Source organism: Chryseobacterium sp. A321, from assembly GCF_054489265.1.
On record NZ_JBTMWZ010000001.1, the window covers coordinates 749,363 to 978,902 of the forward strand.

At 40.9% G+C, this 229,540-nt stretch carries 221 protein-coding genes, 4 tRNA genes and 1 riboswitch (2 of these 226 cut by a window edge); of the genes, 127 read left to right on the plus strand and 98 right to left on the minus strand.

Annotated features, from left to right (window positions below; translation table 11 throughout):
• The 11 genes from ACX3PZ_RS03575 to ACX3PZ_RS03625 all read right to left on the minus strand — a co-directional run.
• Positions 1-851, minus strand: partial view of an aminoglycoside phosphotransferase family protein gene (locus ACX3PZ_RS03575; RefSeq protein ID WP_459083183.1) — the 5' portion only. 181 nt of this gene lie to the left of the window's left edge; the window shows 851 of its 1,032 coding nt (coding positions 1-851); the start codon lies at positions 849-851; its stop codon lies off the left edge, out of view.
• Between the two features lie 99 nt (positions 852-950).
• Positions 951-1,958, minus strand: a complete 1,008-nt coding sequence (locus ACX3PZ_RS03580) for a cation diffusion facilitator family transporter (RefSeq protein WP_459083184.1) — start codon at positions 1,956-1,958, stop codon at positions 951-953.
• A gap of 63 nt (positions 1,959-2,021) precedes the next feature.
• Positions 2,022-3,011: an aspartate-semialdehyde dehydrogenase gene (locus tag ACX3PZ_RS03585; RefSeq protein ID WP_459083185.1), complete on the minus strand. Its 990-nt coding sequence runs from the start codon at positions 3,009-3,011 to the stop codon at positions 2,022-2,024.
• 15 nt (positions 3,012-3,026) lie between these two features.
• Positions 3,027-3,467 (minus strand): hypothetical protein, encoded by a 441-nt coding sequence (locus tag ACX3PZ_RS03590; protein WP_459083186.1) that lies wholly within the window; start codon positions 3,465-3,467, stop codon positions 3,027-3,029.
• A 79-nt stretch (positions 3,468-3,546) separates the two neighbouring features.
• Positions 3,547-6,027: a TonB-dependent receptor gene (locus tag ACX3PZ_RS03595; RefSeq protein ID WP_459083187.1), complete on the minus strand. Its 2,481-nt coding sequence runs from the start codon at positions 6,025-6,027 to the stop codon at positions 3,547-3,549.
• A gap of 213 nt (positions 6,028-6,240) precedes the next feature.
• Positions 6,241-7,110, minus strand: a complete 870-nt coding sequence (gene nadC / locus ACX3PZ_RS03600) for a carboxylating nicotinate-nucleotide diphosphorylase (RefSeq protein WP_459083188.1) — start codon at positions 7,108-7,110, stop codon at positions 6,241-6,243.
• 22 nt (positions 7,111-7,132) lie between these two features.
• A complete protein-coding gene (gene nadB / locus ACX3PZ_RS03605) occupies positions 7,133-8,728 on the minus strand; it encodes an L-aspartate oxidase (protein WP_459083189.1) in 1,596 nt (531 codons plus the stop codon).
• Positions 8,729-8,778: 50 nt separating this feature from the next.
• Positions 8,779-9,405, minus strand: coding sequence for an NAD(P)H-dependent oxidoreductase (locus ACX3PZ_RS03610; protein WP_459083190.1), 627 nt, complete (start codon positions 9,403-9,405; stop codon positions 8,779-8,781).
• 64 nt (positions 9,406-9,469) lie between these two features.
• Positions 9,470-9,952: a ribonuclease HI gene (gene rnhA, locus ACX3PZ_RS03615; protein WP_459083191.1), complete on the minus strand. Its 483-nt coding sequence runs from the start codon at positions 9,950-9,952 to the stop codon at positions 9,470-9,472.
• Positions 9,953-9,961: 9 nt separating this feature from the next.
• Positions 9,962-11,572, minus strand: a complete 1,611-nt coding sequence (gene dnaB, locus ACX3PZ_RS03620) for a replicative DNA helicase (protein ID WP_459111970.1) — start codon at positions 11,570-11,572, stop codon at positions 9,962-9,964.
• A 140-nt stretch (positions 11,573-11,712) separates the two neighbouring features.
• Positions 11,713-12,951, minus strand: coding sequence for an MFS transporter (locus tag ACX3PZ_RS03625; protein ID WP_459111971.1), 1,239 nt, complete (start codon positions 12,949-12,951; stop codon positions 11,713-11,715).
• 98 nt (positions 12,952-13,049) lie between these two features.
• Here ACX3PZ_RS03625 and ACX3PZ_RS03630 point away from each other — a divergent pair, with 98 nt between their 5' ends.
• A complete protein-coding gene (locus ACX3PZ_RS03630) occupies positions 13,050-13,388 on the plus strand; it encodes a DMT family transporter (RefSeq protein ID WP_459083194.1) in 339 nt (112 codons plus the stop codon).
• Here the strand turns inward: ACX3PZ_RS03630 and ACX3PZ_RS03635 are convergent.
• Positions 13,385-14,893 carry a GH3 family acyl-acid amido synthetase gene (locus ACX3PZ_RS03635; protein WP_459111972.1) on the minus strand — a complete coding sequence of 503 codons (1,509 nt, stop codon included), beginning with the start codon at positions 14,891-14,893 and terminating at the stop codon, positions 13,385-13,387. The genes ACX3PZ_RS03630 and ACX3PZ_RS03635 overlap by 4 nt on opposite strands.
• A gap of 118 nt (positions 14,894-15,011) precedes the next feature.
• Between ACX3PZ_RS03635 and mfd the strand changes: the two genes are divergently transcribed.
• Both mfd and pth read left to right on the plus strand, forming a co-directional pair.
• Positions 15,012-18,380: a transcription-repair coupling factor gene (gene mfd / locus ACX3PZ_RS03640; protein WP_459083196.1), complete on the plus strand. Its 3,369-nt coding sequence runs from the start codon at positions 15,012-15,014 to the stop codon at positions 18,378-18,380.
• 34 nt (positions 18,381-18,414) lie between these two features.
• The gene (gene pth, locus ACX3PZ_RS03645; protein WP_459083197.1) at positions 18,415-18,978 is read left to right on the plus strand and encodes an aminoacyl-tRNA hydrolase; all 564 of its coding nucleotides are present in this window, start codon (positions 18,415-18,417) and stop codon (positions 18,976-18,978) included.
• 14 nt (positions 18,979-18,992) lie between these two features.
• Here the strand turns inward: pth and ACX3PZ_RS03650 are convergent, their stop codons facing one another.
• On the minus strand, positions 18,993-19,661 hold the full coding sequence (locus ACX3PZ_RS03650) for a carbonic anhydrase (RefSeq protein WP_459083198.1): 669 nt from the start codon (positions 19,659-19,661) through the stop codon (positions 18,993-18,995).
• A gap of 68 nt (positions 19,662-19,729) precedes the next feature.
• The gene (locus ACX3PZ_RS03655) at positions 19,730-21,049 is read right to left on the minus strand and encodes a UDP-glucose dehydrogenase family protein (RefSeq protein ID WP_459111973.1); all 1,320 of its coding nucleotides are present in this window, start codon (positions 21,047-21,049) and stop codon (positions 19,730-19,732) included.
• 326 nt (positions 21,050-21,375) lie between these two features.
• On the opposite strand from ACX3PZ_RS03655, the gene rimP reads away from it, so the two are divergent.
• The 11 genes from rimP (at position 21,376) to pckA (ending at position 40,053) form a co-directional block, all read left to right on the plus strand.
• Positions 21,376-21,843 carry a ribosome assembly cofactor RimP gene (gene rimP, locus ACX3PZ_RS03660; RefSeq protein ID WP_459083200.1) on the plus strand — a complete coding sequence of 156 codons (468 nt, stop codon included), beginning with the start codon at positions 21,376-21,378 and terminating at the stop codon, positions 21,841-21,843.
• Between the two features lie 68 nt (positions 21,844-21,911).
• Positions 21,912-23,147, plus strand: a complete 1,236-nt coding sequence (gene nusA, locus ACX3PZ_RS03665) for a transcription termination factor NusA (protein ID WP_459083201.1) — start codon at positions 21,912-21,914, stop codon at positions 23,145-23,147.
• Between the two features lie 60 nt (positions 23,148-23,207).
• On the plus strand, positions 23,208-26,081 hold the full coding sequence (infB, locus tag ACX3PZ_RS03670; RefSeq protein ID WP_459111974.1) for a translation initiation factor IF-2: 2,874 nt from the start codon (positions 23,208-23,210) through the stop codon (positions 26,079-26,081).
• A gap of 327 nt (positions 26,082-26,408) precedes the next feature.
• On the plus strand, positions 26,409-29,330 hold the full coding sequence (locus ACX3PZ_RS03675) for a SusC/RagA family TonB-linked outer membrane protein (protein WP_459083203.1): 2,922 nt from the start codon (positions 26,409-26,411) through the stop codon (positions 29,328-29,330).
• Between the two features lie 20 nt (positions 29,331-29,350).
• Positions 29,351-30,775: a RagB/SusD family nutrient uptake outer membrane protein gene (locus ACX3PZ_RS03680; protein ID WP_459083204.1), complete on the plus strand. Its 1,425-nt coding sequence runs from the start codon at positions 29,351-29,353 to the stop codon at positions 30,773-30,775.
• 240 nt (positions 30,776-31,015) lie between these two features.
• A complete protein-coding gene (locus ACX3PZ_RS03685) occupies positions 31,016-32,935 on the plus strand; it encodes a putative porin (RefSeq protein WP_459083205.1) in 1,920 nt (639 codons plus the stop codon).
• A gap of 4 nt (positions 32,936-32,939) precedes the next feature.
• Positions 32,940-34,526, plus strand: a complete 1,587-nt coding sequence (gene bshC / locus ACX3PZ_RS03690) for a bacillithiol biosynthesis cysteine-adding enzyme BshC (RefSeq protein ID WP_459083206.1) — start codon at positions 32,940-32,942, stop codon at positions 34,524-34,526.
• A 37-nt stretch (positions 34,527-34,563) separates the two neighbouring features.
• Complete coding sequence (locus ACX3PZ_RS03695; RefSeq protein ID WP_459083207.1) at positions 34,564-36,486, plus strand: LysM peptidoglycan-binding domain-containing protein; 1,923 nt, start codon at positions 34,564-34,566, stop codon at positions 36,484-36,486.
• Positions 36,487-36,525: 39 nt separating this feature from the next.
• A complete protein-coding gene (gene fabD / locus ACX3PZ_RS03700) occupies positions 36,526-37,404 on the plus strand; it encodes an ACP S-malonyltransferase (protein WP_459083208.1) in 879 nt (292 codons plus the stop codon).
• Positions 37,405-37,413: 9 nt separating this feature from the next.
• Positions 37,414-38,319, plus strand: a complete 906-nt coding sequence (locus ACX3PZ_RS03705; protein ID WP_459083209.1) for a GYDIA family GHMP kinase — start codon at positions 37,414-37,416, stop codon at positions 38,317-38,319.
• A 129-nt stretch (positions 38,320-38,448) separates the two neighbouring features.
• Positions 38,449-40,053: a phosphoenolpyruvate carboxykinase (ATP) gene (pckA, locus tag ACX3PZ_RS03710; protein WP_459111975.1), complete on the plus strand. Its 1,605-nt coding sequence runs from the start codon at positions 38,449-38,451 to the stop codon at positions 40,051-40,053.
• 63 nt (positions 40,054-40,116) lie between these two features.
• On the opposite strand, the gene ACX3PZ_RS03715 is transcribed toward pckA, so the two are convergent.
• From ACX3PZ_RS03715 to ACX3PZ_RS03740, 6 genes are all read right to left on the minus strand, one after another.
• Positions 40,117-40,521, minus strand: a complete 405-nt coding sequence (locus ACX3PZ_RS03715) for a type II 3-dehydroquinate dehydratase (protein WP_459083211.1) — start codon at positions 40,519-40,521, stop codon at positions 40,117-40,119.
• Positions 40,522-40,574: 53 nt separating this feature from the next.
• Positions 40,575-41,849, minus strand: coding sequence for a chloride channel protein (locus ACX3PZ_RS03720; RefSeq protein ID WP_459083212.1), 1,275 nt, complete (start codon positions 41,847-41,849; stop codon positions 40,575-40,577).
• A gap of 1,025 nt (positions 41,850-42,874) precedes the next feature.
• A tRNA-Glu gene (locus ACX3PZ_RS03725) sits at positions 42,875-42,946 on the minus strand.
• An 11-nt stretch (positions 42,947-42,957) separates the two neighbouring features.
• The gene (rpsT, locus tag ACX3PZ_RS03730) at positions 42,958-43,212 is read right to left on the minus strand and encodes a 30S ribosomal protein S20 (RefSeq protein ID WP_459083213.1); all 255 of its coding nucleotides are present in this window, start codon (positions 43,210-43,212) and stop codon (positions 42,958-42,960) included.
• 252 nt (positions 43,213-43,464) lie between these two features.
• Positions 43,465-43,539 (minus strand) — tRNA-Glu (locus ACX3PZ_RS03735).
• A gap of 76 nt (positions 43,540-43,615) precedes the next feature.
• Positions 43,616-44,920, minus strand: a complete 1,305-nt coding sequence (locus ACX3PZ_RS03740; RefSeq protein WP_459111976.1) for an N-acetylmuramoyl-L-alanine amidase family protein — start codon at positions 44,918-44,920, stop codon at positions 43,616-43,618.
• 34 nt (positions 44,921-44,954) lie between these two features.
• Between ACX3PZ_RS03740 and ACX3PZ_RS03745 the strand changes: the two genes are divergently transcribed.
• The 3 genes from ACX3PZ_RS03745 to ACX3PZ_RS03755 are packed head-to-tail and all read left to right on the plus strand — an operon-like array spanning position 44,955 to position 48,464.
• A complete protein-coding gene (locus tag ACX3PZ_RS03745; RefSeq protein ID WP_459111977.1) occupies positions 44,955-47,570 on the plus strand; it encodes a putative LPS assembly protein LptD in 2,616 nt (871 codons plus the stop codon).
• 47 nt (positions 47,571-47,617) lie between these two features.
• Positions 47,618-48,001 carry a RidA family protein gene (locus tag ACX3PZ_RS03750; RefSeq protein WP_459083216.1) on the plus strand — a complete coding sequence of 128 codons (384 nt, stop codon included), beginning with the start codon at positions 47,618-47,620 and terminating at the stop codon, positions 47,999-48,001.
• 4 nt (positions 48,002-48,005) lie between these two features.
• Positions 48,006-48,464, plus strand: a complete 459-nt coding sequence (locus ACX3PZ_RS03755; protein WP_459111978.1) for a hypothetical protein — start codon at positions 48,006-48,008, stop codon at positions 48,462-48,464.
• 85 nt (positions 48,465-48,549) lie between these two features.
• Here ACX3PZ_RS03755 and ACX3PZ_RS03760 read toward each other — a convergent pair whose 3' ends face one another.
• The gene (locus tag ACX3PZ_RS03760; protein ID WP_459112745.1) at positions 48,550-50,067 is read right to left on the minus strand and encodes a trypsin-like peptidase domain-containing protein; all 1,518 of its coding nucleotides are present in this window, start codon (positions 50,065-50,067) and stop codon (positions 48,550-48,552) included.
• A gap of 239 nt (positions 50,068-50,306) precedes the next feature.
• Here ACX3PZ_RS03760 and ACX3PZ_RS03765 point away from each other — a divergent pair, with 239 nt between their 5' ends.
• From ACX3PZ_RS03765 to ACX3PZ_RS03775, 3 genes are read left to right on the plus strand one after another with little or no spacing between them, the layout of a single operon-like run.
• Positions 50,307-51,551: a peptidase U32 family protein gene (locus ACX3PZ_RS03765; RefSeq protein ID WP_459083218.1), complete on the plus strand. Its 1,245-nt coding sequence runs from the start codon at positions 50,307-50,309 to the stop codon at positions 51,549-51,551.
• Positions 51,552-51,566: 15 nt separating this feature from the next.
• Entirely contained in the window at positions 51,567-51,797 is a 231-nt protein-coding gene (locus tag ACX3PZ_RS03770) for a ferredoxin (protein WP_459083219.1), read from the plus strand.
• A gap of 1 nt (position 51,798) precedes the next feature.
• The gene (locus ACX3PZ_RS03775) at positions 51,799-52,368 is read left to right on the plus strand and encodes a 5-formyltetrahydrofolate cyclo-ligase (protein ID WP_459083220.1); all 570 of its coding nucleotides are present in this window, start codon (positions 51,799-51,801) and stop codon (positions 52,366-52,368) included.
• Here the strand turns inward: ACX3PZ_RS03775 and ACX3PZ_RS03780 are convergent.
• Together ACX3PZ_RS03780 and ACX3PZ_RS03785 are read right to left on the minus strand one after the other, a co-directional pair.
• Positions 52,323-52,901 (minus strand): hypothetical protein, encoded by a 579-nt coding sequence (locus ACX3PZ_RS03780; RefSeq protein WP_459083221.1) that lies wholly within the window; start codon positions 52,899-52,901, stop codon positions 52,323-52,325. The two genes, ACX3PZ_RS03775 and ACX3PZ_RS03780, sit on opposite strands and share 46 nt — an antisense overlap.
• Complete coding sequence (locus ACX3PZ_RS03785) at positions 52,888-54,024, minus strand: hypothetical protein (RefSeq protein WP_459083222.1); 1,137 nt, start codon at positions 54,022-54,024, stop codon at positions 52,888-52,890. The genes ACX3PZ_RS03780 and ACX3PZ_RS03785 overlap by 14 nt, the downstream gene beginning before the upstream one ends.
• 200 nt (positions 54,025-54,224) lie before the next feature.
• Between ACX3PZ_RS03785 and ACX3PZ_RS03790 the strand changes: the two genes are divergently transcribed.
• Together ACX3PZ_RS03790 and ACX3PZ_RS03795 are read left to right on the plus strand one after the other, a co-directional pair.
• Complete coding sequence (locus tag ACX3PZ_RS03790) at positions 54,225-54,563, plus strand: hypothetical protein (protein ID WP_459083223.1); 339 nt, start codon at positions 54,225-54,227, stop codon at positions 54,561-54,563.
• 111 nt (positions 54,564-54,674) lie between these two features.
• Positions 54,675-54,902, plus strand: a complete 228-nt coding sequence (locus tag ACX3PZ_RS03795) for a hypothetical protein (RefSeq protein ID WP_459083224.1) — start codon at positions 54,675-54,677, stop codon at positions 54,900-54,902.
• Between the two features lie 78 nt (positions 54,903-54,980).
• Here the strand turns inward: ACX3PZ_RS03795 and ACX3PZ_RS03800 are convergent, their stop codons facing one another.
• From ACX3PZ_RS03800 to ACX3PZ_RS03820, 5 genes are all read right to left on the minus strand, one after another.
• Positions 54,981-55,751: a TrmH family RNA methyltransferase gene (locus ACX3PZ_RS03800; RefSeq protein ID WP_459083225.1), complete on the minus strand. Its 771-nt coding sequence runs from the start codon at positions 55,749-55,751 to the stop codon at positions 54,981-54,983.
• Positions 55,741-57,267, minus strand: coding sequence for a DNA recombination protein RmuC (locus ACX3PZ_RS03805; protein ID WP_459111979.1), 1,527 nt, complete (start codon positions 57,265-57,267; stop codon positions 55,741-55,743). Before ACX3PZ_RS03805 ends, ACX3PZ_RS03800 begins: the two co-directional genes overlap by 11 nt.
• A 55-nt stretch (positions 57,268-57,322) precedes the next feature.
• Entirely contained in the window at positions 57,323-57,820 is a 498-nt protein-coding gene (locus tag ACX3PZ_RS03810) for a YciI family protein (RefSeq protein WP_459083227.1), read from the minus strand.
• Between the two features lie 3 nt (positions 57,821-57,823).
• Entirely contained in the window at positions 57,824-59,002 is a 1,179-nt protein-coding gene (gene pncB / locus ACX3PZ_RS03815) for a nicotinate phosphoribosyltransferase (RefSeq protein WP_459083228.1), read from the minus strand.
• 91 nt (positions 59,003-59,093) lie between these two features.
• Positions 59,094-59,570, minus strand: a complete 477-nt coding sequence (locus ACX3PZ_RS03820; RefSeq protein ID WP_459083229.1) for a Dps family protein — start codon at positions 59,568-59,570, stop codon at positions 59,094-59,096.
• Positions 59,571-59,901: 331 nt separating this feature from the next.
• Between ACX3PZ_RS03820 and rpsL the strand changes: the two genes are divergently transcribed.
• From rpsL to rplQ, 35 genes are all read left to right on the plus strand, one after another.
• Positions 59,902-60,306, plus strand: a complete 405-nt coding sequence (gene rpsL, locus ACX3PZ_RS03825) for a 30S ribosomal protein S12 (RefSeq protein ID WP_459083230.1) — start codon at positions 59,902-59,904, stop codon at positions 60,304-60,306.
• 25 nt (positions 60,307-60,331) lie between these two features.
• Positions 60,332-60,808, plus strand: coding sequence for a 30S ribosomal protein S7 (rpsG, locus tag ACX3PZ_RS03830; protein WP_459083231.1), 477 nt, complete (start codon positions 60,332-60,334; stop codon positions 60,806-60,808).
• Between the two features lie 6 nt (positions 60,809-60,814).
• Positions 60,815-62,932: an elongation factor G gene (gene fusA / locus ACX3PZ_RS03835; protein ID WP_459083232.1), complete on the plus strand. Its 2,118-nt coding sequence runs from the start codon at positions 60,815-60,817 to the stop codon at positions 62,930-62,932.
• A 19-nt stretch (positions 62,933-62,951) separates the two neighbouring features.
• Positions 62,952-63,257 (plus strand): 30S ribosomal protein S10, encoded by a 306-nt coding sequence (gene rpsJ / locus ACX3PZ_RS03840; protein WP_002661363.1) that lies wholly within the window; start codon positions 62,952-62,954, stop codon positions 63,255-63,257.
• 194 nt (positions 63,258-63,451) lie between these two features.
• Complete coding sequence (locus ACX3PZ_RS03845) at positions 63,452-65,623, plus strand: TonB-dependent siderophore receptor (RefSeq protein ID WP_459083233.1); 2,172 nt, start codon at positions 63,452-63,454, stop codon at positions 65,621-65,623.
• An 18-nt stretch (positions 65,624-65,641) separates the two neighbouring features.
• Positions 65,642-66,250 (plus strand): hypothetical protein, encoded by a 609-nt coding sequence (locus ACX3PZ_RS03850; protein ID WP_459083234.1) that lies wholly within the window; start codon positions 65,642-65,644, stop codon positions 66,248-66,250.
• Positions 66,251-66,337: 87 nt separating this feature from the next.
• On the plus strand, positions 66,338-67,540 hold the full coding sequence (locus ACX3PZ_RS03855; protein WP_459083235.1) for a PepSY-associated TM helix domain-containing protein: 1,203 nt from the start codon (positions 66,338-66,340) through the stop codon (positions 67,538-67,540).
• 229 nt (positions 67,541-67,769) lie between these two features.
• Complete coding sequence (gene rplC, locus ACX3PZ_RS03860) at positions 67,770-68,393, plus strand: 50S ribosomal protein L3 (RefSeq protein ID WP_459083236.1); 624 nt, start codon at positions 67,770-67,772, stop codon at positions 68,391-68,393.
• Positions 68,384-69,013, plus strand: coding sequence for a 50S ribosomal protein L4 (rplD, locus tag ACX3PZ_RS03865; RefSeq protein WP_459083237.1), 630 nt, complete (start codon positions 68,384-68,386; stop codon positions 69,011-69,013). The genes rplC and rplD overlap by 10 nt, the downstream gene beginning before the upstream one ends.
• Positions 69,014-69,016: 3 nt before the next feature.
• Positions 69,017-69,304 carry a 50S ribosomal protein L23 gene (rplW, locus tag ACX3PZ_RS03870; protein WP_459083238.1) on the plus strand — a complete coding sequence of 96 codons (288 nt, stop codon included), beginning with the start codon at positions 69,017-69,019 and terminating at the stop codon, positions 69,302-69,304.
• A 28-nt stretch (positions 69,305-69,332) separates the two neighbouring features.
• Complete coding sequence (rplB, locus tag ACX3PZ_RS03875; protein WP_459083239.1) at positions 69,333-70,154, plus strand: 50S ribosomal protein L2; 822 nt, start codon at positions 69,333-69,335, stop codon at positions 70,152-70,154.
• Positions 70,155-70,156: 2 nt separating this feature from the next.
• The gene (rpsS, locus tag ACX3PZ_RS03880) at positions 70,157-70,435 is read left to right on the plus strand and encodes a 30S ribosomal protein S19 (RefSeq protein WP_459083240.1); all 279 of its coding nucleotides are present in this window, start codon (positions 70,157-70,159) and stop codon (positions 70,433-70,435) included.
• Positions 70,436-70,437: 2 nt separating this feature from the next.
• On the plus strand, positions 70,438-70,836 hold the full coding sequence (rplV, locus tag ACX3PZ_RS03885) for a 50S ribosomal protein L22 (RefSeq protein WP_459083241.1): 399 nt from the start codon (positions 70,438-70,440) through the stop codon (positions 70,834-70,836).
• 7 nt (positions 70,837-70,843) lie between these two features.
• Positions 70,844-71,578 carry a 30S ribosomal protein S3 gene (gene rpsC, locus ACX3PZ_RS03890; protein WP_459083242.1) on the plus strand — a complete coding sequence of 245 codons (735 nt, stop codon included), beginning with the start codon at positions 70,844-70,846 and terminating at the stop codon, positions 71,576-71,578.
• A gap of 96 nt (positions 71,579-71,674) precedes the next feature.
• A complete protein-coding gene (rplP, locus tag ACX3PZ_RS03895; protein WP_459083243.1) occupies positions 71,675-72,100 on the plus strand; it encodes a 50S ribosomal protein L16 in 426 nt (141 codons plus the stop codon).
• Positions 72,101-72,111: 11 nt separating this feature from the next.
• Positions 72,112-72,297: a 50S ribosomal protein L29 gene (gene rpmC / locus ACX3PZ_RS03900; protein ID WP_459083244.1), complete on the plus strand. Its 186-nt coding sequence runs from the start codon at positions 72,112-72,114 to the stop codon at positions 72,295-72,297.
• Positions 72,298-72,309: 12 nt separating this feature from the next.
• Entirely contained in the window at positions 72,310-72,564 is a 255-nt protein-coding gene (gene rpsQ / locus ACX3PZ_RS03905; RefSeq protein WP_459083245.1) for a 30S ribosomal protein S17, read from the plus strand.
• On the plus strand, positions 72,564-72,932 hold the full coding sequence (gene rplN / locus ACX3PZ_RS03910) for a 50S ribosomal protein L14 (protein WP_459083246.1): 369 nt from the start codon (positions 72,564-72,566) through the stop codon (positions 72,930-72,932). Before rpsQ ends, rplN begins: the two co-directional genes overlap by 1 nt.
• A 19-nt stretch (positions 72,933-72,951) precedes the next feature.
• Positions 72,952-73,272: a 50S ribosomal protein L24 gene (gene rplX, locus ACX3PZ_RS03915; protein WP_459083247.1), complete on the plus strand. Its 321-nt coding sequence runs from the start codon at positions 72,952-72,954 to the stop codon at positions 73,270-73,272.
• A gap of 11 nt (positions 73,273-73,283) precedes the next feature.
• Positions 73,284-73,835 carry a 50S ribosomal protein L5 gene (gene rplE, locus ACX3PZ_RS03920; protein WP_459083248.1) on the plus strand — a complete coding sequence of 184 codons (552 nt, stop codon included), beginning with the start codon at positions 73,284-73,286 and terminating at the stop codon, positions 73,833-73,835.
• 2 nt (positions 73,836-73,837) lie between these two features.
• Positions 73,838-74,107, plus strand: coding sequence for a 30S ribosomal protein S14 (gene rpsN / locus ACX3PZ_RS03925; protein WP_194738719.1), 270 nt, complete (start codon positions 73,838-73,840; stop codon positions 74,105-74,107).
• 132 nt (positions 74,108-74,239) lie between these two features.
• Positions 74,240-74,638 (plus strand): 30S ribosomal protein S8, encoded by a 399-nt coding sequence (rpsH, locus tag ACX3PZ_RS03930; protein WP_459083249.1) that lies wholly within the window; start codon positions 74,240-74,242, stop codon positions 74,636-74,638.
• Positions 74,639-74,656: 18 nt separating this feature from the next.
• Positions 74,657-75,202, plus strand: coding sequence for a 50S ribosomal protein L6 (rplF, locus tag ACX3PZ_RS03935; protein WP_459083250.1), 546 nt, complete (start codon positions 74,657-74,659; stop codon positions 75,200-75,202).
• 14 nt (positions 75,203-75,216) lie between these two features.
• On the plus strand, positions 75,217-75,564 hold the full coding sequence (gene rplR / locus ACX3PZ_RS03940) for a 50S ribosomal protein L18 (RefSeq protein WP_459083251.1): 348 nt from the start codon (positions 75,217-75,219) through the stop codon (positions 75,562-75,564).
• A gap of 19 nt (positions 75,565-75,583) precedes the next feature.
• Positions 75,584-76,108, plus strand: coding sequence for a 30S ribosomal protein S5 (gene rpsE / locus ACX3PZ_RS03945; RefSeq protein ID WP_459111980.1), 525 nt, complete (start codon positions 75,584-75,586; stop codon positions 76,106-76,108).
• A gap of 12 nt (positions 76,109-76,120) precedes the next feature.
• Positions 76,121-76,300, plus strand: coding sequence for a 50S ribosomal protein L30 (gene rpmD, locus ACX3PZ_RS03950; RefSeq protein WP_459083253.1), 180 nt, complete (start codon positions 76,121-76,123; stop codon positions 76,298-76,300).
• 15 nt (positions 76,301-76,315) lie between these two features.
• Complete coding sequence (gene rplO / locus ACX3PZ_RS03955; protein WP_459083254.1) at positions 76,316-76,765, plus strand: 50S ribosomal protein L15; 450 nt, start codon at positions 76,316-76,318, stop codon at positions 76,763-76,765.
• Between the two features lie 15 nt (positions 76,766-76,780).
• The gene (gene secY, locus ACX3PZ_RS03960) at positions 76,781-78,163 is read left to right on the plus strand and encodes a preprotein translocase subunit SecY (RefSeq protein WP_459083255.1); all 1,383 of its coding nucleotides are present in this window, start codon (positions 76,781-76,783) and stop codon (positions 78,161-78,163) included.
• Positions 78,164-78,167: 4 nt separating this feature from the next.
• Complete coding sequence (infA, locus tag ACX3PZ_RS03965) at positions 78,168-78,383, plus strand: translation initiation factor IF-1 (protein WP_459083256.1); 216 nt, start codon at positions 78,168-78,170, stop codon at positions 78,381-78,383.
• An 11-nt stretch (positions 78,384-78,394) separates the two neighbouring features.
• Complete coding sequence (gene rpmJ / locus ACX3PZ_RS03970; RefSeq protein ID WP_007839480.1) at positions 78,395-78,511, plus strand: 50S ribosomal protein L36; 117 nt, start codon at positions 78,395-78,397, stop codon at positions 78,509-78,511.
• 9 nt (positions 78,512-78,520) lie between these two features.
• Positions 78,521-78,898, plus strand: a complete 378-nt coding sequence (gene rpsM / locus ACX3PZ_RS03975; RefSeq protein WP_459083257.1) for a 30S ribosomal protein S13 — start codon at positions 78,521-78,523, stop codon at positions 78,896-78,898.
• An 11-nt stretch (positions 78,899-78,909) separates the two neighbouring features.
• Positions 78,910-79,299, plus strand: coding sequence for a 30S ribosomal protein S11 (gene rpsK / locus ACX3PZ_RS03980; RefSeq protein ID WP_459083258.1), 390 nt, complete (start codon positions 78,910-78,912; stop codon positions 79,297-79,299).
• Between the two features lie 16 nt (positions 79,300-79,315).
• On the plus strand, positions 79,316-79,924 hold the full coding sequence (gene rpsD, locus ACX3PZ_RS03985) for a 30S ribosomal protein S4 (RefSeq protein ID WP_459083259.1): 609 nt from the start codon (positions 79,316-79,318) through the stop codon (positions 79,922-79,924).
• A 31-nt stretch (positions 79,925-79,955) separates the two neighbouring features.
• Entirely contained in the window at positions 79,956-80,951 is a 996-nt protein-coding gene (locus tag ACX3PZ_RS03990) for a DNA-directed RNA polymerase subunit alpha (protein WP_459083260.1), read from the plus strand.
• Between the two features lie 6 nt (positions 80,952-80,957).
• The gene (gene rplQ, locus ACX3PZ_RS03995) at positions 80,958-81,485 is read left to right on the plus strand and encodes a 50S ribosomal protein L17 (protein WP_459083261.1); all 528 of its coding nucleotides are present in this window, start codon (positions 80,958-80,960) and stop codon (positions 81,483-81,485) included.
• Between the two features lie 61 nt (positions 81,486-81,546).
• Here rplQ and ACX3PZ_RS04000 read toward each other — a convergent pair whose 3' ends face one another.
• A complete protein-coding gene (locus ACX3PZ_RS04000) occupies positions 81,547-81,948 on the minus strand; it encodes a hypothetical protein (RefSeq protein WP_459083262.1) in 402 nt (133 codons plus the stop codon).
• Between the two features lie 151 nt (positions 81,949-82,099).
• Between ACX3PZ_RS04000 and eno the strand changes: the two genes are divergently transcribed.
• From eno to ACX3PZ_RS04015, 3 genes are all read left to right on the plus strand, one after another.
• Entirely contained in the window at positions 82,100-83,392 is a 1,293-nt protein-coding gene (eno, locus tag ACX3PZ_RS04005) for a phosphopyruvate hydratase (RefSeq protein ID WP_459083263.1), read from the plus strand.
• A 213-nt stretch (positions 83,393-83,605) separates the two neighbouring features.
• Positions 83,606-84,892 (plus strand): citrate synthase, encoded by a 1,287-nt coding sequence (locus tag ACX3PZ_RS04010; RefSeq protein WP_459083264.1) that lies wholly within the window; start codon positions 83,606-83,608, stop codon positions 84,890-84,892.
• Between the two features lie 119 nt (positions 84,893-85,011).
• On the plus strand, positions 85,012-85,929 hold the full coding sequence (locus ACX3PZ_RS04015) for a dimethylarginine dimethylaminohydrolase family protein (protein WP_459083265.1): 918 nt from the start codon (positions 85,012-85,014) through the stop codon (positions 85,927-85,929).
• Here the strand turns inward: ACX3PZ_RS04015 and ACX3PZ_RS04020 are convergent.
• Together ACX3PZ_RS04020 and ACX3PZ_RS04025 are read right to left on the minus strand one after the other, a co-directional pair.
• Positions 85,926-86,594 (minus strand): copper homeostasis protein CutC, encoded by a 669-nt coding sequence (locus ACX3PZ_RS04020; protein WP_459083266.1) that lies wholly within the window; start codon positions 86,592-86,594, stop codon positions 85,926-85,928. The two genes, ACX3PZ_RS04015 and ACX3PZ_RS04020, sit on opposite strands and share 4 nt — an antisense overlap.
• A gap of 6 nt (positions 86,595-86,600) precedes the next feature.
• A complete protein-coding gene (locus ACX3PZ_RS04025; RefSeq protein ID WP_459083267.1) occupies positions 86,601-87,587 on the minus strand; it encodes an isoaspartyl peptidase/L-asparaginase family protein in 987 nt (328 codons plus the stop codon).
• 100 nt (positions 87,588-87,687) lie between these two features.
• Here ACX3PZ_RS04025 and ctlX point away from each other — a divergent pair, with 100 nt between their 5' ends.
• Complete coding sequence (gene ctlX / locus ACX3PZ_RS04030) at positions 87,688-88,611, plus strand: citrulline utilization hydrolase CtlX (protein WP_459083268.1); 924 nt, start codon at positions 87,688-87,690, stop codon at positions 88,609-88,611.
• Between the two features lie 217 nt (positions 88,612-88,828).
• On the opposite strand, the gene ACX3PZ_RS04035 is transcribed toward ctlX, so the two are convergent.
• The 5 genes from ACX3PZ_RS04035 to ACX3PZ_RS04055 all read right to left on the minus strand — a co-directional run bounded on the left by ACX3PZ_RS04035 (position 88,829) and on the right by ACX3PZ_RS04055 (position 95,682).
• Positions 88,829-91,015: an outer membrane beta-barrel family protein gene (locus tag ACX3PZ_RS04035; protein ID WP_459083269.1), complete on the minus strand. Its 2,187-nt coding sequence runs from the start codon at positions 91,013-91,015 to the stop codon at positions 88,829-88,831.
• Between the two features lie 248 nt (positions 91,016-91,263).
• Positions 91,264-91,611: a DUF3817 domain-containing protein gene (locus ACX3PZ_RS04040; RefSeq protein ID WP_459083270.1), complete on the minus strand. Its 348-nt coding sequence runs from the start codon at positions 91,609-91,611 to the stop codon at positions 91,264-91,266.
• An 11-nt stretch (positions 91,612-91,622) separates the two neighbouring features.
• Positions 91,623-92,216: a nicotinate (nicotinamide) nucleotide adenylyltransferase gene (gene nadD / locus ACX3PZ_RS04045; protein ID WP_459111981.1), complete on the minus strand. Its 594-nt coding sequence runs from the start codon at positions 92,214-92,216 to the stop codon at positions 91,623-91,625.
• Positions 92,206-93,921 carry a single-stranded-DNA-specific exonuclease RecJ gene (recJ, locus tag ACX3PZ_RS04050; RefSeq protein ID WP_459083272.1) on the minus strand — a complete coding sequence of 572 codons (1,716 nt, stop codon included), beginning with the start codon at positions 93,919-93,921 and terminating at the stop codon, positions 92,206-92,208. Before recJ ends, nadD begins: the two co-directional genes overlap by 11 nt.
• A gap of 135 nt (positions 93,922-94,056) precedes the next feature.
• Positions 94,057-95,682, minus strand: coding sequence for an ABC-F family ATP-binding cassette domain-containing protein (locus ACX3PZ_RS04055; RefSeq protein ID WP_459083273.1), 1,626 nt, complete (start codon positions 95,680-95,682; stop codon positions 94,057-94,059).
• 193 nt (positions 95,683-95,875) lie between these two features.
• On the opposite strand from ACX3PZ_RS04055, the gene smpB reads away from it, so the two are divergent.
• From smpB to ACX3PZ_RS04070, 3 genes are all read left to right on the plus strand, one after another.
• Positions 95,876-96,334 (plus strand): SsrA-binding protein SmpB, encoded by a 459-nt coding sequence (gene smpB / locus ACX3PZ_RS04060; RefSeq protein WP_459083274.1) that lies wholly within the window; start codon positions 95,876-95,878, stop codon positions 96,332-96,334.
• A 78-nt stretch (positions 96,335-96,412) separates the two neighbouring features.
• Positions 96,413-97,789 carry an OmpA family protein gene (locus ACX3PZ_RS04065; RefSeq protein WP_459111982.1) on the plus strand — a complete coding sequence of 459 codons (1,377 nt, stop codon included), beginning with the start codon at positions 96,413-96,415 and terminating at the stop codon, positions 97,787-97,789.
• Positions 97,790-97,884: 95 nt separating this feature from the next.
• Complete coding sequence (locus ACX3PZ_RS04070) at positions 97,885-98,625, plus strand: YebC/PmpR family DNA-binding transcriptional regulator (RefSeq protein WP_459083276.1); 741 nt, start codon at positions 97,885-97,887, stop codon at positions 98,623-98,625.
• A gap of 39 nt (positions 98,626-98,664) precedes the next feature.
• Here the strand turns inward: ACX3PZ_RS04070 and ACX3PZ_RS04075 are convergent, their stop codons facing one another.
• Positions 98,665-98,961, minus strand: coding sequence for a GNAT family N-acetyltransferase (locus ACX3PZ_RS04075; RefSeq protein ID WP_459083277.1), 297 nt, complete (start codon positions 98,959-98,961; stop codon positions 98,665-98,667).
• 155 nt (positions 98,962-99,116) lie between these two features.
• On the opposite strand from ACX3PZ_RS04075, the gene ACX3PZ_RS04080 reads away from it, so the two are divergent.
• The gene (locus ACX3PZ_RS04080) at positions 99,117-99,554 is read left to right on the plus strand and encodes an OsmC family protein (RefSeq protein WP_459083278.1); all 438 of its coding nucleotides are present in this window, start codon (positions 99,117-99,119) and stop codon (positions 99,552-99,554) included.
• Here ACX3PZ_RS04080 and ACX3PZ_RS04085 read toward each other — a convergent pair.
• A complete protein-coding gene (locus ACX3PZ_RS04085; protein ID WP_459111983.1) occupies positions 99,551-102,157 on the minus strand; it encodes an MGH1-like glycoside hydrolase domain-containing protein in 2,607 nt (868 codons plus the stop codon). The genes ACX3PZ_RS04080 and ACX3PZ_RS04085 overlap by 4 nt on opposite strands.
• A gap of 389 nt (positions 102,158-102,546) precedes the next feature.
• Positions 102,547-102,651: riboswitch (SAM riboswitch) on the plus strand.
• A 54-nt stretch (positions 102,652-102,705) separates the two neighbouring features.
• Here ACX3PZ_RS04085 and ACX3PZ_RS04090 point away from each other — a divergent pair.
• From ACX3PZ_RS04090 to ACX3PZ_RS04115, 6 genes are read left to right on the plus strand one after another with little or no spacing between them, the layout of a single operon-like run.
• Positions 102,706-103,650, plus strand: coding sequence for an alpha/beta fold hydrolase (locus ACX3PZ_RS04090; protein WP_459111984.1), 945 nt, complete (start codon positions 102,706-102,708; stop codon positions 103,648-103,650).
• On the plus strand, positions 103,647-105,185 hold the full coding sequence (locus tag ACX3PZ_RS04095) for an ACT domain-containing protein (protein WP_459083281.1): 1,539 nt from the start codon (positions 103,647-103,649) through the stop codon (positions 105,183-105,185). The genes ACX3PZ_RS04090 and ACX3PZ_RS04095 overlap by 4 nt, the downstream gene beginning before the upstream one ends.
• Before the next feature lie 24 nt (positions 105,186-105,209).
• Entirely contained in the window at positions 105,210-106,379 is a 1,170-nt protein-coding gene (locus ACX3PZ_RS04100) for a trans-sulfuration enzyme family protein (protein ID WP_459111985.1), read from the plus strand.
• Complete coding sequence (locus ACX3PZ_RS04105; RefSeq protein WP_459083283.1) at positions 106,369-107,406, plus strand: homocysteine S-methyltransferase family protein; 1,038 nt, start codon at positions 106,369-106,371, stop codon at positions 107,404-107,406. The genes ACX3PZ_RS04100 and ACX3PZ_RS04105 overlap by 11 nt, the downstream gene beginning before the upstream one ends.
• Before the next feature lie 40 nt (positions 107,407-107,446).
• Positions 107,447-110,116 (plus strand): methionine synthase, encoded by a 2,670-nt coding sequence (metH, locus tag ACX3PZ_RS04110; protein WP_459111986.1) that lies wholly within the window; start codon positions 107,447-107,449, stop codon positions 110,114-110,116.
• Between the two features lie 39 nt (positions 110,117-110,155).
• The gene (locus tag ACX3PZ_RS04115; RefSeq protein WP_459083285.1) at positions 110,156-111,112 is read left to right on the plus strand and encodes a methylenetetrahydrofolate reductase; all 957 of its coding nucleotides are present in this window, start codon (positions 110,156-110,158) and stop codon (positions 111,110-111,112) included.
• Between the two features lie 10 nt (positions 111,113-111,122).
• Here the strand turns inward: ACX3PZ_RS04115 and ACX3PZ_RS04120 are convergent, their stop codons facing one another.
• Together ACX3PZ_RS04120 and ACX3PZ_RS04125 are read right to left on the minus strand one after the other, a co-directional pair.
• Positions 111,123-112,274 carry a hypothetical protein gene (locus ACX3PZ_RS04120; protein WP_459111987.1) on the minus strand — a complete coding sequence of 384 codons (1,152 nt, stop codon included), beginning with the start codon at positions 112,272-112,274 and terminating at the stop codon, positions 111,123-111,125.
• Between the two features lie 12 nt (positions 112,275-112,286).
• Positions 112,287-112,766: a hypothetical protein gene (locus ACX3PZ_RS04125; RefSeq protein WP_459083287.1), complete on the minus strand. Its 480-nt coding sequence runs from the start codon at positions 112,764-112,766 to the stop codon at positions 112,287-112,289.
• 75 nt (positions 112,767-112,841) lie between these two features.
• Here ACX3PZ_RS04125 and ACX3PZ_RS04130 point away from each other — a divergent pair, with 75 nt between their 5' ends.
• Genes ACX3PZ_RS04130 through folB form a run of 4 tightly spaced genes read left to right on the plus strand, consistent with a single transcriptional unit; the run spans position 112,842 to position 115,696 of the window.
• Positions 112,842-113,699 carry a YicC family protein gene (locus tag ACX3PZ_RS04130; protein WP_459083288.1) on the plus strand — a complete coding sequence of 286 codons (858 nt, stop codon included), beginning with the start codon at positions 112,842-112,844 and terminating at the stop codon, positions 113,697-113,699.
• Positions 113,699-114,277 carry a guanylate kinase gene (gmk, locus tag ACX3PZ_RS04135; RefSeq protein WP_459083289.1) on the plus strand — a complete coding sequence of 193 codons (579 nt, stop codon included), beginning with the start codon at positions 113,699-113,701 and terminating at the stop codon, positions 114,275-114,277. Before ACX3PZ_RS04130 ends, gmk begins: the two co-directional genes overlap by 1 nt.
• Positions 114,278-114,308: 31 nt before the next feature.
• A complete protein-coding gene (gene nadA, locus ACX3PZ_RS04140; protein ID WP_459083290.1) occupies positions 114,309-115,328 on the plus strand; it encodes a quinolinate synthase NadA in 1,020 nt (339 codons plus the stop codon).
• Positions 115,329-115,339: 11 nt separating this feature from the next.
• Entirely contained in the window at positions 115,340-115,696 is a 357-nt protein-coding gene (gene folB / locus ACX3PZ_RS04145; protein WP_459083291.1) for a dihydroneopterin aldolase, read from the plus strand.
• A gap of 75 nt (positions 115,697-115,771) precedes the next feature.
• Here the strand turns inward: folB and ACX3PZ_RS04150 are convergent, their stop codons facing one another.
• Both ACX3PZ_RS04150 and ACX3PZ_RS04155 read right to left on the minus strand, forming a co-directional pair.
• A complete protein-coding gene (locus ACX3PZ_RS04150; RefSeq protein WP_459083292.1) occupies positions 115,772-116,773 on the minus strand; it encodes an LLM class flavin-dependent oxidoreductase in 1,002 nt (333 codons plus the stop codon).
• 93 nt (positions 116,774-116,866) lie between these two features.
• The gene (locus ACX3PZ_RS04155) at positions 116,867-118,993 is read right to left on the minus strand and encodes a helix-turn-helix domain-containing protein (RefSeq protein ID WP_459083293.1); all 2,127 of its coding nucleotides are present in this window, start codon (positions 118,991-118,993) and stop codon (positions 116,867-116,869) included.
• An 86-nt stretch (positions 118,994-119,079) separates the two neighbouring features.
• On the opposite strand from ACX3PZ_RS04155, the gene ACX3PZ_RS04160 reads away from it, so the two are divergent.
• The gene (locus tag ACX3PZ_RS04160; protein ID WP_459083294.1) at positions 119,080-119,556 is read left to right on the plus strand and encodes a hypothetical protein; all 477 of its coding nucleotides are present in this window, start codon (positions 119,080-119,082) and stop codon (positions 119,554-119,556) included.
• A gap of 55 nt (positions 119,557-119,611) precedes the next feature.
• Here ACX3PZ_RS04160 and ACX3PZ_RS04165 read toward each other — a convergent pair whose 3' ends face one another.
• On the minus strand, positions 119,612-120,127 hold the full coding sequence (locus ACX3PZ_RS04165) for a gamma carbonic anhydrase family protein (RefSeq protein ID WP_459083295.1): 516 nt from the start codon (positions 120,125-120,127) through the stop codon (positions 119,612-119,614).
• Positions 120,128-120,229: 102 nt separating this feature from the next.
• Here ACX3PZ_RS04165 and ACX3PZ_RS04170 point away from each other — a divergent pair, with 102 nt between their 5' ends.
• The 3 genes from ACX3PZ_RS04170 to ACX3PZ_RS04180 all read left to right on the plus strand — a co-directional run bounded on the left by ACX3PZ_RS04170 (position 120,230) and on the right by ACX3PZ_RS04180 (position 122,894).
• Entirely contained in the window at positions 120,230-121,111 is an 882-nt protein-coding gene (locus ACX3PZ_RS04170; RefSeq protein WP_459083296.1) for a NifU family protein, read from the plus strand.
• Between the two features lie 45 nt (positions 121,112-121,156).
• A complete protein-coding gene (gene hemH, locus ACX3PZ_RS04175) occupies positions 121,157-122,176 on the plus strand; it encodes a ferrochelatase (protein WP_459083489.1) in 1,020 nt (339 codons plus the stop codon).
• Between the two features lie 85 nt (positions 122,177-122,261).
• Positions 122,262-122,894 (plus strand): MBL fold metallo-hydrolase, encoded by a 633-nt coding sequence (locus ACX3PZ_RS04180; RefSeq protein WP_459083297.1) that lies wholly within the window; start codon positions 122,262-122,264, stop codon positions 122,892-122,894.
• Positions 122,895-122,938: 44 nt separating this feature from the next.
• Here ACX3PZ_RS04180 and ACX3PZ_RS04185 read toward each other — a convergent pair whose 3' ends face one another.
• The 8 genes from ACX3PZ_RS04185 to ACX3PZ_RS04220 form a co-directional block, all read right to left on the minus strand.
• Complete coding sequence (locus tag ACX3PZ_RS04185; protein ID WP_459083298.1) at positions 122,939-123,496, minus strand: thioredoxin family protein; 558 nt, start codon at positions 123,494-123,496, stop codon at positions 122,939-122,941.
• A gap of 90 nt (positions 123,497-123,586) precedes the next feature.
• Positions 123,587-124,522 carry a tRNA (adenosine(37)-N6)-dimethylallyltransferase MiaA gene (miaA, locus tag ACX3PZ_RS04190; protein WP_459083299.1) on the minus strand — a complete coding sequence of 312 codons (936 nt, stop codon included), beginning with the start codon at positions 124,520-124,522 and terminating at the stop codon, positions 123,587-123,589.
• A gap of 81 nt (positions 124,523-124,603) precedes the next feature.
• Positions 124,604-124,942, minus strand: coding sequence for a YkvA family protein (locus tag ACX3PZ_RS04195; RefSeq protein WP_459083300.1), 339 nt, complete (start codon positions 124,940-124,942; stop codon positions 124,604-124,606).
• Positions 124,943-125,014: 72 nt separating this feature from the next.
• Positions 125,015-125,545, minus strand: a complete 531-nt coding sequence (locus ACX3PZ_RS04200) for a TlpA family protein disulfide reductase (protein WP_459083301.1) — start codon at positions 125,543-125,545, stop codon at positions 125,015-125,017.
• 19 nt (positions 125,546-125,564) lie between these two features.
• The gene (locus ACX3PZ_RS04205; protein ID WP_459083302.1) at positions 125,565-126,137 is read right to left on the minus strand and encodes a thioredoxin family protein; all 573 of its coding nucleotides are present in this window, start codon (positions 126,135-126,137) and stop codon (positions 125,565-125,567) included.
• Positions 126,138-126,141: 4 nt separating this feature from the next.
• Positions 126,142-127,200, minus strand: coding sequence for a chorismate synthase (gene aroC, locus ACX3PZ_RS04210; protein ID WP_459083303.1), 1,059 nt, complete (start codon positions 127,198-127,200; stop codon positions 126,142-126,144).
• Between the two features lie 198 nt (positions 127,201-127,398).
• On the minus strand, positions 127,399-127,935 hold the full coding sequence (locus ACX3PZ_RS04215) for a YMGG-like glycine zipper-containing protein (RefSeq protein ID WP_459083304.1): 537 nt from the start codon (positions 127,933-127,935) through the stop codon (positions 127,399-127,401).
• Between the two features lie 356 nt (positions 127,936-128,291).
• A tRNA-Cys gene (locus ACX3PZ_RS04220) sits at positions 128,292-128,362 on the minus strand.
• Positions 128,363-128,473: 111 nt separating this feature from the next.
• Here ACX3PZ_RS04220 and ribB point away from each other — a divergent pair.
• The gene (gene ribB, locus ACX3PZ_RS04225) at positions 128,474-129,595 is read left to right on the plus strand and encodes a 3,4-dihydroxy-2-butanone-4-phosphate synthase (protein WP_459083305.1); all 1,122 of its coding nucleotides are present in this window, start codon (positions 128,474-128,476) and stop codon (positions 129,593-129,595) included.
• Between the two features lie 22 nt (positions 129,596-129,617).
• On the opposite strand, the gene fmt is transcribed toward ribB, so the two are convergent.
• From fmt to folK, 4 genes are all read right to left on the minus strand, one after another.
• Positions 129,618-130,565 carry a methionyl-tRNA formyltransferase gene (gene fmt, locus ACX3PZ_RS04230; protein WP_459083306.1) on the minus strand — a complete coding sequence of 316 codons (948 nt, stop codon included), beginning with the start codon at positions 130,563-130,565 and terminating at the stop codon, positions 129,618-129,620.
• A 39-nt stretch (positions 130,566-130,604) separates the two neighbouring features.
• Positions 130,605-132,503, minus strand: a complete 1,899-nt coding sequence (locus ACX3PZ_RS04235; RefSeq protein WP_459083307.1) for a RecQ family ATP-dependent DNA helicase — start codon at positions 132,501-132,503, stop codon at positions 130,605-130,607.
• Between the two features lie 79 nt (positions 132,504-132,582).
• Positions 132,583-133,998, minus strand: coding sequence for an OmpA family protein (locus ACX3PZ_RS04240; RefSeq protein WP_459083308.1), 1,416 nt, complete (start codon positions 133,996-133,998; stop codon positions 132,583-132,585).
• Between the two features lie 251 nt (positions 133,999-134,249).
• Positions 134,250-134,675 carry a 2-amino-4-hydroxy-6-hydroxymethyldihydropteridine diphosphokinase gene (gene folK, locus ACX3PZ_RS04245; RefSeq protein ID WP_459083309.1) on the minus strand — a complete coding sequence of 142 codons (426 nt, stop codon included), beginning with the start codon at positions 134,673-134,675 and terminating at the stop codon, positions 134,250-134,252.
• Between the two features lie 29 nt (positions 134,676-134,704).
• Here folK and sppA point away from each other — a divergent pair, with 29 nt between their 5' ends.
• Positions 134,705-136,465 (plus strand): signal peptide peptidase SppA, encoded by a 1,761-nt coding sequence (sppA, locus tag ACX3PZ_RS04250; RefSeq protein WP_459111988.1) that lies wholly within the window; start codon positions 134,705-134,707, stop codon positions 136,463-136,465.
• Between the two features lie 67 nt (positions 136,466-136,532).
• On the opposite strand, the gene ACX3PZ_RS04255 is transcribed toward sppA, so the two are convergent.
• From ACX3PZ_RS04255 to ACX3PZ_RS04290, 8 genes are all read right to left on the minus strand, one after another.
• Complete coding sequence (locus ACX3PZ_RS04255; RefSeq protein WP_459083311.1) at positions 136,533-136,784, minus strand: GlsB/YeaQ/YmgE family stress response membrane protein; 252 nt, start codon at positions 136,782-136,784, stop codon at positions 136,533-136,535.
• A 131-nt stretch (positions 136,785-136,915) separates the two neighbouring features.
• Entirely contained in the window at positions 136,916-137,869 is a 954-nt protein-coding gene (gene ftsY, locus ACX3PZ_RS04260) for a signal recognition particle-docking protein FtsY (protein ID WP_459111989.1), read from the minus strand.
• A gap of 115 nt (positions 137,870-137,984) precedes the next feature.
• Complete coding sequence (locus ACX3PZ_RS04265; protein ID WP_459083313.1) at positions 137,985-138,137, minus strand: DUF4295 domain-containing protein; 153 nt, start codon at positions 138,135-138,137, stop codon at positions 137,985-137,987.
• Between the two features lie 22 nt (positions 138,138-138,159).
• Entirely contained in the window at positions 138,160-138,342 is a 183-nt protein-coding gene (rpmG, locus tag ACX3PZ_RS04270) for a 50S ribosomal protein L33 (RefSeq protein ID WP_194739210.1), read from the minus strand.
• 5 nt (positions 138,343-138,347) lie between these two features.
• Positions 138,348-138,587 (minus strand): 50S ribosomal protein L28, encoded by a 240-nt coding sequence (rpmB, locus tag ACX3PZ_RS04275; protein ID WP_459083314.1) that lies wholly within the window; start codon positions 138,585-138,587, stop codon positions 138,348-138,350.
• A 274-nt stretch (positions 138,588-138,861) separates the two neighbouring features.
• On the minus strand, positions 138,862-140,493 hold the full coding sequence (gene lnt, locus ACX3PZ_RS04280; protein WP_459111990.1) for an apolipoprotein N-acyltransferase: 1,632 nt from the start codon (positions 140,491-140,493) through the stop codon (positions 138,862-138,864).
• Between the two features lie 94 nt (positions 140,494-140,587).
• Complete coding sequence (murB, locus tag ACX3PZ_RS04285; protein ID WP_459111991.1) at positions 140,588-141,631, minus strand: UDP-N-acetylmuramate dehydrogenase; 1,044 nt, start codon at positions 141,629-141,631, stop codon at positions 140,588-140,590.
• Positions 141,632-141,713: 82 nt separating this feature from the next.
• Positions 141,714-142,919, minus strand: a complete 1,206-nt coding sequence (locus ACX3PZ_RS04290) for a pyridoxal phosphate-dependent aminotransferase (protein WP_459083317.1) — start codon at positions 142,917-142,919, stop codon at positions 141,714-141,716.
• Positions 142,920-143,061: 142 nt separating this feature from the next.
• Between ACX3PZ_RS04290 and ACX3PZ_RS04295 the strand changes: the two genes are divergently transcribed.
• On the plus strand, positions 143,062-143,520 hold the full coding sequence (locus ACX3PZ_RS04295; RefSeq protein WP_459083318.1) for a DUF1801 domain-containing protein: 459 nt from the start codon (positions 143,062-143,064) through the stop codon (positions 143,518-143,520).
• 170 nt (positions 143,521-143,690) lie between these two features.
• Here ACX3PZ_RS04295 and murA read toward each other — a convergent pair whose 3' ends face one another.
• The 4 genes from murA to ACX3PZ_RS04315 are packed head-to-tail and all read right to left on the minus strand — an operon-like array spanning position 143,691 to position 146,568.
• Complete coding sequence (gene murA / locus ACX3PZ_RS04300) at positions 143,691-145,001, minus strand: UDP-N-acetylglucosamine 1-carboxyvinyltransferase (RefSeq protein ID WP_459083319.1); 1,311 nt, start codon at positions 144,999-145,001, stop codon at positions 143,691-143,693.
• The gene (locus ACX3PZ_RS04305) at positions 145,001-145,648 is read right to left on the minus strand and encodes a DUF4290 domain-containing protein (protein ID WP_459083320.1); all 648 of its coding nucleotides are present in this window, start codon (positions 145,646-145,648) and stop codon (positions 145,001-145,003) included. The genes murA and ACX3PZ_RS04305 overlap by 1 nt, the downstream gene beginning before the upstream one ends.
• A gap of 35 nt (positions 145,649-145,683) precedes the next feature.
• Positions 145,684-146,097: a thiol-disulfide oxidoreductase DCC family protein gene (locus ACX3PZ_RS04310; protein WP_459083321.1), complete on the minus strand. Its 414-nt coding sequence runs from the start codon at positions 146,095-146,097 to the stop codon at positions 145,684-145,686.
• On the minus strand, positions 146,098-146,568 hold the full coding sequence (locus tag ACX3PZ_RS04315) for a heme-binding domain-containing protein (RefSeq protein ID WP_459083322.1): 471 nt from the start codon (positions 146,566-146,568) through the stop codon (positions 146,098-146,100).
• A gap of 158 nt (positions 146,569-146,726) precedes the next feature.
• Here ACX3PZ_RS04315 and der point away from each other — a divergent pair, with 158 nt between their 5' ends.
• Together der and upp are read left to right on the plus strand one after the other, a co-directional pair.
• A complete protein-coding gene (der, locus tag ACX3PZ_RS04320) occupies positions 146,727-148,037 on the plus strand; it encodes a ribosome biogenesis GTPase Der (protein ID WP_459083323.1) in 1,311 nt (436 codons plus the stop codon).
• A gap of 87 nt (positions 148,038-148,124) precedes the next feature.
• Positions 148,125-148,775: a uracil phosphoribosyltransferase gene (gene upp, locus ACX3PZ_RS04325; RefSeq protein WP_459083324.1), complete on the plus strand. Its 651-nt coding sequence runs from the start codon at positions 148,125-148,127 to the stop codon at positions 148,773-148,775.
• Positions 148,776-148,921: 146 nt separating this feature from the next.
• Here the strand turns inward: upp and ACX3PZ_RS04330 are convergent, their stop codons facing one another.
• Complete coding sequence (locus ACX3PZ_RS04330; RefSeq protein WP_459111992.1) at positions 148,922-151,279, minus strand: alpha/beta hydrolase family protein; 2,358 nt, start codon at positions 151,277-151,279, stop codon at positions 148,922-148,924.
• Between the two features lie 236 nt (positions 151,280-151,515).
• Here ACX3PZ_RS04330 and ACX3PZ_RS04335 point away from each other — a divergent pair, with 236 nt between their 5' ends.
• The 6 genes from ACX3PZ_RS04335 to ACX3PZ_RS04360 all read left to right on the plus strand — a co-directional run bounded on the left by ACX3PZ_RS04335 (position 151,516) and on the right by ACX3PZ_RS04360 (position 158,807).
• The gene (locus ACX3PZ_RS04335; protein WP_459083326.1) at positions 151,516-151,962 is read left to right on the plus strand and encodes a 6-pyruvoyl trahydropterin synthase family protein; all 447 of its coding nucleotides are present in this window, start codon (positions 151,516-151,518) and stop codon (positions 151,960-151,962) included.
• 22 nt (positions 151,963-151,984) lie between these two features.
• Positions 151,985-152,752, plus strand: coding sequence for a UDP-2,3-diacylglucosamine diphosphatase (locus ACX3PZ_RS04340; protein ID WP_459111993.1), 768 nt, complete (start codon positions 151,985-151,987; stop codon positions 152,750-152,752).
• Positions 152,753-153,727 (plus strand): LuxE/PaaK family acyltransferase, encoded by a 975-nt coding sequence (locus tag ACX3PZ_RS04345; RefSeq protein ID WP_459111994.1) that lies wholly within the window; start codon positions 152,753-152,755, stop codon positions 153,725-153,727.
• A gap of 70 nt (positions 153,728-153,797) precedes the next feature.
• On the plus strand, positions 153,798-154,526 hold the full coding sequence (locus ACX3PZ_RS04350) for a DUF4230 domain-containing protein (RefSeq protein WP_459083329.1): 729 nt from the start codon (positions 153,798-153,800) through the stop codon (positions 154,524-154,526).
• 127 nt (positions 154,527-154,653) lie between these two features.
• Positions 154,654-156,585: an ABC-F family ATP-binding cassette domain-containing protein gene (locus ACX3PZ_RS04355; protein ID WP_459111995.1), complete on the plus strand. Its 1,932-nt coding sequence runs from the start codon at positions 154,654-154,656 to the stop codon at positions 156,583-156,585.
• 74 nt (positions 156,586-156,659) lie between these two features.
• Positions 156,660-158,807, plus strand: coding sequence for a S9 family peptidase (locus ACX3PZ_RS04360; protein ID WP_459111996.1), 2,148 nt, complete (start codon positions 156,660-156,662; stop codon positions 158,805-158,807).
• 60 nt (positions 158,808-158,867) lie between these two features.
• Here ACX3PZ_RS04360 and ACX3PZ_RS04365 read toward each other — a convergent pair whose 3' ends face one another.
• Together ACX3PZ_RS04365 and ACX3PZ_RS04370 are read right to left on the minus strand one after the other, a co-directional pair.
• Entirely contained in the window at positions 158,868-159,320 is a 453-nt protein-coding gene (locus tag ACX3PZ_RS04365; RefSeq protein ID WP_459083332.1) for a DUF4442 domain-containing protein, read from the minus strand.
• 145 nt (positions 159,321-159,465) lie between these two features.
• Positions 159,466-161,616: a M3 family metallopeptidase gene (locus ACX3PZ_RS04370; protein WP_459111997.1), complete on the minus strand. Its 2,151-nt coding sequence runs from the start codon at positions 161,614-161,616 to the stop codon at positions 159,466-159,468.
• 71 nt (positions 161,617-161,687) lie between these two features.
• Here ACX3PZ_RS04370 and ACX3PZ_RS04375 point away from each other — a divergent pair, with 71 nt between their 5' ends.
• Positions 161,688-162,491 carry a head GIN domain-containing protein gene (locus ACX3PZ_RS04375; protein WP_459083334.1) on the plus strand — a complete coding sequence of 268 codons (804 nt, stop codon included), beginning with the start codon at positions 161,688-161,690 and terminating at the stop codon, positions 162,489-162,491.
• On the opposite strand, the gene ACX3PZ_RS04380 is transcribed toward ACX3PZ_RS04375, so the two are convergent.
• The 5 genes from ACX3PZ_RS04380 to ACX3PZ_RS04400 form a co-directional block, all read right to left on the minus strand.
• Positions 162,488-164,356, minus strand: a complete 1,869-nt coding sequence (locus ACX3PZ_RS04380; protein ID WP_459083335.1) for a monovalent cation:proton antiporter-2 (CPA2) family protein — start codon at positions 164,354-164,356, stop codon at positions 162,488-162,490. The two genes, ACX3PZ_RS04375 and ACX3PZ_RS04380, sit on opposite strands and share 4 nt — an antisense overlap.
• Positions 164,356-164,877 carry an NAD(P)H-dependent oxidoreductase gene (locus tag ACX3PZ_RS04385; protein WP_459083336.1) on the minus strand — a complete coding sequence of 174 codons (522 nt, stop codon included), beginning with the start codon at positions 164,875-164,877 and terminating at the stop codon, positions 164,356-164,358. The genes ACX3PZ_RS04380 and ACX3PZ_RS04385 overlap by 1 nt, the downstream gene beginning before the upstream one ends.
• A gap of 113 nt (positions 164,878-164,990) precedes the next feature.
• Positions 164,991-165,803, minus strand: a complete 813-nt coding sequence (locus ACX3PZ_RS04390) for a TPM domain-containing protein (RefSeq protein ID WP_459083337.1) — start codon at positions 165,801-165,803, stop codon at positions 164,991-164,993.
• The gene (locus ACX3PZ_RS04395; protein WP_459083338.1) at positions 165,784-166,215 is read right to left on the minus strand and encodes a TPM domain-containing protein; all 432 of its coding nucleotides are present in this window, start codon (positions 166,213-166,215) and stop codon (positions 165,784-165,786) included. Before ACX3PZ_RS04395 ends, ACX3PZ_RS04390 begins: the two co-directional genes overlap by 20 nt.
• Before the next feature lie 6 nt (positions 166,216-166,221).
• On the minus strand, positions 166,222-166,830 hold the full coding sequence (locus ACX3PZ_RS04400; protein WP_459083339.1) for a LemA family protein: 609 nt from the start codon (positions 166,828-166,830) through the stop codon (positions 166,222-166,224).
• A 74-nt stretch (positions 166,831-166,904) separates the two neighbouring features.
• Between ACX3PZ_RS04400 and ACX3PZ_RS04405 the strand changes: the two genes are divergently transcribed.
• Together ACX3PZ_RS04405 and ACX3PZ_RS04410 are read left to right on the plus strand one after the other, a co-directional pair.
• On the plus strand, positions 166,905-167,414 hold the full coding sequence (locus tag ACX3PZ_RS04405) for a dihydrofolate reductase (protein ID WP_459083340.1): 510 nt from the start codon (positions 166,905-166,907) through the stop codon (positions 167,412-167,414).
• A gap of 165 nt (positions 167,415-167,579) precedes the next feature.
• Positions 167,580-168,149: a DUF2892 domain-containing protein gene (locus tag ACX3PZ_RS04410; RefSeq protein ID WP_459083341.1), complete on the plus strand. Its 570-nt coding sequence runs from the start codon at positions 167,580-167,582 to the stop codon at positions 168,147-168,149.
• A gap of 76 nt (positions 168,150-168,225) precedes the next feature.
• On the opposite strand, the gene ACX3PZ_RS04415 is transcribed toward ACX3PZ_RS04410, so the two are convergent.
• The 3 genes from ACX3PZ_RS04415 to ACX3PZ_RS04425 are packed head-to-tail and all read right to left on the minus strand — an operon-like array spanning position 168,226 to position 170,339.
• A complete protein-coding gene (locus ACX3PZ_RS04415; protein ID WP_459083490.1) occupies positions 168,226-168,858 on the minus strand; it encodes a trimeric intracellular cation channel family protein in 633 nt (210 codons plus the stop codon).
• 21 nt (positions 168,859-168,879) lie between these two features.
• Complete coding sequence (gene coaD, locus ACX3PZ_RS04420; protein WP_459083342.1) at positions 168,880-169,341, minus strand: pantetheine-phosphate adenylyltransferase; 462 nt, start codon at positions 169,339-169,341, stop codon at positions 168,880-168,882.
• Between the two features lie 8 nt (positions 169,342-169,349).
• On the minus strand, positions 169,350-170,339 hold the full coding sequence (locus ACX3PZ_RS04425) for a D-alanine--D-alanine ligase (RefSeq protein ID WP_459083343.1): 990 nt from the start codon (positions 170,337-170,339) through the stop codon (positions 169,350-169,352).
• 156 nt (positions 170,340-170,495) lie between these two features.
• Between ACX3PZ_RS04425 and ACX3PZ_RS04430 the strand changes: the two genes are divergently transcribed.
• The 4 genes from ACX3PZ_RS04430 to murI all read left to right on the plus strand — a co-directional run bounded on the left by ACX3PZ_RS04430 (position 170,496) and on the right by murI (position 174,709).
• Positions 170,496-171,524 carry a PASTA domain-containing protein gene (locus ACX3PZ_RS04430; RefSeq protein ID WP_459083344.1) on the plus strand — a complete coding sequence of 343 codons (1,029 nt, stop codon included), beginning with the start codon at positions 170,496-170,498 and terminating at the stop codon, positions 171,522-171,524.
• 68 nt (positions 171,525-171,592) lie between these two features.
• The gene (locus ACX3PZ_RS04435; protein WP_459083345.1) at positions 171,593-172,675 is read left to right on the plus strand and encodes an RluA family pseudouridine synthase; all 1,083 of its coding nucleotides are present in this window, start codon (positions 171,593-171,595) and stop codon (positions 172,673-172,675) included.
• Positions 172,676-172,684: 9 nt separating this feature from the next.
• On the plus strand, positions 172,685-173,809 hold the full coding sequence (gene hemW, locus ACX3PZ_RS04440; protein ID WP_459083346.1) for a radical SAM family heme chaperone HemW: 1,125 nt from the start codon (positions 172,685-172,687) through the stop codon (positions 173,807-173,809).
• A 111-nt stretch (positions 173,810-173,920) separates the two neighbouring features.
• The gene (murI, locus tag ACX3PZ_RS04445) at positions 173,921-174,709 is read left to right on the plus strand and encodes a glutamate racemase (protein WP_459083491.1); all 789 of its coding nucleotides are present in this window, start codon (positions 173,921-173,923) and stop codon (positions 174,707-174,709) included.
• Here the strand turns inward: murI and ACX3PZ_RS04450 are convergent.
• The 4 genes from ACX3PZ_RS04450 to ACX3PZ_RS04465 all read right to left on the minus strand — a co-directional run bounded on the left by ACX3PZ_RS04450 (position 174,696) and on the right by ACX3PZ_RS04465 (position 177,107).
• Positions 174,696-175,298 (minus strand): RsmD family RNA methyltransferase, encoded by a 603-nt coding sequence (locus ACX3PZ_RS04450; protein ID WP_459083347.1) that lies wholly within the window; start codon positions 175,296-175,298, stop codon positions 174,696-174,698. The genes murI and ACX3PZ_RS04450 overlap by 14 nt on opposite strands.
• An 18-nt stretch (positions 175,299-175,316) precedes the next feature.
• Positions 175,317-176,030, minus strand: a complete 714-nt coding sequence (locus ACX3PZ_RS04455; RefSeq protein WP_459083348.1) for a DUF3822 family protein — start codon at positions 176,028-176,030, stop codon at positions 175,317-175,319.
• Positions 176,031-176,107: 77 nt separating this feature from the next.
• Positions 176,108-176,602: a Smr/MutS family protein gene (locus ACX3PZ_RS04460; protein WP_459083349.1), complete on the minus strand. Its 495-nt coding sequence runs from the start codon at positions 176,600-176,602 to the stop codon at positions 176,108-176,110.
• Complete coding sequence (locus ACX3PZ_RS04465; protein WP_459083350.1) at positions 176,592-177,107, minus strand: metallophosphoesterase family protein; 516 nt, start codon at positions 177,105-177,107, stop codon at positions 176,592-176,594. Before ACX3PZ_RS04465 ends, ACX3PZ_RS04460 begins: the two co-directional genes overlap by 11 nt.
• A 32-nt stretch (positions 177,108-177,139) precedes the next feature.
• Between ACX3PZ_RS04465 and truA the strand changes: the two genes are divergently transcribed.
• On the plus strand, positions 177,140-177,913 hold the full coding sequence (truA, locus tag ACX3PZ_RS04470; RefSeq protein ID WP_459083351.1) for a tRNA pseudouridine(38-40) synthase TruA: 774 nt from the start codon (positions 177,140-177,142) through the stop codon (positions 177,911-177,913).
• Positions 177,914-177,988: 75 nt separating this feature from the next.
• Positions 177,989-179,752 (plus strand): ABC transporter ATP-binding protein, encoded by a 1,764-nt coding sequence (locus ACX3PZ_RS04475; protein ID WP_459083352.1) that lies wholly within the window; start codon positions 177,989-177,991, stop codon positions 179,750-179,752.
• Positions 179,753-180,089: 337 nt separating this feature from the next.
• Here ACX3PZ_RS04475 and groL read toward each other — a convergent pair whose 3' ends face one another.
• The 4 genes from groL to ACX3PZ_RS04495 all read right to left on the minus strand — a co-directional run bounded on the left by groL (position 180,090) and on the right by ACX3PZ_RS04495 (position 185,403).
• Positions 180,090-181,715, minus strand: coding sequence for a chaperonin GroEL (groL, locus tag ACX3PZ_RS04480; RefSeq protein WP_459083353.1), 1,626 nt, complete (start codon positions 181,713-181,715; stop codon positions 180,090-180,092).
• A gap of 67 nt (positions 181,716-181,782) precedes the next feature.
• Positions 181,783-182,064 (minus strand): co-chaperone GroES, encoded by a 282-nt coding sequence (locus tag ACX3PZ_RS04485; protein ID WP_459083354.1) that lies wholly within the window; start codon positions 182,062-182,064, stop codon positions 181,783-181,785.
• A gap of 213 nt (positions 182,065-182,277) precedes the next feature.
• A complete protein-coding gene (locus ACX3PZ_RS04490) occupies positions 182,278-184,650 on the minus strand; it encodes a M1 family metallopeptidase (RefSeq protein WP_459111998.1) in 2,373 nt (790 codons plus the stop codon).
• 177 nt (positions 184,651-184,827) lie between these two features.
• On the minus strand, positions 184,828-185,403 hold the full coding sequence (locus ACX3PZ_RS04495) for a HupE/UreJ family protein (RefSeq protein ID WP_459083356.1): 576 nt from the start codon (positions 185,401-185,403) through the stop codon (positions 184,828-184,830).
• A 144-nt stretch (positions 185,404-185,547) separates the two neighbouring features.
• On the opposite strand from ACX3PZ_RS04495, the gene ACX3PZ_RS04500 reads away from it, so the two are divergent.
• Together ACX3PZ_RS04500 and ACX3PZ_RS04505 are read left to right on the plus strand one after the other, a co-directional pair.
• A complete protein-coding gene (locus tag ACX3PZ_RS04500) occupies positions 185,548-186,738 on the plus strand; it encodes an MFS transporter (RefSeq protein WP_459083357.1) in 1,191 nt (396 codons plus the stop codon).
• A 31-nt stretch (positions 186,739-186,769) separates the two neighbouring features.
• Positions 186,770-187,315, plus strand: coding sequence for a DUF6702 family protein (locus ACX3PZ_RS04505; RefSeq protein WP_459083358.1), 546 nt, complete (start codon positions 186,770-186,772; stop codon positions 187,313-187,315).
• Here ACX3PZ_RS04505 and ACX3PZ_RS04510 read toward each other — a convergent pair.
• Positions 187,312-187,896: an acyl carrier protein phosphodiesterase gene (locus ACX3PZ_RS04510; RefSeq protein WP_459083359.1), complete on the minus strand. Its 585-nt coding sequence runs from the start codon at positions 187,894-187,896 to the stop codon at positions 187,312-187,314. The two genes, ACX3PZ_RS04505 and ACX3PZ_RS04510, sit on opposite strands and share 4 nt — an antisense overlap.
• Before the next feature lie 10 nt (positions 187,897-187,906).
• Positions 187,907-189,253, minus strand: a complete 1,347-nt coding sequence (radA, locus tag ACX3PZ_RS04515; protein WP_459083360.1) for a DNA repair protein RadA — start codon at positions 189,251-189,253, stop codon at positions 187,907-187,909.
• 310 nt (positions 189,254-189,563) lie between these two features.
• Between radA and ACX3PZ_RS04520 the strand changes: the two genes are divergently transcribed.
• The gene (locus ACX3PZ_RS04520) at positions 189,564-191,174 is read left to right on the plus strand and encodes a CTP synthase (RefSeq protein ID WP_459111999.1); all 1,611 of its coding nucleotides are present in this window, start codon (positions 189,564-189,566) and stop codon (positions 191,172-191,174) included.
• A 43-nt stretch (positions 191,175-191,217) separates the two neighbouring features.
• On the opposite strand, the gene ACX3PZ_RS04525 is transcribed toward ACX3PZ_RS04520, so the two are convergent.
• Positions 191,218-191,364: a hypothetical protein gene (locus ACX3PZ_RS04525; protein ID WP_459083362.1), complete on the minus strand. Its 147-nt coding sequence runs from the start codon at positions 191,362-191,364 to the stop codon at positions 191,218-191,220.
• A gap of 263 nt (positions 191,365-191,627) precedes the next feature.
• Here ACX3PZ_RS04525 and ACX3PZ_RS04530 point away from each other — a divergent pair, with 263 nt between their 5' ends.
• From ACX3PZ_RS04530 to yidC, 3 genes are all read left to right on the plus strand, one after another.
• Complete coding sequence (locus ACX3PZ_RS04530; protein WP_459083363.1) at positions 191,628-192,389, plus strand: type IV toxin-antitoxin system AbiEi family antitoxin domain-containing protein; 762 nt, start codon at positions 191,628-191,630, stop codon at positions 192,387-192,389.
• A gap of 19 nt (positions 192,390-192,408) precedes the next feature.
• A complete protein-coding gene (locus tag ACX3PZ_RS04535) occupies positions 192,409-192,540 on the plus strand; it encodes a transposase (RefSeq protein WP_459083364.1) in 132 nt (43 codons plus the stop codon).
• Between the two features lie 322 nt (positions 192,541-192,862).
• Positions 192,863-194,686: a membrane protein insertase YidC gene (gene yidC, locus ACX3PZ_RS04540; protein WP_459083365.1), complete on the plus strand. Its 1,824-nt coding sequence runs from the start codon at positions 192,863-192,865 to the stop codon at positions 194,684-194,686.
• Between the two features lie 59 nt (positions 194,687-194,745).
• Here yidC and ACX3PZ_RS04545 read toward each other — a convergent pair whose 3' ends face one another.
• Positions 194,746-195,330, minus strand: coding sequence for a ribonuclease HII (locus ACX3PZ_RS04545; RefSeq protein WP_459083492.1), 585 nt, complete (start codon positions 195,328-195,330; stop codon positions 194,746-194,748).
• 134 nt (positions 195,331-195,464) lie between these two features.
• Here ACX3PZ_RS04545 and ACX3PZ_RS04550 point away from each other — a divergent pair, with 134 nt between their 5' ends.
• From ACX3PZ_RS04550 to argS, 7 genes are all read left to right on the plus strand, one after another.
• Positions 195,465-198,428 carry a SusC/RagA family TonB-linked outer membrane protein gene (locus tag ACX3PZ_RS04550; RefSeq protein WP_459083366.1) on the plus strand — a complete coding sequence of 988 codons (2,964 nt, stop codon included), beginning with the start codon at positions 195,465-195,467 and terminating at the stop codon, positions 198,426-198,428.
• A gap of 13 nt (positions 198,429-198,441) precedes the next feature.
• A complete protein-coding gene (locus ACX3PZ_RS04555) occupies positions 198,442-199,890 on the plus strand; it encodes a SusD/RagB family nutrient-binding outer membrane lipoprotein (RefSeq protein WP_459083367.1) in 1,449 nt (482 codons plus the stop codon).
• An 89-nt stretch (positions 199,891-199,979) separates the two neighbouring features.
• A complete protein-coding gene (locus ACX3PZ_RS04560; RefSeq protein ID WP_459083368.1) occupies positions 199,980-200,480 on the plus strand; it encodes a DUF4251 domain-containing protein in 501 nt (166 codons plus the stop codon).
• Positions 200,481-200,977: 497 nt separating this feature from the next.
• On the plus strand, positions 200,978-203,935 hold the full coding sequence (locus ACX3PZ_RS04565) for a SusC/RagA family TonB-linked outer membrane protein (protein ID WP_459083369.1): 2,958 nt from the start codon (positions 200,978-200,980) through the stop codon (positions 203,933-203,935).
• Between the two features lie 11 nt (positions 203,936-203,946).
• Complete coding sequence (locus ACX3PZ_RS04570) at positions 203,947-205,521, plus strand: SusD/RagB family nutrient-binding outer membrane lipoprotein (RefSeq protein WP_459083370.1); 1,575 nt, start codon at positions 203,947-203,949, stop codon at positions 205,519-205,521.
• Positions 205,522-205,587: 66 nt separating this feature from the next.
• Complete coding sequence (locus ACX3PZ_RS04575) at positions 205,588-206,262, plus strand: hypothetical protein (RefSeq protein WP_459112000.1); 675 nt, start codon at positions 205,588-205,590, stop codon at positions 206,260-206,262.
• Positions 206,263-206,412: 150 nt separating this feature from the next.
• Positions 206,413-208,176, plus strand: a complete 1,764-nt coding sequence (gene argS, locus ACX3PZ_RS04580; RefSeq protein WP_459083372.1) for an arginine--tRNA ligase — start codon at positions 206,413-206,415, stop codon at positions 208,174-208,176.
• A 182-nt stretch (positions 208,177-208,358) separates the two neighbouring features.
• Here the strand turns inward: argS and ACX3PZ_RS04585 are convergent, their stop codons facing one another.
• The 6 genes from ACX3PZ_RS04585 to ACX3PZ_RS04610 form a co-directional block, all read right to left on the minus strand.
• The gene (locus ACX3PZ_RS04585; protein ID WP_459083373.1) at positions 208,359-208,847 is read right to left on the minus strand and encodes a DUF4920 domain-containing protein; all 489 of its coding nucleotides are present in this window, start codon (positions 208,845-208,847) and stop codon (positions 208,359-208,361) included.
• Positions 208,848-208,884: 37 nt separating this feature from the next.
• On the minus strand, positions 208,885-210,015 hold the full coding sequence (locus ACX3PZ_RS04590; RefSeq protein WP_459083374.1) for a cytochrome-c peroxidase: 1,131 nt from the start codon (positions 210,013-210,015) through the stop codon (positions 208,885-208,887).
• 5 nt (positions 210,016-210,020) lie between these two features.
• Positions 210,021-211,565, minus strand: coding sequence for a DUF6850 family outer membrane beta-barrel protein (locus ACX3PZ_RS04595; protein ID WP_459112001.1), 1,545 nt, complete (start codon positions 211,563-211,565; stop codon positions 210,021-210,023).
• A 2-nt stretch (positions 211,566-211,567) separates the two neighbouring features.
• On the minus strand, positions 211,568-212,920 hold the full coding sequence (locus ACX3PZ_RS04600) for a DUF4876 domain-containing protein (protein ID WP_459083376.1): 1,353 nt from the start codon (positions 212,918-212,920) through the stop codon (positions 211,568-211,570).
• Between the two features lie 19 nt (positions 212,921-212,939).
• Complete coding sequence (locus tag ACX3PZ_RS04605; RefSeq protein WP_459112002.1) at positions 212,940-215,678, minus strand: TonB-dependent receptor plug domain-containing protein; 2,739 nt, start codon at positions 215,676-215,678, stop codon at positions 212,940-212,942.
• A gap of 203 nt (positions 215,679-215,881) precedes the next feature.
• Positions 215,882-216,856: an SDR family NAD(P)-dependent oxidoreductase gene (locus tag ACX3PZ_RS04610; RefSeq protein ID WP_459083378.1), complete on the minus strand. Its 975-nt coding sequence runs from the start codon at positions 216,854-216,856 to the stop codon at positions 215,882-215,884.
• 167 nt (positions 216,857-217,023) lie between these two features.
• Between ACX3PZ_RS04610 and ACX3PZ_RS04615 the strand changes: the two genes are divergently transcribed.
• From ACX3PZ_RS04615 to ACX3PZ_RS04675, 13 genes are all read left to right on the plus strand, one after another.
• On the plus strand, positions 217,024-218,250 hold the full coding sequence (locus tag ACX3PZ_RS04615; protein WP_459083379.1) for an NAD(P)/FAD-dependent oxidoreductase: 1,227 nt from the start codon (positions 217,024-217,026) through the stop codon (positions 218,248-218,250).
• A gap of 17 nt (positions 218,251-218,267) precedes the next feature.
• Positions 218,268-219,260, plus strand: a complete 993-nt coding sequence (locus tag ACX3PZ_RS04620) for a catalase family protein (protein WP_459083380.1) — start codon at positions 218,268-218,270, stop codon at positions 219,258-219,260.
• Entirely contained in the window at positions 219,253-219,522 is a 270-nt protein-coding gene (locus tag ACX3PZ_RS04625; RefSeq protein ID WP_459083381.1) for a SemiSWEET transporter, read from the plus strand. The genes ACX3PZ_RS04620 and ACX3PZ_RS04625 overlap by 8 nt, the downstream gene beginning before the upstream one ends.
• Before the next feature lie 94 nt (positions 219,523-219,616).
• Entirely contained in the window at positions 219,617-219,871 is a 255-nt protein-coding gene (locus ACX3PZ_RS04630) for a hypothetical protein (protein WP_459083382.1), read from the plus strand.
• On the plus strand, positions 219,862-220,416 hold the full coding sequence (locus ACX3PZ_RS04635) for a hypothetical protein (protein ID WP_459083383.1): 555 nt from the start codon (positions 219,862-219,864) through the stop codon (positions 220,414-220,416). The genes ACX3PZ_RS04630 and ACX3PZ_RS04635 overlap by 10 nt, the downstream gene beginning before the upstream one ends.
• A gap of 461 nt (positions 220,417-220,877) precedes the next feature.
• Positions 220,878-222,212, plus strand: coding sequence for a phage integrase SAM-like domain-containing protein (locus tag ACX3PZ_RS04640; protein ID WP_459112003.1), 1,335 nt, complete (start codon positions 220,878-220,880; stop codon positions 222,210-222,212).
• 25 nt (positions 222,213-222,237) lie between these two features.
• The gene (locus ACX3PZ_RS04645; protein WP_459112004.1) at positions 222,238-223,074 is read left to right on the plus strand and encodes a hypothetical protein; all 837 of its coding nucleotides are present in this window, start codon (positions 222,238-222,240) and stop codon (positions 223,072-223,074) included.
• Positions 223,075-223,168: 94 nt separating this feature from the next.
• Entirely contained in the window at positions 223,169-223,447 is a 279-nt protein-coding gene (locus ACX3PZ_RS04650; protein WP_459112005.1) for a helix-turn-helix domain-containing protein, read from the plus strand.
• A gap of 504 nt (positions 223,448-223,951) precedes the next feature.
• Positions 223,952-225,079: an AAA family ATPase gene (locus ACX3PZ_RS04655; protein ID WP_459112006.1), complete on the plus strand. Its 1,128-nt coding sequence runs from the start codon at positions 223,952-223,954 to the stop codon at positions 225,077-225,079.
• A 199-nt stretch (positions 225,080-225,278) separates the two neighbouring features.
• Entirely contained in the window at positions 225,279-225,803 is a 525-nt protein-coding gene (locus tag ACX3PZ_RS04660; protein WP_459112007.1) for a hypothetical protein, read from the plus strand.
• Positions 225,800-226,033, plus strand: a complete 234-nt coding sequence (locus ACX3PZ_RS04665) for a hypothetical protein (protein ID WP_459112008.1) — start codon at positions 225,800-225,802, stop codon at positions 226,031-226,033. The genes ACX3PZ_RS04660 and ACX3PZ_RS04665 overlap by 4 nt, the downstream gene beginning before the upstream one ends.
• 55 nt (positions 226,034-226,088) lie before the next feature.
• Positions 226,089-226,820, plus strand: a complete 732-nt coding sequence (locus ACX3PZ_RS04670) for a hypothetical protein (protein ID WP_459112009.1) — start codon at positions 226,089-226,091, stop codon at positions 226,818-226,820.
• Between the two features lie 20 nt (positions 226,821-226,840).
• A complete protein-coding gene (locus tag ACX3PZ_RS04675; RefSeq protein ID WP_459112010.1) occupies positions 226,841-227,440 on the plus strand; it encodes a hypothetical protein in 600 nt (199 codons plus the stop codon).
• Between the two features lie 20 nt (positions 227,441-227,460).
• On the opposite strand, the gene ACX3PZ_RS04680 is transcribed toward ACX3PZ_RS04675, so the two are convergent.
• A complete protein-coding gene (locus ACX3PZ_RS04680; RefSeq protein WP_459112011.1) occupies positions 227,461-227,940 on the minus strand; it encodes a hypothetical protein in 480 nt (159 codons plus the stop codon).
• A 189-nt stretch (positions 227,941-228,129) separates the two neighbouring features.
• Positions 228,130-228,200 (minus strand) — tRNA-Gln (locus tag ACX3PZ_RS04685).
• 96 nt (positions 228,201-228,296) lie between these two features.
• On the opposite strand from ACX3PZ_RS04685, the gene ACX3PZ_RS04690 reads away from it, so the two are divergent.
• Positions 228,297-229,349: an AMP-binding protein gene (locus ACX3PZ_RS04690; RefSeq protein WP_459083384.1), complete on the plus strand. Its 1,053-nt coding sequence runs from the start codon at positions 228,297-228,299 to the stop codon at positions 229,347-229,349.
• Between the two features lies 1 nt (position 229,350).
• Positions 229,351-229,540: the start of an alternative ribosome rescue aminoacyl-tRNA hydrolase ArfB gene (gene arfB / locus ACX3PZ_RS04695; RefSeq protein ID WP_459112012.1), read on the plus strand. The gene runs 200 nt beyond the window's last position; only the first 190 of its 390 coding nucleotides appear in the window; the start codon lies at positions 229,351-229,353; the stop codon falls past the right edge of the window.

A 229,540-nucleotide genomic window follows, 5' to 3' on the forward strand; every position in this document is an offset into this window, starting at 1 on the left:
TTTCGTTGGACGAGGCCTCGTAGCCCGTAGGCTCCTAGTACTTGAAGTGAACGAATGAGCCTAAGTGGTAAAATTCCCTGTTTTAATTCTTTGCGCTGATTTGCATCCTCAAAAAGATTCAGGTAATAGGTAAGCATATCCTTTCTTAATTTCGCAGAAAAGGGAGCTTTAGCCTGATAAAGGAAGGACACTACATCGTAGAGCAAGGGGCCATACATGGCCGATTGGTAGTCAATAAAATAGATTTCTTGGTTAGGCCCAAGCATTATATTTCGGGATTGAAAATCTCGAATCATGAGTCCTTTAGGACCGAGCTGCTCAAGTAGATGAGTAAGTTTTTTAAACTCCGTCAACAGGCGGGTTTTGTGATAGGGAATTTCTAGGATGTCAACTAATAAAAATTTGAAGTAATTCAAATCATGCAGAATTGGGAGCTCATTGTATTTTTCATACTCAAAGGTTTTAGAATAATCGATCCGCCCTTGGGTTTTCATTTGGAGATCGTAGAGTTTCTCTAAAACATTCTGTAAAAGAGCTCGAAGTTCCTCTTCGGAGCTCACCTTTGGGAAGTATTCAAAAAGGGTTTGCTCACCCAGATATTCTTGAAGATAAATTGTTTTGTCCTTTGAGACAGATAAAATCTCTGGAGTGTTTAATTTGAGTTCTGAGAAAACGCGTGAAAAATAGATAAAACTTTCGTTCTCTAAAATGTTTTCATTTTGGGTTAGAATGTATTTCTGACCCTCTCCCTCAGCCAAATAATTAATGCGCGCAGAACCACTTTGGGGTAGTGCGTTTAGCCTTCCTTCGCTGGCTAAATAATCGTTTAGAAATTCGTTTGCCGTTTTCAATAGATCCTTGATGTATGCCTAGCAAAGATAAGTATTTGAAATCAAACCTTTGTCTTTGAACGGATTTGATTCTTAGTTGATCAGCGAGGTAGATAGGCACTACTCCTCGCTATGCACTGTATGTTTGTCTGGCTGTGTTATGGTTTTTGAGGTCCATACAATTTGTTTTTCAAATGCAAATTCTCGCACAGGACAAGTGTCTAAATTGCATATTTTACACGAGAAAGGTTTGCAGTCGTCCATATGGAAATTGAATTCAATTTGGCGATCCGTATTCTTAGCGATGGATTTAATGACGTTTTCCATTTCTGTGTGTGCTTCCCTTAAGGATAAATAATAGGGCAGCGTAAGATGCGCATCAATATGAAGTTTGCTGCCATGCTGCTGGATGCGCACGTTATGCAAATCGACCCACTGTTTTTCGCGAACCGACTGCAAGTAGTTGGCAAGGCTCGAGATCATTTTGAGATCGGCCTCGTCCATAATCCCACTAAGGGATTTACGGATGATTTTATAGCCCACGAACATAATATAGGCACCGAACAGCAAGGCAACAACAGAGTCAATCCAATTAATTCCTGTCAAGTACACGAGGATAAGGCTTAAGACCACTCCTAAGGTCGTAAAGGTATCACTTTGCAGATGTTTCCCAGAGCTCTGTAGGACCAGTGAGTTTTCCTTCTTGCCTCGCTGAATAGAGTAATATCCAATTAAATAATTCACTAGAGCCGTAGCTGCTATGATATAGATTCCTGCATCAAGCTTTTGCAAAGTATTGCCGTGAAGTACAGAGTCTGCAGCCTGGATGATGATCATAATCCCTGCAAAGATAATGAGGGCACCTTCTATCCCCGAAGTGACAAATTCGACTTTGCCATGTCCATAGGGATGGTCATGATCCACAGGTTTGGCTGCAAGATAGAGCGAATAGAGACCCATAAAGGCAGCGATTATGTTGACAATGCTTTCTAGCGCGTCAGAAAACACCGCATCGGAACTCGTGAGTCTCCAAGCTAGAAGTTTTGCCAAGAACAAAACAATTCCTAAAATCGCAACCGTGCGTTGGAAAGTAAAATTTTTGTTTTTTGAAGTGAGTACGGGTTTCACGGGTCTGTACTATATTGTTAAAGGGTTCTAACAAAGCATCCCGCTTTTGGGCGGGATGCTAGTTTATACTAATTTCTGTTGGACCAAATATTCTGCAATTTGAACTGTGTTGGTCGCCGCACCTTTTCGAAGGTTGTCCGCTACAATCCACAAGTTGATTGTTTTGGGTTGAGAAGGGTCTTTTCGAATTCTTCCTACAAACACCTCATCCTTTCCTTCGCTGTAGTAAGGCATAGGGTAGCGGTTGTTTTCTGGATCGTCTTGCAATGTGACCCCCGGTGTCGTGGAAAAGATTTGACGAATTTCTTCTAGTGAAGGTTCCGTTTCAAACTCAATATTGACACTTTCGGAATGCCCTCCTTGAACTGGAACTCGAACCGCCGTAGCGGTAAGAGAGAAGGAGTCGTCTTGCATTATTTTTTTGGGCTCCGTCATGAGTTTAATTTCCTCCTTCGTGTATCCACTGTCCGTAAAGACATCGCAATGCGGCAATGCGTTTTTAAAGATTTGATAAGGATATACTTTTTCCGAAGGGGTTCCTGAAATTTCTGCATTTAATTGATCTACAGCTGCCTTGCCTGTACCTGTAACGGATTGGTAGGTGCTGACCACCACGCGTTTTAGCGAGTAGCGTTTATGCAAAGGGGCAAGGACCATTACAAGCTGAATAGTGGAACAATTCGGATTGGCAATGATCTTGTCGTTTGCTGTAATTTGATCGGCATTGATTTCGGGAACAACCAGTTTTTTATCCTTGTCCATTCGCCATGCGGAGGAATTGTCAATGACAAAAGTTCCTCGTTCTGCAAACTGAGGCGCCCACTCCAAGGAAGTTTCCCCTCCGGCGGAAAATAGAGCAATCTCAGGTTTAAGATCCAAGGCTTCTTTCATCGAAACAATCGGATAGGATTTTCCTTGAAAAGAAATTTCCTTTCCTATCGATTTACTTGAGGCAACAGGTATCAATTGAGTTAAAGGAAAGTTTCGTTCCTCCAATACTTTTAGCATGACTTGTCCCACCATTCCGGTGGCTCCAACAACGGCTACTTTCATGAATTTAAATACGAATTATGCGCCAAATAGACGTCCCCATTGGAAAGCCCAAAGCATGAATACCACTGCCAATAAAGCCATAATGAACGTTCCCATAGAAAGCTTTTCATTTGTCTTAATTCGTTTGTTTGCGATGGTTAATAATACCGCTGCAATAATCATTGCCGCAGGATGTTCAACATAGGTGTTTCTTGAAAGAGAATCGCTCATTAGCGTACCTGCTTCTTTTGCCTGCTTAAATCCTGGCGAAAAGAAGAACAACATCACCAATCCAATTAAGGCTTGCAAGTGAAAGAAAATCATGGTAAACAAAGATGATTTTCTAAGAAACTTTGAAATGGTTCCCGAGTATCCAAACATCACTAAAAAAAGTGAGATGACAAGGAGCGCAGTTAACAGAAGTATAAGGTAAGCAAATCCTCTGTGCGCTTGAAGCATGATAAAAAACGTATCCATTGAATTGGTTTTAAGTTAATGACAAAGATAAAAAAAATCCCGGTGAAAACCGGGATTTGAGTAAGATATGATCTAATTATTAGAACGTGTACGCAACGGATGCGTTCCAAGTTCTACCGAACCCGAAGTAAACTTCGTTGTTCTTGTTAATACCATTCCAGTTGTTTGCTGCATTAGAATCTGCTGCGATGTTGGTTCTAGATTCAGCGATGTAAGTCGTATCAAATACGTTGTTCACGTTCACTCTGAATTTAAGACCTTGTGCGTTTGCAAAGTTCCATTTGAATGTAGCTCCGAAGTCTGCAAGACCATAAGAAGGTAGCTTAACGGCAGTAGCACCGTCATCGCTCGTTCTGTTTTGAGGCTCGAATGCAGAGTATAAGTTGTCTGCGAATCTATATTGAGCATCTACGTTGAACCAATCTGTTACTTTGAAGTCTGCTCCTAGTGCTGCAGTTAATTGAGCTGCATCCCCTACCTTAAGACCATCTAAGTAAAGAGTTTGTGTAGAAACCACTTCGTTTGTACTGTCGTCAATGAAAGAAGCCGTTGGGTTTCCTTTGTAAGTCCAGTCTCCGATGGATAGCATCCCGAATACGTTCATGAAGCTTGTTGGTTTCGCAGTGAAATCAAATTCGATTCCTTTGTGAACTTCTTCAATACCTAACATATTAGCTACATAAGAGACGTTGTTAACTCTTGAAGTTAGTCTTCTGTAGATATCATCCCATGAAGTTGAGTACACGTTTAAGTTTGCATCGAAGAATGCAGATCTGAATCCGTATCCAATTTCAAATGAGGTAATTTTCTCGTTAGTTAAACCTGGGTTTACGTCGTTTCTGTTATTCAAGAATACAGCTCCAAAGAAAGGCTGTCTTTCGTAGTAACCTGCGTTGAAGAATACATTGTGATTTTCGTTGATGTTATAATTAGCACCCCCTTTCACGTTGAATCCCACTAGGTCTACTTTTTTGCTTTCTTGTTCTGCTGGTTCGAATAGCATGTAATCAATTCTCTGGAATCCTTGGTTGGATATAGATCCTTGAACAAATGCAGATAGAGCATCGTTTGTGTATTCAACTTGTCCAAATCCACCAATCCAGTTTACAATACCGTCATTGCTATAAGCAATTTGGTCTTTAATATCGTTGGTTTTTCCACCAAATGGATTCCAGCTTGCTGAAGGACCAAAAGTGTTTGTCACACGGTTTGGTTTGTTGTTTACATTCGAATTGTCTGTGTACCCGTTGTTTCCAAGAAGGTCAGAAACAATTCTGTAGTGCATTCCGTCGTATCTTCTTGCGTCAACACCAATCGTAGCATTAATGTTTTCTGTAAATTTGTGGTTTAAGCTAGAGATGATTCCGAACCAGTTATGTGAGTTAATAGAAGCTCTTCTGATTAGCCCGTTTCTTCTGTTTCCGTCTGCTTCAAATGGGTTTGCGTCTACCGCTCCAAAATCAGCAACTACTCCACCCTGATTCCATTTTACAATGTCGTCAAAACGGATAAGTCCGTCTGCAGTTCTTGGAAGTGCAGTGTATGATTTGTTATCAATACCTCCTAAATCTCCAGATCCTCCACCTCTACCGAAAGAAGCGTAAACAACCGAGTTTAATTTGGTTTGCTCATTGAATTTCCAATCCCAGTTTAAGGACATTACCGGTTTGTGGTAGTAGTTACGAGTCATGGAATATTCTTCCCCGTTCAAATACCCCCAGTTTTGGTTGTATTTTCTGTTTGGCTCGTCTTCTGATCCACCGTATTTAATATGGTCTGAAATTTTAGATTGGAAAGCTCTTTGATTGTGCCATTGTGGCGCACCTGTCATTGTGAATTGGAAGTCATGCTTAGCGCTTGGATTGAATCCTAAAGCGAAGTAGTAGTTGTACCCTTCGAATTCAGTTCCGTCTGCATACATTGAACCTGCCGTTCTACTCATTAAGATAGATGAAGACCATCCAGATTCGTATTTACCTGTGTTGTAAGAGAATAAGGTTTTGTGGTATCCGTCGTTTCCAACACCCACCATAATATTCCCTTGCTTCTTTTTATCTGCTGCTCTAGTAAGAACGTTAATCGTTCCTCCAACGGAAGCAATCGCTAATTTAGAAGAACCTAGTCCTCTTTGCACTTGCATTGCAGAAGTCACGTCAGAAAGACCTGCCCAGTTAGACCAGTAAACAGCTCCGTTTTCCATGTCGTTCACAGGAACTCCATTGATCATTACCGCTGTGTTTCTTTGGTCAAATCCTCTTACGTTGATTCGAGAGTCTCCAAATCCACCTCCACCTTTTGTGGCGTATACGGAAGGAGTTGTGTTAAGGATTTCAGGAAATTCTTGGTTCCCCAGTCTTTCCACAATTACAGTTTCTCTAATAGTAGAAACGGCAACTGGTGTTTTTCTGTCTTTCGCGATGTCAGCGACTCCAGAAAGTACAACCTGCTCAATGTCTCTTTCTCTTTGCAGAGTGTCGGAATTTTGAGCAAAATAAAAACTTGCAGTAGATAAAGTGACTACCGTCGCAAGCATTGATCTTTTGAATGGATTAAAATTCATAATGGTTTAATTAGGTAAAATTAATTTTCACGTGGCAAAAATACTATTAAAATTCAGATTACACATTAACGAATTGTTAATATTTGAAATCTCCGACTTTCCCTCTTTAGAATTGTTGATTACTAGGGGCTTGTGGCGATATTCAAAAATGATTTATATTTTTATCTTTTGATAATTTAACAAAAAAAACGCATTATTTTCCAAATCAAACAATTATATATCGTTTGGTACGGCTTTTAGACTGATGTCTATATTGCTTGCCGAATGCGTGATGGCTCCAGCGGAAATGAAATCCACGCCGCAAGCAGCTACGCTTTGTAATCGATCGCGAGTGATTCCACCTGAGGCTTCGCTCTCGCAGCGTCCTGCAATTAATTCTACGGCTTTACTCATCGTATTATTGTCCATATTGTCAAGCATAATCCGGTCTACTTTTGCGTCGATCGCTTCTTTCACTTCCGCAAGGTTCCTCGTTTCTACCTCGATCTTCAATCGTTTTTTGTTGGTCTTGAGGTATTCTTTGCATCGTTTTACAGCGTCTGTAATGCTTCCGTTGAAATCAATATGATTGTCTTTCAGCATAATCATATCGTACAGACCGTATCGGTGATTGGTGCCCCCGCCAATAGCGACTGCCCATTTTTCACACACCCGGAAATTCGGGGTGGTTTTTCGGGTATCTAATAATTTGGTTTTTGTTCCCAAAAGGCGGGAATCCCAGTCGTGCGTCAGGGTAGCAATTCCACTCATGCGCTGCATACAGTTAAGAACCAATCTTTCCGTTTGTAAAATAGATTGGGCTTTTCCTGAGACGATAAAAGCAATGGCTCCTTTTTTCACAAAGGTGCCGTCTTTGATTAGCACTTCGATTTCCATGGTTTTATCAAACGTGGTAAAAATCTTTTCAGCCAGTTCAACGCCAGCCAGGATGCAATCCTCTTTAATAATGCATTGGGCTTTTTGAATAAGGTCTTTCGGAATCGTGGAAAGCGTAGAGTGATCTCCGTTTCCTAGGTCTTCTTCGAGTGCGGATTTAATGAATTGATTAAGTACTTTGTCTGTGGCGTATGGGGGTCTTGTCATGCGTATAGTTCTTGAATTAGCTTTAGGCTAAAGTTAAGGGTTTGTCAGCGAGGTCTTTGTTGTAAAAGGATCCCTTATTCTCTGTCATTTCTAGGGACTGCTTTATAATAAGATAAGAAATGTTTACTAGGTTTCTTAATTCTGAAAGTTGCGGAGATAGAATCGAGTAGTTATAGAGCTCGGTGACGGCTAAGTAAATTTCGTTTTGTTTTCGTTTTGCAAGTTCTAATCGAGAATGACTTCTTACAATCGCGACGAGGTCACTCATTAGCTCCTGCAATTGTTTACGAAGGTAACTAATAATGATCATTTCATCGATGGTCTTCATACCATCATCATCCCAAGTAGGGACTAAGGAAAGATCCTCATAATTAAAAGAATCTTCATTTAAGAGCTCTACACTTCGCATCGCTGCATTGTGTCCAAAGACAAGACCTTCTAAGAGAGAGTTGGAGGCGAGGCGATTTGCGCCGTGCAGTCCAGAGTTTGTGCATTCTCCACAAGCAAACAGGTTCCGAATGGAACTTTGCCCATCGCGGTCCACTTCAATTCCTCCCATAAGATAATGGCAGGCTGGTACCACCGGAATTAGTTGTTTGAAAGGGTCTATTCCTTCACTCATGCATTTTTGGTAGATATTTGGAAAATGCTCCATGAATTTCTTTTGGTCCATATCACGGCAGTCTAAACCTACGTAATTGTCTCCACTTTTAAGAAGTTCGTTATCGATTGCGCGCGCGACTATATCCCGAGAAGCGAGTTCTTCTCTAGGGTCGTAAAGATGCATGAATGGCTGTCCATTTTTCGTTCTTAATTTTGCGCCATCCCCTCTGAGCGCTTCGGATATCAGAAAGAGCATTCCTTCACGCTGTGAATAGAGTGCCGTCGGGTGAAACTGATAGTACTGCATGTTGGAAACCTTTCCTTTTGCCCGATGTACAAAGGCAATGCCGTCTCCAGTGGCTATAATGGGGTTGGTGGTATTTTTATAAACGTGTCCTGCGCCGCCTGTAGCGACGAGTGTGATTTTTGCCGCAATTTTTGTAACCCGTTTCGTTTTCTGATCTAGAACATAGGCGCCATAGCAAGTAATATTCTCTAAATCAAGGGTCCGTCCTGGGATTTGGTGTTGAGTGATGAGATCGACCACATAGTGGTAATCAAGGATGGTAATGTTGGGGGAGTGATTAGCGGTTTCTAAGAGTGCACGTTCAATTTCAAAGCCTGTGATGTCTTTGTGATGCACAATCCGGTTCTCTGTATGCCCACCTTCCCGTCCAAGCTTGTAGTCTCCGTTTTTCGCTTTGTCAAAATGAGTTCCCCAATCCACAAGTTCTTGAAAACGTGCAGGCCCCTCTTTAATGACCATTTCCACAACTTCACGCTTGTTTTCGCCGTCTCCGGCACGCATGGTATCTTCGATATGTTTTTCAAAGTTGTCTTGATCAAAGTCGGTGACCACTGCAAGCCCTCCCTGCGCGTATTTTGTGTTGCTTTCGTCTTCGTCCGCCTTGGTGACAATGGTGATTTTTGTGTCGGGTCTTTTTTCAGCAATTTTGATAGCATAGGAAAGACCGGAAATTCCAGAACCTATTACAAGCACATCTGTGTCAATCATCTTTTGTGTTTTAGAATTCAGCTTTACAACCAAAGATAAAAAAAGGTTTGTTATAAATAGGTAAGTAGTTTTTCATTTGGTTTTCTTACTTTCTTAAGTGTACTGAAAACATCATCCTGTGCTCGGTATCCAAGTGCGAGGGTGACGGCCGGCCGCTCGAGGGTCGTATCAATTCCTAAAGCCTCAGCAAGAATATCGGAATTAAATCCTTCCATGGGGCTGGAGTCGATTTCTTCTAATGCCGCTGCCATAATGAGATGACCTAAAACGATATAGCCTTGTTTTTCCGACCAATGAATTAGGTTCTCAGTGCCCACTTTTTCGCGATGACCTTGAATGCTGGTTTTAAATCCCTCGAGACTTTCCATCGGTATTTCTCTCACTTCGGAAATATGCCGAAAATACCCCTCAATGTAGGAGTCTTCTATGTTCGTTTTGGCCGTGATGAGAATTAAATGGGAACAAGTAGAGATCTGAGATTTATTGTAAAAAGCGTCAGCCACCTTTTCAAGACTTTCGCTCGATTCTAAAATATAAATTTTATAGGGTTGAAGACCTAAAGAAGAGGCAGAAAGCTGTCCTGCCTTAAGGATACGTTCTAGCGCGTCCTTTGGTACTTTTTGGTCGCTAAATTTCTTGACAGAATATCGTTTCTCTAATGGGGTAATGTAATTCATATCACAAAATTAAGGAATTTACGCTAGCTCTCAGAGGTAAAAAAACATTCCTTTTAATTGAGGCTTAAAATAGAGAATCGGCCTGCTGCGCTTCAAATCCCTTGTCAATCTCAAGAATCCCTTCTTTATAAGCTTTTACCGCGAGTTGGTCACAGATTTCGTTTTCACGATGACCTGCATGGCCTTTCACCCAATGAAAAGTGGGCTTATGCTTTTCGTAAAGAGGAATGAATCGTTTCCAGAGGTCTGGATTTTTGACGTTTTTGAAGGCTCTTTTCTGCCAATTGCTAAGCCAGTTTTTGTTAATCGCGTCCGAAACGTACTTGCTATCGGTATACAAATGAATGGTATGGCCGTCTGTCTTTAATTCCTCTAAGGCTGCAATCACGGCAAGAAGTTCCATGCGGTTGTTGGTGGTTTTGCGAAACCCTTTCGAATAGAATTTCTCATGGCCTTTGCCTTCAATGCGCATCACAATTCCATAGCCTCCTTTTCCAGGATTCTTGCTGCAGGCGCCGTCGGTAAATATACTAATGGTAAACCCCAAAATTATGAGTTAAAAAGGTAAGTCTTCGTCGCTTGAGTCGTCGAAATCGTTCATTGAGGAACCTGAAAGTCCTGAGTAGCTAGCGTTGTCTGGGGCGTCAAACGCACTGGCGGGATCGATTCCTTTTCGAATCTGATCGAGTCCACTTGTGGAATCTTGGTTGGTAAATTGCGCCCCTCCATATCCTTGGCCAAAGCCGTCGCCGTACAAATCTAAATCGGCAAATTTCCCGAGGTTCTTGATAAACGAAAGTCGAACATCTTCAGTCGCTCCATTTCGGTGCTTAGCGATGATCAGTTCTGCCTGGTTTTCTGTCGTGGATTCCATACCCTCTTCGTCGTTATCCCAGACTGCAATTTTATAGTATTCAGGTCGAAAGATAAACGAAACAATGTCCGCATCTTGCTCAATCGCACCCGATTCCCGAAGGTCGGAAAGTTGAGGGCGTTTCCCGGGTCTGCTCTCCACACTTCTAGACAACTGAGAAAGCGCGATTACAGGCACGTTTAGTTCCTTTGCAATGGCTTTGAGGGATCTCGAAATGGTGGCAATTTCCTGTTCTCTGTTTCCTCCATTTTTCCCTCCACTATTTGCTGTCATCAGCTGAAGGTAGTCTACCATGATGATTTTCACGCCGTGCTGCATGACCAGACGTCGGCATTTCGCACGGAAGTCAAAGACAGAAAGCGAGGGAGTTTCGTCAATAAACAACGGTGCATTTTCAAGTTCAGAAACATTCGAATAAAGTCTCTGCCATTCATCGTCAGCCATTTGACCTTTTCGTAGTTTTTCGGAGGAAATTCCAGTCTCCGAAGAAATCATTCTCGTGATTAATTGGACGGAGGCCATTTCTAAGGAAAATAGAGCGAGGGGTATTTTGTGTCCTACAGCAATGTTTCTAGCCATTGACAGCAAAAAGGCGGTCTTACCCATGGCGGGTCTTGCCGCAATAATCACGAGATCCGAGTTTTGCCACCCTCCTGTTGCATTGTCAAGCGCCGTGAATCCTGAGGGAATTCCCGAAAGACCTTCCTTGTCTTTTAAAGATTTAATGGTTTCAACGGCTTGTTTTACGAGCGTATTGGCCGTGTCAAACCCTTTTTTAATGGTGCCGTTTGTGATTTCGAAAAAGCTTTGCTCCGCTTTGTCAAGCAGTTCAAAAACATCGGTGGATTCTTTGTAGGAATTGTCTATTACGTTTGCAGAAACGTTAATAAGACTTCGTAAAATGTATTTTTCTAAGATGATACGCACATGGTATTCTATGTGCGCGGAGGAACTTACCCCAAGGGTTAATTCAATTATATAATGATCTCCTCCCGCCAATGAAAGTTTTTCTTGGCGCTTGAGTTCTTGAATCACCGTCATGAGATCGACCGGATGGTTGTCTTGAAATAATTTTAAGATGGCCTCAAAAATGACTTGGTGTCTTGGGTCGTAAAAGACCTCTGGTTGCAGTAAGTCAATGGTGTAATCGAGTCCCTTTTTGTCAATGAGGAACGTGCCTAAGACTAATTTCTCGAAATCAATTGCATTGGGAGGCATTTTGCCTTGAGAAATAGACAATTCCTGTGCAAAGTTCCCATGAATTAAGGACGATAAAGTTTCGTTTTGTGCCATTTAGCAAAGATAGTTTTTTTGAAGATGGAATAAAAAAAAGTAATTCACAATCCTTTTTAAATTTTCCTAATATATTTGTAAACAGGAGGTAACGATGTGGATAAGTTGTCTTTAGAGATCCGTTAAAAAGAGCTTTCTCTTTAATACTGCATCTTTCTAAGTTTAGGGATTTTCTTCGCTACAAACAAAGCGATAATAAGGGTCATCGTTCCACCAAAAACGACCGATCGTGCTACCCCTAGTAGTTTGGCTGCAAGTCCACTTTCAAATTGACCGAGTTCATTGCTTGACATAATAAAAATGGAGTTGACACTCAGCACGCGACCCCGTATGTGTTCAGGCGTTTTAAGCTGTACAATGGTTCCTCGAATGACGACCGAAATTCCGTCCAAAATTCCACTAAGTACGAGGAAGAAGAACGAAAGCCAATACCATTTTGAGAGACCAAACCCGATGATACAAAGTCCAAATCCTGCCACGGCAAATAAGAGTAGCTTGCCTTGGTTCTTACGTAAGGGCACAAAGGCTAGTGTAATAATAACTACCATAGCGCCTATGTCTGCTGCGGCATTTAAGAAGCCAAAACCTTGGGATCCGACATGCAAAAGGTCTTTTGCAAAGACGGGAATCATGGCCACTGCGCCCCCAAAAAGGACGGCAAACATATCAAGTAGTAAGGCTCCTAGGATTTCTTTTGTGCGGTATATATAGGAGAGTCCTTCTTTCATGCTTTCCATGACTTTCACGCCTTTGTTTACGGCTTCACTGGGATGCAGAGGCAAACGCCAGAAAAACAGGGAAGCCAGAGTCATGAGCCCTACCACGCAAAAAAGCGTACCTGGAATCCCAAACCAATGGATGAAAAAACCGCCGAGTGCATGGCCCGTGACTGAAGCCGTTAAAAAGGTTGCTTGATTGACGGTAATGGCTGCAGGCAAACGAATCGTCCCTACAATTTTAGGGATCATGGACGGAACGATAGGGCCTAAAAAGGCGCGGCAAAAGCCCGTGAGAAATATAGTTCCGTAGATGAAGTAGGTAAGTTCTTTTCCACTAAATCGATGGAGATCACTTTGGAAGTAGGCGACAAGCGCGAGCGTTCCAATTAAAACCACGTATAAATAATTGCATATAAGGAGGAGCCTTTTTTTCTCGGTGTTGTCAATCACGTGTCCTGCGTACAAAGCGGAACTGACCGCAGGGATGACCTCGGAGAGTCCAATGAGTCCGATGGCGAAAGGGTCTTTGGTTAAATCGTAAACCCACCAGCCAAGTAAGGTGGCCAGCATCCGGAAAGCCAAGACTAAAAAAAAGCGCCCCACAATTAAATCACGAAATTGGGGGATTAAAAGGGTCTTGATCGGCTCTCTAGAAATCATGGCTCAAATGTATTAAAAGCAGAGCTACAAATTAGAAAAGTATTCTCTCTTTTTTTTCGTGAATTGCAACCTAGGAGCGATTTGCTTATTTTTGCCCCATGAACTGGATTATTTTAATTGTTGCTGGACTTTTTGAAACGGGATTTGCGACCTGCTTAGGGAAAGCGCAAGAGACCCAAGGAAAAGAAAGTCTTTATTGGTGGATTGGATTTGGACTCTGTCTTTTTATTTCCATGTTTATGATGTATAAATCGATTTCGTGGGGAACAAATCCAATTCCAATTGGAACTGCCTACGCCGTTTGGACAGGGATTGGAGCTGTAGGTGGAGTACTTGCGGGTATTTTCATTTTTCAGGAGCCCGCTACAATGTGGCGCTTGTTTTTTGCAAGTACACTGATTGCCTCTGTCGTGGGTCTTAAACTCGTGAGTAGTTAGAGGTTTTCAATCGCATACTTAGAAAGCTCGTCTCCGATTTTACGATCGTTTGCAAGGCGCGGAATTTTGTTTTGTCCGCCCAGTTTTCCATTTGATTTTGCATACTGATGAAAAGCTCCTTTTTCTAGAGAGCAAATTTTTAAGGCTCGAAGAACTCGACCTTGCACTAGGTCTCTGTAATAAGAGTTTTGATCTTGAAGAGCCGTGTCGAGTTGGCTGGCAAACAAGTCTAAATCCTCAGGATTTCTCTCGAATTCAATAAACCACTCATGGTAAGGAAGTCCCTCTTTAGGGTCTACTTGCGGGGCCAAATGAAATTCAGTGACTTGGGCTTGTACGGATTTCAGTGCAGATTCCATCGCGTTTTCCACTTCAATGGCAATGACATGTTCGCCAAAGGCAGACGTGAAATGTTTCGTTCTTCCGCTGACTAGAATTCGGTAGGGTTCTTTGGAGATGAAGCGAACCACGTCCCCAATGGAGTAACTCCAAAGGCCTGAATTCGTCGTTAAAATAAGGGCGTAATCGGTATGAAGTTCAATGTCTTTAAGAGTCAATCGAGGAGCACCCGGTTTTCCATACTGTTCCAAAGGAATGAATTCATAAAAGATGCCATGATGGGTTAAAAGAAGGAGCCCTTCTTTTTGGTAATCGTCTTGAAAGGCGAAAAAACCTTCACTAGCCGGAAAGGTCTGAATTGTATCCACAGGCCTTCCTAAAAGCTCGTTCATTTTTTCACGGTACGGTTCGTAATTCACCCCACCCGTAATTAAGAGTTGAAGATTGGGAAACATTTCTGTGATTTTCTTTCCGCTTCTCGCCGTTAGTTTCTCAAAGTACATCACTAGCCAAGGCGGAATCCCAGAAATGAGCGTCATGTTTTGTTTTTCAGTTTCTAAAACAATTTGATCTACTTTTTGCTCCCAGTCTTCAATTAAGTTCGTTTCTAAACTAGGAAGACGGTTTTTTTGTAAATAGGCGGGAATATGGTGAGCGACAATTCCAGAGAGTCTCCCCACGTGAATACCGTTCTGTTCTTCAAGCTCAGGTGAGCCTTGTAAAAAAATCATTTTCCCATTCACAAAATCGGCAGAGTCCTTTTTGTCAATGTAATGGAGGATCGCGCTTTGCGCAGCCTGAAGTTGAAATGGCATTCCTTGTTTGGAGATCGGAATGTATTTCGAACCAGAGGTCGTTCCAGAGGTCTTCGCGAAATACAGGGGGATGCCAGGCCATAGAATATTCGCTTCGCCTCTTTTGGTTTTGTCAATATAGCGCTTCAAACCTTCGTAATCACTTACCGGAGTTTTATTTTGGTACTGCTCAATCGTTTGAACCGTATTAAACTCATGCTCGAGACCAAATAATGTCTTTTCTGCAGTCTTTACAAGTTCTAAAAGTAAGGTTTCTTGGTCCTCAATCGCCTTGTTTTTAAACGCCTGTGATTTTTTCACATGGCGTTTGGCCCAGAGTCTTGCAAACGTTTTCTTGATAAAAGGAATCATAGAGCAAATTTAGCAAAAATTATGGGCGCAAAACTGTTTTTTCCAAAAACACTACCTTTGCGCAAATAACGGTTTCAGGAGTCCTGAAATCGATTTTCTGCTTTAAGTACTTTTATCTATGCCATTAAAAAGCCTTCGAGATACTCTTTTCCCTCAGATTCTTTTAAAAGAGTTTGGAAAACAAATTATTGAGTCTCTTTCTCAGCCTGCCCCGACCAGTGTTAAAGGGTTTGTGGGAAGCGCCCATTCTCTTTTTGTTGCAGAGCTTGCGCTCACGCAAAAGAAAACCTTACTTTATCTGGTGGCAGATAAGGAAGACGGTCTTTATGCGAGCGCAGAACTAGAGGAAATCTTAGGCAAAGAAAATGTTCTTTACTTTCCGCCCTCCCATATGGAGCCCTATCAAGTAGAGAAAATCCAAAATGCAAATCTAGTTCTACGTACCGATGTACTCAATGAACTATTGGCTGACAAATCAGCCAAGGTGATTGTAGCGCCCTATAGAGCTCTCAGTGAGAAGGTGCTTAAAAAGGAAGATTTTTCTCGCATATCTCAGACCCTCCGAGTGGGCGAGTCCCTCCCTTCAAATTTTGAAGAGGAATTAGCAGAGAATTATCACTTTACACGATGCGATTTTGTCTCGGAACCCGGAGAGTTTTCCGTTCGAGGAGGAATCGTGGACATCTTTTCCTATTCCAATGAGCAGCCCTACAGGTTAAGTCTTTTTGGAAGTGAAGTAGAGTCCATTAAGACCTTTGATTTAGAATCGCAGCTTTCTGTAGAAAAAGTAAGCTCCTTCCAATTGGTTTCTAATATGAGCTATTCGGTGAGCTCAACTCGCACAGGATTCTTGGATCTTTTTCCAAAGGATTCAATTGTAGTGAGTAAAAATTTAGAACTGGGTGCTACACAAATAGAAGCCTTTTTCGAAAAAGCAGAACTTAATTTTGTAAACTTAAGCAAAGACATAAAACACCAACGCCCTGAAGAGTTGTTCATTTCAAAAGTGGATTTTGAGCATAGCCTGCAAAGGTTTAAACAAATTGATTTTTCTTCTCAGCCGAGGACTGGCGCCATGCTTATTGAGTATCCTTTGCAACCACAGCCTACTTTTCATAAGAATTTTGAATTTCTAGCGGAAGATTTGAATTTGAAGAGAAAGGCAGGTTATGATACCTGGATTTCCTTTAGCTCGCCAAAGCAAAAGGAAAGGCTCGAAAGTATCCTTGAAGAAATGAACCACGATTTAAGCTTTCAAAGTTTTAAATCCGAACTTCATGAAGGGTTTGTGGACCCAAACCTAAAAATTTCGGTTTATACCGATCACCAGATTTTTGATCGTTTTCAACGCTACAAAGCGAAGAACGAATTTGCAAAATCGGAGCAGCTTACACTAAAGGACCTAATGTCCTTGCAAGTAGGAGATTATATCACCCACATTGACCATGGAATAGGGAAATTTATGGGACTTGTAAAGGTGAATAACAATGGTAGAATTCAAGAGTGTTTTAAACTTTCTTACAAGAATCAAGATTTGCTTTATGTAAGCATTCACTCGCTGCATAAGATTTCAAAATATACAGGGCCCGAAGGCAAAGCAATCGTCCTTTCCAAACTGGGATCGCCCGCATGGAAATCCTTAAAGGCAAAAACCAAAGCGAAGGTAAAGCAAATAGCCTTCGATTTAATTGAACTTTACGCCAAGCGAAAAAGCGCAAGAGGATTCGCTTTTACCCCCGATACGTATCTTCAAAATGAGCTCGAAGCTAGTTTTATTTATGAAGACACGCCCGATCAAGAGAAAGCCACGCAAGATGTGAAAAAAGACATGGAAGCTGTGGGCGTGATGGATCGTCTGGTGTGTGGAGATGTAGGGTTTGGGAAAACTGAGGTCGCGATTAGAGCGGCTTTCAAAGCAGCAACTGACGGGAAGCAAGTAGCAATTCTAGTGCCCACCACGATCCTTGCCTTTCAACATTACCGTAGTTTTCAAGAGCGATTGAAAGATTTTCCAGTGACGGTTTCCTATTTGAACCGGTTTCGAACTGGGAAGCAAAAAGCTGAAACGAAGGAAGGACTTAAAAATGGAAAGATTGACATTGTAATCGGAACGCATCAGCTGGTGGGGAAAGACATTGTTTTTAAAGATTTAGGGCTTTTGATTATCGATGAAGAACATAAGTTTGGAGTCGGGGTAAAAGACAAATTAAAGACTTTGAAAAGCAACGTGGATACGTTAACTCTTACAGCCACGCCGATTCCAAGGACTCTCCAGTTTTCGCTCATGGCCGCTCGGGATTTGTCCGTAATCAAAACCCCACCGCCCAACCGTCAGCCCGTGCAAACAGAGTCCATCGCATTCGATGAAGAAATTATTCGAGATGCAATTTCTTATGAGCTCCAACGAGATGGGCAGGTCTATTTTATCAACAATCGAATTGAAAATCTAAAAGAAATTGCAGGTCTTATTCAGAGGCTTGTGCCGGATGCAAGGGTCATTACGGGGCACGGTCAAATGGATGGAAAAACCTTAGAGCGAAACGTGCTTGACTTTATGGAAGGGAAGTACGATGTTCTTGTCTCGACTACTATTGTAGAGAGTGGTGTCGACGTTCCCAATGCAAACACGATGTTCATCAACGACGCCCAGCGTTTTGGAATGGCGGATATCCACCAAATGCGAGGGAGAGTGGGGCGAAGCAATCGAAAAGCGTTTTGCTATCTTATTACTCCATCTTACGATTTAATTTCTTCACAAGCTAGAAAAAGACTTGAAGCCATCGAGCAATTCTCGGACTTAGGTAGTGGATTCCAAATTGCCATGAAAGATTTAGAGATTCGGGGAGCTGGAGATTTGCTGGGAGCCGAACAAAGTGGATTCATCAACGAAATGGGATTTGAGACCTACCAAAAGATCATGCAGGAAGCTCTAGAGGAGCTTCAAAACGACGAATCTTTTGAGGATTTGTTTGAGAACGAAGAGCAGCGAAGTAAGCTGGTTCAAACCAAACGCGATGTGAACATTGATACCGATTTAGAATTAATGCTTCCGGATTACTACGTTCAAAGCACGGAGGAAAGGCTTTCTCTGTACCAGAAACTGGCAGAAGTTGGAGATGCCATTGGACTGCTTCGTTTTGAACATGAGCTAATCGACCGTTTTGGACCGATTCCAAAAGAGGGAGCGAACCTTTTAAAATCGGTAGAGCTCAAATGGCTTGCCCAGTCTATTGGTTTTGAAAAGGTGATTATTAAAAGCGGTGTGTTTTTAGGATATTTCCCCGGAAATCCGCAAGATAAATTTTATACCACACCTCAATTTAGCCATTTGATTTCCTATCTTTCGGCCAATCCTGAGGAAGCTATTTTGAAGGAAAAGCATACCAAAGAGGGAAGCCAATTAATCTTCCGAAAGGAACAGGTAGACTCTGTAGATGAGGTGACTCATCTCTTAGAGCGTATCCTAGGATCAGCCCCTAAAAAGTAACGTATTAATTCTCTAATTGACGGAGTAAGAAACTATGAAATATCTAATTGTAGGCCTTGGAAACAAAGGCGAGGAGTACGAAGAGACAAGGCACAATGTAGGGTTTAAAGTGGTTGATAGAATTGCGAAAATCCTGGAAGTCCCCTTTGCTACGACGAATTTTGGTTGGATGGCTGAAGGGAAATACAAAGGCCGCAAGGTTTTGCTTTTGAAACCGGATACCTATATGAATTTGTCCGGCAAAGCCGTGAAGTATTGGATAGCAAAAGAGAACATACCGCTTTCTAATGTGCTTGTCGTAACCGACGATCTTGTTCTTCCCTTTGGAACCTTGCGTATGAAAGCAAAAGGATCGAGTGCAGGCCACAACGGATTAAAAAGTATGGAGCAGGAATTGGCCTCCCAAAACTACGCAAGACTTCGTTTTGGAATTTCCGCCGAGTTTTCAGAAGGAAAGCAGGTGGATTATGTGCTAGGCACGTGGAATGAAGAAGAGAAAAAAGACTTAGAGGCCCGAATCGAGCAGTTTTCTCGAGCTTGCCTCAGTTTTGTCTTTGCTGGAATTCAAAATACGATGTCCGCATTTAACGGAAAGTAGCAAAAGGGTTTTGTTTATTCTCCTTTTTTGTTCATAACCCAGCTTGAATTCGTAAGGTCATAAACCTTCTGGATGTCCTTCAAGATTTCTTCAAAATCAATGTCTAAATCAATGAGGCGGCCTGTGGCCATATCAAACACGAGACCGTGGACAATGGGATAATCTTCCATTATATACCGCTCTTGTACGCATGCCATTTTAATCACATTGATGCACTGTTCAACCACATTTAACTCCACGAGTCGATTGTAGCGCTCCTTGTCGCATTCAATTTGATCAAGTTCCTGTTGGTAAGTTCTGTATACATCGCGAATGGTTCTTAGCCAGGGATTTAATAGTCCTAAATCTTCTGGTGTCATGGCTGCTTTTACACCACCACAACCATAATGTCCGCAAACCATAATGTGTTTCACTTTCAGATGCTGCACGGCATATTGAATGACAGCCGTAGAGCTCATATCCAAAGTGTTAACTACGTTGGCAATGTTACGATGCACAAAAAGTTCTCCGGGTTTAAGTCCCAACAATTCCTCTGCTGTCGCTCTTGAGTCACTACAACCAATATAAAGGTATTCTGGCTTTTGCCCTGCCGCAAGCTTTTCGAAAAATTCAGGATCTGTTTCTAGTTTGGATTCAATCCATTTTTGGTTGTTTTCAAAAAGGACTTCGTAGGACTTGCTCATAGAGTAGGTTTTTAAGGGTTAATTCAGCTGTATAGATCTGCGGGAAATGTATGTTTTCAGATGTAAGATTAATTTTCTCTAGGATCAATTGTTTTTCGACCAATGCTTTTGTAATAAAATTGATGTTGTTTAGGCCTCTCTAAAGGATAAAGATTTCGGCCGTCAAAAATTACTTTTTGGTTCATTTTTTCTGCCATTAAATTGAAGTCTGGGTTTTTGAATTCGGGCCATTCTGTAGCAATTAAAAGTGCATCCGCGCCTTCCAGCGCATCATACATGGTGCTGGCATACTTGATTTTTGAGCCGAGTAGTTTTTTTACATTCTCCTCTGCGATGGAGTCATAGGCTGTGACCTGCGCTCCTTTTTCTAGCAGCAGTGCAATATTGTCTAACGAGGAAGCCTCTCGTATATCGTCCGTATTGGCTTTGAAGGCAAGCCCCCATAGGGCAATCTTTTTGCCTTTTAAATCGCCAAAATAATTCTCCATATCTTCTATCAGAATCACCTTTTGTTTTTGGTTTACATCCTCCGTGGATTCAAGTATTTTAAAATCAAAATTCTCATCTTTTCCAGAATGAATTAAAGCTTTGACGTCTTTTGGAAAGCAGCTTCCTCCATATCCAATGCCAGGGAATAGGAATCGTTGTCCTATTCTATCGTCAGATCCCATTCCTAATCTTACCATGTCTACGTCCGCTCCTACCTTTTCGCAATAATTTGCAATTTCATTCATAAAGGTAATTTTCACCGCCAAAAAAGAATTTGCAGCGTATTTGGTGAGTTCCGAAGATTTTTCATCCATGAAAATGATAGGAACACCTGTGTTGGTAAAGGGCTGATAGATTTTGGACATGATTTCTTTTGCTTTGGCACTTTGAGTGCCCACAATCACACGCGCAGGATTCATGGAATCTTCGACGGCAAATCCTTCTCGTAAGAACTCAGGATTCGAAACGACGTCGAAAGGATGGTCTGTTTTCGAAGCAATAAGCTCACTTACTTTCTGCGCGGTTCCTACAGGAACGGTCGATTTATTAACCACCATTTTGTACCGGTCCATAAGTTCTCCGATTTGTCCGGCTACGCTTAGTACGTAGGATAGGTCCGCAGAACCGTCTTCCCCTGGAGGAGTTGGTAGGGCTAGGTAGATCACTTCACATTGTGAAAGCGCTTCCTTAAGATCCGTTGTGAAATGCAGGCGTTGCGCCTGAATGTTACGAAGGAACATTTCTTCTAAATTGGGCTCGTAAATGGGGATTTGTCCGCTTTGCATTTGCTTTACTTTGGACTCGTCGACGTCGACACAGTAAACAGAGTTTCCAAGTTCGGCAAGAGTGGTGCCTGTAACCAGACCTACATAGCCGGTTCCAACGATGGTAATATTCATAACGTTTTATTGCTACTGCAAATTTAGAAAAAAAACGCCGGTCTTTGCGTACTCTAGAAACTCACGCAGATATTTCTTGTTTTTAGTTCGGTTTTCAAGTTTATTTAGGATGTACTATATTGATTATAAGGATGATATTGCTTTGTGTGACCAAGCATTGCCTTTTATAGGATTTACTTTGCTTTCTTCCCTGAATGCTCCTATTGCCTGGGTTAATCCATTAATTTTGAAGTTACTAATTATTTATGTATCTTTGCCGAAGATTTAGAGAACAGATGAAAAGGCCTTCGCGTAGAAAGCCTTTTTTCGTTCGAAATATTTTGAACATGGAATTTAAAAAACAGATTGAGCAGTTATTGAATGATTTTCTAGAGCAAAGAGAAGATTTGTTTCTGATAGATTTGAAAATTTCAACCTCTGATGAGGTAAACGTCGTGTTAGACGGGGACAATGGTGTAACTCTGCAAGATTGTCTGGACGCCAGTAGGGCGATCGAATTCAATCTAGACCGCGAAGAGCGAGACTTTAGTTTGCAGGTAGGTTCCGCAGGACTTAGCGAACCGCTAACAAGACCAAGACAATTTCGTAAAAATATCGGACGTGACTTAAGCGTAGTTCTTCAAGATTCAACTGAAATTGAGGGAGAACTCAGCCGTGTGGAAGAGGATAAAATAGCCTTAGTCCTACGCTACCGAAAACCCAAAGAAATTGGAAAAGGAAAAGTGGACGTGGAAGAAGAACGCGAGATTTTACTCGCTGACATAAAGAAAGCCACCGTCGCACTTAAATTTTAAAACGGACTGCTTTAAAAACAAGCAGAGAAAAGAAAAGGCAACATGAAACTTTTAATAAGAACAAAGTAATGGATAATTTAGCTTTAATTGAAGCGTTTGGCGATTTTAAAGATGAGAAAAGTATCAGTAAAATTGACCTGATGGCCATCATCGAAGATTCCCTAAAAACGCTACTAAGAAAGAGATACGACTCAGATGATCATTTTGATGTGATTGTAAACCCAGATAAGGGAGATTTTCAAATCTTCCTAAATAAAAAGATTGTCGAGGATGAAATGTCTGAAGACGATGATTTGGAAATTGAGATTTCGCAAGCAAAGAAAATAGATCCTACGTTTGAGGTTGGTGAAGATTTCACCATGGAAATTCCCGTAGCGCAGTTAGGTAGAAGAAATATCTTAACTTTGAAGCAGATTTTGGCTACCAAATTGCAAGAACATAACAATGCGCTTCTTTATGAGCAGTTCCACGATCGAATCGGAGAAATTGTGGTAGGAGAAGTTCACCACATTCGCCACAAACATGTGATTCTTTTAGATGACGATGGAAATGAGTTTATTCTTCCAAAAGAAAACCAAATTCCTTCGGACTTCTTTAAGAAAGGAGAAAATGTAAGAGCAATTGTAGAGAGTGTAGACTTTAAGGGGGCTAAACCTCAAATTATTGTCTCACGTACAGCGCCTAAGTTTCTTGAAAAACTTCTTGAATTGGAGATTCCAGAAATTCAAGACGGAACGATTATTTTGAAGAAAGTAGTTCGTATCCCGGGTGAGAAAGCGAAAATCGCTGTGGATGCGTACGACGATAGAATTGATCCAGTAGGTGCCTGTGTAGGGGTGAGAGGGTCAAGAATTCACGGAGTAGTTCGCGAATTAAGAAATGAAAATATAGACGTGATCCAATGGTCTAAGAATCCTGAAATAATGGTAAAAAGAGCCCTTGGGAATGTCACTGTCAATAAAATAGAAATTAATCCAGAGACGGGATATGCACTTGTGTATACACCGGTTGAGGAAATTTCGAAAGTGATAGGTAAGCATGGACAAAACATTCGTCTAGCTTCCTGGTTAAGTGATTTTGAGATTGATGTATACCGTGAGACTGTTGAAGAAGACGACGTTGAATTAAGCGAGTTCTCGGATGACATCGAACTTTGGATCTTAAATGAATTTAAAAAAGTGGGTCTTAACACTGCAAAAAGTGTCTTGGACAAAGACACGGACAGTTTGATAAACATGACTGACCTTGAAGAGGAGACCATCGAAGAAGTGAAACAAATTCTTAAAGAAGAATTTGAGGATTAGACGAAGCGATATACTCTAGTTCACTTCGAAGCCCATTAAAAACAAAAGTTAAAAGTATAAATGCCAAAAATTAGATTAAATAAAGCGGTTAAGGAGTTTAATATCTCGATGTCAAGGATGGTGGAATTTCTACAGTCTAAAGGTTTCGAGGTCGAAAGCAACCCGAACGCTCAATTAGAAGAAGCGGCATATTCTGCATTGGAAGCTGAGTTCGCCAAAGACGGGGAACAAAGAAAAGCATCCCATGAGGTTGTCATCTCTAAGGTTCCAGAAGAGAAGCTAGAACTAGAAGAGAAGAAGCCTGAGGTCATAAGAGCCAAAGCTAGTCTAAAACCAGAAACGAGAATTCTTGGTAAAATTGATTTGGAAGCTGCTGCAGGTACTCCCGCGGAGGCACCTGCCCCAAAAGCAGAAGTAAAGCCTGAGGCACCTGTGGAAAAAGAGCCAGAGGTGATCAAAGCGGCTAAAACCGAATTCAATGTGCTTGGAAAAATCGATCTCTCTAAGATTGATAGTTCTTCTAAGCCAAAGCCAAAGACGCAACCCAATGAGGCAAAACCAACCGAAGAGGTGAAAGAAGTGAAAGAGCCCGCAGAACCGAAAGTGGAAAAAGTGGAGGCGCAGTCTGAGCCTGTGAAACGTGAAGTGGCTGAACCTGTGAAAGAAGAGGTCAAAGAGCCCGCTGCACCTGCAAAAGAGACTGTGGATTCTCCGGAAGGACAAGAGTCCGAAGTGCTTAAGACACAATATAAGAAATTAGACGGTCCAAAAATTCTTCAACAAAAAGTGGATCTTACTCAATTCCAATCGAAGAGTAAAGATTCTGCAAATAAGAAGAAGAAAAGAAAGAGAATTGAAAAACCGGCTACGCCAGGAACACAAGCTGCTAGCGGCACCGGAAATCAAAATCGTCCTAACCAAGGAGGCGGAAATCGCCCTAACCAAGGGGGAGGTCAGAATCGTCCGAATCAAGGGGGAGCCAAAAAAGGCACAGGTCGTCGCGGAGAGCGCGTCATGCCGGTTGAGCTTACCGACGAGCAAGTTAAAAACCAAATTCGTGAAACTCTAGAGAAGCTTACTAACAAAGGAGGTAAGAGCAAAGGAGCAAAACACAGAAGAGATAAAAGATCCGTTCGACGTGAGCAAGACGAGCTACAGCAAGAGATCGACGCACAAGACAGAACCTTAAAAGTAACGGAATACATTACCGTAGGAGAACTTGCTTCTCTTATGGATGTAAGTCCAACGGAAGTGATTTCCACATGCTTCTCTCTAGGAGTAATGGTAACCATGAACCAAAGGCTAGAAGCGGATACGCTTCAATTGGTTGCAGATGAATTTGGATACGATATTGAATTCTCTGACGCAGACCTTGAAGAGGCTGCGGAAGAAGAAGTACCAGACAGAGAAGAAGACCTTTTACCTAGAGCACCAATTGTGACTGTAATGGGTCACGTTGACCATGGTAAAACTTCCCTTCTGGATTACATTAGAAAGGCCAATGTGATTGCAGGAGAATCCGGAGGGATTACCCAGCACATTGGAGCCTACAATGTGAAATTAGAAAACGGTCAAAGAATTACATTCTTAGATACTCCAGGTCACGAAGCGTTTACAGCGATGAGAGCTAGAGGGGCGCAAGTCACCGACATTGTAATCGTTGTAATTGCAGCGGATGATGACGTGATGCCTCAAACCAAAGAAGCGATTGCTCACGCACAGGCGGCAGGTGTACCGATGATTATTGCAATCAACAAGGTAGATAAGCAAACTTCCAATGCGGACCGAATCCGGGAACAACTTTCGGCCATGAATATCTTGGTAGAAGATTGGGGAGGAAATGTTCAAGCGCAGGAGATCTCTGCAAAATTTGGTACCAATGTAGACCAACTCTTGGAAAAAGTTCTATTGCAGGCGGAGATGCTTGAATTGAAAGCAAATCCTGATAAAAATGCACAAGGGGTGGTGATTGAAGCTTCCCTAGACAAAGGAAGAGGTTACATTTCGACGGTCTTAATTCAATCGGGAACTCTGAAATTAGGAGATTATGTACTCGCGGGGAAAAACCACGGGAAAGTAAAAGCCATGTTGGACGAACGAGGGAAAACCATGGAAGGTGCCGGGCCTTCAATTCCAGTCACTATTTTAGGACTTGATGGAGCGCCTACCGCAGGGGATAAATTCCGAGTTTTTGCCGACGAGAAAGAAGCAAAATCAATTGCAAACAAGAGAGAGCAGCTTCAAAGAGAACAATCGATTCGAACCAAGAAACACCTTACACTCGATGAGATTGGAAGACGTATTGCACTTGGAGACTTTAAAGAACTTAACATTATCCTGAAAGGGGATGTGGACGGTTCAGTGGAAGCGCTTTCGGATCAGTTACAAAGACTATCCACAGAGGAAATCCAAATCAATATCCTTCACAAAGGAGTAGGTCAGATCACAGAATCCGACGTGCTTCTCGCTACAGCATCGGATGCCATCATGATCGGATTTAACGTTCGTGCTGGAGTCAGTGCAAAAGAGATTGCGGACAGAGAAGAGATTGAGATTAGAACCTATTCTGTTATCTACGATGCAATTGACGATGTGAAAGAAGCGATGGAAGGGATGCTATCTCCTGAAATCCGTGAACAAGTCATTGGAAACGTGGAAATCCGTGAAGTCTTTAAAATATCGAAAGTGGGAACCATCGCAGGATGTATGGTCCTTACAGGTAAAGTGACTAGAAACTCGAAAATCAGACTACTACGTGATGGTATCGTGAAACACGACGGTGTCCTTGAAAGTTTAAAGCGATTTAAGGATGACGTGAAAGAAGTAACGAAAGGCTACGAATGTGGACTTAACATAAAGGGATACAACGACATAGAAGTTGGCGATGTATTAGAAGTTTATGAAGAAATTGCAGTGAAGAAAAAACTTAAGTAGTTTTCTTTATGATAATATTAACAAACCAGATGAGAAATCATCTGGTTTTTTTGGTTTTTATTGCAAAAGTTTTTGACGTAATGATCTGAAAAATAATAATATGCAGTTATTTAAAATCATTATAAATAAGAAATATTATACCAAATTTAAGATATTTGCATATAGCGGAAATTGATAGTAATCTCACATTAAATGGCAGTTAACATTTTGTAATCCATAATAACTTAGGTCATATCATAGGGTTAAACTTTTTAAATGGACTGAAAGTTTGCGGGTGTTAAAATTTTTTAACATATTTGCGAAAATATAATATTAAATTTTGTTAATATGAATGTAAAACTACAGGTGTTAACCGCAGGTGCGCTATTCTTTTTGGGTAGTCAAACGGTATTAGCACAAAAAGATTCTCTTAGAACACAGAATGTTGAAGAAGTAGTGGTTGTTGCTTTTGGTAGTCAAAAGAAGGAGGCGATCGTCGGTTCCGTTGCGACTGTTGATAAGAAGACCATCGAAAGCCAGCAAGCGACTAGTGTACTAAGTGCCTTGCAAGGGACTGTTGCTGGGGTAAATGTGATTTCTACTGGTGGTATGCCAGGAGATAACCCAACTATTTACATTAGAGGTATTTCGTCTATCAACGCGAGCGCTGAACCTCTTATTATTGTAGATGGATCCCCTTACGGAGGAAACTTAAATTCAATTCCACAAGATCAAGTTGAATCATTAAGTGTACTGAAGGATGCTTCTGCAACTGCACTTTATGGATCAAGAGCTGCAAATGGGGTTGTGATTATTACTACAAAAAAAGGTAGACTAAATTCAAAACCAAGAGTTAGTGTAACGTCGCTTATAGGTGTGTCTACATCTGCAGTTAAGTTTCACGAAACTTTAGGGGCAGAAGATTTCTTGAAGGGTACATGGGAAGCCTTCAAGAACAATGAAATGTATAACAACGGTGCAGATGCTGCAACAGCAGGTCAATTTGCATCAAATCAGTTAATCAATAGACTAGGTTACAATCCATATGATGTTGCAAATCCGGTCGATGCAAATGGAAATATCGTAAACGGAGCTAATCTTCTTTGGGATACAGACTGGAAAAAAGCGATTATTAATGAAGCTGCTATCAAGCAAGAACATCGTTTTAATCTATCTGGAGGTAGTGAAAACACAACTTACTTTTTAGGAGCTGATTACTTAGACATGTATGGTAACGTGAAAACTTCAAGATTCGAAAGACTTGGATTTAGAGCGAATGTAGAATCCAAAGTGAACAACTGGTTGAAAGTTGGATTGAATTCTTCATTTACATCTTCTTCACAAAACTATCCTACTCAGTCAGGTAACTCGTACCAAAGTGCTGTTCAATGGATTTATACAATGCCTAACATTTTCCCTCTTTATATGAGAGACGAAAGTGGTGCATTTATCTATGATACATTTGGTAATAAGCAATATGACTACGGAAATAACGCTTCTTCTGGAAGATTACTTAATGCACAAAGAGGTACATTAAATAATGAAAATGCTGTAGGTGCACTTTATAACTACCAAGTAAGAAATAATCGTTACGACGTTTTTGCAAATGGATTTGCAGAAGTAACATTTACCGATTATTTAAAATTAAGATCTCAAGGGTCTTTCCAATTATATACATACGACAGCTATGAATATAGCCACTATGCATATGGAAACGCTGCGAGTGTTGGTGGTCGTGTTTCTCAGGGAAGAGACCTTGCGAAAACAATTAACTGGACAAACAGTTTAAACTTCAATAAGAAATTTGGTTTACATACGGTAGATGCTCAAGCAATTTTTGAAATCATGGACTATCGCTATGATGCTTTAAGTGCACAAGGAACAGGTTACTTACCAGAAGTATTTGTACTTAATGGTTCTACAGTTCCAGAAGGAGTGGGAGGCTACATCAACCAAGAAAGACTTGTTGGTTATTTAGGAAGAGCTGCTTACAACTATGCTAATAAGTATTTTGTTGAAGGTTCAATACGTACAGATGGTTCAACAAGATTTGCTCCAGAAACTAGATGGGGAACTTTCTATTCTGTTGGTGGTGCATGGGTAGTAAGCAAAGAGAATTTCTTCCAGAATGACGTGATGAATCATTTTAAACTAAAAGCATCTTATGGTGAGCTTGGTAACAATGCGACATCAAGTTACTTCCCTTATTTATCTGTGTACAATACGGGATGGAATCAATTAGATCAAACGGGTATCCTTCTAGGAGGTGCAAGAGATTACTTCTTAACTTGGGAGAAAACAGCGTCATTTAACGCAGGAGCAGAGCTTGGATTCTTCAACAACAGAATTACTGCAGACGTGGATTACTTTAACAAGGAATCTATTGACCTTATCTACGCGAAGCCACTTCCTGGTTCAACAGGTAACACTTCCATCACAACAAACGTAGGAGCATTAAGAAACTACGGATGGGAATTTAGTATCAACTCACTAAACTTTGATACAGATAAATTCACTTGGAGAACGAACCTAAACATGACTTTTGAGAAAAATGAAATTACTGCGTTAACTCAAGATTCATTCATCAACGGAACTAAGAGATGGGAAGTTGGACGTTCACTTTACGATTTCTTCCTTGCAGAATGGGCTGGTGTTGATCCTCAGACGGGAATGGGTACATGGTATCATACTGTAACCGATGCAAATGGTAATGAAACGAGAGAAGTTACTTCAGATTATAATTTAGCAAACCTCGAAGAAAGTCGTATTTATACAGGTACTTCTTTACCTAAATTCCGAGGAGGTTTAACAAATAACTTCCGTGTAAGTAATTTCGAATTAAACACATTATTTAACTTTGCATTCGGAGGTTCAATTTATGACTCTACGTATGCAGGATTAATGAGTGGATTCTCAAGTGATGGTAGACAGCAACATGCAGATACTAAGAATTCTTGGAAAAACCCTGGAGACATTACGAATGTACCAATGAATATTGCTTCCAACAATCAGAATACATCACAATCAACAAGATTCTTGTTTGATAACGATTATATCAGATTAAAAGCTGTAACTTTAGGATACAATGTAAATAAAGATCTAATAGAAGGAATGGGACTTAACAACCTTAAGATTTTCTTACAAGGAGATAATCTGTGGACTTGGCAGTCACATGAAGGTATTGATCCAGAACAAGGTTTATCAGGAACGACAAACAGTAGATCCTACAACCTACGAACTATTTCGCTTGGTGTCAATTTTGGATTTTAATATAAAAAGAAGTTAAAACAATGAAAAATATAAAATTAATTTTATTAGTACTTTTGATTGGTTTTGTTCAATCATGCCGTGAAGAATACTTAAATGAACCTGCGCCGACAGACACGGTTACTCCTGATGTGGCATACGGTTCTTATGAAGGAGCAAAAGCACACATCGCTGGTATTCTTAGAAGAACTCGTGGGCAGTTTACCTCGACCGACTCAGGTAATTTAGGTGCGATGTATTTTGCACGTGAAAATAAAGGGAACACTACGATAAACAATGGTAGCTGGTTCGCTTTCGACTATGAAAACGATAACAGAGAGCCTAACTACAGACGTACTGTATTTACATGGAACTTTCCTTATTACCTAATTAATCAGGTTAATGCTTTTATTCAAGGAGTGGAAGAAAGTACAGCGATTAGTGATACAGAGAAAAATGAGTTATTAGGACAGGCGTATACAATGCGTGCTTACTTCTATTTTGAATTGAGTTTAGAGTTCCAGCATACTTATTCTTTTGATCCTTCACTGCCAGCTCCTCCGATCTATACGGATGCAGGCGCATTAGAAGGTAATCCAATGAGTACAATGCAGGAAATGTACAAATTCATCACTGATGATTTAGAAAAAGCAATTTCAATTGGTACTAACGCAAGAGATAATAAATCTTATTTCAACAAGGCAGTTAGTTACGCTGTTGCAGCAAGAGTTTACCAAGTAATGGGTGATTGGACAAAAGCAGGGAATTATGCGAAATTAGCATACGGTGGTAGCGCTGCAGCTGCACTAAGCCCAAGTTTCTATCAGTCAGGATTTGATAGCATGGATGAAGGTGTGGAATGGTTATTAGCTGACCCACAGACTGCAGACCAATCTACTTACTATTATTTAGCTCCTCACGGATTCTATACAAGAACAGAAAGTGCATATAATAATACGTTTATTAACAAATCGTTTGTTGCGTTATTTTCAGCAACCGATGTGCGTAACCAGTTTTATAAAACGCAAGCAGGAATTACAGATTATAGAGAATGGTACACGAGGAAATTTAAATTCGCATTTGATTCCGATTTAGCCCTTATCAGAACTCCTGAAATGATCTTAATTGAAACAGAAGCGCTTTATCATTCAAGTCCATCTGCAGCGCATGATTTGCTTTATACATTGCAAAAAAACAGAGATCCATTGGCTGTGAAATCTAGTAATACTGGAGCCGCATTGTTAGAAGAGATTTTAACAGAAAGGAAAAAGGAATTGTATGGAGAAATTGGAGTTGAGTGGTATGATGCTAAAAGACTTAGAAGAGGTTTACCAAGAGATGCTTGGCACCGTGTGAATTTAGCAAACAATCCAATGATGCCAGATGATAAGAGATTCTTCTTAAAAATTCCTCAGGCAGAACTTGATGCGAATCCAAACATCGATCCCGCAATTAATGCGAATCGTTAAGATTTGAGATATAATATTTGCAATTTGCAAATGATATGCGCCCTATTATTCAATAGGGCGCTTTTTGTTTATGTAATGTTGTAGATATCCTTCGAATTGAATCTATAGTACACTTAGTAGTAAAGTTGGAGTTTATAATTAGATGAGGAGGGTGGGCTCGTGTCGCTTTAGTCCAAGGAAAATTTGACGAGGTCATTTTATTTGAATTGATTTCTTAAATTTGCAGTAGATTCCCATTTGATGAAATACATAATTTGCTTTCTATTTATAGCGGTTGGTCTTAATGCACAAGTTGTTAACAAGACAGACCGTACAATAAACAATTCCGATACGCTGGTAGTGGATAACGGTGAAAAGGATTCCATGAAGATCTTTAAGCCTACCATTGAAGATTATCGTTTCAAGACGCAATATGGGGAGACCAAAGTCTTCGACACTACCTTTACGGCAGATCGAACCTATAAATTTTCACAGTACAATAACCAGGATAATTTTGGTAAGATTCAATTTGCCAATATTGGTTCCGGGTTTCAGGATTTGGTTTTAACAAGAAAGAAAGAACAAGCTCTAACGTTACTGCCGAGTAATAAGTCTCATTTTTATTTGTCAGAGAACCAAATCAAATACTACGATGTAAAAACGCCAACGACTTCTTTTATATACCATACAGCAATGCGTAACGGAGCAGCCCTCCAATCTACATATACTCAAAATGTAGGCAAAAATTTTAATTTTGCTATCGAGTATATGGGGCTTCGGTCTCAAGGATTCTACACCAATAGTTTAGCAGCAAATAGCAATACGCTATTCTCGGCCCATTATCGATCGGAAAACGGCAAATATGAGGCTTTTGCGCATTACATCCATCAAAATGTAAATAACGAGGAGTATGGTGGGATTGAGGATTTGGATTTGTTTTTGGGAGGTGATTCAAGGTTTAAAAACCGGGAGAACCTAGAAGTGAATTTGAACAATTCGGATTCCCGATTTTCAGCAAGACGGTATTATTTGAGTCAAAGTTTCACACCTTTTAATCCAGAAAAATATCCCTTTAAACTTCGTCATACAATTATGCACCAAGGAAATAAGCAGTATTTCAATTTAGGTGCAAACGATGTCACTTACTTTGAGATGCTTCAATCCGGAAGAGATCTTGGTAGTAAGACCTATTCCAACAATTTAAGCAATACGGTTAGTCTAGTTTTTGATAACGAAAAATTTAAATTAGATGCAGGGGTTAGACATCAGAATTTAACCTTGGGAAGTCTTAATGAAATTTCAGAAACGGGACTCTTCGCGGGAGAAGAATGGAGTGAAAGTCGACTAGGAGCAGTAGGGAACTTGCAGATAGATCTTTGGGATAAATTTAACTTGAGATCAGGCGTAGAGTTCTCCAATGGAAAAGTGTTTGGCAATTTCCTCAGAGTGGATAACAATTTGAGTTTTGAGCCTATTAAAGAGTATTTTGTGGATGCCCACGTAAATTTCCAAAGTGCGGCTCCAAGTTTTAATTATTTGCTAAAGGCTTCCCCGATTGTCAATTACAATTACGCCTTGAAAGGTTTCGACAATGAAAGTGTGCTGGAAGTTGGTGGTGTAGTGGGTCTTAAGTGGTTTGATGCCAAAGCGCTAGTAAACTATTTAAGGATTGATAATTACACTTATTTTAGTTCCGTCGGACAACCTAAGCAAGCCGAAAACTCACTGGATGTCACGCAAATTGGTGGAGAAGCGACTTTTTCTGCAGGTAAGTTTCACCTCAATGCCAAACTTCTATTTCAAAGCGCGCTTGGGAACAAGGATTTGTTTCCAATGCCGGATTTTATAGGGCGAGCGAATGTGTACTACAAAGCTCCCGCGTTCAAAAATGCAGCGCAGGTAATGACAGGGCTTAAAGTCTATTACTTCTCAAAGTTTAATTCTAGAGAGTATTCGCCTGTTGTCTCTGAATTTATTTTACCAGGCGCATCAGGCTATGCCATCGGAGGAGAACCCATAGTGGATGTATATTTTAATATGAAGGTGAAAACGATGCAATTTTTCATTGAAGGTCAGAACTTAACCGCTACTTTTATGCAGAATAAATCTTACACTGCTCCTTTTTATCCTCTATACGATTTTAGATTAAACATCGGAATCGTATGGAATTTATTTCATTAATATTTTGAAAAGCATCACCCACATACCCTTTACGCAGATCGACAGCATTCCAAAGTTAATTAAAGATTATTTGGAGGGCGATTTAGAGGCTTACAATGCACAGCGCTTTAGCCTCGAGCATTTTGCAAACCAAATCGAAAAAAAGAAACATTCCTTTTCGAAATCAAGCAGGGAAATTCTTTCGGAGGTTCTATTGGACCAGCACAGAGTGCTTGAACTTAGCGAGAAGCAAAGGTCGAATCTTGATCTGATCAAAGGAGAGAATACATTTACGGTCGTTACAGGGCACCAATTGAATTTGTTTACAGGCCCCGTCTTCTTTGTTTATAAAATATTGCAAACGATAAAAACGGCGGAATTTTTAAAAATAAATTTCCCCCACTATAATTTTGTTCCCCTTTTTTGGCTTGCGACTGAGGATCATGATTTTGAAGAAATAAATCATTTCAAAACCAGAGATGAGTATTATGAACTAAAAGCGAAATCTGGAGGGGCTGTAGGACGAATTGAAATAGAAGAACCCTTCTTTATTCATGAATTTCAAAAGCAGTTTGAACATTCAATTTACGGGACGGAATTGATTCGTTGGATGAAAGAGGCGTATGAGAAGGGTACAAGTCTCACGGAGGCGACAAAGAAACTTGTAAACCGCTTATTCGCTTCTTATGGCCTACTTATGGTGGATGGTGATGAAAGGCGCCTTAAAAGAGGCATGATTTCCACGTTTAAAGAAGAGTTGGAGAGCGAAGCTCTATTCCAGCATTCAAAGAAAGAGGTAGAAACGATAGTAGATACCTACGGCAAAGCACAAGTTAACCCAAGAGAAATCAACCTTTTTTACCTTTCAAGTACTCGCAATCGGATTCAGAGTAGTCCAGAGGGGTTTGAGATCGTGGACACAGAGCTTAAATTCACAAAAGAGGAGCTTTTTAACGAATTACAAAAGCATCCTGAACGATTTAGCCCAAATGCACTCATGAGACCTGTTTATCAGGAAACGGTCCTTCCGAACCTGGCTTATATTGGTGGAAATGCAGAAATCATGTATTGGATGGAACTTAAATCCTATTTTCAACATTTGAATTTAGACTTTCCCCTTTTGATTCCACGCAATTCGTTTTTAATGATATCGGAAAAGACACTCGGAAAAATAAAGCGCATGGATTTGCATGTGTCTGATTTCTATAAGAATTTCGCACAGGTTGTAAATCGTAAATTCCTCGTTGAATCTCAAGTTCAACCTACTCTAACTGAGCAAAAAGAACTACTTATAAAAGGGTTTGAGGCCCTTAAATCAAGAGCCTTTGAAACCGACAAAACCTTTTTGAATTTGGTTCTTGCAGAAGAGAAGAGGCAGCTTCGTTCTTTTGATAAAATGGAGAAAAGACTTCTGCGCGCCGAGAAAATTAAACACCATGAAAAATTGGATAGACTTGAACAGTTGTTTTTGGAGGTTCATCCGGGTGAAAATTGGCAAGAGAGGGTGTTTAATTTCAGTGTCTTCTACTCTGAATTTGGCAGAGATTGGCTCCAAAATTGTTACCTTCAGATGGAAGTTGAAAAATCGGGTGTTAATATCCTGATGATTTAATTTGAAAGCGTTATTTTTGCAAGCAAGAGACACCGATATGATAAAAAGATTCCTACTATTATCTGCCGTTGTGTTTGGTTTTGGAGCTAGTGCCCAAAGCACGCACACCGTCATAAAAGGGGACACGCCATATAATATTTCAAAAAAATACGGCCTGTCTATTAATGAATTGTACCGATTGAACCCCTCGGTTGTCGAAGGGACTATCAAACTTGGTGATGTACTTACCGTTACGCGCGGTAGTAGCCAAAATTCTGCGCAAAGTACCACGGGAGCTTCTACAGGTGTCATTGTTCTTCAGCCGAAGCAAACCATTTACGGAATCACAAAAACCTATCGTATTTCTGAAGCGGATTTAAGAAAACTAAATCCAGAGCTCGACTCTCATATGAAAATTGGAGATAAGGTCGTACTTCCTCTTGAAAACATTAGAAAATACGGACCTGAATCTGCCGTAGTCGTTAGCGAGGCTAATGTAAACACAGTTAAACCTACTGCACCTGAAGAAGTTAGCGATCTTTTGCAAGGCCAGGAGCGTTACGAAGTGCAGCCTCGTGACAATTATTATCGAATTACTCGAAAGTTTAAGCTGTCACAAGCCGAACTTTTTTCCCTTAATCCTGGGCTTGAATCCAAAGGACTTCAACCTGGAGATTTTCTTGTTGTGAGTACCCGTTCGAAATCCTCGGACGATTCCGTTGCGATGACAGAATTAGAGCCGGCAGTTTCTGAAAGTATACCGGTTTCGACTGTTAATAGAGAAGATGTCCTCGAAGAGTCAGGTGATTATCTAACCTATACAGTACGTAGTGGAGATACGGTTTTTGGGATCTTAAATGAATTCAAAATTACACTGGATCAATTGCTTTCCTTAAATCCCTCTTTGAGCGGTGGACTTAAGGCTGGCATGGTTCTGAAAATTAAATCCATTGATTCACAATACGTTAAAAAATCAGGCGACCAATTAAATGTGGTGTTAATGCTTCCGTTCGGATTTGATGCGGGGGATAGCAAATACCGTAGTTTAGCAAGTGACTTCTTAAGCGGTGCAAAACTCGCCATTGAGCGCAGTGCAGCCGGTGGGCAAAAGTTGAACATTAATATAGTGGACTCTGGAAATGATACCAGTTTTAAAAATAGTTTGAGCCAAATTCAAAAGGAAAATACGGATTTGATCATCGGACCCTTCTTTAAATCTGGAATTGTAGAGGTACTAGACTATGTAGGCTCGTCAAAAATCCCAGTTGTTGCACCCTTTGCGAATACGGAAGATTTGTATGGGCACAGCAATTTAATTATTGTAGAAACGAAAGAAGATATATATGCGGATCGCATTGTGGAAGAAGCAGAAAAAGTATTCAGCAACCAAAAGGTGTATATCGTTGCAGACTCTGACAAAACACAGGCGAACCGAGTAAAAGCTGGCCTCGAGAAATCCCTAAAAAATGCTTCGATTTCAATCGTGACTTCAGTCGCAGATATTGTAAGCGAAACCAACATGATGACGGGGCAGCCTACACCTGTAATTGCCATTCTTGCCTCCAATAATGATTCTCTTGGAAAAGCATTTGGTGAGCGCATGATTCAAATGTCTAACGAGATCAAAGGCAATCGTGCCTTTAGCCTTTATTACCATAGTATCTTCGAATCGCAAATGGACGCTTTAAGCCAAGCCAATCTTGTGTATTTAATGGATAGAAAGGTAAATATGGAGGGGAAATTTGAAAAAGAAATTTTAGCGGCCTACCAAACGAAGTATTGTAAGTCTCCTTCGAGATATGCAATCATTGGGTTTGACGTGGTCAACGATATTCTAAGCAGAGAAAATAAAAACGGGGAAGTTTTTAAACAGATAGACAAAGTGCAGACTCAACTTGCAACCAAGTTCGAATACGTCCGTGCAAAACGAAATGGCGCCTATATCAACACTGGGTACCGTGTAGTTCGATTGGTGCCTTAAGAGCAAAAAAAACATAACCCTTGATTTACTAAATTAATTATGAAGAAAGCATTAGTGTTTCCCGGACAAGGGTCACAATTTGTCGGCATGGGAAAGGAATTGTATGATTCTAGAAAAGACATCAAAGATTTGATGGAGTATGCAAATGAGATTCTAGGATTTAATATTCTATCCACAATGTTTAGTGGAACGCAAGAAGATTTAACCAAAACAAGCATTACACAACCGGCAATTTTTATTCATTCCGTGGCTGCTGTAAAAGCGATAAACGCATTAGGAGCAGAGATGGTGGCCGGGCATTCTCTTGGAGAGTTCTCCGCCTTGGTGGCCAACGGTGTCTTGTCCTTTGAAGACGGACTAAAATTGGTTTCTGAACGAGCTCAAGCCATGCAGGACGCTTGCGATAGCAACCCAGGTTCTATGGCTGCTATTTTAGGTCTTGACGATGCCCTTGTCGAAGAAATTTGTGAACAAATTGACGGAATCGTAGTCCCTGCCAATTACAATTGTCCTGGACAATTAGTGATTTCGGGAGAAACTGCGGCAGTTGAATTAGCTTGTGAGAAGTTAAAGGAAGCGGGTGCCAAAAGAGCTCTTATGTTGAGCGTTAATGGAGCTTTCCATTCTCCGCTTATGCAACCTGCACAAGACCGTTTAGCCTCAGCGATTCAAACGACCAAATTTAGAAAGGCTACCCTTCCTATTTATCAAAACATATCGACTTTGCCGGTGACGGATGAAAACCAAATTAAGGAGAATTTAATTTCACAATTAACGGGTCCCGTAAAATGGACGCAAAGCGTTCAGAATATGGTGAAGGACGGTGCTACCTTATTTATGGAAGTTGGACCGGGTAAAACATTGCAAGGCTTAATTCGCAAAATTGACTCTGACGCGCAAGTGACTTCCGCAATTTAAATCTTTCCCATGGAGTCTTTTTTCTCACCAGGAAAGCTCTTACTTACCAGCGAATATGTAGTACTCGACGGCGCACTTGCCTTAGCTGTCCCTACGAAATGGGGACAAGAACTTTGGGCAGAAGAAGAGTCTGATTCGAAATCACGGGTCTATTGGGAAGCCTACCACCAAGATACCTTGTGGCTTCGCTGTGAAATTGATTATGCCAATTGGAAAGTGGTAAGCACCAACAATCTCGAAGCCTCTCTTTTCGTGGTGAGCGTTTTACAGTGGGTTCAAAAAGCTTCCTTAAAGGTATTGCGAGATACTCGCTCTTACCGCCTGAAAACCAATTTACAGTTTCCTTCTGATTTTGGACTTGGAAGCAGCTCTACTCTCATGACTAACCTTTCTCAATGGGCCGAAATTGAAGCGTTCACTTTAAACGATCGAGCTTTAGGGGGGAGTGGATACGATATTGCAGTAGCTCAAGTGAATCATCCGCTTCTTTTTCAAATTCAAGCATCGAAAAGAGTAGTGCAGCCCATCGATCTTGATTTTAGATTCAAGAATGAACTTCTTTTTATTCATTTGAATCAAAAACAAAATTCAAGAGATGGAATAAAGCATTATCGAAATAAACCAATTAGCACGAACTTGGTATCAAAATTTACAGATATCACAAAAAAAATTATCGTTTCTCAAACAGTTGAGGAGTTTTCGACGCTCCTAAATTTGCATGAAGATTTGCTTTCTTCCCATTTAGAGCTTGATACAGCCCGTAAACTGCACTTTGAGGACTGTCCTGCCTTTGTGAAAAGTCTGGGTGCTTGGGGGGGCGATTTTGTATTAAGTGCCAAGTTTGAGGGTTATCAGAGCTATTTTCAACACAAGGGTTTTCCGACTTTTTTCGAGTGGTCTGATTTAATCAAGTGATAATAAATGAGTTACAGTAAATTTGTAATTTTGTAATATCTGATTAATATCATTACCTTCCCCATGTGAAAAGTTTTCAATAAGTGTAAATTTGGATTCTTGAAAGAAAATCGAAAAAAAAGTAATTTTATGAAAGACAATCAAATCATTCAGCAGCTGCATGATATGGGAATCAAGGGTTATGAAGAGATCATTTACAATCCGTCCTATGAAACTTTATTTAAAGACGAAGTCTCTAGTGAGAACCAAGGTTTTGAAAAAGGGGTTTTGACGGAATCAGGAGCTATCTCGGTGCAAACTGGAGAGTTTACTGGACGTAGTCCAAAGGATCGCTATATTGTTCTAGATGACGTAACAAAAGACACGATTTTTTGGGATGGAAAAGTAAACATTCCAACCACAAGTGCACTTTTCGGACACTGTAAAAATTTGGTTGTAGAGCAACTTTCTAAAGCAAAAAAGCTATACGTGGTGGATACCTTTTGTGGTACAAATCCAGACACAAGACTAAAAGTAAGATTTATAATGGAAGTGGCTTGGCAAGCTCACTTCGTAACCAATATGTTTATCCGTCCTTCCTCGTTCGAGCTTGAGAAGTATGGAGAGCCTGATTTTGTGGTAATCAATGGATCTAAGACGACGAATCCAAATTGGGAAGAACAAGGATTAAATTCTGAGAATTTTGTCATGTTCGATTTAACGGAGAAAGTACAAATTATTGGAGGTACGTGGTACGGTGGAGAAATGAAGAAAGGAATGTTCTCTATTATGAATTACTATTTGCCTCTAAACGGAATGGCTTCTATGCACTGTTCTGCTAACGTAGGAGAAGATGGAGACGTTGCTCTGTTCTTCGGTCTTTCAGGTACAGGGAAAACCACGCTTTCTGCGGATCCAAAACGTTACTTGATCGGAGACGATGAGCACGGTTGGGATGACAACGGTGTCTTCAATTTTGAAGGAGGATGTTATGCAAAAGTTATTGACCTTTCTGAAGAGAAAGAACCGGATATTTTCAAAGCGATACGCCGCGACTCACTGCTGGAAAATGTGGTAGTGGATGAGAACGGAGTTTGTGATTTCACGGACAAAAGTATCACTGAGAACACAAGAGTATCCTATCCAGTTCATCATATTTCAAAAATTGTTCTTCCCTCAAAAGCAGGACATGCAAAAAAAGTGGTTTACCTTTCTGCGGATGCCTTTGGAGTATTGCCACCGGTATCTATTTTAAATGAAGAGCAGGCTCAATACCACTTCCTTTGTGGATATACCTCTAAATTGGCGGGCACGGAAAGAGGGATTACAGAACCTCAACCTTCCTTCTCACCAGCATTCGGTGAAGCTTTCTTAACGCTTCATCCCACTATGTACTCTAAAACCCTAATTGGGAAGATGCATGAACATGGAGCAAAAGCTTATCTCGTAAATACAGGATGGAACGGAACAGGAAAACGTATTTCCCTTAAGGATACAAGAGCGATTATTGATTCCATTATTGACGGTTCGATTGATTCGGCACCAAAAGATGTAATTCCAGTAATGAATCTTGAAATTCCTACAGCGCTTCCTCATGTATCTGAAGGAATTCTGGATCCTCGTGCTACGTATGCAACTGCTGAGCAGTGGGAAGAGAAAGCAAAAGATTTAGCGGCACGCTACATCAAAAATTTTGAAAAATACACTGATACAGAAGAAGGTAAGAGGCTGGTTGCAGCGGGTCCAACCCTTTAATCGTTGTAATAATAAAAAAATCTCCATCTTACTAAAGATGGAGATTTTTTATTTTACCTTTTCTTACAAGCTTAGCACGGCCAATCGGTAGCCTTGCATTCCGAAACCAGATATGAGTCCTCTCACATAGGGAGCCGTAACCGATTTGTGTCGAAACTCTTCCCGCGTGTATAGGTTGCTTATATGCACTTCAATTTTGATCTTTTGACAATTCTTTAAACAATCCGCTAGCGCATAGGAATAATGAGTGAAAGCGCCTGGATTCATAATCAAGGCATCAAAATCTTCTTTTTGAATTCGATCAATTAATTCTCCTTCTGAATTGGACTGAAAATACTGAAATTCATACTGAGAGAATTCAGTTTCTAGTTCACTTAAAGTACTCTCCATGCCTTTGGTACCATAGATGCTGGGCTCCCGAGTGCCTAGTAGATTTAAGTTGGGTCCGTTAACTAATAATATTTTCATATTCAAATTTAGGGAAATAAAGATAAGAATTAGTAAAAGAGGTTGGATTTGATCTATGTGTGAGTTTCTTCCGGTAAAGAAGGGGGCATCTGGTAGGTATATACGTTATATGGAAAGATCCATTTTGAAAAATAATTTGCACTGACAGAGCCAACTAGGATGGGAAGTGCGAGTGTGAATCCATTCGGAACAAGGTTGCAAATCAAAAACAGGGCTGTCAAGGGTGCGTAAATACTGGCAGAAAGCATGGCCGCGGCGCCCACAAGCATGAAATTTAAAGGTATAAGGGTGGTTCCAAAGAATGTGTTGCAGAACAGAGCGAACGCTAATCCTAAAAAGCCTCCTGCGACAATGCTAGGTGCAAATACTCCACCATCTCCACCAGCGCCTAGTGTTAGAGCTGCGGCAAGTGGCTTGATAAAGGCGAGTATCACTAAAGTAGCAATGGCGTAGGTTTCTGGATTTACAGCCAATTTATTAAGCCCGTGGTAGCTATCTCCATATAAAACTGGAAAAAGAAAGAGCATGGTCCCTACGCTGAGTGCTCCTAGGTTCACTCGAATAAAATTGTTGTTGATTCCAGAGAAAAATTGTTTAAGTCTAGTAACTAGGAATGTGAAATAGATTGACATGAGAGCACCAAGGACCCCCAAGATTGCCATGTAAGGAATAGCTCCCCATTTCCAATCGCTCACACTTACAGGAATGATAGGCGCACTTTCGAGAATGTTTAGTAGACCCCATGAGACTAACGCGGCCGCAGTACAACTTAGAATAATTGTTTTGTTGAGTCGACGTGCTATGACCTCCACGGCAAATAGCCAACCTGCTATAGGACTGTTGAAAAGAATTGCGACCCCTGCACATACTCCGGCACAAACAAGTTCGCGTTTGTACATTTTGGCAGAGAATTGCCATTTATAGATTCCATTTCCAATCGTAGCGGAAGCGACCACGGTAGAAACTTCAACTCCTGTAGACCCACCAAAAATCACAGTTAGAAACCCGTTAATGTAATGAGAAGGAACTTTAAACCAAGGCAAGTGTTCTTTTCGAAGGTCTAAGGTTTTGTAAATTTCTTGTATTCCTTTGTTTCGTCGATTTTTAAATACGTATTTCCTAAGAAAGTAGATCGCGGTAATCCCCACTGAGGGGATTATAATAAAAAGCAAATAGCTTTTTAATTTTATGAAATGAAAAATATGTTCTTGGAAATATTCCGTAATTATCTTCAGAGAATATGCCATAAAAGAAGCTAAGACTGCGATTAATGCGGCTGCAAAAATTAATCGAAAGTAATATTGTCTTTGAATGGTGACTCTGTTCATGATTATCTGAGAATTAAGGTGCAAAGTTACATTATCTATTTCCGAATCGGAAATTATCAGATATTCAATTCTAGGTGAATATAATGGACTTTGTACTACTTAGCGGAATTGGCCGTTTTTTTGAACATAGAAAAGGCAGATTAAGAATAATCCACTTGTTAATTGTGGCCTTAGCGGAATTGGTTTCGTTTTAGGAGGGTAATTTTCAATGTCTTGTTGGGGGTACTCTCGAAGTGCGAACCGGCTTACTAATCTTTAGTATAATTCAAAATATTAAATAAGAAGGAATTACAGTAGATGTAGTATTAAAAGGAAACTGCTAAAATTACTGCGCTGTTGCGCTAGACAGTTCTTCTGGTGTTTCGTTGTTTAATTCTCAAGTAGGATATAACTCCGTGGGATCTTATATCGATAAACTACTTCGGGTTTTCATAACACACCTCTTTACCATTTTCCCAATAACAATATGGTTTGCTTTTTTCCTGGGACGCCACGGGATCCGCACGTTCACATGAATACATACTTAATATAATCACACAAAGGGCCGTTGAAAGTGGTTTGCATTTTTTGACGGCGATACAACTAAAGATATTTTGATGTTTTCTGATTGATTTTTTCATATGGGTGTGGATTTAAGGTGAATATTTGACGAGATGTTATTTCTTTGCGGATGTCGGTTCGTGCGCGTCACAAAATTTTCGTGGTTAAATAGACCGATTAATACGATGCCAATACGATAGATGCCATGTAGGAAAGAGAATAGATACGGTTCAATTTAATTTTCATATCAAAGAACCATAATTATCCCATAAAAAAAAAATACCTCGAAAGAGGTATTTTTTAGATAAAGAACTTGCAAAACATTATTCCTTTTTGATTATGTATTCACCAGTTGTGGTACCAAGTACAAACACATCGATATTTGTTGCCTAAATTAAATTGAAAATGTGCAGATATAGTAATCGTGCAAGGAAGGTTTTGAGCATAAAAAAAAGTGGATTAAAAATAATCCACTTTTTTGATTGTAGCCCGTAGGGGAGTCGAACCCCTCTTGCAAGAATGAAAATCTTGAGTCCTAACCGATAGACGAACGGGCCTCCTATACTAATTAAGCTAGTTTGTTAACGTGCTTAGTTAATTTGCTTTTTAGGTTAGCCGCTTTGTTTTTATGGATGATGTTTTTCTTAGCTAAACGATCCACTAGCGAGATAACTTTTGACAATTGCTCAGTAGCAGCTTGTTTGTCTTCTTCGTTTCTTAGTACTTTCACAGCTGTTCTTGCAGTTTTGTGATAGTATCTGTTACGCAGTCTTTTTGCTGCGTTTTGTCTGATTCTCTTTAGAGCTGATTTATGATTTGCCATAATTGTTTCTCAATTGTGGGTGCAAAGATAATACTATTTTTAATTCCCACAAATTAATTTTTAAAATTAATAAAATTTTTCTTTTATCTAAAGTAAGGCTCCATACTTTGCTTATTTCACCTTCTTATTTTGCTTTTCTACTCTCTGATTTAGAAAGAGCGGCAAAGATACGTGAATCTCTGCTGATTTCAAAGAGTGATTTCAATTTTCCTTTCTAAAAAGTGCATAATTGCAACGGGTAAAGTTAGGATATGGTAGCCTATAGGGGAATCGAACCCCTGTTGCAAGAATGAAAATCTTGAGTCCTTACCACTAGACGAATAGGCCGGATTTGAGGATTGCAAAAATACGGAATTATTTGCAGTTGGCCAACCATTGGGCAATTCGTCTATAAAAGTGCTAATTAATTCAGTTTTTGAATCACTGTGCCTTCAATTCCTTTTTTCTCAAGATCTTTTTGAAGTTCAACTGCCGCTTCCAGCGTTTTCACACTTCCATACGTGTAGTAGAAGACTCCGTTCTCTTTCGTTCTGGTCACTTTATCCTTAAGGGTTTTCAGTAGGTAGGAGTTGCTACTAAGTCTACTTTTTGAAACGGCTAATTCAATGGTGTAGGACCCTTTCGACAACTTTTGGTTTGGTGTAAATCCTATGGAAGTTGCATTTCGGAATCCTGCATCTTTGGCGGTTTTTAAATTTGCATCTCTAACCGATGCAAAATTCGTGGTTGCATAATAGTACTTGTAGAGTTTTCCTTCTTTTATAGTAAGGATATACTTAAGGCCTTTAAGTGCAGGGTCAGAGTCATTGTATTTTGAATTCGAACTCATAAGTAGAATTCTAAAATCATTTTTCAAAGGTTGTTCCACTGGTTTTTCAGGAACTTTTTCAACGATAGGACTGGATTTTCCACCGGACTTGCGATCGTATGCTTTTTTGTAACTGACTATGGAATTGTAGATGCTTTCTGCGACTTCGTTTTTTCCTCTTGTAGAAGCAAGATAGTGCGCTTCGTCGTAATTGGATATAAATCCTGTTTCAATTAAAACGGAAGGCATTGCATTCATCCTAAGTACGTGAAGGTTCATTTGTTTTACTCCGCGTGAGAGTCTTTGGTCTTTTTTAGAGAAATTCTCTTCGATATGCCCCCCTAGAATTAAACTTGCCTCTAAGTATCTGTTTTGTTGAATTTTTAATGCAATTAGGGATTCAGGTGTTTTTGGGTCATAGGATCCAAAGGTTTCCTTGTCCTTTTCATCTAAAAAGATTACGTCATTCTCTGCTTTCGCCACTTCCAGATTTGTGCGATTCTGATCAGGCCCCTGTACGTAGGTTTCGGTTCCGTAAGGAGAGGTTCTTTCATTCGCATTGAGGTGAATTGAAATAAAGAGATCAGCCTTGGATCGGTTGGCTAGATTGGTTCGGTCCGTAAGAGAAGGATAAACATCTGTTTTACGCGTATAGATTACTTTATAGTCTTTGTCTTTTTCAAGCATTCTCCCCACTTTTAGGGTAATGTCTAGAGCAATGTCTTTTTCTGCGACATATCCAATATCCGCATACTTACGATTTGCTCCGTGATCATGACCGCCATGACCCGCATCTAGGACGACAACGAATTTATTCTGGCCCCAAAAAAAGGCACTTAAAAGAATAAAAAATATCCCCAAAAATTTATTGGGATAATTTGTTTTGCTATTCATCAGCATTATTTAATAAAAATATTTAATTTTGACCCCATTAATGATAAACATAAAGCGAATCAAAATCAGCTTCAAAAATATATTACATATTTCAATTATCCTAATTTTTAACAGTTTTTTAGCACAAGTAAGCGCTCAGAATCAGGTTAAAAAAGAGGGGGTTGATACGATTATGGTGAAATCAGACACTCTGAATTTAAGAGAGCCTGAGCCCTTGGCCGCCCCTGTGAACTCCACGGCGGATAACATTCGTACAGACGTGCCTAAGCGCATGACCTACCTGAATCAGAATGCGGAAGTCACCTATCAGGATATGAATATCAAGGCAGACTATATTTCTATTGATTGGAATACAGGGAATGTTTTTGCTCGAGGTAAGCTCAATGATAAAGGTCGGGTGATAGAACCTGTAATTACAGAGCAGGCAGGGAAAATCTATGAAACGGATCAGTTCAATTTTAATTACAAATCCAAGCAGGCAATTGCTTACAACACCCGAACGGAAGAAAGTGAGGGGGTGATTGTGGCAGAAAAGACGAAGAAAGTCAACGACTCTATTTTTTATATGCGTCGAGGTAAGTATACGACGGATGAGTATTTTCTGAGTAAAAAAGATACCATAGCAGATTACTATCTGCTTGCGCCGAATATTAAGCTTATAAAAGGCAAAAACAAATCTCAGGTGATCACGGGTCCTATTCAAATGTACATTGAACAGGTTCCCACGCCTCTCGCATTACCCTTTGGAATTTTGCCTTTCTCAGACAAGAGATCCGCAGGGATCTTGATTCCAAGTTTTGGGGAAAGACAAGATGTCGGGTTCTTTTTGAACGGACTCGGGTATTACCAACCGATTGGTGAGCATTTCGATATGAAAGTAATGTTGGACTTTTTCACCAAAGGAAGTTGGAATATACGACCAGAAGTCAATTATCGAAAGAACTACCGTTACAACGGAAACTTTAATTCCGAAGTGGGAACTACTGTTCGAGGAATTAAAGGGCTGGATGATTATCAGAAATCATCTACCTATCGAATTGGCTGGAGACATCAGCAAGATTCGAAAGCGAATCCTTATTTTAATTTCTCCGCCTCAGTCAACGTAGTAAGTAGCAAGTTTTACAGCAATACGATTAACAACAACCATATTTTTGATCAGAGTGTTCTTAATACACAGCAGAATTCTACGATTTCTGCGACGAAAAGGTTCCTGACGCTTCCAATTACGATCACAGGAACGGCTTCCTATTCCCAGAACTTTGCGGACGGCAGCGTCAACTTAAGGCTTCCCCAGATGAATGTGGCTATTAATCAGTTCTATCTATTCTCTCCCAAGGATGGGGGGATACGAGAAGGCCTTTTGCAAAACATTACTGTGAACACAGGACTTAACTTCTCAAATTCTATTAGTGGCGTAAAAGAAGAGGATATGTTCCAAAAAGCGATGTGGGACAACATGCAAACGGGTCTTCAGAATAATTTATCCATTGCGACCAATACTACACTCGCAAAGTATTTCACATTTTCTCTTAGTGCAAGTGCAAACAATGTGCTGACGACCAAAACTCTGGATCGTTTCTACGATCCCATTGAGGATAAAGTGCAAAATGTATACGAGAAAAAAATCGCAGGGTATTCCACATTCTCCACTTCAGCGAGTTTGCAAACCACACTTTATGGGATGCTAAATTTCAAAAAAGGAAGTCTTGTCGAACGAGTTCGACATATGGTAATTCCAAGTATTGGATTTACTTACCAGCCTGATTTTGGTACTCCCGATTGGGGTTATTTTAAAAATTATTATTCAGCCACGGGTGAGCTTACACCTTATTCCATTTTTGACGGAGGAATGTTTGGGTCTCCCTCGAGCGGTATGGTCGGGGCAATGACCTACAGCATTGGAAACAATATTGAGATGAAGGTCCGAAACAAAGAAGATTCCACTGGCGTGAAAAAAGTAAAACTTTTTGAAAGTTTGAATATTTCAGGAGGATATAATTTTGCTGCAGAAAGCCATAAATGGAGTATGGTCAACATAAACGGACAAACTTCTTTATTCGATGGCAAAGTAAATATGAATACAAGTTTGGTGATTGATCCATACGAAACCATTTACGATGTAAACGGTTTAGGAACTCGAACCGAGAATTTTGGAAAATTCAATTTACAAGGGTTTAATATTCAGATGTCTGTTCCTTTAAGTGATGCACTTTTTGCGTCGAAAGACAAGAAAAGTCCAGAAGAAATGTACAAAACCAGAGGAGAGATTCGAAATGAGAATTATTATTTTGACGAGTTTAACTATGCTCATTTTTCTCAGGCATGGACTCTGAATTTAAATGCGAATTATGCCTATACCCAAGGGGCAACGCAGTTTGGAAATAAGGTCGCTTCCGTCGGTATTGACGGCTCTATCAAGCTAACTCCGTTTTGGAACATTACGGGAAGTACGCATTACGATTTTATTACAAAGAAACTGGCGTATACCCGAATCGGGTTCTTTAGAGACCAGCGAAGTTTCACAATCAACTTTAACTGGGTGCCTTTTGGACAGTACAAAGTCTATGACTTCTTTATCGGAATCAAAGCGAATATCCTAAGCGATGCGATTAAATACAATGATCGTAGCTTTACAGAACCGAATTCAAAATTCTAGACTTTCGAGTATTTTAATAATAATATTACCTTTGCAAAAATTCAACTATGGAAAAAAAATATATAAACACGACGAAAGCACCCGCTGCAATAGGTCCCTATTCACAAGCTGTTCTTGCAAAAGGAGTTCTTTATATTTCAGGTCAAATCCCATTAGATCCTGCTAGCGGTAAGCTAATTGAAGGAATTGAAAAGGCGACTCATCAAGTGATGCAGAACCTTCAGGCGATTCTCGAGGAGGCAGGAATGGATTTTAGAAATGTGGTCAAATCAAGTATTTTTCTGACCAACATGGATGATTTTGCTCTTATGAACGAAGTGTATGCGTCTTATTTGAATCCTGAAAATTTACCGGCTAGGGAAACGGTTCAAGTATCTTCTTTGCCTAAAAATGTTGAGGTCGAAATATCGATGATTGCCTACGAGAATTAATCAGATGAATTTCCTTCGTAATACAATTGCCGTCCTATTAGGGCTGGGAATCGCAGGTCTTATTATCAGTTTCGGTATTCGAATTAATCCGGATTGGATTACCTATGAGCGGTTTTCAGCATTTCAATCGTGGGATAACTTTCTTTATTCCATGAAGGACAATGATGCCTTCTTTGTCTTCTTACTTTTCCTTTCGGGGATTGGTGCTACAATAGGTGGCGTTTTGACCGCGATTGTGGTGAAATATGCGAAGGTTGCTTATGCCATCCTAATTGGGTTCATCCTTTTGTTTATCGCAATGATGGATGTAATTGTAAACCCCTATCATCCTACTTTTTATAAGATCCTCATCTTTTTAACTTTTTTCCCTTTTTCGTGGATTGGAGGCAAAATCACCGAGGTGATTTACGATAGAAAGGAAAGACAGGCAAGAAAAAAAGAAAAGAAGGCCTTAGAAAATTAAATAGATTTTTTTACAATAGAAAAGGGGCTTCGAAGTAATTCGAAGCCCTTTTTTAATTCAAATATTTATTAGAAACGAAAGTTTCTTACTGCGGCATTTTAAATCCTTGTGTGTAGATTCCGCCACGTTCATTGACATACTTCACTTGAACGTTTCCGGTAAAGCCATTAAGTATTTTGTCGACGTCTTTTTGGGAGTTTACGGGTTTTCCGTTGATCTCAATGACGATGTAGTTGTCCACAACTCCGATCTTAGCCATTTCTCCACCTTGGACCACGTTTCTGACAAGAACTCCGCTATTTAGCCCATACCGAGTCTTAAATCCTTCGTTTAGGGGCTGGAATTCAGCTCCAATTTTTTCAGACACTGTAAGATCGGCACGAGTACGGACCGAGGTGTTTCCTTTCTGGTCTTTCAATACCACACGAACCGTGTTTTCTTTGCCATTACGGTTGTAGGTTACATTTACTGCATCCCCAGGTCTTTTACTACCGACTGCTACAGATAGGTCAGCGAAATCAGTAATGTTTTGGTTGTCCACTTTGTTTATAATGTCTCCTGCTTTTAATCCCGCATCTTCGGCCCCGGATTTTGCGGAAACTTCTCTTACGTAGATTCCCACACCCGGCTTCAAACTTGTTTTGTATTCTCGGTTGTACAGAGCTACTTGCTGTTCGTCGGAAAGATCAACAGACATTACACCTAAGAATCCTCTTTGAACGAGACCGAATTTTTTAATGTCCTCCACAATCTTACGCGCAAGATTAGAAGGCACTGCAAATCCATACCCTTGGTAGTAACCATTTGTAGAGGCAATGGCAGAATTAATCCCAATTAGATCCCCGTTTGTATTGACTAGGGCACCTCCTGAGTTCCCCATATTAATAGCTGCGTCCGTTTGAAGAAAACTTTCAATCGGGTTGGTTGCGGATCCCTGGGAAAGAATTCCAATTCCTCTTCCTTTCGCTGAAATAATTCCGGCAGTGGCAGTGGAGTTTAACCCTAAAGGATTCCCAACGGCAAGTACCCATTGACCTACTTCAACAAGATCAGAGTTTGCAAAATTCAAGTAGGGCAATCCCTTTTCATCAATCTTTAATAAAGAGATATCTGTGTTTGGGTCTGTACCTACTAAAGTCGCGGTATAGCTTTTCTTGTTACTTAGAACTACTTCCAATTTAGAAGCGCCCGCCACCACGTGGTTATTTGAAATAATATAGCCATCGGGTGAGATGATTACTCCAGATCCCATTCCACTTGGCATGTTGTCTGGACGTTGTTGTTGTCTTGGTTGAGCACGTTCCCCAAAGAACCATTCGAAAATGTCTTGTTCAGAACTACGTCCTGCGGATCTTGTGGAGTAATTTTTAATGGTTACCACGGCCGGTACAGTCATTTTTGCAGCTGTGGTGAAGTCTGTTCCTGTACTGGCTGCTCCGAGGGAAGCGAAGTGAGCACTGTCGTTTTTAGTTGAACCGAAATAAGAGTAATCTTGCAAGCTTGCTTGCTGATTTTCGGCTAGTTTAATACCGCCAAAGACGGTAGCTCCTGAGATAACCCCTACAAGAGCAAAGGGTAGCATTTTTTTGACTTTCTCTGTCATTTTTATCTTTCTCATTATTAAGTTAATTGGTATGTATCGCAAATTTAACACTAAATAGGTATGCAGTCAAAAGCGGTTGTTTCATATTTAACGGAACTTTAACAAGATTTATCACTATTTTAGAGTATTCCTTCGCGTTCTATACCTTTGCCGAAAGATAGGGGGCTTTAATTGAGTGATTTCAGTCGTTCTTGCACAAAATTTAAAACCATATCTTTGCAAAAATTTTTGATATCATAATGACAAATACAGGAAAAATTGAATTGATGGCTCCCGCAGGAGACTTTACGGCCATGCAAGCTGCGCTTGACAATGGTGCGGATTCTATTTATTTTGGTGTGGAGCAGTTAAACATGCGTGCTCGCGCTTCCATGAATTTTACCATCGACGACCTTCCCGAAATATCGAGACGTTGCAAAGAAAAAGGAGTGCGTACCTATTTGACACTCAATACGATCGTGTATGACCACGACCTTTCTATCATAAAAACTTTACTAGATAAAGCCAAGGCTGCCGAGCTTACCGCTGTGATCGCGATGGATCAAGCTGTTATCTCCTACGCGAGACAAATTGGACTTGAAGTACACATCTCCACTCAGATTAACATCACCAATATTGAAACTGTGAAATTCTATGCACTGTTTGCAGATACGATGGTCATGAGTAGAGAGCTCAGCATAACGCAAATAAAAAAGATTTGTGAACAGGTAAAAAGAGACGAGGTTAGAGGTCCTAACGGAGAACTTGTTGAGATCGAAATTTTTGGACATGGAGCCCTTTGTATGGCGGTTTCTGGAAAATGTTACCTTAGTTTGCATTCCAGTAACTCATCAGCAAATAGAGGTGCCTGCAAACAAAACTGTAGAAAAAAATATACGGTAATCGACCAAGAATCTGGATTTGAAATTGAATTAGACAATGAATACATGATGTCTCCTAAAGACCTATGTACCATTGGATTTTTAGATCAAGTAGTGGATGCCGGTGTAAAAGTCCTGAAGATTGAGGGGCGTGGACGTGCGCCAGAATATGTGGCCACAGTCGTAAAATGCTACCGCGAAGCGATTGACGCAGTGGCAGACGGTTCGTTTAGTCAAGAGAAAGTGAAAGGATGGATGGACCGATTGGAAACCGTTTACAATAGAGGTTTTTGGAGTGGGTACTATTTAGGACAGGAGCTTGGCGAATGGTCTGAGAATCCAGGTTCTAGTGCGACACAGAAAAAAGTATACATTGGAAAGGGTCGTCATTTTTATCCGAAATCCAACGTAGCTGAATTTTTAATTGAAGCGTACGACTTAAGTGTAGGGGATAAAATTCTTATACAAGGGCCAACTACCGGTTCACAAGAAATGGTAGTGGAACGGATGCTAATTGACGAGAAAGGAGAAGCAGAAAAGGCAAGCAAAGCGGATGTGATTACTTTCAAAACAGAATTTAGAGTAAGACCTTCCGACAAACTTTACAAAATTGTTGAGGCTTAAGCAAGGAACGGAACTATGGTGATTGTTACGCTACAAAGAGATAAATGCATTGGATGCAACTACTGTGCAGAGTTTGCGCCTGAGTATTTCCGAATGTCTAAAAAAGATGGAAAATCGGTACTTTTGAAATCTACAGATAAGAAAGGGTTTTTCACTTTGAAGACCCCTTTTCCGGAAGCATTGACGCCGTGTGAAAGGGCGGCCAAGGCTTGCCCAGTCAATATAATCTCTGTTAAAGAAGTGTGAAATGACAAAAAGTGAAATTCGTCAACATTATTTAGAACTTAGAAAAACCTTATCTAGCGATGAGGTTTTGTCTTATTCTACACAAATCTTTGATCGGTTTCTTAAAGCCTTTGATCCTTCAGAGATTCAAAAGGTGCATCTTTTCCTAAGCATTGCCAAATTTAAAGAAGTGAATACAGAGCTTTTTATTTCCTATTTTTTGGAAAGGGGTATCCGTGTTTTTGTTCCTAAGATGGTCGGAGACACCCTTATTTCAATCGAGCTAAAAAGAGAGACTCCAATGGCCCTTAACTCTTGGGGGATACTCGAACCTACAAGCACAATGGATAGTGGGGAAAAGGATTTCGACCTAGTCATCACACCACTTCTGTATTGTGATTTGCTTGGCAATCGTGTTGGGTATGGGAAAGGGTTTTACGACCGATTCTTCGCTTCGCTTCCTGCAAAAACGAAAAAAGTGGGGGTGGGTTACTTTGACCCGGTACAACCCGTAGAGGATGTATACGATTCGGACGTTCCACTTGATTACTTAGTGACTCCTAGAGAAGTACTGTCTTTTATCGGCGTTTGATAGAAGTTGAGAAAAAAGAATTTAAATTCCTTCTGAAATTGTTTGGGCGTTGATACGAGAACATACTGCGCCTCACGCTGTTTCCTAGCGATCGATCTATTTTGTGCTGAGAAATATTCCACATCAAATTTCGCAAAATTTAACGTGTCATTTTCGTGAATTTTTTCATAAACGCTGAGGTTATGCACTTTTGCAGCTCTCACTTGGAAGCTATCCAGTTCCTTTAACAACGGTTGCAATGTAGTTGAATCCGCCTTAAAGAAGTAGCCCTGCAGTTGAGAGTACATTGCGGAATCAATCTCTGTATCTTGTTTACCCGAACTATACAGGATCGAAAGATCAATAACCTCCTGTACTTTTTGTTTCGTAATGGAATTAATAGCCTGGGCACTGTCCATATTTGCACTTGGATAAGAGGACTTGTTATTGTTGTACTTTACATTTTCAAGTGATAGTTCGTGTTTGTCTTTTTTGCAGGCTAATACTAAAAAGGCAAGGGCAAAGAGTAATACGTATGGATTAAAGTTCTTCATGGTTTGTAATTCTAAATTTAATTAAGACAATCTTACCTTTTTCCATTTTTGTGTCGATTACCTCCATATTCTTTAAAGAAGTCGTTGGAGTAGTTACCAAATTGATATATCGAGATTTGTCAAGTGTTTCAATCCCATAAGTGTCGTTGTCATAGACTTGATAGATAAGGGCGTCTTGACTGATTAGAAAGTTTAAGCTCTCCCGCTTTCTCTTAATGTCCTGAATGGAATTAGAGTAATAATAGAGCATAATCGCATAATCGTTCGGCTTTAGCTCAATGATTTCACTTTCTGGGGCCGTTTTTAAGTTTCTACGAATTGTGTCGGTTCGGTAGTACGGAGACGAAACAACCATTGTGAGCGTGGAGCCTTCGGGATTTCGATACACGAACGGTTCGTTTGGTTTCGCATTGTATAAAATTGGAGATTCATCTTTTTTCAAAATCTGTACCTGAAGTTCCGCGTTTATTTTGGAATTTCGATCGGAATCAATAAAGTTGTAATAATATTCCTTTGTGAAGAGCTCGTCTTTGTAAAGGAAAATCACCGCTGCGAGTGCGATAAAGGCCAGTCCCGCAATCCCATACCACATTTTTGCTGTTCCCAGTTCTATTTTTGATTCCTGTTTTTTTTCAGGGACCGTTAGGTGGTTCGTGACTTTAGAGAGTGAAGCGTCCAATTCAACCATTTCAGAAGGCTGAGACTCTATTTTTGTAGGAGAGCTAGGAATCTTTGGGTCTCGTTCCTCCGTGAGATTTGATTCGGAAGAAGGACTGTGAGTCATTGGGCTCGCTTCTTCATTTTCTAGTTCCGAGAGAATTTCATCAGCGTAAAGGTGTTTCTTTTTAAATTCATACCAAGAAGAGTATCCAGCGTAATCGGACAGTAAGTTTAGAATGTCGATGCGGGGTAGTTTGGTAACGGGTGAATTCTTGAAATAGGTGTAAAATGATTTCTCACTGATGTTTCCTTTCACCTTTTGACGCAAATCTTCTTGGAAATAAATGATGTCGATTCCTTTCCAATGGGCTATATTTTCTTCAGACGGAGTGTGTGATTCTAAGTATTTTGCCTGAATCTCCGTTTTAAGCTGTTCAAAATGCAATAAATCTAAATCGCTCAAAGTAGATGTTTAGTATTTAAGTCGTTGGTTTTCAGTTATACAAAATTGTAAATTGATTTTACAAATATAATACAATCAATTTTCATAAACAAGTTTGGTATCCGATATACCTTTGTATTGTTCAATTGAAGATGTGCTTTAGAGCGAATCCTAGATTGAATAACAAAAATAGGAAATCAAATCAAACCAAACACCTTATTATGAAAAAATCATTATTCCTAGCTGGATTTGCTGCACTTACCTTAGTAGCATGTAAGAAAACAGAAACTGTAGAAACTGCGAACGCTGCAGATTCAACTGCAAATGCACTAGCTGATTCGGCTGCTGTAATTGCGGATTCGGCTGCATCTGTTATTGATTCTGCTGCAACTGCAACGGTTGACGCTGCTAAAGATGCTGCGGCTGCAACGACTGCGGCGGGTGCTGAAATAGCAAAGGACGCTGCGAAAGGAGCTGCTGATGCTGCGGAAGGAGCTGCGGATGCAACTGTGAAAGCTGCAAACGAAGCTAAGAAAGCAGTTAAGGAAGCTACTAATTAGTAGAAAATCCTTTTTATTCCAGAAATGGATAAAAAAAAGTGCGACGTATTAAAAAATGAATTACATTTGCACGCTTAATTAAAAAAACAATTTTTAAAACAATAATTTATTATGAAAAAGTCATTATTCGTAGCGGGTATCGCTGCTTTAGCTCTTGTAGCTTGTAACAAAACTGAAACTGTTGACACTGCTGCTGAAGTAGTAGATTCTACTGCTGCTGTAGTTGATTCAGCTGAAGCTGTAGTTGACTCTGCAAACGTAGTTGCTGATTCTGCTGCTACTGTTGCTGAAGAAGCTGCTGCAACTGCTGTTGAAGCTGCTGAAGAAGCAACTAACTAGTCACTAGTTTAGAAAAGCTAAAGCCATCTTACCTTAGGTAGGATGGCTTTTTTATGTTTAGGCTTTAGATGCAATTATCTATTTTTCCATTTTTTGCCTTACGATCTCATAACAGCTTATTGCAACGGCATTGCTTAAGTTGAGTGAGTCAATGGTACCTACCATAGGAATAAGAGTGTTTTGGCCCTTGTTTTCCCAAAATGAGGAGAGTCCTGAATGCTCAGTCCCGAAGAGGATGGCTGATTTTTTTGTTAGATCTTTGGAAGGAAGTGACTTGGACGTTTGGTCCATTAAGGTGGTTAGGATCTGAAAGCTATTTTCTTGCAAAAACGAGTGCAACTCTTCATTGTTTGAAGTGTAGACCTGAAGCCCAAACAAACAACCCACACTAGAACGAATTACGTTAGGATTGTATAAATCTACCTTTGGATCGCTGATAATTAACGCATCGATACCAAAAGCCTCGCAGCTGCGAAGAATGGCTCCTAGATTGCCTGGCTTTTCAATTCCTTCCAGAACAATAACTGAGGCGTTGGAAGCGGGTTTGTACTCGGATAGTTCACTTTCTTTTGCTTTGTAGACACCTAGGATCCCTTCGGAACTTCCCCTATAGGCAATCTTTTCGTAGACCGTAGAGGAAACAAGATAAATTTTTGAATTCGGAAGAGGTTCGTGGTAGTAATCTTCGCATATATAAAACTCAAGGGGCTCGTAGTGGAAATCAAGAGCTCTTTTATTCTCCTGTCTACCTTCTACAAAAAAGATTCCTTGTTTTTTGCGCTCTTGATTTTTCGTCAAAAGTCGAGTGAGGGTCTTTATTTTTTCATTTTGCGCACTTTCAATTCTCATTCGTATGGTTTTCTAGGGTGGCATCATTGCCGACTTCGGACTGTTCAATTATGGTTTGCGAGAATTCTTTTTTGCTTTTGATTCCCAGCGCTTTCATTTTTTGGGTTTGATGAATCAAATTGTCTCTTCCGGTGTTAAGTTGCTTGTAGGCTTCGTTGTATGTGTTTTGAGCAGCATCTATGTTTTTCCCAACCTTTTCTAGGTTTTCCACGAACGAGACGAACTTGTCGTAAAGTTTAGTGCCTCTTTCCGCAATTTCAATCGCATTTCGATTTTGGTATTCCCGTTTCCACAAATCTGCAATTAGCTTAAGCGAAGTGATCAAGTTGTTTGGACTGAGAAGCAGAATTCTTTTGTCGTAGGCGTAATTCCAAAGAGTAGAATCGTGCTGCATAGCTGCAATATAGGCGGCTTCGTTAGGAACGAACATCATTACGAAGTCTAGGGATTTCCCATAATCATCGTACGCTTTTTGAGAGAGTTGGAGGATGTGATTCTTCATAGAACCTACATGCAGCTTTAGATGCGATTCGTACGTGTCGGGATCGGTTTCGTCAATTAGGGCTGAGTAGGCCGTTAAAGAAACTTTGGAGTCAATGATGACACTGCGATCGTCTGGGTATTTAACCACCGCATCCGGACGCATTTTCTTTCCAGAGAACTCGGAAAAGAGTGCTTTTTGATCTTGGTCAGTTAATTGATGCTCCATGAAGTACTCCCGTCCTTTTACCAGTCCGGACTTTTCTAGTATGCTCTCCAAAATCATTTCGCCCCAGTTTCCTTGGGTTTTGCTTTCTCCTTTTAAGGCGCGCGTTAGGTTTTTCGCATCTTGGGAAATTTGTTGATTTAGTTGGGCTAGTTCCTTTACTTTTTCTCCAAGGGAGAATCGTTCCTTAGACTCCTTTTCATAAGATTCGCTTACTTTGGTTTTAAGTTCTTGAATCTTGTCTTGAAAGGGCTCGAGGATTAGTTTGAGATTGGATTGGGTCGTCTGGGAAAATTTGGTTGATTTCTCTTCAAAGATTTTATTGGCGAGATTTTCAAACTGCTGTTTGGACTGCTCATGTAGTTTTTCTACTTCCTGGACATGGGATTCGATTTTGCTGCGCAGTTGCTTGTTTTCTTCAAAGAGTTGCGTTTTTTGTCCAAATAAGGTTTGCTCCTCCGTTCGGAAAGTTTCTAATTGAGCTAAAAGATCTTTCGTGCGCTCTTTTTCTTCATCGTAGCGTTGGGTTTGACTTTCAAATTTTGCATGGATACCGGCCTGAGTCTCTCGGGCTATCTCTAACGCAGCTTCTAGCTCCTTTCTTTTAGCTTGATCCTGCTCGAGTTGCCCTTGCAAATGCTCCATTTGTTTGATCGCATTTTGCTGTTCTGTTCTAATTTGAATGAATTTCTCATTCAAATCTTCAAATTGACTTCGCTTTACGCTCGAAGATTTGTTTAAAAAATAGGCGATTAGACCGCCGAGTAAAATACCCAGTACGAGTCCTACAATCAGATATATGGTTTCCATGGTTCAAAAGTACGAAACTATGTGAGTACAATCAAGAGCAAAGCTAGGGGATTCCTTAGGGGTTTTGTTTCGCGATTTTCTTGTGAATTTTTAGGTGGGTACCTATAGCGGCAGAGCCATACCAGGGTAAAATCTCAGCTTCAAAGATCCCTTCACTCAGCGTGGGGTCGCCCTTCAATAGTTCTTTTGCCTCCTCCTCTGTCTTGCAATTTAGAAGAAAAATTCCGCGATACTTTCGTGTGTTTGCAGTCGAAAACGGACCTGCAATCACCAGTTTTCCAGAATCTGCCAATGCATTTATATTTGCAAAATGGCCTTTGAAAAGTTCTGCTCTTTGGACAGGGTCGGTTAGTTCCTTGTCCTTAGGTCCTGTTTTTAGAATGACCAAGATGTAAGATTTCATTCCATAGTCATCTGCGCCCAAGGAGTCTGCTAGTTTTTGGTCAAAATTCGGGTTTAGGATTTCCTTGTCTTGCTCAGCTGCTTTGTTTTGTGCATTTGCAAAGCAAAAGCTAAAGAACAGGCCAACAAAAATGAGATGGAAAGTGCGCATTTTCTAATCTTTTATTTGTAAGAATTCTTTGGCAAGCTTAATCATACTCGGATCACCCGTGTACTTGCCATGCTCGTCAGAAAGTTTGATTGTGGGGATCCAATCTCCATTATGGCCTTGAACTCCAATGAGCTTCATGACAATGTTCATGGGCTTTAGACCCACGTCGTTCGTGAGGTTGGTGCCGATTCCAAACGAAGTGCCGATTTTTCCTTCGCAATAGTTACGAATTTCTTCCACTTTGGTTAGGTTCAGTCCATCGGAAAAGATGATGTATTTATAGAGTGGGTTGATTCCATTGTTTACGTAATGGGCAATGGTCATGTCTGCGAATTCCATAGGATCTCCACTGTCGTGACGGACTCCATCAAATAGTTTTGCAAACTTTTTGTCAAATTGCTGAAAAAACACTTCCGTGGTGTAGGTGTCCGAAAGAGCGACTCCTAGATCCCCGCGGTAGATATCCACCCAATGTTCTAAGGCGAGTTTGTTTGCCATTTTAAATCCAAACTCCGCCCCATGGAACATGAACCATTCGTGCGCATGCGTCCCAATGGGCTTCACTCCATATTTCATTGCGAAGTGAACGTTTGAGCTTCCCGTGAATTTCGTGTTTTGATTTTGAACCAGGGAGTTCACAACCATGTCGTGCACTTTGTAGGAGTGGCGACGACGGGTGCCAAACTCTGCAAAAGTGACCCCAAGTTCAACCAGTTTTTGTGCTTTTCGATCCGTCGTTTCGATGACCGTTTCGTTGGAATCTCTTTCCATATGATTTAGAACATAATGGAGTTCGGAGATAAGAGCTAAAAGGGGGACCTCCCAAAGGATTGTTCGATACCATAGGCCCTCGACCCAAACTTTCAGTTCATTTCCCTCCTGTTCAATATGGACCTCTGAAGGATCGTAATGGTAACCTTCTAAAAAGTCAAGATACGGAAGGTCAATGTAGGGACATGTGGTTTGCAGATAGGACTTTTCTGCTTTGGTTAACTTAAGTTCTGCCATTGCGTTTACGGCCTGACGGAGCTCCTGCGCAAATCCGGGAGGAAAGAAGTGTTGCCCCCGGTTGATGAATTCGTATTTTACACTTTGGGTAGGAAACAGTTTTACAACTGCATTTTGCATTGTGAATTTGTAGAAATCATTGTCTAGGATGGAGTTGAATCGAACGTCTGCCATATATTGTTTACTAAGTAAATACAAATGTAACGAAACAGATCATAAAAAAATCGCCACGAGGGGCGATTTTCGAAAAACTTGGATAAAGCTTTTATTTTCTTAAATACGCATTATACATCCATACTTCTTTTTCTTGTTCGGTCACATAATCACTCATTTGAGAGTTGGTTCCTTCGTCTCCTGCTTTTTCGCTCAAATCGAGAAGTTCTCTCTGCAAATCAATCACGATTTTAAAAGAGTGTAGAATGTTTTCGACCGCTTTTACAGGGTCGCTCACTTCCTTACTTTCCTTGATCGTTGAGATTTCAAGATAATCTGAATAGTTGTGTAGGGGAGTCCCATCGAGGGTTAGAATTCGCTCTGCGATTTCATCAATTTTTAAAACTAAATTATTGTAAAGCTCTTCAAATTTGGGATGCAAGGTGAAAAATTGATCTCCTGTAATGTTCCAATGAGCCCCTCTTGTGTTTTGGTAAAAAATAGAGTAATTGGCAAGTAGAGTATTTAATTTACCTGCGATTTCTTCGCAGTCGGCCTTAGCCAGACCGATAATAGCATGTCTTTTCATATCGCTTGTTTTTAAGTTTCTTGTTTGATTAAGACAAAGGTAGGAAGAATCGATGGCGATACCCAAAGCATCGAATAGAAGGTTTCAATCTGCATGATATTCAATATGATTTGCGAAGTGTGAACTTTGATTATGTTCCTGTTCACCCTCTACTTTTTGATTGAGATAGACCTTTGATCCTCCAAATCACAAGGGGTCCACCATTTATGTTTGGGAAAATCTGGGGTAATTCATTGACTATGAAGCGAGGCAAATGTTGAAATTATGGCAAGAGCTATTGCCAAATAAAAAATATTCACTACTTTTGCACCCTAAAATAAAAAGCAATTAAATGCCTACTATTCAACAATTAGTTAGAAAAGGAAGAGCCACGCTTGCCAAGAAGAGCAAATCGGCTGCCCTTGAATCCAGTCCACAAAGACGAGGAGTATGTACGAGAGTATATACGACTACTCCTAAGAAACCGAACTCTGCACTTAGAAAAGTTGCAAGGGTAAGACTTTCTAATGGGAAGGAAGTCAACGCTTATATCCCGGGCGAAGGACACAATCTTCAAGAGCACTCGATAGTATTGGTACGTGGAGGAAGGGTGAAAGACCTACCGGGAGTACGTTATCACATTGTTAGAGGAGCCTTAGACACCGCTGGTGTTAACGGAAGAACCCAAAGAAGATCCAAGTATGGAGCTAAGAGACCAAAACCAGGTCAAGCGGCTGCAACTGGTAAGAAAAAGTAATCATTAATTATTTAGAAACGAAACAATGAGAAAGACAAAAGCGAAAAAAAGACCGTTGTTACCGGATCCGAAGTTTAATGATCAACTGGTAACACGATTTGTAAATAACTTAATGCTCGATGGTAAGAAATCGATCGCATTTAAGATATTCTACGATGCATTAGATTTAGTAGAAGCGAAAAAAGGAGAAACTGAAAAGACTTCTCTTGACATCTGGAAAGATGCGCTAACCAATGTAATGCCACACGTAGAAGTACGTTCAAGAAGAGTTGGGGGTGCAAACTTCCAAATTCCAATGCCGATTCGTGCAGACAGAAAAATTTCAATGGCCATGAAATGGTTAATCAAATATTCTAAAGCAAGAAACGATAAATCAATGGCTCTTAAGTTAGCGACTGAAATTATCGCGGCTGCAAAAGAAGAAGGTGCTGCTTACAAGAAGAAATCCGATACGCACAAAATGGCAGAAGCCAACAAAGCGTTCTCACACTTTAAATTCTAATCTGAAATGGCAAGAGACCTTAAATACACAAGAAATATTGGTATCGCTGCTCACATTGATGCAGGTAAAACCACCACGACAGAAAGAATTTTATTCTATACGGGTAAAACTCACAAACTGGGAGAAACCCACGAAGGTTCTTCTCAGATGGACTGGATGGAGCAGGAAGCTGAAAGAGGGATTACAATCCAATCTGCAGCAACTACTTGTAGTTGGGTGTTCCCTCGTAAAGACGGACAACCTACACCTGAGTCAAAAGATTACCACTTCAATATTATTGATACCCCGGGACACGTTGACTTTACCGTAGAGGTAAACCGCTCGTTAAGAGTACTTGACGGTCTTGTTTTCTTATTCTCTGCCGTAGACGGTGTGGAGCCTCAATCGGAAACGAACTGGAGACTTGCAGACAACTACAAAGTAGCCCGTATGGGATTCGTTAATAAGATGGACCGTCAAGGTGCAGACTTCTTAATGGTAGTGAAGCAAGTAAAAGAAATGCTTGGATCGAATGCCGTTCCAATCGTACTTCCTATTGGTGCAGAAGAAGACTTTGTTGGGGTTGTAGACCTTATCAAGAACAGAGCGATCGTTTGGCATGACAATACACAAGGGGCAACCTTTGACGTAGTGCCAATTCCAGAGGATATGAAAGAAGAAGTTCACGAATATAGAGAGAAGTTAGTAGAAGCAGTAGCGGATTATGACGACACTCTAATGGAGAAATTCTTCGAAGATCCAGATTCTATTTCAGAAGACGAAATCAACGAAGCCCTAAGAAAAGCGACAATCGATATGTCGATTATCCCAATGACTTGTGGTTCTTCATTCAAGAACAAAGGAGTTCAGTTTATGCTGGATGCGGTATGTAAATACCTTCCTTCTCCAATGGATAAAGAAGCGATTGATGGAACCGATCCAAAAACAGACGAGCCTATTACAAGAAGACCTGACGTAACCGAACCATTCGCTGCGTTAGCGTTTAAAATTGCGACGGATCCATTTGTGGGACGTTTAGCATTCTTCAGAGCTTATTCTGGAAGATTGGATGCAGGATCTTACGTTCTTAACAACAGATCAGGTAACAAAGAGAGAATCTCTAGAATCTACCAAATGCACGCAAACAAGCAAAATCCAGTGGAGTATATCGAGGCTGGAGATATTGGTGCTGCTGTTGGATTTAAAGATATCAAAACAGGAGATACTCTTTCTGATGAGAAAAACCCAATTGTTTTAGAATCTATGTTGTTCCCAGATCCAGTGATCGGGATTGCAGTAGAGCCGAAAACAAAAGCGGACCAGGATAAAATGGGGAACGCTCTTGCTAAATTAGCAGAAGAAGATCCAACATTCCAAGTAAAAACAGACGAAGCTTCAGGTCAAACGATCATCTCCGGAATGGGAGAGCTTCACTTAGATATCATCGTAGACCGTATGAGACGCGAATTCAAAGTGGAAGTAAATCAAGGTCAACCTCAAGTAGAGTACAAAGAAGCACTTACTGCGAAAGCATCTCACCGTGAAGTTTATAAAAAGCAATCGGGTGGACGTGGTAAATTTGCTGACATTGTATTTGAAATTGGTCCTGCAGACGAAGACAAACCAGGTCTTACCTTTGTGAATGAAATTAAAGGAGGTAACATTCCAAAAGAATTCATTCCATCGGTTGAGAAAGGATTTAAGGAATCTATGAAAAACGGTCCTTTGGCTGGATTCGAAGTAGAGTCCATGAAAATTACACTGAAAGACGGATCTTTCCACGCAGTGGACTCGGATCAACTTTCTTTTGAACTTGCAGCGAAAATGGGATTCAGAGAATCCGGTAGAGCAGCGAAAGCCGTGATCATGGAACCGATCATGAAACTTGAAGTAGTGACTCCTGAAGAATACATGGGAGATATCGTAGGGGACCTTAACAGAAGAAGAGGAACCGTAAACGGTATGGACGATAGAAACAATGCGAAAGTAATTAAAGCATTTGTCCCACTTTCTGAAATGTTTGGTTATGTGACTTCGTTAAGAACCTTGTCTTCTGGTAGAGCAACCTCTTCCATGGAGTTCGAGAAATACGAAGCAGCACCTAACAATATTGCTGAAGATGTAATCGCGAAAGCTAAAGGTTAATTTTTAAAATTAGATTAAAATGTCACAAAGAATTAGAATAAAACTTAAGTCTTACGATTACAATTTAGTAGATAAATCTGCTGAGAAAATCGTAAAAACTGTAAAAGCTACAGGGGCTGTTGTAAATGGACCTATTCCATTGCCAACCAACAAGAGAATCTTTACTGTGTTAAGATCTCCTCACGTGAACAAGAAAGCGAGAGAGCAATTCCAATTGTCCGCACACAAGCGTCTAATGGATATCTACTCTTCTTCTTCGAAAACGGTTGATGCTCTAATGAAGCTAGAACTTCCAAGTGGAGTAGACGTTGAGATCAAAGTATGATCCTTGTTTACTCACTATAACTCAAAACCGCTCTTAGGAGCGGTTTTTTTTTGGTACTTCCAATTCTAAATTAGCCAATCTTATTTAGAATAGTTCTAGATTAATTTTAAATAACTGATATTTGTCATTCTAAGTCCTTATTTAGACTAATTAAAAATTGTAATTTTGGGCATCGAAAAAAACGACAGTTACTTATGAGAAAATCAATAATTATTGCCGCTGTCTTAGGATCTATGGGGATCTTTGCCCAACAAAAAAAGGATTCTATCCCGGCCGTAACACAAATAGAAGAGGTAAACTTATTTGGAGCCAGTGCTGCCCAGCCGGAAGGTCTTGAGATGATTACTCGTATGCCTCTCAAAACTAGAGATCAAATTCAAAGCATATCAGTTCTTTCTTCCAAAGTGATTGAAGACTTAGGGGGACTTAGTGTAACCGATGTCGTAAAGAACATTCCAGGCGTTACGCAATTTGCCTCTTATGGCGGAACTAAGGAAAGTATGACAATCCGTGGATACCGCGGAGTACCTGTACTTAAAAATGGAGTTCGCATGGACAGTGATTTTAGAACGAGCTCTATGCTAACGGATATGCAAGGAGTAGAATCCATCCAAGTAATTAAAGGATCGGCCGCCGTTACCCAGGGAGTGGCTAGTGGATTAGGAGATGCTGGGGGAGTGATTAATATTGTGACTAAGAAACCGCATTTCATTAACAAGGGAAGTGTGGGAGTGCGTTACGGAAGTTGGGATTTATACAGAGGTTTTCTCGATGTACAACGTGTTCTGGACCCTGCAAAGAAAGTAGGAGTTAGACTAAATGCTTCGTATCAAAACAACCAGAGCTTTAGAGACAATGTTCAGGGAGAAAGAGTTTACATTAATCCTTCCGTCGCTTACCGAATAAGCGATCGAACGGAAGTAAGTGTGGAAATGGATTATTTCAATTCCAATTTAACTCCAGACCGAGGGACCGTGAACTTAGGCCCTGGAAGTGAAAATCACATTTACGAAATGCCAAAAGGAAACTTTTTAGGTTTCAAAACGGACAATAGCCATACCACGACTATTAATTTAGCGACGAATTTTACTCACCGACTAAGTGATAAATTGAAGTTACGCGCTGCTTATTACAATTCTTCTTATACAAATGACAATATTTCTTCTTCCCTAGGAAAAGGATCGAGTTCGACGGGGTACGCTATTTTGTCTCGTTCTTTAGGACGAAGCGAAAGAGAAGACAACAACCAAACGTTGCAATTCGATTTCATTGGACAAGATGTGTATACGGGCTCTATTAAGCATACGTTTCAAACAGGGTTTGACTGGACGCAATCCAATGTGGATACCTATTCGTATGCGACCAAGTCGAATGTCGATCAAATCAATGTACTCGAGAAAATTAACAATACACTTCCTGCAGGAGTCAATCTTGATTTTGGATCGAGACCGGATGCTGTCAATACAAAAAACAGTACCTACGGACTTATTGCACAAGACGTGATCACAATCAATCCATTCTTAAAAGCAGTTCTTGGACTTCGCTATAGCCATTTGAATGGACTCGATGCAGAAACTGTAAAAGATGCTTGGAACCCGACCTTAGGTTTAATGGTTTCCCCACGAGAGAATATGAATATCTTCGCGTCCTATACTTCAACCACTTCTTTACGAGGTGCAAACAATCCTCTTGAAGGAGGTGGAATTGTAGGGTCAGAAAGAACAGATCAAGTTGAGGCCGGATTGAAATCGGACTGGTTCCAAGAAAAACTTAGATTCAATGTGACTTTGTTTCATATGAATACAGACAATCTTTCCTACACCATCTTAAATGAACAAGGACAGTCGACAGGTCTTTATGGTCTTGCGGGGAAACTGGTTCGTTCGGGTGTGGATTTAGAACTAATTGGTAAGGTAATGACCAATCTGCAGGTGATGGCTGGGTACTCGTACTTAGATGCGAAGTATAAGGAATCTCCTGCCTATATGGACGATTCTGCTCCTATGAACACTCCTTCACACACTGCGAACGGATGGGTAAACTACAAATTTAACGAAGGGACACTTCGAGGTCTTGATTTCGGAGTCGGTGCTTATTTTGTGGGGGCGAGACCGGTGGACAATTACACAAAGAAAACCATCCAATCGACCCACGTAAATTCCGTGGAACCCGGAGTGAAACCGTTTGAACTTGATAGCTATGCTACACTCGAAGCGCAAGTAGGATACCAAATGGGAAATCTCGGACTGAGAGTTTTCCTTAACAACTTAACCGATGTGGTGAATTATAGTTCTTATTTCCGAGGAGGCTATTTGGATCAGATTCAACCGCGCAATGCTTCTGTACAATTGACATATAAATTCTAATCTTATAAAACTGAAAAAATGAAATTAATCAAAACTCTGTTGTCTTTTGCTCTTGTCATGCTCGTAGTGGCTTGTTCAAAAGAAGGAAAGAAAAGAATGGCTGACTATTCTATCATTCAAAAAGAATTGAATTTGGATAGTGAAACCTCAACGACCTTTAAAGCCATCACCGACAAATACGATGAGTCTCGTAAGAGCTTCCGAGCGACCCTTGGTGAACACCCGGACCGTGTCACTCTTTTCTCTAAATACGAAGAGTTCCAAGCGAGTCAAGATGGGGAAGTAGCGAAGATTTTAACCCCTGAGCAAATGGCGAAGTACAGTAAGTTTGTAGATGAGAACACAAGAAAGAGACCAAGGTACAACAATGCGACTTTGGCCCTGATTCAATCTGAAGCGCAATTGGATGAATCCCAAATGCAAGTGGTCAATGCGGCGAATGATGCTTTTGAGAAGTCCTATTCCGATGCGCACGACTTGTATCATGGCAATCCCGAACTTGGCAAAGAATATTGGACGAAGTTTGATGCGCAAAGAAAAGCAGCGATTGAGTCCGTTTTAAGCCCAGAACAAAAAGCGGCCTATACGGAAGTCGTGAAAGATATTTCTAATACTAGCAAAAAGTAAGTGACTTTAAGTAAGTCTATTTTCATCCCTTTAATTTAATTACGGAAAGTTGAACCTTTAGAGGTTCAGCTTTCTGTAAATATAGTCATGAGCAACGTAAAGAAGAGTTTATTTCGAAAACGCCGAAAGAAGGAGAGTCGTCTGAAGTACTTCATGTTTCTTTCTCATTTATGGTTAGGGCTACTTAGCGGAGTCGTCATTATGCTGCTGTGTATTTCAGGCTGCCTTTACTCCTTTAAAACGCAAATTATTGAGTACTATAACTCGGATAAAGTTTTTGTACAAGCGAAGGGACAGAAGCCCATTAGTCCAAAGAAGCTACAGGATCTATTAGAGGCTAAGGACCATAAACTCAATAGCATTCATTTGCCAAAGGAGGCTGATCGCGCATGGAGCTTTTCCTATTTTGATAAGCAAGAAAATTTAAAAAGCACGTATTTTAATCCCTATACGCAAAAAGAGCTGGGAACAAGCGATGCAGCACTGGATTCCTTTTTTCAAGTCGTACTTGATTTTCACCGAACCTTTCTCTTGGGCGATTTTGGGCGCCAAATCTTAGGGGTGGGGGTTCTTATGTTCTTGTTTTTAATGCTGAGCGGTTTTGTTCTATGGCTACCCAAAAAACTTAAGTATCTTAAGCAAAGTTTTACGATAAAATTTAGGGCTAAATTTCAGAGAGTAAATTATGATTTTCATAAAGTGGTTGGGTTTTATTCCATGCTGCTACTCGCTTTTATTTCGGTGACTGGAATTTACGTTACTTATCCGTGGGTAAAGAGTGGACTTATCGTAGCTCTTGGGGGAGAGGCTCTAAGTCAAATTAATTCTGAGAACGAATTAGAAGGTTCAGGGGATTTTGCTGCCCTGATGCAAGACATGCTGAAGAGACAAGATGAAAAGAAGCAAGTGCCTGAGCAAAAAACAGCCACGCTCGCGGAAATTGTAGATAAGGTTCAAAAAGAATTTCCAGCCAAGGCAAGTCTTACCATAGAATTCCCGAACTCTGAAAACCCTCGCTTCATGGTGAAGAGGAGGCATAATGAGAATACACTTCGCTTCATTGTGGAGGATGAACTTAGTTTTGATCGAACTGGGGGGCTACAGACCAAAGAGATTTTTCTAGACAAGCCCCTAAACAAACAGTTTTCTGCTTTAGCAAAACCGCTTCATACGGGCGAAATCATGGGACTCTCTGGTATTATTGTATACTTTATCGTCACTTTGATTGGCGCATTACTTCCATTGAGTGGATTTTTGATCTGGTGGAACCGCGCACGAAAACTAAAATAAAGCTAAAGCTCTGAACGGGAGCTCTTCCGAGTTTAAGCACTAGATTCAAAAGCTAGTTTGCACATTCTTTGTTATTTTTCTGAAATTAATTTAACTCACTGTTTGTCAGTTAAAAAAATATCCTTAAATTTGCACACTCATTTTAGGGGAGAAGTGTGCCTAATTGAATCATAGAAATCACTTACAAACCGAAATGAAATCGTTGAAAACAGTAACTATATATTAAATAATGTCAGGTATTATTGGAAAAAAAATCGGGATGACTTCCCTGTTTGACGAAAGCGGAAAAAACATTCCGTGTACCGTTATTCAGGCGGGGCCTTGCTCGGTTTTACAGGTCAGAACCGTAGAAGCTGATGGCTATAGCGCCGTGCAGCTAGGTTTCGATGACAAGAGTGAAAAGAACGTTGGTAAAGCGTTAGCCGGCCATTTTAAAAAGGCAGGTTCTACTCCAAAAGCTAAATTGGTAGAATTCGTACACGGATCTACGGAATTAAGCGTTGGAGATGAAGTAAATGTAAAACTTTTTGGAGAAGGAGAGTACGTGGATGTAACCGGTACCTCTAAAGGTAAAGGATTCCAAGGGGTAGTAAAAAGACACAACTTTGCGGGTGTTATGCAAGCGACTCACGGTCAGCATAACCGACTAAGAGCACCAGGTTCCATTGGAGCAGGTTCTGACCCATCTAGAGTATTCAAGGGCATGAGAATGGCCGGAAGAATGGGAGGTAAGCAAGTGACGGTTCAAAACCTTCAGGTGTTAAAAGTGGATGAAGAACAAAATCTTTTAGTTGTAAAAGGTGCTGTTCCAGGGGCTAAAAATTCATATGTAATTGTAAGAAGATGGAACTAGTAGTATTAAATAATTCAGGGAAAGAAACCGGAAGAAAAGTTACTCTTGACGAATCTGTTTTCGGAATTGAGCCTAACCAACACGCGGTTTACTTAGAAGTAAAACAATACCTGGCTGCACAAAGACAGGGAACCCATAAGTCGAAAGAAAGAAGCGAAATTACCGGTTCTACTAAGAAACTTAAGAAACAAAAAGGATCTGGATCTGCACGTTACGGGGATATCAAATCACCAATCTTCAAAGGAGGAGGACGTATTTTTGGTCCAAAACCAAGAGACTACAGATTCAAATTGAACAAAGCGCTTAAGAGACTTGCTAAAAAATCTGTTCTTTCACAGAAGCTGAAAGACAACAGCATTAAAGTCCTTGAAGATTTGAGCTTGAACGCTCCTAAAACCAAAGATTTCATCAGCGTATTGAACGCATTGGAATTGAACGGTAAGAAGTCTCTGTTCATTCTTCCTGAAGCGAATAAGAATGTGTATTTATCTTCAAGAAATTTACCTAAAACAAGAGTATTGAGCTATACTGAGATTAGTTCTTACGATCTTGTAAATGCAGGTGAGATTATTTTCTTCGAAGGTGCAATTGAAAAATTCCAGGAAAACTTAAAGAAATAAATCATGTCAGTTATTATTAAACCAGTTATTTCAGAGAAAGCCAACTACCTTACCGAATTAAGAGGGGCTTATTCTTTCTTAGTAGATACTAAGGCGAATAAAATCCAAATTAAAGGGGCTGTAGAAGAAGCTTACGGAGTGAAAGTAGCGGACGTTAGAACCATGATTTATGCGCCTAAAGTTTCTGCGAAACACACAAAAAAGGGTCTTCAAGTAGGAAAGACAAACAAATTGAAAAAAGCAGTAATTACCCTTCAAGAAGGGGAAGTACTAGATATTTTTTCAGTATAAATAAGTATTAATAGTATAAATAATAGTAATGTCTGTTAGAAAATTAAAACCTATCACCCCGGGACAGAGATTCAGAGTTGTAAATAACTTTGAGGAAATTACTACCAACAAACCAGAGAAGTCTCTAACTGTTGGTATTAAAAAGTCAGGCGGACGTAACCAAACTGGTAAAATGACCATGCGTTACACCGGAGGTGGACACAAAAAGAAATACAGAATTATCGACTTCAAAAGAAATAAATTTGACGTTGAAGCAACCGTTAAGTCTGTAGAGTACGATCCAAACAGAACTGCTTTTATCGCACTTCTAGAATACACAGATGGAGAGAAGAGATACATCATCGCTCCTGCAGGTATCCAAGTGGATCAAAAAGTAGTGTCTTCAGAATCAGCGGAACCTAATGTAGGGAACGTAATGAAGTTAAAGAACGTACCTTTAGGTACTGTGATTTCTTGTGTAGAACTTAGACCAGGACAAGGAGCAATCCTTGCGAGATCTGCAGGTTCATCCGCACAATTAACTTCAAGAGACGGAAAATACGCGATCGTTAAACTTCCTTCAGGGGAGTCTAGAATGATCCTTACGGAATGTCTTGCAATGATTGGTTCTGTATCCAATCACGACCATATGCTTACCGTTTCTGGTAAAGCAGGTAGAAGTAGATGGCTTGGTAGAAGACCTAGAACGAGAGCGGTTGTAATGAACCCAGTCGATCACCCAATGGGTGGTGGTGAAGGTCGTTCTTCAGGTGGACACCCAAGATCAAGAAACGGAATGCCGGCCAAAGGGTACAAAACCAGAAAGAAAAACAAAGTTTCTAACCGTTACATCGTATCTAAAAGAAAATAATTATGGCAAGATCACTTAAAAAAGGACCATTCATTCATCATACTTTAGATAAGAAGGTTCAGGCAAATATTGAGTCTGGTAAGAAGACAGTAATCAAAACGTGGTCCAGAGCATCGATGATCTCTCCAGACTTCGTAGGACACACCATCGCAGTGCACAATGGAAAATCTTTTATTCCTGTATACGTGACTGAAAACATGGTAGGTCATAAGTTAGGCGAATTTTCTCCGACAAGATCTTTTAGAGGTCACGGTGGTAACAAAAATAAAGGTAGCAGATAATCATGGGATCAAGAAAACAAGATAGCGCAATCGCTCAAAAAATAGCAAAGAAAGACGTGGTACAAGCCCGTCTTAACGACTGCCCATCTTCTCCTAGAAAAATGAGATTAGTTGCTGATATCATCAGAGGAGAAAGCGTAGACAAAGCTTTATACATTCTTAAATTTTCTAAGAAAGAAGCGTCAAACAAATTGGAGAAGCTTTTGCTTTCTGCAATGGCAAACTGGCAAACGAAAAACGAGGGGGCTGACATTGAGGAAGCAAACCTTATCGTGAAAGAAATCTACGTGGATAGTGCAAGACAATTGAAGAGACTAAGACCGGCTCCACAAGGAAGAGGTCATAGAATCAGAAAGAGATCTAACCACGTGACATTAATTTTAGGGAACAAAGAAATTTAATCAAGGTATGGGACAGAAGACAAATCCAATTGGTAACAGATTAGGTATCATCAGAGGATGGGATTCGAACTGGTATGGTGGAAAAGATTATGGAGACAGAATCGCAGAAGACTATAAAATCAGAAGATACCTTGATGCTAGATTATCTAAAGGTGGGGTTTCAAAAATCTACATCGATAGAACCTTAAAATTAGTAACTGTAACAATTACGACTGCTAGACCGGGACTTATCATCGGGAAAGGAGGACAAGAGGTTGATAAATTGAAAGAAGAATTGAAAAAACTTACCGGTAAGGAAGTTCAAATCAATATTTTCGAAATCAAGAGACCAGAACTTGACGCTGTATTAGTAGCAGATAGCATTGCAAAGCAAATTGAAAACCGTATTTCTTACAGAAGAGCGGTAAAGATGGCCATTGCAAGTAGCATGAGAATGGGAGCGGAAGGAATCAAAGTAATGGTTTCTGGACGTTTGAACGGAGCTGAAATGGCAAGAAGTGAATCTTTCAAAGACGGAAGAATTCCACTTTCTACTTTCAGAGCTGATATCGATTATCATTGGGCTGAAGCGCACACGACTTACGGAAGACTAGGCATCAAAGTCTGGATCATGAAAGGAGAAGTTTATGGAAAAAGAGACTTAACTCCACTTGTAGGTCAACAACAGAAGAAATCGGCTCCAAGAGGAGAGCGTTCGGATAGAGGTGGCGATAGAAGACCAAGAAGAAACAATAATAATTAAAATTTTAGATTAGACGTTTTTAATTTTAAATTACCGTTACTTTTTTAAAATGAGAAAATCTAAAATCTAAAATCTAAAATCTAAAATTTAGAAATTATGTTACAACCAAGAAGAACCAAATTTCGTCGTGTTCATAAGATGAAGATGAAGGGAAGTGCGCAGAGAGGATCTCAATTAGCGTATGGAACTTTTGGAATCAAGGCCACAGACGGAGCTTGGATTACTGCAAGACAAATAGAGGCTGCGCGTATTGCTGCAACTCGATATATGAAAAGAGAAGGGCAACTATGGATTAAAATATTCCCAGACAAGCCAATTACCAAAAAACCTGCGGAAGTACGTATGGGGAAAGGAAAAGGTGCTGTAGAATATTGGGTAGCTGTAGTTAAGCCTGGTAAAATTATGTTTGAAGTGGGTGGAGTTCCTTATGAAGTTGCAAAAGAAGCTCTTCGTTTGGCCGCTCAAAAATTACCAATCGTCACTAAGTTCGTGGTGGCTAACGATTTTGTTAAACCTGAATAAATCTTTGAATTATGAAAAATGCGGAAATCAAAAATTTAAGCGCAGGGGATCTACAAGCTAAGCTAGCTGAAGTAAAAGCAGAATTCATTAAATTGAAACTTGCTCATAAAATCAGCCCAGTAGAAAACCCAATTCAAATCAGAGATTTGAGAAAGACGATCGCTAGATTAAATACTGAGTTAACTAACAAACAATAATTTCATTTACCAATGGAAAGAAATTTAAGAAAAGAAAGAATCGGAGTTGTTTCCAGCAACAAAATGGAAAAAACTATTGTTGTTAGTGAAACATTGAAAATGAAACACCCGATGTATGGAAAATTCGTTACCAAAACGAAGAAGTACACGGCACACGACGAAAACAACGAGTGCAACGAGGGGGACACTGTTCTTATCCAAGAAACAAGACCTCTTAGTAAAAGCAAGAATTGGAGATTAGTAAGAATCATTGAAAAAGCTAAGTAATGTTACAAACAGAATCAAGATTAAAAGTAGCTGACAATACTGGTGCAAAAGAAGTACTAGTGATCAGAGTTCTGGGAGGAACCAGAAGAAGATATGCTTCCGTTGGTGATAAGATCGTAGTGACTATCAAAGATTCTACACCACAAGGAAACGCGAAAAAAGGACAAGTATCCAAAGCGGTTGTTATACGCACAAAGAAAGCAGTGAGAAGAAAAGATGGTTCTTACATCAAATTCGACGACAATGCTTGTGTGTTACTTAACGCAGCTGGAGAAATGAGAGGTACGCGTGTTTTTGGACCGGTAGCTCGTGAGTTGAGAGACAAAGAATACATGAAAGTCATTTCATTGGCTCCCGAAGTACTTTAATTTTTAAAATTTAAGAAGAATGACAAAAGTTAAAATTAAAAGAGGAGACCAGGTACTAATTACAACCGGTAAGAACAAAGGTTCTAAAGGGGAAGTACTTGAAGTGATCAAAAAAGAAGGAAAAGATCCAAGAGTAGTAGTTGCGGGAGCAAACATCGTGAAAAAACACGTAAAGCCCTCTGCTTCTAACCCTCAAGGTGGTATCGTAGAGAAGGAAGCTTCTATTCATATTTCTAACGTCGCTTTGATGGACAAAGACGGAAAAGCAACGAAAGTAGGAACGAAAGTAGAAGGTGACAAAAAAGTGAGAGTTGCTAAATCAACCGGTGAAACTTTATAATGCATAAGACAATGGAATTTATAGCAAGACCTAAAACAATATATAAAGAGAAAATTGTTCCTGCGATGATGGAAGAGTTTGGGTACAAATCTGTAATGCAGGTACCTAAATTAGAAAAAATCGTAATTTCCCAAGGTTTGGGAGCTGCAACTGCGGATAAAAAAATCGTAGATTATGCAGTGGAAGAATTGACAATGATCACTGGCCAAAAAGCAGTAGGAACACTTTCAAAGAAAGACGAAGCTGCATTCAAATTAAGAAAAGGAATGCCAGTAGGTGCAAGAGTGACTTTAAGAGCGATTAGAATGTATGAATTCTTAGATCGTCTTACGTCTTCTGCACTTCCGAGAATTAGAGATTTCAACGGCATCAAAGCAGATGGCTTCGATGGTAGAGGAAACTATAACTTAGGAATTACCGAACAAATCATTTTTCCTGAAATCGTAATTGACAAAGTGAAAAAGATCCAAGGGATGGACATTACGTTTGTAACTTCTGCGAAAACAGACAAAGAAGCAAAAGCGTTGTTAACTCATTTCGGTTTACCTTTCAAAAAGAACTAAGAATGGCTAAAGAATCAATGAAAGCGCGTGAGCGCAAAAGAGAAGCAATGGTTGCTAAATATGCTGAGAAAAGAAAGGCTTTGAAAGAGGCTGGCGATTACGAAGCATTACAAAAACTTCCTAAAAACGCTTCCCCTGTAAGACTTCACAACAGATGTAAACTTACAGGAAGACCTAGAGGATATATGAGAACTTTTGGTTTGTCTAGAGTAACATTTAGAGAAATGGCCAATCAAGGACTTATCCCAGGGGTTAAGAAAGCAAGTTGGTAACAATTTATTTTAAATCAAGATAATTAAGTTTAAGTCCTAGTCGAAAGTTATTTTCAGATAACTTAACTCGAAATTAGCCTTCGACGGATTTAAATACTGATTATTCTCAACCAATAACAACAAAAACGAAAAATGGTAACAGATCCAATTTCAGATTTCCTAACTAGAGTAAGGAACGCACAAAGCGCAGGCCACAAGGTGGTGGAAATTCCTGCATCGAAAATCAAAAAGGAGATTACGAAGATTCTATTTGATCAAGGGTACATTTCAAACTACAAGTTTGAAGAGAGCTCTGTTCAAGGGAACATCAAAATCGCTTTGAAGTACGACAAACTATCCGGTAAACCCGCGATCAAATCTATCCAGAGAGCTTCTAGACCTGGACTTAGATATTATGCAGGTTCTACTGAACTTCCAAGAGTTCTTAACGGATTAGGAATCGCTATTATCTCAACTTCGAAAGGAGTAATGACAGGTAAACAAGCGAAGAGCGACAAAGTAGGCGGTGAAGTAATCTGCTATGTTTATTAATTTTTTAAAATAAGGAAAATGTCAAGAATTGGTAAAGCAATTATAAATATTCCTTCTGGAGTGACGGTAACAGAGTCTAATGGCGTTGTTACTGTGAAAGGCCCGAAAGGGGAACTTTCACAAACTCTTACGGATGGGATCGCTTTAGAGCAAAAAGACGGAGTTCTTACAGTAACTCGCCCTTCTGAATCTAAGCAGCACAAAGCGCTTCACGGTTTATACAGAGCGCTTATTAACAACATGATCATTGGAACCAACGAAGGTTTCACCAACAAGCTTGAGCTTGTAGGGGTAGGATATAGAGCTTCTCATTCAGGTCAAAAACTTGAATTGGCTTTAGGTTTCTCCCACGGGATCGTTCTAGAACTTCCAAGCGAAGTGAAACTAGAAACATTAACTGAAAAGGGTAAAAACCCAATTATTACTTTGTCTTCACACGACAAGCAGCTATTAGGAATGGTATCTGCTAAAATCAGATCTTTCAGAAAGCCTGAGCCGTACAAAGGTAAAGGGGTGAGATTCGTAGGTGAAATCGTGAGAAGAAAAGCTGGTAAATCTGCTTAATAAATTTTAAGAAAATGGCACTGAATAAATTACAGAAAAGAAACAGGATCAAAAGAAGAGTAAGAGGAAAAATCTCTGGCTCTGCTGAACTGCCAAGATTATCCGTATACAAAAGTAATAAGGAAATTTACGCACAGTTGATCGACGACAAAGAGGGAAAAACCCTTGCTTACGCGTCTTCAAGAGCGTTAAAAGCGACAGGAAATAAAGTGGAAGTTTCAATGCAAGTGGGGAAAGCCATTGCAGAGGTTGCAAAAGCAGCTGGAATTGAAACTATAGTGTTCGACAGAAACGGTTTCGTGTACCATGGTAGAGTGAAAGCTTTAGCGGAGGGAGCGAGAGAAGGCGGACTTAAATTCTAATCATATAATTTCGGAAACAATGTTTGGACAAGATAATATCGAAAAAGTAAAACCGGGAGGATTAGAACTTAAAGATCGCCTCGTATCGGTGAACAGAGTAACTAAGGTAACCAAAGGGGGACGTGCATTTGGATTCTCTGCTATTGTAGTAGTAGGAGACGAAGCCGGAATCGTGGGTTACGGTTTAGGGAAATCAAAGGAAGTTGCAACTGCAATTTCAAAAGCAGTCGAAGACGCGAAAAAGAATTTGGTTAAAATTCCGGTAACAAAAGAAGGAACTATCTACCACGAGGCAAAAGCTCGTTTTGGTGGGGCAGACATCTTTATGAAGCCAGCTTCGCATGGTACAGGGGTTATCGCAGGTAACACCGTACGTATCGTAGTGGAATCGGCTGGTATTAAAGACATTCTTACAAAATCTAAAGGATCTTCTAATCCACATAACATGGTAAAAGCAACTTTCAAGGCGCTTTTAGAAATTAGAACTCCAGAAGAAATCGCAAGAATGCGTGGTGTATCTCTTGATAAAGTATTTAAACACTAAAAGTTTTAAAAAATGGCAACAATTAAAGTAAAGCAAGTAAGAAGTGCTATTGGTAGAACAAAATCTCAAAAGAGAACTCTTGAGGCTTTGGGTTTAAAGAAATTACACCAAGTAGTAGAACACGAAGCAACCCCTTCTATCTTAGGAATGGTAGCTGCCGTGAGACATTTAGTAGAAGTTCAGGAAAACTAATCAAATTTAATTACAATGAAATTAAATACTATACAACCGGCTAGCGGAGCTACTCACAATTCCAAAAGAATTGGTAGAGGTCAGGGAAGCGGAAAAGGCGGTACTTCAACCAAAGGACATAAGGGTCAGAAGTCAAGATCTGGGTATTCTCAGAAGATTGGTTTCGAAGGAGGGCAGATGCCACTTCAAAGAAGACTTCCTAAGTTCGGTTTCAACAACGTGAATAGAAAAGAGTTTAGAGGAATCAATTTAGATTCAATTCAAACCCTAATTGATACGAAAGGTCTTACTGGTGATATCACTAAAGACGTATTAGTAGCAAACGGTTTAGCCTCTAAGAATGACCTTGTGAAAATCATGGGTCGTGGCGAGTTCAAAGCAGGAGTTTCGATTACTGCCGACAAATTCACCAAATCTGCGGAAGAATTAATTTCAAAAGCAGGAGGTAAAGCAATTACTCTTTAATCTCTTATTTACGTAATGAAAGAATTTATACAGACACTGACAAACATTTGGAACCTCAAGGAACTTAGGGAAAAAATTATTTTTACCTTAGGGTTAATTCTTGTGTATAGATTCGCATCTTATATTTCTCTCCCGGCCATTAACATGGCCGAGGTAGGGAATTTATTGGAATTATATAAAGATCAAGGTGGTAGTCAATCAGGAGCAGGTCTTCTAGGGCTACTTTCTTCGTTTACTGGAGGGGCGTTCAGTCGGGCCTCTATTATGGCTCTTGGGATCATGCCTTATATTTCTGCTTCGATTATCGTGCAGTTAATGGGGATGGCCATTCCTTACCTTCAGAAACTTCAGAAAGACGGACAGAGTGGTAGAAATACCCTTAATCAAATTACGCGTTGGTTAACCATCGCTGTTTGTTTGGTTCAAGCCCCGTCTTACCTTACCTCAATTACGCAGATGTTCCTTCCGTACTCTCAATTCCAAAGCGCATACTACGTAGAGCCCAATTCAATTATGTTTTGGCTTCCTAGTATTGTAATTTTGGTTGCTGGATCCGTTTTCGCGATGTGGCTTGGAGAAAAAATTACGGACAAGGGAATCGGTAACGGTATCTCAATTCTAATTATGGTAGGTATCCTAGCGGATCTTCCTTCCTCTTTCTTGCAAGAAATTGCAACGCAAACTGGAAAAGGAGGATTTGGAACTATTATGATTCTGATTGAAGTATTGTTCTGGATGCTGGTCGTATTGCTAGGAGTTATTCTTTCGGTTGCCGTAAGAAAGATTCCAATTCAATATGTATCACGTGCGCAAGCTCGAGGAGGAGTGAACCGTAATTTAATGCAAGGTGCAAGACAGTGGATCCCTTTGAAAGTGAACGCTTCCGGAGTGATGCCAATTATCTTTGCCCAAGCACTAATGTTCGTTCCTGGTTTATTAACCAATATGGATGAGACTAATACATTTTTGGCTGGTTTCAAAAATGTTTTTAGCTGGCAGTACAATGTGCTGTTTGCAATCTTAATTATTGTATTCACATTCTTCTATACCGCAATTACAATTCCTGTGAATCAGATGGCTGAGGATCTAAAAAGGAATGGGGGACTTATCCCTAAAGTAAGACCGGGGAAGGAATCGGCTGATTATCTGGATGATATATTGTCCAAAATTACTTTGCCGGGTTCAATATTTTTAGCTATCTTTGCAATCCTTCCGGCACTTGTGTACGGAACTCTGGTTCAGACAGATAGATTCGCCTTATTCTTTGGGGGAACTTCTCTGTTGATTATGGTGGGCGTTATATTGGATACCATTCAACAAATCAATACGTACTTGTTGAATCATCATTATGACGGATTAATGCAATCGAAACTCTCCAGAACCACAAATTTTGAATAGATAGATGGCTAAGCAAAAACATATTGAACAGGATGGCGTGATCGTGGAAGCACTTTCTAACGCCATGTTTCGCGTGGAGCTTGAAAATGGGCATATTTTAATTGCACATATTTCTGGCAAAATGAGAATGCACTATATTAAACTCTTACCTGGTGACCGGGTAAGACTCGAAATGTCCCCTTATGATTTAACGAAGGGGCGCATCACTTTTAGATATTAAAAATAATTACAATGAAAGTAAGAGCATCGATTAAAAAAAGAAGTGCTGATTGCAAAATTGTGCGTCGTAAAGGAGTACTTTTTGTAATCAACAAAAAAAACCCAAAATTTAAACAAAGACAAGGCTAACATTAAATTATGGCGAGAATTTCCGGTATTGATTTACCAAAAAACAAAAGAGGCGTTATCGGTTTAACTTATATTTATGGAGTAGGTAGAAGCACAGCTTCTGCTATCCTTAAAAATGCCGGTATCAGCGAAGACAAAAAAGTCAACGAATGGAATGACGATGAATTGGCGGCTATCAGAAACTACATCACAGACAACGTAAAAGTTGAAGGTGAGTTACGTTCAGAGGTTCAATTGAACATCAAACGTCTGATGGACATAGGATGCCAACGAGGAATACGTCACAGACTCGGATTACCTTTAAGAGGCCAAAGAACGAAAAACAATTCTAGAACCCGTAAAGGAAGAAGAAAAACAGTTGCTAACAAGAAAAAAGCAAGTAAATAATCGTTAGAATTATGGCAAAACAAAGTAAAGTAGTTAAGAAAAGGAAAGTAAAAGTTGAGGCTATTGGAGAAGCACATATTCAAGCGTCTTTCAACAATATTATCATTTCTTTAACCAATAAAAGTGGGGAAGTAATCTCTTGGGCATCTGCCGGTAAAATGGGATTCAGAGGATCTAAAAAGAACACTCCTTTTGCAGCTCAAATGGCTGCTGAAAACTGCGCTACTGTAGCTCACGATGCGGGACTACGTAGAGTAAAGGTGTTTGTGAAAGGACCCGGACAAGGGAGAGAATCCGCTATCCGTACCATTCACAATTCAGGTATTGAAGTTAGTGAAATCGTAGATGTGACTCCAATGCCACACAACGGATGTAGACCACCTAAAAGAAGAAGAGTTTAATTTTTAGATTTAACCTATGGCTAGATATATTGGACCAAAAACAAAGATTGCGAGAAAGTTTGGTGCTGCAATCTTCGGAGACGACAAGAACTTCGAGAGAAGAAAAAACCAACCCCCAGGACAACACGGACCGAACAAAAGAAGAGGTGCGAAGAAGTCTGAATATGCAAATCAGCTTGCAGAAAAGCAAAAAGCTAAATATACTTATGGTATTTTAGAAAAACAATTTGCAAACTTATTTGAAAAAGCCTCCAGAGCCAGTGGCGTAACTGGGGAGATCCTACTTCAACTATGTGAATCAAGACTTGATAACGTAGTATACAGAGCAGGATATGCAAAATCAAGAGCAGGTGCAAGACAATTGGTTTCTCACAGACATATTACTGTGAATGGTGAGTTAGTGAACATCCCGTCTTATTCCCTTAAGCCTGGTGATGTAATTGCAGTAAGAGAGAAATCAAAATCTCTAGAAGTAATTGCAGATTCACTTGCTTCCAAGTCCACATACGAGTGGTTACAATTCAACGATGAAAAGAAGGAATGTAACTTCGTAGCTGTTCCCGAAAGAATTCAGATTCCTGAAGACATTAGAGAACAGTTTATCGTGGAACTATACAACAAATAATAATTAAATCAATTTTTGCTCAACCAACAATATGGCAATTTTACAATTCATAAAACCCGATAAGGTAATTCTATTAAACTCTGATGATTTTAGAGGTCAGTTTGAATTCAGACCTTTGGAACCTGGTTTCGGTCTTACCATCGGTAATGCTTTGAGAAGAGTATTACTTTCTTCTCTAGAAGGATATGCTATTTCATCTATCAAAATTGAAGGTGTAGAGCACGAGTTTTCAACTATTCCTGGAGTAATCGAGGATGTAACAGAGATTGTTCTTAATTTGAAACAATTGCGTTTGAAAGCGAAATCTGAAAATGAGGCCTCTGAGCAGGTTGTAGCTAAAATTACTGGTCAAACTCAAGTGACGGCTGGCGATTTAGGTAAATCAATGAACGGTTTTGAAGTGTTGAATAAAGATCTTGTGATCTGTAATTTAACCAAAGACGTAAGTTTTGAAATTACTTTCAATGTAGAGAAAGGAAGAGGATATGTTCCATCGGAGCAAAACAAGTCCAACAATGCTCCCCTAGGGACCATTGCGATTGATTCTATCTTTACGCCGATCAAGAAAGTACAGTATTCTATTGAAAACTACCGTGTAGAGCAAAAAACAGACTACGAAAAATTAGTTATTGACATCGAAACTGACGGTTCGATCACTCCACAGAATGCTTTAACAGAAGCTTCTAAGATTTTGATCTACCACTTCATGCTATTCTCTGACGAAAGGATTACCCTGGAAACAGAAGCAGTGAAAGCTTCGATTCAGTACGACGAAGAAACTCTTCATACAAGACAACTTCTAAAAACGAAATTATCTGATTTAGATCTATCGGTAAGAGCGCTTAACTGTCTTAAGGCAGCGGAAGTTGAAAGTTTAGGAGAACTAGTTTCTTACAGTAAGTCTGATTTAATGAAATTTAGAAATTTCGGTAAGAAATCTTTAACTGAATTAGAAGAATTAGTACATTCAAAAGGTCTTAACTTCGGTTTTGACGTCGCAAAGTATAAACTAGATGCTGATAAATAATTAACAATGAGACACGGTAAAAAATTTAATCACTTAGGAAGAACAGCGCCACACAGAAAGGCAATGCTTTCTAATATGGCTTGTTCTCTTATTGAGCATAAAAGAATCAACACGACTGTGGCTAAAGCGAAAGCTTTAAGAGTTTATGTTGAACCCCTTTTAACAAAAGCAAAAGAAGATACAACTCACAACAGAAGAACAGTGTTCTCTTACTTACAAAGCAAAGAAGCGATTACGGAACTTTTTAGAACCATCGCTCCTAAAATTGCAGGTAGAGAAGGAGGGTATACCCGAATCATCAAAACAGGTTTTAGACTTGGGGATGCTGCGGATATGGCTATGATCGAACTGGTTGACTTCAACGAGCTTTATAATCCAAACGAAGAGGAGAAGAAAACAACTAGAAGAAGCCGCAAGACTTCCACGAAAAAAGCAGAAGCAGTAGCTACTCTTCCAACGAAAGAGGAAGAGAAAGCTCCAGAAGCTGTGGAAGAGCCAAAAGCTGATTCCAACGAAGAAAAATCAGAAAACTAATCGTTTTTTGATTTCAAATAAATTAGTCCGCTTAAGCAATTAAGCGGACTGTTTGTTTTTACTAGTCCTGACCTCTTGCTTTTTTGAGTTCAATCACGTTATCGCCTTGGTCAAGTACGATACTATCCCCAAAGGCACGGATTTCAATGTCGTGATCCTTGTAGATCGCCTCATTGTCTTTTGAGTCTACTTGAGGAACCGTCAGGGTCAATTGATTGCTTTTAAGCGTAATGGTGTTGCCTCCATTCTCAGTTGCAAAGGTTACGTTTGTGTTCGATCCGTCAAATGCTACATAACGAAAGGTGCCAGGTTCCATAGTGTAGCTTAAATTAACACTATCTACTGCCGTCGTACTTATCGTATCTTGCGAGTCTGCCACGACTATGCCTTTGTTTCCTTCCGTTTTTGAACAACTAAATAGTAAGACTGCTGGAAGGGCTAGGAGTAAAAGTTTTGATTTCATCTTCTTATGATTTTTATAGTTACCGAAAGTTACAATATTTTCAGTAAACCAAAGGGTGCAGAAAAGACCTGCTAAAATTTACATAAATGCTTTATTTTGATTATTTTTGTAGGATAAGTTTTTAGCTTACTAACATTTAATTATTTACACAATGAGTTACATTTCGTACATCGAAGCAAGACAAATTTTAGATTCTAGAGGAAATCCAACTGTAGAAGTGGATGTCTTTACAGAGAATGGTTCTATGGGACGCGCTGCCGTTCCTTCAGGAGCTTCTACTGGAGAACACGAAGCCGTAGAACTGAGAGACGGAGGTAGTGATTATTTGGGGAAAGGAGTGCTCAAGGCGGTAGAGAATGTTCGCGATGAAATTGCACCTGAACTCATTGGAATTCCTGTACACGAACAAAATTTGATTGATCAGATTATGATTGATCTTGACGGAACACCTAACAAAGGTAGACTTGGTGCGAATGCCATCCTAGGGGTTTCCCTTGCGGCTGCTAGAGCGGCTGCAAAAGATTTAAGAATGCCACTTTACAAATACGTAGGCGGTGTGAATGCAAATACGCTTCCGGTTCCGATGATGAATGTCATTAACGGAGGATCTCATTCGGATGCACCGATTGCTTTTCAAGAATTTATGATCATGCCTGTGAAGGCTGATTCTTTCTCCCATGCACTTCGCAAAGGGACAGAGATTTTTCATCAATTAAAATCCATATTAAAATCTCGTGGTCTTTCGACAGCCGTAGGAGACGAAGGTGGTTTTGCTCCAACATTTAAAGGGACTGAAGATGCATTAGATACTCTTACGCAAGCGATTGAGAAAGCGGGATATAAGCCAGGTGACGATATTATGTTCGCCCTAGACTGCGCAGCGTCTGAATTTTACAAAGAGGGTACTTACGATTACCGCAAGTTTGAAGGGGACAAAGGAGCTCACCGTTCCCGTGAAGAACAGGTAGATTACTTAGCTGAGCTCGCTGCGAAATACCCTATTATTTCTATCGAAGACGGAATGCAAGAAGACGACTGGGAAGGTTGGAAGATGCTAACTGATAAAATTGGAGGCAAAGTACAGCTCGTCGGAGATGATTTATTCGTAACCAATGTAGAGCGCCTTTCAAGAGGAATTAAGGACGGTATCGCAAATTCTATTTTAGTAAAAGTGAATCAGATCGGAACTCTTTCCGAAACGATGGCAGCGGTACAAATGGCACAACATAACCGTTATACCTCCGTAATGTCTCACCGTTCGGGAGAAACAGAAGATTCAACCATTGCGGATCTTGCGGTGGCGATGAACTGCGGTCAAATTAAAACAGGGTCTGCTTCTAGATCCGATCGTATGGCGAAATACAACCAACTTCTTCGTATCGAAGAAGCGCTTGGAGATACGGCCGTATTCCCTGGATTGGAAGCCTTTAAAATCAATCGTTAAACGAAATTAAACTATGCAAAACATCGGATATTCCGGTGTTTTTTTATGAATCAAATTGACAAGTAATCAGGCAGATAAAGGGAGCAGAGCTTTTCAAATTTTTCAATGTACTTTTTTGAATTAAAATCATAGAAAAATATTATAGAGATCCCAAGGCTAACGCTTGATTTGTAAGTCTTTTTTCCGTAATTTTAACAAAAAATATAGAACAATATGTCAGACAACAAAGTAATATTAAGTTACGATGGAAATTCTTACGAGTACCCAATTGTAGACAGTACAATTGGAGACCGAGGAATTGATATATCAAAATTGAGAGCCCAAACGGGACTGATTACCTTGGATTTAGGGTACAAAAATACTGGTGCGACCGTAAGTGAAATCACCTATTTAGACGGAGATAAAGGAGAACTTTATTACCGTGGATATCCAATCGAACAAATTGCGGAGAAATCCAACTTTACAGAAGTAATGTATTTACTTTTGAATGGAGAACTTCCTACGCAAGGACAATTTGCAAATTTCGAACAAGGAATTAAAAAATACAACTACGTGGCAGAAGAGATGAAAAAAATCATCGATGCGTTTCCACGTTCTGCGCACCCAATGGGAGTGCTATCTTCTTTAACTTCGGCTTTAACTGCATTCAATCCTAAATCAGTCGATGTGCGTAGCAAAGAAGGTTTAGACCATGCTGCGGAAATGCTAATTGCAAAATTTGCTCATCTATGCGCATGGACCTTTAGAAAAACACAAGGGTTCCCTCTAAATCACGCGGACAACAATTTAAATTATGTGGAGAACTTCTACCGCATGACCTTCCGCATGCCAAACCGAGATTTCGAAGTAGATCCCGTAATTGTAAATGCACTAGATAAACTTCTAATTCTTCATGCAGACCACGAACAAAACTGTTCTACGTCAACCGTAAGAATGGTAGGCTCTGCACATACAGGTCTTTTTGCCTCTATTTCTGCTGGGGTTTCTGCACTTTGGGGACCACTACACGGGGGAGCAAATCAGGCAGTAATTGAAATGCTAGAGAGAATTGAAAAAGACGGAGGTGACGTTGCGAAATACGTAGCCAAGGCGAAAGACAAGGACGATGACTTCCGATTGATGGGCTTTGGACACCGTGTGTACAAGAATTTCGATCCAAGAGCGAAAATCATCAAGAAAGCAGCAGACGATATTTTGAACTCTCTAGGAATAGACGATAAGGCACTAGACATTGCAATGCAATTAGAAAGAGTAGCTTTAGAGGATGAATATTTCATCGAAAGAAAACTATATCCAAACGTCGACTTCTATTCCGGTATTATTTACCGTGCCCTAGGAATTCCAACGGAAATGTTTACAGTTATGTTTGCATTGGGTAGACTACCAGGATGGATTTCTCAGTGGAAAGAAATGAGACTAATGGAAGATCCTATTGGACGTCCAAGACAAGTATACAAGGGAGCGCCGGCAAGAAATTATGTCGACATGGCAAATCGCTAAGCTTTCAAGAACTTATATTCAATTCCGTTTCTCTTCCCTTGAGAAGCGGAATTTTCATTAAGACTAGATTGGTTCTTTTGTATCCATTTCTTTGATTATATTTGTAACAATCTCAACTTATGAAATTAAATATCACAAACGAAACGGCTCGATTAAAATCTGTAGTACTCGGTCAACCCGCTTCTCTAGGTGGAATCCCAATTTTAGAGGAAAGCTACGATGCGAAATCCTACCATTCGATTCAGAATGGAATTTATCCGACTGAGTCTGATGTCATTCATGAAATGACAGAATTTGAAAAAGTTCTGCTTAAGTATGAAATTGAGGTTCTGCGCCCTGAAATCATAGAGGATTACAATCAAGTCTTCGCGAGAGACGTAGCTTTCGTGATTGATGACAAGATGATCATTTCCAATGTGATTCAAGACCGTGCAGATGAACAAGATGCCTACCGTAAGATTTTTGAAAAAGTAAAATGGAGAGATATTATCAATCTACCAGAAAGTGCGCACATTGAGGGTGGGGACGTCATCGTCTGGAATGATTTTCTGTTTGTGGGAACTTGCTTTTCGGAGGATTATAGAAATTTCAAGACGGCTCGTACAAATGAATATGCAATCAATATTTTGAAGGAGTACTTTCCTAAGAAACGAATTATAGATCTTGAATTAAAGAAAAACGATACGGTTCCGTTTGAAGGAATTCTTCATTTAGACTGTACTTTTAATCCGATTGGAAAGGATAAATGCATTATTTACCAGAATGGATTTGTAGATCAGAGTGACTATAGGCTTCTAATTGATATTTTTGGCGAGGAAAATTGTTTCCATGTAAGCGATCAAGAAATGTTTGAAATGTGCCCGAACGTTTTTTCTATTTCTCCAGAGATCGTTGTGTCCGATTCTAGTTTTACAAGAATGAACACCTTTCTAAGAGAGCAGTGGGGTATAACGGTAGAGGAAGTTCCTTATCGTGAAATTTCAAAAATGGGAGGGCTTCTAAGATGCTCTACCATGCCGCTTGTTAGATCCAACTAAAGATATTTTTTTAGTTTTTTAATCTCGTCGTCATTCACATAGGTTTCGTAGGTGGGAATTGCTGAGGAGTGAAAGGATTTGGCACCTGTATGGAGTTTTAATAGCTCTACGTTATCCGACCTTACTTCACCCCCCACGAGTATTTCAATGTTCTCCTCATACGATTCCACAAGCTGTTTAAGGCGATCTCTTCCTTCCATAGCACTTGAGGTTCCGCCAGACGTTAGTACTGTGGAAAAGCCAAGCTCTATGAGCTGCGTAAAGGCCTGGTCAAGATCAGGAGTTCGGTCTACGGCGCGATGGAAAGTACAGGGCAGGTGCCCCGCCAGTTCAATCAGTTCTTTGTTCTTTTCCCTATCGATGTGGTTCCCTTCGTTTAATATTCCAAAAACAAACCCATCGGCTCCAGAAGCTTTGAATTGCAAAAGATCCTTTTTCATTTGCTCAAATTCAATTAGGTTGTAAAGAAACGAACCTTCTTTGGGTCTCAACATGACGCGAATAGGTTTCGTTGAGATGCTCTTTAAGTATCGAAACTCGTCAATATTGGGGGTAAGTCCTCCTACATTCCTTTCTGCACAAAACTCAATTCGATCTGCAAGCGAGTTTAAGGCAATCTGTGCAGAGGTAATCTCAAAGCACGCTATTTCTAAAGTATAATTCATAGGGTCTTAAATTAAGTGGAGAGCCGATTTCAATTGGTTCTCTTGTGGGGTGTGACAGGCATAAGTAAATCCTTTTTGGAGGCTGTATGCACCGGTTTCTCCCTGTTTATTTAGAGCGATAAAGCCGATTTGAGTATCCTTTAGAGATCTCTTTTGATTGATAAAATTTTGGTAGATACGTTCGACTGCTTTTTTGCATGCCGTTTGCGGATTATGACCTTGGCGCATGAGCTCCACGACTAAAAAAGAACCCACAGTGCGAATCACTTCTTCTCCATGGCCTGTAGCGCTAGCCGCTCCAATACTGTTGTCAACAAACAGTCCAGCTCCAATGATAGGAGAGTCTCCCACTCGACCGTGCATTTTGTAGGCCATCCCAGAGGTCGTACACCCTCCAGATAGGTTTCCTTCTTTGTCAAGTGCGAGCATTCCTATGGTGTCGTGGTTTTCAATGTTGACTTTTGGTTCATAGGTTGAAGATTTTAGCCACTGCTCCCATTCCTTTTTGCTTGTCTTGGTAAGTAGGTCTGTTTTTTGAAATCCTTGCTCCAGGGCAAATTGCAAGGCCCCTTCCCCCACAAGCATGACATGGGGTGTTTTTTCCATCACGGCTCTTGCGACTGAAATTGGATTTTTGATGTGCTCGAGGGCAGCCACGCTGCCTATCCCCGCGTTTTCATCCATGATACAGGCATCGAGTGTAACTCTTCCATCGCGATCGGGTCTACCCCCATATCCTACACTTCGCTCATTCGGATCATCTTCGACTAGCCGCACTCCTTTTTCGATGGCATCGAGCGCGCGCCCTCCCGATTGAAGCACTTTCCATGCCTGTTCATTTGCTTTTATTCCGAAATCCCAGGTGGAAATAACCACGGGACCTATGGGCGCTACGGGTTTAGAAACCTTTGGTTGGGCTCCTAATTTAGGGGTAAGGAGTCCGCCTAAAGCGCCAAGAGTAGTCAATTTTAAAAAAGTTCGACGGTCGTGCATGTGTGGGAAGTTTACCTTACTAAAGTAGTCAAATTAATCGGACTGGAAAAGATTTGGCATTCGGCTAATTATGGTTATTTTTGTTATCTAAATTCAAAGAATGCAAACAACCAGTACACTTCTAATGATAGAACCCGTTTCGTTCGGGTACAATGCCCAAACGGCGGAGAATAATTATTTTCAAGTGAACTCCGAAGGAGATTCAACCCAAGCGCAAGCTTTGCAAGAATTTAACCAATTTGTTGAAAAATTAAGAGCTGCAGGCGTCGAAGTTATTGTCGTAAAAGATACTTTGGAGCCCCATACGCCGGATTCTATTTTCCCGAACAATTGGGTGAGTTTCCATAAAGACGGTACTGTATATCTCTATCCTATGTTTGCTCCAAATCGTAGAGACGAGAGACGAATCGATGTTTTAGAAAAAGTAAGAGCGGAGGGATTCGAGGTTTCGGAAATTATCGATCTTTCCTCTTCCGAGTTGGAAGGAAGATATCTAGAAGGAACGGGAAGTATGATCTTTGACCATGTGAATAAGATTGCATATGGTTCGGTGTCACTTCGTTTGGAAGAAGAACTATTCAATGAGTTTTGCTTAAGAATCGGATACCGTCCGATTGCTTTCCATAGTTTTCAGAGCGCCGGAAACGAGCGCTTACCTATCTACCATACGAACGTCATGATGTGTGTTGCCGATAAGTTTGTAGTGATTTGCCTGGATAGCATCGACGATGAAATGGAAAGAGAAAAAGTGCAAGAAACCATAAAAGCTTCGGGCAAAGAAGTGGTGGAAATCTCTGAGGAGCAAATGCACCAGTTTGCGGGTAATATGCTGCAGGTTGAAAATAAAGAAGGAAAAAAATACCTAGTAATGAGTGAATCGGCCTATAAATCCCTTTCAAATGAGCAGGTTGAACTTCTTGAGTCTTACAACGAGATATTGTATTCAAATCTGTCTACCATCGAGGAAAATGGAGGTGGAAGTGCACGTTGCATGCTAGCGGAGGTTTTTCTTCCAAAAGCGTAAAAGAAAAAATCTTAAGTAGAAATCAATAAGAAATCCAAATCAAAACGAGTTGCGTTTTCCGGAATGGGAGACGCAATTTTTATTTTCTTCGCTGGGGGTACAACGTCTTATTCTCTTTCTTACATTTTGTTCCGCACTATAGAATCGAAAAGCCAGAGTAGGGTTAAACTCTGGCTTTTCTCCAAAAATATTGAAATGAAATGAATTCTAATTGGATTTATTGCGTTCTCGATTTAGCATCTGTGTTTGCATCTTTGATTTCTCTAACCTTTTTCACTTTTTTATTTCCAAAATTGTAAGTGATTGAGAGCTCGATCGATTGATTGAAGTTGTTGTTGGTTACATTGTTGTAGTTTCCATTGCTTTGAAGATCTTTCACTTTGACCACATTGGTCTTTAATAGGTCAAAGACCTGCAGGTTAAAAGTCCAATCATTCCAGATCTTTTTAACATTCATATCGAGGGAAGATATGGGCTCTAAAGTTCCTATGTTTAAGATCTGAGAACCGATATGGAAAAAGTTAACTCCTAAGAACCAATCTTTTTTGCTGGAAAGTCTAAGGGTATTGTTCGTTTGAAAATAAATTGAATTGGTTGCTGTGTCAATGGTAAAAGGATCAAATTTATCTCCTGTAATAGGGTCTGTATCTAGGAAGGCATCCACTTTTGCATGTTGTAAACCTATGGAAGTATTGGTGGTCCAGATCCCTTTAAAGTAACTTTTTTGCATTCCCAAGGATACGGTGCTTTGCGTTTTATCTCCGTAGTTGGTTCTAATGTATCTCAATTCTTCGCCGCTTTGCAAAGGGACTTGAGAATAATCATCTTTGGTTAGGTTGTGGCCAATAATTAAGAAGTAGGAGTTTTTGTACATGTAGGTCAGTTCATGGTTGTAAACTTCCGCAGCTTTCACAAAAGGATTGTTTTGTATGTAGTTTGTTGGCGTAAGGTAGAGGCGGACCGGATTCAGTTCCCAGAAACTTGGCCTTTTTATGCGGCTAGAAAAGGAATAGGAAAGATTGTGGTTTGCATTAATACCATAGCTAGCACTTGCATACGGTAGTATATTCGTATACTTGCGATCGATTGTCAGATCGGTCCCTAGAACTTCTCCTTTTGCATTTGTGTCTTCTAAACGAGTACCTATTTTTGCGGATAGGCGATCCGAAAATTGTTTTTCTAGAGTAAGGTAAAGTCCGCTTATGGTTTCATCGTAAACGAAATGATTTGATTGATTAGGATCCATAACATAATCCCCTGTGCTTAAATCTAGATTCTCTAAGTAAGTATCATTGTCTGTTTTGGTTCGGCCATAATTTGCACCTATGGAAGCTGTGAAATCATTTTTGAACTTTTGAATGTAATCCGCTGTGGCTGCGTAATTATCAATTTTTTGAGGGGTCCTTTGTTTGAACTCCTGTTGTAAATCTAAAGTTTCTTCAAGGGAATTTGAACGGTAGGTTGTGTTGTGTGTAAACTGTTTTTTTTCGAAATGAAGATAGGCGGCGTTCAGATTTAACTTGCTTCCCAAATCGTCCGTACGAAGTTCATAGTTTAAATTCGCGGAGTTGTTTGATGATTTTTCATTTGCATCTATATGGGTTAGGCTGTATTTCGATTCTCCATTTCTTGTTATTTTATTGAAAAGATCCGATTGTGCACCCTTGCCATCATTATGATAAGAATTTAGACTAAGGGCTATGTTTTGTCGGTCCGCTAGTTCATAATCTAAATTCACATAGCCCCCAAAAGATTGATTTGGAAACTTGACATATCCTTTCGTTGAATTGTCAAGCTCGGGCGTTCCATTCTCTAAATGTAGATCTTCGATATGAGTCCTGTTTCGAGTGCTTAACGAGGTGGATATACCCAGCCTATTTTTTCTTATATTGAGGGATACAGCGCCACTTTGCTGGTTTGTTTTTGATTGGGTATTGCTTAATCTCAAATTCCCGCTAATCCCATCGTCTAGTTTTTTCTTAAGAATTATATTGATAATTCCATCGGAGGATTCTACATTGTATTCGCTACCAGGGACCGTAATGACCTCAATTTTACTAATGTTTTCGGCCGGTGTGTTTTTTAATAACTCAGTAATTGCCTCAGCGCTCATGTTCGTCTTGCGACCATTCATGTAGATAAGGGCATTGCTCTTACCTAGAATCTTTAGCGTTGTATCGTCTGTGCTAGAAACAAGGGGAGTCTCTTTTAAAAGTCCAAAAGCAGTATTCCCTTTTGCAACTGGAGAGGCGGATACATCGTAGACAAAACGATCCGATTTTTTTTCGAAAACTTTTTTCGTTAACGTGATTTCCTGAATGTCGGACACTTTCGAGGAGTCGGTCGTTTGCCCGTAAGAATATGCGGCGCAGACAAGTAGGATGGGTAGGACTAATTTTCTCATGATGTTTTTTTTTGAATGGCATTCATTGGAAATTTGATTTCAAAGAATCACCCAGGTAGTTTTATTTTTTCAGAAGTTTCTTATGCAAAGATATATTAATATTCTAGTATTATGCAATACAAAGTAGTAAAATAATTATTTTACACATTAATATGCTGATAGTCAGAATAATAAATTTACATAGAAATGCCTTCCTGTTCTAATAAGACAGGTAAAGAGAGAAAACGTTACATCAAAATTGAAAAATACTACTCTTCGCGATCAAATTTTGCCAGTTTCTTGTCGATCCATATCGTTGCGAACGGAAAGAAAGCAGCTAAGATGGCAAAAATGAAATCCTCATCGTCCCAAGAATAGATTGTCCTGGCAGGTATTGTAAGCAGCAAATAGAGGGTAAAGAAGAGTCCGTGGATATTTCCCACGACGATAATGAAAATGAGTGCAAAATCTGCTTCCGGAAAATAGCGCTTAAGGGGCATCGCCACTAAGTATAAAAAGAAGCATGTCCAAGCCTCAATAATACAAGCTTTTTTGAACCAGCGAATTACTTTTTCTTCGCCGTATTTTGCTATAAATTTGTCGACAGTGGGTTGCATGAATAGAAAATTTAAGATTTGTAAAATGAGCTTCCTTCTAAATAGTCGTAGACTTCTGCAGGGAGCATCGGACGGACGTTTTTTCCTTCTTTGATCATTCTTCTAATCTCAGTGGCAGAGATTTCAATGATTGGGGCCTCAATTAAGGAGATCATAGGGCTTAACTCGGAAGGGGACTGGGTCTGTTGGTCGCTATTAAGGCGTGGATACACAATGATTTGATGGTTATTAATTATCTGCGATGCATTTTTCCACTTAGAAAGCCCTTTCAGATTGTCCTCGCCCATGATAAGACTAAAACTGTAAGTAGGATGCTTCTCGTGAAGGTATCCAAGAGTGTCTACTGTATAACTAGGTTTTGGAAGTGAAAATTCAACATTAGAAGCTCGCATTTTAGGATACGACGCGATGGCTTGTTGTACCATATCCAAACGGTGGTGATCGGCTAAAAGTGATTTTTTGTCTTTGAATGGACTGTGGGGGCTTACGACAAACCAAAGTTCGTCCAAATCTGAAAACTCTAATATATAGTTTGCAAGAATCAAATGACCAATGTGAATGGGGTTAAAAGACCCAAAGAAAAGTCCTACTTTTTTAGCTTTCATTGAACTTAACGTCTTTAATGTTTAAGTAATAGGTGACATTGCCTTTCCAATGATTTTCTTCTGCGGTAAACGCAATATCAAAGGACTTAGTGTTGAATTCAGTAAAATACTTTCCCAATTTAAATCCGACACATTCAATGTTTCGGTTGTTCTGTGGATTGTGAAGATAAAACTTAATGTGATTGCCTTCTTTTCCCATTTGCTTTGCCACTCCTCTGATTTTGCGGTTTGTGAGCGTAAGTACAGGTTTTTGATTGTGAGGACCAAAGGGACCTAGCTTTCTATGAAAATTAAAGAAGTCCTTGCCCAAATCTTCGACTTCTACCTTTCCATCAATTACGATAGAGGGCTCTTTTTGATAATCTTCAATGGTCTCTGTTACCGTTTTTTCAAACTTTATTTTGAATTCTTCTAATTTGTCTTTTTCCATGGAAAGTCCTGCTGCAGCAGGGTGGCCTCCAAATTTGGTGAAAAGTTCAGAGCAATTCTCGAGCGCCCTATGGACATCGAAATCAGACACGGAACGTGCAGACGCTACAAGCTCTCCATTGTTTCCGTCGGTAAAGACCACCGTTGGTTTGTAGTGGCTTTCGGTGAGCCGCGAGGCCACAATCCCGATGACTCCTTTGTTCCAGTCAGGACCATAAACGACAGTTGTGGTTAAGGAATCCTGATGTGTATCTAAAACTTGCTGCAACGCATCGGTCGTCGAACTTAAATCAAGTTCTCGACGAGAGTCATTTAAATCCACAATGTTCTTAGCGATTTTGTTGGCATGCTTTAAATTGTCAGACACCATCAGTTCAACCGCTGCTTTTCCATGGGAGATTCTTCCCGCTGCATTTATCTTAGGGGCAATCTCAAAAACTATGTTTGAGATTTCATAAGTAGCTAGCTTTTCCTCGGGGATCAATAAACGTAGGCCAATGTTTCTTGTTTTTCTTAGGGTCTTCAGTCCCATCTTTGCAAGAACTCTGTTTTCTCCTGTCATTGAAACGATATCCGCCGCAATGGAAATGGCGAGGAGGTCTGTCAGTTCGTGAAGTTCTGTTTCAGGAATTTTATAAATGGTATTGAGTCCTTGACAGAGCTTAAATCCAACCCCGCAACCGGAAAGTTCTTTGAAAGGGTAACGGCAGTCTTTTCGTTTTGGATCTAAAACTGCGGCTGCCTTCGGAATTTCAGGTCCAGGCAAATGATGGTCACAAATGATAAAGTCAATCCCATAGGACTTGGCGTATTCGACTTGATTAATTGCTTTGATCCCGCAGTCTAAGGCGATAATAAGCGAGTAGCCCTGGTCTCTTGCGAACTCGATACCTTCGTCCGAGATTCCGTATCCTTCTGAATTACGGTCGGGGATGTAATAGTCTAAATATTTTTTTTCAACCAGTTTGCTTAAGTAGAGATACATTAAAGCTACCGCGGTCGTGCCGTCCACATCGTAATCTCCGTAAACCATAATTTTTTCTCCCATTTCGATGGCCGTGGCGATGCGCTCAACGGCTTTCTGCATGTCTGCCATCAAAAAAGGATTATGGATATCGGTAAGATTGGGTTTGAAAAACTCTCGGGCTTTTTGATAATTGTCTATTCCTCGTAGTACGAGGATTTTAGATTCCAGAGTCCCGAAACCTAGCGAGGTACTTAGTGCGTCGACTACATCCTCATTGGGCTCTGTTCTGTAAATCCATTTTTGTTTCATAGGTCTACAAAAATACACAAATATTTTTGTTTTACCGTGGTGAATCAAGGGGATATATCCCTGGTTGTTTGACTTGCAAGGATGAAAAAACCGCACTTTTGTGAGCACGGTTTAAGGGTATGAGTTAGATCGAATCTAAGAATACATTTGTTCTCTAAGTTCTTTCATTTTTTTGTCTGACAAGTACTCATCGTAAGTCATGTCGCGGTCAATGACTCCTTTTGGAGTGAGCTCAATGATTCGGTTACAGACCGTTTCCAACATTTCGTGGTCATGAGAAGAAAGTAAGATTGTGCCTTTAAAGTTAACAAGAGAGTTGTTTAAAGTGGTAATACTTTCTAGGTCCAAGTGGTTGGTAGGCTCGTCCATTAAAAGTACGTTTGCTCTTTGAAGCATCATGCGGCTAAACATACAACGCATTTTTTCACCTCCAGAAAGTACCGTACTGGATTTAAGGGCTTCGTCTCCTGAGAAAAGCATTTTCCCAAGGAACCCACGCATGTATTCTTCGTGTCTTTCCTCATCGTTCTTGGTAAATTGTCTTAGCCAATCTACTAGGGATGAGTCTTTGTCCTGGAAAAATTCGTTGTTATCAAGAGGAATGTAGGATTGGTTTGTGGTAACTCCCCACTGATAATCTCCTTTGTCCGCTGTTTGATTTCCAGCAATGATTTCAAAAAATTCAGTGATTGCCAAGGAGTTCCTTGATAAGATCGCCACTTTGTCGCCTTTTTTTAACTTGAAATCAATGTTTGAGAACAAAAGTTCAGAATCTTTAGTCTTAGAAAGTCCTTGAACTTCTAGAATTTGGTCTCCTGCTTCACGTTCCGTTTCAAAAATAATAGCAGGGTAGCGTCTAGAAGAAGGTTTGATGTCGTCAATATTTAATTTGTCGATCATCTTCTTTCTTGCGGTCGCTTGCTTTGCTTTCGCTACGTTTGAGCTGAATCGCGCAATAAAGTCTTGAAGCTCCTTCTTTTTTTCCTCTGCCTTTTTGTTCGCTTGCTGTCTTTGTCTTGTGGCAAGTTGAGAGGCTTGGTACCAGAAGGAATAGTTTCCTGTATAGAGATTAAGTTTTGCATAATCTAAGTCACCGATGTGTGTACAAACGGCGTCTAAGAAGTGACGGTCGTGAGATACAACAATTACTGTGTTTTCATAATCAGCCAAGAAATCTTCTAACCAAGCAATGGTATCAATGTCAAGGTCGTTGGTTGGTTCGTCTAAGATTAGAACGTCAGGATTTCCAAAAAGAGCTTGTGCCAAGAGAACCTTTACTTTATCCTTGTTTTCAAGTTCGCTCATCATTTGGTAATGCATGTCGTCTTTCACCCCTACGTTGGAGAGCATGGTTTGTGCATCTGATTCTGCGTTCCAACCGCCCATTTCTTCGTAAGTGACACCGAGTTCACCCGCTTTAATTCCGTCTTCATCTGAAAAATCAGGCTTTGCATAAAGCGCATCCATCGCTTCTTTAATTGCAAATAGCTTTTCATTTCCACGAAGGACGGTTTCCAAAACTGTGAAATTATCGTAAGCAAAGTGATCCTGCTCCAATACAGACATTCTTTTGCCGGGTTCAAGTGAAACGGTTCCGGTGGTGGGTACTTGTTTTCCAGTGAGGATTTTAAGGAAAGTGGACTTTCCTGCCCCGTTGGCTCCAATAATCCCGTAGCAATTGCCTTTGGTAAACATAATGTTTACTTCGTCAAAAAGCACTCTCTTACCGAACTGAAGAGATAAATTAGATACTGTTAACATAGAGTTTTGTAGATTTGCCGCAAAATTACGAAAACTAATTGGCTTTACCACGTATGTCATTTTATTAAAGAACATTAGAAAAAATATATACGGTATATTTAAAAAGGGTTAAATTTGCCTTTAGTTCTAAAAAACAAAGCTAAAATTATATAAATTCGAGAAACTTACCAGTTCGTACCTTTACGCCATCCAAATGAAGATAGAAAAAACGGTTACCATTTTAAACAAACGGGCTCGATTCGAATTCGAATTAATTGAGCAAATCGAAGCAGGGATCGTGCTTACGGGGACAGAAATCAAATCATTACGTTCTTCAAAAGCTTCGATCACGGAGAGTTTTTGTCAGATGATTGAAGGGGAGTTATATGTAATCAATATGTCTATAGATGAGTATAAACTCGGTACTTTTTACAATCACAAAACGAAAAGGGAACGGAAATTGCTCTTGCACAAAAGGGAATTGCAGAAATTTGAGAAAAAACTCAAAGACGTAGGAACTACGATCGTGCCTTTGAAATTGTATATAAATGAAAAAGGAATTGCCAAATTACTGATTTCCTTAGCGAAGGGAAAAAAACTGTTTGACAAAAGAGAAGCTATAAAAGATAGAGAAAATAAAAGAAATATGGAGAGAATCCTAAAGGATAGGTGAAAAAATCTCTGTAAATCTTTGTTTATAAAGAAAAATTATATTTATTTTGCATTATCAATTATTTAATCATTTAATTCTATGAAAAATCTAAAATTAGGAATTTCAGCATTGGCACTAACCGTTGCCTCTACTGTATTTGCGCAGACAGCGAACAACCCGTGGTTAATCGGGGTGGGAGCTCACGCGGAGAATCACGTAGCAGCTGGTGGAAATGTTGGTGACGTTTTTAAACAAGCGTTCTCAGGTGAAGAGTTATATAGTATTAACAACTTTACTATCACACCACCACTTTCTAAATTAACTGTTGCAAGACACCTTACAGGTCCGTTAGTGTTAGACTGGCAAACTACTGTAGGTAACGTAGACAACAAAAAAATCGGTATGGATAAAGAATTCATGCTAATGACTGGTCTAGGTCTACAATTAAAAGCAAACTCTCTTTGGAACGAAGAATCTTGGTTCGACCCGTACTTAAGAGTTGGTGCTAACTACCTAAGACATGACTATTCAGGTACAGGTGTAGTGGACGGAGACGGTAAAGCAGTTGGTGCTAACCATTTCGCACTTGCAACTGGTATCGGATCTAACTTCTGGTTAACTGACAACTTCGGTTTAGGTATCCAAGGAGATTACGTTTCTACTCCAGGAGACAAATCTTCTGTTGCGAACTTTTTCCAAGCAGGTGCGTCTCTATTATTTAGATTCGGACAATCAGACAGAGATAAAGACGGAATCCTAGACAAAGACGATCTATGTCCAGACGAAGCAGGTTTACCTGAATTCCAAGGATGTCCAGATACTGACGGTGATGGAGTTCCAGACAAAGATGACCAATGTCCAGATGTTGTAGGTCCAGCAGATAACAACGGATGTCCTTGGCCAGATACTGACGGAGACGGAGTATTAGACAAAGACGATCAATGTAAAGATGTTGCAGGTCCAGCTGAAAACAACGGATGTCCTTGGCCAGATACTGACGGAGACGGAGTATTAGACAAAGACGATGCTTGTAAAACTGTTCCAGGTCTTGCTGAGTACAACGGATGTCCTAAACCACAAGAAGATCTTGCACAAGATGCAACGGTTGCACTTACCGATATCTTATTCGATTTCGATAAATCAACTGTAAGAGCTGAATCTCAACCTAAATTAGATGCAGCTGCTGAAATCATCAAATCTTCTAACGGTGGAACATTCCTAGTTGCTGGTCATACAGACAAAAAAGGTTCTGCTGCTTACAACTTGAAGTTATCTCAAAGAAGAGCTGCTGCAGTTGTAAAAGGATTAGAAGCGAGAGGAGTTGTAGATTCTCAACTTAAATCAAAAGGTTTAGGTGAATCAGAAGCTACAGTTGACGAAAACGCATCTAACGAAGAAAGACTTAAAGACAGAAAAGTTGTCGTAAGCGCGGTTGATGCTGCTGCTTGGGATGCTATCAAAAAGAGAGATTACTAGTCGTAATTGAATCTTAATAAAAAGAAACACTCGCTCTAAGCGGGTGTTTTTTTTATGCTCATTTTTCAGTATTTTTGTATCGTAAAAATTAAGTTATGGGACGCGCATTCGAATATAGAAAAGCATCAAAGATGGCCCGTTGGGATAAGATGGCCAAAACTTTTTCAAGAATTGGAAAAGACATTGCACTTGCAGTGAAATCAGGAGGACCGGATCCGGATACGAACCCCACGTTAAGGCGTTGCATTCAAAATGCGAAGGGTGCAAATATGCCGAAAGACAATGTAGAACGTGCCATTAAAAAAGCGAGCGGAGCTGAAGCAGAACACTATGAAGAGGTCACTTACGAAGGGTACGGACAAGGAGGTGTTGCTTTTTTTGTGGAATGTACCACAAACAACCCTACTCGTACAGTAGCTAATGTCAGAGCCATTTTTAATAAATTTGATGGGAACCTTGGGAAAAACGGAGAGCTTGCCTTCATTTTTGACCGTCATGGAATCTTCACTCTAGATAAATCTCTAGTCACTATGGATTGGGATGATTTTGAAATGGAAATGATTGATGGAGGTGCAGACGAGATAGATAGTGATGCGGAAGAAGTAATGGTGACCACAGCGTTTGAAGATTTTGGGACTCTTTCACATAAGCTTGAATCCATGAGCATAGAAGCAAAGAGTGCGGAGCTTCAAAGAATCCCGAATTCGACCAAAGCGGTTACCGAAGAGCAATTCAAAGCCAACATGAAAATGCTTGAAAGGTTTGAGGACGATGACGATGTGCAAAACGTCTACCACAATATGGAAATCACGGAGGAGCTTCTTAATTCCTTGTAAAAACTAATGCGCTACCTTTTAAAAAGTAGCGCATTTTTCTTAATCGTTCGTTTTTAATAAAATATCTTGCACTTCCGGCATTCTCATCATAACCGAACGTGCATAGGAACAGTGTGGATATATATTCCATTGGTTTTCTCGCGCAAATTCAATTGCATTGCTCACAAGGTATTTCCCCATTCCTTTTCCTTCATGTTGAGGGTGAACCAAAACGAAAGAGATAATCATTTTTTTGTCGTCTGGGAATAGCGTATAGGTGAGTCGGCCAATTTCTTCCTGCTCTTTTTTCAGAAGGATCACACCTCCGTTTCCGCTTCTTTGATTTTCGTAAGTCATATTTGAAGTTTTTTAATTTACTCATAGGATCTGTTCAAATAAAACAGATTGTCCTACGTATGCAGCGAAAGAAGTGCCAATCTTTTCTTTCTTATCAAGAGGGGTCTTTTAAGAATTTGGTATCTTTACATTTGGAAAAATAAATACCCTATTTTATGCAAATTCATTTAGAACGAATCGACGAAAACTTTCTTTTTCAATGCACAAATGCATCTGGCAATTCAATTTTGCTTGACAATACCTCAAGAGAGGGTGCCAAAGGGGTTTCTCCTATGGAGACCGTACTTATGGCCGTGGCAAGTTGCAGTGGGATTGATATTGTTGCCATCTTACAAAAACAAAAGCAGGAGGTAACGTCTTTTAAAGCAGAGGTTACTGGGGATCGCGAACAAGTAGGAAGTGCAAAGCCCTTTAAAGCGATTTTGGTCAAGTTCTTTCTTGAAGGCGGTGTAGATCCTCAAAAAGCGTACAAAGCGGCTCAATTGTCCTTTGACAAATACTGTTCTGTCTCCAAGACGTTAGAGCCCAATGTAACCGTAAACTATGAAGTTCATGTGAATGGAGCCAAGGTGGAAGAAAGTGCGGTCAATTAACCTAACCGAGGTTGAATTAGTTTGGCAAGGGTAGCAGTCCAACCGCATTGATGGGAGGCACCTACCCCTCGACCATTGTCTCCGTGGAAATATTCATAGAACATGATGTAATCCTTGAAATGGGGATCGTGGTTGAATAAATCATTGTTTGCATTAAACGCTCTTTTGCCCATTTCATCTCGCGTAAAAATTGATTTTAATCTTTCGATTAGATCTGACGAAATAAAATCGAGGTTTCGCATTTCTCCGCTCCCTGTTGGGTATTCTACTTGGAGACTTTCGTCGTAGTAATAGTGGAATCTTTGAAGACTTTCCACAATGAGGAAGTTGATGGGGAACCAGATGGGTCCTCGCCAATTGCTATTGCCCCCAAACATGCTGCTATCGCTTTCTGCCGGTAAGTATTGGACTTTGAAGTGTTGTTTTTCAAAGGTGAATTCAAAAGGGTTTTCTTCATATACTTTGGAAAGAGAACGAACGCCGTAGGGACTTAAGAATTCTTTTTCATCGAGCATTCGGTTGAGGATTCGAGAAAGTCTTGTTTTCCTCAAGATGCTCATTAAATGTTTTCTGCCTTTTCCTTCGACTTCCCAATGCGATACCAAATTGGCTAACTCGGGCTTGTTTTTAAGCACCCATTCCATCCGTGTTTTGAAGTTCGGTAAACGCTCAAGCGTTTCATGTTCGATCACTTCCACGGCAAACATCGGAATGAGCCCTACGATACTTCTGAGCTTAAGGTTGACAGAATCTCCATACTGGTCTTGAAGGACATCGTAAAAGAACCCATCCTTTTCATCCCACAATCCGTCTTTATCGCCAATGGTCTCCATCGCTTCCGCGATGTAGAGGTAGTGCTCAAAAAATTTAATGGCCATGTCTTCGTAGACGGGGTTGTGAAGAGCTAGTTCCATTGAAATGCGCATCATGTTTAGAGCAAACATGGCCATCCAACTTGTCCCGTCTGCTTGTTCCAGGTATTGACCGTTTTGAAATTGCATGTTTCGGTCGAAGGCACCAATGTTGTCTAGACCTAAGAAACCTCCACCAAAAATATTGTTGTCGTTCGGGTCCTTCCGGTTTACCCACCATGTAAAGTTTAATAGAAGCTTTTGGAAGACCGCTTCTAAAAATGGTAGGTCGGGAGTTCCGTTTATCTTTTCATCAATTTTGAAGATTCGAAACGTGGACCAGGCATGCACGGGGGGATTGACATCACTAAAGTCCCATTCGTAAGCAGGAAGTTGCCCATTGGGGTGCATATACCACTCTTTGGTTAGGAGTCGCATTTGGTTTTTCGCAAATTCACTGTCAATAAGGGCAAAAGGTACACAGTGAAAAGCTAAATCCCAAGTTGCAAACCAAGGGTATTCCCATTTGTCTGGCATTGAGATGATGTCTTTGTTGTGCATATGTGACCACTCCTGGTTCCGTTGGTAGGTGCTTGGATCTCGAGGTTGTCCATTTTTCGGGTCTCCTTTAAGCCATTTGTTCACGTTGTAATGGTAGAACTGTTTGTTCCAAAGTAGTCCAGCGAAGGCTTGACGTTGAATGTTTCGTTCGTCAGCGTCTGGAATGACCTCTTGTAATTCCCCGTAAAATTCATCCGCCTCCTTTTTTCTAGCCTCAAAGACCGTGTCAAAGTCAAAAAAGGCATCTTGCATATCTTGGGGCGAGAGTCTAAACTCAAAGGTTTTGCTTTCTCCAGGACTTAGGATTGTATTCACTAAAAATGCAGCTTTCGTTCCCGTTTTGTTTGGATTGACGGTGTCTAACCCGTGCACCACATGATCGTTAATCCCGTCTTTGTAAAACCCGTCCTGCTGAGAAGAGCCGGATAATTTGGGTTTGTTCGTCTGGTTTTCACAAAATAGAGTGGTGGCTGTTTTGTCCTTGCTGTATAGATATTTATAGGGGAGAGATTCATGCTCAATTTCAATAACGCCTTCCTTACGATGCTTTAAATTGGGTTTGTAAGTGCCGTATCCCCAGTCCCAATTGTTTCGATACCATAAAGTCGGAAGCAGGGTCAGGGGGGCGGGCTCGTTACTGCGGTTTACGGCTGTAAGTCGTATAAGGATGTCATCGTGGTAGATTTTCGCATACTCAATAAAAAGATCTACGTATTTGTTGTCCTTGAATATTCCTGTATCGACGAGTTCAAATTCAGGATCCTTTTTGCTTCGTATGGCATTCTCATGAACGAGTTGTTCGTAGGGAAATGCATCAATTGGATACTTGTACACCATTTTCATGTATGAATGAGTGGGCGTGCCGTCCAGGTAATAAAAGATTTCTTTAATGTCCTCCCCATGATTCCCTTGATGGTTGTTTAAACCATAGAATCTTTCTTTTAGGATTTCATCTTTTTGATTCCAAAAGCTAAAAGCGAAACAAAGTAGCTGCTTTTCATCGCTAAGTCCTGCGATTCCGTCTTCACTCCAACGGTAAGTTCGGCTTATGGCTTCGTGGTATGAAGTATATCCCCATGCATTTCCATGATTGCTATAATCCTCTCTTACCGTACCCCATTGCCTGTTGCTTACATAAGGTCCAAATCTTCTCCATAATGGGTCTTTTAACCGCTTCTTTTCAATTGCCATAGTTCAGTATCAAAGTGCAAAATTAAGGGTTTTAGATTAATTTACGGAGTCCTCGCACGAAATGCTGTAACCTTCATATACTCAAAGTGAAACCGCTAAAATCGGTGCGCTACGGCTTGAATCGGAAGCTTAATGTAGTCCTGAGGAATGGAAAATTTGAAATGCATAAGAGCTAAAATGTTTTTAGTGGATACTTTTTGCTCGATCCAAACTTATTCAGTCCATTTGATGCCAGGTAGAAGGGTTTAGATAGTGGCGAGAATAGCTTCCAAAATGTCGATTTGAAAGAAGGTTTATCTTTTGTTTTTTTTAAAATCTCAAAAATTACTAGGTGGGTTCCTCAATTTTGTTCTATATTTGCGTCCAATTAGTTCATTCACATATTGAAAATGTTATCAAGAAAGGTGGAGGGAATAGACCCTATGAAACCTTGGCAACCTACCGCGATGCGGAAAGGTGCTAAATTCTACTCTTTAGCGAGAGGGAGATAACAGTAAATTCTTTTTACCTTTTTAGGTCGCATTTTCAATTTTTAAATCTTTTAAAAATTGAAGCCGACACTTTCTGTTATTACCATAACCGATTTTAGAACTTCCCTAGGGGAGAGTATATCTCTTACCTTGAGTTACGAAGTTTTTGGAAAACCTTTGGCCGAGGCGCCTGTGGTTCTAATTAATCATGCCCTCACGGGAAATTCAACGGTGGCGGGAGTAAAAGGGTGGTGGAATAAAGTAGTGTACGAGGGGGGACCCATCGATTTGAATCGCTACAGTGTTTTGTGTTTTAACATACCCGGAAACGGATATGATGGAATCGATCAAAGCCTTCCCTTCGAACTTGCACTTTCTGATATCGCTGCACTTTTTCTTGAAGCACTGTCTCAACTTAAAGTTACTCATCTTTATGCACTCATCGGTGGTTCGATTGGGGGCTCCTTAGGATGGGAGATGCTTGCGCAGTCTCCGAAATTTACCGATTTGTTTCTTCCCATCGCCTGTGATTATAAAACCACGGATTGGCTTTTTTCACAATGCCTTATTCAGAAATACCTTTTGTCTCATCCTGAAAATCCTTTGCATAAGGCGCGTGCCCACGCCATGCTTTGTTATCGCACACCTGAATCTCTTAACTCTCGCTTTCGAAGCGAAGTTTCCTCCGAAAGTGGCAAGCGCCGGTCCCAAGAATGGTTAGAATTCCATGGAGATAGATTAAACGAAAGATTTAGTTTAAAAGCTTATCGTTTGATGAATCGCCTTTTAACCACGATAATGGTTCAAACGGAGTCACTTCTTCAGATCGAAGCAAGAATCCATCTCATAGGGATTGACAGTGATCTGTTTTTTCCCGCGAAGGAGAGTAAGGACTGCTACGAGCTGCTTCTTGCCAATCAAAAGCAAGCAGACTATAGTGAAGTTCAGTCTGTTCATGGTCACGATGCCTTTCTTATCGAGTACACGCAATTAAATACAATTATAAATAAAGTCCTAGTATGAAAACCCAAAAAGAAGTGAAGCTATATAAAAACCGAGCGATTATTCGATTTGAAGGTGATGATTTTTTAGATCAAGTTGGTATTGACGGTAGAATTTTCAAAGCCTTAACCCTTGCTAGAATAAGTGTCGGGGTTATTTCTCAACAAGCCATTGAAAATGGACTCTCCATTTTAGTTCAATCCACAGATTCTCAAAAAGCCATCGAATGCCTTGAAAGAGAATTTCAAAAAGAGAGAGAAGAGCAGAAAGTACAGTCCATTTATAGCATTAATGCGGTCTCGGTTCTCGCCTTCGATTGTGAGGACTATAGCAGGCTCTCTCAGGAGCTGGGCCGTAACGGTGTGTTCCCACTCATTTTAAGTCAAGTGGCCTCTGAGAATCGAGTCAATATCGTGGTGAGCTCCTCGCAAGACGAAAAGTCAAAAAGCATTATTGAAAGTGAACTTTTTGGAAAACCGAAAGTGGTGCATCTCGCCATCATTGGACATGGCAATGTAGGAGGAACCCTCATCGAGCAGGTTTTAGGTTCTCAAAAAGAGATTCGCCGTAGAAAAAACTTAGATCTTCGGATTGTCGGGATTGCCAATTCTAAGAAACAGATCTTTAATCCTAGAGGAATTAACTCGGAGTGGCGAAGTGAACTTGAGTACAGTGATTCTGTGTCGGATCTTCAAACTTTGGTGTCCCAGCTACATCGCTACCAACTTGAAAACCTGATAGCGATTGACAATACAGGGTCCAGAGAATTTGTAGAACACTACCCGTATCTTGTTGAGAATGGATTTGACATTGTCTCTTCCAATAAAATATTCAACACCCTTCCCATTGAGAACTATCGCAGTCTTCGACGCTTGCTTGCGAAAAACACCAAGCGCTATTTATACGAAACCAATGTGGGAGCAGGCCTTCCGCTTATCGACACCATAAAATTACTGCACCTGTCGGGCGAAAACATAACTAGAATTAAAGGAGTTTTTTCAGGGTCATTAAGTTATTTGTTCAATCAATTTTCTCAAGGAGATCAGGCTCTTTCCGAGGTTTTGCAAGAGGCTATTGACAAAGGATTTACAGAGCCTGATCCCCGAGAAGATCTTTGTGGGTTAGACGTAGCAAGAAAACTTCTGATTTTGGCTCGTGAGCTTGACTTGGAAAATGAACTTGACGATATCAAAATTGAAAATTTGATTCCACCTTCTCTTCGAGTGGGTTCGAAAGAGAACTTCTTGAAGCGAATTCATGAGATTGATTCTCCGTATGAAAAACGTCGACAATCCCTGAAACCTGGACACGTCCTGCGATATGTTGGGGACCTTTCTGGTGATCTACAAAAAGAAAAGGGAGACTTAGAAGTGAAACTGGTAGAGCTTCCCGTCCATTCGCCTTTAGGACAACTTAAAGGATCGGATTCTGTCTTTGAAATCTATACCGAAAGCTACGGGGAGCAGCCTATTGTGATTATGGGTGCAGGTGCTGGCGCAAAAGTGACCGCGCGCGGTGTTTTTGGCGATTTGTTACGTATCAGTGAAACCAAGTAAATAGAAACTAAAAAAAAAATTGGAATGAGTACTCATTTTGAAACGGATGCCATCCGTTCACAGACTCCTAGAAGTCAATACGGCGAACATTCGTCCGCACTTTATTTAACCTCAAGTTTTGTCTTCGACGATGCCGAAGACATGCGAGCTAGTTTCGCCGAAGAGAAGGAAAAGAATCTTTACAGTCGCTATAGCAATCCAAACGTCAACGAATTCGTTGACAAATTGGTATTGTTAGAAGGAGCAGAAAAAGGCTACGCATTTGCCTCGGGCATGTCTGCAATCTTTTCGACCTTTGGAGCACTACTAGAATCCGGAGACCAGATTTTGAGCTGTCAAAGTGTTTTTGGAGCCACCCATGCCCTCTTCACGAAATACCTTCCCAAATGGCAGATTGGAACTACCTATTTTAAAGCCGAGCGTCAATACGAGATTGAGAGTCTCATTACGCCTTCTACTAAAATTCTCTATGTGGAAACCCCAACGAATCCTGGAATTGAAATTTTGGATTTAGAGTTTTTAGGTGAGGTTGCAAAAAAAAGAGGGCTTATATTCATTGTGGACAACTGTTTTGCAACCCCTTATCTGCAGCGCCCTATAGAATTTGGAGCGGATGTCGTCGTGCACTCGGCTACCAAGCTTTTAGATGGGCAGGGACGTGTGCTAGGAGGGGTCGCAGTGGGATCTAAAAAATACATTGATCTGATTTATGCATTTTCTAGGCTTACGGGTCCCTCTCTTTCTCCCTTCAATGCATGGGTATTAAGCAAAAGCTTAGAAACCCTTGCTGTGCGTGTAGAGAAGCACTGCGAAAATGCGCTGAAAGTCGCAGAGTTTTTAGAATCTCATCCCAAGGTGGAAAAGGTGAATTATCCCTTTCTAGCCTCTCATCCAACTGTGGAAATTGCCAAACGTCAAATGAAATTGGGCGGAAATATTGTGGCATTCGAAGTAAAAGGAGGCATTGAAGGAGGAAGGCGTTTTTTAAATAACGTAAGACTCTGTTCCTTGTCTGCTAATTTAGGAGACACCAGGACCATCGTCACGCATCCTGCGTCGACCACACATTCAAAGCTCCTCGAATCGGAACGTATGGAAGTGGGCATTTCCCCTGGACTTGTTCGCTGCTCTGTGGGATTAGAGAATATAGAAGATATTATTAAGGACTTAAAATTAGGTTTGGATGGGAACTAAAAAACGGACTCTTTTGAAAAATAGTGAAGCTTTATACAAAGCTTTAAATGAGAGGATTCTCCTTTTGGATGGAGCTATGGGAACCATGCTTCAACAATATAAGTTTTCCGAGGCTGATTTCCGCGGTGTTCGGTTTGCGAATTGGGAATCGGACCTAAAAGGAAACAATGACCTTCTGTCCCTTACGCAGCCTGCGGCAATTCGGGCAGTTCACAAAGCGTATTTAGAAGTGGGTGCCGATATCGTGGAAACCAATACATTTTCTTCTACAACGATTGCGATGGGAGATTACCGGATGGAAGAACTTGTGTATGAACTTAATTTCGAATCGGCGCAGATTGCACGAAAAGTGTGCAATGAATTTACGGCTAAGGATCCGAGTAAACCTCGGTTTGTTGCTGGTGCTATGGGACCTACAAACAAAACCGCTTCCTTATCCCCTGATGTAAGCGATCCGGGATATCGAGCGATCACTTTTGAAGAGTTGAAAACGGCCTATTACCAGCAAGCCAAAGCCTTGGTTGAGGGAGGTGTTGATTTGCTGTTGGTTGAAACCGTCTTTGACACCCTCAATGCAAAGGCCGCCTTGTTTGCGATTGATTTGTATCGAGAAGAATCAGGAAAGGAGGTTCCTATTATGGTTTCTGGCACCATCACAGACCAATCGGGTAGAACCTTAAGTGGCCAAACCGCGGAGGCCTTTCTAATTTCCATTTCCCATTTGGATCTTTTAAGTGTAGGATTTAATTGTGCACTGGGCGCGCAGCAACTCCTGCCTCACTTGGAAACGCTTTCTCAAAATTCAGAGTTCTGTATTTCAGCTTACCCGAACGCGGGATTACCCAATGCTTTTGGAGAGTACGATCAAAGTGCGGAGCAAATGGCTAAGGAAGTAAAACAATATGCTGAGAAGCAGCTTGTAAATATTGTGGGAGGATGTTGTGGGACCACTCCTGCCCACATTGAGGCTATTGGGAACGCACTAAAAGGATATAAGCCTCGAAGAGCAATGAAAGAGGCTCTTTAAAAATGAATTTAAACAATTTGAAAATTAACTTTCTACGAAAATGAAGTATTTAAAATTATCCGGTTTAGAACCCCTTATTGTGACTCCTGAAAGCAATTTTATCAATGTAGGGGAAAGAACCAATGTGGCAGGAAGTAAGAAGTTTCTTCGTCTTGTGAAAGAAGGAGATTTTAACGAAGCCCTAAGCGTGGCTAGAGATCAAGTCCAAGGAGGTGCCCAAATTTTGGATGTCAATTTTGACGATGGACTGCTTGATGGAAAGGCGTGCATGGTGAAATTTCTAAACCTTATCGCCTCAGAGCCTGATATTGCGCGTATTCCGGTGATGATTGACAGTTCAAAATGGGAGATCCTAGAAGCAGGTCTTCAAGTGATTCAAGGGAAGGGAGTGGTGAATTCCATCAGTTTAAAAGAAGGAAAAGACTTGTTTTTAACTCAGGCTAGAACCATCAAACGCTATGGGGCTGCCGTTGTGGTGATGGCTTTTGATGAGCAGGGACAAGCGGATTCATTTGAAAGACGAATTGAAATTGCCAAACGTTCGTATGAACTTTTAGTGAACGAGGTTGAGTTCCCACCTGAGGATATTATTTTTGATCTAAATATTTTCCCTGTTGCTACAGGAATGCAAGAGCATAGACGAAATGCAATTGATTTCTTTAAGGCGGTGGCTTGGGTCAAAGAGAATTTGCCTTACGTTTCTTTAAGTGGAGGCGTTTCAAACGTTTCCTTTTCTTTCCGTGGAAACGACCGGGTTCGGGAGGCCATGCATTCCGCTTTCCTTTACCATGCCATCAAGGCAGGTATGAACTTAGGCATCGTGAATCCGAATCTGCTTGGGATCTACGATGAGATTAAGCCAGATCTTTTAACCTTAGTGGAAGATGTCTTATTAGACCGAAATGAAGAGGCTACGGAGAAACTTGTGGAATATTCCATGACGCACGATTCTAGTGTTAAGAAGCTAGAAGAAGATCTAGCTTGGCGCGACGTTTCCTTACAGGATAGAATTAATCACGCGCTGGTAAAAGGGATCGATCGTTTTATTCTTGAGGACATCGAACAAGCAAGGAGTGAGGCGGAAAACCCTCTTCATGTAATCGAAGGCCATCTTATGACCGGAATGGGAATTGTGGGCGATTTGTTTGGTAGCGGGAAGATGTTTTTGCCTCAAGTGGTCAAGTCCGCGCGTGTCATGAAAAAGGCTGTAGCCTATTTACAACCTTTTATAGAGGAGCGAAAGGACGGTTCTAAACCAAGCAACGGTAGAATTCTGTTAGCAACCGTAAAAGGAGATGTACACGATATTGGGAAGAATATTGTGGGCGTGGTTCTAGGGTGCAATAATTATGAAATCATTGATTTAGGAGTGATGGTGCCCCCTCAAACCATTATTCAAACGGCCATTGAGCAAAAGGTGGATGCGATTGGTCTAAGTGGACTTATAACACCCAGTTTAGACGAGATGGTGCATTTGGCACAGGAACTAGAGCATCAAAAACTTGATTTTCCGCTTTTAATTGGTGGAGCCACCACTTCCAAAGCGCATACAGCCGTGAAAATTGATCCGGGATATAGCCGGGCTGTGATTCATGTAAACGATGCTTCGCGAGCCGTTGGAGTTGTAAGTCGGCTAATCGGGGAAAAGAAAGAGTCCTATAAAGACGAATTAAAACTAGAATACAAAGATTTCCGCGAGAAATTTCTAAGTCGCCAAGTAGAAAAGAAATACGTAGAGTTGGCCGTGGCCAGAGCACAAAATTTCAAAGTGGACTGGGAAAAGAATCCGCCCGTTTTGCCTCGTAAACTAGGAGTACATGTACTTGAAGATCAGGATTTAAGTGAACTAATCCCTTATATCGATTGGAGTCCCTTTTTCCGGACGTGGGAACTGCACGGAAGGTATCCAGACATTTTACAGGACGAGGTGGTGGGTGAACAAGCAAGAGAACTCTTTAAGGAAGCTCAGGAGAAACTTTCTGAAATCATAGACCAAAAGCTCTTGAAAGCAAAAGCTATTTTTGGGCTGTTTAAAGCCAATTCAAATCAGCAAGATGACATTGAAGTAAGTGACAGCGCCGGAAACTATTTAGCAAAATTTCATACGCTTCGACAACAACTCGAGCGATCCAAAGGGAAGGAGTACCACGCACTTTCCGATTTTATCGCTCCCAAAACTTCGGGTATTCAAGATTACGTAGGTTGTTTTGCCGTTTGCACAGGTTTTGGTTCAAGTGAATTAGAAGCCAAATACCATGAGGATCACGACGATTACAATGCGATTCTCGTAAAATCTTTAGCCGATCGTTTGGCAGAAGCCTTCGCGGAATTTTTGCATGAAAAAGTTCGAAAAGACTATTGGGGGTATGCAACCGAAGAGGAGTTAGACAACGAATCGTTGATCAAAGAAGCTTATGAGGGCATTCGGCCTGCACCCGGATACCCCGCCTGCCCAGATCACCTCGAAAAAGAAACCATTTGGAAACTCCTTGACGTGGAAGAAAAAATTGGACTCACCCTGACTCCAGGTCTTGCGATGTTCCCAACAGCCGCTGTTTCTGGTTATTACTTTGCTAATGCGCAAAGCAAATACTTTGGGGTCGGGAAAATTACCCCGGAGCAGCTAGAAGAGTATGCAAGCCGTAAGGAGGTGGATGTAAGCTATGCTGAAAAATGGCTTAAACCCAATTTATCTACCCATGCACTATAGAATAAGATCAAGCAATTGCAAAAAGAATTCCCTTAAACCATGAAAATTACAGAGCATATAAAAGCCGCAAAAGATAAGACCCTTTTTTCCATCGAAGTCATACCCCCCACTCGAGGAACAGGAATTGAGGATTTGTATAGTCATATTGATCCTTTAATGGAATTCAATCCTCCTTTTATTGATGTGACCACTTCAAGAGAGGAATACGTGTATTTGGAAAAAGCAGGGGGGTTAATGGAACGCCGAATTACGCGCATGAGACCTGGGACCCTTGGGATATGTGCTGCGATACAACATAAATATAAAGTCGATACCGTACCTCATGTGCTTTGCGGTGGATTTAGCAAAGAAGAAACCGAGTATTTGCTTGTTGATTGTCTTTATCTTGGAATTGAAAACATCATGGCCCTTCGTGGAGATGCAAGAAAAGGAGATGTTCATTTTGTTCCAAGCAGTGGAGGTCATTCTCTCGCAAAACACCTCGTGGAACAGATTAATGACATTGGTAGGGGCAAGTATTTAACTGACAATGAGCGATGCGACTCAGAGAATAAATTTTGTGTGGGTGTGGCCGGTTATCCCGAGAAGCATATTGAGGCTCCTTCACTTGCAACCGATCTCCAAAGGCTTAAAGAGAAAGTAGAAGCTGGGGCAGACTATGTCGTCACACAGATGTTTTTTGACAATCAAAAATACTTTCAGTTCGTCGAGAAAGCTCGTGAGATTGGGATTACAGTGCCAATCATTCCAGGGATTAAACCCATTGCGATTCAAAGTCATCTTTCCATGCTACCGAAGACATTTAAAATCGATCTTCCGCAAGACCTTGTTAAAGAAGTGGAAATGGCTACGAGCAATGCCATGGTAAAAGAAATTGGAATTCAGTGGGCTATCCAGCAGTGCAGAGAACTTAAAGAGGCGGGTGTACCCCTACTTCATTTTTATTCTATGGGAAAAAGTGACAACATACGTAAAATTGCCTGCTCTTTATTCTAAGAGCAGGGATTTACACATCCGTAAGGCGCTTGAAGGGCTTTTCGCGATCGAAAAGGTAACGATAGGTGGCTAGTTTTTTAGTCACCGTCGTATCTAGTGCTTCTGCAATTTTGATCATCTTGGGATTGAAATCGCCAATCCATTGCAGTTCGGTTTTTTCAAAATCGGTATGCTTTCGTAAATGTTGAGTGCCTTCCCAAATCATATAGCCGTCTAGCCCCGTTTTTTGCCATTCCGGTACAATACCAAAAACGATACCCACCATTGTGGTGTTCTTTTTGAATCGTTTAAGCCAGAGGAATTGGAGTTTTTGGAGCAGTCCAAATCGCCCTTTTAAGTATTTGAACCACTGGTTGACATCGGGAAGATTAAGCCACATCGCAATGGGTTCATCGTTATGATAGACAAACCAAGAAATATGTTCGTTTATGAGAGGCTTCATCGATTTGAACATGCGAAGCGCTTTTTTGGGATCCATTTGTTTCCCTTCTCCATGCGAGGCCCAAGCCGCGTTGTAGACAAGAGTGAAATCCTTCGCGAATTTCTCAAGTTGGTTTCTTTTAAGAGGGACGGCTTTTAATTCAGGATTTCGCGAATGCTTTTTATGCATAAGGGTGAAAAGTCTAGAAACCTCACCGTGTACGGGTCTCGAAAAACAAAGTTGATTGAAATAGACCTGAAATCCATAATTTTCAAAAAGGGACTGGTAATAAGGTGCATTGTAATTCATTCCATAGAGAGGCTCCTCAAATCCTTCAATTAAAACGCCCCAAAATTTATCTCGCTCCCCAAAGTTAATGGAACCGTCCATTGCCTCCATCCCCCGATCTTGCAAATATTTTTTTGCGAAATCAAAGATGAAATTGGCTGTATTCTGATCGTTTATGCAATCAAAAAATCCGATTCCTCCTGTGGGTTGGTCTTGAGAGTATTTTGCGTTGACAAAGACCGCGACTTTTCCTAGGGTCTTATTTTCCTTATCTACAAAAAGAAATCGCTCACAAGTACCCGACTGAAAAAGCTTGTTTTTTTTAGGATTGAAGACGGCTTCAATATCCCTATCTAGGGGACGAATATAATGAGGATCATCCGCATAGAGTCGTGCAGCGAATTCAAGAAATTCTCGCTTTTGATTGTCATTTTGCACTTTTACTGCCTTCATCTAAATCCGAATTTAGTATACAGGACAGTGCTGTACACCCACTGTACTTATTTTTTGTGTTTTGTCTTTGAGGATGAATTCTACGTTTGGAACCATCCCGTAGAGACAATCCGAAGTCATTTCGTTAAAGCTTCCATTTTCTGCGATCACTTTAATCTGTGGCCCACTTAAGATATAATTGTTCTCCGAGAATTGCATTTTTGTGAGGCCATAGGATTTGCCCTCTACGACTGCTTCTCCATTCTGCGCCTGCAAATCGTAGGATAGAATCACGTTTTGGTCTTTTTTAAACTGGAGTTTGCCCTGTGCCGACTGCTCATTTAGCGCTGTGGCAAGAGAATCCGCTTTTAATTGATCCGTAAAGGCAAGAGAATCGCTTGTCGTACTAGGGATTTGTAAGGTGTCCACTATAGGGGTGTCCGCCACAGGAGCTTCCTTTTTACATCCTGCTAAAAATAGAAAAGCGGTGAGAAATAATAAAATTCGTTTCATTCGCTAAAAATAGGAAATTTCTAGCAGCTGGACATTCCTTTAAAAGTGTTAAATTTGTGCATCTAATAGTAAACTATGATTTTATCGATGACCGGCTTTGGTAGAGCCGAAGGTATATTTGAAGGCAAAAAAGTCACTGTGGAGATTAAGTCTCTCAATTCCAAGGGTATGGATTTAAGTATGCGTGTGCCCATGCGATATAAAGAAAAAGAATTTGAAATTCGTAAAGTGCTAAACGATCAAATCGTTCGAGGCAAAGTGGATTGCTACATTAACAGCGAAACTTTGGAAGACCATCAAGAGGTTCGCCTTAGTAAATCTTTGCTTGAGGCCTATATGCAAGAGCTGAAAAATGTCGCGTCTGACGGTCCCGATTTTGAGTATTTAAAAATGGCCATTCGAATGCCTGAGGTTATCTCGTCGAAATCAGACGTGCTCACCGAGGAAGAGTGGGAATTTTTAAAGAAAGTCCTTCAAGAAGCGATGAGTACCTTCCAAGCCTTTAGAGCAGAAGAAGGTCGGATTTTAGGGGAAGAACTGAAAAGCAATTTGCTATTTATCAAGCAGTATCTTGGCGAAGTAGAACCTTTTGAAAGCGTACGAATGGATGCTGTTAAGCAGCGTTATGAAACGACCTTAAAGGAGTTCGAAGCGGTCGATCAAACGAGGTTCTATCAAGAATTAGCCTATTACACAGAAAAGTTAGATATTGCGGAAGAGAAAGTTCGCTTAACTCAGCATTTAATCTATTATCAAGAGGTCTTAGAGACCGAGAATCAGAACGGAAAAAAACTCGGGTTTATCGCCCAGGAAATGGGTCGTGAGATTAATACACTTGGTTCGAAAGCGAATCATGCAGAGATTCAAAAACTTGTGGTGAAGATGAAGGACCATTTGGAGAAAATCAAGGAGCAAACCTTAAACGTACTATAATGGAGAAAGGGAATAGCAAGGAAAAAGTGATCGTCTTTTCCGCTCCTTCCGGAAGCGGTAAAACCACACTTGTGAAACATGCCTTAGGGGTTTTTGACCAGCTTGAATTTTCAATTTCCTGCACGACCAGAGCACCAAGAGGTGAGGAAATCGACGGTCAGGATTATTATTTTTTATCAATTGAAGAGTTTCAAAATGCAATTGCGAAGGACGCTTTTGTAGAATACGAAGAGGTTTATGAAGGAACCTTTTACGGTACCCTTAAAAGCGAAGTACAGCGGATTTGGGCTCAAGGGAAAACAGTGATTTTTGATGTGGATGTAAAAGGTGGGATAGCCCTAAAGCAGTTTTTTGGAGAAAAAGCCCTGAGTCTGTTTATTACCGTCCCTAGTATAGAGGAATTGGAACAAAGATTGATTAATAGAAAGACAGAGGATAGGAAGACCATAGCGATGCGTGTAGAAAAAGCAGCTTATGAAATGAGCTTTCAGCCTCAATTTGACCAAATTTTAGTGAACAAGGAATTAGACAAGGCCCAAACGGAGCTCGAGAGTCGAATTAGGGCGTTCTTAGCCTAAGTTTTCCTTTCAACGAATAGAAACAAAAAGCATGAGTACAGAGAATTTTCAAAAGGCCATAGCGAATTTACCCGTAAAAGGTTTTTTAGACATTAGCGATATTGCAATTCCGCAAGGAGAGGCATTAGTAGAGGCTATTTTAGAGCTAAAGAAGGAGAAAAATGCGGTGATTCTCGCCCATTACTACCAGCCACCTGCCATTCAGGACATCGCTGACTTTTTAGGGGACTCCCTGCAGTTAGCGCGTCAGGCCAAAGATACCGATGCGGATATGATCGCTTTTTGTGGTGTTCATTTTATGGCGGAAGCGGCTAAAATCCTTAATCCCACTAAAAAAGTAGTGCTCCCTGATTTACAAGCGGGATGTTCTCTTGCGGACGGTTGTAGCGGGGAAGGACTAAGAGCCATGCGGGAAAAGCACCCAAGTGCTTTAATTGCCACCTATATTAATTGCAATGCTGAAACGAAAGCAGAAAGTGATATTATCGTGACAAGTTCCAATGCGGAAACCATCATTAATTCTTTACCGAAGGATAAGCCGCTTATTTTTGCTCCTGATAAAAACCTAGGTCGATACCTGATGAAAAAGACAGGACGTGATATGATTTTATGGGATGGGAGTTGCATTGTTCACGAGGCATTCTCCATGGAGAGAATCGCGGCTCAGATGGCTGAGCATCCCAATGCGAAGCTAATTGCGCACCCGGAAAGCGAAACGCCTGTCCTTGATCTTGCTCATTTTATTGGGTCTACTTCCGCTCTGCTCAATTTCGTGGAAAAAGACGAAGCTACTGAGTTTATCGTAGCGACGGAGGAAGGAATCCTTCATGAGATGCGCAAACGAGCACCTGAGAAAACGTTGATTCCGGCCCTTGTTTTTGACGAAAGCTGTAATTGTTCTGAATGTTTCTTTATGAAAAGAAATACACTTGAAAAATTATATTTGTGCATGAAGTATGAGCTTCCTGAAATCACAATGGACGAAGATCTTAGACTCAGAGCACTTGTACCCGTAGAAAAAATGTTAGAACTTTCCCAATCGGTTAAATAGTGGCGGGCTCTATGGCAAGAATCATTCTAGAAGATGTAAAAATCTATGCGTACCATGGTGTACTAGAAGAGGAGACTCTAACGGGTACTTATTATCTTCTGACTTTGGAGCTGCATGCCGATATCGAAAAGGCGGTTGCGTCTGACTCCCTTGAGGACACAATAAATTACGCGATTGTAAATGACATTGTGCATGAAGAAATGAAAATTCCTTCCAAGCTTTTAGAGCATGTTTGCGGACGTATCTTAAATAAGATTCATCTAGAATTTCCCCAGGTGGAGTTTATGAAAATCAAACTGACTAAAACCTCGCCGCCCATGCGTGGTGAGATGCGTGGTGTTAGTGTGGAAATTGAGAGGAGTTACTAGTAGCTTCCGGTACTGAATTTACTGCAATTAAAATGAACAAGCCCTAGACAACGTCTGGGGCTTGTTCTGTTTTTTTTAGTTGCTAAGTTCACCCACCACTTCTTTAAGGATTCGATACGATTCTTTTCGAGCATTCTCATCGAAGATAGCAGAATTGATCATGATTTCGTCTACGTTAAATCGTTCTTGGAACTCTGTAATTTGCGTTTTCACTCCTTCTTTGCTACCAATGAAACTGTATTTTAATTTTTGCATTAAATGGGCTTTTTCTTGAGGGCTCCAGATCGCATCCATATCGTCTACGGGTTTTGCATAGGGTTTTCTTTCGTTTCGAATTAGACCTAAAAACGTAAGGTATAAAGTTGAGGATATCTTTTGAGCTTCTTCTTCTGTGCTCGCTGCCATCCCATTTACACAAGCAATTGTATAAGGTTTTTCAAACTGAGCACTCGGCTCAAAGCGTTCGTGATAGATTTTAAAAGCTCTTTCCATCATCTCTGGTGCGAAATGACCTGCAAAGGCATAAGGAAGACCTAATTCTGCTGCGAGATAAGCACTATCCGTTGAGGAGCCTAACATATAGATGGGGATGTTGCTCCCTTCTCCAGGGATGGCCCGCACAAGAGCGTTACTGTTTTCAGAGGAGAAATAGGTTTGAACCTCATTAATCTGCTTTGGAAATTGCGTGTTGATTGTCATGGGGTTTCTGCCAAGTGCTTTGGCGGTATAGCCATCGGTACCCGGCGCACGACCTACTCCTAAATCAATGCGGTTAGGATAAAGTGCTTCTAGGGTTCCAAATTGCTCCGCAATCACTAAGGAAGAGTGATTGGGAAGCATCACTCCGCCTGAACCTATACGCATGGTTTTCGTTCCGGAAGCAATGTATCCGATTAAAACGGAAGTAGCGGAACTGGCAATGCCTTCAAAATTATGGTGCTCTGCGAGCCAGTAACGGTGATAACCTAAAGACTCAACATATTTTGCTAAATCCATGCTTTCATTCAAGGCTTCTTTGACAGAACAGCCTTCCTTTATGGGAGCGAGATCCAGAACGGATAATTTAAATGCTTTCATATAATTCAATTAATCTGTTAAGATACGAAGGCTTTTTCTGCATACAAAACGGATTCAATTCAAAAAAGCTATAAGCTTAGGTTGAACTATATATCAGTCTTCTTTTGGAGAGAAAAAGGAGCTTAACAATCTAATTTCTCCGTATTCGAATTCAGGGGGAAGAATCGCTTTCCACTCATTTAAAGTCTGCTTAGGCTCTTTTGAAAATTGAGATTCAAATGTCTTTATCTTCTCTTTGGGCAAGAGTCGCAAAAGATCCTGCATATCTAAAGATCCGTTCTGAGCAAATTTATCAAAATGCCCAATGAGTGTGGCCCGAATAAGTCCTCTGTGTTTTTCAATCTCCGTAAGTGTTTTGCCTTCTTTAAAGAGCTGCCAAGTCATTTGGTGGCTAGGTATCTTAACTACTTTTGTACTTAGATCCAGATCGGTGTCCGAGTCTAAAAGTGGAGTGTCAAGAAGTTTAAGGTCTCTAAGGTCCTGCAAGTAATTTTGAAAGTCTTCAAGTAGATCTTTCGTTTTTTCGTTAAATCCTTTTAAACCACTGACTCCCTTCGTATGCGAATAGAACAGTTTGAAGGGTTGGAAAAGATTTTCGTGAACGCTTTTGAAGAAGAATTCGGTGGCTCCTTTTGTTTTAAGATCTAGCGCTTCCCATAGAATTTCTCCCGCAAAGAATTTCTCCTTCATTTGGGGTAGAATGCGAAAGAACTTTTGATAGATTGCCCCTAGATGCTCAAGTTCTTTCTGGCTTCTAAATTCTAAAGATTTGACATCGCTTTGGTCGATATTTTTACTTTCTCTTGCCACTTTATGCCATACGCTCAATTCTTTTTTCGCCCAAGTTATGTCAAGCTTTTGCAAGATTTTTGAGATTGTGAAATCGTATTTTTCCCGTTCTAAAATCTCTTCAATCCTATCGTTTGCGTGCGTAGAGTCCTGAAAGCTTGCGATTCGACGGTCCGAAAATATGACCTCTGGAGTGATTTTAGACTTAAGCACAATACCTTCTAAAGTACGACAACGAGAGAGCGCTACATATACCTGACCTGAAACAAAAGAATTTCCCGCATCAATGATTACGTTTTCAAAGGTAAGCCCCTGGCTTTTGTGAATGGTAACTGCCCAAGCTAGGCGAATCGGGTACTGCTCAAAGCTTCCAAGTACGTCCTCTTTAATGTTTTTATTTTGATCAAGTGAATAGGATTTCTGTTCCCATACTTCTTTTTTAAGCGTATAAAGAGATTCACTCCCTTCAATCTGTACTTTAATTGAGTCCTCCGAAAGGGATTGTACCACGGCAAGTTTTCCATTGAAATAGCGTTTTTCAGCCGAGGCATCGTTTCGGATAAACATGATTTGAGCTCCCACCTTTAGTTCAAGATTGGTTTCACAAGGGTATTGGTTTTCTTTAAAATCGCCCACTATGCTTGCAGGGTAGAACTCGGAAGATCCTGGGAGCTCCTCTATTTTTTTTCGGTTAATGGCATCTGCCATTTTATTATGAGACGTGAGGTATACATAAGACTTTTCACTTGGCTCAAAATCGGGATCGTAACGCTCATTTAGGCGATCGAAATCAATGGCATCCACATCCGCGTCACGAATCGCATTCAAAAGATCAATGAAGTCCTGATCACTTTGGCGATAGACTTTCGTTAACTCCACCGTAATTAATGGCAAACCTTGCAGGACTTTCGCACTAAAGAAAAAAGGAGTAGGATAGTAGCGACCTAAGGCCTCTTGTTCACGAACCACGGGGGGAAGTTGATAAAGATCCCCAATGAATAACATTTGAACCCCTCCAAAAGGAAGAGGGGAGCGCCGTACAAAACGAAGCGAATAATCCATCATGTCAAGGACGTCTGCACGAAGCATGGATACTTCATCAATAATGAGAAGCTCTAATTCCCGAAGTAGTTTTAGTTTTTCTTTGCGGTATTTAAAATGTTGAAGTAAATCGTTTACATTGTTGCCTAGATGCCCGTCAATACGATCGATGGTTGGGAGAAAAGGTCGTAGGGGAAGGCCAAACATCGAGTGAATGGTGACCCCGGAGGCATTGATGGCCGCGATTCCTGTGGGTGCGACAACAATGTGTTTTTTGCGTGTTTTCTTGACCAGCTCGTTTAAGAAGGTGGTTTTTCCGGTGCCCGCTTTTCCGGTTAAAAAAAGACTTCGGTTGGTGTATTCCGCAAGCTCAAAAAGAGGTGGGTTCATGGCTCAAATTTAAAGAAAAAAAAGAGATTTTGTTCGGCCTGAATCTTGCTTCCTTTTCCTTAGATTTACGCCTTAATACTTTTTTTATGAACCGAATTGCCTCTTTTCTACTCCTATCTTTATTTTTGTTGGGATGCAAAACCAAGGACGTCGCACAAGACCAGGAGCGATTGCCAAAAGATGTGGCCTTAATGCCTGAAAGGGATTATACGGATAAAGAAGATATGGATATTGAACGAGACCGAGGATACCTTACCGAATTGAGAGCTTCGATTGCAGAACAAATCTCAAGTGTAAAATGCTCAGATCCCCTGCAATGGAGAGTGTCGCCTTTAGGGTCCAAAGCTTGTGGAGGGCCCGCTAGTTTCATTGCATACCCTATTGAACTAGAGGAAGAGCTTCTTCCTCAAATTTCGACATACAATCAGGCTAGCTCAAGTTTTAATTTAAAGTATGGAATTATTTCTGACTGTTCCGTTACTCAGGCTCCTGCTGGAATCCGTTGTGAAGAGGGAGTGGCTACTTTGTATTATGGGCAAAGTGCACTAGAGGTTACTCAATAAATAGAAATTGAAAAAGCCACAGATCTTGTGGCTTTTTGACTGCTTGCAGTTAATTTCACTCCTTATACCAATTTGAGTACATCACATAATTGTCTGCAATCCGATTTACTTCGCCTTCTAAAAGATCCACAGAAATGTCTTTTAGTTTTCTTGCCGGTGTTCCTGCCCAAACTTCACCTGATTTAATTCGGGTTCCTTGGGTAACTACAGAGCCTGCTCCTACAATTGAATTGCTTTCTATCTTGCAGTTGTCCATGACGATGGCCCCCATCCCGATTAGGACATTGTCCTCTAATGTGCAGCCGTGTACTATGGCATTGTGGCCAATAGAGACGTTATTTCCAATTACAAGTGGATACTTCTCATACGTACAGTGCAACATTACGTTGTCCTGGACATTCACTTGGTTTCCCAATTTAATGAAATTGACATCCCCGCGTATCACCGCATTGTACCAGATACTACAGTCTTTCCCCATCTGCACGTCTCCGATCACAGTAGCTGTTTCTGCTAAAAATGTACCCTCACCAATTTGAGGGGTTTTTCCTAAAAGTTCTTTTACAAGTGCCATGACTTAAATTATTTTATGATAAATGTTAATTGACAATCTCTACTGCACTTCAGCTTTTATGTGGGCTTAATTGCGTATTTTTGCTATTCAAATTTACGAAAAATGAGACAACTAACGATAGAGACTACTGCGAATCCAAAAGTAATAAAATTCGCAACCGATTATACCCTGATACCAGGCTCTTTAGAGCTAGATCGGGACACCGATAATTCAGAAATTCCCCTAGCAGGAGAACTTTTGAAGTTCCCTTTTGTTGAGAAAATTTTTGTCACGGCCAATTTTATTGCAGTCGCGAAAGCAGACGGTGTAGAATGGGACGCAGTTCAAGATCAATTAAAAGAGATTATTGAAGACCAACTGTTAGAAAACCCGAGACTTTACGCTAAAACGAAGAAAAGAGAGCTTTTCCCTGTCTATGCAGAAATGACTCCAAATCCTGCCGTAATGAAGTTCGTTTCCCAACGATTTATTTTGGAAGGATTTCTTGAAGTGAAATCCCGAGAGGCAGCTACTGAAGTTCCCTTAGCAAGCGCATTGTACGAAGAATTTGAATTTGTGACCGAATTGTTTATTTCAGACAATTTCGTGGCGGTTACAAAAGACGATTCCGTAGAGTGGCATCAGGTAATGGTGGCTGTGAGAGGATTTATCGCAGAATTTTTGCAAAGTGGAAATACAGTATCGCTTATCAAGGCGCAAAGTCACGAAGCACCTGCTATGGAGCGTATTCAAAGAGAATACACGGATGCAGAGCAAGAGATTTCCAATATTTTAGATGAATACGTTTCTCCTGCTGTAGAAAATGATGGCGGTAAAATTACTCTTATCGAATACGATGCTGACAGTAAGACTGCAAAAATGCTATTACAAGGTGCCTGTTCAGGATGTCCTAGCTCAACTGCAACCCTTAAAGGAGGGATTGAAAACATCCTAAAGCAATTTGTACCTGAGTTAGTGGAAACCGTAGAGGCGGTGAACGGATAGTCGAGAATCAAGATCCCTAGAAAGCAGAGACTTTTAGGACAAGAGATAATTATGAAGGGAATTTTATTAGTCAATCTTGGATCGCCAAAGTCGACCGAGGTAGAAGATGTCAAAACATATTTAGACGAGTTTTTGATGGACGAACGTGTCATTGATTACCGTTGGTTTTTTAGGAATTTGCTGGTAAGAGGCATCATCTTAAAAACACGTCCCAAGAAATCCGCTGAGGCCTATCGTTCCGTTTGGACGGACAAAGGTTCACCTCTTATTGTGATCACAGAGCAAATTAAAGAAAAATTGCAGCTCCTGGTCGATGTACCTGTGGCTGTGGGAATGCGGTATGCAGAGCCAAGCATTGAGACTGGGATTCGAGAGCTTGTGGAAAAGGGAGTCGATGAAATTGTCCTTTTCCCACTGTATCCGCAATACGCAATGAGTACCACAGAAACGGTTATCGAGAAGGCAAAAGAAGTACAGGCGCTAAAGTTCCCGAATGTGAAAATTAATTACGTTCCTGCGTTTTACGATAGGGATATTTACATTGATGCTCTTGCGAAAAGTATTGAGAAGGATTTGCCTCAAACGTTTGATAAATTGCATTTTTCCTACCATGGAGTTCCCGAAAGACATTTGCGTAAAACCGATCCCACCAAGACCTGTCGTATAGACAATTGCTGTCAAGAGGATTCTTTGCCTGCTCACAAATACTGCTACCGACATCAATGTTTCCGGACTACGGAACTTGTTCGTGAGCGTTTAGGGTTAAGCAAAGATCAGGTGGCAATTTCCTTCCAATCCCGTTTAGGAAGTGACAAATGGATTGAGCCCTACACCGACAAAACCCTAGAAACTTTCCCCAAAAACGGAGTGAAGAAAATCGCCATTTGCTGTCCTGCATTTGTGTCCGATTGCCTCGAAACTTTAGAGGAGATCGCCATCGAAGGAAAAGAACAGTTTACCCATGCAGGTGGCCAGGAATTTCAATACATTCCTTGTATGAATGATCAGGATCCTTGGATCCATGTAGTTAAAACCCTTTGCGAGGAGCAAATGAATTTTAACTAGTCCCAATCTAATCATCTAAAAGCTCATCAAACTCGCAAGTCTAGATGAGCTTTTTTAATAGACCCAATCCAATTACTATTCCCTTATGTTTGACTTTGAACCCTTTGCATTTAATCCTTTTTCTGAAAACACATATGTTCTCAATTCTGAGACTCAGGCCTGGATTTTAGATCCTGGCAATAGCAACGAAATAGAAACCAGAAGTCTGTTTGATTTTATTGAATCCAAGAATCTTACAGTAGAAGGGGTTTTACTAACGCATGCGCATATCGATCATGTTCTCGGGCTACAGGCGTGTGTAGACCGGTACAAGGTGCCGGTTTCTTTGCATGCCCTTGAAAAAGAGATTTTGGCCAGAAACCCTCTTGATGCTAGAAGATTTGGATTTGAGTTTGAAGCATTTCGTGGAGAAATTAAAGAGCTTACCGAAGGGGAGGTTTTGCATTTAAACGACCAGCATTTTGAAGTACTGCATGTTCCTGGACACTCTCCTGGACATGTGGCGTTTTACTCGAAGCAAAACAAGGCCATTTTCAGTGGAGATGTATTGTTTCAAGGAAGCATTGGACGTACGGATCTCTATAAGGGAGATCATCCGACACTTCTAAAAAGCATTGAAGAGAAACTTTTTACCTTAGATTCAGACACAAATGTATATTGTGGACACGGCCCCTCCACAAACATTGGGTTTGAAAAGCAGTATAATCCCTATTTCTAGGAGCGCGTTTTAGATAGATGAATTTTAAATAGAAAGAGAAATTCCTACTTCCATTTGATGCCGCATCCTAAGCTTGGTTTTTGAAAATCTTCCTGAGGGGCACCCGCAAGTAGGTTTTCAAAAGCTATAATTAAATCCTCGCCCGTGATTTCTTTTGTGTTGCCAGGTCTGGAGTCGTCCATTTGTCCGCGGTAAATAAGGTCCAATTTCTCATCAAAAAAGAAGAAGTCTGGCGTACAAGCCGCATCGTATGCTTTGGCAACCGATTGACTTTCATCAAATAAATAAGGAAAATCAAAACGGCGCTCAATCTGAAACTCAATCATTTTCTCTGGTGAATCTGCAGGGTACTTTTCAGCGTTGTTCGCGTTAATTGCAATGAACTCGATTCCTTGACCTTGATAGTCTTCATACAGTTCCGTAAGCTTGTCAATCACATGCTGTACAAAAGGACAATGGTTGCACATGAAAATAACAAGGGTTCCTTTTTCTCCTTTCAATTGCTCAAGGCTTTGAGTTTCTCCTTGTGTGGAAGGATTAGGAAGTTCGAAGTAAGGGGCTCTGGTTCCTAAAGGGAGCATATTTGAAGGTGTATCTGCCATGGGGGAAATGTGTTTTACTCGTGATTTCGAAAGTCAAAAATACTGAATTTTTTCCAATATAACCCTGCTCTTGGAAAGTGCTGGGATCTTTTAATTGTTAGTGCTAGATAGCGGCTCCATAGGTGCGAACGGATGGGTTTTCAAATACTGCATGCTTTGCTCAAAGGCATCGCTGTGGTCGACCCAAAAAATATCATTTTCCTTCCGGTACCAGGTGAGTTGACGCTTTGCAAACCGCCGAGAATTTTTCTTGATTTCTTCGACCGCATTTTCTAAGCTGCACAGGTTTTCAAAATATTGAAAAAGTTCACTGTAGCCTACGGTCTGTAAAGCAGGGTAGTCTTTGAAGGGAAGTAAAGATTTTACTTCTTCTAAAAGCCCCTTTCGCATCATCGTTTCCACCCGTTGGTTTATCCGCTCGTATATGAGCTCTCGAGGGGCTTTGATTCCAATTCGAATGGATTGAAAAAAACGACTTGATTTTGATTCTTGTAAGAGAGTAGAATAGGGAGACTTAGTTTGCCAGATGATATCAAGAGCGCGCAGCAGTCTACGGGGGTTTTGAAGGTCCACTTGATTATGGTATAGCGGATCTAACTCTAAAAGTAGATTTTGAAGGGCTTGCAGCCCTTTGGTTTGCCACAATTCCAGTAATTTCGCTTGGTTTTCATCGTTGGCAGTAGGTAGAGGGTGAAGTCCTTCTAGAACGGCTTTCTCGTACATCATGCTACCTCCTACCAGAATGAGAAGTGAGGACTTCTTAAACGAAATTTCGAGTTCTTCTACTACGTCATGTTCGTATTGGCCAATGGAGTAGGGCTCAGAAACAGACCTCTGTCCAATAAAATGGTGAGTAGCCTCTTGGAGTTCCTCCTTAGAGGGTGCCGCCGTGCCGATCGGCATTTCTTTGTAAAATTGACGAGAGTCACAAGAGAAAATCTCAGTTTTCAGCTCCTTAGCTAAATCAATAGAGAGTTTTGTTTTTCCGATTCCTGTCGTACCTACAATTGAGAGTAAAGTCTTCACGGCGTAAATTTGAGGAAAAATTTGGTAAAATAAAACCGACGAAGGAAATTCGCCGGTTTTGTTTTTGATTTGTTCTTATTTCTATCCTTGTGCTTCAATATCTAGTGTTGTGATTCCTTCTTTTTGCATGGCTTCCCAAAGCAAGAATTTGTCTATTTCTTTGAGTAGTCTAGGAATGATAAAGGCAAGTACCGCAAGATCGTCTAACGATCCGATGACCGGTACCGCTATTTCTGGGATAAGGTCAATGGGGGAGATCACATAGAGAAGCCCTAAAATAGGGATGATTAAATCGATCGCTTTTGTCTGATAAACTCCCTTTCTCCATAGTTTGACCATGCGCCAAATGACAGGAACTTTTTGTAGGAAACCTTTGTGCTTAATGGCTTCCTTGATAAGTGCAATTTTTGAATATTTCATTTTGTGTTGTTAGGCTAATTTAATTGCAAAATGCATTCCATAATGAATTTGATAAATTAAATTGCCGACAAATTATTTCAGCATATTGTCAATGAACTCATTGGACTCCACACTGTTCCAATCTTTCGTCGCAGTTTCCTTTTGCAAGATTCTTCCCGTTTTATCGAGGATAAATGTGGTGGGATAAACCTTGGGAAGAATTTTGCCACTCACGGGGCTTTTGGCTAAGTAGACCGGCGCCGTATACTCATTTTCTTTCATGAATTTTAAAACCGCTTCTTTTTCGTCTAGCATCGCGATAAGAACAAAGTCCATCTCTTCTTTACGGTCTTTGTAGAGCGCTTCAATGGTAGGCCACTCTTCTCGACACGGTGCGCACCAAGTGCCCCAGAAGTTGAGAAAAAGAAGCTTTTTGCCTCGAAAATCTTTCAGGTTTGCATCAGGAGTATTAAGTCCTTCAAGGGCAATGTCATAGTCCTCTTCATTCACTTTCACCGCCTCTTCTATTTCGGCGACCGGCATAAACATTTCTTTTACTCCCGGTACAAATGCGATGATACCTAATGCGGCTAAAAGTACGATGTAAATTAAATTCTTTTTCACTGCTATTTTTTTTGTGGATTTATATCAAATCTAAAAGTTCTTCAAGGGCGTCTTTTCCTTTGTTCTTTGCATAATATACTTGCAAATCATTGTAGAATTCTTCCCTCGGATAGGCTTCTGGATTCTCTTTGAATTTTTTTAGAAGTTCGAAACCGTGTTTAGGTCGAGGCCCCCAATGAGCCAGCACATCATCGTCTTGATTTAAGACCAAAGCAATCGGAATCGATTGCGTTCCGTTTGTAAGATATTGGTCAATTAAGGAGGTGTCGTCGTCGCGTAGGAAGATTTTCACCTCATGGGTATCCTTGAAAAACTGATAGATGACAGGAACCGTTGCGCTAGCATCGCCACACCAGGGTTCAGAAATCATAAGAATTTTGCCGTTGAATTTTTTTGATTTTAATTTTTCAACTAAAGCTTCATCCTTTTTAAAGGATTTTAGAGTTCGTGCCATTCGCTGCGCTCCGAGATCATAGTATTCCTTGTAGGATGCTTCCTGCTCGTTCTTCGGCTGTTCGAGTCGTTGGTTGTTTACTTCTAGGTACTGGTCAAGACTAATAGCTTTGTCCCAAAATGATTTTACGTTGTTCATGGTATTATAATTTTCTAGTTTTTTGAATTAAAAATAAATCTGCCAGCACAAAGGCCGCTAGATTCTCCACAATAGGAACGGCCCTAGGAAGTACGCATGCGTCGTGCCTGCCTTTTCCTTCCACTATGGTCGCGTCTCCATTTTGATCGATGCTAGGTTGAGGTTTTAAAAGAGTAGCCACCGGTTTAAAAGCCACCCGGAAATAGATCGGCATTCCATTGGAAATCCCCCCTTGAATTCCTCCTGAAAGGTTGGTCTTCGTAGTGAAATCTTCGTTGAATAGATCATTATGCTCGCTTCCTTTCATCTTCGCACCACAAAAGCCGCTACCGTATTCAAAGCCTTTGGCCGCGTTAATATTGAGCATCGCTTTTGCAAGCTCTGCTTGAAGCTTTCCGAAGACAGGTTCGCCTAGGCCGGCGGGAACATTTTCAATCACGCAGGTAATGGTTCCACCAATGGTATCTCCTTGTTTTTTTATCTCTTTTATTTTGGCCGTCATCTTTTCCGCAGAGTCTGGGTCCGGACATCGAACATCAAAGTCCTCCGTTTTTGAGAAGTCTAATTCTTGATACGGTTTTTCACAAAATATTTCCCCTACAGAAGAGACGTACGCATTGATGGTAACGCCTTCCAAAAGGTGTCTTGCAATCGCTCCTGCGATGACCCAGTTAAGGGTTTCTCTTGCAGAAGATTTACCTCCTCCTCGATAATCACGAAACCCAAATTTCTTATCATAGGTGTAATCTGCGTGGCTCGGACGATAACTCTCTTTTAAATGGTCGTAATCTTTGCTTTTTTGATTTTCATTTTCCACTAAGAAACCGATAGGAGTTCCCGTGGTTTTTCCTTCAAAGATTCCACCAAGAAATTGAACGGTGTCACTTTCTTTTCTTTGCGTGACTAGTTTGCTCTGCCCTGGTTTTCTTCGGTCTAGTTGATACTGGATGGAAGGGAGGTCTAACTCTACCCCTGCAGGAAAATTACTTAAAATACCTCCATAGGCAGGGCCATGGCTTTCGCCGAAGGTGGATAGTGTGAGGAAATTACCAAGTGTGAACATAGTACAAATATAAGCAATGTTCGGGGTGCTTGCCTAAGGATTATGGTGAATTTAATCATACGGAAGCAAAGATAAGTTCCGGCTTTGTTTTTTTTTAGATCCTCCATTTAGATGGGGAGGAAGTGGCAAAAAGCAACCGTCCGAAATCACAAGACTCCGGACGGTTTATAATATTAAATTTTGTTCTTTTGGAAGGACTTAACGAACTACACGTCCGTCTTTCCTGTCTTGAGATCTACCAATGGTATATCCGGTTGCACCCCCAATAATACCTCCGACTACAGCTCCAGCACCTCGGTTCTTTTTGCTAATAATTGCACCTGCAGCAGCTCCTCCCACAGTACCAATTATGGTTCCTTTAGCGGCCTTACTAATTCCCGTTCTGACAGGAGCTTCTTCGTAAGTCCCGTAGTCATCTCCACCCGCATAAGTTCCGGAATTAGAAGAAGGACTCTCTCTATACACAGTCTTTTCTACCACTCTTTCTCTAACTGGCGTTGCGGATCTTGAAACAGCAGCCTGTTTTTCAGACTCGACTTTCGCGATACTATCTTTGGCTCTTTCGAACACCATTTTTTCTTTTTCAATGGCAAGTTTTTGCCTTTCAATTTCTAATTGACGAGCTTGGTACTCAATTTTTTCTTGCTCAAGTGATTTCTGAGCAACGGTTTCGTCCTTCTTACATCCACTCAGCATTAAAACTGAAGCGGCTCCTAGTATTACTATTGCTTTCATTATTTCTATTTTTCAGTTAGAATAATTAATTCTACTTAACCTATAGACAAGTAAGAAGCCAAACCTATGTTAAGGAAATGTTAAAATTCTTAAATTGAGTTTGACAAATAGAAGCTTTAGTGTTGCTATGTATTTAGTATCGAATGATTTATGCGCTATAAATTGAATTTTAATATTCTTTTTAATTGCTTCATTCTGATTTTTAAAAGGAAAGAAAGTGGAGTGCTTTCTAGTTTTGAACTTATTTGCCGTTCGTTTTGTGCAAAGTGAACCGCATGCTTTTTAGGCCTTCATTTAGACGTGAAACCAACAAAAAACCCTATGTCGCTTGGATTCAGCATCATAGGGTTTTGTAGAGGTACCTAGCGGATTCGAACCGCTGTAGATGGTGTTGCAGACCACTGCCTAGCCACTCGGCCAAAGTACCCTTTATTGGAATGCAAAAGTAGGCAAATTTTTATTAATCCATAATATCCGCTGTAAATTTTTTTTCAACCCTTATTGCTTCGTATATTTGTAATCTATTTTATACCACAAAATGTCAGATATTCAACTTAATACCATTCCCGATGCAATCGAGGATTTACGTCAAGGGAAAATCATCATTGTAGTTGATGATGAAAACCGCGAAAACGAAGGCGATTTTCTTTCCGCAGCCGAACTTACCACGCCCGAAATGATCAACTTTATGACTCTTTACGGTCGAGGACTAATTTGTACGCCCCTACCTGAGAAGCGCTGTGACGAGCTGGGACTCGATATCATGGTAACTCGTAGTAGCGATCCAAAGGAAACTGCATTTACCGTTTCAGTAGATTTGTTAGGAGAGGGGGTATCCACAGGTATTTCTGCAAGTGACCGTTCGAAAACCATCTTAGCTCTTATGGACCCAAAGACAAAACCTGCGGATTTCATGAGACCAGGCCATATCTTTCCGCTTCGCGCTAAGAAAGGAGGCGTTTTAAAACGTGCAGGGCACACAGAAGCTGCGATCGATTTAACTCGATTAGCAGGTCTAAAAGAAGGAGGTGTAATCTGTGAGATTATGAACGAAGACGGATCCATGTCTAGACTTCCTCAACTCGTTGAGCTTGCTAAAAAACACGATCTTAAAATCGTGTCCATTGAAGATCTAATTCATTATCTACTTCAAAAGGGAGATTTAATAGAAAGACTAGAGGAAAGAGAAGTCACCACGCATTACGGCGATTTTCATTTTTATGCTTTCCGTGAAACCAGTACAGATCAAATTCACTTTGCTTTGACCAAAGGAAGTTGGAAAGCGGACGAACCGGTACTCGTACGTGTACAAGCCTCTAATTCTTATTTCGATGTATTAAGTAGATTAATCAACGGAGAAAAGCCTTTGCTAGAGAAGGTAACCCAGATGATTAATGAGGAAGGCAAAGGAGCGCTTATTTTCATTAATAACGTTTCCAACAACGAAAATACGATGCGCAAGCTTCAGCAATTTCTTAATTACCAAGAAGGCTCTGCTGCGCGTCCAACACTCGCTTCTAATTTCCGAGACTACGGAATTGGAACTCAAATTCTGAAGAATTTGGGAATAAGTAAGTTTCGGGTGATTACACAGAATCCGGATCTAAAACCGATAGTGGGAGGATACGACGTAGAAGTCAGCGAGCTTGTTGAACTTTAAAAAAATTAAAGAGCCTGAAAAATCAGGCTCTTTTTATTTCGGATAAGGATTTGAACCCGTTTAATAGGTCCTTAATTTCCATTCTTTTTTTACCTTCAAGTTGAACGCTGGTGGGGAAGTAGATTCCGTCTTTTGTATAAATTCGGAGTTCATTTTTATCAACAGAAAGAGTTCCTGGGTCTTTCCCTGTTTCAAGGATTTCAAAGCGTCCTTCATAAATTTTAAGATTCTTTTGCTCTCCTCCAATTTCAAGGGTCGTAAATGCGGAAGGGTAAGGAGAGAGTCCTCGAATGAAATTATACAGGGTTTCACTGTCTTTTTGCCAATCAATTTTGGTGTCTTGCTTAAAGATTTTGAACGCGTTTTTAGGTTCTTTTGTTTGAATTTGAACCTTAGGTTCCAACTCGTTTGCAGCCAAACCGTCAAGGGTTTTTAAAACCAAATCTGCTCCAAGATGCATTAGTTTGTCATGCAGCGTGCCGGCCGAGTCCGTGGTCTCGATTGCTATTTCTTCCTGCATAAGGACTTCTCCTTCGTCTATTTTTTCGTTTATGAAAAAAGTGGTGACACCTGTTTTTTTCTCGCCACCCATAATCGCATAGTTGATGGGTGCAGCACCTCGGTAGTCTGGGAGTAGGGAGGCATGGAGGTTGAATGTGCCCAATGGCGGCATTTCAAAAAGGATTTTAGGCATCATACGGAAAGCTACAACCACGAAAAGGTCTGCCTTAAGCGCCTCAATCGAAGAAAGAAAATCGGGATCCTTGAGTTTTTCAGGTTGAAATAAGACAAGTTCATTTTCATGTGCAAAGCTTTTTACAGCCGATTCCGATACTTTCTGTCCCCTTCCTGAAGCTTTGTCTGTGGTCGTAACGACTCCGACGACTTCGTGCGAGGACTCATGTATTGCCTGTAAGATTGTTTTTGCAAACTCTGGGGTGCCGAAAAAGACGACTTTAAGTGGTTTCATAATGCAAAGATATTGCTTGTTTTAAAGCTGTGCAAAGCTTTATGCCTTCGTATAGGTTCGAAAATCTTTCATCTTCACTTCCTCCTTATCTAGGAGTAGTATTAAAGATTCGAGAATATCATTTTTCGGGTAGAGACTTAAGTGTACGGAGAGCTGTTCCAAGGTCTTAGGCCCTCTTTCCAGAGCAAAGAGAAGTTCACTCTCTAGGGAGCTTCCAAAATTTGCTTCTTGGTTCTTTTTACAGACATAGCATCGCTGGCACGGCTCATTTGATGATTCCCCAAAGTAACGGAGGATGAGAACCATTTTGCAGGTTTTTTCCTCTTTTACAAAGTATTTCATTTCCTCCCATTTTTGAACTTTGTTTTTCTGTATCTGTGCAAATAAAGGGTAGTAGCCAAAGGAGAGAGCTCTGGAATCGCGTGGTTTTAAGAATTTCACACTAGAAAGCGAGCCGTCCATATAAAGAGCATAGTCTGTTTTGTTTAAAGTGACAAAAGTCTGTTTTAAATTCTCAAGTGAGACGCCTATCTTCGAGGCGAGGCCAATGTCCGAAAAATGGACTCTTTGCTTGGAGAGACCGGGAAGCTGACGGTATAGATTTTCCAGAACCGCTGCCTCCGAAGCAGGGAGTTGATCAATTTCATCCGGAGATAGAAAAAGCTCTAAAGTGGAGGGGCTTTTGTAGTCGTTATGGTAAATCAATTCCTGGTGATGGAGGAATTGAATGATGTTGCGCACCTTTGCTCCAGAGCAGCGTGTAAGTCGCTTTATCTTTTCAATGTCTAATACGAAAGATTTTTCCGGAAGTTCTCCTTCTGCGACTTGGTAAATCGAGTATAGGATGCTCAGTATTTTTTCATACTGTTCTTTGGTCGGCATTTGATTCTTTAGAATTCGGTCAAATTCCGCGATTTCTTCCTCGGACCATAGCAGTAAAGCAAGGCTTAAATGAGCGTCTCGTCCTGCACGTCCAATTTCTTGGTAGTAATTTTCGAGTGAGCTTGGGATCGTAAAGTGCACGACGAATCGAACGTTCGTTTTGTCGATACCCATTCCAAAAGCATTGGTGGAGATAAGCACTTGGTTCGAGCTTTGGAGCCAATGGGTTTGACGACTTATTTTTTCTTTTGCTGAGAGTCCCGCATGGTAATATTGAACTCGATCGTTCCCTCGTGAGCGAAGGAATTGACTCAGGTTTTCTGCTTCTTTTCTGGTTCTTACGTAGATGAGGCCCGACTCTTTATGATTTCGCAAAAGCTCAGCAACTCTTTCGTACTTATGGCTTTCTTTCTCCATCGCAATTTGGAGGTTGTCTCGCTTAAAGCTTTTTTGAAAAAGTTGAACCGGAGTAAGGGCTAGCTTGGTCTTAATTTCGGCCAGAACTTGGGGCGTTGCGGTGGCCGTCAGAGCAAGGCAAGGAACTTGAAGAAATTCTTCTCGAAATTGTTTGATGTGTTGATAGCTTGGTCGAAAGTCTTGGCCCCACTCAGAGATGCAATGGGCTTCGTCGACGGCCAAAAACGAAACTTCAATTTCTTCCATGTGGCGAAGGAATACCGAGTTCTGGAGTCGCTCTGGAGAGACAAACAGGAGTTTAGTGACGCCTTCTTTGCATCGGGAGAGAATGAGTTCCATTTCTAAATCCTCAAGTTCGAACGAAAGGTATTCAGCTTCAATGCCTAGGGCTTTTAGTTGAATGACCTGGTCTCGCATAAGGGCAAGAAGCGGAGAGATGATAAGGCAGGTGCCCTCCAAGAATAGAGCTGGAAGCTGATAACAGAGTGATTTTCCTGCTCCTGTGGGGAGTAGCGCAAGGGTGTCTTTTCCTGAGACTATGGAATCAATGATTTCTTCTTGTTGATCTCGGAATTCACTATACCCCCAAAACATTTTCAAGTACTCATACTTCAGCTGTTGGTAGCGAGCGTCGTTCATGGCGTAAAAATACTTAAATTAAACAAAAAAAACCACGCAAAGTTGCGTGGTTTTCACTGTTTTTGGGTTTAATGCCCTATTAGTTAGCCTCGAAGTATACTCTTCTGTTTGCTCTGTTTTTCCATTCAGGGCATTTTGTAGAAGGATTACATTCTGGGTATTTAAGGTCTTTCTCACCTCTACCGATTGCGTTAAGTCTAGTGCTTTCTACACCGCTTTCGATTAGATAGTTTTTCACGCTACCTGCTCTTCTTTCGGAAAGTTTTTGGTTGTAAGCATCAGATCCTGCAGTATCCGTTCCACCTACAACATTGTAGTTGCCTGTAGAAGAATTGATGTAGTTTGCAGCAGAGTTAAGGATTGGACGATTTGATGGAAGTACTTGAGAAGAATCGAAGTCAAACTCGATACCTTCTAAAGCTCTTGTGTCATCGCTTACAATTCCTTGTCCTGTTGGACAACCGTTGTTTTCAATCGGTCCTGGAACCGTAACACATTTGTCATATAGGTCAATTACTCCGTCTAAATCTGTGTCTAGTGCAACACCGGCTCCGTCAACTCTTGCACCTGCTGGTGTGTCAAGTTCTCTATCCCAGTCGTCACATACACCGTCATTGTCCGCATCTCCTTTTTTACAAACTTCTACGTCTTGGTTTTTGTTTTCAAGTACGTCTACTTTGTAATAAAGTTCTTGAAGTGGGTCATGCCACATTAGGTGAGATTGGTGTTGACCTAGTTTTAAGGAAAGACCTAAAGTCGCATTCCAGAAACTAGCACCTGCTCCTGATGCAGAAGCTGCACCGTCAAATAGATCGTCTCCAGTGAACACGTACATTGCTCTACCTTCAAGGTCGATTCTACGGTTCACTTTGTATTTTAAACCTGCACCTGCTTGTCCAAATGGAGAACCAAGTTTAAAAGGTTTTACTTCTGCTACTAAACTTTGTCCGTTTGCATTTTCTTGGTAAGCTCTATAAGCTAAAGTACCAATACCTGCATACCCGTGAAGAGCCCAACGCATTGGCGATTGGTTGTCTACACGTCTAAGTAAGTTAGAGAAGTTAATGTCTCCTAAGATGGAGATAGCATCGTACTGAGTTCTACCTGCTACTTGGTTACCCGTTGCGTTGTCAGATTTGGTGTTGAAATCACCTTGTCTTGTTTCTCCTCTGTCGTATTGTAATTTCAATCCGAACGCATGAGAAATCGCTTTATCCACACTTAAGTATGCGGAATAACCGAATACATTCTTACCGTTTCCGTCTTCTTTCAAAGAGACTAGGTTGGCAGAATGTTGCAAAAGTGGAACCCCTGCACCAGCAGAAATACTCCAGTCATTGAATCTCTTTGATTCTTGTGTAAAAGGGCTCACGTTTGCAGAACCGGAAGTATATGTGTTTGGATACACTTCGCTTGCTACTACAACTGAATCCTGCGCGTAAGAGGCTACTGGAATTGCCAGTGCTAGCGCCAAACTTGCTAAATTTAGTTTCATAAAATATATTTTTAGTTAATAAATGATTCTTTTTTATTTTGCATCCCTAAAGATGCCTTTTTCTTGCGGTCCTAAGCTGGAGAAATCTCCATTTGAGTTAATTGGGGCCTCTTTTACCCTATTTAACAAGAAACATGCCATGAATGGGATTGGTTCTTATATAATAGTTTATAATATTCACATTTTTTAACATAAACCTACTTGTTTCCGCCTCATTCGCTTGCGTTTCCTCTATTTCTATTGGACCAAAGTTATGCCATAGCCTTTAGTTCTTCAAGGATTTGCATTGAAAATTCACGCTCTTTTAAGTGACGCAAATGGGGAAGTTCTAAGGTAGAACTTTTAAATTCTAGGTTGTCATAGGAAACGATGTCTAGGTCAATCAGACGATCCGTAACCTTTCCAGACGCTTTCGAGTCCAGGGGTCTACCCATTTCGCTCTCAATTTTCTTTAACGTTTTCAAAAGTGAAACAGGAGAAAGTGAGGTTTGAATTTCCAACGCAAAATTAAGAAATTTATAGGGACTCACAAACTCTACGGGGCTTGTTTCTATGATTTTTGTCTCTTTAATGATAGTCACTGCATAGTGCTCTAGGCGTAATTTTGCCTCTTCAAGATTCTTTTCTCGGTTATTTAAGTTGGATCCCAGTAACAAAATGGCGGTATGTAGCGACATATAGAGTCATATTTATTGCAGATAAAGTTATGAAAAGTTTTTTTAAGAATGTACTGGCTAATGTTGTAGCCATTTTTATAGTAGGAGCCATGCTATTTTGCTTCTTCCTTATCATGATGATTGTAGGGAGTCTTACCGGTGGAGACAAGGTAAAAATTCAAAACGATTCGATCCTTACTCTAAATGAGAAGATGCAGATTATTGACAGCCCAGGGGAAGATCAGCCTTCTTTGTTTTTTTTAGCGGCCCCACAGCATTCAAAGGTCCTTTTAAAGGATGTTCTATTCGCTATTAAAAATGCGAAAACAGACGATAAAATCAAAGGGATTAGCATTGAAACGGATTATATTATGGCAGGTCTTACTCAATTAGACGACATTCGAGCCGCTTTGGAAGATTTTAAATCCAGTGGTAAATTCGTGTATGCGTACGGGAATGGGGTTACTCAAAGTGGATATTACCTAGGCTCGGTTGCTTCTTCCTATTATCTCAACCCGATGGGAATGATTGATTTGAAAGGGATGTCTTCGGAAGTCGTATACATGAAAGGATTCATTGAGAAGTATGGAATAGGGATGGATGTCATCCGCCATGGAAAATTCAAGGCAGCAGTAGAACCTTTTTTACGCGAATCGATTTCAGAGGAAAATAAAGAGCAGCTTTCTACCTTGCTGGGGGATCTTTGGGGCGACAGCGCTCAAAAAATCGCAAACTCAAGATCGATGTCCGCCGACGAATTTAAATTGGTGACCGACAGTTTGTATGGAATGATTCCAGAAAATGCACTCAAATACAAATTAGCAGATAAGTTAATTCAAAAGAGCCAGTATGAGGATCTTATCCGTTCTAAAATTGCGGCGAAGAAAGACTCGAAATTAAATCGAGTGTCTTTTGCAAAATACATCGAGTCCACAAAAGATTCTCAAAAAACAGGAGCAGATCAGATTGCAATTCTCTACGCGAGTGGGGCTATCTATAATGGGGAAGGTCACGACGGGATCTATTCTCAAAATTATATTGAATATATACAAAAGCTTAAAGACGATGACAAAGTAAAAGCGGTCGTGCTAAGAATTAACTCTCCGGGAGGGAGTGCAAATGCGTCCGAAGAAATACTCTATGAGCTGCAGCAACTTAAAGCCAAAAAACCACTTGTGGTTTCTTTTGGGGATTATGCCGCTTCAGGAGGATATTATATTGCCATGGCAGGAGATAAGATTTACTCAGAGCCTAACACGTTAACGGGTTCCATCGGTGTATTTGGCATGATTCCGAATTATAAGGAGCTTGCAAACCGCAACGGCATTCGTTCGGATGTAGTTCAAACCAATGAGAATACAGTGTACCATTCATGGCTTCAAGGATTAACGCCTGCGGGAGAAAGAATGTTTACGAATAGTGTGGAGCACACCTACAAGAAATTCGTGCATTGGGTGACTGCAAACCGTAAGCAAACTTTTGAGCAAATCGATGCCATTGGTGGAGGTCGTATCTGGTCTGGAAAACGTGCAAAAGAATTAGGCTTAGTGGATGAGTTGGGTTCTTTGGATCAGGCGATTGCTGAGGCAGCGAAACGTGCAAAAATGACAGATTATACGATCGAATCTTTTCCTAAGAAAGTGTCTCTATACGAGCAACTGATCAAGGATTTAAACTCCGATCAATTGTACAACAAAGTGCTTAAGAATAAATTAGGAGAAGATAAATTCAAACTTTTTGAAACGATCAGCTCTCCAGAATCAAAACCTCAAATCATGATGGAATCTTTCTATAGAGTGAAAATAGATTAAGACCTTAAACCCTATAAAAAAAGCAGCCGTTCTAGGAACGGCTGCTTTTTTCTTTTTTACTTTGGTTCTATCTTTTTGTGGCCATGCCATAAATCCATAAAACGATCAAGGCTCCAACTACAGCGAGTGCCATGCTTCCAAAAGAGAAGCTGTTGACATCACCAAGTCCTACAAGACTTCCGACGAATCCACCGACGAATGCGCCAACGATTCCTAAGATGATGGTCATTAACCACCCCATGTTTTGGTTTCCTGGCATAATTAATTTTGCAAGTGCGCCTGCAATAAGGCCAAAAATGATCCAAGTTAAGATACCCATAGTTTAAATTTTTTAATTGTTAGTATTTGAAATGATTTGGTTTGCTTAAGGCTAAAATTACACCAAAAAACAATACGCTGTTTCAAATATTGAAAAATTATAACAATTTCGGTAAATTATTAAAAATGGGATTATCGTCTTGTGAAAAATGATTCAACGAATTCTTCTCCGTTAAAGAGTTGCAAGTCTTGCATTTTCTCTCCTACACCAATGTATTTTACGGGGATTTGAAATTGGTCCGAGATCCCGATAACAACTCCCCCTTTTGCGGTGCCGTCTAATTTGGTTACCGCTAAAGAATTAACCTCAGTGGCCGCAATGAATTGTTTGGCTTGTTCAAATGCATTTTGGCCGGTCGATCCATCGAGTACGAGCATGATTTCATGTGGAGCGTCCGGAATCACTTTTTGCATGACTCGTTTGATTTTGGTAAGCTCATTCATTAGGTTCACTTTGTTGTGTAATCGTCCTGCTGTATCGATAAGGGCAATGTCTGCTCCTTGTGCTACTGCGCTTTGTACCGTATCAAACGCGACAGAAGCAGGGTCGGAACCCATTCCTTGTTTTACAATGGGCACGCCTACACGCTCACTCCAGATGACAAGTTGGTCCACTGCGGCAGCACGAAACGTGTCTGCGGCCCCTAGGATTACGTTTTTACCCTGGCTTTTGAATTGGTGAGCGAGCTTTCCAATTGTGGTAGTTTTGCCCACGCCATTCACACCTACCACCATGATCACATAGGGTTTTTTAGTGGGCCCGTTTTCGTTAAGTTCTTGAGATGGGTTTTCAAGAAGGAGTCCTTTAATTTCTTCTTTAAGTATTTTGTCAAGCTCTTCCGTGCCTACATATTTGTCTCGACTTACGCGCTCTTCTATTCGCTCGATAATTTTAATGGTGGTACTGGCTCCCACATCGGATGCGATTAGGATTTCTTCCAGTTCATCGAGAACCTCGTCGTCCACTTTGCTTTTTCCGACAACGGCTTTTGAGATTTTATCGAAAAATCCAGTGGATGATTTTTCTAGTCCCTTGTCAAGGGTCTGCTTTTCTTCTTGATTAAATATTTTTTTAAACCAGCTCATGCATTAGGGGTTAACCGGGGTTTGTTTTTATAGGACGTTAAGTCGCTGTACAAAGATAAAACAAAAAAACCACCCAAAATTGGGTAGTTTTGATATTGTATTAAGTGTGGGAGTCTTATTTCTTAAGAAACGCGTCTACTTCGTCCGCACTCATCACTCTTTCTTCGAAAACGTAAGCTCCAGATTTAGGAGACTTTACCATTTTCACCACTTTGGTTAGTTTTTTAGAGGTCCCGTCTTTTAGGGTTGCTACTACTTTTTTTGCCATTGTAAATATTCTTTAAAAATGGTTACTTAATTTCCTTGTGAACCGTGTACTTCTTAAGAACCGGGTTGAATTTTTTCAGCTCCAGTCTTTCTGTCGTGTTCTTTTTATTTTTGGTTGTGATGTATCTGCTCATCCCAGCCATGCCAGTTTCTTTGTGCTCAGTGCACTCAAGAATTACTTGAACTCTGTTACCTTTTTTTGCCATTGCTGTTATTTTTTAATAAGTCCGTTTCTTTTTCCAATTTCAACTGCCTCTTCAATTCCGATTTTGTTGATAATTCTAAGTCCGTGTGCAGAAACTTTTAACGTGATGTTCTCGTTGGTTTCTGGAAGATGAAATTTCTTCTCCAATAAATTGATTTCAAAACGTCTTTTCGTTTTGTTATGGGCGTGGGAAACGTTGTTACCAACCATTGCACGCTTTCCTGTTATTTGGCAAATTCTTGACATATCTCGATGTTCTTTTTACGACTTTATTATTTGAGTGTGCAAAATTAGGATTAATTTCTGGTACCTCCAAATGTTTTTGAAATTTATTTTCAAATAGTTGCGCTTGAAAGCAAGGGAGAATTCCTCTTGTTGGAGCGTTAAGATACGGGGGGTCACTCGTAAGGCTGCAAAGATACTCTTTTTTGTGCATACGGCCGTTTTAGATTCCTGATTTATTGGGAATCGCGAATTGTAGTGGAGTCTAAAACGGTCTGAAAAGACGTATTCTAGTGCATTAGGCTTTCTTTCGGTTTTGAAACTTTTTGATTAGTGTGTAAAATAGCAAGAAACCTAAAGTAAAGATTGAAATCCGGGTTAAAAGGTCACCGCTTTGCGTATAAAAGGTTTGGTTTTCGTACAGCTTCACTTTGGCATAGAGCGCAGTTTGGTCTCCATAAAAAGTGTCGTTTATAATTTCCCCTCTTGCATCGATATGAGCAGAGATTCCACTGTTTGCTGAGCGCGCAATTTCGCGCCTGTTCTCAATGGCTCGTAAACGGGCATAGGAGAGTAGTTGTTTGTGACCGTTAGAGACTCCCCACCAACTGTCGTTGGTCATGATGGCTAAAAAGTTGGCTCCGTTCTTTACATACTCGGTGGTAAACTCTCCGTAGATGCTTTCGTAGCAAATAACAGGAGCTAATTTTCCTGGGTTGTAAGGGTTTGAAAAGACAGCCCTTTTGTCGTCCTTTCCCAGAGAAGCCACTGCGCCGCCAAAATTAAGCATCGCATCTCCTAAAAGGGGCTTTAAAAGGTTCATGTAAGGGAAGATCTCGACGCCGGGTACTAATTTGCCTTTGTGGTAAGTTTGTATTTCGCTTTTAGGATCTAATTGAACGGCCGTATTGTAACTTTCTACAAAAAGACCCCCTGAAGTTTGGTAGGCGTTTTTGGGTGCGGTTTCTAGTGGAGAGAAAAAGCGGTGCGAGGAGATTCCTGCCGCAAACACGGCGCCGGGTTTGGTGCTTAAAAATTCTTTAACCTGTCCTAGGACGAGGCTATGGTCAAATCCAGTTTCAGAAATGGAACCGCTTCCCGGGAGTGAAGTTTCGGGAGCGATGTAATAGTCGATTTTTCCAGTGGAATGGCTCTGTACCAATTGCAAAAGCTCCGAAAGGATGGTAAGGGAATCTTTGCTGTATTTCTCGGTATAGGGGTTTAAATCGGGTTGCAAAAGTAATACACTTACTTCCCCTGTAGGCTTCTGCTTAAAAGATTGGTACTTAAGCAGAGAGATTGCCATGGGCAATAGGATTCCAGCTAGGAGAATTGAGGAATTGATAAGCAATGCTTTTTGTTTTCTTGCGGCCTGCCAAACTCGTAAGGTGTAGAATCCGAAGACGTTGATAAGCAAGATCCAGAAACTTCCGCCGGTGGCCCCTAGTGTGTCGTACCACTGAATTAGTTTCGGATACTCTGAAAATGCATTCCCAAGGTTTAACCAAGGCCAAGTGAATTCCCAATTGAGATGAAGCTTCTCAAAGCCCATCCAAATGGCCACAAAGAAAACAAGTCCCCAATAGGTGCCTTGAATTCTCTTATAATGATGATATAGAATGAATACACAGGAGTAGAGTAGGGAATTGGCAAGAACAGGAATGACCACCGCTAAAAGGGAATGAGTTCCGTCTGGGTTTAAAGAGCCGTAGAGCCAACCCGTGGTGACGATGTTCCATATAAGGAAGGTGAGATACGAAAAGCCAAAAATAGACCAGGCCTTGTTTTTTATTTTTGAAAACTTACTTAAGTCGTGCTCCATCACGAGTAAGGGAATGAGCGCGAAAAATAGGAAGAAAGGAATGCCGTATGTAGGCCATGAAAGAGCAAGAAGTACGGCGCTGAGAAGGCTGAGAAACAGGTATTTCATATAAACAATTGCTTCTAGCAAAAATAGGGCTTTAAATTTAGATTCTCTCCCCTAGGTTTGCATTAATTGTGTAAAGCCGATAAATGTCAGGGACCTAAAGAATATTTACTTCTCTCTCTAAGGTAATTCCAAAGGTTTGAAAAACGCTTTGTATGATTTTTTCAGAAAAGTCGAATACTTCCTTTCCTGTTGCCTTTCCTGTTTTGTTCACAAGTACGAGCGCTTGGTGCTCGTGGGCGGCTACATTTCCAATTTGCTTGCCTTTCCAACCGCACTGCTCAATTAAGTAGCCCGCAGGGACTTTTTGTCCACTGGTCGCGGAGTAATGAGGCATGCCGGGAAATTTCGCTTCCAATGTTTGGAAAAATGAATCGGAAACAATTGGGTTTTTGAAAAAACTACCGGCGTTTCCTAAAATTTTGGGATTGGGAAGCTTGCTTTGTCGAATGGAGATCACCGCATTAGAAATGTCTTGAATGCTTGGGTTTTGAATTCCTTTGGATTCAAGTTCCGCGCTAATTGCACCGTAGTTTGTTTTTAAAAGATGAAAAGGGTCTTTTGTGAGTTCGAATTCTACTTCGGTTATTACGTATTTTCCTTTTCCTTGTTTTTTGAAAAAAGAATCGCGGTACCCAAACTGCGCTTGCTCTAAAGAAAATTCTTCTAACTCTAAGGTTTGCAAATTAAGAGCTTTGCAGTTTTTGAAGACATCTTTGATTTCCACTCCGTACGCTCCTATATTCTGTATAGGAGAGGTGCCGACGTTTCCTGGAATAAGGGAGAGGTTTTCCAGGCCGCCGAGGTTTAATTCCTCTAAGGTATAAAGCACGAACTGATGCCAGTTTTCTCCAGCCATGGCTGAAATGGAAGCGGATTTTGGCCCCTTGGATTCCCACTTAATTCCTTTTAAATTGAGTTTGATAACCAGCCCGTCGTAGTCTTGTGTAAAAAGTAGATTGCTTCCTTGTCCTAAAAATAGAGGAGGTTTTAAACTAGGCTCTTCCTTCAATAGAAAGTTGTAGTTTAAAAGAGTCTCTTTGAGCTCATCCAAAGTGGAAACGGCGGCGAAATAGCGTGCCTTTGCCTCCACGCCAAATGTGTTGTACTCTTTAAGAGAATAGGATTCGTTCAAGGTCATAATGCTTTTTTTACACTAAAAAAATAAGGATGAAATAAGAGAAACCGTAAGTCCTATAAAGGGCTTACGGTCCTGTTGGGTTTTAAATGCCTTTGGCTTCTCTGTAAGCAGCAATTGCTTTTTGCAGTAGCTCTACGCTTCTTCTTAAATCGTCTTCGTTTAGTACATAGGCGATACGAACTTGTTTTTTTCCAAGCTCTGGATCGCTGTAGAATCCTCCTGCTGGAGCCACCATGACGGTCTCTTTGTCGTCTTGGAAGTTTTCTAGCATCCACTGCGCGAATACTTCTGTATCATCAACCGGTAGTTCCGCTACACAATAGAATGCGCCCTTCGGTTTTGGACAAATTACTCCCGGAATCGTATTGAGTAGTTCGACAAGTAAGTTTCTTCTTTTGGTGTATTCTTCGCGAACACTTAAAATGTACTCCTGATCGTTTTTATGAGCTGCTGCAGCTGCAATTTGTCCTAAGAGAACAGGGCTTAATCGAGCTTGAGCGAACAGCATTGCCGCATTATGGATAAGTGTAGATCTTGTAATCATACAACCAATACGAGCGCCGCACATGGAATAGCGTTTTGATTCGGAGTCAATCACGATGGCGTGATCTTTTAGCTCTGGAAACTCTAAAATAGAGACTGCTTTTTCTCCATCGTACACATATTCTCTGTAAACTTCATCAGAAATTATAACGATATCATGTTTTAATGCAATTTCAGCAAGCTTTTGAAGCTCTTCTTTTGTGTATAGGTAGCCGGTCGGGTTTCCTGGGTTGCACAGGATGATAGCTTTGGTTTTCGAAGTAATCTTCTTTTCAAAATCTTCCATCGGTGGAAGAGAAAACCCGGATTCAATGCTTGATGGAATGGCCACAACTTTTACTTTGAAAGTAGAGGTGAACCCATTGTAATTTGCGTAGTAAGGTTCTGGGATGATCACTTCGTCTTCATCATCACAAAGTGTAGAGATCGCAAAGTTAAGGGCTTCTGAGCCTCCGTTCGTCACGATGAAATTGTTTGTAGTTAGGTCTGTGAATCCTAAAGAATGGTAATAGTCTCGTAACGCTTCACGGTATTCGATATTGCCTTCAGAAAGTGCATATTCGTAGATCTTAAGATCATTCTGTTTCACGGCATCAAGTGCGGTTTGCGGGGTTGGGATGTCCGGCTGCCCGATGTTTAGATGGAATACTTTGATTCCTTTGGCTTTGGCCTGTGTGGCAAATGGGACTAGTTTTCTAACCGGGGATGCCGGCATTAATTGAGCTCTTTTAGAGATGGTAGGCATATCGAAAATCTTTTACGCAAAATTACTGAAAATACTTCAATTTTCTAGGGATTCCAATTTTGAATTCTAGAGCAGAATTCTATCACTTTATTTTCCTAATTTTGAATGTGCATCAAAATGCGTTAAATCAAATACGAATAAAATGAAGTTTAAATCCCAAGACATTCAGACCTATTACGAGGCACTACCCCAAGATAGAAAGGTGCCTTTTGAGAAACTGTTTCGAATTTTCGAAACCCATTTACCCTCAGGATTTGAATCTCGTCTATCTTATGGTTTTCCAACCTTTAGTGTTCCGCTCAGTACGTATGGGGCAGGGTATCATTGCAAAACGGATGAGCCACTTCCTTTCCTTTCCATTGGTTCACAAAAGAATTTCATGGCGGTTTACCATATGGGTCTTTATGCGAGCCCAGAATTATTAGCGTGGTTTACTACTGAGTACCCCAAACATAGCAAGTACAAATTGGACATGGGAAAATCTTGTATTCGCTTTAAGAAAATGGATGCGATTCCGTACGAGCTCCTAGAAGAATTGGCGGAGAAGATGACCGCACAGCAATGGATTGAGCTTTATGAAAGAAGCTTCCTAAAGCAATAAGTTAAATTACTCGGGGCATCTAAACCAAGTAGTTGTTCTGCGTCGTACAGATGGAAAGCAAGACGAAAAGTACGTGCCTTAAAAAAACTCTCTCGATTTCACTACCTAAAAGTATTAATCTTTAAGTGGTAGCGAATCGAGAGAGTTCTATTTTTTAAAAGGATACCCTTTTAGGAGGTGCGGACAATGTCTGCTCCTAAAGCCTTTAATCGTCCGTCTATGTTTTCATACCCACGGTCGATTTGCTCGATGTTGTGGATCGTTGATTTTCCCTCGGCACTTAAAGCTGCAATTAAAAGCGCATTTCCCGCTCTAATGTCTGGTGATATAAGCGTGGTGCCTCTTAAGGGTGCTTCATGATTTAACCCTACCACTGTGGCGCGGTGTGGATCACAAAGAATTATTTGTGCTCCCATGTCAATTAGTTTGTCCACGAAGAATAGTCTGGACTCAAACATTTTCTGGTGCACCAGTACCGTTCCTTTTGCCTGAGTTGCGACCACTAAAATAATGGAAAGTAAATCCGGTGTAAAGCCTGGCCATGGGGAATCCGAGATGGTTAAAATCGATCCGTCAATAAATTTTGAAATTTTATAGTGTTCTTGAGCGGGAACGAGAATGTCTTCCCCACTACGTTCTAGTTGAATTCCAAGTTTTCTAAAGGTAGAGGGAATAAGCCCGAGCTCTGGCCATTGTACATTTTTAATCGTGATTTCAGATTTGGTCATGGCCGCAAGTCCAATCCATGAACCAATCTCTACCATATCTGGCAGCATGGTGTGCTCGGTTCCGTGTAAGGTTTTAACTCCTTCAATCGTGAGTAGATTGGAGCCAATTCCAGAGATTTTAGCTCCCATACGGTTCAGCATTTTACAAAGCTGTTGCAAGTAGGGTTCGCATGCTGCATTGTATATGCGAGTAGTTCCCGTGGCCAATACAGCGGCAAGTATAATGTTAGCTGTTCCTGTTACCGAAGCTTCTTCTAAAAGCATATAGGTTCCTTTCAGTTCCTTCGCGGATAGACTATAGAATCCTTCCGTTTCATCGTAATGGAATTCAGCGCCTAACTCGACAAGTCCTTGAAAATGCGTGTCAAGTCGACGGCGTCCAATCTTGTCTCCTCCAGGAGTGGGCATATACGCCTCACCAAAACGAGCCAGCATAGGGCCGAGAAGCATAATAGAGCCTCTTAACTTTGCACTGTCTTTTTTGAACTCTTCGGATTTGATATAATCAAAATTGATTTCATCCGCCTTAAAGGAATAGTCTCCATGACCATTTTTTGTGATTTTAACCCCAAAATCGCCAAGGATTTCAATAAGACGGTTCACATCGTGAATGTCGGGGATGTTTTTCACACGAATTTCGCTGTCGCTTAAAAGCACAGCGCATAAAATTTGAAGTGCCTCGTTTTTGGCACCTTGTGGAATGATTTCACCGGAGAGTCTTTTTCCTCCTCTTATTTCAAACGTCCCGCTCATTATTTTCTTCGGTTTTTATTCTGTTGGTATTTTTGACGGTTTTTGTTGCTGTGGTCGCTAGGGCCTGAGTGCTTTTGGTTTTTGTTACGCGTATTCGAATAATAAATTTTGCTTTTTTCTAGCGAATCGATACCGGTTAAATCCAGTCGGTCCTCAGAGAGCTCTTTTAAATGCCTGAAAATAACATCGTCCGTCACGTGCTCCTTGTTATAGATGTTATAGGACTTTTTCATGTTGTTTGCAATGACCTCGATCAACGCTTCTTTTTCATCCCCTTCCTCTTGCTCAATCGCGAGTTCGATGAGTTGAAGAATGCTTTTCCCATAGAATTTGAATTCTCCTTGTAGTATAGGGTAATCTAATTTTTTAGGCTCCGTTTTTCTTTGGTCTTTCGTCGGTATAGGGTAGGGAGAATCCACATCCAAGTCAAAATCTGCTAGGATGAATAAATGGTCCCAAAGTTTATGTCTATAGTTTTCTTCGTCTCGTAAACTCGGATTTCTTTGACCCATGAAGTCCACAATGGCGTGGCTCATTTCATTTCGCTCTTCCTTCGTAGGTAGCTCTTTGCATTGTTCGACCAATTGCTGAATGAGTCGTCCGTACTCAGGCATATTAAGCTGGGTTCTATCGGTATTGTATTCCATGGGTGCAAATATAAGGATTGAAGACGTAAAAAATCTTAGTCAATGAATTTCTTTCGCTGCACTTCGGTGGGCACCGCGCAGTAGGAGCTCGCAAGGTTTTTGCGGTTTTTGGCCACCTTATCGTAGAGGGTGTCGGTTAGCGATCGAGGTAGGAAATTGATTCTGGCCAGTAGTCCATAGGTCCCGCCTAAAACCTTTGCGATTTCAATTGCTGCGCTTGATTTCGTATGGTAGTATAAGCCCGGTTTCCACAAATAGATTGTGTTCATTTCGCCTGCTTCCAATCCTCGTTCTTTTAAAAAGGAGGTAGAAAATTCACTCTGCAGCGCAGAAAATCGAAACAGGTCCTTTGAATCTCGTTTTAAAATCCACTGAATCCAGAAATTGCAGAAGCCGCAATCCCCGTCGTAAAGTACATAGTACTTAGAGGAGTCTACTTTAGGTTCCAATTATTGGGGTTGAAGGTTGAATTTTATTCTTGTGTCGAGTTCTACTTTCTTGAAGTAGTCCACTACCATTTTCATGTCTTCCGGCGAAAACTTAGCCTCTGGGTGTCCAAGTAGGTACGATTCCATCGGCATGTTGCCATTTTGAATTTCTTCCGCGGATTCCTCAAGCTTGTGAGCTTGGCGTTTAGGTTCGTACGTAGCAAATGTGGAAAAATTCAGTTTGGTTCTCGCATCTTCAATATGTTTTTTCAAAAGCCAAGCGGTCGGTTGTACGTTAGAGTACCACGGGTAGCGTGACTCGTTGCTGTGGCAATCGTAGCACGAATTGCGTATTTTTTGAGCGATCGGTTCTGGAGTTTGCTTTGAAATTAGGAAATCCATTCCTTTTGTAACCGGTGGATTGGTCTTGTCAATGGGGAAGAATTGAATGATCACAAAGGCGACCAGTAAGACAAGGAGAAGTTTTTTCATAGCAGGATTTGGTTTGGAGATGTGAAATTACTACTTTTTTTAAGAACTGTAAGAATGGAATTGCATATCTTTGCAAAAATTTTTGGGCTCGGAAAGACTGGGTAACCCATTAATAATCATCATCCTTGAGAGATCTCGGATTATTAAACAAAATTTTGATGAGCAATATTGTCGCTATCGTAGGACGTCCTAACGTCGGAAAATCAACCCTATTTAACCGTTTGCTTGAACGTAGAGAGGCTATTGTCGACTCCGTATCCGGTGTGACCAGAGACCGCCACTACGGGAAGTCCGATTGGAACGGTGTTGAATTCACTGTGATTGACACAGGAGGATACGAAGTAAATTCTGAGGATGTTTTCCAAGGAGAAATCACCAAACAAGTGCAACTAGCCATCGAAGAGGCTACTTCTATTTTGTTTATGCTGAGTGCAGAGGATGGACTGACCGACACAGACCAAGAAATTTTTGAAATGCTTCGCCGCTCTCAAAAGAAGGTCTATTATGTCGTGAACAAAGTGGACTCTGCTACAGAGGAAGTGGCTGCGACTGAATTTTATTCCTTAGGAATTGAAAAGTACTATACCATGTCATCGGCTACAGGATCTGGTTCTGGTGAGCTTCTAGACGACGTGGTAAAAGATTTTCCTACAGTGGATTACAAAGACCCTTTTGAAGGCCTTCCTAAGATTACCATTGCCGGGAGACCTAACGTGGGAAAATCCACAATGACCAATGCCCTTTTGGACAATGAACGTAATATCGTAACGGATGTTGCAGGAACAACCAGAGACAGTATTGAGACGCTTTATAATAAATTTGGACATGAGTTCGTTTTGGTCGATACCGCAGGTATGCGACGAAAAGCGAAAGTAAGCGAGGATTTAGAATTCTATTCCGTGATGCGTTCGGTTCGTGCCATTGAGAACTCGGATGTCGTTATCATTATGATCGATGCCACGCAAGGTTGGGAAAGTCAGGACATGAATATTTTTGGGATTGCCCAGAAAAACCGTAAAGGAATTGTGATTTTAGTGAACAAGTGGGACTTGATTGAGGATAAGCAGACCAATACCATGCGTGATTTTGAACAAAAAATCAAAGACAAAATTGGTCAGTTCACCGATATTCCTGTACTATTTGTTTCCGCGTTGACGAAACAAAGAATTTTAAAAGCGGTGGAGGTTGCCATGGAAGTTTTTGAGAACCGTAAGAAAAAAATCAAAACTTCGAAACTTAACGAGGTGATGCTCCCGATCTTTGAAAATTATCCACCTCCTGCATTAAAAGGGAAATACATTAAAATCAAATACTGTGTGCAGTTAGGAACCCCTTCGCCTCAGTTTGTATTCTTCTGCAACTTACCTCAATACGTAAAGGAACCTTACAAGCGTTTTACGGAGAACCAACTTCGGAAACATTTTGGATTTAACGGTGTTCCCATTGAAGTGTATTTCAGACAGAAATAAGAAAAATAAGAATTTGCCTTTTGAGTTTTGACTCAAAAGGTTTTTTAATACCTTTATCGCAACGATATTTTAAACGCTAATTTGATTATGGTGACGCTGCTTTCTGCTCAAAACTCCCTTGTGAGTTGCTGGATGAATGAACTAAGAAATGTGGAGGTTCAATCGGACCGCTTACGATTTCGACGCAATATGGAACGTATCGGAGAGATCGCGGCCTATGAATTAAGTAAGGAACTGGAATTTAAAACAAGTGAAATCTCAACGCCACTCGATGTAATTTCTGTGAATGAGTTTTCAGTTCAGCCTGTGATCACCACCATACTTCGAGCAGGAGTTCCTTTGTTTCAAGGACTACTCAACTATTTTGATAAGGCGGACTGTGGCTTTGTAGCTGCTTACCGCAAACACGAAGAGAATGACTACTTTTCCATCAAGCAGGATTATTTGACTTGCCCTAGCATTGAAGGACGACCCCTTATTGTGGCCGATCCTATGCTAGCCACGGGTGCCAGTTTAATCGAAGCGTTAAAAGACTTACTATCCAATGGAACTCCTTCCAGTATTCATATTGTGGCTGCTATTGCAAGTAGACAAGGGATTGCCACGTTAAAAGAGGCGTATCCTGAGGCAAGAATGTGGGTGGGAGCCATCGATGAGAACCTAACTCCCAAAGGGTATATTACCCCAGGACTTGGAGATGCAGGAGACCTTTCTTATGGCGAAAAACTACAGAGTTAAAGTGGACTTTGAAATTCAATTTAGCGATTGGAATCCATTTCGTACTTGAGCTTTAAGGTCTTTTTAAAAAGAGTAATCCTTAAGACATAAAATAAAGAATGCCTATCTGAAACGGAGATAGGCATTCTTTGTTTTAGAAATACAAGTTACTTCTCAAGTAAGTAGGTATTGAAATGCTCTAAGATTCGGCGGTACTCGTCCGTCCAGGAGGAAGTCTCGCGAAAACCATGAGCCTCCACGGGATAAGAAGCTAGATTCCAATTTGTTTTTCCAAGTTCAATGAAGCGTTGTTGCAGCCTGACAATGTCTTTGTATTCCACATTGTTATCCACTACGCCATGAAGCATTAATAGGTGATCCTGTAGATTGTCCGCATAATAAATGGGTGAGGATTTTTTGTAAGCCTCAGGGTCTGTCTCAGGGAAATTTAAAATATTGCCCGTATACCCATGGTTGTAATGGGCCCAATCGGTCACAGAGCGCAGCGCAGCGCCCGCTTTAAATTCACCCGGCTCAGTGAGTAATGCCATAAGAGTAATGAAGCCTCCATAGCTCCCTCCGTAGATTCCAACTTTGCTCGGCTCGATTCCATACTTTTCAACAAGAAGCTTTTTTGCATCCAAATGATCGGAAAGATCTTTGCCACCCATAAAGCGGTAAATGCCGGTTCTAACATCTCTTCCGTATCCATCGCTTGCCCGGTAATCTATATCAAGAACGGTGTATCCTAAATCGGTTAATAGGTTATGAAACATATATTCTCGAAAGTAAGAACTCCACCAATTGTGCGCATTTTGCAAATAGCCCGCCCCGTGCACAAAAATCACGGCGGCTGAGTTTTTCACCTCTGCTTTTGGCTTGTAGATTCTTGCGTAAATTTCTTGACCGTCCTGCGCATTGAAAGAGAGAACTTGCGGTTCTTTCCATGAATAGCTATTAAATTCCTTAGTGGTGGAATGGGTAATGGGTTGGAGTTTTGGGTTTGACGAGTTGTCAGCAACATAAAGTTCCCAAGGTTTATTTTTGTACGAATAGCGAACGGCTACTTTTTTCTCATCTGGAGAAAGCACGACTTCGTGATCGCCGTTTTGGGTCAGAAGTGGACTGAGTTTTCCACCGCTAGTGCTTAGTTTGTAAAATTCTCGGTTCCCAGGATGCGTGGTATTGGTTGAAAGGTAAAACGTTTTTTTGTCTTTGGAGAGCTGGGCTTCTCTCACTTCCCAGTTTCCGCTGGTAAGGGTTTTTCTTTCTTTCGATTTCAGGTTGTACGTGTAAAGATGCGAATATCCTGTTTTTTCCGATTGGTAGTAGAGTGTGGATAGGTCCTCTAAAAACCCAATGTTTCCCGTGCCGAAGGAATAGGAAGGAATGCCCGGTCCGCCTATCCAAGCTTCGTCATGTTGATGGTCAATTTCCTCAAAACTTCCATCCTTTAAATTTAAAGAAACGAGCCATCGATCTTTGTTGTCTTGGGATCGAATGTCCACAACCGCGTAGCTTCCATCGTCACTGTACAGGGTCCGTCCGAAGGACAATTCTCTTGGTTCTTTTTTGCTTTTGCTCTCTGCTTTTGCAGAACTAGTGGTTTGGCGAAGATACTCGGGCTCTATAGAAAGACCGGTTAAGGTTTTAAATTCAACAAAATAAGCGCTGTCTCTTTCGACACTATAAATTCCAAGTCTAGAAGGGAAGAGGTTCTTTTGGGACACTTTCTGTTTGGTTGGCCTCGATTCGTTGTATCCATCCTCTGTGATGAATACGGCCATGACTTCGTTTTGATTTTTAGCGCGCGTACCTTCCACAAACGTGACATACTTCTCGTTTGGATTTACGGAGAGATTAAAGAAATCTTTTCCTGTACCGAAAGATTTCGGTAAGGTTTTTTTTAGGAGTTTGCTTCGCTGTTCTCTCCACTTTTTTCTCTCGTTTTGGTCTTGAATGTATTCAAAGAGTTCCTTTTGTTGAGAGGCTAAGAAACTGTCCTTTGCTTTTGGTTTCTCTTCTGTTTTTGCTTTTGAGAAGTTTGTGATCTGAACGAGGCTTCCTTCGCTAGAACTCAGTTTGAAACTATTTCCATTTTGCTCAAAGAAAAGAACGCCTGGCGTTTTGCCCAATTGTAAATTAGAAAGGGGAGCCGCGTTTTGAAAAAGTCTTTTTTTCTTTTTGCTTTTCGAGTCATAGGACCAAAGGGCGCCTCCTGACACATAATAATAGGTTTGAAAATCCTTAGTTTGAAATCGGCTGCTATAAAACTGCTCGTCCTCAAGGCTTGCGGGAAGAGGCTCTTTCATTCCTTTTTTCCAGTAATGCATCGTTTTTCCAAGCTCGTTTTTCGGGTTCCAATCAAAATAAAGAGTTTCATTGTCGAAGCCCCAAACCGGGTTTTCAGGGGAATAGCCTACGAACTCTTCACCTTTCATGATTTCGGCTAGATTTAGAGGTGAGGATTGAGCAGACAAAAGGAGGGCAAAAAGAAATGCCGAGAGCCTAAGGAGTTTTTTCATAGTTACTTTTTTTCAGGAGAGTTCAAATATAATTATTTTTAACACAAAACGAGTAGTGATAAAGGGGCTAGCAGGAAATTAGTATTCAAAGGAGGACCTATTTTCGAAGTGCAAGATTTTTGATTTGCAAAAGAGCACGATTTGCTAAATTCATCCTCGTCCTTATTGCTATGGGTCCATAGGGAGTAAGGCGACTAGGCAAGAGAGTTCTCGTTTTAAAGTTTTATCTTTGCGCTATGATACGCATCACCAAACAGTTCAGTTTTGAAACCGCCCACGTCCTTTACAATTACGATGGAAAATGCAAAAACATGCATGGGCATTCTTATAAGTTGTTTGTTACCGTGAAGGGGGAGCCCATTCAGGATTTAGACCATGCTAAAAATGGAATGGTAGTTGATTTTGGTGACATTAAGGCCATTGTCAAAAGACAAATCATTGAACCTTGGGATCACGGAGTTTTGGTCAATGCACTTTCCCCGCACAAGCAATTGGGGGAGGATTTGCAGGCTCAAGGACATAAAGTGATTTTTTGCCCTTACCAACCGACCTGCGAGAACATGCTCTATGAAATTGCCAAAAAAATAAGCGCAGAACTTCCTAAGGGAGTAGAACTTGCGTATTTGAAACTCCACGAAACAGAGAATTCTTACGGCGAGTGGTTCCTTGAGGAGAACCGCTAATATTAGCAATTGAGATAGTACCATGACAGAAATTGAACTTTTACCCGGAAAAAAAGTCTATTTTGCTTCCGATCAGCATTTTGGCGCGCCAAGCTTCAAAGAAAGCAAGGTTCGTGAGCAAAAATTCATTCGTTGGTTAGAGCAGATCTCTTCGGATGTGCAGGTGCTTTTCTTAATGGGGGATTTGTTTGATTTTTGGCACGAATGGAAACACGTCGTGCCCAAAGGCTTTGTTCGCGTATTAGGAAAATTAGCCGATTTACACGACCAAGGAGTTGAAATCCATTTTTTTATTGGCAACCACGATTTGTGGATGAAAGATTATTTTGAAACCGAAATTGGGGCCAAAGTATATTTCGAGAAACAGATTTTCAAAATAGGGGATAAGACCTTTCTTCTCGCTCACGGAGATGGATTAGGACCTGGAGACAAAGGGTATAAGCGAATGAAAAAGCTTTTTACCAATCCGCTTGCACAGTGGGCCTTTAAATGGATTCATCCAGACTTAGCCATGCGCATAGCGCTGTACCTTTCACAGAAAAACAAAATGATTTCCGGAGAAGAAGACAAAGCTTTTTTAGGAGAGGACAAAGAATTTTTAATCCTTTATTCCAAGGAGAAATTAAAGGCGCAGCATTATGATTATTTTGTCTATGGACATAGGCATTTGCCTATGGTTTTAGACCTAGACCAGAGCGGCTCACTTTATATTAATCTGGGAGATTGGATTTCGTATTTTACCTATGGAGAATTTCAAACAGAATTTGAATTGAAAACGTTCGAAGGGTAGATGGATTCAATCTTTGACATAAAATCTAAGCCGGATTTCCTTAAGGCGGCACTCGAAACATTTCAGTACCAGTATGAGAACGTGGAGGTTTATCAGCGGTTTGTTGATTTTCTAAACGTGAAAGTATCTGCGGTCCAGAAGTTGGATCAAATTCCATTTTTACCCATCGAAATGTTTAAGAACCATACGATTTTAGATAAAAATTTTGAGAGCGAACTCTATTTTCAAAGTTCGGGAACCACACAAATGGTTCGATCAAGTCATCATATAGCAAAAAGCGCGCTTTACGATAAAAGTCTCTTTAAGTCCTTTGAACTCTTCATAGGGGCCCCTGAAGAATTTATCATTTTAGGTCTCTTGCCCTCGTATCTTGAAAAGTCGAATTCGTCTTTAATCTACATGGTGGATGCGCTGATGAAGCGGTCCAATAGGCCAGAAAATGATTATTTCCTGTACAACCATGAGGCTTTACTTGAACTCCTTCAAAAAACACAGAATGAAAAAGTGGTGCTTTTTGGAGTTTCTTTTGCGCTGCTTGATTTTTTAGAATCGGACCCGAGCATAAAGGAATTAGATCTCAAAAACCTCGTTGTGATTGAAACCGGAGGAATGAAAGGCCGAAAGGTGGAAATCACCAAAGACGAACTGCTTTTGCAACTAAAAGAGGGGTTTGGAATTCAATCGATCTACTCTGAGTATTCCATGTGTGAACTTTTATCGCAAGCGTACTCCTTAGGAGAAAATCGCTACCAGTGCCCCCCTTGGATGAAAGTTCTAATTCGCAGTTTGGATGATCCTATGTCGTATTTGCCTGAAAATAAAAACGGCGCACTTAATATTATCGACTTGGCGAACCGGCATTCTTGCTCTTTTATTGCGACTCAGGATTTAGGAAAACAAAGGGACCTCTTTTTTGAAGTCTTAGGTCGTATTGACCATTCGGATGTTCGGGGCTGCAGTCTACTGGTTTCCTAAAGTAAGATATTTGCATGAAATTTGTAGCTTTTGGCTAAGCGCATGCGCCTTTAAATAAACTATAGGATTTATGATTCCAAAAAAATACAAAATGCTACTGCTCTCTCTGGGAGTGCTAGGCGTTCTTTTGCTAGGTTATATCTTGTATCAGCTAGCTACGAATAGTGCGGCTCAAGGGGGAGTGATGATTTTAGTGATGCTCGTGCTAGGTCTTCTCTTGGGCGGTCTCATTACGTATTTGGCAGTGGGGAAATTAAAATCCTCTCCTCCTGTAGTGAAGGAAAGTTCGCATACGGTGGCGCAAAGTTTAAAAAAAGTTTTTAAAGTCGTTTCCGCGGAAGGGCATTTTAGTGAGATTTACAATTACGAAGAAACCAAAAAGCTTTTAAATTTCATTCCTACGAAGAAAAGAGCGCTGGTCATCGTGGAAGCAAAAGTCCTTGTAGGGTACGATTTTGAGAAATTAAAATGGGAATTAGACTCCGAAACCCGGACGGTGAAACTAATCGATTTTCCAGAGCCCGAGATTCTTTCTACAGAGACTGAATACAAATATTACAATATTGAGGAGCAGCTATTCAATCTCTTTAGCCGAGAAGATCTCGCCAACATTCAAAGAAATAGCAAGGCTCAAGTGATTGAAGCGGCAAAAGCTTCCCATTTGCCCGAGGCAGCCAAAGAACAAATGCAGATGCTCCTTACAGAGCTTTTAAGTTCCAAAAATTTCAGATTGGAAAATGCGAGCCTGATTACCCAAAAGGAATCCGGTCTCAGTTTGCCTAACGCAGCGCAAAACTAGACGTTAAAAAGGGAAAGAAACGATTTTTTTGTTGACTGAAAAGGGGTTTTTTAGACTCAAATTGGGAGTTCAAATTCCTCATACAATTTTCGTACTTTTGCACCCGTAAACTTTTTACCTAACTACTATGCTTTCAGTTCAGGGCCTTGGCCTTCATCATTCGGGAAATTATCTCTTCCGTGACGTTAACTTTACCATCAAGCGCGACGATAAGGTCGGTCTTGTAGGGAAGAACGGTGCGGGAAAATCGACGCTTCTAAAAATCTTATCTTCTGAGATACAATTTTACGAAGGAGTTGTGGTACCTGAAGGGTCCATCACCATTGGGTTTCTAAAGCAGGATTTGGAGTTTGTGAAAGGCCGCACGGTTTGGGAGGAGACTCTTCAAGCCTTTGAGCAGATAAATCTCTGGAAAGCAGAGCTTGAGGAGGTGAATCATCAAATGATGGTTCGAACCGATTACGAAAGTGACGCCTACACGGATTTGATTACTCGTATGACGGAGCTTAACGATCTTTTGCACCATCACGACGCATACAATTTAGAAGGCGATATGGAAAAAGTACTCCTTGGACTTGGGTTCAAGGCGGATGATTTTTCTCGAATTACGGACACTTTTTCCGGGGGATGGCGTATGAGAATTGAACTAGCTAAGCTTCTACTTCAAAATAACGATTTACTTCTATTGGATGAGCCGACGAACCACTTGGATATGGAAAGTATCATTTGGCTTGAGAACTTCCTAAAGGATTACAATGGGGCGATTGTTTTGGTAAGTCACGACAAACAGTTTATGACTTCCGTTTGCAACCGTACTTTTGATGTGAACAACCGTAAAGTAGACGATTACAAAGCCAATTATTCCAAGTATTTAGAGCTAAGAAAAGAAAGACGCGAAAAACTGCAACAGGCGAAAAAGAATCAAGATACAGAGATAAAGCAGATGGAAGACAATATCAATCGATTCCGTGCTTCTGCCACGAAGGCTTCTTTTGCGCAGTCCCTTATTAAGAAATTAGACAAAATCGAACGAATTGAAATCGACAACGAGGACATTTCTAAATTTAACATTCGATTTGTTCAGAGTGTCGTGCCAGGGAAAGTTATTTTTGAGGCGGAAAACCTTGGAAAAGCCTATGACGGTAAACAAGTCTTTGATGGAGTGGATTTCTTTATCGAACGAGGTGATCGCATTGCCCTCCTCGGACAGAACGGACAAGGAAAATCCACCCTTGCAAAAATCCTAACCGGAGATATAAAAGATTATTCAGGCGATTGGACTTTAGGCCACAACGTAAATATTGGGTATTTTGCTCAGAACCAGGAAGAGGTTCTTACGGCGGGGAAAACGGTCCTTCAAGAAGCGGAAGATGCCGCCACTGAGGAGACTCGTCCTCGAGTAAGAGATCTACTTGGAAGCTTCCTTTTTTCAGGGGAAGATGTGAATAAGAAAACCCAGGTGCTGTCCGGAGGGGAAAGAAATAGACTCGCACTGTGTAAACTTCTACTACGTCCGTTCAATACCCTAATCATGGACGAACCGACCAACCACCTTGATATTCAGTCGAAAGAGATCATCAAGTTAGCCCTGAATAAATTTGAGGGAACCCTGATTGTAATTTCTCACGACCGTGAATTCTTACAAGGACTCGCTGATAAAATCTTTGAATTCCGTGACGGCCATATGAAGGAGTTCTTAGGAAACGTAGATGAATATTTAGAATTCCGTCAAAAAGAAAGTATTCGTGAAATCTCAATGGAAAAGGCAAAGCTCAGTCAAAAGCAAGAGAGCAAAGTAGAGGTGAAAGCCGCTCCTGCTCCAGAGAAACCGAAAGAAGAACCGAGAGGTTTTGTGACCAAAGAGCAAAAGCAGTTGGAAGGCAAACTCAAAAAAGCAGAACAGGCTATTAGTGAACTGGAAGCTGCCATTGCCAAGAAAGAGTCGGAATTTGCAAGCCATAATCCTTCGGAGTCGGATCTTGAATCTTACGAAAAGCTGAAACTTGACCTTGAGACGCAAATGGCACTTTGGGAAGAGCTTGCTTTAGAAATGGACTAAGACCAAGGATTAAGCCCCTTTTTGCGGTATAGGTTTTATTTTTTCAGTACATTTGATCGATTTAATTTGTACGCATGAAACTATCAAAACTCTCACTCTTTTTCGTCTTTTCAGCCACTCTTCTAACGGCTCAAAAGCAAAAATACACCATGGAAGAGGCCGTAAGTGGTCTACGCAGTAATTTAGCGGTGGAGAACATCTCCCAGTTTTCTTTTTCTTCGGATTCGAAAAGCTATTTAAGTGCTGTAAAAAGCGGCTATATGATTACTGATTTCGGGACTTTAAAATCCGATACTCTAATTTCACTTTCAAGAGTGAATCAAAACCTTCAAGGAAAAGACCGGTTAGATCGATTGCCTCCTTTGAGTTTTCTTTCGAGTACGAGCGCCTATTACAAAGACGCGGGTCAATATTCCCTTTTAACCAAAACGTCCAAAGGTTGGACAAGAAGCACCTATTTCAAGGTGCCTGAAAAGGCGGAAAACATTACGGTTCTAGAAGGTAAAAACGCAGCTGTTTATACAGTGGATCAAAATCTATATTATGTAAAAGGACAAGAGGTTAGGGCTATTTCTCAGAGCACAGATCCTAATGTCGTTTACGGGCAAGCCGTTCACCGAAATGAGTTTGGTATTGACAGAGGGATTTTTGTTTCCCCAGATCAGCAGAAAATTGCCTTTTACCGAATGGACCAAACGATGGTCGCCGATTATCCCATTGTAGATTGGTCAGGAAGTCCTGCCAAGAATGAAAATATGAAGTACCCAATGGCGGGTCAAAAATCACACGAAGTCACACTGGGGGTTTACGATATTAATACGTCTAAAATTACCTATTTGAACATTCCGGGAGACAAGGAACAGTATCTTACGGCCGTGACTTGGAGTCCCGATTCCAAAAGCATTTTCGTGGGCGTTTTAAATCGAGACCAGAATCATTTAAAAATGAATCAGTATAGTCTGGCAGGAGCTTTTGTAAAGGAAGTGTTTGAGGAAAAAAGTGCTCAGTATGTAGAGCCCCAGCATCCACTTGCCTTTTTCCCAGGTTCCAATACCGATTTTATATGGCAAAGCGAACGAAGTGGCTACAACCACATGTATCATTACAATGTGGACAAAGGCCTAGTAGGAGCTTTAACGCAGGGCGATTTTATCATCACAGAACTCCTCGGGTTCAATGAAAGGAAAAATGAAATTTATTATAGTTCAACGGAAAAGTCACCGCTGGAAAGACAGTTGTATCGCCTGAACTACAAAACAAGGAAAGTGGAGCAGCTAACTCATCAGCCGGGAATGCACAGTGGAAAGTTAAGTGCAGACGGCGCGCTCTTATACGATTCTTATTCGAATAGCGAGACCCCTCGCGTCGTGTCCGTTCTTCGCACAGCGGATCTGAAAACCCATGTTTTGGTAAAGAGTAAGAATCCCCTTGAGAACTATGAAAGACCCGAAATCCGAAACATCACCCTAAATGCAGAGGACGGGACCCCTTTGTATGGAAAATTAATTCTTCCTACCCAATTTGACCCGTCTAAGAAGTATCCGGTGATCGTCTATCTATACAATGGACCCCATTTGCAATTGGTGACCAATAGTTTCCCTGCAAGTGGCAATTTATGGTATGAATACATGGCTCAAAATGGGTACATCGTCTTTACCATGGACGGGCGAGGCTCAAGCAACCGCGGTGCAAAATTTGAAAGAGCCGTCTTTAGAAACTTAGGGGAAGTAGAAATGAAAGACCAACTCAAAGGGGTTGAGTTTTTGAAAACCATTCCGCAGGTTGATCAGCAGAGAATGGGTGTGCACGGATGGAGCTTTGGAGGGTTTATGACGACGAATTTAATGCTTAGCTATCCGGATGTGTTTAAAGTAGGTGTGGCAGGTGGACCGGTGATCGATTGGAACTGGTACGAGATCATGTATACCGAACGATACATGGACTCCCCAAGTCAAAATCCAGAAGGGTACAAAAAGGCGAACCTAACAAGCAAAGTGCAGAATCTCAAAGGTGACCTACTTATGATCCATGGAGCGCAGGACGATGTAGTGCTTTGGCAGCACTCAATTAAGTTCCTTAAAGCCGCAGTGGACAAGGGAATTCAACTGGATTACTTTGTGTATCCTGGACATAAACACAATGTCCTCGGAAAAGACCGGGTTCATTTGATGCAAAAAGTAACGGATTATTTTGATCTCCATTTAAAAGGAGAAAAAAAGTAGAAATAAAAAGGGCGGTTCATTATAAGAATCGCCCCTTTTTTTTGGACCTGTAGTGAAGCGTTAGTTTTTGACTTTAAAACTCCAAAGGAATTCGAACTGAGAAACGGTCTCTCCCTTTTCATTGATTCCTTTTGAACGGAGCCAAAGGGTTTGGCCCTCACCAGACTTAATCGCTAGTTGAATTGCACTTTCAATTTCTTCGCCCTGCTCGCAAGAGAAATGGATTCTTCCTACGGCTTTTTTCGTGAATTCTGCTTTGTTTTGTACCACCAGCATCGAGATTTTTTGGCTTGTCTTTCTGATTTTGTCGGCGCAAAGTATTCCGGTAGAAAACTCGGCAGCCATTCCCTGAACGGCCCAAAACATAGAGCGAAAAGGGTTTTGGTTTAAGAGTCCTAGCTTTACGCTCGAACGGCAAGATTTTGAGTCTAATGCTTTAATTCGGACTCCAGCCAAATAGGAAATTGGAATCGTCTTCAATAAGTAGAGGTTGTAGAGCGTGGTAGGTTTCATGGGTTAAAAATACATAAAAGCCTTTGGGAATAGAAATTAACTTCTATTGCATGAATAAGGGTTTTGCTTTTTCAAAAAAGAAAGCGGTTATAAAACTTTCTGTTTACAACCGCTTTTTTTTAATTCTCTTTCGTTCGCTTCGAACTTATTTGATAAACCCTTTGCTTTTTAGTAGGGGAGTAAGATCGGGATCTTTCCCTGTAAATTCTTTAAAGGCCGTGTTTAGATCGGTTGAATTCCCAACCGAGAGAATGTACTTTCTAAAGCGTTCCCCGTTTTCACGAGTCATTCCTCCATGGGTACTAATGTAGTCCCAAGCCGAAGCATTTAGCATATCCGCCCACATATAAGCGTAATATCCTGCGGAGTAACCGCCCCCGAAAATATGGGAGAAATAGGGAGAATGGTATCTTGGAGGAACTTCACTTAAATTGAACCCAAATTTAGCGAGGGTTTCTTTTTCAAATTCAAGGGTAGGTTTAAATTCATTTTTATTTTTCACAGAGTGCCAACCCATATCAATACTTGCAGCGGAAACTAGCTCTGTAGTAGAGTATCCTTGGTTGAAGCTACTCGCCTTTTTTATTTTGTCCACAAGGGATTGAGGCATTGGCGCTTTCGTTTCATAATGAAGTGCGTAGTTCTTTAATACGACCGGTTCTAAGGCAAAGAATTCATTGATTTGCGAAGGGAACTCCACAAAATCTCTTGGGGTCGCTGTACCCGAAAGAGAAACGTATTGTTGGTTGGCAAATAGACCGTGAAGTGTATGTCCAAATTCATGGAACATGGTGGTCACATCGTCATAAGAAATTAAAGAAGGTTTTCCTTCTGCCGGTTTCTGGTAATTGAATACATTGACAATGACCGGTTTTTGCCCTAGTAGGTGAGATTGATCCACAAAGTTGCTCATCCAAGCACCTCCTCCCTTGTTGCTACGAGTATAGAAATCCAAATAGTAAATGGCCATGGACGTTCCGTCTTGGTCAAAGACTTCGTATACAACCACGTCGGGATGGTAAACGGGAAGATCGGTGCGCTTTTTAAAAGTAATTCCGTAGAACTGCTCTGCGGCATAGAATACTCCTTTCTCTAGGACCGTCTGTACTTCAAAATACGGTTTGATTTCGTTTTCATCCAGATCGTATTTTGCCTTTCTAACTTGTTCTGCATAGTAATTCCAATCCCATGGTTCGAGTTTGAAGCCTCCGTTCTGCTTGTCAATAAGAGATTGTATTTCATCTCTCTCGCGTTTTGCAGTCGCTACAGCCGGAGTTGCGAGCTGAGCAAGTAAATTAATGGCTTTGTCTGGAGAACCTGCCATTTGGTCTTGAAGTTTCCACTCTGCAAAAGAACTTTTTCCCATTAGTTTTGCTTTCTTTAGGCGCAGAAGGGCTTCTTTTTCTAAAACAGAACGAGTGTCTGCATTGTCGTTTTTCTCTGCACGATGCCAAGAAGCTTTGAAAAGTTTTTCTCTTGTGGCTCTTACATTTAGATTTTGCAGGATCGGTTGTTGCGTTGTGTTTTGAAGGGCAAGAAGGTAGCCAGAAGCTTTGCCTGCTGCCTTCGCATCGCTAGCCGCCGCAGCCAATTGGTCTGGGGATAAACCGTCAAGCTCTTTTACGTCGGTTATGTATAGTCCTCCCTGTTTTCTTGCTGCTAAGAGTTTGTTAGAATATTGAGTGGAAAGCGTTGCAAGCTCTGCATTGACCGCCTTAAGTTCTTTTTTGTTTTCAGGAGATAAATCCGCTCCTGCAATTTCGAAGTTCTGTTTGTAATACTCTAGTAAGCGCTGACTTTCTTTATCGAGACCTTCACTGCTTACTTTTTTAAGCCTTTGCCATATTTTGTCATTCAAATAAAGCAAGTCGGAATGACCTGCTAGAATAGGCGCATACTCCTCTTCTAGTTTTTGAATAGTTGGGTTTGTGTTGGCACTGCTTAGGTTGTAGAAAACCGTAAGCGCTCTTTTTAAGACCTCACCGCTGTTCTCAATCGCAAGCACAGTATTCTCAAACGTAGGCGCTTCCGAATTGTTTGCAATGGCCTCGTATTCTGCTTTTTGAATTTTTAGTCCGTAATCGAAGGCAGGTTTGAAGTGTTCGTCCTTTATTTTATCAAACTGGGGAGCCTGGTATTGCAATGTGCTTTTGTTTAAAAAAGGATTGTTCTGCATGCTGGGATCTTGCGCATTTGTAGAAGATTCTGCGCTGGAAGTAGATTGTTTCATTGTGCTACAAGCCGTGGCCGAAAGAGCCAGCGACGAAATTAAAACTAATGAAGTAATGTTTTTCATTGGTAAGGTGTTATAATAGTAAGAGATAAAGATACAAAATCTTAAATTTGAATACCCTTAAAATTAATAGTATGAAAAAAATTCTAATCGTTTGCCTGTTTTCTCAAGCTTTATATGCATGTAATTCTTCAGATCCTCAGGGAGTTATTTCAAATTGGGTCACCCAAGATCAAGTCTCGGCCACAGGGCCTATGAGTGAAAAATCGTTTAAGGTTTCCTTTGAGACCGTTCGCGTTTCCACATCCATCGATGCGGAAATCATTCAATCGAATCGCCAAAGAGTGGTTATTTCTGCACCGGAATCGATTTTAGACAAAGTTTTGGTAGATTCAAGCGGAGATCATCTTCATATAACCTTTAAACCTGGAACCTCAATTCGAGGCGCGCACAAAGTGAGAGCAAAAATTTACACAAATAGACTTTCAGGGGTCACGGCGGATTCGTCTGCAGACATTGTGATTCAAAGTAAATTTACGCAAGAAAGAATGAATCTGAAAGCTTCAAGCAGTGGAAGTATTGCGGGAGATGTAGAAGCAAATGACCTCTTTTTAGATGTTTCTAGCAGTGGAGACTATTCTGGAAAAATATGGGCCATTAACCTAACTGCCGAAGCCTCCTCTTCGGGAGATCTTAAACTAAGTGGAAAAGCAAGGAATGCAGAGTTGAAGGCAAGTTCTTCAGGCGATATTAAAGCCGAGTCCCTTTTCGTAGAAGATGCGGCAATCAAAGCCAGTAGCAGTGGCGATGTGAAAGTGTCGGTTTCCCAAAGGGCCAATGCAAGTGCAAGTAGCAGCGGGGATGTGACCATTTTAAAAAGAGGGAATGTAATCTTAACAAGGCATGTAAGTTCTGGAGGATCCGTTCGTATGGATTAAGGAAGATTCTCATTTTCCGCTTCGTCGTAATCGTTCCAATCGTGCGTATCAAAATTGAGGTTGTCTAAGGAGAGAAGCGCTTCTTCTCTTTGAATGGATTCCCGTGTAGAAAAGCTCAGTCCTTCGCCGCTTTCGTATTCTTTCGCAATTTTTCGAACCGAAAGTTTATCAATGTTCATAAATCGTTTTCCGAGTCGACGGGCTGCGTATTTTCGCATGCCCGTTTCACTCAATACATCCACCGCCATATCCACGGCAGTTCCTAGGGTTTCACGGTAAATCTGATCAATCCCGTGGTTGAGGTAATGATAGGCATCCAATCTGTTTTTAGCGCGGACAAATATTTTCACTTTCGGATAATGTTCTCGAACGGTTTCCGCAATGAATCTATTGGAATCGGGATCGTCTAGGGCCAATATGAGAATTTCCGCTTCTTCGATTCCGGCCGCTCTTAGAATCGGAATTCTCGTAGCGTCCCCATAGAAAACTTTGAAACCAAAACTTCGAAGCACTTTGATTCGCTCCGGATCATAATCCAAAACCGTCGCAGAAATTTTGCTTGCTCTTAGGAGTCTTCCGACGGTGCTTCCAAAATGTCCGAACCCTACAATAATGATTTTTTTATCCTGTATTTTGGTGTCCAAAATGTTAAAGGGCTTTTCATCCGACTCTCCAGGTGTGAACTTGGGCGCTAGTTTTTTCTCATAAAAGATGAGCAGTAGAGGGGTAATGGTCATCGTAATGGCTGTAACGGCCATCATTTGAGAATTAAGAGTAGAGGAGATAAGATATAAGTTTTGAGAATAATTCAGAAGCACAAAGGCAAATTCTCCTACTTGAGAGAGAGCAAACGCGTAAAAAAAGTTTTGTTTGTTCTCTATCTTAAAGAACTTGCCCACGGCATAAAGCACAAATAATTTGATGGCAAGTACCACGACTACCGTGGAGAAGATAAAAAGGGGGTCTCTTGCAATGGTAGCAAAATTGATCATCGCTCCCACGCTCACAAAAAAGACGGCTAACAAAAGTCCCTTAAAGGGATTGATTTGAGCTTCGAGTTCATGACGGAATTCGCTGTTAGCAAGCATGACCCCAGCAAGAAAGGCACCCAATGCAGGGGAGAGTCCAACGGCCACCATGAGTTCAGATACTCCAATCACTAAAAATAGAGACGAAGCGGTTAGTAGTTCACTCATTCCGGCTTTTGACACATACCTTAGGAAAGGAACAAAAACGTATTTACCTAAGAGGACGAGAAGTACGACCCCTAAGATCACGGTGGCTCCTTGCATCCATTCGGGTAGATTTTGAATTAAAATTTGAACTTCGTTTTCTTCTTTAATTTCAAATTTCGCAATCAAAGGAAGTATGGCAAGAATGGGAATAACGGCGATGTCTTGAAAGAGAAGGGTAGCAAAAGAGGCTTCCCCCACAGTGGTCTTAATTAAGTTTTTCTCTTGCAATAATTGCAATACTATCGCGGTGGAAGAAAGGGCAAAACACATGGCCACGGCAATGGCCTGATTCACTCGCCAACCGGCCAAAATAAAAGCAAGAAACAAAAGTCCAATGGTGAGGGTGACTTGTGAGAGCCCCAGTCCCACGATGCGTTTACGCATCGACCAGAATTTCCTAGGTTCGAGTTCAAGTCCTACAATGAAAAGAAGCATCACGACGCCAAACTCTGTGGCATGCATGATGCCGTCCGTTTGTTTTCCTGTTAACTGCAATACAAAAGGACCTATAATGACTCCGCCAAGGATATAACCAATGACGGAACTCAGTCCAAGTTTTCGTACGAGCGGCACCATAATGATGGCAGCTCCTAAGAAAATCAGTAGGTTCATTGCAATGTTGGTTTCCATTAACTTGTAAGGAGTTTTATAAAGTTTTGTTTGTGTTGAATGATTTCTTTTTTGGTTAAGTTTTCGGCTTCGTAAACAATGAAGGTGGGTTTTAGATCCGCCTCAAAGGCTCTTAATGTGACAATAAGCCCACTGATTAAATGTTCAATCGTATAGCCGTGTTTACCAGAAGGTCCAAAGGACCGCTCCTTGCTTCTCGTAGTGGTCAAGATGAAAACCTCTTTGTTTTCAAAGGGATTTTCGATCTCAGCGTTTATCCAGGTAGGGTCTAAGACTTCGTCTAACCAAAGGCGTAGCAGAGGAGGAATACCAAACCAAATAATTGGAAAGTGAAAAACAAAACGCTCGTAGTGTGCAAGGCGCTTTCGTTCTTTAAATGCAGAAATGTGAAAATCGGAATACAATTCATAGAGATCTAAAAAATCGTAATGCTGATGTCTTTCGTAAAAATTAATTAGTACCCGATTGGAATAAGAATATTCCAAGTAAGGGTGAGCGAAAATAACCAGTGTGTTTTTCACATAAAATAGATTGGAGCTCTAATCTAGTGAAAAAAAGAGTACCAATCGTAAAGGTTTTGGGAAAATTCTCAAACAACCTTCGTTATTTTGACAGAAAGAGGATTGCGTCTGGATTACCAACCGCCAGAGGCTCCTCCACCACCAAAACTTCCTCCTCCGCCGAAACCTCCGAAGCCGCCTCCGCCGCCAAAGCTTCCTCCTCCGAAACCCCCACCGCCTATCGGTGGGAAAGGAAAGAATCCTCCGGGATACGATCTTCTCCCTCTTTTGCTTAAGATGACATCTCTATCTTCATCTCGGTAGCCTCCGCCACCTCCGCCACCCGTTTTCGAGAGAATGATCAGAACGAGCATCACAATAATGAAAATTACAATGATCCGACCCATGCCAGGCATTTCATTGTTTGAAGGGTCTTTTACAATAGGTTTGAACTGTCCTTGAACCGCTTCCATTAATGCAGTGGTGCCTCGGTCTAGTCCTGTGTAGTAATCTCCTTTTTTGAAACTTGGGGTAATAAGGTAGTCAATGATTTGTCCTGCGACTGCGGCCGTAAGGTATTTTTCCACCGCTCTTCCTTGTTGAATGGCAAGAGTTCGGTCGTCTACAGCGACTAGCAGAACAATCCCATTGTCTACTTCTTTCTTACCGATTTTCCAAGTTTCTCCAAATTGCCAGGCTACGAAATTTACATCTTCGCCTTTCGTGGAGGGGATAATAATTAGCTCTATCTCTGTGGAGGTAGAGTCTTCAAATTTGATGAGTTTCTCGTTTAATTGATCCTGCTGCTGCTTTGAAAGAATCCCCACCTCGTCATAGACCGGGTAAAGCACTTTCGGCTTTTCGGGTACGGTGTATTGAGCCCATAACAAAGCGCTAAAAGCAAAGGAAAATAGAATCGTAAAAAAGTTACGAGAATGTAATCTCATTGGATAGTTCGTTTGGATTTCCCTCCTGAATTGGGAAATAGTTTTTTAGTTCTTGGCCTGTTTTTAAGATGGCCTCTTTTAGAGCCTCATAAAAACGGCCCTGGGCAAATTCTGCAGTGATGTTGTCGTGGAGATTGTCCCAGAATTGTTGCCTTACCTTTTCATGAATTCCTTCATCCCCAATAATGGTTAGATATTTCTGTTCAAAATTGACATGAAATAGCACGCCGTTACGCTCCTTCGTATTTTGCATTCCCAGTTTCGTGAAAGCAGCAAAAGCCACGGCGGCATTGTCCTTTGGGGTTGTCGCGTCAATATGGACTCGTATCTCACCACTGGTGTGGTTTTCAGCCTCACAAATGGCCTCCACGAGGGAGGACATTTGCGATTCTGAAAGAAAAGACTTTTTCATTGTTTTTTAGTTAGAAAAGACCTCAGGCGCTACTTCAGATCCAGCAGCGGATTTGAAATAAGGTTTTTCACCTTTGTTAAACAAGCCAGCCAAAACATTGTTCGGGAAGGTTTTCACTAAATTGTTATATTCTTCCACGGCACCGTTGTACGTGACGGTTTCCGCTCGAATGGAGTTTTCAATTGCCGTATATTCTCGTTGGAAGTTGAGATACTGCTGGTCCGCTTTTAAATTAGGATACTGCTCCACGACAGCCATTAATCGACTAAGCGCTCCGGAGAGTTCGCCTTGTGCGGCTTGGAATTTGGCCATGTCCGCCTCCGTCATATTGGTTGGGTCAATGGTAACAGAGGTCGCTTTCGAACGAGCTTCTACCACACCTGTAAGGGTTTCCTGTTCAAATTGTGCGTAAGACTTTACGGTTCTTTCTAAGTTTGGAATTAAATTCGCACGTTTTTGGTACACGGTTTCCACGTTTGACCAACGAGCATTTACTTTTTGTTCTCCTTGAACAAAACTGTTGTAGGCATTTTTCCCCCAAAAGAATAACACAGCAGCAATAACGACTAGTGCGATTCCAATGGTGCCTGCGCTAAGACAACCCTTATTTCTCATAGTTTAAATATTATATGGTTTAATGCCTCGTAAATATACAAATTATGTGCTATTTTTGTCAAAATTCAAAAAAAATGACGACGCTAATTGTGGCCATGGGGCAGAATCGAGAAATTGGACACGACAATAAGCTCTTGTGGCACTTGCCAAAGGACCTAAAGCACTTTAAGGCACTGACGAGTGATCATCCCATTGTCATGGGACGAAAAACCTTCGAAAGCATTGGTAAGCCGCTTCCCAATCGGACCAACATTGTCGTAAGCCGAAAGAAAGATTGGTTTATGGAAGGGGTTCTGATTGTAGGAAGCCTTAAAGAAGCGCTAAAGTTTGCCAAGAAAATCAATCCAGATATCTACGTGATCGGAGGAGGAAGTCTATATGAGCAGACGATTGAAAATGCGGATCGATTGGAAGTGACCCTCGTAAAAACGAGCCTTGAGGCCGATACGTTCTTTCCCAAGATTGATTCGAAACTCTGGATCAAAACAAGTGAAAGATGTGAAGAGGCAGATGAAAAAAATGAGTATGATCTTTGTTTTCAGACTTACGAGCGGAAGGATGCTCAAAAGGAGACAGAAGCTTAGTTTTCAAAACCACTATAAGATTGATAGCTGATTTCTTAAGAAGAAGTAAAATGACCTGAGCGTAATTCGTGCTTGGCGACTTCTCCAAAAGAAGAAAAGGAATTCCAATTTTAGAACTTCCTTTTTAAAGGCATTTTTTTATCTTTGTACCACATAAAAATAGAAATGAATAAAATTATAAAATTAGTATTTGCAGCCCTTTTGATGGGTCTAGGCGTCTACATGATGTTTTTCACTCGGGAAACAGGGTGGGGAATCGTCGTGTTTCTTCTTAGTGCAATTCCGATCGCGCTGTTTTTCAAAAATGAATACATTCTACTTGCTTTCTGGCAGATGCGTAAGCAAAATACAGAGAAAGCAGGGCAGTGGCTTGAGAACATTAAAAATTACAGAACCCAATTGCACAAATCGCAGTATGGATACTTCCATTATATGCAAGGTCTAACGCTAGCGCAAGATCAACCTGTGAAAGTAGAACCCTTGATGAAAAAGGCCCTCGAGTATGGATTAAATATGAAGCACGATCGTGCCATGGCTAACCTAAACCTAGCTGCTGTGGCTATCTCCAAAGGTCGGAAGCAAGAAGGACAAAGACTTTTAGAGGAAGCTAGAAAATTAGACAGTGCTGGAATGATGACCGATCAAATCAAAATGATGAAAGATCAGTTAAAGATGCCTTCTATGCAGAAGCATATGCACAATCCACACATGAGACAAAGAGGCAAGTTCTCTTAAGAAGAAAAATAACTCAAATAAAAAGGAATTAGCCTGCAAGGATATTGCAGGCTAATTCTTTTCTATGGATTGAAGATTAATCTTCAAAATTGGTTCTCTGGTCGTAGAATTTGGGCATCTGCCAATGGTATTTAACGGCGAAGGTTCGAATCAGTACAATAAGAAGAATCGTTGCAATTTGAATGATGACATAGGCTAGGTTGGTGTACCGAATCAGAGAAAGGAAAATCCCACCCCCTACAATACAAGCGGTTGCATAAATTTCTTTTCGAAAAATCAATGGGATTCGGTTCAGGAATGTATCTCTTAAAATCCCACCGAAACAACCGGTGATCGTTCCAAGTGTTAAGCAAATCAAAGGGTGAAGTTCTTGGCTTAAGCCTTTTTGGATTCCGATAATGGTGAAAAGGCCAAGACCAAAACTGTCAAAAATAAAGAGGGTGACTTTAAAATTTCGTTCAAAGGATTTGACGATAAAGGCCAAAACGGTCCCGATGAAAATCGTGATAGGATACAGCATATCGCGCATCCAAAAGACAGGTACGCCTAGGAGTAGGTCTCTCACCGTTCCGCCTCCTACCGAAGTAACAAATGCAATAATAAGGACACCAAAGGGATCTAGGCGTTTCTGCATAGCTGCAAAAGCACCTGACATCGCAAAGGCTAGGGTTCCTACGACCTCTATGAAGAGGTTGAAATTGTGATGGATTTCCAATACAAACAGGTTAAATTAGACGCGTACCGCGGTGGGTACTAGGAGTTCGTAATCTCCTTTAAAGGTAATGATTTCTCGAACAATACTACTTGAGATAAAGGATTTTCCAGAAGAGGTGAGAAGGAAAATGGTTTCAATTTTATTGTCTTGTGTGAGAGTTCGGTTGGTTTGCGCTATGGCTTTTTCGAATTCGAAGTCGGCAGGATTTCGTAGGCCTCTAAGGATAAAATTTACATTTTTGCTGCGGCAGTAATCGATGGTGAGGCCCTCGAAGTTGTCAACTTCCACATTTGGAAAATCTTTAAAAGTGTTGCGAATGAATTCTTTTCGCTGTTCCAAAGAAAACATGTATTTCTTTTGAGAGTTCTGTCCAATGGCAATAATGATTTTGTCAAATAGAGGCGCTGCTCGCTCCACAATATCAAAGTGTCCTAAAGTAATCGGGTCAAATGATCCCGGAAATACCGCAATTCTCATAAGCGTTGTTAAAGGGGTTTGTTATAGGCTTTCTCCACTTCATTTCCGCAGAGTTCTTGTATGCTGAGACCAAAATGGGTCGCTTGTTGTGGCAATATGCTCGTGGGAGAGAACCCGGGATTGGTATTCATCTCTAGCATGTAGGGAATGCCCTCTACAATGATAAATTCACTTCTTGAGAATCCACTCATCCCTAAAGAGTCGTACGCACGAATCGCTACTTTCTCCACTTTCTCTTTGATTGAATCCGAGATTCTGGCTGGGGTGATTTCCTGGGAAGCTCCCTGGTATTTTGCAGCGTAATCAAAGAATTCGGTTTCGGGAACAATTTCTGTAATTCCCAGAACGGTGGTTTCTCCTTTGAAATCGACCACGCCGACCGAAACTTCCATTCCGTCTAGGAACTCCTCAATTAAAATTTCGTCGTCCTCGGCAAAAGCGGTTCGGATCGCTTCCGGGAATTCTTCTAAGGATTTCACTTTGGTAATTCCGAGCGAAGAGCCGCTTTGGTTGGGCTTCACAAAAAGGGGAAGTCCCAGGTGCTCAATAATTTGCTCTGCCTCAATCCGATCGTTTTTCCGTAAATAGACGCTTTTGGCAGAAGGTACCTGGTATTTTGCTAGAACGGCTAAGGTATCCTTTTTGTTGAACGTTAAGGCACTCTGGTAAAAGTTGCATCCCGTGTATTTTTGTCCAATGGTATTCCAATAGGCCTGCAGTTCTCCATTTTCACCCGGTCGACCGTGAACGGTATTGAAACAAACATCGAATTTGAGAACATACCCGCTTTGCATTTCTACGGAAAAGTCGGCTTTATTAATCGGAACTTTTTGTTCGTTATCGTCCATGAAATACCACTCATCTTCTAAGATGACTACGCGATAAACATGGTAAGCCTCCCGATCTAGGGAGTCGTAAATGAGTTGTCCACTCTTAAGCGAAACTTTGTATTCTTCGCTGTATCCGCCCATGACCACGGCAACGTTCTTTTTATTCATATTTACTGCACCTTAAGGGTAAGGCAAATTTAGCAATTTTGTTTAAGCTAGCAGATTTTTGAAAAAAAATAATGTTCTCACGCTTCAAGGGCATGAAAATCCAATCCCGTTTTTAAAATTATTAGTTATATTTGTCTTCTGTAACAAGGATACTGTATGTTTAAATCGCTTTTTCACTGGAAGGTACTAGGGAATATACTTCTCGCAGCCATTGTATTTTTAGGTCTCGTCTGGCTTACCTTTCGTTGGCTTGAAGTCCACACCAATCATGGGGAAGAAATTCCAGTTCCCAATGTCGTCAATTTATCCGTACACCAAGCGATTGAAGTACTGGACGACAATGGACTTCATTACGAAGTGGATAGTTTTAAATACGATCCTAAGTTTAAGCCTTTCCAGGTTTTGCAAATCTATCCAGCCGTAGGTTCAAGAGTGAAAGGAGGACGAGCTATTCTTCTAAAAGTAAACCCTCGAACCTATGCACCGGTTCAGGTACCTGATATCTTAGATCAATACAAAGGACTTGCCTTTAGGCAGTTGGAATCGATTGGGCTTAAGGTAGGCGATACGATTTATGAGCCTAACATTCAGCGTGATGCGGTTATTCGTATGCAGAGAGGAGGTACCATCGTCAAGCCAGGAATGAAACTTCCTCGTTTTGCAAGCATAGATTTAGTCATTGGTACGGGACCCAAACGAAATGTAACGGTTCCCAACTTAGTAGGTCTCACAGTCCAAGAAGCAAAAGCGGTCATCTCAAACAATTTGTTTGAAATTGGTCTGATTGATTTTGAAGACCCAAACCGAGATCAATCGGATATTGTGTACTACCAAGATCCTGAAGGCGGAGCTATTCGGGACCAAGGAATGCAAATTGATCTTTGGGCTAGCAAAAAGATTCCAGCCCAAATGATGGGAAAAATCCAGCAGCTCAATTCTATTTATCGGACCCAGATTGAGCGAGCGCCAGCACCTATTGAATGGGAAGATACTTCCAATCCTATAGAGACGGCTCCGAGAAACCCGGTCATCCCAGCACCCCCACAAACAGATCCCGAGCAAAAAGCAAAACCGGTGGAACCGGCAAAAACACCGAAAACAACAAGTGAAAAATCGAGTACTTCTAAAACGCCAGAATCGAAGGATGAAACTAAGCCTAAGGCTCGAAAAGTAATTGTGGAGTAACTTTTAGTCAATAAAATAATAGAAATATAATAGCTTCAACGTTTGCGTGAAGCTATTTTCAATAGCGGATGAGCCAAGATTATAACGAAATAGAAGATCAAGATCCCGAGTTAGACTTTGATGGAAACGAAGATTCTCAGGACGAGAATCAGGAAAGCGGCGCCCTGTATGAGCATTTGCGTCTCAAGGTGGATCCGGGTCAGGTGCCACTTCGTATTGACAAATACTTACTAATATTCCGTCAAAATTCTTCAAGAAACAAACTCTCTCAGACCTGTAGAGCCGGCAATGTCGTTGTGAACGGAACGCCTGTCAAACAAAACTACAAGGTAAAACCGGGCGATGAGATTTCCGTTCTCTTAAGTCGTCCTCCTAGAGAAAATGTGATTGTTCCTCAGGATATTCCTTTGAATATTGTGTACGAAGATTCAGAAGTCTTGGTTGTGGACAAAGCTCCAGGTATGGTGGTGCACCCGGGCCACGGCAATTGGGACGGAACTCTTGTGAATGCGCTTGCATTTCACTTTGAGAAGAACAAAGAGAAAAGCGATTTAGACCGCGTAGGACTGGTGCATCGAATCGACAAGGATACGTCCGGACTACTCGTGATCGCAAAATCAGAATTTGCTTTAAGTTTCTTAGCGAAACAATTTTTTGAAAGAAAGACAAAGCGACTTTACTGGGCTTTTGTTTGGGGAAACCTAGCAGAGGACGAGGGTACTATTGAAGGAAATATCGGTCGCCACGAGAAGAATCGCATGCAGATGGCGGTTTTCCCTGACGGGAGCAGTGGAAAACATGCGGTGACCCATTACAAAGTAAAAGAGAGATTCCGCCATATGACTTGGGTAGAGTGTCGCCTGGAAACAGGACGTACTCATCAGATTAGAGCTCATTTTAAATACCTCGGCCATACGCTTTTCAACGACGAACGATACGAAGGAAATGTAGCCCTACGAGGCGTCAATTTACCGAAATACAAGCACTTTATTAAGAATGTATTTGAGGTGCTCCCTCGCCATGCGCTGCATGCGCATACCCTAGGATTTATCCATCCCACCACCAAGGAGCCTATGTTCTTTGAAAGTCCAATGCCTCAGGATATGCAAGAAGCACTAGACAAATGGAGGATGTATTTAGAGCATAATTAATAAAGGCGCATGATTTACTTTCACATTCCTTTTTGTAAACAAAAATGCAGTTATTGTAATTTTCATTTTTCCACTTCTTTAAATCAGAAAGAGGAGCTTCTACTTGCTCTCCATAAAGAATTATCTCTTCGGGAGCGGGAACTCGAGAAAAAGCCACTTCGTTCGATTTATTTTGGAGGCGGTACGCCGTCCCTTTTGGAAGTAGATGAACTTTGGGCACTTCTCGAAAAGACGCAGCGTTATTATGATTGGGACGAGGATATTGAAATTACGCTGGAGGCGAATCCAGATGATTTGTCTGCAGTGAAGTTAGGGGCGCTTTCAAAAACACCGATTAATCGACTTTCTATTGGAACTCAAAGTTTTTTCAAGGACGATTTAATCCTCATGAATCGCGCACATACTGCCTCCGAGGCTCTCGATTCTATTAAAAGAAGTCAGGACTTTGGGTTTGAAAATCTTTCAATAGACCTGATTTACGGAGCGATGACCTCTTCTATGGAGATTTGGCAAGAGAATCTTCAAATTGCGATGTCCCTTGAAATCCCTCATATTTCAGCGTATGCCCTTACGGTGGAGCCTAAGACGACCTTGAGCCATTGGGTGCAAGAGAAGATCGTTCCCCCGCCAAGTCAAGCCCTTCAAAACGATCAGTTTCATTGGATGGCGCAGTATCTTAAAAAGCAAGGACTAAGTCACTATGAAATTTCAAATTTTGCAGTGCCTGGAAAAGAGTCAAGACACAATTCCGCCTATTGGAATTATTCACCTTACCTTGGAATTGGACCCTCAGCACATTCCTATGATGGGAAGTCCAAAAGAAGCTGGAGCGTGGCAAACAACACAAAATACATTCAATCCCTTCGCGAGGGAGCGGTTGCGTTGGAAGTTGAGATTCTTGAAGAAAAGGACCGCTACAATGAAATGCTAATGATAGGTCTTCGAACTCGCAAAGGGGTAGACTTACAAAGGCTTCAATCGGAATTTTCATCGGAGATTCTTACCCATTTTGGCAATGAACTGACTCCAAAAATGGACAACGGGTATTTAAAAATGGAGGGGAATCGCCTTGTGATTCCTTCCGAACATTGGTTTATGGCCGACGGTATCGCTTCCGATTTGTTCAAAATCTAGCCACCAAGAAGAGGCTAGAAATCCATACGAGAAATAATATTTGTATTTTTGCAACAAATTGGAATCGCTTTGAAAATAAAAAAACCAGATTACTCTTCTCTTCACGCAGATATGCCTATCGGAATATTTGATTCAGGAGTAGGAGGACTGACCGTCGCAAGAGAAATTCGCAAGATCCTTCCCAAGGAAAATTTCATCTATTACGGCGATACAAAGCATTTGCCTTACGGAGATAAATCTCCCGAAGCGATTCAAGGCTATTGCCGTCGAATCACTCAATTTCTACTAGATCAGGGCTGTAAAGCGATTGTGGTGGCTTGTAATACGGCCACTGCGAATGCTCTGAAAGAAATCAAAGAATTGGTCGATGGAAGAGTCCCGGTGATTGATGTAATTAGTCCCGTGGCAGAAAAAGTAGCTTTTGAAATTCATACCAATGTGGGCGTGATTGCAACCAAAGCGACCGTGAGCTCGGGAATCTATCGAAAAAGCATTCGAAAACATAACAAGTTTATTCATGTGGATGAACTTCCGACCCCTCTCTTAGTGCCTGCGATTGAGGAAGGCTTTCGGAACCATCCCATTACAAGCGCGATCATCTACAATTATTTAAGTCAAAATAAGCTTAAGAATATTGAAACGTTGATCTTGGGATGTACGCATTACCCTCTTCTAATGGACGAAATTAAGCAGTTTTACGGCAACCGAGTTCGTATTATCGACTCGCCAAGCATTGTGGTGGGTCACTTAAAATTCATCCTTGATTCGAGCCATTTGCTCCAGAGTGAAAATCAGAACGTGGAATATCATTTCTACGTCTCGGACGTGACGAAAAACTTTGAAAAGATTTCAAAAAAGATTTTTGGAAACGCGATTCCTTTAGAGCTTAGGCCTCTGTAATCGGAGTTTGCTCCGATTCAACTTCTGATGCTGCTTCTGGTTTTTGAAGGAAGGAAAACGTGATGTTTCCGTACTTTCTACTTTCAAGAATAGAAGGATGCTGCAGCTTTAATCGTGTGGTGTGTTCCAAGATGAAACTTCCCCCCGGCTTAAGAAAATCCCCATTTAAAACAAGATCGATTAGTTTTTGGTATTGTGCCTCGTCGGTGGATTCAAAGGGCGCATCACAAAAGATCAAATCAAACTGCTTTTTACTACGGTTCTTTTTTAAGTATTCGTAAACGTCCGCACGTTGCACATTGATTTGCAGTGCCATGTCTAGCTCTGCTGCGGTCGCGTTAATAAAGGCGCAATGCTTCGGATTGAGCTCTACGGCGGTAATGTCTTTGCAGTCCCGAGAAGCAAATTCTAGGGAAATCGATCCAATGCCTGCGAAGAGGTCTAGGACCGTAAGGAATTCTAAGTCATGACGGTGCTCTAGGATGCTGAACAGGGCTTCCTTTGCGAAATCCGTGGTAGGACGGACCTCGAAATGTTTGGGAGCAGCAATTCGTTTGCCTTTCCAGCGTCCGGAGATAATTCTAAACATCGTCTGAGTTCTTGGGGGTTAATTTAAGATGAAATTCTTTTTCGGCAAATTGTCGAAAGGAATTTTTAAATGGGTCGCAAATTTATTGAGTTCCGAGATAAAGGTTTCGTTTTGAGAGGTTTCTCCGTATATGTGAAACCGGGTTTCTCTAAGGGAGAAATCAATTTTGCTTAAAGTGAAAAGTATGAAATACAGGAAGTCAACCTCGGATTGCAAATCTAGATGGTTGTAGAGCACTACTTTTTTGTTCGCAAATGCGAAAAATTCACATTGGTTCTGATACAAATTTATGTGAACCTCTCTTGGTTTTTTAACTGAGATCTGGTTTAAAAATTTTTCTCCAGAGAAGTTGAATTTTGCATTCTTATTTTTCTGTTTTATAACCTGGTAAAGATCCTTTGGGAAGGTGTAATAAAACTGAACTGCATGTTTTTTATTCACCGCAAGCATCAGTTCTTCTTCGTCTTTCTCTAGAGAGGCATTCAGGGAAAGCAGATCCAGTCCCATTTCGTGCTGAGAAAAACCTTCGGGCATCAGGGTGAAATGGTTAAAAGCAGAATAAACTTCAATCTTATCGAACGAGCTTTTAAGAAGGTTTTCAATGGGCTGCAAAAACGATTGTTCTTTGGATTCCAAATCTAAGAGCAGTTCCTTTTCTTCCAATACGCTTTTCGCATTGGTAATTTGGTAAAGTAAATAGTCTTTGGAGACAAGTAATCGGAGCTGTTTCATCGTTATTTAGGCGCAAATTTAGAGAATTTAATTGGGATTTGAAAAAGCAGGGAGCGTTTGTGAGGCGTAGAGCTGCATTACTTCCAGTACACGAGAATGCTTGCAGATTGCTGGGTCAAGATCTGAGTGTGCTGGAATTCAAGATCCATCGCATTTTCTAGGTAGTCCACGACCAGCTTTTGAAGGACCCCATCGCCTAACCCGTGGATGATTTCTAATTTTTTTAGGCGGTGCGTTCGGCAGAATTCGATGGTTTCGATCAGTTTTTCTTTTTGAAGAAAGAGTCTTTCAAAACTCTCATAGGCAAGCGGATTCGAGACCAATTTATCAAAATGAAGATCAAGAACAAGATGGGTAGTTCGGTGTTTCTTCGAGGTTGTTTTTAAGGGTTCCTTTTTTGGGTTTACTTCCATGTTTTCATAAAGCGAAGTATCCATCGGAACCAGTTCCGATTTGTGATGCTTATGGGTGAACCCATGAGAGTCTTTAAAGACAACCCATTCTCCATGAACCGAAGTGACGGTTCCATAGAGATCTTGGTCTATGAGTGATACAGCGTCGTTAATCTTCATTGTTTTTTTCCGTTTTGTTTCCCAGTTCAATCACGATTAGATTTTGGATTTCTCCTTTCTCTATTTCAAAACTAAGCAGGGTTCTTTTTTGATGCCAGCCTTGGCGACCACAGGCGCCAGGATTCAAATGCAACAGTCCTAAATTTTTATCGTACATCACTTTTAAAATATGCGAATGTCCTGAAATGAAGAGTTTTGGTTTTAGCTGCTTAATACTTTCTCTGGCAGAAGGTGAGTACTTACCGGGATAACCTCCAATGTGAATCATGAAGACCTCGAGACCTTCACAAGTAAAGGAAAGAGACTCAGGGCAGCGGCTGCGAAGAGAGGCCCCGTCTATATTCCCATAGACTGCGCGAAGAGTCCCTTTGGACTCCAGAGCCTCAAAGACCTCAAGATTTCCGAAATCTCCGGCGTGCCAAATTTCATCCGCTTGCTCGGCGTAATGCAAAATGCGCTCGTCCATATAAGAATGCGTGTCAGAAAGTAAGAGTATCTTCTTCAAATGTTTTATTTTTGCATTGCAAACATACGAAATTGAGATATTTTATTGAGTTTTCCTACTTCGGAAAGAATTATTTTGGCTATCAAATCCAGCCCCGAGAAATCTCGGTGCAAGAAGTTCTAGAAACATCACTCTCGACACTTTTGCGCGAGAAGATCTCCCTTACAGGAGCGGGTCGAACGGACACCGGAGTACATGCCAAAAAAATGTTTGCTCACTTGGATTTTGAGGGAGAAATCCCTTGTGACCTAGTAAGACGCTTAAATCGGTTTTTGCCTAGAGACATTCAAGTGGAAAAGCTGTTTGAGGTTCAGCCCTCAGCGCATGCTCGCTTTGATGCAACCTATCGAACCTATGAGTACCATGTATCACAGGTCAAGGATCCCTTTTCAATCGATACAGCCTACTCGTTTTATACGCGAGCGCTTGATCTTGAGAAAATGAATCAGGCCGCTGAAATTATTTGTCAGTACAAAGAATTTGAAAGTTTTGCAAAAGTAGGTGGAGATAACAAAACGTTTGTTTGTCAAATCTATAAAGCAAAATGGGAAAGGATTGAAAACCGTCTAATTTTCACCATATCGGCCAATCGATTTTTACGCAACATGGTTCGAGCTATTGTGGGAACTTTATTGGAAGTGGGAGTTGGGAAGATTAGGCCTGAGGAAGTAAGAGAAATAATTGAAAGTAAAAATCGAAATCGAGCAGGAACCTCTGCGCCTGCGCACGGTCTTTATCTTCTCGACGTAGGCTATGAGTGGGAAACGATCTTAAAGAAGGACTCGATTTTCAAAACCCCTAGCTAGAGACGGCATGCTATCTATGAAACATTCCGTAAATTTGCATCAGAAAATTTAACCATACTAAATTTTTATACCCCTATGAATAAACCCTCGACCGGATCTATCATTAAACGCCTATTTCTAATAGGTATGAAATTTCGTTCGTGGTTTATCTTCGCCTTGGTCGTATCCATTTTGCTATCGGTAACCTCCACATTCCGACCTTATTTAACCATGCAAATCGTCGACAATGACATTATCAAATTAGGCGACAAGGGTCTAATGATGAAGCATATTTATTGGTTGGTGGGTCTTGTCTTTTTAGAGACCTTTCTTAATTTTTTCCTCGTTTATTTCTCCAATTTTATTTCTCAGAATGTCATTCGGGATATTCGAGAAACTCTATACAAGAAACTGCTCTATTTCAAAACTTCTTTTTTTGATAAAACGCCTATCGGTCAGTTGGTGACCCGAGCGGTTGGAGATGTGGAAACCATTGCCACGGTGTACACCGATGGGTTTTTGATGGTGTTCGGGGATATCTTACGAATCGTCTTCGTATTAATCATGATGTTCAACACAAACGAGCATTTGAGTTATATTTCTATTGCGATCTTACCTCTGATGGTGGTCATTACAAGGTTCTTTCAAAAGAGGCTTAAAAAAGCGTTTGGAGATGAAAGAACTTGGACTGCAAACCAAAACTCGTTCGTACAAGAAAGACTTGCAGGGATGCAACTGATTCAAGTTTTCAATCGACAAGGACAGGAATATTCGAAGTTTGTTTCCATTAACGAGACTCTAAAGAGTGCGCTTCTTCGAACCGTCTTTATCTTTTCGCTCTTTTTCCCAGTAGTGGAATTAATTTCTTCCTTATTTATCGGCTTTGTTCTATTTTACGGAGGGTATATTACCATTACAGCAGGGGTGGTTATTGCATTCATTCAGTACATCTCGATGCTTATTCGACCACTTCGACAAATCGCAGACCGCTTTAACAATATTCAGCGAGGCATTGTGGGAGCTGAGCGTGTATTAGGACTGATGGATCAAGATTTATCCATGTCCAATACGGGCACCGTGAAGAAAGATCATTTCGAAGGCCGAATTGAATTTAAGGATGTGCATTTTTCGTATGACGAAAAACAAGAAGTGCTTAAGGGCATAAGTTTCCAGGTGAATCCTGGAGAAAGCGTCGCCATAGTAGGCGCTACAGGAGCCGGTAAATCCACGATTATTAGCTTGCTCACTCGTCTTTACGACCGCAATTCTGGTGAGATTTTAATTGACGGTGTGCCGCTTGAAAAATACGAGCTTTACAATTTAAGAGCCCACGTGGGAGTTGTATTGCAAGACGTATTCTTATTCCATGACAGCATCTATGAGAATTTAGCCTTTGGTGACCCTGAGGTTACACCTGAAAAAGTGAAAAAAGCGGCCAAAGAAATAGAGGTCGATCAGTTTATTTCCCAGCTTCCAGGAGGATATGAGTATGTCGTTAGCGAGAGAGGAAGCTCTATTTCTCTAGGGCAAAGACAGCTTTTGTCCTTCCTTCGGGCTTATCTATCCGATCCTAAAATCTTAATTCTCGACGAGGCAACCTCTTCCATTGATCCCCAAAGCGAAAAACTCATCCAACGCGCAACAGAGAAGATTACTCAAAATCGCACCTCGATTATTATTGCGCACAGACTCTCCACTATTCAAAAAGCTGACAAAATTTTGGTGATGGACTCAGGTCTGATTGTAGAGCAAGGGACTCATGAGGAGCTTCTAAAAGTAGGTGGGTTTTATTCGAACTTGTACAAAGGTCAGCTTCAAAAACCGTCTGTGGAAGTCGAGAATACGTCCGAAGAAATCTAGGTTTTTACCGTTTGTTTTCCAAATAGAGAATCGTATCATGATATGGGGTAGAGGCCCTCTGCCTTGGAATGCCAAATGTCTTTAAGGAGCCATGGTTTTATTTCGCTCGACTCTTTTTTGGGCACGGCCCTATGGAATTTTATGCGAGCGGATTGAGCTCGAATTTCGGTGTCGTTTTTATCATGAAGAGATGCGACTCTTACGTATACCCCCGAATCTTTACCCGTCTCTGGTTTTCCTTTTGGGGTCTCTCGGGATCATGAATAAAAAAAGCAGCGAGCTCTTTTAAAAGAACTCGCTGCCTATAGGATTCGAAAAACGAATGCCTGGACCTTTATTACATCATCCCTGGCATTCCTCCGCCCATTGGCATTTGAGGTTCGTCTTTCTTAACTTCTGTAATTACACATTCTGTTGTAAGTAGCATTCCAGAAACTGAAGCTGCATTTTCAAGTGCAACACGTACTACTTTCGTTGGGTCAATAATACCTGCTTCAAACATGTTTACATACTCATCGTTTTTCGCGTTGAATCCGAAGTCTCCTGTTCCTTCCGATACTTTCGCAACGATTACAGAACCTTCTCCACCTGCGTTCGCGACAATCTGTCTTAAAGGCTCTTCAATGGCTCTTTTTACAATTTTGATTCCCGTAAGTTGATCCGCATTTTCAGCCGTTAAATTGCTAAGTGCTTCAATGCTTCTTACTAGTGCAACCCCACCTCCAGGAACGATTCCTTCTTCTACGGCAGCTCTTGTTGCGTGAAGCGCATCGTCTACACGGTCTTTCTTTTCTTTCATTTCCACTTCCGAAGCAGCTCCTACGTAAAGGACAGCCACCCCACCTGCTAATTTAGCAAGACGTTCTTGAAGTTTTTCTCTATCGTAATCTGAAGTTGTGTTTTCCATTTGAGCTTTGATTTGACCCACACGCCCCTTGATTTGAGCTTGGTCACCTCCTCCGTTTACGATGGTAGTGTTGTCCTTGTCAATCGAAACTTTCTCAGCGGTTCCTAGCATCTCAAGAGTTGCGTTCTCCATTGTGAACCCTCTTTCTTCTGAGATTACTTGTCCTCCTGTTAAAATCGCGATGTCTTCAAGCATAGCTTTTCTGCGGTCTCCAAATCCTGGAGCTTTTACGGCTGCAATTTTTAGAGATCCTCTTAGTTTGTTTACAACCAAAGTAGCAAGTGCTTCTCCTTCTACTTCTTCAGAAATGATAAGAAGGGATTTTCCGGCTTGTGCTACAGGTTCAAGTACAGGAAGAAGTTCTTTCATGGAAGAAATTTTCTTCTCAACAAGTAAAATGTATGGGTTTTCAAGTTCCGTTACCATTTTCTCTGAATTGGTCACGAAATAAGGAGATTGGAATCCTCTGTCGAATTGCATTCCTTCTACTACATCTACAGTCGTATCTGTTCCTTTTGCTTCTTCTACGGTGATTACTCCTTCTTTACCCACTTTACCGAACGCTTCTGCGATCAGAGCACCAATGGTGTCGTCGTTGTTTGCAGAAATAGAAGCGACTTGCTTGATTTTTTCTGCAGCTTCTCCTACTTCTTGTGATTGGGATTTAAGGTTTTCTACGACGCTAGCAACGGCTTTGTCGATTCCTCTTTTTAGGTCCATTGGATTGGCTCCAGCCGCTACGTTTTTAAGTCCTTCGCGAACGATCGCTTGAGCAAGTACAGTCGCGGTAGTGGTTCCGTCTCCGGCAATATCATTGGTTTTAGAAGCTACTTCTTTTACCATCTGTGCTCCTAAGTTTTCAACTTTGTCTTCTAGTTCAATTTCTTTTGCTACAGAAACTCCGTCTTTGGTTACGTGGGGTGCTCCGAATGCTTTCTCGATTACTACATTTCTTCCCTTAGGTCCTAGAGTTACTTTCACAGCGTTTGCCAAGGCATCTACACCTCTTTTTAACGCGTCTCTCGATTCAATGTCGAATTTTATTTCTTTTGCCATTTTAATTTAATTTTTTAGATAAGTCGGTTTGTATGACTTTATTTAAAGTTTGTTAATAGGGATTTAATTACGATCCTAAAATTCCAAGTAGATCGGATTCTCTTACGATAAGGAAATCTTTTCCTTCCAATTTAAGTTCAGAACCTGAATACTTTCCGTAAAGTACTTTGTCTCCTACTTTAACGGTGGTAGGTTCGTCTTTCTTTCCAGGGCCTACTGCCACTACAGTTCCTTCTTGTGGTTTTTCTTGTGCCGTGTCTGGAATGATAATTCCGGAAGCCGTTTTGGTTTCTGCCGCGGTAGGTTCAACGAGAACGCGGTCTGCAAGCGGTTTGAAATTTACTGACATAATTGTATATTTTAATTAGTTGTTGTTATTTTCTCTTCAATTCCCCAAAACTTTGCCAATGTCTAGCTGGGTAGGAAAAAGCTACTTTAGGGGGATAAATTGGCAGACTCTTGGACAAGAGGTGTAAATATGGCAGATTTTTTTGGGTCCGCTTTTTTGCATTAAAAAAACCACCTGCGCTGCGCAAGTGGTTTTTAGGAATTTTTATTGGGTCTATTTCTTAGCGGCCTGCATTGGGTTTAGTCTTCCACTGGAAGCGCCGCGAGCGGACTGTCCTTGTTTGCGTTTGAAGACGTCAAACGAAGTAGCGGGCTCTTTGTTTGTACTAGCGCTCCAGAAATTGTTCTTTTCGTCAATGTCAGAGGTTTCTTTCATTGGGTCTAGTTGAATGGATTTTAGTTTTTTATCGAACACATAGGAAAGCTTCACGTTTTTCTCATTGTGTCTCCAAATTTGAGCCGGACGCTTGTCCTCAAGTTTAGTTCCATCTTCAAAAGTGAATTCGAGTAGAATCGGCATCACAAGTCCTCCTTTGTTGGAGAACTCTAGCTGGTAGGCCGTTAAGTTTTTAAGATTAGCTTTTTCACTTGCAGGAACTTTTTCTTGGAAATCAAAACTCATCGTGTGACTAGTAGTAGTGTCCACTTTCTCAAGTCCGCGGTTGTATCGATAGTAAAAGTCTTGCAATTCCTTGTCCTGTTCCGTGTAAAATACAATAGAAGGATCTGCTTGATTTCGTTTTTTAGACAAATCCACGAAGTCGTTTTCAAGCGGTTTGTCAACTGTGTAATTTCTTGTCATCGGTTTTGGAGAATACTCTAAGTTCGGAGTAGCCACAGAAACTTTATCGAGAGAAATGTCCACAGGATCGGTGCCATAGAACCAGCCTCTCCAGAACCAGTCTAAATCCTCTCCACTCGCATCTTCCATGGATCTGAAAAAATCCGCAGGTTCAGGATGGCGGAAGGCCCAACGTTTTGAATAGGTTTTGAAGGCTTGGTCAAAAAGTTCACGTCCCATAATGGTTTCTCTTAAGATATTGAGTCCCGTTGCCGGTTTTGCGTAGGCATTAGGTCCAAAATGCGTGATATTTTCGGAGTTGGTCATAATAGGTTCCAACTGGTCTTTTGGTAATTTCATATAGTCCACAATCGTGTGGGCCGGACCTCTTCTCGATGGGAATTTCGGATCCCAACGTTCCTCCGTTAGGTACTCCACAAAGGTATTGAGTCCTTCGTCCATCCAAGTCCACTGTCTTTCGTCAGAATTGATGATCATAGGGAAGAAGTTGTGACCTACCTCGTGAATGATTACACCAATCATTCCGTTTTTGGTTCCTTCGGAGTAGGTTCCGTCTTTCTCCGTGCGTCCATAGTTGAAACAAATCATTGGGTATTCCATCCCGTTCGAAGCTTCAATCGACTGGGCTACAGGGTAAGGATACGGAATCGTATATTCAGAATAAGTCTTAATCGTATGCGCTACCGCTTTGGTGGAGAATTTTCTATAGAGTCCGTAGGCCTCTTTTGGATAAAGACTCATGGCCATCACGTCGTTTCCGTTTTCTGGGATTTTTACGTGCATCGCATCCCAAATGAATTTTCTAGAGCTTGTCCATGCAAAATCACGTACATCGTTAGCTTCGAAAACCCAAGTTTTTCTCTTTTTGCTTTTGTTTTTTTCTGCTTTTGTGGCCTCTGCTAGAGTCACAATTTCAATAGGTTCATTTGAGGTTTTGCTTTTTTGGTAGCGGCTATATTGATCCGCGGAAAGCACTTCTTTATAATTTTTACCTTCGCCTGTCGCGGCCACGATATGGTCTGCCGGCACGTTCATCGTCACTTTGTAGTTTCCAAAGACAAGTGCAAATTCCCCACGTCCTGTAAATTGATGGTTTTGCCATCCCTGAAAATCAGAGTAAACACACATTCTAGGGAACCATTGCGTAATGGTGTATAGATCGTTTCCATCTTCTGGGAAGTATTCATAGCCTCCTCGTCCTCCCGTAGAAAGGCGGTTCGAGATGTTGTAGTTCCAGTCAATGTGGAAGGTGATTTTATCACCAGGTTTCAAGGGGGAAGGAAGGTCGATTCGCATCATGGTTTTGTTAACCGTATACGAAAGCGCTTTTCCATTGGAGTCGACTACTTTTTCAAGGTTAACCCCAAGACCGTTGTTCTTTTTAGGAAGTTCACTAGGTCCCAAATCGTCTGAAGAGACTTGCTTGGGAAGGGAAGAAGAGAAATCATACCCTGCATTGTTCACAGAGGAATGCTCATTCTCATCGAGTTGAAGCCAAAGGTAGTCTAGCGCGTCCGGTGAGTAGTTATAATAGGTTACTTTCTCGGATGCTTTTAGATTTCTTTTTTCTTCGTCTAAGTAGGCTGTAATGTCGTAATCCGCTCGGTTCTGCCAATACTGAGTTCCCGGAGCTCCCGCTGCGTTGCGGTAAACATTGGGTGTCGGTAGGATTGTGCCAAGCTGTTCGAACTTATTGCCGTGCTTAGCCTCTGGATTGTTTTGGTGATTTTGAGCTTTGGAAAATCCGAAGCTTAGGAGCAGGATTAAGAGTAGTTTTAGTTTCATAATGAAGGGTGCGAGAGGAATTGAAATGGGTTTCGCGTATCAAAACTACTTATTATTTGCCAAAAAACGAAAAAAATGAAGTTTTTTTTCAAAACTATTTTTTGAAATTCTGCTGAGAAGAAATTCCTCATCAACGTCTATCAATCCGTCAGTTGGTGTTTTGTGCTTCTAGTTGAATTATGGAATTCGCTCTAGAGTCATTTGCATCGCTAGAAAAAAGACCCCCGAAGAAATAAACAGTGCCCAGTCTCTTTTGGGAATCTTCACCAGTTGAACCATCACAAAACTCACTAGCAAAAAGACCACCACAAGAAGGATCTGGCCCAGCTCCAGTCCAATGTTAAAGCCTAAAAGAGGGAGGAACAAAGACTGCTCCTTCGCTAGGGTCATACGGATCGTATTGGCAAATCCCATTCCGTGAATGAGTCCAAAGAAAAGTGCGAGGTAATAATTAAGACGCATTAAGGTTTTGGCCTTATTGCGTAAAATAAGGTTGTCAAGTGCCGTTAATACAATGGTAAGTGGAATTAAGAACTCAACCCAATTTCCAGGAACTCGAAGGATTTCCATTGCACTTAAGGCGAGGGTTAGGGAATGCCCGATGGTAAAAGCAGTCACAAGAATTAAAATTTTCTTGAAATCTTGGATCGAGTAAGCCATGATTAAAACCAAAACGAAAAGTTGATGGTCTAAGGCATCCAAGGAAATAATATGCTCCCAACCGAGATTTAAATACAAAGTAAAGTCCTTCACAGAAATGTTTTTTAGTAAATGAAAGTACGACGAATCGCAAAAGTAAGAAAAATTGACCTATGAAATCAATAGAAAAAGACTCTAGGCAATTTCAGTTTGAAGGGCATTAATTTGGTACTTTTGCCGATTGAAAAAACAGGTAGTATGAACGGAGAAGAAAGGAATAAGGAAAGTTTTGCTGAACAGCCCAATTGGAGCGCCGTTTGGTCTGTAGCCCTGTGTGTGGCCGGACTCATTATTGCAGAATTTTTGCCCGCGAGTCTTTTAACTCCGATGGCTTCTGAGCTAACCGTAAGCGAAGGAACGGTGGGAATGGCCATCTCGGTCACGGCCGCCGTGGCTATGATTTCTAGTTTGTTTATCGGAGTCACCACCGCGAAATTAGACCGTCGGTGGGTTTTGATGGGCTTTAGCTTACTTCTTGTTTTCTCAAATTTAATTGTAGGTTTTGCTCCTAATTTTGGCATCCTTATTATAGGGCGTATCCTTCTTGGAATTGGAATTGGTGGGTGTTGGAGTATGATGGCTGCCACCGCCATGCGTCTGGTTCCTAAGGAGCATGTCCCCAAAGCTCTTTCGATTATCTTTAGTTCAGTTTCGGTAGCGACTGTACTTGCTGCCCCTCTGGGCAGTTTCTTAGGGATGCACATCGGATGGAGAAACGTATTCTTGCTTGCTTCTCTTGTGGGAGTGATTTCCTTTGTATGGCAGTTTTCTTCCTTGCCTGTAATGGCCTCACAAGGAGCGGTTAAACTTCGCGAAGTATTTAGGATTTTAAAGCGCAACGAAATCAGACAAGGAATGCTTTCTACTTTCTTTATTTTTATGAGCTACGCGATTTTCTTTTCCTATTTAAGACCTTTTCTCGAAAATGTTACGAATGTGAAAGACGCCACCTTAACCTGGGTTCTACTTAGTTTTGGTGTGGCGAACTTTTTGGGCGCAAGTCTATCTCGTTATGCTCTTGATTGGAATCTCCATAAAACGCTACTACTGGCGGCACTTTTCATGGGGATTTGTGTAGTGGGTCTCATGTATTGGGGGACACTCCTTCCTCCCACCGTGGTTTTAGTCTCTTTTTGGGGAATGTTTTTCGGAATTGTGCAAGTGGGATGGACCCATTGGCTCACCCGAACAATTCCTGAACAGGCTGAGAGCGCAGGTGGACTTCAAACGGGACTTATCCAGCTTGCCATTACCCTTGGCGCTTTGGGTGGGGGACTGGTTATTGACGCACTAGGAGCAAGAAGCGTCTTTTTGTTTAGTACCGTTTGCGCAGCGATTGCCACTGTGATTGGAGTATACGCCTTTCGAAATCATTTGAAATTTAAATAATTGTTTTCATAGAAATTCCTACTTTCGTAGGATGAAATTTGCGACTCAAAGATTTTGGTTTTTTCCATTCCTACTGCTTTTTTGTTTTGCTTCGTTTGCGAAGGCAGGCTCTAACCCGGAAGCAAAAGTACTGCTTATACATCCCTACCATGTGGGTAGCGTGGAGTTTAATTACTCATCTCAATCTCAGACCTTTCAAATCACGGGAAGGTTCTTCTTAGATGATTTAGAAAATGCACTTCGAAAAAAGACGGGGAAGATTCTCTATTTTCAAAATGAGTCGATGAAAAAGTCTCTAAACGAGGCTCTTCGAGCCTACCTGTCAGAAAATCTACGTCTAAGAGTAGAAGGAGAATTCCTAAACATTGATTATTTAGGATTTGAGGAGGACAGTGAATCTGTGGTGGTTTATTTAGAGTCTTCAAAAGTAGAAACGCCAAGGAAAGTGGAAGTCGCGGTGAGTGCGCTTTACAATCTTTTCGACGATCAAATCAACATCATTCACTTAACGGTTGAGGGCAAAAGACAAAGCCAGAGGCTAAACTATCCCGATCGTTACTTATTCAAAGAATTCTAGCTTTGGCCTGCGTTAAACTCTTCACAATACGCTTTTAACTCAGGGAAAAACGCATCGTACAATTTCTTAATTCGATCGAGGTTCTGTACCAAAACTTCGAATACATTCACCGAGTCCTCTAAGAATTCTGCTCGTCTTACGACATGATGCAATGATTTTCTCATCCCTTCTAAGGACTGATATTGCATAAGCCAGTTGTCGCGAATCATACTAGGGAGGGCGGATTTTAACCGTGGGGGCAACCACTCTTCATACTGCGTAAGGCTTTGATACGCCCACTGACAATGAGTGTGCCACTGAGCAGTAGAGTGAAGCCGCCTGTCATTCAAAATAAAGTAATCCAAAACAATGTCGGCAAACACGCCTGCATAATGTCCAGTCAGAGGTCGAAATAGCGCTTTGATTGCTTTGAACTTAGGATGGCTGTCGGTAAAGCGATCAATCGCATGATGAAGATCAATTCCTTTTTGAATTTCTCTGGGATAGGAAAGACGATCTTTTCGCTTTGCAAAGTCCACAAGAAGGTTTCCCACCAATTGCTCAGGAGAATAGGAAAGATAACTGTGGGCTAGGTAATTCAATAAAATGAGTTTAAAATAAGAGTTCGTGCAATTGATCGAGTTTGCTGATTTCCACTATTTGGATGCCGTATTTTTTCTTGGGAATCTTATTTAGTTTGGAGACCACAATGGTTTCGTAGCCTAATTTTTCCGCTTCAGATATGCGCTGCTCAATCTGCCTTACAGGGCGCACCTCGCCGCTAAGGCCAATCTCTCCTGCAAAACAAAATTTTTCTGAAATTGGAATGTCTTCATTGGAAGAAAGAATACTTGCCACAACGGCTAAATCTAAAGCAGGATCATCCGTTTTAATGCCTCCTGTCAAGTTTAAGAAGACATCTTTTGCTCCCAATTGAAATCCTGCTCTTTTTTCAAGCACGGCAAGCAGCATGTTAAGTCGTTTGCTATCAAAGCCCGTGGTGCTTCTTTGCGGAGTACCGTAGACCGCAGAAGAAACAAGTGCTTGAATTTCAAGGAGCATGGGTCGGTTCCCCTCGAGGGTCACCGCTACCGAATTTCCTGAAAGAGGTTCAAGTTTCTTCGTGATTAAAACCTCGGAAGGATTCTTCACTTCTTTTAGGCCCTGAGAGACCATTTCATAAATGCCGATTTCCGCTGTGGAACCGAAACGGTTTTTACTCGCACGAAGCAGTCTAAAAAGATGGTTCCGATCTCCATCAAAGTTTAGGACCACGTCGACCATGTGCTCTAAGACTTTAGGACCTGCAATTTGCCCATCTTTTGTAATGTGACCTACAATAATAATAGGTGTGGAGGTGCTTTTCGCGAACTTAATTAGCTCGTTCGAACAGTCCCGAATTTGGGAAACCGTCCCGGGAGAACTTTCTAAATTTTGAGAATGAAGAGTTTGAATCGAATCGATGATGAGCAGATCGGGCTGTAGCTTTTTTGCCTCGTGAATGATTTTCTCTACGGAGACTTCCGTGAATAAGTAGCAGTGCGGATTCTGAAGCTCGGTGAGTCGATCCGCACGCATTTTGATTTGCGAGGTGCTTTCTTCTCCCGAAACATAAAGAATCTTCTTTTTCATCTTAAGGGCTAACTGCAAGAGCAAAGTTGATTTTCCGATTCCCGGTTCTCCACCGATTAAAATAACAGAGCCCAAAACAATGCCTCCGCCCAGAACACGGTTCAGTTCCTCGGAATTGCTTTTAATTCTAGGCTCTTCCGTAGTTTCTACTTCCACAATGTTGATAATGTGGTTTTTCGATTTTTCTGCGCTCTGTTTGCTAGAGGATTTCTCTACTATTTCTTCCGCGAGTGTATTCCAGGATCCACACGTTTTGCACTGTCCGTGCCACTGCGAATACTGAGTGCCGCAATTTTGACAGAAATACACCGATTTTAGTTTGGCCACTAGTTCTATTTTTTAAATTCAAATGGCAATTTACACTTTTTAGCGGCTTATTTCGAAAAAAAAAGGAAGTAAAAAAGGGTGAGTAGCAAGAAAAAAAGAGGCTTTTTTCAACTTGAAGGTGCGCTTTTTAAATCTTCGTTTTAAACGAACTAAAATCTTTTTACCGATCTTGGTTCCAATAGCTAATTACCTAATATGCAGTGCGTTTTTGGCTCCATAGTTAACTAAGTTTACTAAGTAAAGAAAGAATAAAAAGAAATCAAATTGCGCTGCATTGTTTTTTCCTTTAACTTTGCACAAACCTAAATCAATGAGTAAAAAACCGACAAAATATATTTTTGTTACCGGAGGCGTGACATCTTCGTTAGGAAAAGGAATCATCTCAGCCTCACTAGGGCTTCTTCTTAAAGAGCGAGGATTTAATGTCACCATTCAAAAACTCGACCCGTATATCAATATCGATCCAGGTACTTTAAATCCCTACGAGCACGGAGAATGTTACGTGACGCAGGATGGAGCAGAAACCGATTTGGATTTAGGTCATTACGAACGATTTTTAGATTCCACGACTTCTCAAAACAACAACGTAACCACGGGACGAATTTATCAAACCGTGATTGAAAAAGAGAGAAGAGGGGATTTTCTTGGGAAGACCGTTCAGGTTATTCCTCACATTACAAACGAAATTAAGCGTCGTATTAAAATTCTTTCTAAACAGAATTACGATATTATTATTACAGAGATTGGGGGGACGGTCGGAGATATTGAGTCACTTCCTTACATAGAATCTGTACGACAACTTCGTTGGGAGCTTGGAGAACAAAACTCAATGGTAATCCATTTAACCTTGGTTCCTTATTTAGCAGCCAGTGGAGAATTGAAAACAAAACCTTCTCAGCATTCTGTTCGCCAACTCATGGAATACGGAATTCAAGCCGATATTTTGGTTTGCCGCACCGAGCACAGCATAACGAAAGAAATTAGGGCAAAACTAGCTCAGTTCTGTAACGTGGACATTGCAAGTGTAATTGAATCGAAAGATATGGAAACCATCTATGAGGTTCCTTTAAATCTGCAGAAGCAAAATTTCGACGAAGTCGTTTTAAATGCCTTGAATTTAAAATCAGACAAAAAAGCAGAACTTAAGGATTGGAAACAGTTCTTAAAGCGCTATAAAAATCCGAAAAGAAAAGTAGAGATTGCTCTTGTGGGTAAATATGTCTCTCTGCAAGATTCTTATAAATCCATTGTAGAATCCTTTATCCATGCGGGCGCAGAACTCGAAACTGAAGTCAATATTCGCTGGGTATATAGTGGCGAGATTACGCAGGAAACCGTGGCTCAGACCTTTGAAGGAATTGACGGGATCTTAATTGCGCCAGGCTTTGGAGATCGAGGCATTGAGGGAAAAGTGGTAGCTGCACAGTACGCAAGAGAGGCCAAAATCCCAACCCTTGGAATTTGTCTAGGGATGCAAATTATGACCATTGAATTCGCTAGAACTGTGCTAGGTCTAGAAAAAGCCAATTCGGTTGAATTTGATTCCTCAACCCTGGATCCAGTCATTTCCTTAATGGAAGACCAGAAGAATGTGGTGGAGAAAGGGGGAACCATGAGACTGGGAGCTTGGAAATGCAGCTTGAAAACCGGCTCGAAACTCCACGAAATCTACGGAGCCAAAAACATTTCAGAGCGTCATAGACACAGGTATGAATTTAATTCTGAGTATACGAAGGAATTTGAATCCAAAGGACTCGTTCCCACAGGATTTAATCCTGAAACTCAGCTTGTGGAAACTTTGGAATTAAAGGACCATCCTTTTTATGTAGGAGTGCAGTACCATCCAGAGTATAAAAGTACCGTAGAATCGCCGCATCCGCTCTTTGTAGCCTTTGTGAAAGCGAGTCAAACAAAAAAATAAAGCCCTAGTAGCCGTCTCAATATTGGGGCGGCTATTTTTATGATTATTTTCTTAAAATTATTGTGTGCACTGTTGCTTTCTTTTCTATAGCAGTGGTCTTCCCGATGGCTTGTTTAGTTAACTTTTTTTGAACATCCTTTTTAACGGTTGCATTTACTTTTTTTGCAGTTCCGTTTGACTTTGTTTTCATAATTAGAAAATTTTAGATTAAACAATAGGGGATACCGATTTTTTAGGCGGATAAATTTGAACGCAAATATTTTGCGACGTTTATTTTTCGGGAATATTGTAAGAATACTATCTATTACCATGTTTTTTATGAGTGTCCATCTTTTTGATTTAAAAAGTTTAAAAAAACATGAATAAGCAAACTTATAGTTTGTATATTTATATTTAAATAAACTAAAGACTATTTTTATAGTTTAAAAAAAGTCGAAAACAGAAACTATTGGTTTGGAAAAAGAGCAAAAAATAAACCATCTTCTTAATTCACAGCCTCCGGGGGTCGTGTATTTAAGTTCGTGGTTAACGGAAAATGAGTTCTCCACGCAATTGCTGAACCGATATAAGACCAGCAATTGGATTTATTCTATAGGAACGGGAGCTTGGATGCGGGTGGGTGATAAGCCTACCTATCAGGGTGCTTTGTCCGCATTGCAACAGCAAGCTGGTCTGAATATCCATCCTGGAGGTAAAACGGCCTTGTCCTTATTGGGAAAAACCCATTATCTGGAGCTATCTGCAAAACAGATAACATTGTTCGGGGGAAGCGATGAAAATTTGCCCGCTTGGTTTTCAAAATACGATTGGGAGGTAAAAGTGAACTACTTCAGCTCCACCTTCCTTCCGCCCAAAATAGGGTTGCAAGTTTTGGAACAGGGGGCTTTCAGTTTGTTGGTGTCCAACCCTACAAGGGCCTTAATGGAATGTCTGTACCTAACGCCCAAAAAACAAGAACTGGTCGAGTGCTACGAAATCATGGAAGGGTTGAACAACCTCCGGCCAAAACAGGTACAGGAGCTCTTGGAGGCATGTACGTCCATAAAAGTAAAGCGGCTTTTCCTGTATATGGCAGAAAAGGCACGGCATGATTGGTTTAAATATATCGATTTAGACGGAATAGACCTTGGAAACGGGAAGCGTTCCTTGGTAAAAGAGGGTGTTTATATATCCAAATACCAAATAACCGTCCCTAAAGCATTTAGAACGCCATAAGTCCAAAGTGCGGGAAAACATGCTGAGCGAACTTGGAGAAATAAATCGCAAGCAGCGTAGTGTGGATGTGAAACCTGTATTTGCTCATATCAAATCCAACAGAAACTTCAAACGATTCACACATATAGGAATGCAAAAAGCAGAATTATAGTTCGGATTGCATGCATTAGCGCACAATTTAAGAAAGAAAGGAGCTTAAACAAGAGCCTCTTTTTGCTCAATCACTACAAATCGTGCAAACCCACAAAATATTTACTTAAAATTAAGTATATAAAAAAACCGCCTCAAAATTGTATTGAGACGGCTCCTTTTGCGTGAAAACTTGGCGTTTTGTACTTCGTTCGTTTTTCGCCCAAACTAAAAGGAGGCTTTCAAAAAAAAAATAGTAATTTTGTGACCTTGAAATTTGCACTAGGCTATAGAATAGTTTTAGAGGAAGTTAATTTAGATACAGACCAAATACGATATAAGGAATGCGACAAAATAACGGATTAGACAAGAATCAGTTAATTAGTTTTATGCTCTTCTCAGCACTTATGCTAGGGGCGATGTTCTATTTTCAGAACAAACAAAACAAAGAAGCCGAAGTAAAAACCCAAGAAGCGGCCGCAGTCGCTCAGAAGGTAGAGGCAGTAAAGCCCGCTGAAGCTGCGATTTTGGCCTCTACTGATAGTGCCGAGGCTTCTGTTCAGACCATCCCTTTGGAGTCCGAGGAGCTACGGCTTGAATTTTCCACTTTAGGGGGAGGGGTTTCCAAAGTAGAGCTTAAAAATTACAAAGCGTACGATTCCAAAACAGACAAAGCGGATTTGCCCCTGGTCATTGTTGAAAAGAACAGTGCTTCTTACGGATTTGAATTTAAGGACAAAACGGGCAAAACCATCAATACAAAAGATTTACTCTTTTCTCCTAGTCAGAATGGTAATCAACTGACCCTTACGGCGCAAAGTGCAGGAGCCAATATTTCATTTGTTTACACTTTAAATCCAAATTATACGCTTGATTTCAAGGTGAGAACAAAAGGTCTTTCCCAAATCTCAAACGATTCCAAAGCTGCCTTTAAATGGGACTACAATGTAATCAATGTGGAGAAAGGACGTAGCCAAGAACAAACGCATTCCGAATTTTCTTACGCATTTAATAATTATAAATCCTACGATTACGATGGGAGAACAGGCTTAGACGAAAAAGGAGAAACCCTAAACTGGATTGGAGTGAAGCAGCAGTTTTTCGCCTCTATTATTGAGTCTTCGAATGGATTTAATGGATCTGTTGGAAATCAGGATATGATTGAAGAAGGACCCTATTTAAAGAAATTAAACTTTTCAGGGGATGTTCAAATGACGGCAGGAGAGTTAAACCAAGATTTCAATTGGTATTTCCTTCCCCTAGACTTGCCCCTTTTGAAATCATACGATAAGAATTTTGATGAAATCCTTCCTTTGGGATGGTCTTTCATTGGAACGATTAACCGTTGGTTTTTCATGCCTTTGTATAACTTCATTTCGTCCTTCGGAATTGCCGCAGGTTGGGTCATTTTCCTAATGACCATTATTGTGAAATTAATCCTCTCTCCCGTGATGTTCAAGCAGCATAAGCTTAGTGCGATGATGCGAGTCATTCGTCCAGAAATCGACGAGGTAAATAAACAATACAAAGATGCTGATGCGATGAAGCGTCAGCAGGCCACGATGGCAGTCTATCGAAAGGCCGGGGTGAATCAAATGGCCGGTTGTTTACCCGCGCTACTTCAGGTGCCTATTTTCTATGCACTCTTTCGATTCTTCCCTAACTTTATTGACTTGAGAGGAGAAAGCTTCTGGTTTGCAAAAGACCTAACCGCATACGACGATTTGATTCAACTTCCGTTTGCACTTCCTATCCTTGGAGACCATTTAAGCGTATTTGCGATTGCATGTACGGCTGTGATTTTAGTGTACACGATGCTTACCGCTGGGAACATGCAGCAGCCTACTGCGCCAGGAATGCCTAATATGAAGGTCTTAATGTATATCTTCCCTATCACCTTCTTGTTCTTCTTAAACACGATGGCTTCAGGACTTTCATGGTATTATTTTGTTTCCAATGCGATTAACATTGTCATTATCCTTGTGATCAAATATTGGATCTTGGATGAGAAAAAAATCCATGCACAGATTCAGGCGAACAAAGCCCAACCTAAGAAAGAAGGGAAGTTCCAAAAGCGTATGCGAGAAATGATGGAGCAGGCTCAAGAGCAGCAAAAAACCCAACAAAATCAAAAAAAACCTAGCTCGAATCGTTCGAATAAGAAGTAAGGTTTAGCCCAATAAAAATGAAAACAGGAAGCAAAAGCTTCCTGTTTTCGTTTTTTATATTAGTCGTATTTGAGTCGAAAACTTTGTCGATGATAGGGAGTGGGTCCAAATCGATTGAGGGCTTCGCGATGTACTTTGGTTGCGTATCCCATGTTTTTATCCCACCCGTACTGTGGAAACTCGGAATGAAGTTTACCCATGAGTTCATCTCGATAGGTTTTTGCTAATATAGAGGCGCAAGCCACTGAGAGAACTTTAGCGTCCCCTTTGACCACGCAGGTGTGAGGTATCGATCCGTAGGTATGAAATCGATTTCCATCGACAACAATATGCTCCGGTCTTACTTTTAAGTCATCTATCGCGAAATGCATCGCCTTAATACTTGCATTTAAGATGTTATGCTCATCGATCACAGCCGGGGGTAACTCCGCAATTGCATAGTCCCATGCATGCTGTTTAATATACAAAGCCATCTGCTGACGGGACTTTGCGGATAGTTTTTTTGAGTCGTTTATTAATTCATGAAAAAAATCTTCTTTTAATATGACGGCTGCGGCGACTACTGGACCCGACAAACAGCCGCGACCTACTTCGTCGCAACCTGCTTCTACTAGGCTATTTGTCAATTTTTTTATTAACATAATTCGTATTCGTTTTAATTCACATAAAGCGAAAATCCTTTCCCAAATATAAAAAATTTTTAAGAATTTATTAACTAAACGTTTGGTCAATTTAACAAAGTTTTGCACATTTGTCTATTGAAAAAATTTAATTTGATATGAAGAAACTAACAACAAGCGTTTTAGCCGTTGTGTTGACTTCGTCATTTGCACTTGTAAATGCGCAGGTTGACACCACTAGAACTGCAGATATCGAGGGCGTTGTCGTAACGGCACTCGGTATTAAAAGGGAGAAAAAATCTCTAACTTATTCTTCACAAGAAGTGAAGGCAGATGAAATTACCGGCGGGACGACCAACACTGGTAACGTAGCTTCTCAACTTTCTGGGAAAGTGGCAGGTTTACAGGTGAACACTAACAACAACTTTGGGGGATCTACCAACCTTGTTATTAGAGGGTACAAATCGCTGAATGGTGGGAATCCATTAGTCGTAATTGACGGATCGCCCGTAAGTAACAATTCCTTATCTGGTTTCTATGATTTCGGTAACTTCTTATCGGATATCAACCAAGAGGACATTGAATCGATGAACGTATTGAAAGGAGCTGCGGCTTCGGCTCTTTACGGAGAGAGAGGACTTAACGGGGTAATTGTGATTACTACCAAGAATGGACGTGGATCAAACGATAGCCGTTGGGGGGTAACGCTGAATACAGCAGCCAACTTTGGGGTAATTGATAAATCTACATTCCCAGAATACCAAAACAAATTTGGTGGTGGATACGCAGGGAACGATTTCACGTTTGGTTCTGATTACACGAACTACAACGATGACGGTTCCTTCGGACCTGCTTACGATGGACACCCAATTTACCATTGGGACTCTTTTGACCCAACGTCGCCAAACTACGGGAAAATGAGACCTTATGTAGCAGGAGCTCATACACCAGTAGACTTCTTCGAAACGTCTTCGAATTATGTGAACTCGATCACATTAGAGAAAAGTGCTGAGAAATCTAACATCATGCTAGGATACACAAACCAGATGATGACAGGGATTATGCCGAATTCTAATTTAAGAAAGAATACGCTATCCACTAAGTTCAACTTTGATTTTACAGATAAACTATCAGCAAGTATCTACTCAACTTTGACACTTCAAGATACGAAAGGTCGTAACGAAACTGGGTATTCTGATAACCAAATGTCTGCTTTCAGACAATGGTGGAACGTAGATGCGGATATGTATGCACTTAAGAATGCTTACAACAGAACAAAACAAAACATCACGTGGAACAGAAAATCTCCAACCAATCCAACACCGGCATATTGGGATAACCCTTACTTCGCAAGATATCAAAGTTATCAGACCGATGATAGAATTAGAAACTTTAGCTATGCAGCCGTTGACTATAAATTTAGTCCAAATGTTTCTGCAACCGCTAAATTATCTTATGACTATTTAGGAATGACGCTTGAGGAAAGATTAGCTGCAGGTTCTGCTCCAAGAGGATTTGGTGCTTCAGGTGACAACGTTACCTCTGGGTATTCAAAACAAACGATTAGACAAACCGAAGCTAACTTCGATTTATTAGCGAATTACAACTTTGACTTAAGTGATGATATGGACATCTCTGGGGTTGTGGGAGGAAACGTAAGAAGAAACCAATATGAATCTGACTATGCTTCTACAGAAGGTGGATTAGCACTACCAGGTTTGTATGCTCTTTCTAATTCTGCGGGACAACCTTTACCTGTTAGTGAGACTTTAAATAAAATCGCGACTGCAGGTGCGTACGCGACTGCGTCATTAGGGATTTTAGATACTTATTTCATCGACGGTACTTACCGTGTGGATAAATCATCAACTCTTCCAAAAGATAACAATGCTTATGGATACGGATCTATTGCAGGATCTATTGTTCTTTCCAACCTGGTAAAACCTAACTTCTTAAGTTTCTGGAAAATCCGTGGTAACTACGCTGTAGTTGGGGGAGCAACAAGTCCTTACCAGCTTAAGAATACCTATGGAAACATTGGTAACTTCGCAGGTGTAGTATTGTATGATACTGCTAATACTCTTGCAAACGCTGAACTTAAGCCAGAAAGATCGAAAGAGGTTGAGTTAGGTATGGAGGCGCAATTCTTCAGAAACAGATTAGGATTTGATGTAACTGTATACGATACAAGAACTGAAGACCAGATTATTAGCTTACCAATTTCAGTAGGTACAGGATATTCTGCAACTGTATTTAATGCAGGTCGTATTGACAACAAAGGGATTGAAGTTTCAGTTAATGCAACTCCAATTAAAACTTCCAATTTCTCATGGGATATGGACATTAACTTTGCGAAAAACAAAAACAAAGTTGTGGACTTAAACGGTGTTGATAATTACCAATTAGGAGGTTACCAAGGTGGTGTTACATTAAATGCAACCGTTGGTGAAGCGATGGGTACTTTAAGAGGTACAGATTATGTATATCACGAAAACGGTCAAAGAATTGTTAGATCAAATGGTCTTTGGCAGAAATCGGGTAACAGAGAAGTAATTGGAAATATTACTCCGGACTGGACTGGAGGGGTTAGAAACTCCTTCAAATACAAAGGTCTTAGTGCAAGTTTCTTAATTGACGTTCAACAAGGAGGAGATACCTTCTCTACTGACTTATGGTACGGGTACTCTACTGCGCTTTATGCGGATACAGTGGACCCAATGTACAGAGATCCTAGCGGAGTTGTACTACCAGGTGTTGATGCAAACGGAAATCCAAATACGGCAGAAATTGGTAACGGTGCATTAGATGCAAATTCATACTTTGGTTACAACCCTAAAGGGTATGGAAACGTTCCTAACAGTGAGCACGTATACGATGCTTCTTACGTGAAATTAAGAGAAGCTAGTATCTCTTATGCACTTCCTAAATCAATCCTTTCTGGAACATTTGTGGAAGCAGTTACAGTATCCTTAGTGGGAAGAAACCTTTGGATTATTCACAAGAATCTTCCGTATGCAGATCCTGAAGCAGGAGTTGGTGGTGGACTAAGATCAAGAGGTAACTCAATCGGTGTCTTACCAACTACTAGAGATTTTGGATTTAATGTCAATATTAAATTTTAATACTATTTGAACAATGAAAAAGTTAATTTATATAGCGTGTAGTATATTCCTTGCTACTTCAATCACAATGTCTTGTGAAAGGGATATCTCGAGCCTCAACGTAAATCCGAAGAAACCGGAAGTGGTTCCGTCCGCAAATTTAGTGGCGGCCTCTCAACAGTATCTTGCGGAACAGTGGGTGACTCCAAGTGTGAACTTAAATATTGCGAGATTCTTTACTCAACAGTGGACAGAAACTCAATATGTAGATGAAACCAACTACAATTTTGTAACTAGAAACCAACCTCAGAATCATTATAATACATTGATGAGGGATATTTTAGGACCACTTAAGACCGCTTCGGTTTATTTAGAAACAGAAGCAGAAAGTACAAATTATAGTACTGCAGATCAGGCTAAAATCAAAACCAATAAGCATGCAACGATCGAGCTTCTTTCTGTGTTTGCTTGGGCTAATTTAGTGGATACTTTTGGAGATGTTCCTTATTCAGAAGCACTTCAGAATGGAGAAACTAAAATTTTGCAACCAAAATACGATGATGCAGCTACCATTTACGCAGACTTAGAAACAAGACTGAATGCTGCTTTGGCTTCCATTACTCCTGGTCTTCCAGGATATGATGTAGATCTTGTCTACAAAGGAAACATGTCCAAGTGGAAAAAATTTGGAAATACCTTGAAGTTACAGATGGGATTAAACTTGGCTGATGTAAACCAAGCGAAAGCCAAAACGATGATCGAAAGCGCATACCAAGATGGCGTGATTTTAACGGAGGCAGATGCTTATTCTCATCCTTTTATGAACGGTCAGTTTGCAAATCCAGTTTATCAAAATTTAGTAGCGAGTGGTCGTGATGACTTTATTCCTGCGGATGTGTACATGAATTACTTAAAGAGTGTAAACGACCCAAGAGTACCAAAATACTTTACAGTAGATAAAGATGGAAATTACGAAGGTGGTCCTTATGGAGTACTTGCTGCTTACGCAAACTACTCACACATTTCACCAGACATTACAAAAGCGGACGTTCCGGGTAGAATTTTAGATGTTGATTACACGAAATTCATGCTATTAGAAGCTGCTGCTAGAGGATTTAGTGTTGGGAAAACTGCTGCTCTTTGGTATGTGGATGCTGTAACACAGTCTATGAATACATGGGGAGTTGATGCTGCCGATACGGCTGCTTTCCTTCTTGCAAATCCATACGATGCGGTTAACTGGAAGAAATCAGTTGGTTTAGCTGCTTGGAGTGCAATGCACAACAGAGGAATTGAAGCTTGGTACTTCTTTAGAAGACTTGATTCACCTACTCTAGTGGTTCCAGGAATTGCAGACGGGTTGGTATACAGAATGCCATATTCTAGTAACGAATATTCAACTAACGAAGTGAATGTGAAAGCAGCAGCTAGTGCTATTGGAGGAGACTCTTATACGACTAAGTTGTTCTGGGACATTCATTAATATTTAGAATTATATTTTTAAACCGCCTTCGGGCGGTTTTTTTTACCTTTATACAATTCTACCATACACAACACCAAAATCGAAATCCTATGAAAAAAATTCTATTTAATACCTGCATGATTGCCCTTCTGGCGACACTTATTAGTTGCTCGTCCAAGAAGGTAAGCTTTGAGAATATACAACAGATGGTGTATTCTAACAATTTTAACTTCATTGCGAAAGATTATACGAGTCGAACGACTTATAGTGCGCCCGCTGGCACCGGACGGATTGTGAGTACCACAATTCAAGACGGGACAAGTGATAAAATAGGTGTGCAAGTGAATCACGACGAGTTAAGAATCAATTTGCCAATTAACGACAAGGAGTCCAAATTAGACAAGACCTCTTTGGTGGCACTTTCTCAAGACTTCACCGTCGCTAGAAAAACATTGGACAATGGAAACATTCTTCTTAATTTCTTTTTGAATGACCAAACCGATATTAACCTTGTGAAAATGGAGGTGGATAAATCTGGAAAGATTGATTGCTCCATTGAAGGACCCAATCAGAAACCTCTCCTTTTTGTAGGGACAATTGAAAAGAACTAAAATTTCTAATTTGATTTAATGAGCCGCCTTTTGGCGGCTTTTTTATGCTCATATTTCAGCTTTTTTGAAGCGCTTTCGCAAACCCTCGAAGTTTCTTTCTTTTTTAACGATTGATGCTGGATCAAAGGATTGTTACTCACAATCGTTTTCAGTATGTAGTATGGTTACGGGAGATCTGACCTTACTATCCAATGCGATTTATTCAATAGTTTGCTTTTTTTTCATGTGTTTTCTAATTCTGAGTAAAGGAATGTTGGTTTTAGTAGAATGAATATTTCCTTTCATTTAAGAAGGTGAAATATCATAAATGTTTTCTGTCAAGTCGCTTAGGACGGGCGTTCACAAAGTTTTATATGAATGCGATTCATATTGTGGTTAATGTATTCAATCTGACATTTTCGTTCATTATCTAAAATTTATTAAGAAATTTTTAACAAAACCCTTTGTGGTTTTAACAAATATTTGCACATTTGAATATCCAAAAAATTTAATTTGATATGAAGAAATTAACAACTAGCGTTCTGGCCGTTGTATTGACCTCTTCGTTTGCGCTCGTGAATGCGCAACAAGGGGACTCGGTAAGAACTCAAAACATTGGTGAGGTAGTCATTACCGGAGCCTTGGGTATCAAAAAAATTGTTGATGCTCAAACTTCTGCTCAGCAAGTTGTAACGGCTGAGGCCTTAAACCAAGCCTCGAACTCGAATCCAATTCAAGCTTTAACAGGGAAGGTATCGGGGTTACAGATTACTCAAACCAATAGCAGTGTCAACAGTTCAAGCTCCATTCAGCTGAGAGGAGCTCGTTCCATTACAGGGAACAACGAAGCACTGATCGTAATAGACGGGGCAATCTCCACGGCCTCGATCTTTCAACAGTTGCCTACCGATGTTATTGAATCGGTAAACGTAATTAAAGGGGCGCAAGGATCAGCCCTGTATGGATCAGACGGGGTAAACGGGGTGATTGTGATTACCACGAAGCAAGGATCAAGACGAGGTCTTACTGTAAATTACAGTGGGACTGTAGATTTTGAACAAGTTGCGAAGCTTCCAATTCGACAAACAAACTACGGCCAAGGTTGGGACGGTGCGAGAGACCAATATGAAAATGGGGCGTGGGGTCCCGCTTTTGATGGATCTATGACCACTTATGGATATCCACTTTACGATTATGACGGAGATGGCTTCTTTAATTTGGATAGCTGGAATTACGGTTCCGACGATATGACTTCTGGAGACATTCCAGCTCAGATTGCCGGCAGGTATGAGGCGAGAGATGAGGTGAAGAAGTTCTTTAAAATGGGTTCTGTCTTTAGTAATGATTTAACGATTAATGCGGGAAGTGAAGGGAAGTATGCCCTTTTGAATATTTCTCATATGAATCGGAACTTTGTAATCCAGGATGATACGAACCGAAGAACCTCTTTACTCTTTAAAGGGGGAGCTAAGGTGAACAAGTGGACGATCGACGGAAGTGTGAATTATATTCGAAGAACGACTTCTGAAACCAATGGAGGTCTTTATTGGGATTTACTTCAATCGGCACCAGACATTCCAGTTACGGCGTACAAAGACTATCCGGACAATGCCTATGCATGGAATATCTATTATTTAAACCCGTACTGGTACATTAAGCATAACCGAAGCAATTATTCTGGAAATTTCTTAAATGCAACCGCGTCCTTGGGGTATCAAGTGAACGATCATATTTCCGTAAAGTACACGGGGAACATACAGAACAACAATACAACAAGTACTCAGTACCAAGACGATTGGTCTAACTCGTTGATTCACCCGGATTACAGACCTTACATTAGTTCCATTGTTTCCAACCTAAATATTCGTCAAACGAATGATTTGAGATACTACGGCGATTTACTCGTTAATTTCAATTACGACTTGACCGAAGATTTGAACATGAACTTAACGGTGGGAAATAACTACCAAGAAAGACAATACAAAGTGTCTGAAGCGGGAGGGACGAACCTTGACATTGCAGGACTATATTCCATTTCAAACGTAACCAAACCCTACGCGGCAACAGCCCTTGAAAATGGAACTTACAGAAGAAACTCTTACGCATTCTTTGGTAACTTAGACTTAGCGTATAAAAACTTCCTATTCTTAAATGCAACGGGAAGAAACGAATGGACTTCTGTGCTTCCAAAAGACAACAATTCATACTTCTATCCTTCTGTAGGACTTTCCTTTGTTCCAACAAAAGCATGGGATTTTGGTGGAAATGTACTTAACTACATGAAAGTGTCTGCTAACTGGGCGCGTGTAGGGAACTCAAGTTCTATCGGTTGGTATGGTATCAACCAGATCTCAGAGATTGGAAGCGGATTTCCGTACACCAACGGTAGTCTTTCGTATGTAAATTCACTGAATGCAACGGATCCTGAGATTCGTCCAGAGTTCGTAACCAGTAAGGAGATTAACTTAGCATTAGGATTCTTAAGAGACCGGATCACACTTTCCGGATCTGTGTTCCAACAAGATACTGATGATTTGATTACCACTCAAACGACATCGAATGCCTCTGGGATTAACACCAAATTAATTAACATTGGTCTGATGCAGTCCAAAGGTTTAGAAATTGATTTAGGCGTTTCTCCTATTCGCACGAAAGATTTTACGTGGGATATGAACTTCTCATATTATACGGCGCAATCGAAGGTACTTAAGGTGACCGACGAAACCGACGAAGTAAGTTTACTTACATTAGGATCAAGAGCAGGTATTTACGCAAAAGAAGGATACTTGTTCCCGCTCATTAAAGTAAACATGATGCAGCGTGACGAAAATGGGAACATTATCGTGAATTCCGCAACAGGAAATCCACTTGTGACTTCCAATTTAGTGGAAGCTGCCACTGCGGTGCCGAAACATACCTATGGATTTACAACCAACGTACGATACAAAGGACTGAAATTAGGGGTGGTAATGGATTACAGAACCGGACATAAATTTGTTGGGGATGTGGCCAATGGGCTTTCTTTTAACGGAACTATTTATGAGTCTGGACAAATGGATAGAACCCAAGGGTATATCATTCCAGGATCGGTTTACGATAACGGTAGTGGAACCTACGTTCCCAATACGGATGTCTATGTAGGAGGTAATCACGCAGACTACGGTGGTGTACTTTCTTACTATTCAAGTATCTACAACCGTATTGGTGAGAACTTCCTATTTGATGCGACCGCATTCAAGGTTAGAGAATTATCGCTTAGTTATTCTTTATCTCAAAACATTCTTGCCGGTACAGGTATGAACGAACTGACCTTCGGAGTGCATGCGAGAAATCCATTTGTGAAGTACGCGGATGACAACTTAAACTATGCGGATCCGGAAACGAGTTTCACCTCAGGGAATGCGAAAGGAATTGCGACCAGTACGCAATACCCTAACCAAAGAACCTACGGTTTCTCATTAAATGTTAAATTTTAATCTCGAATAATATGAAAAAGTATATAATCGCGTCGTTAGCTGGACTTCTAGCTTTAACGTCGTGCAGGTTGGATGATAATTTAAATCCAAACAAACCCGTATCTTCTGCCATTAGTTTAAAGCAAAGGTTAGCCGCGGCACAAACCTCAACCTACGCGATTCAGGCAGGTCGAATGAATGCCCTTGGAAATCTGTGGATGAACGCATGGACAGGGAACAATTACCAGTACGGAAATCCCGCTACAGATGAAACCAACTTAACGCTCCATTCAGGCTTTTATGCTGGTATATGGAACGATATGTACCGTGCAGTGACGCGCCTTCAGGTGATGATCGATTCAGATCAGGCCGCGCAAGCACCTAATCACGTGGCCATTGCTAAGATTATGAAAGCGTACTACATGCAATACATTGTGGATCTTTACGGGGACATCCCGTATACCGAAGCATTTCAAGAAGCGGATCTTGTAACACCCACATACGATAACGATGCAGATGTTTATAAGGCCTTGGCAACTGAGTTAATGGAAGCGATCACTCTTATCAATAACAGCGGAAGTGCTGATTTTGCGGTGAGCGCAACGGAAGATGTCATGCTTGGCGGAAAAATGGCTGAGTGGAAGAAATTCGCAAATACCATTCTCTTAAAGTATGCAGTAAGATTATCCAATACCACGGACGGTACTGGAGTAGCGACCAGAAATGAAATTCTTGGAAAACTTGCAGGAGCACAGTTTTTAACGGCGGATGTAAAAATTCAACCGGGATACAATGCCTCCACGGCTGCAAGTCAGAACCCTTTATACAACTGGTTTGGTAGACAAACAGCGACCGGATCTTCCAATACAGGAGGGTACCTGCTATATCGCGCTTCAGACCATATTGTGAAAACCTTAACAGGGGACGTAAATAAAATTACAGCCGGGGTAGTAGACCCTAGAGCGGGCTTCCTCTTTGCAACGGCGACGGAGTATTGTACAAAAATAGTATCTTACCAAGGGCTTGTTCAAGGAGCTGTCAAAGCTGTTGACGACTGCCCAGATGGCACCAAACGTGCAAACGGAAACTTCTCCGGTTTCGGTGGAATCTTTGCCCAAGCGGCCGGTACGGGATCTAGTGCACCCGGTGTGGTCATGTTCCTTGCGGAAAGTGAACTACTTCAAGCCGAAGCTGCTGTCTATTATCCAGGTACATTCTCAGGAGGTCAATCGCATTTTGAGAAAGCGGTACAAGCTTCGTTTGTGGCTGACGGACTCACAGCGGTAGATGCAACCGCATACTTAGCTGCGATTACGGCCAAACCACAAGTAGGTTGGGGATTAACGAAAGAAGATCAATTGGCAGCAATTCAATACCAAAGATGGATTGCACTTACCAATTACAACGCACTTGAAACCTTTATTAATTACAAGAAAACGGGGTACCCTGTAACGCCACTTTCTTTATCAACTTCAAAAACAACCAAACCGTTTAGACTTGTATATCCTGCATCAGAATATTCTGCGAATGCGGCGAATGTACCTCAAATGACGGGAGACGATGTGTTTGATAGAGCAAGCGACCTTACCCCTTTCTGGTATAAATAAGAACAAAGCTTGCTAAAAATTAAAATTAATGAGCAACTCAAAAGTTGCTCATTTTAAATCTTATCCATGAAGAAAATCATACTTATCTTTTGTCTTGTTTCCTGTATCGTATCCTTTGCTCAAAATTGGGCTTCAGGTGGAGACTCCTTTGAAAGCGATAGACTTCGCTCCGTCCTTTCTAAAAAATCTGTCCAGTACAATGAAGTAGAAGGGTCGGTCTATTTGAATGATAAATTCATAGAGGCGCAAATTAAAGGCGTGGAAGGGCAGTGGCCTGTACGTTACGATGCATACAAAGACGAGATCGAAGTAAGCAAAGATGGGGAAGTATTTGTTCTCAAAAAAGAACCAGAATTTGAGGAGATCAATTGGATAGGAAAGGGAGATAAGGCCCGTTTGGTGTCCTATGAGGATGGAAATAAGAAGGTGTTAGGGTATTTGTTCTTAGTGGAGCAGACGCCAACTTACACTTTGTATAGAAAAGACAAAGTCAATTTCAAAGAAGCCAAACAAGCGAGCACTCCCCTTGAAATTCAATTGCCAAGCCGTTTTGTACCTAGTTCTACGACGTATTACATCCAAAGTGGAGATACGTTCTATGAAATTGCGAAGAAAGGCAAAGGGTTAGAAAGTCTTTTCCCAGAAGGGAAAAAGGGTCTTTCCAATTGCGTAAAAGAGTCGAAGTTAAAAGAAAACGAACTCTCAAGTGTGAAGGCCTTTTTGAAATGCCTTCCCAATTAAAACAAAACCAAGTCACAGGATATTCCTGCTTCATAACTTGTAATTTTTTCAATCAAGTTAGAGAGGCTAATATGAATTAGCCGAAATCGACTCATGTTTCATGAGTCGATTTTTTATTTTGCAGTATATTTGCATAACAAACCCTTAGAAATGACAATTAAAGCCACACTACAGAAAAAACTCTCTGAGTTAATTCAGAATTTATATCAAATTAATGACATCACACTCGAGGTCCAAGACAACAAAACGGATTTTGAGGGAGATTTCACAGTGGTGATATTTCCTCTTGTAAAACTATTGAAAAAGAGTCCTGATTTAATTGGTTTGGAATTGGGAGGAGCCCTTACGGGCAATACAGATTTTGTTCATGACTTTAATGTGGTGAAAGGGTTTTTGAATTTGAAGTTGAAAGATGAGTTCTTTCTGAAAGAACTTTTAGCCACCCAAAGTGGACTCGATCAAATTGAACAGAAAGAGAAGACTGTGATGGTAGAGTATTCCTCGCCGAACACAAACAAACCTCTGCATTTAGGGCACATCCGAAACAACCTTTTAGGGTTTTCGGTCGCTGCTATTTTGAAAGAAGCAGGCTATCATGTGGTCAAAACTCAAATTATAAATGATCGTGGAATCCATATCTGTAAGTCGATGCTTGCGTGGCAGGAATCTGGACTAGAACAAACCCCTGAGTCCACGGGACTTAAAGGTGACAAATTGGTGGGAAACTACTATGTTGCTTTTGATAGGAAGTATAAGCAGGAAATAAAGGAATTAATGCAGTCCGGACTCTCGGAAGCAGAGGCAAAAAAAGAAGCCCCTTCTATTAAGAAAGCGCAGCGGATGCTACTCGACTGGGAGAAAGGAAATCAAGAGGTTCGTGATTTATGGAATACCATGAATTCTTGGGTTTACGAGGGTTTTGGAGAAACCTACAAGAACCTTGGAGTTGATTTTGATCAGGTCCAATACGAAAGCAATACGTACCTATTAGGAAAGGATATCATTCAAAAAGGACTCAATGAGGGAGTCTTTACACGTCGTGAGGACGGATCCATCTGGGTGGATCTGTCTGCTGAGGGATTGGATGAAAAGCTCCTTCTTCGCTCTGACGGAACCTCCGTGTATATGACGCAAGATTTAGGAACTGCAGTGCAGCGATTTAAAGACAATCCCATCCATAAGTTAATTTATACCGTTGGAAATGAACAGGATTACCACTTTCAAGTCCTTTTCAAAATATTAGGGAAATTAGGATATTCTTGGGCAGATCAACTTTATCACCTGTCCTATGGAATGGTGGAGCTTCCCGAGGGTAAAATGAAATCTAGAGAAGGGACGGTTGTAGATGCAGACGATTTAATGGAGGAAATGTACCTTACAGCCAAAGAGAAAGCGCAAGAATTAGGAAAGCTTGAATCCTTAAACGAGGAGCAGAAAGAGGCCTCTTACAAGGCTGTGGGTCTAGGAGCCTTAAAATACTTCATGCTAAAAGTGGACCCTAAAAAGAAGATGCTTTTTAACCCAAAAGAGAGCATAGATTTTAACGGAAATACAGGTCCCTTTATTCAGTACACTTATGCACGAATTCAGTCCTTACTTAGTAAGGCAGGCTTCGAGGACTCGACTGAGATCTCTTTCTCTGGTGAACTAAATGAGTATGAGAAAGAACTGATTCAAGTACTTTCCAATTATAAAGAAGTGGTAGGGAAAGCAGCGGATGCTCTTTCACCAGCACATGTCGCTAATTATGTATACGAGCTCGTAAAATCCTACAACGCATTCTACCAAAATACTCCCATTTTAAATGGGGAGCAGGAGCAAAAGAACTTACGCTTAACTCTTTCGTTTGTAACAGGGAGGGTTATTCAGCGAGCCTTAGGCCTTCTGGGGATTTCAACCGTACAAAGAATGTAAAAGACTACCTTTCAAAATTCGTTCTTGAAATACCTAGTTCAGAGCTGAAATTACATTGCAACTTATATAAGACCACTGTTTTGAGTGGTCTTTTGATTTTTTAAGGTTTGGGGCAAATGAAAAAGAGCTGAATTCTTTTTTTAGAAAACAGCTCTTACAAATTGACTAGAGAAAGGGGTCGTTTAGTTTACGACCTTGATGCCTGAAGCAAGCACGCGAATCTCTGTTTGTGGTTTCGTGATTTTTGCAATCTCTGAAGCAGATTTTCCTGCATCCTGAGCGTAGTGCTTAAGTTCTTTAACCGAAGTCACCATCTTTTCCGCATCAGCATCTAAGAGAATGGTTTTTCCCATAATGTCTTGAGGAAGGAAAAATGCGTAGTCTTTCATTTTTACAAACACGCGTGTGTCCATGTCATTAACAAGGGTTAACCAGCATCCTTTCTTTTCACAGACTCCGCTTACCTCTGCTCGGATCACAAGGTTTTCTAATTTGTCTTTACTTGACATCTCGCGAACAAGTTTGTCTGCACTGTATACATCGAAGGTTTGAGCTTCACTAACACCAGAACCGTACTCTTGACCCTTGGTTGCAGGGGCAATATCCGCTACTTGAGCATTTAGAGTAAGGGAGGCTAAGAACAGGCCGGTTAGAAGGATTAATTTTTTCATAACTTTATTTGTTGATTATTTATTGTGTATAATTTTATTATTTTGGAAGCTCGGGAGCTCTCATTTTGTAACGTAAACTGTGGAGCGATTTAAGGAAGTTTTCAAGGTCCACAAGTTCAGTTTCTGAAAGATTAAGACTGGTTAGCATACCGGATTTTTCTGGTGAGATTCCCCGCCCGCTTTCTTTCCATTTCTCATTGGGCATTCCTGCGTTGTACATATTTAATACGCCACGAATATCGGGAAACAATCCGTTATGCATGTAGGGGGCAGTGTGAGAGATTTCTCGAAGAGATGGCGTTTTGAATTTCCCGACATCTTCCTTGTTTTTGCTGATTTCGTAGCGTCCTAGATCTTCGTATTCACGGTCGAAATAAGTAAGTCCTACATTGTGAAACTTCTGATCTGAAAAGTAGGGTGTATTGTGGCAGTTAATGCAATTGGCTTTGGTTCTAAAGAGATGAAGTCCTCGAACTTCGGAATCGCTAAGTGCGTCTTTTTTTCCTTTTACAAATTGATCGAAACGAGTAGCGGGACTTAAAAGGGTCCTCTCAAAGGTTGCAATGGCTTTGTCTATTTTGTCTTGTGTGATTTTCCCTTCGCCAAAAGCCTCTTCGAAAAGCGGTCTGTACGCTTTTATCTTGGCTATTCGTTTTACGGCAAGTTTGGAATGAATATTCATTTCCACTGGGTTTTCAATTGGGAATTTCACTTGGTCTTCTAAATCCTTTGCTCTCCCATCCCAGAATAAGGAAGTGGCGTACGCAATGTTTACAAGTGTAGGGGTGTTTCGTATGCCTAGTTGGCGATCGTGGCCATACGCGACTCTTCTTGCGTCTGCCCACATCAGTTCCGGATCGTGGCAACTGGCACACGAAATTTGGCCGGACTCAGAAAGTCGAGGATCAAAGAAGAGAGTTTTTCCAAGTTCTTCTTTTTCTTTGCTGTAGGGATTGTCTTTCGGGAATTTCGGTTTGGGAAGGGGGCCAATGTCCTGAAAACCCTCGCGAGCCTCCTCAAACAAATGAGCTTCTGGCCAAGTGGAGGGATCTCCGCTGGAGTACAGGGCTCTTAAATCAATGCCTCGGTCGGCGCGCGTGGATTCATTCACCGGAGTGAAGGAATAAACTAAAACCAGAAGCGCGACAAGCGGAAGTACAAATTTCATAGTCTTTAATAATAAATCACAAGTCCAAACTCGGCAGAGCTGTAAGGACGGTTAAAATGGTCCGGAAGTTCACTTGAACTGCCGTTTTTAAATAAGCCCTCAAAATTAGCGAAAATCTTATAATTCGAGTCTTTTTTGAGTTTTCCAAGGAATGCGACTTCTAAAAACCCTCCGGTTTTGCTTAATCCCTCGTAAAGGTGATCCGGCGAAATGACGTTCGTGTAGAAGAACGAATCGGAGGAGGCCGCTGCATAATTTAAGCTGGTCTTTAGCGGGATGTACTGCTGGAGACCCAATTCGAGGCTGAGGGTGGCTTTTGGGTTTTGGTAGATTTCTTTCAGACCGCTAAGTTTCATCGTCCAGCTATCGGCAATCTTGTCGGTCACGCCCAGAAGGTCTCGCGCCCTAAAGAAATGCAGGGCATTTGAAAAACGAAGCCCGTAGTTCAGTCCCTTTTTATTTTGGGTCGTCAGCTGCGTGTTTAAAAAGAATTTATCAGAAGTCAGTCGGTAGTTCTGACCCTTTTCCTCCTTATTGTAATTGTCCCCGGTTTTAATGCTAACGCCAAAGTCGGCTAATAGTTGATGCGCACCAATGTGTGTGAGAAAGGTCCCAAAGGTGGCATGCTCCATAAGCCGGTATTTCATTTTGAGGAGCTGAGGATCGATATACACCTGGCTATTGGCGTCTTTGCCAAAGATCTCCTCCAGAGCATAGCGGTATTCGTAGTTTAAATTGAGCTCAGACTGCAGCGTGTGGTATTGGTAGCCTGCTCCGAACTGGTACTTGTAGGTCTTGTATAAAAAGTCCGAATAGGATTGAAAGTTAACCACGCGACCGTAGCCGTTCGAGAAACGAACGTAGGTGTCGGGATAGGCGGGGGCATTAATGTACTCATTTACGGCCATCACGTCGTTGGTCTCGGTGCTGCGCCCCACGCCGGCAACAAGGGATAATTGGTGCGCGCCCAGCTGATAACCCGCGCGCAGTTTTGCGCCGTAGTCGGCCGTAAGGACCGAGGGTCTGGGATCGGCTTTTCGATACGAACTCTGGGCGTTATAGTATCCTTCAGCGCCCAATCTGAGTGGCCCCTCTTTTAAGGTGGCCCCGCCGCTTAGGGTGTAATTCTGAGTTTCCCAATCGGCTGGCTTGGGAACCAGCAGGTAATTGGGGTTTAAAACCAAATCCGAATCGGTGCGTCTGGAACTGAGGTTATAACCCATGTTTTTTTCCATCCGGTGCTCGTACCCAAACTGGCCAAAGAGTCTTAGTTTTTCACTCGGGTTGTAAATCCCTTTTGCCTCAAACCGGTAGGCCGTAGACTGCTCCGGGGTTTGCACCCGTTTGAGTCCCGCATCTACCACTTCGTGCGAGAGCTTAGTGAGGGTGTAAGTAGCCAAATTTAAATTGGTGACCTGCAAAGGATTTTGCTTAAGCGCACGCTCGTAATTTTGGTGCAGCGCCGTTTGAGCCACATTAAGAGTGTCTTTAAGTTGTGCTGAGAGCACGCTAGTTCCGAGGATAAATCCGGTCAGTAAGAGTCGTTTCATTGTTAATTGGCGAAGCCTTTAGGGGTCGCTTTTTCCAGTTTAATAAAGTCGTTCGAACTGTTATTGGTGTCTTCCAGAATTTTTCTTCCACTCGGTAGGGTGGTTTTGGTTTTGCGGATGACACTTTGGGAATTGTAGGCAGCATCCGTGTTTGTGTGGCCTGCATCCACGGAGGAGGTTAGCATTTTAGGCCTTGGCGAACTCGGGTTGTAATGTTGAAGTTCCACGCCGTCAATAAGAAGGCTGCTTGGTATTTGTTTAAAGTAGCTGGAATTGGAACTTACCGTCGTCACGCTAGGATTGGTGTAAGCGCCAAAGGAAGCAAAGTCCTCGGTTCTAAAGATGGCAAAGCTGTCCCTTCCAAAAGAATCCATTAAAAGATCCTTGTTGTTAGAATAGTATCCCGGAATCCCCCAGTAGGCAATCTGCACGTCGGGAACCGCGGGATTTTGAATGTCGGATTTAAAGACCGCCTCACCGATGCTTTCTCTAAAGTCTCCCAGGTACACCTCAAAGTCGGCGCCGCTTAAATCCACCGTCAGACTTGGGTCGCGCACTTCGATCGGGTCTCCCGTGTTATCTAGTAGGGGCGCTTTATGGTTTACCCCCGTTGCGGCCACTAAGAAGCTTTCTCCGGGCTCAATAGGGTAGCTGATTCCGGTTCCGGGAATCTGAATCACATAGTCCGCGTAGACGTAGTCGGTGTTTGCTTTACTGCCTAGACTCATGCCGAGGGATTTGGACCAATCGTATTGTCCGTTAGGCAGCGTATAGTCCGCGGTCGTGGTGTTGATTTTTCCAAAAAGCTGCGCAATGTAAAGGCCATCGGCGTAGAGCGTCTCGTTGGAATTGTTGTAAATTTCAATAAATTGATCTCGGAACATCGCCCCTTGGGTGGTGTGGGAGCCCGAGTAGTAAATTTGTTTAATCACCAAATTTCCTAACCGCGCCGTTTTTAATGCCACGAGCGTCGAGGTCACATTCACGTTCACCGTCACGTTTTCTTGAACGCCGTTAAAGTGCACCTCAGGCACCTGCGGGTCGTAGCCAAAGCGCTGCGTAAATTGGTCTCTACTCAGTGTGGAGGTGGCCGTTACGGTGTAGTTTCCCGGCAGTATTTGAGTGAAAGCGGCCTGGCCGGTTTCGTTGGCATTCTGCGTATACACGTCCCCCGTCCCTGTATTGGTAAGAACCACTGTAGTGCCTGGTGAGGCCTCCGCATTCAAGTCGGAATCGTAGTGAGTGCTCACGGTGAAATCCACGGGTTGTAAGGCAGTGGCGCCTTTGCCGAAGTCGTCGTCTCGGCAGGAGAGGACGATTAAGAAAGCAAAAAGGCTGTAAAGAAGGTTTTTCATTGGTGAGGCATTTGAAGGATTAAAATTCGTATTCGATTTTCGCGCCGAAGCTTAAGTCAAGGAGCCCGGGCTGAAGTCGTTTCACGTACTGTCCGTTTTCGTAAACGCGTGTGGTTTGTTTTAAATCAAGAAAGTTGTTGCCATAAAAGGAGAGTCTAAAGCCGCTTCTAAATTCTTTGGTGATCTTGAGGTTTAGGTTGTGGTAAACTTTATCGAGTTTATTCTCCACCTGATCTGTATTGCCCGACTTAATGTGCGCGAATTGGTTAGGATCCGAGATCTGCTCGGGGGTCAGAAGGATTTTATCTAAATCGCGATTTAGGTAGGCGTATGGAGTGTTAGGGTTGTAAAAGGCGTTACCGTCTATAAGGTAATGCTGAGAGCGCAGGCTAAAGATCATTCCGGCTTTCGGAATGCGGTAATTTAAGGCGCCCCCTAAGATCAGCTGGTCGTGGGTGGTTTCGTAGGAGCGGTAAAGCCCGTAGATTTCAGTGGACTGCGGGTCTTTGGATCGATAGAACGAATCGGTGTTTGAATTGCTTTTGGTTACCGTATAGGACGCTTGCAAATCAAGGCTGAGTGAGTTTAAAAACAGGCGGTTAATGGAGGAGAGAAGTTCCAGTCCTCGGTCGCTCGAATTTAAATTGTTTGAGGCTTTGTTTTGGATGAAGTAATAATCGCTGTACCCTGAAATTTCGTAAGTGGGGGCGCTTGCCCCGTTATAGAGAAACTCGATGTCAGCCAAATCGCGCCGAGTCGCGTAACGCTCCGTGGTAAACCCGTTGGAAAGTTTATTGTAAAATGCCGTTAGGGCGATGTTTCCAAAAGGGAACTTATAATCCATTCCGATTTCACTACGAATCCCACGTGAGGGTTTTAAATTTTTGTTGTCCGCCTGGTCAATAAAGGTTTGAACGACGCTAAGGTTGTAGTAGCCGGGTAGTCTCACATCGCCAAGCACGACGTCAAATACTCTAGGACCTGTGTAGATCATATTAAGCGAAGGTGATTTGGAAGAAATCCCGAAGGCTCCCCTAAGTTTAAAGTTGTTGTAAATCACATACGTATTGATACGAGGGGCGAGTAAGAAATTTTCATTTTGGTAATCGGCTCTTAGCCCGACCGATAAGTTGAAAAGAACGGAGTCGAATTTGCGGTAGATATTGTCCTCTACGTAGAGTCCCACTTGCGATTCTGCTTTTACATTGTCTCCGAAATTATAGGGTCTAAAAGCAATTCCACCGCCTCCCGTTCCATTTGCGAATTGATTTTGCATGGTTTCTGGAGAGCCCAGTCGTCCCTGACCTTTGTTGTCACTTAATGAAAAATCGATCCCAAGTGACGTATTGTGGTTCCATTTGCCGGTCTGAAATTTCTTTCCAAGATCCAGTGCACTGTATAAGTGGATAGGCTTTCCTTCCACTTCTTTCGTTTGGCGATAGCTCACAGGGGTATAGTATCCTTGATACACACCTTCCTTTGTTGAGGTACCCACGACTTCTCCACCAATGTTGACGAGTTGAGAATCGTGTGAGAACTGATATCCACTGGAGTAACTTGCCCTAAAATTTAAGTTGTCAAAAAAAGAGTCTTCAAAACGCCATTTAAGCGTGTTGGAAAGGCGAAGATCTCGTTTCTTATTCGATGTTATTTTCATCGAAGTATCCTCCTGTTCAAAGTTGGCATCGTCGAGGTTGCTAGAATAAGAAACTGAAAAAGTATTTAGAAGTCGGCGGTTTGTGCTGTTCCACGACCAGATTGCATTGGTGGTAAGTCTTTGGTAAACATTAAACTTGGTTCTGGGATTGGTGTTCGAATCTAAGTAATTTACATTTAGGTTCAAAAATCCAGCTTTTTCACTCAGCTTGAACCCTTTGCTGAGATTGTATTCCTGTGTTCCATCTCGAAACGCCCCGTAGGCTCGAAGCGGAGTTTCTCCTTTTTTTTGAGTGATGGCAATCACCCCAGAGGTAAGATCTCCATACCGAGCGGAGGCGACTCCTTGGATTACCTCAATTTTTTCAATATTGTCCGTGGAGATTTCTCTAAGATCGACTCCATAGTTCGAATTGGAAAAATAGCCATTGCTTCCTCCACCGACTCCAAAACCAATAGAGTTTGGTGAGAAGAGACCAGAGTAAGTCGAGTTGTAGGTCTGCATATTCTCATTGTTCGAGAGGGGAATCCCATCGATCACCACAGAGGTTCCAAACGATTTATTTCCAAAGCCTTCATTGCTGACGGTGGTTGGGGTTACAGTTCGAAAGGCTATGGGTTTAAACTCGTTCAGATTTAAGTTCATGAGTTTTTGACCGGGAAGCTGTTCTAGAACTTCGTTTACAGAAAAGGCTTGTATATTCTTTAAAGCTTCCTCCCGAATCTCAATTTCAGAGTATTGTTTTTTCTTTTGCGATAGGGTCACCTCTGCAATTCGGGCCGAGAGACGATCCATTTCAATTGCGACCTTTCTACTGGGAATTTGTGAATACGTCTTTTGAATAGAAATTAAATTGCTTCGATTAAAGACAAGCGTTTCGCCAGGTTGATACTTTATACGAAACAGTCCATGGCGATCGGTGAGAGTCCAAGTCTGCGTGTTTTCAATTTGAATTCGAACGTTGGTGAGGGGAACCCGGTTTTCCTTGTCCAAAACTACTCCTTCAAGTAGTTGTGCAAAGCCAAGACTTGGAATCAAAACAAAAAGTAAGGATACCCATTTGAAAAGAGAAGGACGAAAAGGCGGAACTTTTGACTGCATAGATTGGTAGATCGTGCTGCAAAAGTATTAATTATTTTTAATAAGTCTAAATAAATGCTACCTAATTTACTTTTATGAAAAAGAGGGCGCGAGTGAAACCAAGGGTGTCCACCGATCAGGGGCTAGGAAAATACGGTCTCCCTGTTCTATTTGGCACTTTTCTACTTGTGATGAATCTTGAAAGGATTTTTAAGAGTTCTGAGTTATTTGCCTCTCGAAAATGCAAATACGGCATAAGCTAGCGAAAGCAAGCCTCCGGCTAGAAGAATTTTTTTGGTTTTTTTAGATGGGGGAGGTAGCATCGTTTCCCCGTAAATTCTATGGGGAGCACGGGAAGGAACAAAAAGATTCCCATTGGTTTGGGCGCCGTCTTTGTCCATTAGTTTTCTAAGAACCCACGAGCCGGATTTCATCATGGTTTTTGGAAACAGGCTGTAGGCGGATTGTAAAAATAAAGAGGACCAATCGGTTGTTGCCGCTCTTTTTGGATACTTCGCGAGCGTAACCATTTGGTTGGCGAGCACTCTAGGGTCAAAAGAGAAGGGTGGTACTTTCATATCAAACCCTGAATACTTTGCACTGTGCATATTTCCTGTTGAGCGCTGCATCCCTGGGTAAAGTGATACCAAGTGTATGTTGGGATAATCGGATACTTCTGATTCGAGCGCCTCCATCATACCTCTGAGTCCAAATTTGGATGCACTGTAGGCGGTCGCGTAGGGAATAGGCATATGGCCTGAAACCGAGATATTGGTTATCAGTACACCCTCGTTTTGAGCTTTAAAGATTGGAAGGAGAGCTTTGGCGCTATGGAGCGCAGACAAGAGATTTGTTTTAATAATTTGATCCAATGCCTCTGACGGCATGTCTTCCAAATGGCCCGTGGCCATCACGCCCGCATTGTTGATCCAAATGTCAATTCGGGCATTAAATTGAAGCGCTTTTTGAATTAAATTTTCTATCTGATCCCTTTGTGTTAGATCGGTGGGAACGCTTATCGCGCTCGCGCCCAAATCTCGCATGAGTTGCAGGGTTTCGTTTAGGGCGCTTTCTCCTCTAGCCGCAAGAACAATTCGAGCGCCTTGGAGTGCAAAAGCTTCTGCGGCAGCTCTCCCAATTCCGCTGGAAGCGCCTGTAATCACGACTGTTTTTCCTTTCAATGAATCGAATGCTTGCATGGGTTTATTGCTTTAGAGTTCACGTAGTAAGAATGACAAAATCATTCCACTACTTCTACTTTGAAAGAAAAATTCCGGTCATGTAAAACATTAAGCAAATTGTGTAAGTTCTTACACCGGGGAATAAATACCTTCGATAGTTGAATTATTTACGTAAGTGTAACTCTATGGATCTCAAATCAAATGAACCTTTTTGGCTAGTAAAAAATGGACTGGTTTCTTCTTATCCTTCTCTTAAAAAATCGATTGCTTGCGATGTACTCATCGTAGGTGGAGGCATTACGGGAAGTTTGCTTGCTCATCAAATGATAAAAGACGGCTATTCCACTGTTCTTATTGATAAGCGTGAAGTCGTGCATGGCAGTTCTTCTGCTACCACCTCTCTTCTACAGTACGAGATCGATTTCCCTCTGTGCGAACTCATTGAAAAAATTGGAAAAAAGGGAGCTGAAGCTAGTTACAAGGCCTGCGCGCAAGCGATTGATACACTAGAGGAAATTACCAAGGAGATTAATTCCAAAGCTGGGTTTACAAAGAAAAACTCGCTTTATTACGCCGCGCTTAAAAAGCAGGAGGTCGGACTTAAGAGAGAATTTGAGTCCCGGAAAGAAGCAGGGTTCAATGTAAGATGGCTAGAAAAAGAAGAGATTCAAAAACGCTATGGCTTTGAAAAAGCTTACGGCGGAATTCTTAGCTCCCAAGGGGCTAGCGTGGATGCCTATCGGCTTGCCCATGAGCTTCTAAGGTACAATTCTTTAAGAGGGTTAAAGGTCTTTGATCGGACCGAACTGAAAGAGGTTAAAGATTGTAAAAACCATGTGATTGCCAAATGTGGAGACGGAAATGAAATTAACGCAAACCGTATCTTATATTGCACTGGCTATGAAACACAGAGCTTTATAGAAGAAAAATTTGTGGACCTAAAGAGTACTTATGCGATGGTATCGGAAGTGAATGTACAACCTATAAAACCTTTAAGCACTACCTTATTTTGGAACACTTCAGATCCCTATTTGTATTTTCGAACTACGGATGACGGAAGGCTCCTCGTAGGGGGAGCAGACGAAGAGTTCCAAGACGCAAAGAAGAGAGATGCCCAACTCAATTCGAAGGAAATGGCCTTAAAAAGTGAATTCCGAAAACTATGGCCCACGTATGAGTTTTACACGGATTTTGTCTGGGCGGGTACTTTTGGAGAAACAACAGACGGCCTACCGTACATTGGCACTCATCCTAGGTTTCCACATTCCTATTTTGTTCTCGGTTTCGGAGGAAACGGAATCACGTTCTCGGTCATAGGAATGGAAATGGCTTCGCTTTTCTTGAAGAAAAGAACACATCCGCTTACCCCGTATTTCAAGTTTGGTCGCGCCACCACCGAGCAAGAACGTTAACGATAAACCTAGGCCCTATGAAAGAAAAACTTCCTTACTCTCAGACCTACAGTCAGTTATCCGCTGCAGAAATTTCCCTTTTGCAACAGGCTTTAAAGGCCGTGAAAAATTTTGTTCGCCATTCGAAAGTTGAAAACCCTAAGGGCTACGCCACTCGGGGTGCCCATGCCACCACCTACAGTTTTTTAGAAGGAACGTTCCTCCCTAATGAGGCGGGGAATGAGCTCTTTAATCTTGAGTCTTACCACGCCCTTGTGCGCCTCTCGCATCCGCACTTGAAAATAGTGAGTCCGCGTCGGGGTCTTCCGCTCTTTGGAGTGTCGCTTCGTCTGTCGGATCACAGCCGAAGCGTACTAAATCTTCCGTTGGTGAATTTTCCGTTATTTCCCATGGTCAGCGTGAAAAGGTTTTTAAATCTCTTTATTCATATAAATACCTTTTTTACAGGGGGACTTTTTTCTAAAGTCAAGAGCAGTTTACTTATTTTGGGCGCTTTGCCCCATGTTCTTAAGAGCAGTCTGAACGTTTCGTTTATGGAGCAAGTGTTTAAACTGTATCGAACCAAAGAGCGCTTTAGTTTGGACTTTGAATACCATTCGGTCGGAGCCTACCGCTTTGGGGACGCGATGGTCAAGTATAAGCTACAGCCTAAGGGCGAAAAAGGCAAGGCTTTAGAGCGCGTAGACCAGTCTGTGGAAGCTTATATGGCGAATGGCCAGGGCTACAAGGCAGAGCTACTAGTTCAATTTGCTTTCGATACGCAAAGCCAGCCCGTAAATTTTCTAAACCGCATGTGGAAAAATTCTCCATGGGTCTGTATTGGCGAACTAGCATGCTCCGGGGTGTTGAATTCCGGGGATCCGGATTTGGAAAACCTCTCGTTTAATCCCTTTGAAAGCCACGAAGTCCTTAGGCCCGTAGGAAAAATACAGGCGCTACGAGAGGCGAGCTACGAGGTCTCGCACGCCGAGCGCGAAGCGTTAAATCAAAAACCGATATCCCATGGATGAAACCCTTATAGGAACCGTAGCCGGTGTTTTGACCTCGGTGGCCATGCTGCCTCAACTCATTAAAGTGCTTAAAGAGAAGAATGCGCAAGATCTTTCCTTATTGACCCTTGGGGTCTTAATTACGGGGCTCTCACTCTGGGTCTGGTACGGGATATTAAAACAGGAATGGCCCATCATTCTTTCCAATGGATTCGCTGTTCTGGTGAATCTGACCCTACTGGTAAGCGCCTTTGTGTTTAAAAAGAAGCAGGGTGATATTTAAGTTGGGATTGTCTTTTTTTCTTCGCGGATTTGCCCTGGTCTCACCGGCGGAGTTTGGACTATAGACCTGTGGCACGAGGCGGTTTTTGAATTAAATGGGCGCCTTTAAACCTTTGCAGCGCCGTGGTCACGGAGCTAACTTTTTAAAAGACCTCGTCCATAAAGTGGAAACCTACCTAGACGGTACGCTTTACAAGACCGTGAATGAAGAGGCCTTTATTCGAGAGGGCCGCATCGCTGTAATCAAGCTTCCGATTACTGGGTCTGAAGACTTCCATTTAGAAATGAAGATTTATAAAGGGGCGGGTCGTGTTCGAAGCATCGTCCTGGAAGAAATCCAATGGCACTAGAACGAATTTCTGTACCAGTTCAAAACAAGCTGAAACACGATTTATTATTGAAATTATTTATTATCTTTAATGCCCTGTTGCTCAACGGCCCCGATGGGGTGCTAAGAGGATTAAAGCAGGTTTTTACTCTCATGAAGAAAATAAGTTTTCAAAAGCTAGACTCAAAAACGAATCTATTATTCCTTGTTTTTTTAGGAATTTGCGTGCTCGTGGATGCTTTTTCGGTATTGCATAAACTGGATATTGGAAACGTACTGTTTCGAAAATTGTTTCCCATATTCACTTACCTCTCGATTCTGCTTTATTTGCTGAGAGTCTATTTTTTTAAAAATGTATTTCAATGGAATTCGAGCGGATTTGCGGCGAAAATCAACAGTCCTTCAGGGTTAAAAAAGAAATTCGCTCAAATCAAGTCAATTGATTACGGTCCGAGTGCCGTTGTTATTACCGATACAAATGGCAAAGTCGATACCCTCAATTTAGAAAACATTCATCCTGTTAGTAAATCAAAACTTACTGAGGTTTTAAAGTCGAACGTCAACTAAAGAGATGCTTTGCGGCATTGTGAGTTTTGTATGAGGTTTTGCGAAGCAAACGAAAATCTATGCCTAAAAATCAAAATCCGCAGATTTTGTTTTTGATCCGTATTTTTGTCCTTAATTTGACCCTAAACGTGAAACGAAATAAATCATCTGAAACACCTACTAATGAAAAAACCACCTCTAACGCTTAGTTTGAGATGGTTTTTTGTTTCAGGAAGTAACTCCTTTGCAGACCCACAGGGAACATAACGCCTTAATCTGTTTAAATCAGACTGATTTATTATTTTCATTCCAAATAATGTAACACACTGATAAACAGTATAAAAATAACAGGGGTTTACAGGGGTCTACTTAAATAGATTTAAATAAATTAAGAATTGGTTTCCTGAATGTTTCCTAAATGTTTCCTAACTTAAATTATTGTTGTAAATTTGATTTGTTCAAAACCTAACAATATTCTAAAAATGGCAACCGTTAAATTCTTTATTCAGTCTACCAATCCCAACGCAAATATTTTCTGTTACTTTTCTGCAGGACGGGGGCAATTCTACAAACGCAAAACCCGGGAAACCATAAACCCGGATCACTGGAACCCAAAGACGGGTAAACCTAAAAATATTCAGTCTGCAGACAAAGACACCTTAAACCATATTGAGGAGGTGAAAAAAAACCTGATCAATATTGAATCCTTTATTTTGGAACAGTACCGGAAACGCACAGAAACCGAAACAATAAACGGGGACTGGTTAGATGAGATTATTACCGCCCATTATACCGGGGGACGTCGTATTGAGAAACTGGACTATATAGAAAACTATTTAGAACACTATTTGACCGTTATACTACCATTCCGCAAATACAAAGGGCAACCCATATCACACCGCACCCGGCAAAAACATGAAACCATTATTTCAAAATTTCAGGATTTTTTATTGACTGAAAAAACACGGTTAAAAGTTTCCGATTATAATATAGCCGTCGGGAACCGGTTTGTTACATTTTTGAGAGCGCAAAACCTCAACGATAATACAGTAGGAAAATATCTGAAATACACAAAAACCATATTCCGGGACGCAAAAACGGAAAACATAGCCGTAAACAATCAACTGGACGAAATAAAAGGTTTCACCACAGAAACACCAACCCACTATTTAATAGAATCTGAACTTTCAGAAATTCAGGATTTAAAATTGGTAGGTGCAAAACTGGAACTAACACGGGACTGGTTAATTATTGGATGCTACACCGGACAAAGAGCGTCCGACCTTTTCGGAATGACTAAAAAGAAAATCGTAAACCTCAACGGAAAGGAATATATAAACCTATCCCAAAACAAGACTAAAACGCCGGTACTGGTTCCCATACATAGCGAAGTAAAAAAGATACTGGACAAAAGAAACGGAGAGTTTCCGCCCGTGTTTTCTGCAAATGTAGAAAGTAGTAAAACCCTATTCAACAAACACCTGGAAACCGTTTGCAAACTGGCCGGAATTGACCGCCTGGAATATGGCCGAGTTTGGGACGATGAAAAGAAATGTTTTGTTTTTGGAGATTACCCGTTTTATCAATTGGTAAGTTCCCACGTTTGCCGACGTACCTTTGCTACCATGTATTACGGAAAAATACCGACTGTTATTATAATGAGTGTTACAGGCCACAAAACAGAACGGGAGTTTTTAGGCTATATAGGAATAGATAATTCCACGTTATCGGAACAGATGTATACATATTGGGAAGAACTGGATAACGACGCCAAAAACGCCCCTATAGAACCTCAACAAACCCAAACCGCAAACTAATAACAACCGTTCAAACCTTGCAATAATGGAATTACCTTTTTATGATACTTTTCATGATTTTAAAGAATACTATGAGGATAACTTAGTTAACGATCCTGATTTATCACGATTAGAATTACTTAGGGTGTATCAAAAAATCTATACCGATAAAGGAAACGAATTTGCCGTTTTGTTTTCGGAATGTTCCGGGAAACTCTTTCATTTAGCAAATGATTATAATTTTTACATATCCCACATAAACCTGACTAACGAAATGCCCCAAACCTTTATTAGTGGTGCGCACGGTCTTATAGTAAATCAAATTGTAAAAGAGTTACGACATAGAAAGGCAGAAATTACAAAATTAGACTTAGAGTTTATTTCTGATCACTGTAAACAATATCAGAAACTCTGTAAGGATTTGGACGTAGTCAATTGGAATTTAAAGAACATTGATCAGATATTAAATCTGATTGCTGAACAAATTAACTTTGAAAAAATAGCTATAAAATTGGCACCGGGAAAAGAACCCGAAACAATACCGGAAACACCTCAACAATTGCCAAAAGATATTCCCTATACCGGGGATAATACGATTTATACTATAGCATTCTTAGGAGACGATTATAAACTAAAACTATTTCAATATTTAGCCGATAACTTCACAGGGTACGGACGACGGTTTACTGATCTAACTAAATTCAATCAAATATTTTTTTACTTAAATTATTCGGAAAAACTACCAAAGGAACTATATAAAAAATGGGTTATTGATTTCTGCGGGTTTGATTATGGGGATAGGGAAATAAAAGGGAAAACCGAAACCCATCAAACCACCTTATCAAATTTAGAAAAACAGTTTAAGGAATTAAGTAGGAATTAGTAAGGAATTAAATAGGAATAACACAGGAATAATGCGGGAATAACCCGCATTTACTTTTGTATCTGATTAAACGAAACAATTTAAATCTGATACAATGGAAACAATTAATTTCGTCGGCATAACGCCCGACAATTTTCTAAATGAATTAGTAAGTAGAGTTAAGACCGCCTTACTAACCGATTTACAACAGTCTTACAAAGACAATGAGCCAAACCGCTATTATACAGCGGAGCAAATTTGCGAACGGTTCAGCATTACCAAACCCACTATACATGAATACCGAAAACGAAAAATAATTAAGAGTTATCGTTTGGGTTCCCGGGTTTATTACCGTTTGGACGAAATAGAAAACGCAATGATTATTAACGATTAAAATTTATTGCGATGTTCACACCTGATAATTATAAACTGACTTACAGAATAGACACTGTAAAAAAGACGTTCCGGCAATACCATTTACAGACTACAGACCGCCCCGGACTTTTGCCCGACCTGATCCGTACCGAAAAAAACAACGGTTATAATTCCATTACCGGAGCCGAAAACCTTTTGAGAGTACGGAACGCTAACAATTGGACGAAATGCACACTGACAGGATTAAGACCAACTGGAACCCCTAATTTCTACTATTCAGATTTGCCCGTAAACGGTGTTAAATCCTTAATAGTGGTATTTGTACCTGATGACTGGGAAACCGTCGTTTTAAGGGTCTGTAGGCAGTTTTACCCACATACGCCAACGCACCGCCAAAAATTAATATACCAACTAATTAAATCCTTTTAGAGCCAACAAAAAAGGGACTGAAAAAATCAATCCCTTTAGGTGTTCAAACCTAACAACTGGCATAAACCATTTGTATAACACAAAGATAGTAAAAATGATACAACCATTAGAGCTTAATCCGTCAAAATTACCGGGAGATATAGAGACTTTTAATTTAAATGAACTGGAAAAACACAGGATCAGACCAACGGACATTTTACCGCCCCCGGAAATAGCAATAAAGATTTATTACAATGAAGACCCGGAAAAATACGGGATACTGGGAACGCTGGGAAATTTCAGCACGTTTATAGGTAAGGCAAAGGCAAAAAAGACGTTTTTCTTAGGTATTGCCATAGCGTCCGCAATTAGTAATAAAGCCATATTTAGAACGTTTAAAGGCTCCTTACAACCTCATCACAATACTGTTTTATACTTTGATACAGAACAGTCAAAATACCACGTCCATTTAGCGTTAAAACGTATCTGCAGAATGGCAGAAATACCCGATCCGGGAAATTTATTTGTTTACGGTTTACGCCCGGAAGACACCAAAACCCGACTGGCATTTATTGAAAAGAAAATTTATGAAACGGAAAATTTAGGTTTTGTGGTAATTGACGGGATACGGGATTTAGTTTATGATATAAACGACCCTAAAGAGGCGTCCGAAATAGCCGGAAAACTTTTAAAATGGAGTGAAGAAAAAAACATTCATATCGTTACCGTATTGCACCAAAACAAAGGGGACGGAAACGCCCGGGGGCATTTAGGTACTGAACTGGTTAATAAATCGGAAACCGTTTTGGCAGTAGAAAAAAAGGAAAACAGCGAAATATCTGTAGTTAGTCCCGTACAATGCCGGAACCGGGAGCCGGAACCGTTCGCCTTTGAAATTGACGAATACGGTATTCCCTTTAAAGTGAGGGTTCCGCAAAGTGAAGACAAAACGGGTTCCGCCTTTGATGTGACAGCAATTGAAGTTAATATAATATTTGAACTATTGCAGATGGTATTTGATAAAGTGAAAATGGAGCCGTTAAACTATTCTGATCTGCTAAATCAAATTAAGATTTTATCTAAATCATTTTTTGCACTACCTAATCCATTAGGAGATAATCGGATTAAATCTTTGATCACTATTGCACGAAATGAAAATATAATAGAACAGAATCCGGAACACGAAAAGGGAAAATCTAAACCCTATACACTAAATCAAAATTGGGGTTTACTATCGGTTTAGTTTAGGCGTATATATATACGCCCTAAACCGCTAAACCTTAAACCTATAGGCGTTCAGTTTAAAGTTTACAATATCAGTTTAAACCGTAAACCGATGAGGTAACACGATGATAATCACTACTTTGTGAAATAGCGTTAGTTTCTCAAAATTATAAATCTTTCAGTTTAAAAGGGTTTTGTCCCAAATAGAAAATATTAAAATGAGATCAGTAAATTATTTTAGAAATAGGTTTGAATTTGCCGTTAAAAATTCCGGTACGATCAAGGTAAACCAAAATGATATAACCGCCTTAAACGACCTTATCAATTGGGCAAACGGGCAGGGGCAAAATACACAATTAGAAGACAGTCTGTTATTGTTTTGGGTTTTATCCTATTGGAGCGTCGAACTGGAAAACGGCAAACCTCAACTAAATGAGCAACCCAAAGGGTTTTTGGAAATATCTGATCTTAGAACTGTATTTGATAGACTTTGCACCCGGTTAATGCCAAAAGATGAGGTTATAAAAAGAATATTTGAAGACTTACAATTAGGGCAACTGGCAAACGGTATTCCCTTAGAGAAAACAATAAGTTTTGATGAGGTTAAGAACACTTTAGAAAAGGCATTAGACACCGTTAAAAGTGATTTTACGCCCATTAGTCAATTAAAAAGATGTGATAAACTGATTTATAAATATCCCACTGGTTTAACAGAGGGTCAAAGAAAAATGATGGGAATATGAAAAACGAAAAAACCGACGGAATCCGGGAACGGTTCCAAAGTATCTTAATAGATAATTTAGAGCAATTAACAAAGGATTTGCAGACGCTGGAGCCAAAGGATAGAATTAAGGTTTTGTTGGATATTTCCCGGTTTGTTTTGCCTACCTTAAAAAGTATTGAGAGCAAAGAAAGTCTGCAGATAGAGCAACCGTTATTTAAAATTACAGACTTATATCAGTTTAAAGATTAAATACAACGTTCCTTAATAATTTAGGTTTAAGTATATTTGAGTAAACAATAAATATATGTTCGCAGACTTTTATAAAACAGATAAAAATAAATTAGATAAAAAATATTCTCGATATAATCTATCTAAGTGTCCGCATTGTGGAATTGTTCCTGTGGAAGAAAACACCAAAAAATTCAAATGTAATAACTGTAATGAGTTTGTTTTCGTAAAGAAAATTAATTACAAATATTATTTCTTAACAGAATCAGAAAACAAGGAAGTTGCTGAAATGCGAAAGTTTGATGTATTAAAAGAGAAATATTTTAACTTGTTAGTAAATAACGGATATGCGCAAAATCAGTTAGATAGTGATTTTGAAAGAAACAAAATAACTTCGATTGAACAATTAAAGGATTTTATTTGGTCGTCATTTAATAATATGGTTACTGCAAATTCCAATGACTTTACGGCTCAAAGTTTAATATATTTTGCGATGGCTACATATTGCGCAAATGAAAGAGATGGAAACAATGTTTATGATTTTCAAAAACTTGCATTTGATTACCAACTTGAAGGATTTTTGAAGGGATTGAGTACTGATAATTCTTTAACCTACGAAGTGACAATAATTTCTGCCCCTAGGAATCCGGAATGCTACAAAGACCATTCACGTATATTGTCTGTGAATGATGCTGTAACCAAACAGATACTACCACATAAAGTTGAGGGAAACAAACACGGGTGTTGTTGTACTTATGGTTTTAGGGCAAAAAGAGATGGTGATGGCAATTTAATATGGAATGATTAATGATTTTTTAGAAAGTAAATATGGGACGATGGGGAAACTATCCAACAACGGTAAACGATTTACGGAGTTTTGATATTTCGTTTTTACGCAAACACGAATATATAAAAACCGACCAATTTAAAACGGGTTCCATTATTTGGACGTCCGGAAACGGAACAAAAAACAGTATTAGTATTAAAACCGTAATAGGGGACACCAACGGAAGTTTAACTGTAGATTATACGTTCAATAGTACCGAAAAGATAAATTATGAAATTCAACTGATAACACGCCCCTCAAATTTGGGAACGGGTTTATTATGGTATTTCGTTTGTCCCTTTACTGGTAAAGTATGCCGCAAATTACACCTGATAAATGGCTATTTTAAACACCGTTCCGCATTACCCGGATTAATGTATCAAAATCAAATTGAGTCCAAAAAATGGAGGGAATGGAACCGGATATTTGCAAAAGATTTTGACGATAAACTTTATACTGAATTAAACAGTAAATATTTCAAACGGTATTATAATGGTAAGATGACAAAACGTTTCGCCCGAATCAGTAGGAAATTGCAGGATAACGAAAACAGGTTTGATGCTGATGAGTATTTGAAATTATTTAAGTCTTTTAAAAAATAGCCGGGAGCCATTCTCGGCTTTTATTTTGTTTTGCCGAAAAGTTTGTCAATAGTCTTATTTGTAAATGCACCCGTCATCCGTACAACAGTAGTATTTTTATCTAAAAGACCATTGTTGTTATTGAACTCAAAATTAAAATAGTACTGACCAAAAAACTTGTAGAAATTCAGGTACATATTGCCCTCAGGGAATTGTAAAGTTAATTTCTCAACCTTTTTTTCCGCAAAATGTTCCTTTATGATTTTATGTATTCTATCCAACGTATCCGGTTCAATAGAAAACTCAAATTCATATACTGCACTTTGTGAAAACATACTATTACTTCCCAAAGTAGTGGCGTCTAAATATCTAATTTTTGCCTTTGCCCCGTTAGAGTATAATTGAACTGAACTGATGGACTGACCAACTTCTTTCCAATCGGTAGAGCTTTCTGTTATAGTGAACTGACTAAATATAATTCCTGAAATTAATAACGTAAAAAGTAAAATTAATTTTTTCATATCGTTTGTGTATTTGATTTCAATAAAATTACTGTTTATATTTTAACTGGGAGCCGTTCCCGGTTTTTTTTATTACAATATATTGCAGAGAAATAGCCGCCTAAAATGTTAAAAACTAAAAACGTTTCCTAAATGTTTCCTAACCAAAACAAAAACGCCCTGAAAATCAGAGCGTTGTATTTAAATTTGTAGACCCACAGGGATTCGAACCCCAGATGACTGAACCAAAATCAGTAGTGTTACCGCTACACCATGGGTCTGTATATTTAAGTGGTGCAAATTTAAAGAATTTTTACACATTTGCAAAAGTTTTGTTTAAAAAAGTATAATTTTAAGACGTGTAAAACAGGAAGTTCATGAAAATAGATTTTAAGTCATTCGATATTAATCAGTTATTGCCAAAAACAAAGTTTGAGCAAAAGACAATTGCATTTGTGGAAGAGTGGTTTTCGAGCTCAAAAGAGGTGGAAGTTCAGACTTCCGGATCCACTGGGATTCCTAAAGTTCTAAAAGTGAACAAAGATAAGATGCTTAATTCTGCAAAAATGACTTGTGACTTTTTGGATTTGCACCGCGGGGATACGGCTCTTTTGTGTCTTCCGCTTGAATATATTTCTGGAAAGATGATGGTGGTGCGCAGCTTAGAAAGAGGACTAACCCTTACTATTGCAGATCCTTCCCTGCGTCCCCTAGAGAATCTTAAAAAACGAATTGGCTTTTGTGCGATGACACCATTGCAGGTAGAAAATAGTTTGCATGCTATTTCCAAAGTACAAAAATTGATTATTGGGGGTGCCGGCGTATCGGAATCCCTAAAGAAGAAGCTGCATGAGGTTTTATCGTCTGAAAAGAATACCGGAGAAGAAGAATTAACGATTATATACGAAACGTACGGCATGTCGGAGACGCTTTCCCATATTGCTCTTAAGCAGCTGTATCCTGTAGAACAGGACTATTTCACTCTCTTTGACGGAATCGAAGTCAAGCTTGATTCTAGAGGTGCCCTTCTTATTAATGCCCCAAAGGTAAGTGATGAGCTGATTCAAACGAATGATCTTGTAGAATTAATAGCAAAGGATAAGTTTCGGTTTTTAGGAAGAACCGACAATGTGATCAATTCAGGGGGGGCGAAAATTAGGCCGGAGGAGTTGGAGTCCTTGGTTAAAAGACAAGTTCCACGAGAAGTGGTCTTTGTAGGAGTAAAAGATGATGTCCTAGGGGAGAAGTTAGTTCTTGTCGTTGAAGGAGAAGAGTCAAGCGAAATTCGCGCTCAGATTGAGCACACTCCATTTGAAAAGAATTTTCATCGTCCCAAGGCAGTTTTGTTTGCGCAGAAAATTCCACGCACGTCCAATGGGAAGATTAGTCGTCCCTTGTTAAAAAAATGGCTCGAAGAGCAGGTGAAGTAAAATGGATTTAAAGTCAGAATTATCCTATCGAACCCAGCGAAGCAGCGGGGCGGGAGGACAAAATGTAAATAAGGTAGAAACCAGTGTTACCGTTCTTTGGTCGGTAAAGGATACTCTGCTTCTGAGTGATGAACAGATCGAGAGAGTTCTTGATAAATTGCGCACTCGCATTAATTCTGCGGGCGTACTCA

What these genes read in the sequence shown, in the direction of transcription:
- ACX3PZ_RS03585 (WP_459083185.1), bottom strand. Translation starts at nt 3,011, where the DNA reads ATGAAAGTAGCCGTTGTTGGAGCCACCGGAATGGTGGGACAAGTCATG.
- ACX3PZ_RS03590 (WP_459083186.1), bottom strand. Translation starts at nt 3,467, where the DNA reads ATGGATACGTTTTTTATCATGCTTCAAGCGCACAGAGGATTTGCTTAC.
- ACX3PZ_RS03595 (WP_459083187.1), bottom strand. Translation starts at nt 6,027, where the DNA reads ATGAATTTTAATCCATTCAAAAGATCAATGCTTGCGACGGTAGTCACT.
- nadC (WP_459083188.1), bottom strand. Translation starts at nt 7,110, where the DNA reads ATGACAAGACCCCCATACGCCACAGACAAAGTACTTAATCAATTCATT.
- nadB (WP_459083189.1), bottom strand. Translation starts at nt 8,728, where the DNA reads ATGATTGACACAGATGTGCTTGTAATAGGTTCTGGAATTTCCGGTCTT.
- ACX3PZ_RS03610 (WP_459083190.1), bottom strand. Translation starts at nt 9,405, where the DNA reads ATGAATTACATTACCCCATTAGAGAAACGATATTCTGTCAAGAAATTT.
- dnaB (WP_459111970.1), bottom strand. Translation starts at nt 11,572, where the DNA reads ATGGCACAAAACGAAACTTTATCGTCCTTAATTCATGGGAACTTTGCA.
- ACX3PZ_RS03625 (WP_459111971.1), bottom strand. Translation starts at nt 12,951, where the DNA reads ATGATTTCTAGAGAGCCGATCAAGACCCTTTTAATCCCCCAATTTCGT.
- ACX3PZ_RS03630 (WP_459083194.1), top strand. Translation starts at nt 13,050, where the DNA reads ATGAACTGGATTATTTTAATTGTTGCTGGACTTTTTGAAACGGGATTT.
- ACX3PZ_RS03635 (WP_459111972.1), bottom strand. Translation starts at nt 14,893, where the DNA reads ATGATTCCTTTTATCAAGAAAACGTTTGCAAGACTCTGGGCCAAACGC.
- mfd (WP_459083196.1), top strand. Translation starts at nt 15,012, where the DNA reads ATGCCATTAAAAAGCCTTCGAGATACTCTTTTCCCTCAGATTCTTTTA.
- pth (WP_459083197.1), top strand. Translation starts at nt 18,415, where the DNA reads ATGAAATATCTAATTGTAGGCCTTGGAAACAAAGGCGAGGAGTACGAA.
- ACX3PZ_RS03650 (WP_459083198.1), bottom strand. Translation starts at nt 19,661, where the DNA reads ATGAGCAAGTCCTACGAAGTCCTTTTTGAAAACAACCAAAAATGGATT.
- ACX3PZ_RS03655 (WP_459111973.1), bottom strand. Translation starts at nt 21,049, where the DNA reads ATGAATATTACCATCGTTGGAACCGGCTATGTAGGTCTGGTTACAGGC.
- rimP (WP_459083200.1), top strand. Translation starts at nt 21,376, where the DNA reads ATGGAATTTAAAAAACAGATTGAGCAGTTATTGAATGATTTTCTAGAG.
- nusA (WP_459083201.1), top strand. Translation starts at nt 21,912, where the DNA reads ATGGATAATTTAGCTTTAATTGAAGCGTTTGGCGATTTTAAAGATGAG.
- infB (WP_459111974.1), top strand. Translation starts at nt 23,208, where the DNA reads ATGCCAAAAATTAGATTAAATAAAGCGGTTAAGGAGTTTAATATCTCG.
- ACX3PZ_RS03675 (WP_459083203.1), top strand. Translation starts at nt 26,409, where the DNA reads ATGAATGTAAAACTACAGGTGTTAACCGCAGGTGCGCTATTCTTTTTG.
- ACX3PZ_RS03680 (WP_459083204.1), top strand. Translation starts at nt 29,351, where the DNA reads ATGAAAAATATAAAATTAATTTTATTAGTACTTTTGATTGGTTTTGTT.
- ACX3PZ_RS03685 (WP_459083205.1), top strand. Translation starts at nt 31,016, where the DNA reads ATGAAATACATAATTTGCTTTCTATTTATAGCGGTTGGTCTTAATGCA.
- ACX3PZ_RS03695 (WP_459083207.1), top strand. Translation starts at nt 34,564, where the DNA reads ATGATAAAAAGATTCCTACTATTATCTGCCGTTGTGTTTGGTTTTGGA.
- fabD (WP_459083208.1), top strand. Translation starts at nt 36,526, where the DNA reads ATGAAGAAAGCATTAGTGTTTCCCGGACAAGGGTCACAATTTGTCGGC.
- ACX3PZ_RS03705 (WP_459083209.1), top strand. Translation starts at nt 37,414, where the DNA reads ATGGAGTCTTTTTTCTCACCAGGAAAGCTCTTACTTACCAGCGAATAT.
- pckA (WP_459111975.1), top strand. Translation starts at nt 38,449, where the DNA reads ATGAAAGACAATCAAATCATTCAGCAGCTGCATGATATGGGAATCAAG.
- ACX3PZ_RS03715 (WP_459083211.1), bottom strand. Translation starts at nt 40,521, where the DNA reads ATGAAAATATTATTAGTTAACGGACCCAACTTAAATCTACTAGGCACT.
- ACX3PZ_RS03720 (WP_459083212.1), bottom strand. Translation starts at nt 41,849, where the DNA reads ATGAACAGAGTCACCATTCAAAGACAATATTACTTTCGATTAATTTTT.
- rpsT (WP_459083213.1), bottom strand. Translation starts at nt 43,212, where the DNA reads ATGGCAAATCATAAATCAGCTCTAAAGAGAATCAGACAAAACGCAGCA.
- ACX3PZ_RS03740 (WP_459111976.1), bottom strand. Translation starts at nt 44,920, where the DNA reads ATGCTGATGAATAGCAAAACAAATTATCCCAATAAATTTTTGGGGATA.
- ACX3PZ_RS03745 (WP_459111977.1), top strand. Translation starts at nt 44,955, where the DNA reads ATGATAAACATAAAGCGAATCAAAATCAGCTTCAAAAATATATTACAT.
- ACX3PZ_RS03750 (WP_459083216.1), top strand. Translation starts at nt 47,618, where the DNA reads ATGGAAAAAAAATATATAAACACGACGAAAGCACCCGCTGCAATAGGT.
- ACX3PZ_RS03755 (WP_459111978.1), top strand. Translation starts at nt 48,006, where the DNA reads ATGAATTTCCTTCGTAATACAATTGCCGTCCTATTAGGGCTGGGAATC.
- ACX3PZ_RS03760 (WP_459112745.1), bottom strand. Translation starts at nt 50,067, where the DNA reads ATGACAGAGAAAGTCAAAAAAATGCTACCCTTTGCTCTTGTAGGGGTT.
- ACX3PZ_RS03765 (WP_459083218.1), top strand. Translation starts at nt 50,307, where the DNA reads ATGACAAATACAGGAAAAATTGAATTGATGGCTCCCGCAGGAGACTTT.
- ACX3PZ_RS03770 (WP_459083219.1), top strand. Translation starts at nt 51,567, where the DNA reads ATGGTGATTGTTACGCTACAAAGAGATAAATGCATTGGATGCAACTAC.
- ACX3PZ_RS03775 (WP_459083220.1), top strand. Translation starts at nt 51,799, where the DNA reads ATGACAAAAAGTGAAATTCGTCAACATTATTTAGAACTTAGAAAAACC.
- ACX3PZ_RS03780 (WP_459083221.1), bottom strand. Translation starts at nt 52,901, where the DNA reads ATGAAGAACTTTAATCCATACGTATTACTCTTTGCCCTTGCCTTTTTA.
- ACX3PZ_RS03790 (WP_459083223.1), top strand. Translation starts at nt 54,225, where the DNA reads ATGAAAAAATCATTATTCCTAGCTGGATTTGCTGCACTTACCTTAGTA.
- ACX3PZ_RS03795 (WP_459083224.1), top strand. Translation starts at nt 54,675, where the DNA reads ATGAAAAAGTCATTATTCGTAGCGGGTATCGCTGCTTTAGCTCTTGTA.
- ACX3PZ_RS03800 (WP_459083225.1), bottom strand. Translation starts at nt 55,751, where the DNA reads ATGAGAATTGAAAGTGCGCAAAATGAAAAAATAAAGACCCTCACTCGA.
- ACX3PZ_RS03805 (WP_459111979.1), bottom strand. Translation starts at nt 57,267, where the DNA reads ATGGAAACCATATATCTGATTGTAGGACTCGTACTGGGTATTTTACTC.
- ACX3PZ_RS03810 (WP_459083227.1), bottom strand. Translation starts at nt 57,820, where the DNA reads ATGCGCACTTTCCATCTCATTTTTGTTGGCCTGTTCTTTAGCTTTTGC.
- pncB (WP_459083228.1), bottom strand. Translation starts at nt 59,002, where the DNA reads ATGGCAGACGTTCGATTCAACTCCATCCTAGACAATGATTTCTACAAA.
- ACX3PZ_RS03820 (WP_459083229.1), bottom strand. Translation starts at nt 59,570, where the DNA reads ATGAAAAGACATGCTATTATCGGTCTGGCTAAGGCCGACTGCGAAGAA.
- rpsL (WP_459083230.1), top strand. Translation starts at nt 59,902, where the DNA reads ATGCCTACTATTCAACAATTAGTTAGAAAAGGAAGAGCCACGCTTGCC.
- rpsG (WP_459083231.1), top strand. Translation starts at nt 60,332, where the DNA reads ATGAGAAAGACAAAAGCGAAAAAAAGACCGTTGTTACCGGATCCGAAG.
- fusA (WP_459083232.1), top strand. Translation starts at nt 60,815, where the DNA reads ATGGCAAGAGACCTTAAATACACAAGAAATATTGGTATCGCTGCTCAC.
- rpsJ (WP_002661363.1), top strand. Translation starts at nt 62,952, where the DNA reads ATGTCACAAAGAATTAGAATAAAACTTAAGTCTTACGATTACAATTTA.
- ACX3PZ_RS03845 (WP_459083233.1), top strand. Translation starts at nt 63,452, where the DNA reads ATGAGAAAATCAATAATTATTGCCGCTGTCTTAGGATCTATGGGGATC.
- ACX3PZ_RS03850 (WP_459083234.1), top strand. Translation starts at nt 65,642, where the DNA reads ATGAAATTAATCAAAACTCTGTTGTCTTTTGCTCTTGTCATGCTCGTA.
- ACX3PZ_RS03855 (WP_459083235.1), top strand. Translation starts at nt 66,338, where the DNA reads ATGAGCAACGTAAAGAAGAGTTTATTTCGAAAACGCCGAAAGAAGGAG.
- rplC (WP_459083236.1), top strand. Translation starts at nt 67,770, where the DNA reads ATGTCAGGTATTATTGGAAAAAAAATCGGGATGACTTCCCTGTTTGAC.
- rplD (WP_459083237.1), top strand. Translation starts at nt 68,384, where the DNA reads ATGGAACTAGTAGTATTAAATAATTCAGGGAAAGAAACCGGAAGAAAA.
- rplW (WP_459083238.1), top strand. Translation starts at nt 69,017, where the DNA reads ATGTCAGTTATTATTAAACCAGTTATTTCAGAGAAAGCCAACTACCTT.
- rplB (WP_459083239.1), top strand. Translation starts at nt 69,333, where the DNA reads ATGTCTGTTAGAAAATTAAAACCTATCACCCCGGGACAGAGATTCAGA.
- rpsS (WP_459083240.1), top strand. Translation starts at nt 70,157, where the DNA reads ATGGCAAGATCACTTAAAAAAGGACCATTCATTCATCATACTTTAGAT.
- rplV (WP_459083241.1), top strand. Translation starts at nt 70,438, where the DNA reads ATGGGATCAAGAAAACAAGATAGCGCAATCGCTCAAAAAATAGCAAAG.
- rpsC (WP_459083242.1), top strand. Translation starts at nt 70,844, where the DNA reads ATGGGACAGAAGACAAATCCAATTGGTAACAGATTAGGTATCATCAGA.
- rplP (WP_459083243.1), top strand. Translation starts at nt 71,675, where the DNA reads ATGTTACAACCAAGAAGAACCAAATTTCGTCGTGTTCATAAGATGAAG.
- rpmC (WP_459083244.1), top strand. Translation starts at nt 72,112, where the DNA reads ATGAAAAATGCGGAAATCAAAAATTTAAGCGCAGGGGATCTACAAGCT.
- rpsQ (WP_459083245.1), top strand. Translation starts at nt 72,310, where the DNA reads ATGGAAAGAAATTTAAGAAAAGAAAGAATCGGAGTTGTTTCCAGCAAC.
- rplN (WP_459083246.1), top strand. Translation starts at nt 72,564, where the DNA reads ATGTTACAAACAGAATCAAGATTAAAAGTAGCTGACAATACTGGTGCA.
- rplX (WP_459083247.1), top strand. Translation starts at nt 72,952, where the DNA reads ATGACAAAAGTTAAAATTAAAAGAGGAGACCAGGTACTAATTACAACC.
- rplE (WP_459083248.1), top strand. Translation starts at nt 73,284, where the DNA reads ATGGAATTTATAGCAAGACCTAAAACAATATATAAAGAGAAAATTGTT.
- rpsN (WP_194738719.1), top strand. Translation starts at nt 73,838, where the DNA reads ATGGCTAAAGAATCAATGAAAGCGCGTGAGCGCAAAAGAGAAGCAATG.
- rpsH (WP_459083249.1), top strand. Translation starts at nt 74,240, where the DNA reads ATGGTAACAGATCCAATTTCAGATTTCCTAACTAGAGTAAGGAACGCA.
- rplF (WP_459083250.1), top strand. Translation starts at nt 74,657, where the DNA reads ATGTCAAGAATTGGTAAAGCAATTATAAATATTCCTTCTGGAGTGACG.
- rplR (WP_459083251.1), top strand. Translation starts at nt 75,217, where the DNA reads ATGGCACTGAATAAATTACAGAAAAGAAACAGGATCAAAAGAAGAGTA.
- rpsE (WP_459111980.1), top strand. Translation starts at nt 75,584, where the DNA reads ATGTTTGGACAAGATAATATCGAAAAAGTAAAACCGGGAGGATTAGAA.
- rpmD (WP_459083253.1), top strand. Translation starts at nt 76,121, where the DNA reads ATGGCAACAATTAAAGTAAAGCAAGTAAGAAGTGCTATTGGTAGAACA.
- rplO (WP_459083254.1), top strand. Translation starts at nt 76,316, where the DNA reads ATGAAATTAAATACTATACAACCGGCTAGCGGAGCTACTCACAATTCC.
- secY (WP_459083255.1), top strand. Translation starts at nt 76,781, where the DNA reads ATGAAAGAATTTATACAGACACTGACAAACATTTGGAACCTCAAGGAA.
- infA (WP_459083256.1), top strand. Translation starts at nt 78,168, where the DNA reads ATGGCTAAGCAAAAACATATTGAACAGGATGGCGTGATCGTGGAAGCA.
- rpmJ (WP_007839480.1), top strand. Translation starts at nt 78,395, where the DNA reads ATGAAAGTAAGAGCATCGATTAAAAAAAGAAGTGCTGATTGCAAAATT.
- rpsM (WP_459083257.1), top strand. Translation starts at nt 78,521, where the DNA reads ATGGCGAGAATTTCCGGTATTGATTTACCAAAAAACAAAAGAGGCGTT.
- rpsK (WP_459083258.1), top strand. Translation starts at nt 78,910, where the DNA reads ATGGCAAAACAAAGTAAAGTAGTTAAGAAAAGGAAAGTAAAAGTTGAG.
- rpsD (WP_459083259.1), top strand. Translation starts at nt 79,316, where the DNA reads ATGGCTAGATATATTGGACCAAAAACAAAGATTGCGAGAAAGTTTGGT.
- ACX3PZ_RS03990 (WP_459083260.1), top strand. Translation starts at nt 79,956, where the DNA reads ATGGCAATTTTACAATTCATAAAACCCGATAAGGTAATTCTATTAAAC.
- rplQ (WP_459083261.1), top strand. Translation starts at nt 80,958, where the DNA reads ATGAGACACGGTAAAAAATTTAATCACTTAGGAAGAACAGCGCCACAC.
- ACX3PZ_RS04000 (WP_459083262.1), bottom strand. Translation starts at nt 81,948, where the DNA reads ATGAAATCAAAACTTTTACTCCTAGCCCTTCCAGCAGTCTTACTATTT.
- eno (WP_459083263.1), top strand. Translation starts at nt 82,100, where the DNA reads ATGAGTTACATTTCGTACATCGAAGCAAGACAAATTTTAGATTCTAGA.
- ACX3PZ_RS04010 (WP_459083264.1), top strand. Translation starts at nt 83,606, where the DNA reads ATGTCAGACAACAAAGTAATATTAAGTTACGATGGAAATTCTTACGAG.
- ACX3PZ_RS04015 (WP_459083265.1), top strand. Translation starts at nt 85,012, where the DNA reads ATGAAATTAAATATCACAAACGAAACGGCTCGATTAAAATCTGTAGTA.
- ACX3PZ_RS04020 (WP_459083266.1), bottom strand. Translation starts at nt 86,594, where the DNA reads ATGAATTATACTTTAGAAATAGCGTGCTTTGAGATTACCTCTGCACAG.
- ACX3PZ_RS04025 (WP_459083267.1), bottom strand. Translation starts at nt 87,587, where the DNA reads ATGCACGACCGTCGAACTTTTTTAAAATTGACTACTCTTGGCGCTTTA.
- ctlX (WP_459083268.1), top strand. Translation starts at nt 87,688, where the DNA reads ATGCAAACAACCAGTACACTTCTAATGATAGAACCCGTTTCGTTCGGG.
- ACX3PZ_RS04035 (WP_459083269.1), bottom strand. Translation starts at nt 91,015, where the DNA reads ATGAGAAAATTAGTCCTACCCATCCTACTTGTCTGCGCCGCATATTCT.
- ACX3PZ_RS04040 (WP_459083270.1), bottom strand. Translation starts at nt 91,611, where the DNA reads ATGCAACCCACTGTCGACAAATTTATAGCAAAATACGGCGAAGAAAAA.
- nadD (WP_459111981.1), bottom strand. Translation starts at nt 92,216, where the DNA reads ATGAAAGCTAAAAAAGTAGGACTTTTCTTTGGGTCTTTTAACCCCATT.
- recJ (WP_459083272.1), bottom strand. Translation starts at nt 93,921, where the DNA reads ATGAAACAAAAATGGATTTACAGAACAGAGCCCAATGAGGATGTAGTC.
- ACX3PZ_RS04055 (WP_459083273.1), bottom strand. Translation starts at nt 95,682, where the DNA reads ATGTTAACAGTATCTAATTTATCTCTTCAGTTCGGTAAGAGAGTGCTT.
- smpB (WP_459083274.1), top strand. Translation starts at nt 95,876, where the DNA reads ATGAAGATAGAAAAAACGGTTACCATTTTAAACAAACGGGCTCGATTC.
- ACX3PZ_RS04065 (WP_459111982.1), top strand. Translation starts at nt 96,413, where the DNA reads ATGAAAAATCTAAAATTAGGAATTTCAGCATTGGCACTAACCGTTGCC.
- ACX3PZ_RS04070 (WP_459083276.1), top strand. Translation starts at nt 97,885, where the DNA reads ATGGGACGCGCATTCGAATATAGAAAAGCATCAAAGATGGCCCGTTGG.
- ACX3PZ_RS04075 (WP_459083277.1), bottom strand. Translation starts at nt 98,961, where the DNA reads ATGACTTACGAAAATCAAAGAAGCGGAAACGGAGGTGTGATCCTTCTG.
- ACX3PZ_RS04080 (WP_459083278.1), top strand. Translation starts at nt 99,117, where the DNA reads ATGCAAATTCATTTAGAACGAATCGACGAAAACTTTCTTTTTCAATGC.
- ACX3PZ_RS04085 (WP_459111983.1), bottom strand. Translation starts at nt 102,157, where the DNA reads ATGGCAATTGAAAAGAAGCGGTTAAAAGACCCATTATGGAGAAGATTT.
- ACX3PZ_RS04095 (WP_459083281.1), top strand. Translation starts at nt 103,647, where the DNA reads ATGAAAACCCAAAAAGAAGTGAAGCTATATAAAAACCGAGCGATTATT.
- ACX3PZ_RS04100 (WP_459111985.1), top strand. Translation starts at nt 105,210, where the DNA reads ATGAGTACTCATTTTGAAACGGATGCCATCCGTTCACAGACTCCTAGA.
- ACX3PZ_RS04105 (WP_459083283.1), top strand. Translation starts at nt 106,369, where the DNA reads ATGGGAACTAAAAAACGGACTCTTTTGAAAAATAGTGAAGCTTTATAC.
- metH (WP_459111986.1), top strand. Translation starts at nt 107,447, where the DNA reads ATGAAGTATTTAAAATTATCCGGTTTAGAACCCCTTATTGTGACTCCT.
- ACX3PZ_RS04115 (WP_459083285.1), top strand. Translation starts at nt 110,156, where the DNA reads ATGAAAATTACAGAGCATATAAAAGCCGCAAAAGATAAGACCCTTTTT.
- ACX3PZ_RS04120 (WP_459111987.1), bottom strand. Translation starts at nt 112,274, where the DNA reads ATGAAGGCAGTAAAAGTGCAAAATGACAATCAAAAGCGAGAATTTCTT.
- ACX3PZ_RS04125 (WP_459083287.1), bottom strand. Translation starts at nt 112,766, where the DNA reads ATGAAACGAATTTTATTATTTCTCACCGCTTTTCTATTTTTAGCAGGA.
- ACX3PZ_RS04130 (WP_459083288.1), top strand. Translation starts at nt 112,842, where the DNA reads ATGATTTTATCGATGACCGGCTTTGGTAGAGCCGAAGGTATATTTGAA.
- gmk (WP_459083289.1), top strand. Translation starts at nt 113,699, where the DNA reads ATGGAGAAAGGGAATAGCAAGGAAAAAGTGATCGTCTTTTCCGCTCCT.
- nadA (WP_459083290.1), top strand. Translation starts at nt 114,309, where the DNA reads ATGAGTACAGAGAATTTTCAAAAGGCCATAGCGAATTTACCCGTAAAA.
- folB (WP_459083291.1), top strand. Translation starts at nt 115,340, where the DNA reads ATGGCAAGAATCATTCTAGAAGATGTAAAAATCTATGCGTACCATGGT.
- ACX3PZ_RS04150 (WP_459083292.1), bottom strand. Translation starts at nt 116,773, where the DNA reads ATGAAAGCATTTAAATTATCCGTTCTGGATCTCGCTCCCATAAAGGAA.
- ACX3PZ_RS04155 (WP_459083293.1), bottom strand. Translation starts at nt 118,993, where the DNA reads ATGAACCCACCTCTTTTTGAGCTTGCGGAATACACCAACCGAAGTCTT.
- ACX3PZ_RS04160 (WP_459083294.1), top strand. Translation starts at nt 119,080, where the DNA reads ATGAACCGAATTGCCTCTTTTCTACTCCTATCTTTATTTTTGTTGGGA.
- ACX3PZ_RS04165 (WP_459083295.1), bottom strand. Translation starts at nt 120,127, where the DNA reads ATGGCACTTGTAAAAGAACTTTTAGGAAAAACCCCTCAAATTGGTGAG.
- ACX3PZ_RS04170 (WP_459083296.1), top strand. Translation starts at nt 120,230, where the DNA reads ATGAGACAACTAACGATAGAGACTACTGCGAATCCAAAAGTAATAAAA.
- ACX3PZ_RS04180 (WP_459083297.1), top strand. Translation starts at nt 122,262, where the DNA reads ATGTTTGACTTTGAACCCTTTGCATTTAATCCTTTTTCTGAAAACACA.
- ACX3PZ_RS04185 (WP_459083298.1), bottom strand. Translation starts at nt 123,496, where the DNA reads ATGGCAGATACACCTTCAAATATGCTCCCTTTAGGAACCAGAGCCCCT.
- ACX3PZ_RS04195 (WP_459083300.1), bottom strand. Translation starts at nt 124,942, where the DNA reads ATGAAATATTCAAAAATTGCACTTATCAAGGAAGCCATTAAGCACAAA.
- ACX3PZ_RS04205 (WP_459083302.1), bottom strand. Translation starts at nt 126,137, where the DNA reads ATGAACAACGTAAAATCATTTTGGGACAAAGCTATTAGTCTTGACCAG.
- aroC (WP_459083303.1), bottom strand. Translation starts at nt 127,200, where the DNA reads ATGTTCACACTTGGTAATTTCCTCACACTATCCACCTTCGGCGAAAGC.
- ACX3PZ_RS04215 (WP_459083304.1), bottom strand. Translation starts at nt 127,935, where the DNA reads ATGAAAGCAATAGTAATACTAGGAGCCGCTTCAGTTTTAATGCTGAGT.
- ribB (WP_459083305.1), top strand. Translation starts at nt 128,474, where the DNA reads ATGTCAGATATTCAACTTAATACCATTCCCGATGCAATCGAGGATTTA.
- fmt (WP_459083306.1), bottom strand. Translation starts at nt 130,565, where the DNA reads ATGAAACCACTTAAAGTCGTCTTTTTCGGCACCCCAGAGTTTGCAAAA.
- ACX3PZ_RS04235 (WP_459083307.1), bottom strand. Translation starts at nt 132,503, where the DNA reads ATGAACGACGCTCGCTACCAACAGCTGAAGTATGAGTACTTGAAAATG.
- ACX3PZ_RS04240 (WP_459083308.1), bottom strand. Translation starts at nt 133,998, where the DNA reads ATGAAACTAAATTTAGCAAGTTTGGCGCTAGCACTGGCAATTCCAGTA.
- folK (WP_459083309.1), bottom strand. Translation starts at nt 134,675, where the DNA reads ATGTCGCTACATACCGCCATTTTGTTACTGGGATCCAACTTAAATAAC.
- sppA (WP_459111988.1), top strand. Translation starts at nt 134,705, where the DNA reads ATGAAAAGTTTTTTTAAGAATGTACTGGCTAATGTTGTAGCCATTTTT.
- ACX3PZ_RS04255 (WP_459083311.1), bottom strand. Translation starts at nt 136,784, where the DNA reads ATGGGTATCTTAACTTGGATCATTTTTGGCCTTATTGCAGGCGCACTT.
- ftsY (WP_459111989.1), bottom strand. Translation starts at nt 137,869, where the DNA reads ATGAGCTGGTTTAAAAAAATATTTAATCAAGAAGAAAAGCAGACCCTT.
- ACX3PZ_RS04265 (WP_459083313.1), bottom strand. Translation starts at nt 138,137, where the DNA reads ATGGCAAAAAAAGTAGTAGCAACCCTAAAAGACGGGACCTCTAAAAAA.
- rpmG (WP_194739210.1), bottom strand. Translation starts at nt 138,342, where the DNA reads ATGGCAAAAAAAGGTAACAGAGTTCAAGTAATTCTTGAGTGCACTGAG.
- rpmB (WP_459083314.1), bottom strand. Translation starts at nt 138,587, where the DNA reads ATGTCAAGAATTTGCCAAATAACAGGAAAGCGTGCAATGGTTGGTAAC.
- lnt (WP_459111990.1), bottom strand. Translation starts at nt 140,493, where the DNA reads ATGAAATACCTGTTTCTCAGCCTTCTCAGCGCCGTACTTCTTGCTCTT.
- murB (WP_459111991.1), bottom strand. Translation starts at nt 141,631, where the DNA reads ATGACCTTGAACGAATCCTATTCTCTTAAAGAGTACAACACATTTGGC.
- ACX3PZ_RS04290 (WP_459083317.1), bottom strand. Translation starts at nt 142,919, where the DNA reads ATGCCTACCATCTCTAAAAGAGCTCAATTAATGCCGGCATCCCCGGTT.
- ACX3PZ_RS04295 (WP_459083318.1), top strand. Translation starts at nt 143,062, where the DNA reads ATGAAGTTTAAATCCCAAGACATTCAGACCTATTACGAGGCACTACCC.
- murA (WP_459083319.1), bottom strand. Translation starts at nt 145,001, where the DNA reads ATGAGCGGGACGTTTGAAATAAGAGGAGGAAAAAGACTCTCCGGTGAA.
- ACX3PZ_RS04305 (WP_459083320.1), bottom strand. Translation starts at nt 145,648, where the DNA reads ATGGAATACAATACCGATAGAACCCAGCTTAATATGCCTGAGTACGGA.
- ACX3PZ_RS04315 (WP_459083322.1), bottom strand. Translation starts at nt 146,568, where the DNA reads ATGAAAAAACTTCTCCTTGTCTTACTGGTCGCCTTTGTGATCATTCAA.
- der (WP_459083323.1), top strand. Translation starts at nt 146,727, where the DNA reads ATGAGCAATATTGTCGCTATCGTAGGACGTCCTAACGTCGGAAAATCA.
- upp (WP_459083324.1), top strand. Translation starts at nt 148,125, where the DNA reads ATGGTGACGCTGCTTTCTGCTCAAAACTCCCTTGTGAGTTGCTGGATG.
- ACX3PZ_RS04330 (WP_459111992.1), bottom strand. Translation starts at nt 151,279, where the DNA reads ATGAAAAAACTCCTTAGGCTCTCGGCATTTCTTTTTGCCCTCCTTTTG.
- ACX3PZ_RS04335 (WP_459083326.1), top strand. Translation starts at nt 151,516, where the DNA reads ATGATACGCATCACCAAACAGTTCAGTTTTGAAACCGCCCACGTCCTT.
- ACX3PZ_RS04340 (WP_459111993.1), top strand. Translation starts at nt 151,985, where the DNA reads ATGACAGAAATTGAACTTTTACCCGGAAAAAAAGTCTATTTTGCTTCC.
- ACX3PZ_RS04345 (WP_459111994.1), top strand. Translation starts at nt 152,753, where the DNA reads ATGGATTCAATCTTTGACATAAAATCTAAGCCGGATTTCCTTAAGGCG.
- ACX3PZ_RS04350 (WP_459083329.1), top strand. Translation starts at nt 153,798, where the DNA reads ATGATTCCAAAAAAATACAAAATGCTACTGCTCTCTCTGGGAGTGCTA.
- ACX3PZ_RS04355 (WP_459111995.1), top strand. Translation starts at nt 154,654, where the DNA reads ATGCTTTCAGTTCAGGGCCTTGGCCTTCATCATTCGGGAAATTATCTC.
- ACX3PZ_RS04360 (WP_459111996.1), top strand. Translation starts at nt 156,660, where the DNA reads ATGAAACTATCAAAACTCTCACTCTTTTTCGTCTTTTCAGCCACTCTT.
- ACX3PZ_RS04365 (WP_459083332.1), bottom strand. Translation starts at nt 159,320, where the DNA reads ATGAAACCTACCACGCTCTACAACCTCTACTTATTGAAGACGATTCCA.
- ACX3PZ_RS04370 (WP_459111997.1), bottom strand. Translation starts at nt 161,616, where the DNA reads ATGAAAAACATTACTTCATTAGTTTTAATTTCGTCGCTGGCTCTTTCG.
- ACX3PZ_RS04375 (WP_459083334.1), top strand. Translation starts at nt 161,688, where the DNA reads ATGAAAAAAATTCTAATCGTTTGCCTGTTTTCTCAAGCTTTATATGCA.
- ACX3PZ_RS04380 (WP_459083335.1), bottom strand. Translation starts at nt 164,356, where the DNA reads ATGGAAACCAACATTGCAATGAACCTACTGATTTTCTTAGGAGCTGCC.
- ACX3PZ_RS04390 (WP_459083337.1), bottom strand. Translation starts at nt 165,803, where the DNA reads ATGAGATTACATTCTCGTAACTTTTTTACGATTCTATTTTCCTTTGCT.
- ACX3PZ_RS04395 (WP_459083338.1), bottom strand. Translation starts at nt 166,215, where the DNA reads ATGAAAAAGTCTTTTCTTTCAGAATCGCAAATGTCCTCCCTCGTGGAG.
- ACX3PZ_RS04400 (WP_459083339.1), bottom strand. Translation starts at nt 166,830, where the DNA reads ATGAGAAATAAGGGTTGTCTTAGCGCAGGCACCATTGGAATCGCACTA.
- ACX3PZ_RS04405 (WP_459083340.1), top strand. Translation starts at nt 166,905, where the DNA reads ATGACGACGCTAATTGTGGCCATGGGGCAGAATCGAGAAATTGGACAC.
- ACX3PZ_RS04410 (WP_459083341.1), top strand. Translation starts at nt 167,580, where the DNA reads ATGAATAAAATTATAAAATTAGTATTTGCAGCCCTTTTGATGGGTCTA.
- coaD (WP_459083342.1), bottom strand. Translation starts at nt 169,341, where the DNA reads ATGAGAATTGCGGTATTTCCGGGATCATTTGACCCGATTACTTTAGGA.
- ACX3PZ_RS04425 (WP_459083343.1), bottom strand. Translation starts at nt 170,339, where the DNA reads ATGAATAAAAAGAACGTTGCCGTGGTCATGGGCGGATACAGCGAAGAA.
- ACX3PZ_RS04430 (WP_459083344.1), top strand. Translation starts at nt 170,496, where the DNA reads ATGTTTAAATCGCTTTTTCACTGGAAGGTACTAGGGAATATACTTCTC.
- ACX3PZ_RS04435 (WP_459083345.1), top strand. Translation starts at nt 171,593, where the DNA reads ATGAGCCAAGATTATAACGAAATAGAAGATCAAGATCCCGAGTTAGAC.
- hemW (WP_459083346.1), top strand. Translation starts at nt 172,685, where the DNA reads ATGATTTACTTTCACATTCCTTTTTGTAAACAAAAATGCAGTTATTGT.
- murI (WP_459083491.1), top strand. Translation starts at nt 173,921, where the DNA reads ATGCCTATCGGAATATTTGATTCAGGAGTAGGAGGACTGACCGTCGCA.
- ACX3PZ_RS04450 (WP_459083347.1), bottom strand. Translation starts at nt 175,298, where the DNA reads ATGTTTAGAATTATCTCCGGACGCTGGAAAGGCAAACGAATTGCTGCT.
- ACX3PZ_RS04455 (WP_459083348.1), bottom strand. Translation starts at nt 176,030, where the DNA reads ATGAAACAGCTCCGATTACTTGTCTCCAAAGACTATTTACTTTACCAA.
- ACX3PZ_RS04460 (WP_459083349.1), bottom strand. Translation starts at nt 176,602, where the DNA reads ATGAAGATTAACGACGCTGTATCACTCATAGACCAAGATCTCTATGGA.
- ACX3PZ_RS04475 (WP_459083352.1), top strand. Translation starts at nt 177,989, where the DNA reads ATGAATAAACCCTCGACCGGATCTATCATTAAACGCCTATTTCTAATA.
- groL (WP_459083353.1), bottom strand. Translation starts at nt 181,715, where the DNA reads ATGGCAAAAGAAATAAAATTCGACATTGAATCGAGAGACGCGTTAAAA.
- ACX3PZ_RS04485 (WP_459083354.1), bottom strand. Translation starts at nt 182,064, where the DNA reads ATGTCAGTAAATTTCAAACCGCTTGCAGACCGCGTTCTCGTTGAACCT.
- ACX3PZ_RS04490 (WP_459111998.1), bottom strand. Translation starts at nt 184,650, where the DNA reads ATGAAACTAAAACTACTCTTAATCCTGCTCCTAAGCTTCGGATTTTCC.
- ACX3PZ_RS04500 (WP_459083357.1), top strand. Translation starts at nt 185,548, where the DNA reads ATGAACGGAGAAGAAAGGAATAAGGAAAGTTTTGCTGAACAGCCCAAT.
- ACX3PZ_RS04505 (WP_459083358.1), top strand. Translation starts at nt 186,770, where the DNA reads ATGAAATTTGCGACTCAAAGATTTTGGTTTTTTCCATTCCTACTGCTT.
- ACX3PZ_RS04520 (WP_459111999.1), top strand. Translation starts at nt 189,564, where the DNA reads ATGAGTAAAAAACCGACAAAATATATTTTTGTTACCGGAGGCGTGACA.
- ACX3PZ_RS04525 (WP_459083362.1), bottom strand. Translation starts at nt 191,364, where the DNA reads ATGAAAACAAAGTCAAACGGAACTGCAAAAAAAGTAAATGCAACCGTT.
- ACX3PZ_RS04535 (WP_459083364.1), top strand. Translation starts at nt 192,409, where the DNA reads ATGCTGAGCGAACTTGGAGAAATAAATCGCAAGCAGCGTAGTGTGGAT.
- yidC (WP_459083365.1), top strand. Translation starts at nt 192,863, where the DNA reads ATGCGACAAAATAACGGATTAGACAAGAATCAGTTAATTAGTTTTATG.
- ACX3PZ_RS04550 (WP_459083366.1), top strand. Translation starts at nt 195,465, where the DNA reads ATGAAGAAACTAACAACAAGCGTTTTAGCCGTTGTGTTGACTTCGTCA.
- ACX3PZ_RS04555 (WP_459083367.1), top strand. Translation starts at nt 198,442, where the DNA reads ATGAAAAAGTTAATTTATATAGCGTGTAGTATATTCCTTGCTACTTCA.
- ACX3PZ_RS04560 (WP_459083368.1), top strand. Translation starts at nt 199,980, where the DNA reads ATGAAAAAAATTCTATTTAATACCTGCATGATTGCCCTTCTGGCGACA.
- ACX3PZ_RS04565 (WP_459083369.1), top strand. Translation starts at nt 200,978, where the DNA reads ATGAAGAAATTAACAACTAGCGTTCTGGCCGTTGTATTGACCTCTTCG.
- ACX3PZ_RS04570 (WP_459083370.1), top strand. Translation starts at nt 203,947, where the DNA reads ATGAAAAAGTATATAATCGCGTCGTTAGCTGGACTTCTAGCTTTAACG.
- ACX3PZ_RS04575 (WP_459112000.1), top strand. Translation starts at nt 205,588, where the DNA reads ATGAAGAAAATCATACTTATCTTTTGTCTTGTTTCCTGTATCGTATCC.
- argS (WP_459083372.1), top strand. Translation starts at nt 206,413, where the DNA reads ATGACAATTAAAGCCACACTACAGAAAAAACTCTCTGAGTTAATTCAG.
- ACX3PZ_RS04585 (WP_459083373.1), bottom strand. Translation starts at nt 208,847, where the DNA reads ATGAAAAAATTAATCCTTCTAACCGGCCTGTTCTTAGCCTCCCTTACT.
- ACX3PZ_RS04590 (WP_459083374.1), bottom strand. Translation starts at nt 210,015, where the DNA reads ATGAAATTTGTACTTCCGCTTGTCGCGCTTCTGGTTTTAGTTTATTCC.
- ACX3PZ_RS04595 (WP_459112001.1), bottom strand. Translation starts at nt 211,565, where the DNA reads ATGAAACGACTCTTACTGACCGGATTTATCCTCGGAACTAGCGTGCTC.
- ACX3PZ_RS04600 (WP_459083376.1), bottom strand. Translation starts at nt 212,920, where the DNA reads ATGAAAAACCTTCTTTACAGCCTTTTTGCTTTCTTAATCGTCCTCTCC.
- ACX3PZ_RS04605 (WP_459112002.1), bottom strand. Translation starts at nt 215,678, where the DNA reads ATGCAGTCAAAAGTTCCGCCTTTTCGTCCTTCTCTTTTCAAATGGGTA.
- ACX3PZ_RS04610 (WP_459083378.1), bottom strand. Translation starts at nt 216,856, where the DNA reads ATGCAAGCATTCGATTCATTGAAAGGAAAAACAGTCGTGATTACAGGC.
- ACX3PZ_RS04615 (WP_459083379.1), top strand. Translation starts at nt 217,024, where the DNA reads ATGGATCTCAAATCAAATGAACCTTTTTGGCTAGTAAAAAATGGACTG.
- ACX3PZ_RS04620 (WP_459083380.1), top strand. Translation starts at nt 218,268, where the DNA reads ATGAAAGAAAAACTTCCTTACTCTCAGACCTACAGTCAGTTATCCGCT.
- ACX3PZ_RS04625 (WP_459083381.1), top strand. Translation starts at nt 219,253, where the DNA reads ATGGATGAAACCCTTATAGGAACCGTAGCCGGTGTTTTGACCTCGGTG.
- ACX3PZ_RS04630 (WP_459083382.1), top strand. Translation starts at nt 219,617, where the DNA reads ATGGGCGCCTTTAAACCTTTGCAGCGCCGTGGTCACGGAGCTAACTTT.
- ACX3PZ_RS04635 (WP_459083383.1), top strand. Translation starts at nt 219,862, where the DNA reads ATGGCACTAGAACGAATTTCTGTACCAGTTCAAAACAAGCTGAAACAC.
- ACX3PZ_RS04640 (WP_459112003.1), top strand. Translation starts at nt 220,878, where the DNA reads ATGGCAACCGTTAAATTCTTTATTCAGTCTACCAATCCCAACGCAAAT.
- ACX3PZ_RS04645 (WP_459112004.1), top strand. Translation starts at nt 222,238, where the DNA reads ATGGAATTACCTTTTTATGATACTTTTCATGATTTTAAAGAATACTAT.
- ACX3PZ_RS04650 (WP_459112005.1), top strand. Translation starts at nt 223,169, where the DNA reads ATGGAAACAATTAATTTCGTCGGCATAACGCCCGACAATTTTCTAAAT.
- ACX3PZ_RS04655 (WP_459112006.1), top strand. Translation starts at nt 223,952, where the DNA reads ATGATACAACCATTAGAGCTTAATCCGTCAAAATTACCGGGAGATATA.
- ACX3PZ_RS04660 (WP_459112007.1), top strand. Translation starts at nt 225,279, where the DNA reads ATGAGATCAGTAAATTATTTTAGAAATAGGTTTGAATTTGCCGTTAAA.
- ACX3PZ_RS04665 (WP_459112008.1), top strand. Translation starts at nt 225,800, where the DNA reads ATGAAAAACGAAAAAACCGACGGAATCCGGGAACGGTTCCAAAGTATC.
- ACX3PZ_RS04670 (WP_459112009.1), top strand. Translation starts at nt 226,089, where the DNA reads ATGTTCGCAGACTTTTATAAAACAGATAAAAATAAATTAGATAAAAAA.
- ACX3PZ_RS04675 (WP_459112010.1), top strand. Translation starts at nt 226,841, where the DNA reads ATGGGACGATGGGGAAACTATCCAACAACGGTAAACGATTTACGGAGT.
- ACX3PZ_RS04680 (WP_459112011.1), bottom strand. Translation starts at nt 227,940, where the DNA reads ATGAAAAAATTAATTTTACTTTTTACGTTATTAATTTCAGGAATTATA.
- ACX3PZ_RS04690 (WP_459083384.1), top strand. Translation starts at nt 228,297, where the DNA reads ATGAAAATAGATTTTAAGTCATTCGATATTAATCAGTTATTGCCAAAA.